The organism is Streptomyces sp. NPDC050658 (assembly GCF_044457025.1).
Taxonomy (GTDB): Bacteria; Actinomycetota; Actinomycetes; order Streptomycetales; family Streptomycetaceae; genus Streptomyces.
The window spans coordinates 57,159-278,357 of the sequence record NZ_JBITGM010000011.1; the positions used below are offsets into that span (position 1 = coordinate 57,159).

A 221,199-nucleotide genomic window follows, 5' to 3' on the forward strand; every position below is an offset into this window, starting at 1 on the left:
CAGCGGAGGCGGCCGTCGTCGGCCTTGAGCGTGTACAGCAGGTGGTCGGTCGAGCCGAAGTGGATGCGCCGGTCGGCGACGACGGGCGTGCCGACGACCTCGCCGCCCGCCTGGAAGCGCCACTTCGGTGTGCCGGTCACGGCGTCCAGCGTGTAGAGGCCCTTGCCGCTGCCCACGTGGACGTGGCCGTCGGCGACGAGCACCGGCTCGATCGACGCGCGGGACTCGGTGGCGATGCGCCAGCGGTCGCGGCCGTCGGTGGCGTCGAGGGCGTACACGGTGCCGAGGTAGTCGGCCAGATACACGCCGCCGCCGGTCACCGCGGGGCCGGGCGCGAACGCCGGCGGGCAGAGGAAGACGGCGGGCGCCTCGAAGTGCCAGCGGACGTGGCCGCCCGCGACGTCGATCGCCAGGACGCGCGTACCGGCCGACACGTATACGTAGCCGTCCTCGGCCTGGGTCAGCCGGACCGGTACGCCGCCGCAGGACGCCGCGTCGCCGATCGGGTACGACCAGCGCTCGTCGCCGGTGCGGGCCTCCAGGGCGCGCAGGCGGGCGTTCTGCCAGACGTAGACGGTGCCGTCGTGGATGACGGGGCCCGCCTCGGGGGTCTCGAAGTCGGTCTGCGCCCCGGTGATCTCCCAGAGCTTCTCGCCGTTCGCGGCCTCCCAGGCCTGTACGCCGCCGCCGCGGGTGCCGGTGACGACGGTGCCCCGGTCGGCGTGCAGGGAGTACACCCAGGCGTCGGTGGGGAGGCGCCACAGGTCCGAGCCGTCGGCGCCGTCGAGCGCGTAGAGGGTGGGGCCGTCGGACGCGTGGATACGTCCGTCGGCGACCGCCATGGACCAGGCGACGTCCCGCGTCTTGAAGCTGCGGCGGCCGGTGCCCACGTCGAGCGCGTGCACCTCGAAGGACGTGACGTAGACGAGGTTCCCGGCGACGGCGGGCGTGCCCCAGACGTCGTTGGACATCCGGAACCGCCAGGGCCGCCAGGCGGCACCGGAGTCCGGCGCGACGGCCGGCGCGGGCACCACGGGGTCGGCGCCGTTCGCGGCGGCCTTGGACCGCGACCAGGACGCGGCGAGCCCCGCCTCGGCGGGCGGCGCGGCCACGGCGGCGGCACGGGCGTCGGCGACGCGGGGGCCGGGACCGATCGGCACCTTCGCCCCGGCGAGCCGCACCGGCCCCGCGTCGGGCGCGCCGCCGAGCTGCGGCGGCTGGGTCGGCGGTACGGGCGGCGCGTGCGGCGGCTGCGGGGCCGCGACGGAGGCGGCGGGGGCGGGGGCAGCGGCGCTCCGGCCGCCGCTCCTGCCGGAGGAGGACGCCGGGACCCGCGCGGGCGGGCGGCCGCCCCTGCGGGCCTCGATGAGGGCGACGGCCCGCTCGGGCAGCCACGCGGAGGCCGTGCCGCTGTCGCCGTCCTCGCTCTCGGAGGCGAAGAGGTGCGGGGCGAGCTGGGCCTGGAGGTCGGCGGGGCTGGGCCGCAGGGCCGCCTCCATCTGCATGCACGTCTCGATCAGCGGACGCAGCTCGTCCGGGAGTCCCTCCAGGTCAGGGCCTTCCCGGAGCAGCATGAAGACGGTCTCGACGGGGTTCGCGCCATGGAAGGGCGCGTGGCCGGTCGCGGCGAAGACGAGCATCGAACCGAGCGAGAAGACATCGCTCGCGCCGGTCACGCTGCGGGAGTCCTTCGCCTGCTCGGGCGACATGTACGCGGGGGTGCCCACGGCCACGTTCGTCATGGTCAGGCGGGTGTTGGAGACGCCGGACGCGATGCCGAAGTCGATGACGCGGGGGCCGTCCTCGACGACGAGTACGTTCGACGGCTTGAGGTCGCGGTGGACCAGACCGGCACCGTGGATGGACTCCAGGGCCTCGGCGACGCCCGCCGCGAGCCAGCGCACGGCCTGGGTGGGCAGCGGCCCGTGCTCATTCACTATTTCTTCGAGGGAGGGCGCGGGCACGTACGCCGTCGCGAGCCACGGCACGGCCGCGCGCGGATCGGCGTCCACGACAGCGGCCGTATAGAAACCGGACACCGCCCGTGCGGCCTCGACCTCGCGCGTGAAGCGGACACGGAACAGCTGGTCCTCGGCGAGCTCGGTCCTGACCGTCTTGATCGCCACACGTCGACCCGACGCGGAGCGCGCGAGGTAGACAAGGCCCATGCCTCCGGCCCCGAGCCGGCCGAGCACCTCGAACGGGCCGATCCGCCTCGGATCGTGCTGCGTCAGCTGATCCACCACTTGCCCTGCCACCTCCCCGTACGCGGGCACCGTATCGAGCGGCCCCGTGCAGCGTCTCACCACCGAGCCGCTACGGCGGCACGCACCCTGATTCTTCCTGTCCGGGGCGACGGTTGCGAACCCGGGGCGGGATCGGGGTGTCTCGGGACAAAGGAGACGTGAGAAGAGTCGGAAGGAGAAGGGGATGCGTCAGAGACGTTCGATTCGAATATGTGATCGATATGAGGGCGGCTTGAAACCGTCTCCGGGGTGGGGGCGCGGAGACGGCGCCCCGAAAGTCCGAAAGGGTGCCGGCACCGCGCGCGAAGCGCCCTCAATACCGCCCGCAACCCCATTTGCACTCGGCCGAATCGCGCTCCGATCACCCCTCGGTAAGCTGACGGCATGACAGGACAGGTACGTACCGTCGACGGCCGCGTGGCCGGTCGGCGCGGTCAGGCGACGCGTCAGAAGCTGCTCGACTGCCTCAGCGAGATGCTCAGCTCCTCGCCCTACCGGGACGTCAAAGTCATCGACGTCGCCCGGAAGGCGGGGACTTCACCCGCGACCTTCTACCAGTACTTCCCGGACGTCGAGGGCGCCGTCCTGGAGATCGCGGAACAAATGGCCACCGAGGGGGCGGAGTTGACCAAGCTCCTCGACGGCCGCTCCTGGGTCGGCAAGGCGGGCTGGCAGACCTCACAGGAGCTGGTCGACGGCTTCCTCGACTTCTGGCGCAGGAACGACGCGATCCTCCGGGTCGTCGATCTGGGCGCCGCCGAGGGCGACAAGCGCTTCTACAAGATCCGCATGAAGATCCTGAACTCGGTCAACAACTCCCTTACGGACACCGTGAAGGAGCTCCAGGCCAAGGGCAAGGTCGACAAGGACGTCAGCCCCGCCGCGATGGCGGGCTCCATCGTCGCGATGCTCGCCGCGGTCGCCTCGCACCAGCGGGGCTTCCAGACGTGGGGCGTCAAGCAGGCCGAACTCAAGCCGAATCTGGCGCTGTTGGTGCACTTGGGTGTGACGGGCAAGAAGCCGGCGAAGTAGCCCCTGCGGGGCTCCCGTCCCTTTTCCTGTCAACCACAGCGGCGGATCACCCGAGTGATCCGCCGCTGTGGTACCCGCGCCTCGGCACTCGGCACCTTCAGTCCCGTTCCTCCAGGCGGAACAGGCGTATCTCCCGGGTCACCCGCGATTGGTACGTGGCGTACGGCGGCCAGAAGGCCAGCACCGCCTGCCATGCCGCCGCCCGCTCCTCCCCCTCCAACAGCCTTGCCCGCACCGGGATGTCCCGGCCCTGCCAGCTGACGTCCGCGTCCGGGTTGGCCAGCAGATTGGCCGTCCACGCGGGGTGTCCGGGACGTCCGAAGTTGGAGCCGATCAGGATCCAGCCGCCGGAGTCCTTCTCGGGCATGCAGGCCAGCGGCGTACGCCTGGGCACTCCGCTCTTCGCGCCGCGTGCCGTGAGGACGACGCCGGGCAGCATCTTCGCGCTGAGCAGCACCTTGCCCTTGGTGAGGCGGTGCACCGTGCGGTCCATCGCCGGGATGAAGTGCGGCGCGAGCTTCGCGAAGGTCCGGGTGGACGACACCTTCTGGATCAGGCGCAGGCCGGGGGGCATCAGACGGCCTCTCCGAGGCGGGGTTCGCCCATGACCTCGCCGCCCTCGAAGAGGCCCGCCCGTTCGGCCGCCCGTGCCCGCAGCCGGTGCGCGGGGCCGAAGAGCAGCTCGTCGCTGGACGCCCGCTTGAAGTACAGCTGCGCCTCTTGCTCCCACGTGAAGCCGATGCCGCCGTGCAGCTGCACCGCCTCCGAGGCGGCGGTCCGCAGCGCCTCCAGGCCCTGCGCGAGCGCGAGCCCGCCCGCCCGTTCGGCGCCCTGTCCGCCGAACCCGGCCGCCTCCGCGCCGGACGCCCACGCCGCGTAGTACGCCGCCGAACGCGCCGCCTGCACCTGCACATAGACACCCGCGAGGCGGTGCTTGACCGCCTGGAAGGAGCCGATCGCCCGCCCGAACTGCTCGCGCTCCTGTACGTATTCGACGGTCCGCTCCAGGACCCGGTCCGCGGCGCCGACCGCCTCGGCGGCGACGACGGTGGCCGCGACGTCCCCCACGGCCGCGAGCGCGCCCGGCACATCGGCCTCGTCGGTCCCCAGCAACTCGGCCTCCACATCGCGCAGTTCGACGCGCGCCTGGGTCCGGGTCTCGTCGAGCGCGGTCTGCCGCGCCCGCACCATGCCGTCCGCGCCTTCCCGTACGAGGAAGAGAAGCGTGCGGGAGCGGGCGAAGCCGCCCGCGTGCGCGGCCACGACAAGCAGACCCGCGCTGTGCCCGTCGAGCACCTGCTCGGCCTGCCCGTACAGCCGCCACGCCCCTTCGGAGAACCGCGCCTGTACGCCGCCGGCGCGACCGCCACCCGACCAGTCCCCGGAGTTGTCGCCGACCAGACCGAGGGCCGTGGCGAGTCCGCTGCCGGGGACGGCGAACGCGGCGGTCCGCTCGCCCGCCGCGATGCCGGGCAGATGCTCGGCGCGCTGCTCGTCGGTACCGAGAGCGAGGAGCAGCGGGGCGGCGAGGACGGCGGTGGCGAGGAGCGGGGTGGGCGCGAGCGCCCGGCCCAATTCCTCGCAGCCAAGAGCGAGTTCCGCGGTGGTGCAGCCGACTCCGCCGTACGCGTCGGGAAGGGCGAGGCCCGGCAGTCCCAGCTGTTCCGCGAGGGCGGACCAGAGCGCGGAGTCATGGCCGGCCGGAGTGCGGACCGCGGCCCTGACCTCGTCGGGACCGCAGCGTTTGGTGATCACTTCGCGAAGGGTGCGGCGCATCTCGTCCTGCTCCGCACTGAAGGCGGCGTCCATCGGCAGGCTCCTCCCCGGGGTCCGGTGCGGGCCGGACTCCGATCTGACGGGCCGTCATGTTAGGACGGTGGGGGTGATATGCACAGAGCGGGGACGCGGGATCCGTCCGGACCGTCCGAAGTGGCGAATCTGATGTACCGTCAGATTCATGCCTGCTGACGCTGCCGCAACTGTCGCCGCTTCCACCGGTAAGAGCGCTGAACGCAAGAGCACCGGACGCAAGAGCACCGGGCGAAAGAACACCGGGCGCAAGGTCGCCGTCGTCGGTGTCGCCCTCTCCGACTGCGGGCGGGTCGACGAGGCCACGCCCTACGCCCTGCACGCCCAGGCCGCCCGCCGCGCGCTCGCCGACTCCGGGCTCGGCCGCGACGTCATCGACGGCATGGCGTCCGCGGGCCTCGGCACGCTGGCGCCCGTCGAGGTCGCCGAGTACCTCGGGCTCAAACCCCGCTGGGTGGACTCCACTTCCGTCGGCGGCTCCACCTGGGAGGTCATGGCCGCACACGCGGCGGAGGCGATAGCCGCCGGGCGGGCGAACGCGGTGCTCCTCGTCTACGGGTCGACCGCCCGCGCGGACATCAAGGCGCGGCGGCGTACGTCGAACCTGTCGTTCGGCGCGCGGGGCCCGCTGCAGTTCGAGGTGCCGTACGGGCATTCCCTGATCTCCAAGTACGCGATGGCCGCGCGCCGCCACATGCACGAGTACGGCACGACGCTGGAGCAGCTCGCCTCGGTGGCGGTACAGGCGCGGGCGAACGCGGCGACGAACCCGGACGCGATGTTCCGGGACCCGATCACGGTGGACGAGGTGCTGAGCGGCCCGATGATCGCGGACCCCTTCACCAAGCTGCACTGCTGCATACGTTCCGACGGCGGCTGCGCGGTGCTGCTCGCCGCGGAGGAGTACGTGGCCGACTGCGCGTCCGCGCCGGTGTGGGTGCTCGGCGCGGGCGAGCACGTCTCCCACACGACGATGTCCGAGTGGGACGACTTCACCGTCTCGCCGGCGGCGGTGAGCGGGCGGCTGGCGTTCGAGCGGGCGGGGGTCTCGCCGGCCGACGTGGACCTCGCGCAGATCTACGACGCGTTCACCTATATGACGCTGGTGACGCTGGAGGACCTCGGCTTCTGCGAGAAGGGGGAAGGGGGTTCCTTCGTGGAGAAGGGCCGCCTGCTCCGCGACGGCGACCTCCCCACCAACACGGACGGCGGCGGCCTCTCCGCCCAACACCCCGGAATGCGCGGCCTGTTCCTCCTGGTGGAGGCGGTACGTCAGCTGCGAGGCGAGGCGGGTGAGGGGCGTCAGGTCCTCCGCCGGGACGGCACGCTGCCGGAGCTGGCGGTGGCTTCGGGGACGGGGGGTTGGTTCTGTTCGTCGGGGACGGTGGTGCTGGGGCGGTGACAGCGCCCCGCAGGGGCGCTGGGAACTGCGCGACCAGCCACGACGCACCCGCGGACAGAAGCGCACAAGAAGGCTTCACGCACTCGTAGCCGCAGGGTACTGAGCCCCCCGCTCCACAGCTACGCTCCCTCGCATGCGGGGCACCCTGCTGAACCGGCGGTACCGACTGCTGGACCCCATAGCCGCCGGAGGCATGGGCGAGGTCTGGCGTGCCCTGGACGAGAGCCTGGGGCGGGAGGTGGCCGTCAAGGTCTTCGCACCCCCGGCCGACATCGACGCCGCCGACCGCGCCGAACTCCTGGCCCGCTTCCGGCGCGAGGCCCGCGCCGCGGCCCGGCTCAGCAGCCCGCACATCGTGACGGTCTTCGATCACGGGGCGGTCGATGAAACCCCGTACCTGGTCATGGAGTTGGTCGGCGGGCGGACCCTGGAGCGGGCCCTGCGCGAGCAGGGGCGGATACCGGTGGACCGCGCCCTCGACTGGGCCGTGCAGATCTGCGCGGGACTCACCACCGCGCACCGCGCCGGCGTCGTGCACCGTGACATCAAGCCCGCGAACCTCATGCTCCGTGACGACGGCGTCGTACAGATCCTCGACTTCGGCATCGCCACCTTCCTCGCGGGCGCGGAAGCCGCGTCACGGCTCACCGGCACCGGACGCATGCCGATCGGCAGCGTGCTCTACATGGCACCGGAACAGTTCCGGCAGGAGCGGGGCGACGGACGCATCGACCTGTACGCACTCGGGTGCGTCCTGTACGAACTCCTCGTCGGGCGAACGCCGTTCACCGGACCGGCGGCGGGCGTCATGTACAACCACCTGCACGACGACCCCCTGCGCCCCTCGCGCGCACGGGCCGAGCTGTCCGCCGACGTGGAGCGCCTCGTCCTCGACCTGATGGCCAAGGACCCGGCGGACCGGCCACCGGACGCGAAGGCCGTCGCCGAGCGGATCACAGCTCTCCGGAACACTCCCTCCGCCCCACCGACGCCAACGCCGCTCCCGCCGTCACCCCAGCCCAAGCCCAAGCCGGACCCCTCGCAACCTCGCCCCGCCCTCAAACCCAAGCCCAAGCCCAAGCCCAAGCCCAAGCCCAAGCCCAAGCCCAAAAGCGTCACCCCACCCAAACCACGCCGCCCAGCACTCCGCCCCCACCGTCCCCACCGCCCCCACCGCCCTCTAAGCAGCCTCGTCGGCCTCGGAGTCGTAGTCGTCCTCGGAGCACTGGGCCTCTCCGCGAACTTCTCCGGCGACGACGCGAGTTCCGGCTCCTCCGGCAGTCCCCGCTCCGAGGGCAGCCGTCCGGACGAGTTCGTCGTCGCCGTCGCCTACAGGGACGACGGAGGCAGCACCGCCAACGACTCCGCCGTCCACCTCGTGGACCGTCTCGTGCGCGGCGGCGGACGCTACCCCCTGCCGGTCAAGGTCGTCGGGGTCGAGATGGACCGGGACAGCGACAGCAACGACGTACTGGATGACCTGGTCGACGAGTACCCCGGCCTCATCGCGGTCATCGGAGAAACCGACGGTCTGACCCTCGCCGTGCATCCGGACATCCCGGCGGTCAGCACCTGCGAGTGGGCCGGGGCCGATTCCGACGCGTCGTACCGCCAGGTCGGCCTCGCCCCCAGCCCGGAGCAGCGGGCAGAGGAAGTGGGCCGGTATCTCTACGACGCCCTGGACAGGCGGAGGTTGCTCGTCCTGGAGGATCCGGAGCTGGGCGCGGACAGCAACAGCGACGAGGGCGAGAACCACGATCTCCGCACCACCTCGCGCGTCATGTCCGAGACGGTGAACGTCGGCGGCCAGGGCAGCCGCGCCGCCGATCTCGTCGTCGACTACGACGCGACCCGCCTCAAGGGGCAGCTCCTGAAGCACCGCCCCGATGCCGTCTTCCTGAACGTTCGGCCGAACGACGCCGCCGACTACGCCAAGGAGCTGGCGGACAAGGGCTTCAGGGGCACCGTCATCACCCGCCCCGACACGGCATGGGGCACCTGCGGCCCGCTGACCGACGCCGAGTTCATGCCCGATCCGCCGCCCGGCACCCTGCGCTACCGCTACCTCTCCGCCGAAGTACGCCGCTCCGACTGCGCGAAGCCGAACGCCGACTGGTGCGACCGGATCACGGACCTGGACCTCTCCCATCTGCCGGGCGCCCTGGAGCTCCACCAGGCCGCCACCGCCGTCGCCGAGGCGCTGGAGGCCGTGACGTCCGACGGTTCCGAGCAGTCGGACGACCCGATGTCCCTGCCCCGCGAGACGTTCTGGGCCGCCCTGCTGGAGGCGCGGGTGGCGGGCCTCGACGGGCCCTTCGACCTGCGGGGGCGGCCCGGTGACAGCCGCGGGCCCGTCTGGATCGAACGGCAGGAGGAGGGGGTCTGGAAGGACCTCGGTACGACCGGCGCCCTCACGAACACCACCTAGACCTCACCGGGCGCCCGCGTTCACCTACATTCGCCGGATGACCGACAACCCAGAGTCCCAGGGCCGCTCTCTCCTGCGCACCCTCAAGGTGTGGGACACCGAACTGCCCGCCTTCGCCCCGGAAGCCGCGCCCGCCGAACCGCTCCCCCTCTTCTGGGAGTGGTTCGTGGAGGTCGCGCGGGCGGGGCAGGTGGAGCCGCACACGATGAGCCTCGCCACGGCCGACGCCGCGGGACGGCCCGACGTACGGACGATCATGCTGCACGACGCCGACGCGGACGGCTGGCACTTCGCCTCGCACGCGGGCAGCGCCAAGGGCCGCCAGCTCGCCGCCCGTCCGGAGGCGGCGCTCGGCTTCTACTGGCCCGCGCAGGGCCGCCAGGTGCGGGTGCGCGGCCGGGTCACGGCGGCGGGCCCCGCCGAGAGCCGCGCCGATCTCGCACGCCGTTCGCCGGGCGCGCTCGCCTCCGCGCTGGTCGGGCGGCAGAGCGAGGTGCTTCCTTCGTACGAGGATCTGGTCGCCGCCAGTGCGGCGGCCTGGCAGCGCGCGCAGGCCGAACCGGACGCGCCGGCGCCGAGCTGGACGCTGTACGTCCTCGACCCGGAGGAGGTCGAGTTCTTCCAGGGCGACGCGCGGCGGCGGCATGTGCGGGTGCTGTACCGCCGGGAGAAGGACGGGAGTTGGGCCAGGGAGCTGCTCTGGCCCTGAGGTCCTGAGGTCCTGAGGTCCTGAGGCCCTGAGCCGTCGGCGCCGTCTTCGTCGGCCCGGGGCTATCCCTTGAAGTCGTACAGCATGAAGTCCCGCACCGGGCGGTAACCGATCCGCTGGTACAGACCGTTGCTCGTGGGGTTGGCGAGGTCCGTGAAGAGCAGCACCTCGTCCGCCCCCGCCGTCAGCGCGGCCCGGCTCACCGCGGCGGTCACCGCGCCCGCGTAGCCGCGTCCGCGCAGGTCGGCGGGGGTGTAGACGGGGGCGACCCGGATCTGTCCCGCGACGCGGCGGGTGTTGCCGGCCATCGCCACCGGGGTGCCGTCGGGGGTTTCCCAGAGGGTGACGCCGCCGTACGCGATGCGGGTGTCGGCCCACTCCTCCGCGCTCATCGCCGAGTGGCCGCCGACGGCCTCGTGGAACTCGCCGTGCCAGCGCACCAGGAGGTCCCGGTCGGCGGCCGTGACGACGCGTGCGGCGCCTTCCGGGGCGGGCTCGGGCGGGGTGAGCGTGCCCAGGCGGTACAGGCGCTGGCGGACGGCGACGGTGGCGGCGGCCCCCGTGCGACGCTGCCAGGCCTGAGCGAACGCGGCCGATGTGGCCTCCTCGGCGCCGACGCCGGCCGGACGGTGTCCCGCGGCGGCGAGGGCCTCGGCCAGTTCGTCGGCCGCGGAGGCGTCGGCGAGCGGGGCGAGCGGGCTCAGGGCGACGACGTGCGGCGGGGTCCACAGGAAGGCGCCGCTGACGGTTCCGTCACCGTCGGCGCGGAAGCCGAAGAGCGGGTCCTCGTCGCCGTACAGATGGAGCCCTCGTGTGTGCAGCATGTCGGTGACGGTGAGCAGGGCGGTGTGCTCGGCGGGCGCGGAGTGCAGGAAGTCCTGGGCGCGGGTGCGGAATTCGTCCAGGTCGGAGGTCAACTGCCAGCGGGCGGGCGGATGCGGCGGATGCGGCGGGTGTGTATGCGTGTCCATGGGCCATGGTCTCCCGCGAGGGTCGGGAGACGGAATCGAATTCCTGCGCCGCGCTGTCCTTCTGCGCCGCGCTGTCGAATTCCTACGGCGCGCTGTCGAATTCCTGCGCCACGCTCCGGAACACCGGCACCATGAACTGCCCCGCCTCCCGGAACGCGACCTCGAGCCGCATCCCGATCCGCAGCTCCTCCGCCGGGCAGTCGACGACCTCCGTCATCATGCGCGGGCCCTCGGCGAGGTCGACGACGGCGGCGGTGTACGGGACGCGGGTGCCGAACGGCGGCAGGTCGTTCCGGTGCACCACCGACCAGGTGTAGAGGGTGGCCCGGCCGCTCGCCGGCTCCCAGGTGACGTCCTCGCTCCAGCAGTGGGGGCAGAACTCGCGCGGATAGTGGTGCGCCTTGCCGCACGGCCCGCAGCGGCGGATCAGGAGGCGGCCGTCGGCGGCCGCGTCCCAGTAGGGGCGGGTGAAGGCGTCGGGCTCGGGGAGGTCGAAGCGGGGGTCCGTGCTCGCCGGGAGTGTCATCAGAACAGTCCGATCGCGTTGTCGATGGACCACGACTGCCAGGACATGGCGAAGAGGGCCACGAGCGAGATCAGCGCCATCATCGCGTTCTGCCCCTGCTCGGCCCAGTCGTGGATCATGAGGACGAGATAGAGGAGGTTCAGGAGCAGGCCGCCGACCAGGGCGATCGGGGTGAGGAAGCCGACGATCAGGCCGAGGCCCAGGGCGAGTTCGGCGTAGACGACGATGTACGCCATCGTCTTGGGGCGGGGCTTGACGACCGTGTCGAAGCCGCTGCGGACCGCGTTCCACTTGTGCTTCGACGCGACGTCCGCCGCCCAGGCGATGCCCGTGCCGCGCTCGAACCAGCCCTTCTTGTCCTTGTGCCGCCAGCTCTCCAGCCACCACAGGCCGAGGCCTATACGGAGCACGGCCAGCCATTCGGCGCCGGTGAGCCAGATCGTGTCCATGCCGTGCCTCTCCACTCCGGACGGGGATGCGCTTCCGGGTCCGTCTCTCCGGATACGTTTCTGACGGTACGTCAGTTCAGCGCATGGGAGTGCCATGCGCAAGATGTGCACCCGACCCGTACACCCGTGATCAATTCGCAACCGGTTTGGGGCTTGGCCGTCCCCCATCTAGTGACCATCTGATTACTCTCAGGTCCATGTCCGACTCCACTCCCCCACTGGCGCCCCACCAAGACCGCCCCGTGTACGTCATCGGCGGCGGACCCGGCGGACTCTCGGTGGCCGCCGCCCTGCGCGCCCGCGGCGTCCGCGCGGTCGTGCTCGAGAAGTCCGACCGGGTCGGCGCCTCCTGGCGCGGGCACTACGACCGCCTCCGGCTGCACACCACACGCCGGCTCTCCGGACTGCCGGGGCTCGCGATACCGCGCGCCTTCGGACGCTGGGTGGCACGTGACAACGTGCTCCGCTACCTGGAGAAATACGCCGAGTTCCACCGCCTGGAGACCGTCACCGGCGTCGAGGTGACCCGCCTGGAGCGGGCGCCCGGCGACGACGGCTGGCTGCTGCACGCCACCGGCGGCCGGCAGCTGACCGGCAGCGCGGTCGTGGTCGCCACCGGCTACAACCACACCCCCCGTACCCCCGACTGGCCCGGCCGCGACACCTACACCGGCGAGTTCCTGCACGCGAGCGCCTACCGCGCACCCGGCCCCTACGCGGGCAAGGACGTCCTGGTCGTGGGCGTCGGCAACACCGGCGCCGAGATCGCCGTCGACCTCGTCGAGGGCGGTGCCGCGCGCGTCCGGCTCGCGGTGCGCACCGTGCCGCACATCGTCCGCCGCTCCACCGCGGGCTGGCCCGCGCAGCTCTCCGGCATCCTGTGCCGCAGGCTGCCGGTGTCCGTCGTGGACCGCATCGCGCGCCCGCTCGCCAAGGTGAGCGTGCCCGACCTGGCCGAGCAGGGGCTGCCGCGGCCGGACACGGGCCTGTACTCGCGGGTCAACGAGGGCGCGATCCCGGTGCAGGACGTCGGCCTGATCGACGCCGTGCGCAAGGGCCGGGTCGAGCCGGTCGCCGCCGTCGAGTCCTTCGAGGACGGCAAGGTCGTCCTCGCCGACGGCACCCGCATCGAACCCGAGGCGGTCATCGCCGCGACGGGCTACCGCCGCGCGCTCGAACCCCTCGTCGGCGAGCTCGGCGTACTCGACGAGCGGGGCCGCCCTCTCGTCCACGGCGCACGGACCTCCCGATTCGCACCGGACCTGTACTTCACCGGCTTCACCAACCCCATCAGCGGCATGCTCCGAGAACTGGCCATGGACGCGGAGAAGATCGCGAAGGCGGTGGCGAGGAGATAGCCCCGCGGGGCAGCGCCCCGATGGCCGATACCACCCACCCCCAATCCGCCGAAACCCCCGGGACGGAATAGCACCCGTGTGAACCGGGGTACCTCTAAAGGGCCGCCCCAACCCTTTCCTGACACAGCGTCAGTTCAGTAATCTGACTGTGCGTCAGTTGAGTTGCTGTCACACGGGAGCGGGGCGGACCGATGCTTGGATCGACATACGGCACCTTCACCACCGACCCCCGCCGCGCGCGTGTTGTGGCCTGCGGCGAAGCACCGGCACCGGCTGTCCACGGGCAGGCCGCCACGGCGGACGACCTGGACGTCAGCGGCCGCCCGCTGCACGTGGACGTACCGGACCTGGACCGGTTCTTCCGGCCCGAGTCGGTCGCCGTCATCGGCGCCTCGGACGCCGAGGGGCGGCCGAACACCGGCATCACGCGCCAGCTCATCGCCTGGGCCGAGCGGGGCGGTGCCCGGCTGCATCCGGTGCACCCCACCCGTCAGTCCGTCTTCGGCATACGCTGCTTCCCTTCGGTCGCCGACCTGCCCGAACAGGTCGATTTGGCCGTACTCCTGGTGAGCGATCCGCTGCCCGTGATCGAGGAACTCGCCGAGTCCAAGGTGAAGTTCGCCGTCGCCTTCGCCTCCGGATTCGCCGAGACCGGGGAGGAGGGCGCCGCCGCCCAGGCCCGGCTCGCCGCCGCCGTCGAGCGCTCCGGGCTCCGGCTGCTCGGGCCGAACACCAACCTCAACGCCTTCGAGAAGTTCCGCGACGACCTGGACGGCCCCGCGATCGCCCTCATCACCCAGTCCGGCCACCAGGGCCGGCCCGTCTTCACCCTCCAGGAACTCGGCATCCGGCTCTCCCACTGGGCGCCCACCGGCAACGAGGCCGACCTGGAGACCGCCGACTTCATCTCCTACTTCGCCGAGCAGCCCGAGGTCGGGGCCATCGCCTGTTACGTCGAGGGCCTCAAGGACGGCCGCTCCTTCCTGCTCGCCGCCGACCGGGCCGCCCGGCACGGCGTGCCCGTCGTCGCCGTGAAAGTCGGGCGCACCGAGACCGGGGCCAAGATGGCCGCCTCACATACCGGCAAGCTCACCGGGGCCGACGCGGTCGTCGACGCGGCGATGCGGCAGTACGGCGTGATCCGCGTGGACGGGCTCGACGAGCTGCAGGACACCTCCGCCCTCCTCGCGCGGGCGCGGGCTCCGCAGGCCGACGGCGTCGTCGTCTATTCGATCTCGGGCGGCACGGGCGCGCACTTCTCGGACCTGGCCACCGAGGCGGGGCTGCGGCTTCCCACGCTCCCGGAGGCCAAGCAGGCCGAACTGCACCAGTGGATTCCGGACTATCTCAACGTCGCCAACCCCGTCGACAACGGCGGGCATCCCGTCGGCGACTGGCGCGGCCGGAAGATCATCGACGCGATCCTGGACGATCCGGAGGTGGGGGTGCTGATCTGTCCCATCACCGGGCCCTTTCCTCCCATGAGCGACAAGCTCGCGCAGGACCTGGTGGACGCGGCGGAGCAGACCGACAAGCTGGTGTGCGTGGTGTGGGGCTCGCCCGTGGGCACGGAGGAGGCCTACCGGACGACGCTGCTCGGCTCGTCGCGCGTCGCCACCTTCCGCACCTTCGCCAACTGCATCACGGCGGTGCGCGCCTATCTGGACCACCACCGCTTCACGTCCGGCTACCGCTCCCCCTTCGCCGACGCGCCCCGCACGGCCTCGCCCTCCTTCCGCAAGGCGCAGGCCCTGATGCGGTCGGGCCAGCAGCTGAGCGAGCACGCGGCGAAGCAGTTGCTGCGCGCGTACGGGATTCGCGTGCCCCGCGAGCAGTTGGTGACCAGCGCGGCGGCCGCGGTGCGCGCCGCGGGGCTCGTCGGCTACCCCGTGGTGATGAAGGCGTCCGGGGCGCGGCTTGCCCACAAGAGCGAACTGGGCCTGGTGAAGGTCGGGTTGACCTCCGCGAGCCAGGTGCGGGACGCCTATCGGGAGCTGACCGACATCGCCCGCTACGAGGGCATCGCGCTGGACGGCGTCCTGGTCTGCCAGATGGTGGAGCGGGGCGTCGAGATGGTGGTGGGCGTGACGCAGGACGAGCTGTTCGGGCCGACGGTGACGGTCGGGCTCGGGGGTGTGCTGGTGGAGGTTCTGCGGGACGTGGCCGTGCGGGTGCCGCCCTTCGGGGAGTCCCAGGCCGCGGCGATGCTCTCCGAGCTGCGGGGGCGTGCGCTGCTCGACGGCGTCCGGGGGGCGCCGCCGGTCGACGTCGACGCGCTGGTCGAGGTCGTGCTGCGGGTGCAGCGGATGGCGCTTGAACTGGGGGACGAGCTGGCGGAGTTGGACATCAATCCGCTGATGGTGCTGCCCAGGGGGCAGGGGGCCGTCGCGCTGGACGCGTTGGCCGTCTGCCGGTGAGCCGTCGTTCCTCAAGCCGCCGCCTCGCGGCGATCTTCTCCCGTCCACCCACCCGATTACCCGGCGACGAAACGGATTGCGTACCCCCATGACTTCCTCCCCCGACACCTCTCCCGACACCTCTCCCGGCACTTCTCCCGATCCCCTCGACTCATTGGTACTGCACGCCACTGACAACGGCGTCTCGTGGATCACTCTCAATCGGCCCGACGCCATGAACGCCGTCACCTGGGACCAGCGGGAACGCGTGATCTCGCTGCTCGGCGAGGCCTCCGCCGACCCCGCCGTGCGTGCCGTCGTCCTCACCGCCACCGGCAAGGGGTTCTGCGCCGGCGCCGACCTGCGGGGAGCGCCCCGGAGCGGCGGGGAGCGGGTGCCCGGTGACGTCGCCCGCACCATCCGGCTCGGCGCGCAGCGTCTCGTCGCGGCCGTCCTCGACTGCGAGAAGCCGGTGATCGCTGCCGTGAACGGGACCGCGGCCGGCATCGGCGCGCACCTCGCGTTCGCCTGCGACCTCGTCATCGCCGCCGAACCCGCCAAGTTCATCGAGGTGTTCGTGCGGCGCGGGCTGGTTCCCGATGGCGGCGGGGCGTACCTCCTGCCCCGTCTCGTCGGGCCTCAGCGGGCGAAGGAGCTGATGTTCTTCGGGGACGCGCTGCCGGCCGCGGACGCGGAACGAATGGGTCTGGTCAATCGCGTCGTACCCGCCGACGAACTGGAGAAGACCGCCCGCGCCTGGGCGGAACGCCTGGCCACGGGGCCGACGCGGGCCATCGCGATGACCAAGCAACTGGTCAACGCCGCCCTGGAGTCGGACCGTGCGACCGCCTTCGCCGCGGAGGCCGCGGCACAGGAGATCAACATGACGACGGCGGACGCGAACGAGGGCGTGGCCAGTTTCGTCGAGCGGCGTTCCCCGACGTACGAAGGGCGTTGACGCCGCCGTGACGGCTCCTATGTTGAGGTCAAAGGTGACCGCCGACCCGACCTAGGAGGGCACATGGCCACCAGCCTGCCCCAGGGCGTCCATCTCTTCCGGAACGACGCCAGCGGTCTGTACATGGAGCTGGTCGACGCCGACGTCGGCCCGAACGTGCCGGTGATCGGCGCCATCGCCAGCAAGGCGCCGAGCCAGCAGTGGGAGGTCGCCGCCTATGCCGGCGACGGCGAGACCGAGCCGGGCGAGAACGAGTGCACGATCAAGAGCACGCTCGGCGAGGCCTACGTGGGCCAGCGCGCGTCCCGCCTCTTCCCGCCCCGCCTCGGCTCACACAACACCCCGACGTCCTGGCTCATCGAGTACGTCGACGAGGGCACGGTCCGCATCCGCAGCCCCCGCTCCGACATCGTGCTCGACCTGCCGGGAGGCGACGAGGCCCCGGAGATCCTCCTGGTCGAGTGGACCGGCTCGAACACCCAGAGGTGGGTCCTGGAGGCGGTGTAGGGGCGAGCGCGGGCGTAGGCCACGTGCGAGTACGGCCCGTCAGCCCTTCAGCCCTTCAGCCCTTCAGCCCTTCAGCCCTTCAGCCCTTCACCAGGATCTCGATCTCCGGAGCATCCGGGTCCCCGGACGTCACATACAGCTCGGGGTCCTCCTCCGTGCCGCCGATCGTCCAGAGTTCCCTGCCCCCGCAGCCGTCGGTCTCTATGGCTACGACGGGGCGGCCGTCGTCCGAGTCGACGTCCTGCGTCCACCTGCCGGTGCTCTCGCAGCGCGCGGGGTCGTCGGCGTCCAGGGCGAGGTCGACACGGCCGTCCGCCCGCAGCCGCAGCACCACCTCGCCGTCGTCCTCGTCCCGCCACTCCCCGGCCAGCTGCCCGGCGCTGAGCCGCGGAGGCTCGTACTCCTTGATGAGGCCCGTCACTGTACCCAGGAAGGCGGCACCCAGGAGTGCCACGCACAGGGCCGCCGACGCGAGCCCCGACCGGACCCAGATCCTGCGCATCCGCACCGGCGCCAGCTGGCCGCCACGCGTGCGTGCCACGCGTCCGCGCCAGTACGCCACGGCCAGCGAGGGCAGCACACCGCTCACCGCCGCCCACAGCGCGACCTCTACGAAGGGACCGCCGACGGCAAGCGAGAAGAGCCCCCACCCCGCGCCCGGCACCAGCTGCGCGCCCAGCATCCAGGCCCACTCCGGGCCGCGCCGCACCCCACGGGCTGCCGCGTGGCCGAGCGAGAGGCCCACAAGTGGCTGCACGCACGCGTGGATCAGGCCGAGGAGCGGGAGCAGCAGCGGCAGGAAGAGGGCGATGCAGGCCAGGCCGAAGGCGCCGCCGTAGCCCGTTCCGTAGCTGTCGTCGTCCAGGGAGAGGACGAAGGCGGTCACGGCCGCCACGGGGAGCTGCCCGGCGCTCGCCGCCGCGGCGGCCGTCACGCTCGCCCGGTCCCAGGATTCCCGTACGTCCCCCCACTTCATGGCGTGAAGATACGCGGCCCCCGGAACCCCCGATGCGGCACCCTCCGCACCCTTCCCATCTGACGGTCCGTCAGCTTCAATGGCTGGTGTGATGGGACACGCTGGGATGGCGGCCACCGCCGTCCGATACCTCAGGTCGGTCGGAGCGCCGACCACCACCGGCCCGGTCGAGGCCCTGCCGCGCCCCGCGCTGCGGGCCGTCGGCGACGACGAGCGGGCACCCCTCGATCCGGGCGAATTCCGGCGCGTGCTCGGGAACTTCGCGACCGGCGTGACCGTTGTCACGGCACCCGCGCAAGAAGGCGAACCGGGCCCGGCCGGATTCGCCTGCCAGTCCTTCTCCTCCCTCTCCCTCGACCCGCCCCTCGTCTCGTTCATGGTCGCGCGCACGTCGACGACATGGCCGCGCATCGCCCGCGCGGGCGTCTTCTGCGTGAACGTCCTGGGCGCGGACCAGGGCGAGCTGTGCCGCGGCTTCGCGGTCAGCGGGGCCGACAAGTTCGCGGGGGTGGCGTACGAGGCGGCGCCGGTCACGGGCTCGCCCCGGCTGGCCGGCGTACCGGCCTGGATCGACTGCACGATCCAGGCCGTGCACACCGGCGGCGACCACCTGATCGTGGTCGGCAGGGTGGACGCCCTCGGGACCAGCGACGAGGGCGAGTCCGGGGGCGATCCCCTGCTGTTCCACCGGGGCAGGTTCGGCCGCTTCACGCAGTGAGCGGCCGAACAGTACGAACGGCGCGGACGGCGCGGACGGCGTGAGCGGCATGAGCGGCATGAACGACCCATCGGCTCAGGCGAAGTAGGAGTTCGCCGACGGCACCGCCAGCAAGACGACGATCAGCAGTGAACCCACCGTCGCCAGCCCGAACCGCACGGCGATCACCGGACGGGTCCAGGCGGGCTGGGTGCGCACCGCGGCATCGACGAAGGCGGCGACATCGATGCTCCGCAGCGCCGGATCATCGGCCTTGCCGAAGGCCGACCTGATGCCCCGGACGAGGAACACCTCGCTGGGCATGATCAGGCACCCGAGCACGAAGACGACCGACTGGACGATCCACGACAGGAGCCGGCCGGTCCCGCTTCCGGACAGGCCGAGCGCCGCGAGCACCATCAGGCACAGCCCGATGGAGACGGCGACGACGACACTGCCGCGCCCGGCCGTGAAGTCGATCCGGCGCGGGTCAGGACCGTGGCGGGGAAGCCCTGCCTGACCCTCACCGGCCTGGAGGCCCAGCTCGCCGCCCGCCCCTGAGCACTCGAAGCAGGCCAGGCGGGCGAACCGGCCCCTAGGCCGGAGCCGCCGGCGTCGCCTCGTCCGCGCCCCTCCGCCGGATCACCAGCGCCATCAGCGCCGCCGCCGCGCACAACGCGCCCGAGGCCACCCACACCACGTCGTACGACCCGAAGTTGTCCCGCGCGACACCGCCCGCGAAGGCCACGACCGCCGCGCCCACCTGGTGCGAGGCGAGGACCCAGCCGAAGACGATCGCGCTGTCGTCCCCGTACTGCTCCCGGCAGAGCGCGAGGGTCGGCGGCACCGTCGCCACCCAGTCAAGGCCGTAGAAGACGATGAAGAAGATCATCGGGGGCTGCACGGTCGCCTGGAGCAGCAGCGGCAGGAAGAGCAGCGAGACACCACGCAGCGCGTAGTACACGGCGAGCAGCCGTCGCGCGTCGAACCGGTCGGTGAACCAGCCGGAGGCGATCGTGCCGACCACGTCGAAGACGCCGATGACCGCGAGCAGCGAGGCGGCGGCCGTGATCGGCATGCCGTGATCGTGCGCGGCGGGCACGAAGTGCGTCTGGATCAGTCCGTTCGTCGAGGCGCCGCAGATCGCGAAGGTCCCGGCGAGCAGCCAGAAGGGCCCGGTGCGGGCGGCCTTGAAGAGCACGGTGACCGCACGCCGCGCGGCACCCGTGACGGGCGGCGGCTTCTCGACGAACTCCTCGGACCCGTACGGCTTCAGCCCCACGTCCGCCGGATGGTCCCGCAGCAGCAGCCACACGAACGGCACCACCGCGAGGGCGGCGAGCGCCACCGTCACGGCGGCGGGCCGCCACTGGTGCGCCTCGACGAGCCAGGAGAGCAGCGGCAGGAAGATCAGCTGCCCTGAGGCGGAGGCGGCAGTGAGGATGCCGGTGACGAGCCCCTTGCGGGTGGTGAACCACCGGTTGGTGACGGTGGCGGCGAAGGCGAGCGCCATCGACCCGGACCCCAGACCGACGAGCAGCCCCCAGCACAGCAGCAGCTGCCAGGCGGACTGCATCCACACGGTGAGGCCGGACCCGAGCGCGATGACGACGAGCGCGACCGCCACGACCCTGCGGATGCCGAACCGGTCCATCAGCGCGGCGGCGAACGGCGCGGTGAGTCCGTACAGCGCGAGATTGATGGAGACCGCGAGCCCGATCGTGCCGCGCGACCAGCCGAACTCCTGGTGCAGCGGGTCGATGAGCAGCCCCGGAAGCGAGCGGAAGGCGGCGGCGCCGATGATCGTCACGAAGGTGACGGCGGCGACGAACCAGGCACGGTGGATCCGCCGCCGACGCTGACCACGGGGCCGACGGGGCCGGGGCGCCTCCACCACCTGATCCGGAGCCGCCCGATCCGGAGCGGCCCGATCCCGAGCGGCCCGATCCCGAGCAGTCTGATCCGGATCGGCCTCATTCAGGTCGGCTTCATTCAGGTCGGCCTCATGCAGGTCGGCCTTCTTCGAGGCAGTCTCATTCAGGCGGTCTGTCTGGGTCACGTCAATCAGCATCAGGCCACCGTCCGGCCGGATCGAGTGGCCCGAGGGACAGCCTTCGCTAGAATCGGGCCATGGCCTCAGCGACCGCCCCCTCCGGCTCAGCGACCACCGCACCCGACGGATCCGCCGGAACCCGCCCGCACCGGGTCGTCGTCCTGGCCCTGGACGGCGTGATCCCCTTCGAGCTGGGCATCCCGCAACGCATCTTCGGACGGGCGCGCGACAGCGAGGGCACCCACCTCTACGAGGTCGTCACCGCCTCGATCCGTCCGCCGGGTCCGGTCCGCACGGACGCGGACTTCGCGATCGTCGTCGAGAACGGCCCCGAGGTGCTCGCCACGGCGGACACGGTCGTCGTCCCGGCCTCGTACGAACTGGGCCCGGTCTACGAGGAGGGCCGCCTCACCGACGCACTCGCGGCGGCCCTGTCCCACATCAGGCCCGGCACCCGCCTGGTCTCCATCTGCACCGGCGGCTACGTCCTCGCGGCGGCGGGCTACCTCGACGGCCGGCGGGCGACCACCCACTGGGCGTCGGCGGAGCACTTCCAGCGGCTCTTCCCGCAGATCACGGTCGACGCGGACGTCCTGTTCATCGACGACGGCGACGTCCTCACCTCGGCGGGCGTCGCGGCCGGCGTCGACCTCTGCCTCCATGTCGTACGCGCAGACCACGGCTCGGCGGTGGCCAACGAGGTGGCGCGCCGCACGGTGGTGCCGCCGCACCGGGACGGCGGCCAGGCACAGTACATCCAACGCCCGGTCCCCGAGCCCCAGTTGGCGACGACGACAACGGCACGCGGCTGGGCGCTCGCCCACCTCCACGCCCCCATCCAGCTGCGCGACATGGCGGACCAGGAATCCATGTCCGTACGCACCTTCACGCGCCGCTTCCGCGAGGAGGTCGGCATCAGTCCGGGCCAGTGGCTGGCCCAGCAACGGGTGGAACGGGCACGCCATCTGCTCGAGTCGAGCGATCTCTCGGTCGACCAGGTGGCCCGCGAGGCCGGCTTCGGGACGCCGCAGTCGATGCGGCAGCACCTACAGGCGGCTCTCGGAGTCACCCCCACCGCGTACCGGCGCACCTTCCGGGACGTCCGCCTCGGCGCCCGGTGACGGCTTCACCTCGCCGAGCACGCCGATCACCGTCAGTACGAGGGTGAGACCGACACCGGCGAGGATCGCGGTCGACGGCGCGACGACCCCGAGGAGCGCGCCGGCGAGTGAGCCACTGGCGGCGTATCCGGCGCCGACGGCCGCGTACATCACCGAGTACCCGGCGGCGAGGGCGCTCGGCGGCAGGACCTCGCGCAGGGTCAGATTCCGGGTGAGCATGGCCCCGGCCTGCAACACCCCGGCGACGACGAGGCACCCCCCGATGAGCCCGGCGCTGGGCGCCAGAGCGACCAGCACGACGCACCCGGACACGCTGAACATCAACACCATGCTCTGGGTACGCAGCCGCCCCGGCCAGCTGCGCAGCCCGTACACCAGCGACCCGACGGCCGACCCGATCGCAAGCCCGGCGAGCAGCAGCCCGGCCCACCCCACGGCGATCCCGCGCTGCTCCAGGAGCGCGGGCAGCACCAGTTCGGCCAGCGCGAGCAGCGAGAGACTGGCCGCACCCGTCACATAGACCGGCCAGGCCCGGACCATGATCCGCACCATGGACTCACCGCCCCGGTCGCCCTCGTCGGAGCTCCATCCCACGGGCAGCATCCACAGCCCCGCCACTGAGGAGGCCATCAGTACGGCGGCGAGTACCAGGGGGAGCTGCGGCGCGACGCCGAGCGCGAGTCCCGTGACGGCGGCGGGGGAGACGGCCCACACGCTGAACGTGAGGATGGACTCCGCGGACATCGCCTGGGGTACGGCCCGTTCGGGCACGAGGCTGGTGAGCAGGGCGCGGAGGCCGCCGGGCGCGGCGGCGGGGGCGGCACCGGCGAGGAAGGCGATCGGGGCGAGGACGAGGGCGGGCGCGTCCGGGAGCACGCCCAACGCGCCGAAGGCGAGCGCGCCGACCGCGAGCCCCACCGCGAGCTGCGGCCGGGCCCGCTCGGCCCGCATCCGCATCCCCAGCAGCGGCGCCCCGACGATCTCGCCGACCACGTACGCCGCCGCCAGCATCGCCCCGAGGCTGTAGCCGCCCGGCCGCTCCCGCACCAGAAAGACAAGGGCCAACGGCGCCATGGCCACCGGCATCCGGGCGCCGACGGCCACGACCCCCCACGCGGCCACCGCCCGACTGGCCACCTCCCGATAACTCATCCCCCGAACCTAGGCGCCCGGGGCTGCGACCGCCCCCGAATTACCCGGCGGCCGGGCGGACGCGAGCAAGGGGCCTCAGAACACCAACACCCCCCGCGCAACCCTGCCCGCCTCCGCGTCCTCCACCGCCTTGTCGAAGTCCTCCACCGGGTACGTCTCCGTCACCAGCTCGTCAAGGAGCAGGCGCCCCTCCCGGTACAGCTCCGCGTACAGCGCGAAGTCCCGCTGCGGTCGCGCCGAGCCGTAGCGGCAGCCGAGGATCGACTTGTCCAGGAACAGGGAGGAGACGACGAACGACGCCTCGGCGGCAGCCGCCGGGACGCCGAGCAGGATCGCCTGCCCGTGCCGGTCCAGGAGATCGATCGCGGACCGGATCAGCTCGACCCGGCCGACACACTCGAAGGCATGGTCCGCCCCATCCGGCAGGATCTCCCGTACGCCCTCCACCGAGGGCAGGAAGTGCGTGGCCCCGAACTGCCGCGCCACCGCCTCCTTCGCCGGATTCGCGTCCACCGCGACGATCTTCGTCGCCCCCGCGATCCGCGCCCCCTGAAGGACGTTGAGCCCGATCCCGCCGGTCCCGATCACGACGACACTGTCCCCGCGGTCCACCTTGGCGCGGTTCAGCACGGCACCGACCCCGGTGACCACCCCGCACCCGATCAGCGCCGCCGACGTCAGCGGGATCTCCTCGGGGATCTTCACCGCCTGCACGGCCTTGACGACGGTCCGTTCCGCGAAGGCGGAGTTCGCCGCGAACTGGTACACCGGCTTCCCGCCCGAAGAGAACGGCTGCTCCGGCCGCCCGATGGCCCGCCGGCACATCGTCGGCCGCCCCCGGTTGCACTCCGCGCAGGCGCCGCAACTGGCGATGGTGGAGAGCGCCACATGATCCCCGGCGGCAACATGCGTCACCCCTGGGCCCACCGCCTCCACCACCCCCGCGCCCTCATGCCCGAGCACCACCGGCGCCGGAAACGGAATCGTCCCGTCGATCACCGAGAGGTCGCTGTGGCAGAGCCCCGCCGCCGAGATCGCGACCAGCACCTCCCCCGGCCCCGGATCGCGTATCTCCAGGTCGTCGACGACATCGGCCTTGCGCCCGTCGAACACGACACCCCTCATCGAGCCTCCCTCGGCAGACCGAGCATCCGCTCGGCGATGATGTTCCGCTGAATTCCGTCGGAGCCGCCGTAGACCCCACAGCAGTCCACGCCCCTGGCCCGCCTACGCGCCCGGCCGACCCCCCGGCCGCGCGTTCGGCCGCTCCTTGGCCGCCGCCGCCTTCGCCATGGACTCCAACTGCGCCAGCATCGGCATGGGATCGACCCCCACCGTCCCCGGCAGGAAGTCCGCGATCTTCTCGGGCGTCCAGCCGCCCTCGACATACCCGGCCCGCAGCTCCCGCGGCTGTGCCCACACCGCGATCTTCGGCCCCGCGACCGTATAGACCTGCCCGGTGATCTTCTCCTCGCGCGCACGGTCGCTCAGCAGATAGGTGACGAGCGCCGCCACGTCCTCCGGCTCCCCGATCTCCTTCAGCTCCATCGGCACGTTCGCCGACATCCGCGTACGGGCCACGGGGGCAACGGCGTTGGCGGTCACCCCGTACTTGTTGAGCCCGAGCGCCGCACTGCGCACCAGCGAGATGATCCCGCCCTTGGCCGCGCTGTAGTTGGCCTGTGCGACGGACCCCTGGTGGTTGCCGCTGGTGAAGCCGATCAGCGTGCCCGTGCCCTGCTTGCGCATGACCGCCGATGCGGCACGGAAGACGGTGAACGTCCCCTTCAGGTGCGTGGCGACGACCGGATCCCACTCCTCCTCGGACATGTTGAAGAGCATCCGCTCGCGCAGGATCCCGGCCACGCACACGACCCCGTCGATCCGCCCGTACTCGGCGAGCGCGATGTCGACGATCCGCTGACCGCCCGCCATGGTCGAGATGTCGTCGGCGACGGCGACGGCTTCGCCGCCCGCGGCCTGGATCTCCTTGACCACGGCGTCGGCCACCTCGCTGGTCGGCTCACCGCCCTCCATCGAGACGCCGTAGTCGTTCACGACGACCCTCGCGCCCTCGGCCGCGGCGGCGAGCGCGACGGCCCTGCCGATGCCGCGCCCGGCGCCGGTCACGGCCACCACCTTGCCTGCCAAGAAGTTCCCCACGTCCGGCCCCTTCCCGCGGTTTCTGACGGACCGTTAGATTCTATGACCCGTCAGATACCGGAAGACAAGCCCCGGGGAGGACTCATGTCAGACTCAGGCGCGGCACCCTCCGCCCTGCCAGCGGAGTTCCACGACATAGCCAAACGCGTGAACAACTGGGGCCGTTGGGGCTCGGACGACGAGATCGGCACCCTCAACCTGATCACCGACGAGGTCGTCCGCGAGGCCGCCGCCACCGTCCGCACCGGCCGCCGGATCCCCCTCGCGCTGCAGCTCAAGGAGGACGGCGTACAGACCGGCATGATCCGCGGCCGGGTCAACCCGCTGCACGCGATGGTGCAGGTCAATCAGGAGCTGTTCGGCCCCGGCACGGTCGCGACCAGCGACGACGTCGTCACGATGGGCCTGCAGACGGCCACCCACTGGGACGCCCTCACGCACGCCTCGCACTCCGGGAAGATCTACAACGGCCGCCCCGCGCACACCATCGCGCCGCACACCGGAGCGCAGTTCAGCGGCATCGAGAAGGTTCCGTACGTCGTCTCGCGCGGCGTCCTGCTCGACGTCGCCCGCGCGAAAGGCGTCGACCGGCTGCCCGGCGACCACGCGGTCACGCCCGAAGACCTGGCCGAGGCGGCGGAGTTCGGGGGCGTCACGGTCCGCGCCGGCGACATCGTCCTCGTCCGCACCGGGCAGATCCAGACCTATCTGGCGGGCGACAAGCACGCGTACGGCTATCCGTCGCCGGGCCTGTCCGTCCGCACCCCGGAGTGGTTCCACGCGCGCGACGTCGCGGCGGTCGCCAACGACACCCTCACCTTCGAGATCTTCCCGCCGGAGATCGAGAACCTGTGGCTGCCCGTGCACGCGCTCGACCTGGTCGAGATGGGGATGCTGCAGGGCCAGAACTGGGACCTGGAAAAGTTGTCCACAGCCTGTGCAGAAGATTCCCGCTACAGCTTCCTGCTCTCCGCGATGCCCGAGCCGTTCGTCGGCGGCACGGGCACACCCGTGGCGCCGGTGGCCGTGCTGTGAGCGTCGGATGGCGGCGCCCCGGCTCCCGCCCCGAGCGCGTTGCCGCACGCGCCGCCATCCGGCTCCGGCGCACAAGCCCTGTCACTATCGGCCCCGAAGGGACTGACGCCGAATGGCGACCCACATCTCGCCGAGGTCCGGGCCACACACACCACCGTCCCTCGGCGTCCCCTCGCGGCGAATCGCTGCACACAAGCGTGATCAATCGGACACGGTACGTCAACACCCGTCCGGTGATTAATGAATTATGCCGGATTTGCACCGGACGCGCACGGCCGCGCATCGTGGCACGCGACGGCGCATAAGGGAGCCCGGAACGGGCGTCAGGGGCGCAGTCCGCGCGACATGGGGTCGATGGGGGCGACGGGTCCGCAGGGAAAGCCCGGCCCGGCCCGGCGACCCGGAACCCGGAAGCTCAGACGGCCTCGAACGCCACGTCGTCGTAGGACGTCCCGACACAGGTCGCCTCGTCGTAGGACGTCCCGTCGAACGTCACCGCCGCGACCCCCTGGTCGCACCGGTCCACCTCGCACCAGATGCTCTTGCCCGCGCCCTCGGTCTGCCAGCCCCAGCGGTCGGCGAGGCCGTCGACGAGTTCGAGGCCGCGGCCGTTGGTCTCGTCGCCCTCCGCGTGCCGTGGCCGCGGCGGGCGGGCGCTGGCGTCGGCGACCTCGACCCTGACCGTTCCCGACACCTGCCCGGCGGCCTCTTCGGCGACGTCCGGGGCGTCGGGGAGCACCATGCGCAGGACGGCCGGACAGCCGGTGTGCACAACGGCGTTGGTGACCAGCTCCGAGATCAGCAGGATCAGCGTCTCGGCCAGCGGCTCATCGACTCCTATCCCAGAACCGGCGAGCCGCGAACGCGCCCACCTGCGGGCCCTCCCCACCTCCGCAGGGTCGGGCCTGACCTCCAGCTGAACTTGAAGCACCTGCACCGCTCACACCATCCGAACCGGCGGACACATCGCCTCGCGACTCCACAGGGTCACGGAACGTGATCCCCTTGAGAGACAGCATGGTTGACGTTCAGTCACCCCAACAAGCGCTTCGGGCATATTCCAGCGCGAAGGAGTACGCGTGCGGCATACTGTGCGACGCGCGCCGCCGGGGGTCGAACAGGCGGGCGCGATGCGCCTTCCTGCGCTGCGAAGTCCAAGCATCGCCGGGTCCGGAGCCGCCTCAGGGGCAACACCGGGATGGCTCGGCCTCAGAACCATTCGCATCCCACACAAGGTACCGGAGCGGAAGCCCGACTCCATGCCGTGACGAGTCACGCCTAGGACACAACCCGATATCGACGCTCTGTAGCCTCCCCCCACCTGGGGGACTCCACAAGTCGATCACTCTCCGCACTGTGGCCACACCGTTTCACACCAACACACCGCGCCCCACTGACTGCACAGCGTCACAGTGCCGCCGCCAGTTCCTCCTCCGCACTCGCCGCCGACGGCCCCAGCTCGGCCCGCACCCAGGCCCGCTTGAGATGCAGATGCACGTCCGCCTCCCAGGTGAACCCCATCCCGCCGTACACCTGCAGACAGTCCCGGGCGTTGCACACGGCGGCATCGTCGGCGAGCAGCTTGGCCCCCGCGATCTCCAGTACGTCACCGGTGACGGCGGCGGCATACACGGCACCGCGGGCGAGCTCGACCCGCACGAGCATCTGCGCGCACAGGTGCTTCACGGCTTGGAACCCGCCGATGGGCTGCCCGAATTGGGTACGTTCTCTGGCATAACGGACGGCCATCTCAAGGGTGTGGCCGGCGGACCCGACCTGCTCGGCAGCTACGAGCAACGTTGCTTCGGGCAGGCGTCCCGCAGGGCGAGTGGGGCCTCCCCTGCTCGAGCGAAGCCGAGAGTTTGGGGAAGGGTGGGCGAAGCCCCCACTGCCGGGTATGCGATGAAGCGGCGTAAGGGGATCAACGGACCGCAACGGAACAGCACCTTCCACGTCCCCGAGAACAACATCGGCCTCGTCCAGCCATGGGACCAGCGCCCCGAAGACCCCGGTCACCACAACCTCCCCCGAGGCGGCACCCGGCACCTCCCCCGCCGCAAGGAAGGAGCTGACCGCCGGCCCGGGCAGCAACACCCGCCCCGCCTCCTCGAAGACAAGCGCGGCCTCCGGAAGTCCAAGACCGACCCCTCCCTCCGCCTCGGGAAGCATCAGCGAGAAGAACCCGGCAGTCCCCAGCTCCCGCCACAGACCCCGGTCAAGGCCACCGCCGGAGTCCACCGCCGCCCGCAGGGCAAACCGCCCCTCAAGAAGATCCCGCACCCCACCCCGCAACGCGACCTGATCCTCAGTGAGTTGGAAATCCATACGCACCCTCACCGGCCCTTCGGCAGGCCGAGTATCCGCTCGGCCACGATGTTCTGCTGGATCTGCGAGGTCCCGGCGGCGATCGTGTAGGAGAGGGACGAGAGCCGGTCCAGGGTCCACTCGTGGCCCAGGTCCAGGGAGCCCGCCCCGAGCACCTCCCCCGCGGCCTCGTACAGCTCCTGCCGCGCATGCGAGTACCGCAGCTTGAAGACGGACCCGCCGACCCCCGGCACTCCCCCCGACCGCTGCGACTCGCTCACGTTCCACTGGGTGAGGCGCCACAGCGCCGAGAACTCCGCGCTCAGCCTCCCCAGCCGGCGCCGCAGCACCGCGTCGTCCCAGCGCCCGTTCTTCCGCGCCTCACGGGCCAGCTCGCCGAGGACGCGGCGGCAGGCGACGACCTCCCCCACGAAGGCCGTCCCGCGCTCGTAGGAGAGCGTCACCATCGTCACGCGCCAGCCGTCGTTCTCCGCGCCGACCCGGTTGCCGACCGGCACCCGCACCTCGTCGAGGAACATCTCGGCGAACTCCGTGGAGCCCGCGAGCGTACGCAGCGGCCGGACCGTGATCCCCGGGGCGTCCATCGGCATCGCGAGCCAGGAGATGCCCCGGTGCTTCGGGACCTCCTCGCTCACCGGTGTCGTACGCACAAGGAGTTCGCACCAGTCGGCGACCTCCGCGTGCGAGGTCCAGATCTTGGACCCGCTCACCACGTAGTCGTCGCCGTCCCGCCACGCGCGCGTGCGCAGCGACGCGAGGTCCGATCCGGCGTCCGGCTCGCTGAAGCCCTGGCACCACACCTCGTCGCCGCGCAGGACGGGCGGCAGCCAGCGCGCCCGCTGCTCCGGCGTCCCTTCGGAGGCGATGGTCGGTCCCGCGTGCAGCAGACCCACGAAATTCGCGCCTACGTAGGGAGCGCCCGCCTTCTCCGTCTCCTCAAGGAAGATCAGGTGCTGCGTCGGTGTCGCCCCCTGGCCGCCCGCGTCCTCGGGCCAGTGCAGGCCCGCGTATCCGGCGTCGTACAGCCTGCGCTGCCACCCCATGTCGTAGGCGCGGCGCCCCGGCCAGTCCAGCGGGTCGGGGCGCGGCGGCAGTTCGGGGAGCGTCCGGGCGAGCCAAGCGCGCAGCCGTGCCCGGAAGTCCTCCTCTTCCTCCGTGTACGTGAGATCCACGCCGACCCGCCTACTTGTCCAGGTCCAGGCCCAGCATGCGGATCGCGTTGCCCCGCATCAGCTTGTGGATCGTCTCGTCGTCGAGTCCCTTGACGTGGTCGAGGGCGACTTCCCTGGTGTTGGGGAAGGTCGAGTCGACGTGCGGATAGTCCGTCTCGAACGTGGCGTTGTCCCGTCCCACCACGTCCAGCGAGGCGACCCCGTGCTTGTCGCGGAAGAAGCAGCAGAACATCTGGCGGTAGTAGTACGTCGACGGGGGCTCGGGGATCAGGTCGCGGACGCCGCCCCAGGCGCGGTGCTCCTCCCATACATCGTCGGCGCGCTCCAGGGCGTACGGGATCCAGCCCATCTGGCCCTCGGAGTACGCCAGTTTGAGCGTCGGGAACTTCACGAGGACGCCGCTGAAGAGGAAGTCCATCATCGAGGCCATCGCGTTGTTGAAGGACAGCGCGGCCTGCACGGCGGGCGGGGCGTCCGGGGACGCGGCGGGCATCTGGGAGCTGGACCCGATGTGCATGTTGACGACCGTGCCGGTCTCCTGGCAGATCGCGAAGAACGGGTCCCAGTAGCCGGAGTGGATGGAGGGCAGGCCCAGGTAGGTCGGGATCTCGGAGAAGGTGACGGCCCGCACGCCCCGCGCCGCGTTCCGCTTGATCTCGGCGACGGCGAGGTCGATGTCCCACAGCGGGATGATGCAGAGCGGGATGAGTCGACCGCCGCTGTCGCCGCACCACTCCTCGACCATCCAGTCGTTGTACGCCCGTACGCAGGCGAGGGCGACCTCCTTGTCGTGCGCCTCGGCGAAGGTCTGGCCGCAGAAGCGGGGGAAGGTCGGGAAGCAGAGGGACGCCTCGACGTGGTTGAGGTCCATGTCCTTGAGGCGTTCGGCCGGGTCCCAGCAGCCGCGGCGCATCTCGGCGCGCGTGATGCCTTCCAGGGTCATGTCGTCGCGGTCGAAGCCGACGGCGGCGATGTTGCGCTTGTACGGGAACTTCAGGTCCTCGTAGATCCACCAGTCCGTGGGCGGCCCGTCCGGGTCCATCGTGATCTGGTACTTGCCCGCCACGTAGGCGAGTTCGCCGATGCCGGCCGTGAGGGGCTTGGGTCCGCGGTCCCGGTACCGCGCGGGCAGCCAGGTCTCGAAGAGATGCGCGGGCTCGATGACATGGTCGTCGACGCTGACGATCCGAGGAAGTTCGGTCATGGTGTCCGTCCTGCCTTTCAGGGCGCCTGAAGGTCATCCCTCCGGCCACTCCGGGACTATCTGATGACCCGTCAGATAGCAGGCTAGCCCCGCACCCCTGGACCGACAAGGCGCCGAGGCTTACGCTCTCGGCACGATCTGACTGTCCGTCAGTTGTGGCCGTACGGCGTGAGGGGATCGCATGAGGACCAGGACCTCGGAGAACGAGACCGCGTACGCGCTGGGGGCGTCCCGCACCCTCTGGGAGCTGATCGAGCGGCGCGCCGCGCGCACACCCGACGCCCCGGTCCTGATCCAGGCCGCGGCGGACCCCGCCGACGACCGCACGCTCACCTTCGGCGAACTCCGCGACCGCTGCGAGCGCGTGGCCGCCGGCCTGTACGAGATGGGCGTACGCCCTGGCACTGTCGTCGCCTGGCAGCTGCCCACCCGCATCGAGACGGCCCTGCTCTCCTTCGCCCTCGCCCGCGTCGGCGCCGTCCAGTCCCCCGTCATCCCCTTCTACCGCGACCGGGAGGTCGGCTTCGCGCTGCGCGAGTCGAAGGCCGAGTTCTTCGCGGTGCCGGGGGTGTGGCGGGGCTTCGACCACACGGAGATGGCCCACCGGCTCGGCGCGCGGGGCATCTTCGAGGCGTACGCGGACGACGATCTGCCCGACGCCGACCCGTCCGTACTGCCGCCCCCGCCCTCCGACGGCACATCGGTGCGCTGGATCTACTGGACCTCGGGCACCACGTCCGACCCCAAGGGCGTGCTGCACACCGACCGTTCACTGATCGCGGGCGGCTCCTGCCTCGCGCACGCGCTGCATCTGTCGGCGGACGACGTCGGCTCGATGGCGTTCCCCTTCGCGCACATCGCCGGGCCCGACTACACGGTGATGCTGCTGCTGTACGGCTTCCCCGCGGTCATGTTCGAGCAGTTCGCGCTGCCGGACGCGCTCGCCGGCTACCGGCGGCACGGCGTGACGGTGGCGGGCGGGTCGACCGCGTTCTACTCGATGTTCCTCGCCGAGCAGCGCAAGCTCGCGGCCGGCGAGAAGGTCATCCCCGGCCTGCGCCTCCTCGCGGGCGGCGGGGCGCCGAAGCCGCCGGAGATCTACTACTCCGTCGTACGCGAGATGGGCGTACAACTCACCCACGGGTACGGCATGACCGAGGTGCCGATGATCACCATGGGCGCGCCGGACGACACCGCGGAAAACCTGGCCACCACGGAGGGGGCGCCTCCGGAGGGCATGGAGATCCGGGTCACGGACGCCGAGGGCAAGGAGGTGCCCGCCGGTGTCGACGGGGAGGTGCGGCTGCGCGGGGAGGCCGTCTGCCAGGGCTACTTGGACGCCCGGCAGAGCGCGGAGGTCTTCGACGCGGACGGCTTCCTGATCACCGGTGACCTGGGGCACGTGAAGCCGACGGGGCATCTCGTCCTGACCGGCCGCGCGAAGGACATCATCATCCGCAAGGGAGAGAACATCTCCGCCAAGGAGATCGAGGACCTGCTGCACGGGCATCCCGCCGTCAGGGACGCCGCCGTCATCGGGCTGCCGGACGCCGAGCGGGGCGAGCGGGTGTGCGCGGTGCTGGAACTGGCGGATGCAGCCGAGGAGTTGACCCTGGAGTCGATGGTGTCGTATCTCCGCGGGCAAGGCCTCTCCACGTACAAACTGCCGGAGCAGTTCGAGGTGGTGGAGGCCCTGCCCCGCAACGAGACCCTGCGCAAGGTGCTCAAGTACAAGCTGCGGGAGCGGTTTACTCAGGCACCGTGAAATACGCCGCGAACGCCGCCACGATCTCCGACTCCAGGATCTTGCCGTCGCCGTCCGCGTCGAGCGCCGTGCCCGCCGCCGCCGCGATGTCAGCGCGGACGCCGAGCGCCTTCAGGGCGCGCTCGGTCTCCTGGGGGCTGACCGCGCCGTCGCCGTCGCCGTCCGCGACGGCGATCATCGCGTCGAGGAACGGGCGGGCGATCTCGGCGAACCGGGCCGGGTTGTCGGCGAGGCGCTTCACGGCGCCGCCCACGAACTCGTGCTTGGTGATCCGCTGGTCACCGTCGCGGTCGGCGATCCCGGCCATGCCCTGCCAGAAGGCCTCGGCCCCGATGTAGAGGGACTGGCCCTTCTCGGAGCGCGCCGTGGCGCCGAACTCGGCGAGCAGGGCGACAGCCGCCGTGCTGAAGTCCTCACGGGAGATGTAGCCGTTGCCGTCCTGGTCGAAGGTGGCGAAACGGGCCGCGATCTTACGCTCGTACTCGGCACTGTCCATGGTGTTCGGGCCGCCTCACTTCTGCGGTTGGGTGCGTGTGCACAGGGGGTTCCCTGGGTGTCTCTGGCAGCGAGCGTACGTCTTCGGCGACCGCCCGGAGGCCGTAAGCCGACCCTTGTGCCAAGACCGGGACAAGAGAGGTTGTACCAGGATTCCGTTCCTGATGATCACCCGGGAGTCCGGTCGCGGGGAGCGTTACGCGGAGAGCGGTGTCGCCCCGTCGTCGACCGCCGCCGTCACGTCCGGGAAGACCTCGAAGAGACGGCGTACGCCGAGGGCCGCGAGGACCCGGTTCACGTGCGAGCCGTCCTCGGCGCCCTGCGCGGGCAGGATCAGCCGCAGCCTGCCCTGGCAGGAACGGAAGAGGCGGCGGGTCGCGATCAGTACGCCGACGCCGCTGGAGTCGCAGAAGAGGACCTCGGAGAGATCGAGGACCAGGCTGCGGCGGCCGTCGGCCACCGCGTCGTGCACGCGCTGGCGCACGACGGGCGAGGTCACCAGGTCCATCTCGCCGGACACCCGCAGCACGGCCCAGCCGCCCCGCTCGTCCACGGCCACCTTCAGCGTCACACGCACGCCTCTCGCTGCTCGTCGCTCGCCCGCTGAGAACCGGAAGCCGTCCCTACGCTTCCTCTGTCGCGGGTGCCCCGCCTCCCGTCCATGAAACACCAGCAACGCAGGTCCCTATCATCCGAGGCCTGGCACGGGCGCACTTTTGCCGTGCTTGCCGTAAAGGGGAGTGCGTTGTCGGCGGCGGCGACTACATTCGATGGAAGGTTTCGATCGGGACGAGTGGCCGGTGCGCGTTGTCGGGACGCCGCAGCCGGCCCGAGTCGATGACGTCACGCGCAGAGGGGGACGCATGGCGAAGGAAGCGCCGCGCCGCTGGGACCGCCGCATGCAGCAGCGCCTGGCGCACGGGGAAGCCGCCGCGCTCGGGGAGCTCTACGACCGCTTCGCCTCGCTCGTGCACGGCCTCGCCCACCGCGTGCTCGGGGACGAGGCGGCCGCCGACCGCATCACCCGCGAGGTCTTCGCCCACATCTGGGAGAACCCCGACGCCTACGACCCCAAGCAGGGCCCCCTGCGCTCCTGGGTCGCCACGGTCACCCACCAGCGGGCCCTCCAGCGGCTGCGGCAGACCGAGTCCGCCGCCCTCGCCCGCGGCGGCGAGGGCACCCCGGAGGACCTGGAGCGCAAGGTGCGCCGCGCCTCCGCGGCCGCCCGCGCGGACTACATCGTCACGGCCATGCCCGCCCCGCTGCGCGCCGCCCTGGAGCTCGCCTACTTCCAGCGGCGGGACTACCGCCAGACGGCCGCCGACCTGGGCGTCACGGAGGACGAGGCCCGCCGCCGCCTCCGCCTGGGCCTCCAGCTGCTCTCCACGGCCAACGAAGCGGGCGTCCAGACCGACCCGCACCCCTCGCCAGGGTCCCCGCCCGGTTACGGGAGAGCGCTGTGAACGGGCCCGGCCGGCAGGAACCGCACGAGGAGCCGGGCCTCCCCGGTGAGCAGCCCCGCATACCGCTGCCCCGCACCTCCATAGAAGACACCGGACAGCCCTTGCCCGATCCTCCGCTCGCCCTGGACCACCGCGTCCTGAAGTCCCTCCTCGGCGCGTGGGCGCTGGCCGCCTGCTCCCCCGAGGAGGCCATCGCCGTCGAGGAGCACCTCGGCGACTGCGGCCCCTGCGCGGAGGAGGCCCTGCGGCTGCGCGACGCGGTCGGCCTGCTGCACCAGGAGGAGAGCCTCGACCTCGACCCCGGCCTGCGGAGCCGAGTCATCGAGAGCTGCCTCGGCCGGCGCCCGCCGCGCATCCCGGTGCCGGAGTGGGCGATTCCGTACGACGCGGAGACCGCCCGCCTGGACGCGCTGCTGCGGGACATCGGCGACTCGGAGTGGCATGCCCCGGTGCGCCTGCGCTGGTTCGACGAGGACAACCCCGTCAGCCGCAAGACGACCGTGGCGGGCGTGATCGCGCATCTCCTCGCCGTCGACGGCCTGGTCGCCGCGGCCCTCGGCCTCGACGACCCGCTCGGCACGGACGTGGCCGCCAGCGCCGGCCCCGCCCACCGCACGGAGGCGTACTGGCGCGCCTCGTACTTCCCGCCGACCCGCGCGGTGCGCGGCCCCTGGCGCGAGCAGACCCACGAGCTGATCCGCACGGTGTCCTTCACGTCCGGCGGCTCCGGCTCCCGCGCCGGCTCCGGCGCCGGCTCCGGCGGACTCCCCGTGGCCTACGGCCCCGCGGACACCACGGGCCGCCGCCCCGAGCTGCCGCTGCGGGACTCACTGGTGGACCGCGCCTTCGAGTGCTGGATCCACGCGGGCGACATCGCGGAAGCCGTGGACTATCCCTACGAACCGCCGTCCCCACGCCATCTGCACCGCATGATCGACCTCGCCGCGCGGCTGCTCCCCGGCACCCTCGCCGACCGCCGCCGCTCGGGTCTCGCGCCACCGCCCCGCGGACTGGTCGCCGCGGGCACGCCCGGCCGGAGCCTGCGCCTGGAGGTCGAGGGCATGGGCGGTGGCGAGTGGTTCATCCCGCTCGACTCCCCGGCGGCCGAAGCGTCACCGGACCACGAGGTGGCCCACGTGGCCCTCGACGGCGTCGAGTTCTGCCGGCTGGCCGCGGGCCATGTCTCCCCGGAGGAAGCGGCAGCGGGCCAGGTGGGCGACCGCCAGGCGATCAGGGACGTACTGTTCGCGGCGGCTTCACTGAGCAGGATGTGAGCGCGGCCCGCCGCCAGGGCCTGTCCGGCGGACAGGCCCTAGGCGAAGACGACCGTCCGCCGCCCATTGAGCAGAATCCGCCGCTCCGCATGCCACTTCACGGCCCGCGCAAGCGCCTGGCACTCCACGTCACGGCCGATCGCGACCAGCTGGTCCGGCGTCACGTCGTGCCCGACCCGCTCGACCTCCTGCTCGATGATCGGCCCCTCGTCGAGGTCCGCCGTCACATAGTGCGCGGTGGCACCGATCAGCTTCACACCGCGCGCGTGCGCCTGGTGGTACGGCTTCGCGCCCTTGAAGCTCGGCAGGAACGAGTGGTGGATGTTGATGATCCGCCCGCTGAGCTGCTTGCAGAGGTCGTCCGAGAGCACCTGCATATAGCGGGCCAGGACGACCAGCTCGATGTTCTCCGCGCGCACCAGCTCCAGGAGCTGCGCCTCGGCCTGCGGCTTGTTGTCCTTCGTCACCGGGATGTGGTGGAAGGGGATGTCGTACGAGGCGACCAGCTCGGCGAAGTCGGTGTGGTTCGACACGACCGCCGCGATCTCGACGGGCAGCGCGCCGATCCGGGAGCGGAACAGCAGGTCGTTCAGGCAGTGCCCGAACTTGGAGACCAGCAGCACGACCCGCATCTTCTGGTCGGCCCGGTTGATCTGCCAGTCCATCTGGAAGGAGTCACCGATCGCGGCGAAGCTGGCCCGCAGCTTCTCCACGGTCACCGGCGGCTCGGCCGAGAAGTGGACCCGCATGAAGAAGAGCCCGGTGTCGTGATCGCCGAACTGCTGACTGTCCTCGATGTTGCATCCGGTCATGAAGAGATAACTCGACACGGCGTGCACGATGCCCTGCTTGTCGGGGCAGGAGAGCGTGAGGACGTACTGCTCAGCAGGGGCGGGGGCCTTCTCGTTCATGCGCTCAAGGTTCCCACATGCTGTCCCCGCTGTGGGCAGGCGTTCCGCACGGCGGAACGGGTGGGCACAGCCCGCAGCTCCGGGTCCCGATGAATCAGGCGCCCGCACCAGCTCAGGCAGACCGAGTCAGAATCCGCAGCACCTCAAGAGTCCGGGGAAGTTCATCAGGGCTCTCCCCGTCGCTCACCGCAAGCCGCACATGAGCCTCCCGCGCGGCACGCACAGCCTCCGGCCACCCCGGGTGATCCAGGTAAGCGGAGACCAGCGCATCGGGCCCCACCTCATGCATGATCCGCAGCACCCGCAGGACCGCCGCATCGACCAGCGCCGCCTCCTCCGCGTCCCGGAAGATCGTCCCCACGTACTTCTCGGCGGACCAGTTGTCCAGCCACGTGTCCTCGACGAGCCGGTACACGGCGTCCGTCACGTCCCCGTACTCCTCGCGACCCGCGAGCCAGCACTCACGCTGGAACTCCGGGTCGGAGAGCATGTGCAGCGCCGAGCGCACGTTGCTGCGCCAGCGCCACCACGGCATGTCGTTCGTTGGCATGCCGCCCATGGTGCTTGAGCGACGGCCGCGACGGGAAGACTTCTCCGAACCTTGCACGGTCATCGATCGTACGTTCGCCCTCCGGAGCGGCCGAATCGGCCCCTGTCATTCACCTTCTTGTCACCATGCGTTGGCGAAACGTCACTCCTCGGTTGGCACTGCGGCGGAATCGTGCTTGCACATGCCCGTCTCGCGACGCACCTTGCTCACCCGCCCCTCCAAGTCCGCAGCGCTCACCGCGGTCGCCCTGGTGGCGGCGTGTGCGTCCCTGACAACCGGCTGCGGGGTCATCCCTGGCTCCACGGGGGGATCCAGGGAAGACCCCGTCACCGTGATGACCTGGGCCCCCGAGAACACCAAGGCGACCAACAAGCCCGGCATCCCCGCCATGGCCAAGGCCTACGCCCGCTGGGTCAACGCCAACGGCGGACTCGACGGCCGCAAGCTCAAGGTCATCACCTGCAACGACCACAACGACCCGGTCGGCGCCGCGGACTGCGCACGCGAGGCGGTCGACAAGAAGGTCGCCGCCGTCGTCGGCTCCTACAGCCAGCACGGCCGGTCCTTCCTCTCCCCACTCGAAGTCGCCGGAATCCCCTACATCGGGGGATACGGCGTCACCGACGAGGAGTTCAGCAGCCCTCTGTCGTACCCGGTCAACGGCGGCGAACCCGCCCTGATGGCGGGCAACGGACTGCAGCTCGCCGCGCACTGCGAGCGCGTCTCCCTCGTACGCCCCGACACCATCGCCGGCGACGACCTGCCCAAGCTGCTCGACGCCGGCCTCACCCAGGGCCGGCTGCGGCCCGCCGCCGACATCCGGGCCCCCGAGGACGGCACCGACTTCACCGTCCAGGCCGAGCAGGCCCTGACCCGCGCGGGCAGCGGCGGCTGTGTCACGGCGGCGCTCGGCGCCCGCACCGACACGTTCTACGACTCCTACCGCCGCACCGAGGACGCGTACCCGACCGCCAGGATCTCCTCCGTCCTCGGCAGCCTCGACCAGTCCCTCATCGACCGCACCGGTGGCGCCGAAGGACCCTACGAAGGCGCCTACGTCACCGGCTGGTACCCGGCGGCCGGTGATCCGCGCTGGGACGAGATGCGCGGCGCCATCCGCGAGCAGGCGTTCGGCGACAACCGCGTCGACCCCGCGGACGCGGGCGTACAGACCACCTGGATCGCCTACACGGTCCTCAAGCAGGTCGTCGAGTCGCTCGACGGCGGCGAGGTCACCTCGCGATCGCTGCGCCGGGCACTCGACTCGGGCCTCCAGGTCCGCACCGGTCGGCTCACCCCCACCCTGAGCTGGCGCTTCAAGGACATGCTCGCGGCGAGCGACTTCCCGCGCCTGGTCAACGCGGACGTCACCTTCCAGGTCGTACGGGACGGCCGTCTCGTACCGGCGCGGAAGGGGTTCGTGAACGTCACCAAGACCCTGGAGCAGGTGAAGTAAGCCCACCGGAGCGCGCCCGGCCGCTCAGAGCTGCGACTTGTCGCGGGTGGTGAGCCCGTACTTGGTGGCGATGGCGTTCCAGAGCCGGGACGCCTCCGTCTTGGCCGTGGTCGCCTCGCCGCTCGCCTTGTTCGCGGCGATCGTGTGCGAGGTCGTCCGGGCGTGGCCCTTCTTGCAGCCCTTCTTGCCCGCGACCTGTCCCGCCCACGCCGCGTAGTGGTTGTCCGCCGACGCGGACGCCTTCCACGCCTTGTTCAGGGAGGCGGTCAGCTGCGCGTTGGCGGGCAGCTTGTCGACGGAGAGCGTGGAGAGCCGGGTGACCAGGCCGTTGCGCTGCTTGGCCGCGTTGCGCAGATCGGTGGCCGACTGGGCGAGGTTCGCGCACTTGCCGACATTGCGTACGGCGGTGATCACCGAGGCGCGGCTGTTGTTGCTGTCGGCGAGGAGCTTGTCCAGGGCGACGGCCTGCTCCTTGGCGGGGTCGACCGAGGGCGACGGCTTCTCTTCCGCGGGGGCCGACTCCGAGACGGTCTTGGGATCGGCCTCGTCGTCGTCACCGCCTCCGCCGCTGAGCAGGGCACCCGCGCCGACGCCGAGCAGCGCGATGACGACACCGGCGGCGGCGAACAGCGGCACCTTCGAGCCGGTACGGCCGCCACCACGGCCGGCGGGGGCAGCGGCGGCACGGCGCGCGGCACGTCCGCCGCCGTCACCCTGGCCGTGACCGTGGCCGTGGCCGGGGGCGGGCTGCGGGGCCTCGAAGCGGGGCATCTGCTGCGTGGACCCGGCGTCGGACTCCGGCTGCTCCGTGCGGAAGAGGCTGTCGAACTCCGCGGGCGGCTGCCGGTCCCCGGGGGCTCCCGGCCGGATCCCGAAGGGAGCGGTGCCGGGGGCGGCGGGGACGGGGGCGATGTACTGGGTGGCCTCGGCGTCCGGGTTGGGGGCGGCGGGCGCGGCTGCGGGCATCGCGCCCGGAGCGGCCGGTGCTCCCGGTGCTCCCGGACCGGATGCCTCAGGCAGCGGCGCGGAGACCCGGCCGAGGACCTGCGTCCCCTGGTCGGCGGGCGCCTCGGGCGGGAGCGCTCCCGGCGCGACGGGCGGTATGTACTGCGTCGCGTCGGCGTCCCCGGCGGCGGCCTGGGGAAGCGGCGCGGCGGGCGGCAGCGGCGCGGCGGCGGGAGTGCCGGCGGGCAACTGGCCGGGCTCGGCGACCGGGGGGAGCTGGCCGCCGTACGTCGCGTCGGCGGGCGGCTGCTGCGCCGGGGCCGCGGGCTGCTGGTACGCGGGAGCGGCGGGCTGCTGCTGCGAGCCGTAGGGCTGGACGCCGCCCTGCTGGGGCTGCGGCATGCCCTCGGCGGGGAGCGGGGCGCCCGCGCCATGGCTCTGGTGCTGCTGGTGCTGCTGCGGCTGGTCGCCGTAGGGCTGGTGCTGGTGCTGCTGGTCGCCGTAGGGCTGCGGCTGGTGCTGGTGCTGCTGGTGCTGCTGGTCAGGGGCCGTGCCCCAGGCCTGGCCCACGCCCGGCGGGTCCGCGGGGCCGGGACCCCACGGCTGGCCCCAGGGGCTGCCGCCGGTGGGGGCCACGTGCTGGTCACCGGCGGTGCCGGGCATCAGGGGCTCACTTCCGTCGGCAGGCAGCACGATGCCTTCGTGCGCTTGCCGGTCCGCGGAATGCGGATCGGAGGAAGCGGCGCCCTGTCCGCTCTGCTGCGTCACCGGGACTCCTACGAATGGGGGACCTACGGAACCGTCGGGTCACGCTACCGGGTCGCCACAGCCGTCTGCCACGCAGCTCAAACCCCCGCCGTCGCCGCTGTGGCGGGAGTAACAAATCCTCTCCTCGAAACGCTGTTTACGGCACACCGAGGGCTCGATCGCGTACCGGAGTTGACCGTTCACGGTGCGGTAGGGGCAGGGACAGGCGACGTTCACCTGCCCGCGCCGGACCACACAAACCCTTCACGCGGCCCGGATGCCCGTCAGGCGGCCTGGATGTCCACCCGCGCGCCGAACTCCCGTACCACCGGCTCGTCCCGGAACGGTTCGAGCCTGTCCTTGAAGTCCTCCAGATACTCCGCGCCCCGGTTCGACCGCAGCGTGCCGAGGAGTTCCACCGCCTTCAGGCCCGTATGGCACGCCTGCTCGACGTCCCGCCGCTGCACCTGCGCCGTGGCGAGCAGCACCAGGCCGATGGCCCGCCGCCGCGCCCGCGTCTCCGGATGCCCCGCGAGGGACTCCTCCGCGCTGCGCGCCGCCGCGTCCGCCTGCCCCAAGTCCCGGTGGCAGTGCGCCAGTTCGTCGGCGAGATAGGCGTGGTCGAAGTGCCGGATCCACACCGGGTCGTCGCCCGAGTCCGCCGTACCGGTGGCCCGGTCCATCGCCTCGACCGCCCGGCCCGCGACGGCCTGCGTCGACCGCCCGTCCCCGAGCAGCGCGTGCCCCCGCGCCTCGGCGGCGTAGAACATGGCCTCCGCGCGCGGGGTGACCCGCCCGCGCGTCCCCTCCTGGGCCGCCCGCGCCAACTGCGCGATCTCCCGCGGGTTTCCGAGCTGCGCGGCGAGATGGCTCATGGACGCGGCGAGGACGTATCCGCCGTAACCGCGGTCGCCCGCCGCCTGCGCGAGCCGCAGGGCCTGGATGTAGTAGCGCTGGGCTAGGCCCGGCTGACCGGTGTCGACGGCCATGTATCCGGCGAGTTCCGTCAACCGCGCGACGGCGGCGAACAGTTCGCGCCCCACGGCTTCCCGGTACGACCCGGCGAGCAGCCCCGAGACGACACTGTTCAGGTAGTGCACCACCACCGGCCGCACATGCCCGCTGCCGTACTGATGGTCCAGCTGTTTCAGCGCCTCCGTCATGGCCCGCACCGCGGCGACGTCGGAGAGCCCGACCCGCGGGCCCGCCATCCGCCCGACCTGGGCGTCCGGCGACGAGATCAGCCAGTCCCTGCTCGGCTCGACGAGCGCGGACGCGGCGACGGACGACCCGGAGAGGAAGTCCCGCCGCCCCACGTCACTGCGCCACAGCTCACACACCTGCTCGATGGCGCCGAGCACGGTCGGCGAGAACTGGAGCCCCACGCCGGACGCGAGGTTCTTCCCGTTCGCCATGCCGATCTCGTCGATCGTGACCGTACGGCCCAGTTTGCGGCCGAGGGCCTCGGCGATGATGCCGGGCGCACGGCCGCGCGGCTGCTGGCCACGGAGCCAGCGGGCGACGGATGTCTTGTCGTAGCGCAGATCGAGACCGTGCTCCGCGCCGCACATGTTGACCCTGCGGGCCAGGCCCGCGTTCGAGCAACCCGCTTCCTGAATGAGTGCCTGCAGCCTTTCGTTGGGCTGCCGCGCGACGAGCGGCCTTGCGGCCATGGCGTACCCCCTGATGCGCACGTTGGACCATCGGAACGGAGGCCGAAATTCAGCCACCCAGATGATCAATGCCCTAGGAGCAAACGGAAGATGCACCAAAAGGGACCATAAGTCGGTAACTGGTCTTCTGGGGCTTCTTGGGCCTCTTCCGAGTGCCTCAGACCTGGCTACCCGCACATGGAACCCATTCCCCATGCGCGCCCCCGCCCGTGCACCCATGCGCCCCGGATGCAGGATCGATGCTCCGCCCCGGCGCACGGTGGGGCCGTAACCGTAGGTGGCGGGCGGAGTTGAGAACTTCGTGGAAGAGACCTTGGGAGTCACGTCAGCCGCGCACATTCCGAAGCAGCGCGGAGAATCCTTGCTGGACACGGCCGTGCGATACGCGGAAGAGCGCCACTGGGACGTGTTCCCCGGGACGTGGCTCGAATCCGTCGAAGGCGCCGAAGTCTGCTCGTGCGGTGACGGGGCGTGTACGCAGCCCGGATCGCACCCCGCGCGCGAGGACTGGGCGACGCAGGCGACGGGGAGCGCGACGGTGGCACGGCGGCTGTGGTCCAAGCAGCCGAAGTCGTCGATCCTGCTGCCTACGGGGCGTACGTTCGACGCGATCGATGTCCCGGAGACGGCGGGCTTCCTGGCCCTCGCCCGCATGGAGCGGATGGAGCTGACGCTCGGTCCTGTCACCTGCACGCCGGATCGCCGCATGCAGTTCTTCGTACTCCCCGGGGCTGCGGCGAAAGTCCCCGATCTCGTACGCAAGTTGGGCTGGCCGCCGGCTGCGATCGATCTCGACGCGCTGGGTGAGGGGGCGTACGTCGCCGCCCCGCCGACCCGCTTCGGCGCGTCCGGCGCGGTGCAGTGGGCCTGCCGCCCCACAGCAGCCAACCGCTGGCTCCCCGACGCGGAGGAAATCATCTCCCCCTTGGCATACGCCTGCGGCCGCGAGGCCCGCCGCTGACCCGCTGCTCCGCGGAGACCTTTCCCACCCACCCACCCGTTGCTCCGCACTTGCCCACCCAACCCCTCGAACTCGGCGGAGCCGGTGATCTGCGGCCACCGCAAGGCCGGTGGCAGCCGGAAGAGATTCGGGTAGGGGTGGGGTTGGGGAAATAAGACCTCTCGCCGACGTATCGTGCGGAAACGGCGACGAAGGGCGGACAGGGTGAGCGAGGCAGCACCGGCGGCAGTACGAGTGCAAGGGCTGTGGAAGGCGTTCGGGCAGCAAGTTGCCGTTGCCGGGATCGATCTCAGCCTTCCCGCCGGAAAGTTCATCGGCCTCGTCGGCCCCAACGGGGCCGGCAAGACCACCACCCTCTCCATGGTCACCGGACTGCTCCGCCCCGACCAGGGCACGGTCGAGGTCGTCGGGCACGACGTATGGGCCGACCCCGTGCAGGTCAAGGCCCGCATCGGGGTCCTCCCCGAGGGACTGCGGCTCTTCGAGCGGCTCTCCGGGCGCGAACTCCTCGCGTACACCGGGCGATTGCGCGGCCTGCCGGGCGAGGAGGTCGACAAGCGCGCCACCCAACTCCTCGACGTACTCGACCTCTCCGGCGCCCAGCACAAACTCGTCGTCGACTACTCCACCGGGATGCGGAAGAAGATCGGGCTCGCGGCCGCCCTGCTCCACAACCCCGAAGTCCTCTTCCTCGACGAGCCCTTCGAAGGCGTCGACCCCGTCTCCGCCCAGACCATCCGCGGCGTACTGGAGCGCTACACCGCCTCCGGAGCCACCGTCGTCTTCTCCTCGCACGTCATGGAGCTGGTCGAGTCCCTGTGTGACTGGGTCGCCGTCATGGCAGCGGGCCGCATCCGCGCGCACGGCACCCTCGCGGAGGTGCGCGGCGCCGCACCCTCCCTCCAGGAGGCGTTCCTGGAGCTGGTCGGGGCGAACGGCCGCGACCACGGCTCGCACCTCGACTGGCTGGGCGGCGGCACCCGATGAGCACCCCCACAGCCCCCGCCGCCTCCCCGGCCATCACCCCCGTCTTCGTACGCCTCAAGCTCTCCCTCCTCCGCAACGGCCTGCACCAGTCGTCCGGCCGCAAGGCCGCCTACATCGCCTCCGTCGTCATCACGCTCCTCATCGCCGCGCTCCAGCTGCTCGGCCTGATCGCGATGCGCGGCAACGAACACGCCGCCACCGTCTCCGTCCTGCTCACCGCGATCCTCGCGCTCGGCTGGGCGGTGCTCCCGCTGTTCTTCCCCAGCGGCGACGAGACCCTCGACCCGACCCGCCTGGTGATGCTGCCGCTGCGGCCCCGGCCGCTGGTACGCGCGCTGCTCGTGGCGTCCCTCGTGGGCATCGGCCCGCTCTTCACGCTGTGCCTGGCGCTGGGTTCGGTCGTCTCCCTCGCGTACGGCGCCGCGGCGGCCGTCACCGGCGTACTCGCCATCGCCCTCACCGTGCTGATCTGCGTGGCGCTGGCCCGTACCGTCGCCGCCGCCAACATCCGCCTCCTGACCAGCCGCAAGGGCCGCGACCTCGCCGTGCTGAGCGGGCTCGTCATCGCGGTCGGCGCGCAGCTCGTCAACTTCGGGGCGCAACGGCTCGGTTCGTCGGGGCTCTCGCAGCTCGACCCGGCCGCCGACGTCCTGCGCTGGATCCCGCCCGCCTCCGCGATCGGCGCCGTCGACTCGGTGAGCGGCGGGTCGTACGGCGTCGGGATCGCCCAGCTCGCGCTGAGCGCCGCGGCGCTCGTCGGGCTGCTCGCGATGTGGCAGCGCAGCCTGACGCGGCTGATGACGACCCCCGACGGCTCGACGCTCGCGGCGGCCGAGCCGGCCAAGGACCGGTCGACGCGCGGTCTCGGGCGGCTGCTGCCCTCCGACCGCACCGGCACCGTCATGGAACGCAGCCTGCGCTATGTGTGGCGCGACCCGAAGACGAAGGCGGCCTGGGTGACGTCCCTGGCCATCGGCCTGATCGTGCCGCTCTTCAACGCCTTGCAGGGCACGGGCTCGATCTACTTCGCGTGCTTCGCGGCGGGGATGCTCGGCATCCTCATGTACAACCAGTTCGGCCAGGACACCTCGGCGTTCTGGATGGTCGCGATGACGATCTCGTCCACCCATGACGCGTACGTCGAGCTGCGCGGCCGCGCGCTCGCCCTGCTGGTGATCACCCTTCCGTACGCGACGCTGGTCACCGTCATCACGGCGGCCGTGCTCGGCGACTGGAGTGTGCTCGCGGAGGCGCTCGGCCTGTCTCTGGCGCTGCTCGGGGCGATGCTGGCTACGGGCGCCTGGTCCTCGGCCCGCTTCCCGTACTCGATCCCGCAGGAGGGCTACAAGAACGTGGCCCCCGGTCAGGCGGGCCTCGCCTGGATCTCGATCTTCGGCGGAATGGTCGCGGCGGCCCTGCTCTGCGCCCCGGTGCTCGCCTTCACCATCTGGCTGCATGTGTCGGGCGCGGCCGACTGGTCCTGGCTCCTGCTGCCGCTGGGCGGCGCGTACGGCGCACTGATCACCTACGCCGGCCTGCGCCTCGCGGCACCGAGGGTGGCGCGACAGCTGCCGGAGATCCTGCTGGCGGTCAGCAAGGGCTGAGCCCTGCTGGAGGGGAACGCAGACGACCCGCGAGCCGTGGTTCCCGCCGCACGGAGCGGCGGAAAGCCGGCCGGACGTACCGGCGGCTCGCGGGTCGGGTGACTGCTGTGGGATTGGGCCGGCTGCACGCACATCACACGTGCTGGTCCGGCGCCGAAACCGAGTTGCGACGACGGGCCGCTAGCCCGCAGCCACCTCACGCGTCCGGATTGCATACATCTGCCGAACCACCTCCCTTCGTGTGTACGTGCCACCCTAGGAACCGCTTGGTCCGCCGCACAACCGATTTTCAGGGAGCAACGATTTCGCCCAACTTCCGGGAACCACCTGTGGGCTGCGTCACGTTCGAGTTCAATGATCTGACGTGCGGTACACGCGGAACTCGCAGAACATGCAGCTCATGAGGACACGGCCTGCAGGGGGTGCCAGGTGAGTGCTTCCCGGCGTAGTGGGACCACCGACGCGTTGGGGCCCGAGGAGCCCGAACCCGGTGGGGCTGAATTGCTTGCGGCATTGCTGGACGGGATGGACGCCGCGCTGTGCGCGTTCGACGCCGACGGGGTGGTGACCCACTGGAACCGGGAGGCCGAGCGGATTCTCGGGTGGTCGGCGGCGGAGGCCGTCGGGCGGCAGGGGTTCGCGGGGTGGGCGGTGCGGACCGCCGACGCCGAGGAGGTCGAGGCGCGGCTGCTGTCCGCCATGGAGGCTCCGGGGCGGCAGGTGCACGAGTTCGCGCTGCTGACGAAGGACGGCGGGCGGGTGCTCGTGCGGACGCAGTCCGCCGCCGTGCGGGGCGGGGACGGGAAGCCCGCCGGGGTGTACTGCGCCTTCAGCGAGGTGCACGCGCAGATCGATCTGGAGCGGTCCATCGCCCTGAGCGAGGCGTTGTTCGAGAACGCGTCGTGGGGGGTTGTGCTCGTCGACGCGGACCTGCGGCCCGCCGTGGTGAACGAACACGCGGCTCGGGCGCTGGGGATGGGGCGTACGGCGGTGCTCGGGCGGCCGCTCGGTGATCTGCTCGGGCAGGGCGTCGAGGAGTTGGAGAGCGCGCTCTCGCATGTCCTCGCCGAGGGGGCGCCGCCCGCTCCCGCCGAGATGTGGGTCTCCGTACGCGCCTCGGAGAGTGGGGAGCCCGAGCGGCGGTGCTGGCGCAGTGGCTTTCTGCGGCTGGCTTCTCCGCTTGCCGAGGAGCCGGTTCCGCTGGGCGTGGGGTGGCTGTTCCAGGACGTCACCGAGGCCAAGCAGACCGAGCAGGAGGCGGCTCAACTCCGGTTCCGTTCCCAGCAGTTGCACCGGGCCGCGCGGGCCGCCGCCGAGTGCGAGGATCCCACCGAGGCGGCAACGGTCCAGCTGGACTTCGCGCTCGCCGGATTCGCCGACCACGCGTTGGTCGACCTGGTGGCGGGCGACGCGGGCGGCGACGGGGAGCCGGTGCGGCTCGTGCGGGCCGCGGCGACGCCCGCGGGGGCGCCGGGGCCGTGCCTCCCGGTGGCGAAGGCGGGGCTCCCCGTGCGCTATCTGGAGGGGCATCCCGCGCCGCAGTGCGTCGAGCGCGCGGGTTCCGTGCGCGCCAGTGCCGGCGCGGCGGCTCCCGAGCGGGCCCGCGAGTGGGCGGCGGCCAGGCAGTGGCCCCAGGACACGGTGCACGCGCTGTGTGCGGTGCTGCGCAGCAGGGGGCGGACGTTGGGGGTCGTGACGTTTTTGCGGGGCGCCAGTCGTACGCAGTTCGAGCGGGCGGACGCGACGTACGCCGAGAGCGTGGCGGCGAGGGTCGCGGCCTCGCTGGATCTGGCCCGCGTTCTGGAGGGCTGACGGCTCTGCGGGGTGACCGGGCGGTCGTCCGGTGGGCCGAGCCGCGGGGTGACCGGACTCCCGCCCGGTCACCCCGCCCCCCTCACGCCGCGTGCAGCGCCAGCGTCGGTGACAGGCGCGCCGCCCGGACCGCCGGGTACAGGCCCGCCACCGTCCCGATCACCAGCGTCGCCCCGAAGCCCGACGTCACCGCCCACAGCGGGACCACCCAGGGCAGACCGCCGGACGCCGCGTACGCCGCCGTCGCCGCCGCGCCCAGGGCGATGCCCGCCAGGCCGCCGAGCCCCGAGAGCAGCAGGGACTCCGTCACGAACTGGATCCGGATCTGCCCCTTCGTCGCGCCCATCGAGCGGCGCAGGCCGATCTCGTACCGCCGCTCCAGAACCGAAATGATCATGGTGTTGGCGACTCCGACACCCCCCACCAGCAGGGCGATCGAGCCGAGACCGAGCAGCAGCGTGGAGAACGCGCCCTCCGTCGCCGCCTTCGCCTGCAGCGCCGACGACGGGTCGGTGACCTGGACGTTGCGCGGGTTCTCCGGGTCTATCGACGCGGCAAGCAGTTCGCGTACGTCCCGCACGGTGTCGTCCGTCGAGCGCTCGTACACCGAGGTGGGCCGCCCGTCGAAGCCGAGTTCGCTCTTCGCCGCGTCCCAGCCCACCAGCGCCGAGCGTTCGACGTCGGGGGCCAGCGGCAGCGGGTCCAGGATGCCGATGACGGTGAAGTACCGGTCGTCCAGCCACACTTGGGCACCTGGCTGGGTGACGCCGAGGCGCTGCGCGGCGACATGGCCGAGCACGAGCGACGGATAGCGGCCGGTGGCCCCGTTGAACCAGGTGCCCCGCGCCATCTCCCCGCGCAGCACCTTCAGCAGCCCCTCGGTCGACGCCCTGACGGCGATGCCGCCGGTCTCGTCCTCGGGGATCTTCTCGCTGCGCCGCACGCTGCGGTCGAGGTCGCCGGTCGCGCCCACACTCTGTACGCCGTCGATGCGCGAGACCCGGCCGGCCGCGTCCTTCGGCAGCACCACCTGCTCGCCCGAGAACAGCGCCTCACCGGGCGAGGCGACGAGCATGTTCGTACCCAACGCGTCGAGTTCCCGCATGAGTTGGGCCTTGCTGGAGGAGGAGACGCCGACCACCGCGATCATCGTCGCTATGCCGATCGCGATGCCCAGCGCGGACAGGACCACCCGCACCGGCCGGCTCCGCAGCCCCGCCGAGCCGACGTGCAGGACGTCGCGGGGGCCGAGCCGCGCCGCCTTCAACCGGACACGCGCGCGGCGGTCCCTCTTCGTACGGATCACGGGGCGAGCACCTCCGCACCGGACCGCTCGTCCGCCACCACCCGCCCGTCCCTGATCCGCACCTGCCGCGGCAGCCGTCCCGCGATCTCCGTGTCATGGGTGATGACGGCGATCGTCGCGCCCTCCGCGCTGAGGTCGTGCAGCAGCTCCATGACCGCCTCGCCGGACGCCGAGTCCAGCGCGCCGGTCGGTTCGTCGGCGAGCAGCAGATCGGGGGCGCCGACCACGGCCCGCGCGATGGCGACCCGCTGCTTCTGGCCGCCGGACAGTTCGTGCGGGCGGTGCTTCATGCGGTCCGCGAGGCCCACCCGCTCCAGGGCATCGGCCGCCCGGCGGCGGCGTTCGGCGCGCGAGAGCCCCGAGTACAGCAGGCCCTCCGCGACGTTGTCCCGCGCGCTGATGCCCGGCACCAGATGGAACGCCTGGAAGACGAAGCCGATGTGCCGCGCGCGCAGCGCGGAGAGGCTGCGGTCGGTGAGGGCCGCCACCTCGTGGCCCGCGATGGACACCGAGCCCCGCGTCGGCCGGTCGAGGGTGCCGACGATGTGCAGCAGCGTCGACTTGCCGGACCCGGACGGGCCGACGATGGCGAGGAGTTCACCCTCCTCCACCGTCAGATCCACGCCCCGCAGCGCCGCGACGCCGCCGGGATACTCCTTGGTGACCCCCGCCAACTCCACTACGGCGCTCATATCTTGGGCACCCCGACCTTCATTCCGGCACGCAGCCCGCCGCCGCTGACCTCGACGCGCCCCTGCCCGAACATGCCGAGCCCGACCTTCACCTGACGGGCGCGCCCGTGCTCGACGACCTGGACTCCGTAGCCGCCGCCGGGCAGCGCGAGGAGCGCGTTGACGGGGACGGAGAGCACGTCCTTGCGTGTCTCTCCGGTGAGGTTGACGGTCACCGGGGACTGGTCGAAGCCATCGACCTTCTCCGGGTCGGCGAAGGACACCGTCACCGGGATCTTTGGGGTCTTGTCCGCCGGGTCGTCGCCCGGCTTGGCCGTCTTGCCGACGGACGCCACGCTGCCCTTGACGGTCGAGCCGTCCGGCAGGTCCACGGTGACCTTGGTGCCCACCTCGGCGAGCTTCCCGTCGGAGACGTCCAGCTGGAAACGTACGACCCGCTCGGAGCCGGTCGTGCCGAGCACCGGCTTGCCCGGAGCGACCTGGTCGCCGACGGCCGACTCGGCGGACTTCACTCGGACGCCGCCCGGCGAGAAGGCGATGGCGTCGGGCCCGACCCGGCCCGTCTGCTTCCGGTCGTGCGCCTTCTGCCACTTCTTGACGGCGGCGGCCGTGGCCGACGTGTACGTGTCGTCGACGGCGAGCCCCGCCCCGTACCCGAGAGCCCGGAGATTCTCCTCCAGCTGTCGTACGTCGTTGCCCTCGTCGCCGGTCCTCAGCGTGCGGTACATGGGCTCGGTGCCGTACATGAGTCGTACGGGGACGCCGTTGACCTCGTACAGACGCCCGTCGCGCCCGACCTTCGAGCCCGTGCCCGCGGCCCAGGTGAGGATGCCGGTGGTGCCCGCGTTGACCTTGCGTTCCTTGGCGTAGCCGAGGGTGCCGTCGGTCTGGGTGCCGCTGCTGAGGTCGCCGCGCTCGACGGGGGCGGTGGCGGGCGGCAGTCCGGCGTCCCGCCGCGCGGCCGGGTTCTTGCCGTTGTCGGCGATGGCGGTGACGGCGACCGTGCCACCGGTGACGGCGAGCAGGGCCACGACGGCGGAGACGACGGCGGTGCGGCGCCTCACGCGACGATGTCCTTGCACGCCTTCGCCGCCTTCTCCATCTTCTTCATCTCGGCACCCTTGGGCGCGGGCATGGCCTCCATGGCGCCGCCGTCGAACTTGGGGTCCGGCATGTTGTAGCCGTTCTCGCGCATGCAGCGGGCGTACTTGAGCATCTTGTCCTTGTCGGCCTGCGAGACCGAACCGCCGCCCGCGCCACCGCTCTTGCCGGTGCACTTCTCCATCGCGGCCTGCATCTTCTCCTTGCTCAGGTCGCCGCCGATGGTGATGCCCCGGCTGTCCTCGCCGGCCTTCGGCTCGGGCACCTTCAGGCCGTGCCTGCGCAGACACTCCCGCTCCTTGAACGCGGCGTCGGCCTGCTTGCCCTTCCCACCGTCGGCCCTGCTGTCGCCGCTGCCGCCGCCGTCTCCGTTTCCGTTTCCGTTTCCGGACGAGCAGGCCCCGGTGAACAGGGCGAGGGCGGCGACGGCTGACGCGACGGCCACCGACCGCGTCCTCGTGGTCCGCATGGTCCTCGTGGTCCTCATGGCTGTCCCCTCACTGGTCGCGTGATCGCGTTGTCGACGCGCACAGACTGGCGGGGACCGGGGTTTCGTTTCTCTCAACGGAGACGCTTACATCGGCGAAAGGTCCACTTCGGGTACACAGGCCGGATGCGCGTACTGCTGGTGGAGGACGAGGAATTCCTGGCCGAGATGATCGCCGACGGCCTGCGCCGCGACGCCCTCGCGGTCGACGTGGCCTGCGACGGCCTGACCGCGCTGCGCAAGCTCCAGCTCGGCGAGTACGACGTGGTCGTCCTCGACCGTGACCTGCCGGGCCTGCACGGCGACGAGGTGTGCCGCCGGGTCGTCCGGCAGCGGCTGCTGACCCGCGTCCTGATACTGACGGCGTCGGGCACGGTGCGGGACCGGGTCGAGGGGCTCGGCCTCGGCGCCGACGACTACCTGACCAAGCCCTTCGCGTACGACGAACTGCTGGCCCGCGTCCTCGCCCTCGGCCGCCGCACCCGCCCCGCGCTGCCGCCGGTCATCGAACGCGCGGGCCTCGTCCTGGACACCGCACGGCGCCAGGCCAGCCGCGACGGGCGGCACCTCGCCCTCTCCCGCAAGGAGTTCGCGGTCCTGGAGGCGCTGCTGCGGGCGGAGGGCGCGGTGGTCAGCGGCGAGGACCTGATCGAACAGGTCTGGGAGGAGGACACCAGCTACCGCACCAACGCGGTCCGGGTCACGCTGTCCAAACTCCGTACGAAGCTGGGCGATCCGCCGGTGGTGGAGACGGTGCCGGGCGCGGGCTACCGCATCACGGGGTGGTCGCCGTGAGCCGCACCGGAACCGGACGCGTCGGCGCCATGAGCAGCGAGCGCGGCCGGCTCACCGCCGTCTACGGCGGCATGCTCGTCCTTGCCGGAGTGCTGCTCACCGGCCTCGTCTACCTGCTCGTACAGCAGGGCCTGTACTCCTCGATCAGCACCGCCGTCACCACCGCCGTCCCCGCCCGCACCCTCGACCCGCCCTGGCGGCTGCCGAGCCCGGCCGCCTCGGCCGCCCCCGCGACACCCCTGCCCACCGGGATCGCCCAGGGCCTCGCCGTCACGAAGATCAGCGACGTCGCCGAGCAGGCCGCCCTCAGCCGGCTCCTCACGGTCTCCGTGCTCGTCCTGTTCGTGTACGCCGCGCTGTCCATCCTGCTCGCCTGGTGGATGGCGGGCCGGGTGCTGCGCCCCGTCGCCGTCATCACCGGGACCGCGCGGCGGCTCTCCGGCGAGAACCTGCACGAGCGGATCGCCCTCGACGCCCCGCCGGGCGAGCTGAAGCGCCTCGCCGACACCTTCGACGAGATGCTCGGCCGGATAGAGCAGCTGGTGGGCGCCCAGCAGCGGTTCGCGGCCAACGCGGCGCACGAGCTGCGCACCCCGCTCGCGGTGCAGCGGGCGGCCGCCGAGATCGGCCTCGCGGGCGCGCCGGACGCGGAACAGGTCGCGCGGATCCGTACGAAGCTGATCTCCGTGGCCGACGACAGCGAGCACCTCATCGAGGGCCTGCTGCTGCTCGCCACGTCGGAGCGGGGCCTTGACCGCCGGGAGCCGGTCGCCCTGGACGTGATCGCCGAAGCGGTGGCGGAGGGCCTCGCGGACCGGGCGGCCGAGCGCGACGTGACGGTGTCCCTGGCCGCCGAGCCGCTGACGGTGGAGGGCGACGGGGTGCTCCTGGACCGCCTCGTGCACAACCTGGTGGCGAACGCGGTGCACTACAACGTGAAGGGCGGCCGGGTCGCCGTACGCACGGGCCGTGCGGGCGTCGAGGTGACCAACACGGGCCCTGAGATCCCACCGGAAACCGTCCCGCACCTCTTCGAGCCCTTCCGCCGGCTGCGGGAACGTACGCATACGAAGGGAGAGGGCGCGGGCCTCGGCCTCTCGATCGTGACGTCGATCGCGAGGGCGCACGGGGCGGAGGTGACGGCGGAGGCGAACGGGAAGGGCGGAGGGCTGACGGTGCGGGTGCGATTCCCGACCCCGTGAATCCGATTCCCGGCCCCTTGAGTCCGGTTTCCGGCCCCGTGAATCCGGTTTCCGGCCCCGTAAGGGGCGCCGCTCACCGCCGATAGAAGATCCGGTCCCCGTACTCCTCGAAAACCCTGCCGTTCCACTCATGGCCCCCGTCCACATTCCCGGACCGAAGCACCGGCGGCTCGACCCCGCGCCCGGCCAGAGCCTCCACGGCGGTGGCCATCATGGCCTGCATGATGGCGTTCGTGACGACGCTGGACGCGGGCCCGAACGGCGCGCCCACCGCCTCAAGGCTCAGCTCCGCGTCACCGAGAGCGATCTTCGAGTCGATCACGACGTCACAGTGGTCCTTGAGGAAGGTCCCGGACGTGTGCCGGGACTTCGTCTCCTCGGCGTATGCCACCGACGTCACTCCGATGACCTTCAGGCCGAGCGCGCGGGCGTTCATGGCCATCTCCACGGGCAGCGCGTTGCGCCCGGAGAGCGAGATGATCACGAGTACGTCGCCGGGGCGGGCCGGGGACGAGTCCAGGACGGCGCCCGCGAGGCCGTCCACGCGCTCCAGGGCGGAGCCGAGCGTGGCCGGCATGACGTCGACGCCGACGACGCCGGGGACGGCGAGGAGGTTCATCAGGGCGAGGCCGCCCGCGCGGTAGACGACGTCCTGCGCGGCGAGCGACGAGTGCCCGGCGCCGAAGGCGAAGAGCCTGCCGCCCGCCTCGACGGCGTCGGCGAGCAGCACGCCCGCCGACTCGACGTTCCCGCTCTCCTCGTCGCGGACCCGGCCGAGCAGGCCGATCGCGGCGTCGATGTACTGACCGGCCAGCTTGCTCTCGCTCTTGGATCCCATGCGCCGAGGAACCTTTCCGGGTACGAATGACTTGTACGTATCTCCTGCGTGCCGCGGATCACGTTGCGGTCTGGACCAGTGCCCTGTCAACCGGCCCGGACACCCCGTCAAGACCTCCTGTACTGGGTTTTCCCCTGGCGCAACCCGGTTGTCAGCGGTATGCGTCAGAATTGAGGGCAGGGCCGGCCGCACGAGCGAGATCTGAGGGGCACCCATGTCGGGGCTTATTGACACCACTGAGATGTATTTGCGCACCATCCTCGAGCTGGAGGAGGAAGGTGTGGTCCCCATGCGCGCCCGGATCGCCGAGCGGCTCGACCAGAGCGGGCCGACGGTGAGCCAGACGGTCGCGCGCATGGAGCGCGACGGCCTGGTGGCCGTGGCCAGCGACCGTCACCTGGAGCTGACCGAGGAGGGCCGCAGGCTCGCGACCCGCGTGATGCGCAAGCACCGGCTCGCCGAGTGCCTGCTCGTCGACGTGATCGGCCTGGAGTGGGAGCAGGTCCACGCCGAGGCGTGCCGCTGGGAGCACGTGATGAGCGAGGCGGTGGAGCGCCGCGTCCTGGAGCTCCTGCGCCACCCCACCGAGTCTCCGTACGGCAACCCGATCCCGGGCCTGGAGGAGCTGGGCGAGAAGGACGGGGCCGACCCGTTCCTCGACGAGGGCATGGTCTCGCTGGTCGATCTCGACCCGGGCGCCGAGGGCAAGACGGTCGTGGTCCGCCGGATCGGTGAGCCGATCCAGACGGATGCGCAGTTGATGTACACACTGCGGCGGGCGGGCGTCCAGCCCGGCTCCGTGGTGAGCGTGACGGAGTCGGCGGGCGGGGTCCTGGTGGGCAGCAGCGGCGAGGCCGCCGAGCTGGCCGCCGAGGTCGCGTCGCACGTGTTCGTCGCCAAGCGCTGAGGCGCCTGACGCGGGCCGTCGACTATCGGCCATCGGCCGCCGGCGGTCGGCCGCCTGCGGAATCCGTCTCCCACTCGGGGAAACACGCGTCAACTACCGGTAAGTATTGGCCAGTTGTGAAGACTCTCGGACCGTACGAGGTCCAAGATTCAGTGTGCGGAATCGCAGCGCCCGGACGTTTCGCGTGCGAGGCTGTCGCGAGAGGCATATGACCTGAGGGCTCTTGACCGTGTCGGCACCGGGTCTGGCCGTCACGGGCGTGGGAGGGGGCAGAAGGATGTGCCCATCTGGTGAGCACGAGCGCGGGCGCGAGCACATCGGCTCGCGGCGCGCTCCCGCACGTCACGGACACGCGTCGCCGCGACGGCGGCGCGTGCCGCCGCGGCACGGACAAGCCGAGGGCCCCGGCGCCCTTGGGCGCCGGGGCCTGTCCTCCCCTGTTCTGACCCGGAGCCCCGAGCTCCCAGGGTCATCCCCTTCGGACCGATTTCCCCGAGCGGTCCGCCTCCCGCTGAAGATCTCCCCTCGGCTGCGGCGGCCAATCCTTGAGCCCGGTCACTCGAACGAGGGGTGTTGCCGGCGATCCCGCCGTTTTCGAATGGGGGTTCGATAACGTGCGGGGGTGCGTGACAGAACCAGGCGTTCAGCCCGAGTGGATTCAAGGGGGGTGCCAGGAATCATGGTGCGGCGCATCGAAGTGACAGGCGCGGGTGGCTTGCGCCTCGCCGCCTGGGAATTCGCCGATCCTCCCAAGTCCAGGGAGAGCGACGGACCGCCCGGCGGCGTGCTGTTACTCCACGGCCTGATGGGCCGTGCCTCCCACTGGGCGGGCACCGCCCGCTGGCTCTCCGAGCGGCATCGCGCGGTCGCACTCGACCAGCGCGCGCACGGACAGAGCGACAAGCCCTCCGAGGGCCCCTTCACCCGCGAGGCCTACGTGGAGGACGCCGAGGCCGCGCTCGTCCAGCTCGGCCTCGCCCCCGCCGTCCTCATCGGCCACTCCATGGGAGCGCTCACCGCCTGGCAGCTCGCCGCGAAGCGCCCCGATCTCGTCCGGGCCCTGATCATCTGCGACATGCGGGCGTCCGCGCTCGGCGCCGCGTCGCAGCGCGAGTGGGAGGACTGGTTCAAGGCCTGGCCCGTGCCCTTCGCGACCCTCGCCGACGTACGGAAATGGTTCGGCGAGGACGATCCCTGGGTGGAGCGGCCGAACCCCTCGCGGGGCGAGTTCTTCGCCGAGGTGATGGCCGAGGGCCCGGACGGCTGGCGCCCCGTCTTCGACCGCGACCAGATGCTGAAGTCCCGCGAGACCTGGGTGCACGACGCCCACTGGGAGGACCTCACGCAGGTCCAGTGCCCCGCCCTGGTCGTCCGCGGCCTGGACGGCGAACTGGGCCGCGCCGAGTCCCAGGAGATGGTCCGCGTGCTGCCCCGCGGGGCGTACGCGGAGGTGTCGGACGCGGGCCACCTCGTCCACTACGACCAGCCGGAGGCGTGGCGCGAGGCGATCGAGCCGTTTCTGGACGGGGTCCTGACGGGCTAGGGGCGTCACGGGCTGAGGCGCTCCACACTCCACCCCGAGGCCGCGTCCGCCGGGCCGGCCGCGGACCGGACGTACCGCAGTCGGTCGTGCAGCCGGTTCGCCCTGCCCTGCCAGAACTCCACCGTCTCCGGTACGACGCGGAAGCCGCCCCAGTGCGGCGGCGCGGGGACCTGTTCGCCCTCCGGATAGCGCGCCGCCAGGTCGGCGTACGCGCGGTCCAGCTCGTCGCGGCCCGCGATGACCGACGACTGGGCGCTGGCCCAGGCGCCGAGCTGGGAGCCGTGCGGGCGGCTGCGGAAGTAGCTGACGGTCTCCTCGCGGCCGACGCGCTCGGCCGTGCCCGTGACGATGACCTGGCGGGCCATCGGGTGCCAGGGGAAGAGCAGGGCGGCGTGCGGGTTCTCGGTGAGCTCGCGGGCCTTGCGGGACTCGTAGTTGGTGAAGAACACGAAGCCGCGCCGGTCGTAGCCCTTCATCAGGACCGTGCGCGAGCTGGGCCGGCCCTCGGCGTCCGCCGTCGAGACGACCATGGCGTTCGGCTCGTGCAGCGCGCCCGCCTCGGCCGCGGCGAGCGCCTGCGTGAACCAGATCGCGAACTGCTCAAGGGGCGTACCGGGCAGCTGCGTCTCCAGGAGGCCCTCGGCGCCGTAATGGGCGCGCAGGGCGGCGGGATCGGCCGAGGGCGGCACGAGGGGCGGGACTGCGGGCGAGACAGGGGACGCGGCGGCGGCTCGATCGGTCACGCGGTCATCTTGCCGTACTTGCCGTATACAAAGGGTCAGCCGGCGGGCCGCCGTTCACCACGTAGAGGTGACGTGTGGCACTGAGTGCCGCTTTCCATCGCCAAGAGTGCCACCAAGGGATATCGTTCCGCTGCCGTATCGGTTGGGTGACCACCGGCCGCACGGGGCATCACCGGGGTGACCGACCCGGACCGCGAGTCGACGGCGACCGCGTAACCGGGCCGGAAACAGACCGGAAGCACCACTCTTTCTGACACATGGTCACGAGCTGTCTGTCACGAGCTGTCTGTCACAAGCCGCCTGTCACCACCATCTGCCGTACACATACGAGGAGCCGCCTGATGTCCGACTTCGTACCCGGACTTGAGGGAGTCATCGCGTTCGAGACGGAGATCGCCGAACCGGACAAGGAGGGAGGCGCACTCCGCTACCGGGGCGTCGACATCGAGGACCTGGTCGGCCACGTCTCCTTCGGGAACGTCTGGGGTCTGCTCGTCGACGGTGCCTTCAACCCCGGGCTGCCGCCCGCCGAGCCGTTCCCGATCCCCGTGCACTCCGGCGACATCCGGGTGGACGTCCAGTCGGCCCTGGCGATGCTCGCCCCCGTGTGGGGTCTGGGGCCGCTCCTGGACATCAGCGAGCAGCAGGCCCGCGACGACCTGGCGCGGGCCGCCGTCATGGCCCTCTCGTACGTCGCGCAGTCCGCGCGCGGGCAGGGCCTGCCGATGGTGCCGCAGCGGGAGATCGACAAGGCGGACACGGTCGTCGAGCGCTTCATGAAGCGGTGGCGCGGCGAGCCCGACCCCAAGCATGTGCAGGCCGTCGACGCGTACTGGACGTCGGCCGCCGAGCACGGGATGAACGCGTCGACGTTCACGGCGCGGGTCATCGCGTCGACCGGCGCGGATGTGGCGGCGGCGCTGAGCGGGGCGGTGGGGGCGATGTCCGGTCCCCTGCACGGAGGCGCGCCCTCCCGTGTCCTCGGCATGATCGAGGACATCGAGCGGTCGGGCGACGCGGTCGCGTACGTGAAGCAGGCGCTGGACAAGGGCGAGCGGCTGATGGGCTTCGGGCACCGGGTGTACCGGGCCGAGGACCCGCGGGCGCGGGTCCTCCGTCGTACGGCGCGTGAGCTGGGCGCGCCTCGCTTCGAGGTGGCGGAGGCGCTGGAGAAAGCGGCGCTGGACGAGCTGCACGCGCGCCGCCCCGACCGCGTCCTGGCCACGAACGTCGAGTTCTGGGCGGCGATCGTCCTGGACTTCGCCGAGGTCCCGGCGCACATGTTCACGTCGATGTTCACGTGCGCGAGGACGGCGGGCTGGTCGGCCCACATCCTCGAACAGAAGCGAACGGGCCGCTTGGTCCGCCCCTCGGCCCGCTACGTGGGCCCGGGTTCCCGCAACCCGCGCGAGATCGAGGGGTACGAGGACATCGCGCACTGAGACCGGCCGGCCAGGGGTGGGTGGGCGACCACGGAGCGGCTCCGCAGGGCCCGCTCACCCCAGCGCGGCGTCCAGCAGTCGTGCCCACTCCCGCACCACCCGGTCCCGCCGCGCCCCGTCGTCCGTGAGGAGGTTCGCGAGGCCCAGGCCTCGGGCCATGTCCAGGAGGCCCTGGACGGTCTCGCGGACGCCGGGGCGGGACTCGTCCGCGCCCAGTAGTTCCACCGCGATGCGATGCGTCTCGCGGCCCACCCGGGACTCCAGTTCCGTCACGCGCGAACCCAGCTGCGGCTCGTTCGACGCCGCCACCCACAGGTGCAGTGCGGCCCGGAACAGCGGGCCGGTGTAGAGGTCGACCAGGGCCGCCACCACCGAGGCACGGTCCTGCGCGGGCAGGGCCCGCAGAGCCGTGGACCGCTGCTCGGCGACGTACTCAACCGCCGCCGTGAACAGGTCCTCCCGCGTGGGGAAATGGTGCTGCGCGGCGCCCCGCGAGACACCCGCCCGCTCGGCCACCACCGACACCGTGGACCCCGTCCACCCCCGCTCGGCCAGACAGGACACCGCGGCCTCGAGCAGTCGCTGCCGCGTCGCCCGGCTGCGGTCCTGCTTGGGCGAGCGGTCCGCCGCGGTCACAACACCCATGGGCGCTCCCGTCGTTCGAGGAACGCCGCCATCCCCTCCCGCGCCTCGGCGGAGCCGAAGAGCCGCGCGGACAGGGCGATGACGGCGTCCGAGTGGTGGTCGAATGCGTCGAGCACCCTAGCCGTGAGCAGCTTCTTCGTCTCGGCCAGGGCCTGCGGAGCCGACTTCCGGAGCCCGTCCAGGATCGGCGCGAGCTCCACGTCCACGTCCTCGCCCGCCGCCGTCACCAGACCGATCCGCGCCGCCTGAGCCCCGCCGAACCGCTCCCCGGTCAGGAAGTAACGCGACGCCGCACTCGGATCGAGGCGCGCGAGAAGCGGCATGGAGATCACCGCGGGCGCCACCCCGATCCGTACCTCCGTGAGCGCGAAGGAGGCCCCCGCGCCCGCCACTCCCATGTCGCACACCCCGAGCAGCCCGAGCCCACCGGCCCGCACATGCCCGTCCACCCGCGCCACCACCGGCTTCGGCAGCTCCACGATCTGCCGCAGCAGCCCCACGAAGGCGGCCGGGTCCGGCGGCTCCCGCAGATCGGCGCCCGAGCAGAACGTCGACCCGGTGTGGGTCAGGACGACCGCGCGTACCTCAGGGTCCTTGCCGCAGCCGTCGAGGGCCTGGGCCAGTCCCGCCACCAGGCCCGCCGACAGCGCGTTGCGGTTGGCCGGCGCGTCCAGGGTGAGCGTGGCGATGCCGCGCTCCGGACGAACGTACTCAACACTCATGACAGCTCCGGGAGTTGGCGGACACAGTGCGCGGATCAGTACGACTTCGGGAGACCCAGAGTCTGGTGGGAGACGTAGTTAAGGATCATCTCCCTGCTCACCGGTGCGATCCGCGCCACCCGCGACGCCACGATCAGCGAGGCGATCCCGAACTCCTTCGTCAGTCCGTTGCCGCCCAGTGTGTGCACCGCCTGGTCGACGGTCTTCACACAGGCGTCGGCCGCCGCCAGCTTGGCCATGTTGGCGGCCTCGCCGGCGCCCATGTCATCGCCCTCGTCGTACAGCCGCGCGGCCTTCTGCATCATCAGACGGGCCAGCTCGATGTCGATGTGGGACTGGGCCAGCGGATGCGCGATCGCCTGGTGCGCGCCGATCGGCGTCTTCCACACGCTGCGTTCCTTGGCGTACTCGACGGCCCGGGCCAGCGCGTACCGCGCCATGCCGATCGAGAACGCAGCCGTCATGATCCGCTCCGGATTGAGCCCGGCGAAGAGCTGGAGGAGCCCCGCGTCCTCGTCGCCGACCAGCGCGTCGGCCGGCAGCCGCACATCGTCAAGGACCAGCTCGAACTGCTTCTCCGGAGCCTGGAGTTCCATCTCGATCTGCCGCCGCTCGAACCCCGGCGTCTCGCGCGGGACGATGAACAGGCAGGGCTTGAGGCTGCCGGTCTTCGCGTCCTCCGTACGGCCCACGATCAGCGTCGCGTCGGCGATGTCGACGCCGGACACGAACACCTTGCGGCCGGTGAGCAGCCAGTCGCCGGTCGCGCCGTCGCGGCGCGCGGTCGTGGTGATGCGGTGCGAGTTGGATCCCGCGTCGGGCTCGGTGATGCCGAACGCCATGGTGCGGCTGCCGTCGGCGAGCCCCGGCAGCCAGGCCCGCTTCTGCTCCTCGGTGCCGAACCGGGCGATGACGGTGCCGCAGATCGCGGGAGACACCACCATCATCAGGAGCGGGCTGCCCGCCGCTCCCAACTCCTCCAGCACAATGGACAGTTCGGCTATGCCGCCGCCACCGCCCCCGTACTCCTCCGGCAGGTTCACGCCCAGATAGCCGAGCTTCGCGGCGTCCGCCCACAGCGCGTCGGGGTGCGCCCCGTCCCGCACGATGCCGGTCATGTAGTCGCGGCCGTACCGCTTGCCGAGCGCGGCGACGGCGGCGCGCAGGTCCTTGTGCTCTTCGGTCTCGAGGACGGTGCTCATACGGGTTGCTCCTCCTGTACGACGTCTACGTCTACGACTGCGAGCAGCGCGCCGACCTCGACCTGGCGGCCGGGCTCGGCGTGCAGGGCGGTGAGCGTGCCGGGGGCGGGAGCGGTGATGCGGTGCTCCATCTTCATGGCCTCCAGCCAGATGAGGGGCTGCCCGGCGGTCACCGTCACCCCCTCGGCGAGCCCTTCGGCCAGGCGCACGACGGTGCCGGGCATCGGGGCGAGCAGGGATCCGGGTTCCTGGCGGGCGGTGGGCTCGGGGAGCAGCGGTAGCGGAGTGAGGGCGACCCCACCGACGTACACGCGGTCGGTGCCGTCGTACCGCGCGACCGTGAACTGCCGCCGCACACCGTCCACTTCGAGTACGACGAGATCGCGCGCCACGGACACGACCCGCACCCCGTCGGCGGTGAGCCCGTCCCGCGTGTGGCGGTAGCGCACCTCGCGCTCGGTGCCGTCCGGTTCGCTGCGGAAGCGTTTGACCTGGGGCTGCGAGGCGAGGTTGCGCCAGCCGCCGAAGCGCGAGCGGCCGTGCGAGTCGGCGAGCGCGGCGGCCAGCGGGGCGTGCTGATCCGGGGCGGGGGCGGCGAGTCCAGTGACGTACCGGTCGTAGAAGCCGGTGTCCATGCGGGCCTCGGTGAACTCCGGGTGCCGCAGCGACCGGACCAGCAACTCCCGGTTGGTGACCGGCCCGTGGAGCGTCGCGCGCTCCAGGGCTCCCGCCAGCTTCCGTACGGCCTGGGCCCGCGTAGGGGCGTACGCGACGGCCTTGGCCAGCATCGCGTCGTAGTGCACCCCGATCGTGTCGCCGTCCGCGTACCCGGTGTCGAGCCGGACGCCCGGCACGTCGATGCGGTGCAGGGTGCCGGTCTGCGGGGCCCATGCGGCGGCCGGGTCCTCGGCGTAGAGCCGGGCCTCGACGGCGTGCCCGCGCGCGGCGGGCGGCTCGGTGTCCAGCGCCTCGCCCTCGGCGACCCGGATCTGCAGCGCGACGAGATCGAGCCCGAACACGGCCTCGGTGACGGGGTGTTCGACCTGGAGCCGGGTGTTCATCTCCAGGAAGTGCGCGTGGTCGCCGTCGACGAGGAACTCGACCGTGCCCGCCCCGCGATAGCCGGTCACGCGGGCCGCCCGCACGGCCTGTTCGCGCAGCGTCGCGACGAGTTCCGCCGCGAGGCCGGGCGCCGGGGACTCCTCGATGACCTTCTGGTGCCTGCGCTGGAGCGTGCAGTCGCGGGTGCCGAGGGCCCAGACGGTGTCGTGCGCGTCGGCCATGATCTGCACCTCGACGTGCCGCCCGCCCTCCACGTACGGCTCGACGAAGACCTCACCGTCGCCGAAGGCACTGGCGGCTTCGGCACGGGCGGCCGCCAACTCACCTTCCAGTTCGGCGAGTTCACGTACGACACGCATGCCACGCCCGCCACCACCGGCCGCGGCCTTCACCAGCACCGGCAGATCGTCCTCGGTGACGGCGTCGAGCGACGCGATGCCCATCAGCTCCTTGGCCCGCGTCTTGGACGCCATGGCCTCGATGGACTCGGGGGGCGGTCCGATCCACACGAGCCCCGCGTCCAGCACGGCCCGCGCGAAGTCCGCGTTCTCGGAGAGGAAGCCGTAGCCGGGGTGGACGGCGTCCGCGCCGGCGGCCTGCGCGGCCTTCACGATCAGTTCGCCGCGCAGATAGGTCTCGGCGGGCGCCGCGCCCGGCAGCCGTACGGCGGAGTCGGCCTCGCGGACGTGCAGGGCGTCCGCGTCGGCGTCGGAGTAGACGGCGACGGTGGCGATGCCCAGGTCGCGGCAGGTCCGGAAGACGCGGCAGGCGATCTCGCCGCGGTTGGCCACCAACAGGGAAGTAATCATGGTGAGTTCCTCAGCACAGTGGTCATTCGGCACAGTGGTCATGGGGATCACATCCGGAAGACGCCGAAGCCGCCGCGCGCGCCCTCGTAGGGCGCGGTGTGGATCGCGGACAGACACAGGCCGAGGACCGTGCGGGTGTCGCGGGGATCGATGACCCCGTCGTCGTAGAGCCGCCCGGAGAGGAACATCGGCAGGGACTCCGCCTCGATCTGCTGCTCCACCATGGCGCGCAGACCGGCGTCGGCCTCGTCGTCGTACGGCTGCCCCTTGGCGGCGGCGGAGGCGCGGGCCACGATCGACAGGACACCGGCGAGCTGCTGCGGGCCCATGACGGCGGACTTGGCGCTGGGCCAGGCGAAGAGGAAGCGCGGGTCGTAGGCGCGCCCGCACATGCCGTAGTGCCCGGCGCCGTAGGAGGCGCCCATGAGGACGGAGAGGTGCGGGACGCGCGAATTGGAGACGGCGTTGATCATCATCGCGCCGTGCTTGATGATGCCGCCCTGCTCGTACTCCTTGCCGACCATGTAGCCGGTGGTGTTGTGCAGGAAGAGCAGCGGAATGTCCCGCTGGTTCGCCAACTGGATGAACTGGGCGGCCTTTTGGGACTCCTCGCTGAAGAGCACGCCCTGCGCGTTGGCGAGGATGCCGATGGGGTAGCCGTGCAGTTCGGCCCATCCGGTGGCGAGACTGGCCCCGTACAGCGGCTTGAACTCGTCGAAGTCGGAGCCGTCGACGATGCGGGCGATGACCTCGCGCGGATCGAAGGGCACCTTCAGGTCGCCGGGCACGATGCCGAGCAGCTCGTCCTCGGAGTACTTCGGCGGCTCGGCGATGCCTGCCGGATCGGGGTACGCCTTGCGCCAGTTGAGCCGCTTGACGACCCGCCGCGCCTGCCGCAGTGCGTCCTGCTCGTCCTCGGCGAGATAGTCCGCGAGCCCGGAGGTGCGGGCATGCATCTCGGCGCCGCCGAGCGACTCGTCGTCGCTCTCCTCGCCCGTGGCCATCTTGACCAGGGGCGGCCCGCCGAGGAAGACCTTGGCGCGCTCCTTGACCATGATGACGTGATCGCTCATGCCGGGCACGTAGGCGCCGCCCGCGGTCGAATTCCCGAACACGACGGCCACGGTGGGGATTCCGGCGGCGGAGGACTGGGTGAGGTGCTTGAAGAGCGCACCGCCCGGAATGAAGATCTCCTTCTGGGAGGGCAGATCGGCGCCCCCCGACTCGACGAGATGGATGGACGGCAGCCGGTTGGCGTGCCCGATCTCATGCGAGCGGAAGGCCTTCTTCAGGGTCCAGGGATTGCTGGCGCCGCCCCGCACGGTCGGATCATTGGCGGTGATCAGGCACTCGACGCCCTCCACGACGCCGATCCCGGTGACCATGGAGGCGCCGACGGGGTAGTCGCTCCCCCAGGCGGCGAGCGGCGACAGCTCCAGGAAGGGCGTGTCGGGATCGAGGAGCAGCTCGATCCGCTCCCTCGCCAGCAGCTTCCCCCGCTTGCGGTGCCGTTGGACGTACTTCTCGCCGCCGCCCTCCAGGGCCTTGGCCGTTTCGACGCCGAGTTCGTCGAGCTTGGCGAGCATCGCCTCGCGGTGCGCGGCGTACTCGGGTCCTGCGGTGTCGAGCGCGGACGCGAGGACGGTCACTGTGGTGCCTCCGGGGGGTCGAGGGGGGTGGCCGGGGCGTCGAGGGGTGCGGCAGGTGCGCCGGGTGGTGCGGCCGGGGCGTCGAGGAGCGTGGCCGGGATGTCCACATGCCTGGCCCGCAGCCACTCCCCCAGCCCCTTGGCCTGCGGATCGAAGCGGGCCTGGGCGGCGACTCCCTCGCCGAGGATTCCGGTGACGACGAAGTTCAGGGCGCGCAGATTCGGCAGGACATGGCGTACGACGGTCAAGTCGCGGGCTTCCGGAACGAGTTCGCGGAATCTCCGCTCGGTCAGCTCGTGGGCGAGCCACCGCCAGGCCTCGTCCGTCCGCGCCCATACGCCGACGTTGGCATCACCCCCCTTGTCCCCGCTGCGGGCTCCGGCGACGAGGCCGAGGGGGGCGCGGCGGGTGGGGGTGCCGGCGGGGAGGGGGTCGGGCAGCGGCGCGGGCTCGACGTCCTCCGGTACGTGGGTCTCCACGGCACCTTTCGCGACGGGGACCCGCTCCCCGCCCGGCAGCACCGCCACATGCTCCACGCCGCCCCGCTCGACGTACGCGGCCTCGAAGACTCCATAGGGCGCGCCCTGGCCGGGGGGCGCCGTCACGTGGAATCCGGGGTAGCTGCCGAGGGCGAGTTCGATGGCGGCGCCGCTCAGGGTGCGGCCGACGGGTTCCGGCCGCGGGTCGCGCACGACGAGCCGCAGCAGGGCGCTGGCGGTCTCCTCGGTCGTGGCGTCGGGCCGGTCGGTGCGCACGAGCTCCCAACGCACTTCATCGGGCGGCGACTTGGACCGCCCGAGGGCGTCCTCGATCTGGGCGCGTACGAGGGCGGCCTTGTCCTCGATGCCGAGCCCGGTGAGGACGAAGACGACCTCGTTCCGGAAGCCGCCGAGCCGGTTGAGCCCCACCTTGAGGGTGGGCGGCGGAGCCTCGCCGCGCACACCGGACATGCGGACGCGGTCGGGTCCTTCTTGCGCGAGGGTGACGGTGTCGAGCCGGGCGGTGACATCGGGCCCGGCGTACCGGGGACCAGCGGTCTCGTACAACAACTGCGCGGTGACCGTCCCGACATCGACGAACCCGCCCGTACCGTCATGCTTGCCGATGACGCTGGACCCGTCCTCATGGATCTCGGCGAGCGGGAATCCGGGCCGGCGCAGCTGCTCGATCCGTCCGTCGCCGAAGAAGGCGTAGTTGCCGCCGGTGGCCTGGGTCCCGCACTCCAGGACGTGTCCGGCGACGACGGCTCCCGCGAGCCGGTCGTAGTCGTCGGGCGCCCACCCGAAGTGCGCGGCGGCGGGCCCGGTGACGAGGGCGGCGTCGGTGACGCGCCCGGTGACGACGACATCGGCGCCGGCACGCAGACACTCGGCGATACCGGCGCCGCCGAGGTAGGCGTTGGCGGTGAGGGCGTCGGGGAAGTCCGTGCCGAGATCGCCCCCGTCGACGTACGCGATACGGCTGTCGACACCGAGCCGCGCGGCCAACTCCCCTACGGCATCGGCAAGTCCACCGGGATTGAGGCCGCCCGCATTGGCGACGATCTTGACCCCCCGCTCCTTGGCGAGCCCCAGACACTCCTCCAGCTGCCGCAGGAAGGTCTTCGCGTACCCCCGGGAGGGGTCCTTCAGCCGGTCGCGCCCGAGGATCAGCATGGTCAGCTCGGCGAGATAGTCGCCGGTGAGTACGTCGAGGGGCCCGCCGGTGAGCATCTCGCGCATGGCGTCGAAGCGGTCGCCGTAGAAGCCGGAGGCGTTGCCGATGCGCAGGACGGGGCGTGCCGGGCTGCTCTCCGGGAAGGTCATCGGCCCGCCCCCTTGGCGGCGCGCCCCGGCCCGGCGGGCCCGGCGAAGGCCTGCGCGATGCCGAGCCACCGCTCGGCGTCGGCGCCTTGGGCGCGTACGGAGAGATCATCGCGATGCGCACGCTGGGTGACGAGAAGACAGAAGTCGAGGGCGGGCCCGGTGACACGCTGGGAGGCATCCTCGGGCCCTTGCGCCCACAAGGCACCGGAGGGAAGCAGGAGCTCGACCCGGAAGGGCTCGGCGGGAGCGGGAAGCCCATGCACGCCGAAGGCGAAGTCCCGTGCCCGCACACCGATATGGGCCACGTGCCGCAGCCGGTCGGTCGGAACCCGTACGACACCGAGGGCGTCGGCGACGTCCTGCCCGTGGGCCCAGGTCTCCATCAGCCGGGCGGTGGCCATGGAGGTGGCGGACATGGGCGGCCCGTACCAGGGGAACCGGGTGCCGCGGGGCGCGGCGCGCAGGGCGTCGAGCAGGCCGTCGCGCCCGGCACGCCACCGGGCGAGCAGCTCACCGGGCGGCAGCGCGGCGCCCTCCTCGGCCCCGTCGTCGACAAACGAATCGGGCGCGGCGAGGGCCTCCTCGACCAGCTTCCCGAAGGCGTCGGGGTCGGTGACGGCGAGCAGCGCGGCGCGGTCCGTCCAGGCGAGATGGGCGATCTGATGGGCGACGGTCCACCGGGCGGCGGGCGTGGGCAAGGCCCAGCGTTCCTCGGCCAACTCCCCTACGAGCCGGTCGAGTTCCTCACTCTCACTGCGCAAATCGTCGAGTACGGGCACAGCTTCGGACACGGAGCGCTCCCCTCGGGGCACGACGGTGTGCCCCGGAGCATGGCAGCGTCCAAAGAAACAAGCAAGCGTGCTTGCATTACTTTGCGGAGGGTTCGGGGAGGGTTTCGGGGAGGGGGCTTTCCGCGGGGCCTTCGAGCGGGCCGGGGTCGCGGCGCTCTTCGGGGACACCACCCGCGACGACATCCGCACCGTCCGACCGGGACCGACGCCCGACCTGCGTACGCACGGCTCCCATGCTGGCGGCGATGACGAGGGAGATGGCCAGGGCCTCGTTGACGGAGAGGGCCTGGTTGAGGACGAGGAAGCCGGCGATGGCGGCGATGGCCGGTTCCAGACTCATCATGATGGCGAAGGTGGAGGCGGGAAGGCGGCGCAGGGCGAGCAGTTCGAGGGTGTAGGGCAGCACGGACGACATGACGGCGACGGCGGCGCCGAGCCCGAGCACCTCGGGCTGGACGAGCTTGTCGCCGGACTCGATGAAGCCGAGCGGCATGAAGAGCACTGCGGCGACGACCATCGCGAGGGCGAGCCCGTCGGCCTGCGGGAAGCGTCGCCCCGTACGGGCGCTGAAGACGATGTAGGTGGCCCACATGGCACCGGCGCCGAGCGCGTACGCGACACCGGCGGGATCAAGCCCGCTGAACCCACCGCCGCCGCCCAGCAGGAAGACTCCCCCGAGGGCGAGCCCGGCCCAGACGAGATTGACGGCGCGCCGGGAGGCGAAGACGGAGAGGGCGAGCGGCCCGAGGACCTCGAGGGTGACGGCGGGCCCCATGGGAATCCGGGCGACGGACTGGTAGAAGAGCCCGTTCATTCCGGCCATGGCGACACCGAAGGCGACGACGGTTCCCCAGTCGGCGCGGGAGTGCCCGCGGAGCCGGGGTCGGCAGACGATGAGCAGCACGAGCGCGGCGAAGGCGAGCCGCAGGGTCACGATGCCGAGGGCGCCCGCCTTGGGCATCACGCTCACGGCGATGGCGCCACCGAACTGGACGGAGACCCCACCGGCGAGCACGAGCCCGACGGGCCCAAGGGCCCCCCACCGCCCGCTGGAGGCCACCTCCTGCCCCTCCTGGGCACTGCGCGTCGCGTCCACAGTTCAACCTTCCACTCTCTGCCGGTACAGCCCAGCCGAGGTCAGGCCAGACCAAACCAGTCCACCAGTAAGTCCACTGCTCTGAACTACCACGTCCAAGATAGTAGACCACGTAAGGATTGTGGAGCCTTTTTACTGCTGTACGCAAATGGCGTCCACATTCCGAGGTGAACGATCATCCGAGGTGAACGATCAAGAGGCGGCGAGGGCCGCTCGCCAGGCGGGGCTGTCGACGTAGTGGTTGTCGTACTGCTCGGAGGACTCCGCGATCCTCTTCGGGTCGACCTCGCCGCGCATCACGCCGCCGAGCAGGCGCAGGTAGTCGAAGCGGGCCATGCCGGGCGTGAAGGTGAACAGGACGTCGGCCGTGCAGCCGGGTGCGGCGGCGAAGGCGTGCGGGGTGTGCGGGGGCACGGCGAGGAAGTCACCGGCGTTCAGGACGGTGATCTCCTCGCCGACCAGGACCTGAAGGGACCCACTGATCACGAAGAACAGCTCGGTGGCCTTGGTGTGGAAGTGCGCGGGGGCACCGACGGCACCCTCGGCGAACGTGGAACGGTACGAGGTGAACCCGCCGCCCGGCCCGTCGGTGTCGGCCAGCAGCGTCATCACGCTGCTGGGATCAGCGGAGGTCTCGGCCTGCGAGGCACGGGTGAGGAGGGCGACGAAGTCGGCGTTCTTGCTGCTCATGGTGGTGTCCCTTCGGCTCTGCGGCGGCGTGCCCGCTGCGTTGTGATCACCACTCTATGAAGCGGAAAGACCTTCGATGGAGTGCAATTCAGCGCCGGAAACGGGGATCAATTTCGGAGCGGTCCCCCAACCCCTCCGCCAACCCCTCCGCCAACACCTCCGCCAGATGCCTCCCCCGTACCCCCTCCCCCAGCTGTCCCAGCTGTGTCCTGCAAGAGAAGCCGTCCGCCAGGACCGATGCCGTGGGTGGGGCCGAGCGCACCGCCGGGAGCAGTGCCTCCTCCGCGCACGCCGTCGACACCTCGTAATGTCCCGCCTCGAAGCCGAAGTTGCCCGCCAGGCCGCAGCAGCCGCCGGTCAAGTCGCCCTCCAGTCCCGCCTTCTCGCGCAGGCGGCGGTCCGCCGCGTCGCCCAGTACCGCGTGCTGGTGGCAGTGCGTCTGGCCCACCACCGGGCGGTTCAGGCGCGGCGGTCGCCAGTCGGGGGCCCGTTCCTCCAGGACCTCGGCGAACGTTCGGACGGAGGAGGCCAGGCGCCGGGCGTCCTCGTCGTCGCCCAGCAGCTCCACCAGGTCCGACTTCAGCGCGGCGGCGCAGCTCGGCTCCAGGACGACCACCGGCACGCCCCCCTCCACCAGCGGCGCCATCTTCGCCACCGTCCGCTTCAACACCGCACGGGCGCGGTCGAGTTGGCCCGTGGAGATGTACGTCAGGCCGCAGCACACCCCGCCCCCCGGCACGAACGGCAGCAGCCCCGCGTCCTCCAGGACCCGCACCGCCGACCGGCCCACCTCCGGGGAGAGGTGGTTCGTGAACGTGTCCGGCCAGAGCACGACGAAGCGGTCACGGCTGGCGAGCCGCGTCCCCTTGCCCCGCTGATGCTCCCGCAGCCACCACCGCCAAAACGACTGCCGCGCCAGTTCCGGGATCTGCCGCTCCGGAGCGATTCCGCCGATGCGCTTCGCCAGACTCGCCAACACGCCCACCCGTGCAAGGGAGTTGGCGAGGGCCGCCGTACGCGTACGGTCCGCAAGGCGCAGCCACACCGGCAGCCAGCCCATCGCGTAGTGCGCCGCCGGCCTGCGGCGGCCCTCGTAGTGGTGGTGCAGGAACTCCGCCTTGTACGTGGCCATGTCCACGCCCACCGGACAGTCCGAGCGGCAGCCCTTGCAGGACAGGCACAGGTCGAGCGCGTCCCGCACCTCCTCCGAGCGCCAGCCGTCCGTGACGACCTCCCCCGTGAGCATCTCGTGCAGCAGCCTGGCCCGGCCCCGCGTCGAGTGCTCCTCCTCGCCCGTCGCCCGGAAGGAGGGGCACATCACCGATGAGCTTCCCGAAACAGTCGACGTAGTACGGCACTTGGCCACCCCCACGCACCTCCGCACTGCCGCCGAGAAGTCACCGCCGTCCTGCGGGTAGCCGAAGACCACGTCCACCGGCTGTCGCGGGAGTCCCTCGAAGCGCAGGTTCGCGTCCAGCGGGGCCGGTCGCACCAGCATCCCGGGATTCAGCAGGTCCGCCGGGTCCCACACCCCCTTCACCCGCTCGAAGAGGGCGACGAGTTCACCGCCGTACATCTTGGGGAGCAGTTCCGCCCGCGCCTGGCCGTCGCCGTGCTCGCCCGACAGCGAGCCGCCGTGCGCGACGACCACCTCCGCCAGCTCCTCCGAGAAGCGCCGGAAGCGGCGCACGCCCTCCTCGCTCATCAGGTCGAAGTCGATGCGTACGTGGATGCAGCCGTCCCCGAAGTGCCCGTACGGCGTGCCGCGCAGCCCGTGCTGCGACAGCAGCGCCCGGAAGTCGCGCAGGTAGGCGCCCAGCCGTGGCGGCGGCACCGCGCAGTCCTCCCAGCCGGGCCAGGCCTCGCTGCCGTCCGGCATCCGGGTCGCCGTACCGCTGGCGTCCTCGCGCACCCGCCACAGCGCGCGCTGTCCCGCCGGGTCGGTCACCACCACGGAGTCCACGGCGCCGTCACCCGCCGCCGCCCGCGCGATCGCCTCCGCACGCGCGCGTGCCTCGCCCTCGCTGCCGCCGCCGGTCTCCACGAAGAGCCAGGCGCCGCCCCTGGGCAGCCCCTCCGCGTCGCGCACCAGGTCGGCCGCCATGCCCTCCACCGTCAGCGGGCCGTGCTGCAGCAGGGCGGCGGCCGCTTCCGCGGCCGCGGACTCGTCGGCGTACCCGAGAACGGCGAGGGCGCGGGCACGGGGCGCGTCGACGAGCCGTACCGTCGCCTCCGTGAGGACCCCGAGCGTGCCTTCCGAGCCGCAGTACGCGCGGGCCAGGTCCACGCCCCGCTCGGGGAGCAGGGCGTCCAGGGCATAGCCGGAGATACGGCGGGGCAGCTCGGGGAAGCCGGTGCGCAGGAGCTTCAACTCGGCGTCCACCAGCGGGCGCAGACCCTCGGGGGCGCCGCCGTCCCAGCCCTGGGCGAGGGCGAACCTGTCACCTCCGGAGGTGATGACGTCCAGGCGGTGGACGTTGTCGGCGGTCGTGCCCCAGGCGACCGAGTGCGATCCGCAGGAGTTGTTGCCGATCATGCCGCCGAGGGTGCAGCGGCTGTGGGTGGAGGGGTCCGGGCCGAAGGTCAGCCCGTGTGCGCCTGCCGCGCCGCGCAGGTCGTCCAGGATCACGCCCGGCTGGACGGTGGCCGTGCGCGCCTCCGCGTCCAGGGCGACGATCCGGTTCATGTGGCGGGTGAAGTCGAGTACGAGGCCGGTGCCGGTTGCCTGGCCTGCGATGGAGGTGCCGGCGCCGCGGGCCACTACGGGGGTGCCGTGCTCTCGGCAGACCGCCAGGGCCGCCGCCACGTCGTCCGCGTCGCGCGGGGCGAGGACGCCGTGCGGCACTCGGCGGTAGTTGGAGGCGTCCATCGTGTTCAGGGCTCTGGCGGTGACGGAGAAGTCGACTTCCCCGCGGACGGCGTTTCGTAGGGCGTGCTCCAGGTCTCCGTCTCCGTGAACGTTCATGCGGTTCTCCTTCCCCAACCCCACCCCTTCCCGAATCTTTCCGGCCGCCGCCGGGGCGGGTGGACAGTCTCAGCCGCCGGACGGCTCAAGGCGCCCACGCCGGAAGCCGCTAGGCTCCTCCCGTGGCTGAGATCCAGATTCCCGCTGACATCAAGCCCGCCGACGGACGTTTCGGCGCGGGCCCCTCCAAGGTGCGCACGGAGGCGCTGGACGCCCTCGCCGCCACCGGTACCTCCCTGCTCGGCACCTCCCACCGCCAGGCCCCGGTCAAGAACCTGGTCGGCCGCGTGCGTGACGGCGTCAAGGACCTCTTCTCCCTCCCCGAGGGCTACGAGGTGATCCTGGGCAACGGCGGCTCCACCGCCTTCTGGGACGTCGCGACGCACGGCCTGATCGAGAACAAGTCGCAGCACCTCAGCTTCGGCGAGTTCTCCTCCAAGTTCGCCAAGGCCGCCAAGGCCGCCCCGTGGCTGGCCGAGCCCACCGTGATCGCGAGTGACCCCGGTACCCACCCGGAGCCGCAGGCCGAGGCGGGCGTCGACGTCTACGCATACACGCACAACGAGACGTCGACCGGTGTCGCCGCCCCCATCAAGCGGGTGGCCGGCGCGGACGCGGGCTCCCTCGTCCTGGTGGACGCCACCTCCGGCGCCGGCGGCCTCCCCGTCGACATCGCCGAGACGGACGTCTACTACTTCGCCCCGCAGAAGTCCTTCGCCTCGGACGGCGGCCTCTGGGTCGCCGCGTTCTCCCCGGCGGCGATCGAGCGCGCCGAGCGGATCCACGCGTCCGGCCGCCACGTCCCGGAGTTCTTCAGCCTCCCGACGGCGATCGACAACTCCCGCAAGAACCAGACGTACAACACCCCGGCCCTCGCCACGCTCTTCCTGCTCGGCGAGCAGCTGGAGTGGATGAACGGCCAGGGCGGGCTTGAGTTCACCACCGGCCGCACGGCCGCCTCCTCGCAGGCGCTCTACGGCTGGGCCGAGGAGTCCAAGTACGCGACGCCGTTCGTGACGGACCCGGCCAAGCGCTCGCAGGTCATCGGCACGATCGACTTCGCGGACGAGATCGACGCCGCGGCCGTCGCCAAGGCGCTGCGCGCCAACGGCATCGTCGACACCGAGCCCTACCGCAAGCTCGGCCGCAACCAGCTGCGCATCGCCATGTTCCCGGCGATCGACCCGGCGGACGTCGAGGCGCTCACGAAGTGCATCGACTACGTCATCGACAAGCTGTAGATCTTTCGCGTACGACGACGGGGGCGTACGGCACTCACCCAGTGCCGGACGCCCCCGTTCGCGTACGAAGAAGGAGCAGGACTCAGCTGCTAGCTGCTCAGCGGCTCAGCTGCCTGAACTTCCGTACCGCCAGCGGCAGGAACAGCAGCGACACCACCACCGGCCACACCACGGACATCAGCAGCGCGTTCTGCTCGACCCAGCTGCCCCCGCCCGCGCCGGGGTTTCCGAACAGCTCACGCACGGCCGTACCCGTGGAGGACACCGGATTCCACGCGGCGATCGGGCCCAGCCAGTCCGGCATGAGGGACGGCGCCACGAAGATGCTGGAGATCATCGTGAGCGGGAAGGCGACGGCGTAGAGCCCGCCCGCGGCCTCCGGTGACGGCACGACGAGCCCGAGGTAGACGCCCACCCAGATCAGGCTGAACCGCAGGAAGAGCAGCAGCGCGAAGGCCGCGAGGGTCTCCGGGAACCCCGCGCTGGAGCGCCAGCCGATGGCCAGTGCCGTCAGCGCGAGGATGGTCAGCTCGGCGCAGGCCACGATCAGGTCCGCGAGGCCGCGCCCCGCCGCCACCGCGGACGGCGCCATCGGCATCGAGCGGAAGCGGTCGATGACGCCCTTGGTCGAGTCCGTGGCGACGCCCATCGCGGTGTTCATGAAACCGAAGGCCATGGTCATCACGAACATGCCGGGCATCAGGAACTGCTTGTAGTCGCCGTCGTCCCCGCCGCCCGGCACCTTCATCGCCTCGCCGAAGACGAAGCCGTACAGCAGGACCGAGATGATCGGGAAGCCCAGCTGCCAGGCGATGTTGACGGGGCGGCGCTGGTAGTGGGTGAGGTAGCGGCGGGTGATGTTCCAGGTGTCGGCGACCGCCCAGTAGAGGCGCCCGTGCGAGGCCTGTGCGGTCTGTGAGGTCTGTGCCGTGTCCGCGGTCTCCGCGGTCAGTGTGCCGCTCATGCCGCCACTCCGTTCGTTGCCTCGTCGGTACGGGACATCTCATCCGCCGCCGGCTCCGACGCCGCCTCGGCCCGATGCCCCGTCAGCCGCAGGAACACGTCGTCCAGGCTGGGCCTGCGCAGCCCGATGTCCTCGACCGCGATGCCCTCGTCCCGCAGCGTCCGCGCCACGTCGGTCAGCGCGCCGACCCGGTCCGTGACGGCGGCGTGGATGCGGCGCTCCAGGGCGACCGTCTCCGGTACGCCGTCGGCCACGCGGGAGACGACGGTCCACGCCGCCGACAGATCGGCGGCGTCGCCCACGACGACCTCGAGGGTGCTGCCGCCGACCGTGGACTTCAGCCCGTCGGGGGTGTCGTCGGCGATGGCGCGGCCCTGGTCGATGACGGTGATCCGGGAGGCCAGCTTGTCGGCCTCTTCGAGGTACTGGGTGGTGAGCAGCACCGTCGTGCCGTCGGCGACCAGTTTCCGTACGGTGTCCCAGACCTCGATGCGGCTGCGCGGGTCGAGCCCGGTGGTCGGCTCGTCCAGGAACAGGACGGCGGGCGCGAGGATCATCGAGGCGGCGAGGTCGAGCCTGCGCCGCATGCCGCCGCTGTACTCCTCCGCGCTCTTGTCGGCCGCCTCGACGAGGTCGAACTGCTCCAGGAGTTCCTGGGCGCGGCGGGCGGCGCGGGCGCCGCCCAGGTGGAAGAGGCGGCCGAACATCTCCAGGTTCTGCCGCCCGCTGAGCACCTGGTCGACGGCCGCGTACTGCCCGGTCAGGCCGATGCGGGCGCGTACGGCGTCGGGGTCGCGGGCGACGTCGGCGCCGGCGACCTCGGCGCGTCCGCCGTCGAGGCGGACCAGCGTCGAGAGGATGCGGACGGCGGTCGTCTTGCCCGCGCCGTTCGGTCCGAGCAGTCCGTGCACGGTTCCGCGCTCGACCCGCAGGTCGAAGCCGTCCAGGGCGCGCTTGTCGCCGTATCGCTTCTCCAGCCCCTCGGCCCGTACGGCGAAATCGCCCGCTGCCGTGAAGTCACCTCCCGCTGCGGCATCCCGCCGTCCCGCGAAGTCGTTCCCGTTCATCGCCTGCCCCTCCGGTCAGTCCCGCCGAGCCTTGATGGGTACACCGTACTCAATTGAGAGTACACCGTACCCAGTTTTTGCGGGTACACCGTACCCAATTAGTGGACGGAGCATTAGGCTGAGCCCATGACGAGCACGAACGGCAGCGACGTCGAGCGCACCGGCAGCGACATCACGCGCAGCCTCCAACTCCTCTGGGGCGGCGCCGAGCGCCCGGCGCGCGGCCCCAAGCCGGGGCTCACGCTGGACCGGATCGTCACCGAAGGGGTGCGCCTCGCGGACGCCGAGGGCCTCGCCGCGGTCTCGATGCGCCGCCTCTCCACGGAGCTCGGCACCGGCACGATGTCCCTGTACCGCTACGTCCCCGGCAAGGGCGAGCTGCTCGACCTGATGCTGGACCGCGTCTTCACGCCCCCCGAGGACGAGGAGCCCTGGACCGGCGGCTGGCGCGAGGGTGTCGAGACGTACGCCCGCGAGACCCTCGTCCTCTACCGCCGCCACCCCTGGCTGCTCCAGGTCAACCAGGCCCGCCCGGTGCTCGGCCCCGGCGCCGTCGGCGGCCTCGACCGGACCCTGAGCCGGATCAAGTCGATGGGCCTGACCGACCCCGAGCTGATCGGGGTGATCATCATGACCGAGGGGTACGTCACCGGGGTCGCCCGCATGCATGTGCAGGAGATGGAGGCGGCCCGCAAGGGCGGCATGACCGTCGAGGAGTTCTGGGAGGCCCAGGTCCCGGTCCTCGACCGGATCATGCGCAGCGGCCACTACCCGTCGCTCGCGCACCTGTCGGAGGACGCGTTCGGCTCGGAGTTCGACCACTTCGAGTTCGGGCTGCAGCGTCTGCTCGACGGTCTTGACGTACTCGTCGCCGGGCGCCGGACGGCGTGACAGAAGCCGCGATCGGTGCCTCTATGGATGCATGACGTCGAAACCAGAGCATCCAGCGGGCTCCACGAGTCCCGCTCTCGCCCCATTCGTCAAGCAGTACGCCGTCCTGCTCACCAGCCACAAGAAGGACGGCACCGGTGTAGGCACCCCCGTCAGCATCGTCGTCGAGGGCGACCACGCGTACGTCCGCACCTACGCCGGGTCCTGGAAGGCCAAGCGGATGCGGCGCAACCCCGAGGTCGAGATCGCCCCGTCGACGCCGGGCGGCAAGCAGGTCGGCCCGGAGATCAAGGCGCGGGTCCGGCTGCTCGACCAGGGCAGCGCGGAGAACAAGCACGCGGCGAAGCTCCTCACCCGCAAGTACCCGGTGATGCACGGCCTGATGGTCCCGCTCGCGCACAAGGTCAAGCGGGACACGACGCTGCACTACGAGGTAAGGGTGCTGGGCGACTAGCTCCGCCTCCCCGTGCGCTCAGCGGCGCCGCAGCAACCGCTTCAGCCCCAGGAATCCGGCGAGCACCACGGCGAGGGCGAGCGCGCCCACCTTGAAGTCGCCGTCGATACCGGCGCCCCCGCCCCCGTCGCCCGGACTGCCGCTGCCGGACCCCGAGTCGCCGCCCCCGCCGGCCCCCTCCACCTCGACCGGCTCGACGTCGGACTGCTCGCCCTCGGTGCCGTACATGAGGGTCGTGCCGTCCGGCGTGTACGTCACCGACTCGCCCTGCCGCTGGAGCGGCACGCTCAGCCGGCCCTCGCGCTCCGGCTTGTTCCCCTCGCCCTTCCAGGTGTACGAGACGCCGCCCAGGTATCCGCGCAGGGCGAGCTGCCTTCCGTCGGGCGAGAAGGCGCCGTCCGTGGTCCACAGGCCGGTGGTGCCGAGCCGCTTGAAGACGTTCACCCCGGAGGCCGACATCCGCGCCGGCCCTTCGTACAGGGCGCCGCCCTCCTCCTTCTTGTCGGCGATGTAGATCCGGCCGGTCTTGGGGTGGACCATCATCGCCTCGGCGTCGCGCGCCCCGTCCTCGTACTTCACCGTGAACTGGGTGGCGCGCACGGTCTGGTCGCGCAGCTGCTTCGGCTCGGGCAGCTTGTAGATCCAGACATGGGACCAGGTGCCGCCGAGGTTGTCGCCGATGTCGCCCACGTAGATGTTGCCGTCGCCGCCGACGGAGACCGCCTCGACGTCACGCGGCTTGCCGACCCCGGTCATGGTGAGCGTGGCGACCGTCTCGCCGGTCCTGCCGTCCACGGCGTACAGCAGGGCCCCGTTCTTGTCCTGGTCGTTGTGCGTCCAGTAGACGCCCGGGTGGGCGCGGGACGCGGCGAGACCGCTGGACTCGATGATGCGCGGGTCCTTCATGGTGAACCCGTCGTGGCTGTCACCGGCGGCGGCGGGCGCGACGGCCCCGAACAGGACCAGACAGCCGGCGGCGGCCGTGGCCCCGACGACCCGCGGCGGAGTACGCAGTGAACGCATGCACCAAGCCTGCCAGGTGTTCAGCCTCACATCGCAGGTCGGGCCGGAGATCCGCGATGATGAGCGGATGCTCAGGTTCATGTTCGTCGGCGACTCGATGACGATCGGCAGCGCGGGGGAACACACCTGGCGCCACCGGATGTGGCAGCACCTGCGCTCGTCGCCGGGCGACGAGCGCCACACGATCGTGGGACCCCGCCGGGCGCTGCACGACAAGGAGTCCGGCGAACCGACCTCGCACGCGTACGCCGCCGACGTCGAACCGGCGTTCCCGCGCAACCATCTCGCGGGCTGGGGCGAGGGCTGGCTGCACATGGCGCCGCAGATAGCCGACGCGGTGACCCGCGAGCGCGCGGACGTACTGCTGATCTCCCTCGGCCTGATCGACCTGGGCTTCTACACGAACGCGGAGCAGACGGCGGAGAACATGCGCGCCTTCGTCGGCGAGGCCCGCTCGGCGAACCCGCACATCCGCATGGTCCTGCTCCCGGTGATCCCGAACGTCCGGGCCCGCACGGACGCCCCGTTCGCGGCGGAGGTCGCCCGTTTCAACACGCTCCTCGCGAAGGCGGTCGCGGACCTGGACACGGGGACCTCGCCGCTGCTCCTGGCCTCGACCCCGTCGGCGTACGACATCGACGCGGACACCTACGACGGGACGCACCCCAACGCGAGCGGCGAGCACCGGCTCGCGGGGGCCTTCGCCGACGCGATGCACCAGGCGTGGGGGGTGGGCGCGCCGTACGCACGGACGCCGGCGCACCCGACCCCCGCGAACTGAGCCTCGCGAACCGGCCCTCGCGAACTGACCCGCTACCGGCTGAAGTTGGCCTTCAGGGCCTTGAGCCCGGCGATGTCCCACTTGGTGTACTGACCCGCGTACTTGTTCACGCGGGCCTCGCTGCCGCCCTTGGCCCTGCCGTGCCCGCCGTTGGGGGAGCACATGACCGGCGTGTCCTTGCTGCTGTTGCTGACGCACTCGAAGGGGTCGACGGTCCTGTCCGCGTCGGAGCCGTCCGCGTTGGCGTGGTCGAGCCCGATGGCGTGCCCGATCTCGTGGCTCATCATGTTCGAGACGCGGGCCTCGCCGATCGCGTAGTCGCCCGGAATCCAGTACTCGCTGTCGACCCATATCCAGCCGCCCCACGCGCTCTTGTTGCCGCTGGCCGAGCAGGGGTGCGCCTGGGAGTAGCCCGGCTTGTTGCCCGGGGTGAAGGGACGGTACTTCAGTCCTACGGTGATGACGTGCCGCTCGGCGGTGTTACAGGCGTTCTGCTCCTTGTGGTACCCGCTCGCCAGCGTGAACTTGGTGCCGGTGATGGCGGTCAGCTGCGCCGCGGTCTTCTTCAGCTGCGCCCGCAGCTCGGCCTCCGCGGCCTTGGTCCGGGTGGCGTTGAGCCTGGTCTCGGAAGCCTTGGGCTTCACGATGTGGATCACATACGGGTCCGGGCTCAGCGACTGGATCCCCCGGTCGGACAGAATCCGCCACCCGGTGCCCTTGTACACGTCCCCCGCTGCGTAGGCCGGGTTGCCGAGAGCGACGAGCCCCGCGGCCGCGGCGAGGACGCCGACCGTGCGGGTGATCTTCTTGATGGTCATGGCTGGAATCCTCGCCCAGCCCTCCAACAACACCCCAACGCGGGGGCACCAGCGGTCACTTGTCCGCAACAGCCCGTCCGGGCCGGGGCACTTGGCGGGGCGTGCGGGATAACGTTGCGGGTATGGGGGAGAACCGTGTCTCCGGCGGACGTCAGGACAGCGTCGTCCAGGCGGAGTCGATCCAGCAGGTGAACATCACCACCCAGGCGGCGGCCGCGGCGGCGGCGGCCGATGAGCCGCTGCCGCGCTATCTGCTCACTCCCGAGCGCTGGCCGCGCATCCGCGACTGGGACGCGCTCGCCGCCGGCGCGCACCGGGCCCGGCCCGGCGCGGACGGGAGCAAGCTGCCGCCGTACGTCGGACGTGACGTGGACCGGGAGTTGCGCGAGCGGGTGCGGGAGGCGGCCGAGCGCGGCGGGCTCGTGCTGATCGTGGGCGACTCGACCGCGGGCAAGACACGGGCCGCCTTCGAGGCCGTACGCGAGGTGCTGCCGGACCGGCGGGTCCTGGTGCCCCCGGCGGGGAGCGGCCTCGGCGCGGCGCCCGGCGTCGTGGAGCGCGCCGATGTGCGGTGCGTGCTGTGGCTGGACGATCTGGAGGGGTATCTCGGGCCGGACGGGCTCGAACCCGAAGTACTCGCGGATTTCGCGCAGTTGAGGGTGCCGGTCGTGGCGACGATGCGGCTGAAGCCGTACGAGACGTTCGCGGCGGGCACGGACGGCGACGGGGTCGGGGCGCAGGTGCTGCGGGCCGCGGAGGTCGTCGACCTGGACCGGGTGTGGAGCGGCGACGAGCTGTCCCGCGCCGCGGACTGCGACGACTCCCGGATCGTGGACGCGCTCACCCATCACGGGACCTTCGGGGTGGCGGAGTATCTGGCCGCCGGTCAGGCGCTGTTGCTGGAGTGGCGCAGGGCGGTGCGGTCGGCGCGGGGGCATGCGCGGGGTGCGGCGCTGGTCGCGGCGGCGGTGGACCTCACCCGGAGCGGGCTGCGCGGGCCGTACGGCCGTGAACTCCTTGTCGAGGTGCACGAGGAGTACCTCGCGGAGGCGGGCGGCGAGGTGCTGCGGCCGGAGCCGCTGGAGGAGGCGTTCGCCTGGGCCGTTCGGGTGCGGCTCGGGGTGACGAGTCTGCTGCTGCCCGGCGGGTCGGACTGCTGGGCGGCGTTCGACTATCTGGTGGACCACGCGGGCGGGGAGGTGCCGACCCGGCTGTGGGACCGGGTGCTCGAGCATGCCGGTGACGTGGACCGCCTCGCCATCGGCATGAACGCCTACCGCGCGGCGGCCTTGGACACCGCCGAGAAGGCCTGGCGTCCGCTGGCGGCCAAGAACGTCGGTGCGGCCGCCAACAACCTCGCCGTCCTGCTGGCCGAGACCGGCCGCAACGAAGAGGCCGAGGACTTCTACCGGCAGGCGCACGCCAACGGCCGCCCCAAGGCCGCGTACAACCTCGCGATCCTCCTTGCCAAGACCGACCGCGTCGAAGAGGCCAAGGACCTGTACCGGCAGGCGCACGCCAACGGCCACCCCAGCGCGGCGAACAACCTCGCGATCCTGCTCGCCAAGGACGGCAAGACCGCCGAGGCCGAGGGCTTCTACCGCCGGGCGCTGGCCAACGGCGACCCCAAGGCGGCGTACAACCTCGCCAATCTGCTGGCCGACATCGGCCGCACCGCCGAAGCCGAGGAGCTCTACCGCCGGGCCCACGCCGAGGGCAATCTCAGCGCGGCGAACAACCTCGCCATCATGCTGGCCAAGCACGACCGCACCGAAGACGCCGAGCACTTCTACCGCGAGGCCCACGCCATCGGCCACCCCAACGCGGCCAACAGCCTCGCCATCCTGCTGGCCAAGCACGGCCGTACCGAAGACGCCGAGGACCTGTACCGGCAGGCACACGCGGGCGGCCACCCGCACGCCGCCAACAACCTCGCCATCCTGCTGGCGGAGAGCGGCCGCGCCGAAGAGGCCGAGCACTTCTACCGGCAGGCGCTGGCCGGCGGCCACCGCAACGCCGCGTACAACCTCGCCAATCTGCTGGCCGACGTCGGCCGCACCGCCGAAGCCGAGGAGCTCTACCGGCAGGCCCATGCCGACGGTCACCGCAACGCCGCGTACAACCTCGCCAATCTGCTGGCCAAGCAGGAACGGGTCGAGGACGCCGAGCACTTCTACCGGGAGGCCCACGCCATGGGCCACTCCAGTGCCGCGTACAACCTCGCCATCATGCTGGCCAACCACGGCCGCACCGCGGATGCCGAAGGCTTCTACCGGCGGGCGCACGCCGACGGCCACTTCAGCGCCGCGTACAACCTGGCGATCCTGCTGGCCAAGCACGAACGCATCGCCGAGGCCGAGGAGTTCTACCGGCAGGCCCACGCGATCGGCAACCCCAGCGCCGCGTACAACCTCGCGATCCTGCTGGCCAAGCACGAACGCGTCGAAGAGGCCGAGCACTTCTACCGGGAGGCCCACGCCATCGGGCACCCCAACGCCGCCCGCAACCTCGCCAACCTGCTGGCCAAGCAGGGCCGCGCCGCCGAAGCCGAGGCCCTCCGCCGTGAGGCGGACGGCGGCGGCAACAACGACGCGGACCGCGCCTGACCGCACCAGTTGCCGTGCGCGCTCAGGCCCTTGCAGTACGCCTTGAACCTGGTCGTACGACGCCGGGCGCCCCCGTAACGCCCGGCAGGAAGAACGCTAGGGAGTCCCGCCAACACACTGCCAACAGCCGCCCCCGGACTTTGGTCGACCGGACCGCGCGCAGCCGTATCCCTTGGTCGGTGGCCGTTGGCCGGAAGGCCGATGCCCCGGTGCCCGCCGCGTTTCTAGCGTCGGATCATGACGGTCGAGACCAAGGACACAGGCACCGGCACCAGCCCCCGCACCACACCCCGCCGGGCGGGCGTGCTGCCGGCCGAGCGGGCCCTCGCGCCCGACCTCGCACGCGGGCTGATGCTGCTGTTCATCGTGCTGTCCAACACCGCGTTCCATCTCACGGCGGCCCGGCACGGGCCTTCGGGGTGGCAGCCGGTCGACGGCGGCTGGGCGGACCACGCGGTGCAGTTCACCATGATCACCGTCCTCGACCTGCGGATCTATCCGCTCTTCGCGTTCCTCTTCGGGTACGGGATGATGCGGCTCTTCCTGCGGCAGACGGTGGCGGGGACGTCGGAGCGGGACGCGGTGCGGCTGCTGCGGCGGCGCAGTCTCTGCCTGCTCGTGATCGGGCTGCTGCACTCCACGCTCCTGATGGCCGGGGACATCATCGGCTTCTACGGGCTGCTCAGCCTCGCGCTCGGCCTGCTGTTCCTGCGCCGGAGCGACCGCGCCCTGAAGTGGTGGATCTGGGCGGCGACGGCGCAGTTGCTGCTGCTCGCGGCCCAGCCGGTCGTATCCGCCGCGCTGCACGGCGAGTTGGGCTCGCTCGGGGACGCTGGCGCCGAGCCCGGCGCGGCGGCCTACGCGGCCGATGAGTCCAACTGGCTTGCCGCGGCGGGCACTCGCTTCTCCACCGGCCTCTTCGTCACGTTCGCCGCCGCGCCGCTCTCCCTCGTCGGCGGTGCGTACGTCATCTTCCTGCTCGGCTTCTGGGCCGCGCGCAAGGGGGTGCTCGAAGAGCCGGGCCGCCACCTTCCGTTGCTCCGCAAGGCCGCCGTGGCCGGCATCGCGGTGGGGTGGCTGGGCGCGCTGCCCGCCGCGCTCGCCCACGTCAGGGCGCTCGACGTGCCGGACGACGCGCAGAGCGAGGGCGGCGTGCTGACGCTGCTGCGGGACATCACCGGGAACGCGGCGGGGCTCGGCTATGTGGCGGCCGTGGCGCTGTTCGCCCACTGGTGGTCGCGGCGCGGGTCCCGCCGGGGGGCGCGGGCGGTGGCGGCCGTCTCCGCCGTGGGCAAGCGGTCCCTCTCCTGCTACCTCACGCACTCCCTCCTCTTCGCCCCGGTCCTCGCGGCGTGGGGCCTCGGTCTGGGCGCGCACCTGTCGAGCGCCACGATGGCCCTGTTCGCCACCGGGGTGTGGCTGGTGACGGTGGCGGGGGCGTACGCGCTGGAGCGGGCCGGGCGGCGCGGCCCTGCGGAGGCGGTGCTGCGGCGGGTGATGTACCGGTCCAAGGACCGGTCCTGAGCCGGGACCGGTGCCGCCCGCCCGTCGCCGTGCGGCAGGATCGGGGCCATGAACTACCAGGAGCGCAGGCTGCAGCGCGTCATATGGACCTATACCGGCTTCACGATCCTCGGCATCGGCGTCGGCGCGGGCATCAGCTACCCGCTGGGCTTCGGGGTCACGGCCCGCTCCCTCACGGTGGCCGTCTGCGCGATCGCCGGGGTGGGCGGCGCGGTGTGGTACTTGCTGCGGTCGGAGGACTGAGGCGGGCAGCATCGCCTGAGACCCCTCAGGTGGCCCGCGTCAGCCGGTTGGCGAGCGTCGACATCGTGTACGTACCGATGCCGAAGACGACTTCGAGTGCGTTGCGCCGCGTATAGCCGTGCGACAGGAAGGCGCTGACCTGCTCGTCGTCGACGCCGCCCGCCGTCGCGAGGACGGTGAGCGTGAACTGCCGTATCGCCTCCAGCCGTTCGTCGTCCAGAGCCTCCCCCTTCCGCAGGGCGGCGATCAGCTCCGTGCCCGCTCCCAGCTTGCGCAGCTTGCCGGTGTGCATGGTGACGCAGACATGGCAGTCGTTGCGTACGGCGACGGTCATGATGACGACTTCGCGGGCCACGGGGTCGAGCGTCGCCCCCTCGAACGCGGCGCTCAACTCCAGGAAGCCGTTGAGGAGTTCGGGCGATTCGGCGAGGCGGGCCACGGCGTTCGGCAGCTGCCCGAAGGCGGCGGCCGTGCGCTCCATCGCCGCGCGCGACTCGGCCGGTGCGGTCTCCACGGTGTGTTCGGCGAACAAGAGGCACCCCATTAGGATGGACAACATGGTTGACGAAAAAAAGGTAAACCAGGTTGTCGAAAAGGGCAAGGGGGATGAGCCGCGCGGCGAGGCGCACGCGACCGGCAGGGGCTATGAACTCCCCCTCCTCCTCTTCGCCGGCTTCCGTACGCTCATCGACCGCGTGCACGCCGAGCTGGCCCGCCAGGGCCACCCCGACGCCCGCCCGGCCCACGGCTTCGCCATGCAGGCGATCGGCGTCGAGGGCGCGACCGCCAGCGAGATCGGCCGCCGCCTGGGCGTCTCCAAGCAGGCGGCGGGCAAGACCGTCGACCGCCTGATCGACCTCGCCTACGCCGAACGCGCCGCCGACCCCTCCGACGCCCGCCGCAAGACCATCCGCCTCACCCCGCGCGGCCTGGACATGCTGGCCCGCTCGGCGGCGATCTTCGACGAACTGCACGCGGAGTGGGCGACCCGCCTCGGCACGGCACACCTCCGGGAACTGGAGGACGGCCTGCGGGCGGTCGTCCCCCCGGAGGCGTTCCGGCTCGACGCGGCGGGGTGGCTGGGCGGCTCGTGACCGCGCAGGTCTCACCGTGGCCCTTTCACCGTGCGTATCGTTGTACTGCGCGGCTGCCCGCCTCCGACGGGAGGCCGGGGAGGAGCGCCGCGATGACCGCCGTAGAGATCGGCAGGATCGACATGGCCGAGAGCAACGACGCGCGCACGCTGGACATGATGTTCGAGTGGCTCGACAAGACGCCCGTCCCCGAGGGAATCAAGACCGAGATCGTCGGGGGGCACATCTTCATGTCGCCCCAGCGGGACACTCACTGGGAGCTTCGCCACCGATGTGACCCTCGTGTCCGAAGCCGCCGAGAAGGACGACAAGGGCCTTTGGCTCCACCAGGACGTCAGGTTCGTCGCCGAGGTCATCTCCCGGGGCACCGCCAAGAACGACTACGGCCCGAAGAAGGCCGCGTACGCCGAAGCCGACGTCCCCGTCTATCTGATCGCCGACCCGTACCTCGGCCGAGTCACCGTCTGCACCAACCCCAAGGGCGGCGAGTACGCGACCGAGTCGAAGTACGCCTTCGGTGACACGGTCGACCTCACCGACACCGTGGTCGGCCTCACCCTGACCACCGACGAGTTTCCCCGCGACTGACCCACCCGTCCCCTTGCGTCGAGTGCGCTCCAAGTCGTTGGCTGGGCAACCATGGAGTACACGCAGCTGGGACGCACAGGGCTCAAGGTCAGCCGGCTCACGCTCGGGACCATGAACTTCGGGCCGCACACCAACGAGGCCGACAGTCACGCGATCATGGACGCCGCGCTCGGCGCGGGCATCAACTGCTTCGACACCGCCAACGTCTACGGCCAGGGCGCGGGCAAGGGACGTACGGAAGAGATCATCGGCACCTGGTTCGCCGAGGGCGGCGAGCGGCGGGAGAAGGTCGTGCTCGCCACGAAGGTGTACGGCAGCATGGCCGCCCCCGGGGAGTCGGCGTGGCCCAACCACGACCGGGTCTCAGCGCTGAACATCCGGCGCTCCGTCGAGGCGTCGCTGCGGCGGCTGCAGACGGACTACATCGACATCTACCAGTTTCACCACATCGACCGGCAGACGCCCTTCGAGGAGATCTGGCAGGCGGTGGACGTGCTGGTACGGCAGGGGAAGATCCTGTACGCCGGTTCCTCCAACTACCCCGGCTACAAGATCGCCCAGGCCAACGAGACCGCGCGACGGCTCGGCGGCTTCGGGCTCGTCAGCGAGCAGTGCCTCTACAACCTCGCCCAGCGCAGCGCCGAGATGGAGGTCATCCCTGCCGCGCGGGACTACGGCGTCGGGATCATCCCCTGGTCGCCGCTGCACGGCGGGCTGCTCGGCGGCGTACTGAAGAAGGAGGGCGAGGGCGCTCGGCGCACCGGCGGGCGGGCCGCGGCGGAGCTCGCCAAGCCGGAGGTGCGGGCGCGGGTCCAGGCGTACGAGGAGCTGCTCGACAAGCACGGCCTGGAGCCGGGCGAGGTCGCGCTGGCCTGGCTGCTCACGCGGCCCGGCGTGACCGCGCCGATCGTCGGTCCGCGTACGGCGGAGCAGCTCGCGTCCGCGCTGCGGGCGGTGGAGCTGGAGCTGTCGGCGGAGGTGCTCGGGTCCCTGGACGAGATCTTCCCCGGGCCTGGGCCGTCGCCGGAGTCCTTCGCCTGGTGAGGCCGTTCGGGGCGTGCGGGGCGGCCCGCGTCGGCCAGGGCAGGGCCTAGGGTCTAGGGCCTGTCCGCCGGACAGGCCCTAACCGCCGAACGCGGCCGCCACCGCCACCACGACGAACATCAACACGAGCACACCGGCCATGATCCGGTTTCTGGTCTTCGGGTCCACGTAGTCGAGGTTAACCGGCGCCGCCGAGCGGCCAGCGCCCGACCACCTCGTAACGGGGGCGTTCGCCCGGCACCCCGCTCTTGGGCAGGTTGCTGCGTACGAGGGTCAGCTCGTCCACGGTCCACGGCTCGCCCTCGAAATCGGCGAGGGCGTCGGCGTACGGGGCGACGGACCGCTCGCCCCTGCCGCGGGCCAGCGTGAGGTGGGGGCGGTAGTGGCGGTGCTCCTCCATCGTGATGCCGGCCTTGCGGGCGGCGGCGTCCGCCCGCTGGGCGAGCAGGCGGAGGGCGCCGATGTCCCCCGCGGCACCGGTCCACAGCGCTCGGTCACCGAAGTGCCCGCCGCCGCGCAGGGCGAGCGGGAAGGCCTCCGTACGCTGCGCCGCGCGACCGAGCCGCTCGGAGAGGGAGGGCAGGGTCTCCTCGCCCACCTCCGCCATGAAGGCCAGCGTGAAATGCCAGCCTTCCGGCTCGGTCCAGCGGAGGTCGTCGGCGCCGGGGAGTTTCTTCAACTCCTGCACGGCGTGGACAAGTTCATCTGCGGCGGGCCCGGGCGGCAGCACTGCCGCGAAAAGTCTCATGCGGCTGAGTGTCGCCTGCCACGGGCCCGTTTCCCCAGTCCGGCGGCGCGTTACGCCGCCGTCGCCAGCTGCTCCCGCGGCACGAACTGCACATGCTGCCGTCCCCGGCGAAGATCCACCTTCAGCCGCAGGTTCGCCGCGCGCGCCAGCATCAGGCCGACGCCCACCGCCGCCAGCGCACAGACCAGGCCGCCGACCGCCATGCTGATCCGGACGCCGTACGCGTCCGCGAGCCAGCCGAAGAGGGGGCCGCCCAGCGGCGTACCGCCGGTGAAGACCATCATGAACAGGGACATCACACGGCCCCGCATCTCGGGGTCCGTGGCCATCTGGACCGAGGAGTTGGCGGTCACGTTCACCGTCAGGCCCAGGATGCCGATCGGGATGATCAGGGCGACGAACATCCAGAGGTCCGGCGCGAAGGCGGCCACCATCTGCAGGGCGCCGAAGGCGATCGCCGCCCCCGCGAGCAGCCGCAGGCGCGATGTGCCGCGCCGCGCGGCGAGCAGCGCGCCCGCCAGCGAGCCCACCGCCATCAGCGTGTTGAACAGCCCGTACATCCCCACGCCGCCGTGGAAGATGTCGTCCGCGAAGGCGCTCATCCAGATCGGGAAGTTGAACCCGAAGGTGCCGATGAAGCCGACGAGGACGATCGGCCAGATCAGCTCGGGGTGCTTCGAGACGTAGTTCAGGCCCTCCCGCAGCTGTCCCTTGCCGCGCGGCTTGCGCGGGGTCGGGTGCAGTTCGCTCGTACGCATCAGCATCAGGCCGGTGAGCGGCGCGAGGAAGGACAGGCCGTTGGCCAGGAACGCCCAGCCGGGGCCGACGGCCGCGGTCAGTCCGCTCGCGACGGCGGGGCCGACCAGACGGGCGGACTGGAAGTTCGCGGAGTTCAGCGAGACGGCGTTGCGGACCTGGTCCGGGCCCACCATCTCGGAGACGAAGGACTGCCGGGTCGGGTTGTCGACGACCGTGACGAGGCCGGTGAAGAAGGCCGCGAAGTAGACGTGCCAGACCTGGACGTGCCCGCTCAGCGTGAGCGCGGCGAGGAAGAGCCCGCTCAGGCTCATCGCGCCCTGGGTGAAGAAGAGCAGCTTGCGCTTGGCGAAACGGTCGGCGATGACGCCGCCGTACAGGCCGAAGAGCAGCATCGGCAGGAACTGCATGGCGGTGGTGATGCCCACCGCCGCGGAGGAGCCGGTGAGGCTCAGGACCAGCCAGTCCTGGGTGATGCGGGCCATCCAGGTGCCGGTGTTCGAGACGACGGCGCCGGAGGCGAACAGCCGGTAGTTGCGGATCTTCAGCGAGCTGAACATCGACGACTTGGCCGGGGTCTTGTCGAGGGTGATCGGTGCGGGGGCGGAGTCTGCTCCGGATCCCGTACTCAAAGTGGGTTCGCCTCCTTGGCGTACGTACGCGTCGTGCGTCCTCGGGTCGGGTGCGATCAGAGGTGTGGGTCGATCAGAGGTGTGCCAGCTTCTCCAGGACCGGCGCCGCCGCACGCAGCTTCGCCCATTCGTCCTCGTCGAGATGCTCGGCGATCCCCGCAAGCCAGGCGTTCCGCTTGCGGCGGCTCTCCTCGAGCATCGCCTCGGCCGTCTCCGTCTGGGTCACCACCTTCTGGCGGCGGTCCTCGGGATGCGGCTCGAGCCGGACCAGACCCTTGGCTTCGAGCAGCGCGACGATGCGGGTCATCGACGGCGGCTGCACATGTTCCTTGCGGGCCAGCTCACCGGGGGTGGCGTGGCCGCAGCGGGCGAGGGTGCCGAGCACCGACATCTCGGTGGGGCTCAGCGACTCGTCGACCCGCTGGTGCTTGAGTCGACGGGACAGGCGCATCACGGCGGAGCGCAGTGAGTTCACGGCGGCGGCGTCGTCGCCATGGGTGAGGTCCGGCATGTTCGTTAGAGTAACTCATTACTCTGCCTAAAGACCACCCGGTTTCCCGCGGCGAGTCGAACAGAACCCTTTCGTCACCCATATGAGTGAGGCGGCTTCGGAAAGTGAGACATCCCCCGCCGGGCGGCGGCGACCCTGTCACGCATGGGATCGACAGTGCTCAGCCTGCGGATAGACGGTGAGCTGCTCGACCGGCTCAAGCAGCACGCCGCCAAAAGGGGAATGAGCGTCCAGGACTATGTGGTCCGGACGCTCATTCGTGATGACTTCGACGAACGTTTCGCTACGTCCGTCGAGGAGACAGAGAAGTTCTACGGGGCGGCCTGACGGCCACCCCGCCAAGGGTCACGTGAGACCCAGCGCCGGCATCAGGTAGTAGAACCCGAACACCGCCGACACCACGTACATCGCGACCGGCACCTCGCGGCCACGGCCCGCGGCCAGCCTCAGCACGGTGAAGCTGATGAAGCCGACGCCGATGCCGTTCGTGATCGAGTACGTGAACGGCATCATCATCATCGTCAGGAACGCCGGGATCGCGATGGTGAAGTCGCTCCAGTCGATCTGCCCGATCGAGCCGGACAGGATCAGGAAGCCGACCGCGAGCAGCGCGGGAGTCGCCGCCTGGGACGGCACCATCGTGGCGATGGGCGTGAGGAACAGCGCGACGGTGAAGAGACCGCCGGTGACGATGTTGGCGAAGCCCGTACGGGCGCCCTCGCCGACGCCCGCCGTGGACTCCACGAAGCAGGTGGTCGCCGAGGAGGACGAGGCGCCGCCGGCCGCGACGGCGATGCCGTCCACGAACAGGATCTTGTTCATGCCGGGCACATTGCCCTTGGAGTCGGTCAGCTTGGCCTCGTCGCTGACGCCCATGATCGTGCCCATGGCGTCGAAGAAGCACGACAGCAGGACGGTGAAGACGAAGAGGACGCCGGTGAGCAGGCCGACCTTGTCGAAGCCGCCGAACAGGCTGATCTGACCGACGAGGCCGAAGTCCGGCGAGGCGACCGGGTTACCGGGCCACTCGGGCGTCGTCAGGCCCCAGGAGGGGACGTCCGCGACCGCGTTGATGATCACGGCCGCGACCGTCATGACGACGATGCTGATGAGGATCGCGCCCGGCACCTTGCGCACGAGCAGCGAGAGCGTCAGGAGCGTACCGAGGACGAAGACCAGGACGGGCCAGCCGGTGAGGTGCCCGTCGCCGCCGAGCTGCAGCGGGACCGTGGTGTGCGCGGCGTCCGGGATGCGCGAGACGAAGCCGGAGTCGACGAGGCCGATCAGCATGATGAAGAGGCCGATGCCGATCGCGATGCCCTTGCGCAGGCCCAGCGGCACGGCGCTCATGACGCGCTCGCGCAGACCGGTCGCGACGAGCAGCATCACGACGAAGCCCGCGAGGACGACCATGCCCATCGCGTCGGGCCAGGACATGCGGGGCGCGAGCTGGAGGGCGACGACGGTGTTCACGCCGAGGCCCGCGGCAAGCGCGATCGGGACGTTGCCGATGACGCCCATGAGCAGCGTGGTGAAGGCGGCGACCAGGGCGGTCGCGGTGACCAGCTGGCCGTTGTCGAGCTGGTGCCCGTACATGTCCTTCGCGCTGCCGAGGATGATCGGGTTCAGCACGATGATGTAGGCCATGGCGAAGAACGTGGCGAAGCCGCCGCGGACTTCCCTCGCCAGGGTCGAGCCCCGCTCAGTGATCTTGAAGTAGCCGTCGAGGCCACCCTGCGGGGGCTTCGGCGGCTCATTGCTGGCGTCGACCGGGGCGGTGGCCGAGGAAGGCATGCGGGACCTCGTGAACTCAGGAACTCAGAGAAGAAGGGGGAGATCGTTTAGCGGCGAATGCTGATCGAGTTGTTAATTCCTACGAATGCAATCGGCCATTAACGAACCGTTTCAGTATGAATACATGAGACCGAAATCGCTATCTCCGCGCGTAGACCCCTGTGCGGCAAGGGCCGGGCAGCCCCACGTCCAAGATCCCGGAGCCAGGCTTAAGCTGTGCACATGGCGAAGTGGACCCCACAGCACGAGGCGCCGGAGCCCCTGGAGGGCCCCGTCGTCGCCACCATCACGGGCGGCACGATCCTCTGGTTCGTCCTCTTCCTGGTCCAGCTCCCGTTCTACGGCTGGTTCGACGACCGCGACGCCACCTGGTGGGTGTGGACCTGCCTGGCCGGCGCCGGTCTCGGCCTGATCGGCATCTGGTACGTCCGCGGACGCGACGCCGCGCTGAAGCGGCACGCGGCGGCGCTCGCAAAGGCCCCGGGGGCCTCCGGGGGCAAGACTTCCGAGTAGCGCGTACGACCACGGGACGGTTCACGTCCTACCGTGGTCGGATCTTTCCGGCACTCAAGGGGTGAACGACCCTTCCCGCGCTTACCGTCGAGTGCATGACGCATATCGACGCGGGCGCCGAGCTCGACCCCGTCCACCCGGTGGCACCGCCCACCGGACGCGCCACCGGTCTCACGGCCGCGGAGGTCGCCGAGCGGTTCGCACGCGGCGAGGTCAACGACGTACCCGTCCGCAGTTCCCGATCACTCGGTGAGATCGTCCGGGCGAACGTCTTCACCCGCTTCAACGCGATCATCGGCGTCCTCTGGGTGATCATGCTCTTCGTGGCGCCGATCCAGGACAGCCTCTTCGGCTTCGTGATCGTCGCCAACACCGGCATCGGCATCATCCAGGAGTGGCGCGCCAAGAAGACCCTGGACTCCCTCGCCGTCATCGGCGAGGCCAAGCCGACGGTGCGCCGCGACGGAGTGGCCGCCGAGATCTCCACCTCCCAGATCGTGCTCGGCGATCTCGTGGAGCTGGGCCCCGGCGACAAGATCGTGGTGGACGGCGAGGCCGTCGAGACCGACAGCCTCGAAGTCGACGAGTCCCTCCTGACCGGTGAGGCCGACCCCGTCATCAAGAAGCCCGGCGACAAGATGATGTCCGGCTCCTTCGTGGTCGCGGGCGGCGGCGCCTTCACCGCGACGAAGGTCGGCCGCGAGGCGTACGCGGCGCAGCTCGCCGAGGAGGCCTCGCGCTTCACGCTCGTCCACTCCGAGCTGCGCTCCGGCATCTCCACGATCCTCAAGTACGTGACCTGGCTGATGGTCCCGACCTCCATCGGCCTGGTGATCTCCCAGCTCGTCGTCAAAGACGACAACTTCAAGGAGTCCATCGCCTACACGGTCGGCGGCATCGTCCCGATGATCCCGGAGGGCCTCGTCCTCCTCACCTCGGTCGCCTTCGCGATCGGCGTCATCCGGCTCGGCCGCAAGCAGTGCCTGGTGCAGGAGCTGCCCGCCATCGAGGGCCTGGCCCGCGTCGACACGGTCTGCCTCGACAAGACCGGCACCCTCACCGAGGGCGGCATGGACGTCACCGAGCTGCGCCCCCTGGGCGGCTCGGACGAGGCGTACGTACGTAAGGTCCTCGGCGCCCTCGGCGAATCCGACCCGCGCCCCAACGCCTCGCTCCAGGCGATCATCGACGCCTACCCCGACGCGGAGGACTGGCGCTGCACCGAGTCGCTGCCCTTCTCCTCGGCCCGCAAGTACAGCGGCGCCTCCTTCAGCGAAGGCGACGGCGACAGCTCGACGTGGCTGCTCGGCGCCCCCGACGTCCTGCTCCCGGCCGACGACCCCTCGCTCGACGAGATCGAGGGGCTCAACCAGCAGGGCCTGCGGGTGCTGCTGCTCGCCCGCGCGGCCGGCGAACTGGACGACCCCGATGTCGCCGCCGGTGCCCGCGCCACCGCCCTCGTCGTCCTGGAGCAGCGGCTGCGCCCGGACGCCGCCGACACCCTGCGCTACTTCGAGGAGCAGGACGTCGCGGCCAAGGTCATCTCCGGCGACAACGCGGTCTCGGTGAGCGCGGTCGCCGGGAAGCTGGGCCTGCCCGGCGCGGAGAACACGGTGGACGCCCGACGGCTGCCCACCGATCAGGGCGAGATGGCCGAGGCCCTGGACGCCAACTCCGTCTTCGGCCGGGTCACCCCGCAGCAGAAGCGCGACATGGTGGGCGCCCTCCAGTCACGCGGTCACACGGTCGCGATGACCGGCGACGGCGTCAACGACGTACTCGCCCTGAAGGACGCCGACATCGGCGTCTCGATGGGCTCCGGCTCGGAGGCGACGCGGGCGGTCGCCCAGATCGTGCTGCTCAACAACAGCTTCGCCACGCTGCCCTCGGTGGTCGCCGAGGGCCGTCGGGTCATCGGCAACATCACCCGCGTCGCCACGCTGTTCCTGGTCAAGACCGTCTACTCGGTGATCATCGCGCTGCTGGTGGTCTGCACGCAGGTGGAGTACCTCTTCCTGCCCCGCCACCTGACGCTGCTCTCGACCCTGACCATCGGCGTCCCGGCCTTCTTCCTCGCGCTCGCCCCCAACAAGGAGCGCGCGCGACCGCACTTCGTCCGCAGGGTCATGCGGTACGCGATCCCCGGCGGTGTCGTCGCGGGCGTCGCCACCTTCGCGACGTACCTCGTGGCCCGGCACCACTACGAAGGCGCGGGCGCACGGGAAGCCGAGACCAGCGCGGCCACGCTGGCGCTGTTCCTGATCGCCATGTGGGTCCTCGCGATCATCGCCCGCCCCTACACGTGGTGGCGGCTCGGCCTGATCGGCGCGATGGGTCTCGGCTTCCTGCTGGTGCTCACCGTCCCCTGGCTCCAGGACTTCTTCCAACTGAAGCTGGTGGGTACGACGATGCCGTGGGCGGCGGTCGCCATCGCGGCCGTGGCCTCACTGATCATCGAGGTCGCGTTCCGCTGGGTGGACCGCCGCGTTCCGGCTTAGCCGGGTATTAGTTGACGTCCACGAAGTCGCTGGTCGACGTGACCGCCGGGGTCGTGGACGTACCGGCGAAGACGTAGCGGTAGTAGCCGTCCGCGGAGGCCGTCACGGTCGTCTTCAGGGCGCCGCTGGTGCCGGACGTGATCGTCTTCAGGGTGGTGTAGGAGGTCGCGCCCTTCTTCTTGTACTGGAGCTTCACCGACTGCTTGGTGTAGCCCGCGTACTTGGAGGTCTCCCAGTTGGCGCGGGTCAGCGCGCCGGTGACCGTGAGGGTCTTGCCCTTCTTGACCGGCTCCGGGGACGCGTTGGTGGTGAGGCGGGCGTTGCGCTGGAGGTTGGCGTCGGAGGCCAGCGTGTCCTTGGTGACGGAGTCGCCGTCGTTGCCGGACGCCATGGCCCAGACCTTCCACTTGCCGGCCAGCACATTGCTGTACAGGTCGACCTGCGGGTCGGCGTAGATGGTGGTCGTGCAGGTCGAGGTGGTCGCGTTCACGACCGTGCAGCTGGCCTCGATGTCGTCCGGGATGAGCGAGCCGTCGATGCCGGTGTCGCTGTTGAAGTCGGTGCCGTGCCACAGGAAGGCGCTGGCACCGGCTATGCCCTCGGGGTCCGTCGCCGTCAGGGCGATGGTGAACTTCTTCTTCTCGGTGGTGCCGACCACGATGTTCTTGCCGCCGTTGACGGTGACCTTCGTGATCTGGGTGTCGCCGACGACCTCGTCCGCGGGGGCGTTGGCGGCGAAGGGCGCGAGCTTCGGGGCGTTCGGCTCTTCGGCCGCGTTGGCGACGGGAACGACGAGAGCGGACAGAGCCAGGGTGCCGGTCAGTGCGGCCACGGTGGCACGGATGCGCATGTTGTTTCCCCAGGTGGAGAAGGGGGCTCCGCGGTGCGTAGCGCTGTCACGCGGAGCCCGAGTGATCTAGGAGTCTGTTGACTCGGAAGATCAGACCTTCCAGGGGGGACGGGGGTTGTACCGGGAGTGAAGAAATTGTGACTGTCTTCTTCTGCGGGTGCGTCGTGGTTGCTCGCGCGGTTCCCCGCGCCCCTTCGGGGCGCGTCCCCGCCCTCAGTCGAACCAGCGGTCCCTCGCCAGCTCCGCCGTCCGCGACGGGTCCTCCAGCAGGGCCGCCACCTCGAAGCGCCTCGGCCACTGCCCCGCCGCCCAGGCGAGCCCGGCCGCCACGCCCTCCAGCGTCGCCGCGTGGATGGTGCCGTCCGGCATCCTGCGCCAGTCCAGTTCCACGCCCCCCGCGATCAGTTCCTCATGCTCGACGTACGTCTGCGGAGTCGCCGCCCCCAACAGGATCCGGACGGACTCCGGCACCGGATGTTCCGTGCCCTCGCCGGCCGGCGTCACCGCCGCCGTCTCGCTCAGGCGGCGTACCTGGAACAGCTCGGCCAGATCCGCCGCCTTGCGGGGCTCCACCGGCAGCAGGGCCACTCCTTCGGCCACCGGCAGCAGATCGGGGGCGTCGGCGACCACCGCGTCCGCCACGTCCACCACGACGACCTCGCCGTCGAGTACGGCCCGCACCTCGTCCGGCAGCGTGACCTGCTCGGGGTCCAGATCGGCCAGCGCCCCGTACAGGGCGTGCAGTTGGGACGCCGAAACGGTCCGCTCCGGGTCCGCGAGCCGGTCCAGGAGTTCGGCCGCGCCGCCCGGCTCCTCCAGGAGGGCGGCGACCGAGGTGCGGACGCCGAGGGCGCGAAGCACCTGCTCGTCGTCGAAGCCGGAGGCGTCCGCCGCGTCGTAGAGGCCTTCGAGCAGCGGGTCGCCGCCGGAGGCGCGGAGCCCGGCGGGGCGTCGGCCGCCGAGGACGGGATTCCCGCGCAGCCACCACGCCGTGTACGAGCGGACGGTCTCCGTCGTGCCGTCCGGGAGCAGGATCCGCAGCGGCTGGGTCAGGGCGTCCCGCAGCGGCGGCCGGGAGAGCAGGGCGAGCGCCTGCGGCCAGCAGTCGTCGTCGACCAGGTCGAGGTCCCGTACGGCGACGATCTCGGTGGCGACGGGCGGCACCGGCGTCTCGGGCAGCCGGTCGAGTACGTCCTCGCACCAGACGTCGACGGCGTCGAGCAGCCCGGCGTCGTCCGGCTCGGCGAAGTCGCCCTCGCGGGGCTCCAGTTCGTCCGGGTCGAGGACGACGTCGGCGGCGCGGACGAGGGCGAACGTGGCGAGCACCCCGCAGGCGGCGAGCGGCTGCTCGCCCCAGCGGTCGGCCAACTCGGCGTCGACCGTCGCGAGTTCGTCCTCGCGCATGATCCGGGCGAAGGGGCTGCCGGGGAGCACGAGTTCACCGGCGGGGGCCGGTTCGCCGTCCTCGTCGGGCAGGGCGAGCGCGCCGAGCCACGGTTCGTCGCCGGGCGCGAGGTTCGCATCGCGGACGAGGCCGAGCACGAGGTCGGCGAGCTCCTCCGCGTCCAGGGCGTCCTCGTCCCAGGTGTCGTCGTCGAGCGACGCGGCGACGGCGGCGCGCACCTGGGGGGTGGTCAGGACGGCGCGGGGCGTGGCGGGCAGCGCGCCGAGCTTCTCCAGGAGGGGGTGCACGGCGTCGGGGTGCGCGACCTTGAGGCCGAGGCGGGCGAGGGCGGCGGGGTCGGTGCCGTCGCCGGTGTCGGCTCCCGGGAGGAGCACCTGGCGGGGGCCGATCGTCGTCCGCCCGTCGGCGAGCGGCACCGGAAGGCCGGTCAGCCGGTCGGGGTCGACCCCGGCGAGGGCGTCGTACAGCCGCCGCCACCAGACCGGCTCCCGCTCCAGGCCGGCGAGGCGGTCGATCGCCTCGGTCAGCGGGACCCGTGCGACTCCGAGCGTGCGCAGCTCGGGGCGGCGTTCGAGCCCCGCGGGCAGCAGGCTCGGCAGGACGTCGGCGAGGACGCGTACGGTGTCGGCGCCCGCGCCCTCCACGACCTCCGCGTCACGGGGCCGCAGCGCGACGGGAATCTCCCAGTCGGGCACGTCGGACTCGTCGCCCTGCGGCGCGGCCGGTTCCAGGGCGGGCGGCAGGAAGGCGGTGCGGGGCAGCCGGTCGAGGATGGCTCCCCTGAGGGCGCCGTCGAGTTCACTCTTGCCCAGCGGTCCGGGCACCAGCCCGATGATCTCCTCCGTCACGGGCCGCCAGTCGGCGAGGAGTTCGGCGTACGCGTCGGCGGCGCACCGTACGAGGAAGTCGGTGAGGGGGCCGGGCGCGGCGTGCCGCCGGGTCGTGTCGAGCGGGAAGGAGGCGATGAACAGCGCGGGCACGCCGAGCGGTTCGTCGCTGGGGGTCGGCGCGTGCAGGACGGGGGCGATGCGGGGCGGCCGCGGGGCGCCTTCGCGGTCGGTGGGGACGGCCCAGGTGACGGACCAGTGGGGGCGGAGCCGCTCCTCCACGGGGCGGTCCGCGAGCAGCTCGGGGTCCAGGGGGCCCTGGCGGCTGACGGTGCGCCAGCGGGTCGTACCGCCACGGCTGTCGGATACGTCGACGCCACCGCCACCGGGTGCGGGGGTGCGGCGCAGGACGCGGGGCTCGGCGTCGCCGACCTGCACGACGACTTCCTCGAGTCCGGGCAGGGCGAGCAGCAGCGCGTCGTCGATCCCGTCGAGGAGCCGGGAGACGAGGTCCTGTGCCGCCGCGTCCCGCAGCGGCAGGATGACGACGGTGTCGTATCCCTCCGGGGCGGTGCCTTCGGCGGTGAGGGGCAGCCTGAGCAGCGGGACATGTCCGTCGCGGCGGCGGATCTCGTCGCCGAGGCCGGGGCTGAAGCGGGCGGTGTCCGCGGCGAGTTCGCGCGCCTCGCCCAGGGACCAGCGGACGCCGCCGGTACGGCCGACGAGTGCGGGTTCGTCGGAGACGGCGAGGACTGCGGCGAAGCCGACGCCGAACCGGCCGACGGCGCTCGCCTCGTGCCCCTCGCGCTTCGCTGAGGCGCGGAGGGTGGAGAGCGACTCGACGCCGGTGGCGTCGAGGGGGGAGCCGTTGTTGGCGGCGGCGAGTACGCCGTCCCGGAGGGTGAGGGAGAGCCGTCCGGGCGTACCGGCCCTGGCGGCGGCGTCCGCGGCGTTCTGCGCCAGCTCGACGACGAGCCGGTCCCGGTATCCGCCGAGGGCGAGGTCCTCCTCGGCGTTGGCGTCCTCCCGGAACCTCGCCGGGCTGGCCACCCAGGCATCGAGGACTCCCCGCCGGAGCCGAGCCGTGCCGAACGGATCAGTCCCCTCGGCCGCCGGCCGCACGGTCTTGCTCACGCTGTCGTCTCCCTACGGTTGCTTCGCGGGGCGAACGGTATCGCGTGGCCCGGCGGCCTCGGACCGCGCGGCTCCGGTGAACCCCCGGGTGGGGGTGGCCCGGCCTTATCGGGAGCTAGGGCCTGTCCGGCGGATCTTGCCTGGGACGCGGCGGCCCGGCACAGACAAGGCACCGCCCACAGCAGCCGGCCAGATCCGCCGGACAGGCCCTAGGAGTGACCGAGGTCCTCGCTCGGACCCTCCGGCAGGACCGACCCCGAGTCGGGGGACGGGCGGAGCGGCAGGACGTCGACGCGGGTCTCGTCGAGGACCGGCTCGGCAGGGCGCGAGGGGCGCGGCACGACAGCCGCCTCCGAATGGCCGCCACAGCCGTACGAGAGCGACACGACCTGGCCGTCCGCAGGACCGAACTCGTTCGCGCACACCCCGAACGCCTGGCCGAGCGATCCGCCGATCGGGCACAGGAAGCCACAGCTGACGCACGTCGCCGGCGCCGCCTGCGCCATCGCGGTCTTCGCGCCGTGCGACTCCTCCCAGCGGTCGGCCGCGGCATGCAGCCCGTACCGGGAAAGGACCCGGGCCCGGCGCATGCCGAGTTCGTCGGCGACCGCGGCGATGGAGCCGCGCGCGGGCGCCAGCGGCAGCTCGGCCGGCGGCCCCGCCGTCACCTCGGCGTCCTCCGCCTCGACCAGCTCCGCCATCTCGTGGGACACCGCGGAATTCGGCGGCGGCTCCTCCTCGCCGGAGAAGCCGGGCTCCAGGCGCAGATCCTCGGCGTCGGTGGGGAGCAGGTCGCCGGGGCCCATGTCGCCGGGGCGGAGCCGCTCGCTCCACGGCACCCACTCGGGGGCGAGGAGCGCGTCCGGGCCCGGCAGCAGCACCGTCTCGTCGAGCGTGACGACCTTGGCGCGCGAGGCGCGGGCCACCGTCACGGCCCAGCGCCAGCCCCGGTAGCCGAATTCCTTGCACTCGAACAGGTGCGTGACGACGCGGTCGCCCTCGACCACGACCTCGACGTGCTCACCGACCACACCCGGCGCGGCGGCCTCCTCGGCCGCCTCACGGGCCAGGCCCACCGCCTCGGCGCACAGGCGGTCGGGAGTACGCGGGGTACGCGGGGTACGGCTTCGCGTTGTCGCTGCGCTCACAGGTATCGCTTCTCTCCTACGCCGTCTCACGAGTGCGCCACCCATACGCGGGAGTGCGGACGGAGCGGACCAAAGGGCCGCGTCGACGTCCGCGCCCGAACGTCCTCGGGCGCACCTACGTCATCCATTCTGCGGGATGACCGAGAGGCGCGCGGCCAAGAACTACCGCCGCAGGCGCGCTACGCACGCTACCTTCTCCCGGCCCCTGGGCCTACACCGGCGTGCTGCCCCGGCCCCGCGGCCTCGGCGGACGGACAAGACTTTCCTGCCCACCCACCCGTTTACCCGGCACTAGTGCGGCTCATAAGAGGGCACTATGACGAGGTGGCCGCCGCAAGGTCGTCGTACAGAGGCCGCGGGCCGGGACCGGTGCTGAACCGGGCCGCCCGCTCGGTCGGCCGCGCCCTGCACCTGCCGTTCACCGGGACCGCGCGGGGCATCAGGAAGGCCACGCACGCGCACGGTGCGGGCGAGTCGGGCCTCGGCAAGCTGATCGAGCTGCACGCCGTGAACGGCGCGGGCGACGTCATGATCACCGTCGCCCTCGCCTCGACCGTGTTCTTCTCCGTGCCCACGGACGAGGCCCGCGGCCGTGTCGCCCTCTATCTCGCCATCACCATGGCGCCCTTCACCCTCCTCGCCCCCGTCATCGGCCCCCTCCTCGACCGCCTCCCGCACGGCCGCCGCTATGCGATGGCCGCCGCGATGCTGGCCCGCGCGCTCCTTGCCCTGCTGCTCTCGGAGGCCGTGATCACGGGCAGCCTGGAGCTGTATCCGGCCGCGCTCGGCGTCCTGGTCGCGTCGAAGGCGTACGGAGTGGTCCGCAGTGCCGTCGTGCCCAGACTGCTGCCCACCGGGTTCTCCCTGGTCAAGGCGAATTCCAGGGTCACTCTCGGCGGGCTGCTCGCCACCGGGATCGCCGCGCCCATCGGGGCGGGGCTCCAGGCGCTTGGACCGCGCTGGCCGCTCTACGGCGCCTTTGTGATCTTCATTGTCGGGATGTTCCTCTCGCTCTCCCTGCCGCCCAAGGTCGACTCGGCGAAGGGCGAGCACAAGGCGCTGCTCGCCGCCGACGAGGAGCACCTGCATCTGCACGCCCGCACCGAGGCCGCCTCGGACACGGCCAAGAAGCGGCGCCTGGGGCTGCGTACGGTCGGGCCCGCCGTCACCCACGCGCTCGCCGCCAACGCCGCGCTGCGCTGCCTCTCCGGGTTCCTCATCTTCTTCCTCGCCTTCCTGCTGCGCGAGCATCCGCTCGCCGGGCAGAGCGCGGCGGTGTCGCTGGGGATAGTGGGCGTCGCGGCGGGGGTGGGGAACGCGCTGGGCACGGCCGTCGGCGCCGGTCTGAAGTCGCGCGCGCCGGAGATCATCATCGTGACCGTCGTCGGTGTCGTGCTCGGCGTGGCGATCACCTCGGCGGTGTTCTTCGGGGCGGTGGGCGTCGCCTGTCTGGGCGCGGTCGCGGGCTTCGCGCAGGCCATGTCGAAGCTGTCCCTGGACGCGCTGATCCAGCGGGACGTACCGGAACAGGTCCGCACCTCGGCCTTCGCCCGCTCCGAGACGACCCTCCAGGTCGCCTGGGTGCTCGGCGGCGGCATCGGCATGGCGCTGCCGCTGAACGGGTCACTGGGTCTTTCGGCCGCCGCCGCGATCGTCGCCGTGGGCTGGCTTTCGACCGCGCGGGGGCTGCTCGCGGCGGCCCGGCACGGCGGCCCGCGGCGGCGCCGGGTGGCGTGAGCCCGTCGAACGGGACGGGCGGCACGCCGCGACCCCCACGTGGCGGTGCGGCACGGGGTGCCCGATAGCCTTCGCCCATGACCTCCCTGCTCCGCGGCGGAGCCGCACACGTTCTCGGCTCGGCGCGTCGCCGCCGTTCCGTGGCTGCCATTGGCGCTGTCTCCGCCGGACTCCTCGTCCTGTCCGCCTGCGACAAGCCCACGCCGCTCGCCACCATCACCGTCGGCGGCAACTCGGTGAACTCCGAGGCCTCCTGCTACAACGACGGCGATGAGCTCAAGCAGTCCCAGATCCAGGGCTGCCTGAAGGACAAGGACATCAAGTCCATCAAGGTCGATCCCGACGAGAAGGTCCGCTTCGGCGTCGACCCGGAGATCGCCGAGAAGGGCTGGACGCTGCTGATGAACGGTCAGCCGCTGACCGAGTCCAGCGACAAGACGTACGTCGTCATCCCCGGCAGCGTCTTCTTCAACCAGCAGTACGGCGGCGGCACCAACGCCACCACCGTCAGCCTGCTGGAGGGCGGCAAGGGCTCCGAGTCCAAGGCGACGGGCCTGTGGTCGTTCAAGCTCGAGAAGGACTCCTGATCGCGTCCTCCTCCGTACGTGTTCTTGTCGCCACCGCTGTCCCGGCCGAACGGGACGCGGTGGCCAAGGGCCTTCCTGCTGAGTACGGCGATGTGGTCGCCGTCGGCGTAGGCCCCGCGGCAGCGGCCGCACACACTGCCGCCGCGCTGGCCCGCGCCCCGTACGACCTGGTGATCTCGGCAGGCATCGGCGGCGGCTTCCAGCCCGAGGCTCCCGTCGGCTCCCTCGTCCTCGCCGACGAGATCACCGCGGCCGATCTGGGCGCCGAGACGCCGGAGGGCTTCCTGCCGGTGACCGAGCTCGGCTTCGGCGCCATCACGCACGTCCCGCCGCGTCCTCTCGTACGGGAGCTGGCCGCGGCGACCGGCTGCCGTGCGGGTGCTGTTCTCACCGTCTCCACCGTGACCGGCTCCGCCGGGCGGGCCGCCGAGCTGCGGCGGCGCCATCCCGGCGCGCTCGCCGAGGCGATGGAGGGGTTCGGGGTCGCGGAGGCGGCCGCCGCGTACGGGCTGCCGGTCCTGGAGATCCGCGCGGTGTCCAACGCCGTGGGGCCGCGCGACCGTGCCGCCTGGCGGATCGGCGAGGCGCTTGCCGCACTGGGCGACGCGTTCGGGAAGTTCGCGCCGGTACTGGAGAGTTGGAAGAAGCATGACTGAGCCTCAGCTGGACCGCCCGCTGCAGATCGCGTACTCGCCCTGCCCCAACGACACGTTCGTCTTCGATGCCTGGGCGCACGGCCGGGTGCCGGGCGCGCCCGGGCTCGACGTGACGTTCGCGGACATCGACATCACCAACGGCATGGCCGAGCGGGGCGAGTTCGACGTACTGAAGGTGTCGTACGCCGTGCTGCCCTACGTCCTCGACGAGTACGCGCTGCTGCCGTGCGGCGGGGCGCTGGGCCGCGGCTGCGGGCCCCTGGTGCTCACCCGTGAGCCGGGCGTCGACCTGACCGGCAAGACGGTCGCCGTGCCGAGCGAGAAGTCGACGGCGTACCTGCTGTTCCGCCTCTGGGCGGCGGACACGCTGTCCTCCGGCGGGGTCGGCGAGATCGTCGTCCTCCCCTTCGACCAGATCATGCCGGCGGTGCGGGACGGGAAGGTCGACGCGGGCCTGGTCATCCATGAGGCGCGCTTCACGTACCAGAACTACGGGCTGCACTGCCTGGCCGACATGGGCGAGCACTGGGAGAACACCACGGGCCTCCCGATCCCGCTGGGCGCGATCATCGCCAAGCGGTCGCTGGGCGAGGCCCGCCTGCGTCAGCTCGCGGACGCGGCCCGCACATCGGTCCGCATGGCCTGGGACGACCCCGAGGCCTCCCGCCCCTACGTCCTGGAACACGCCCAGGAAATGGACCCGGCGGTCGCCGACCAGCACATCGGCCTGTACGTGAACGAGTTCACGGCGGACCTGGGCGAGAACGGCTACGCGGCGATCCGCGGCCTCCTGACGCGGGCGGCAGCGGAGGGTCTGGTACCACCGCTGGCGCCCGACGCCCTGAAGTTCTGACCGCTAGACGTCCAGCTGGTCCGCCACCGCGCGGAGCAGGCCCGCGATCTTGGCGCCCGAGGCCTTGTCGGGGTAGCGGCCCTTCTCCAGCATCGGGGTGATGTTCTCCAGCAGCGTCGTCAAGTCCTGGACGATCGATGCCAGTTCGTCCGGCTTGCGGCGCTGCGCAGCCGCGACGGACGGCGTCGGGTCGAGGATCGTGACCGAGAGAGCCTGATCGCCGCGCTGCCCCGCGACCACGCCGAACTCGACGCGCTGTCCGGGCTTGAGTGTGTCGACGCCGGCGGGCAGTACTGAGGAGTGCACGAAGACGTCGCCGCCGTCGTCGCGGGAGAGAAAGCCGAAGCCCTTCTCGCTGTTGAACCACTTGACCTTGCCGGTAGGCACGTGAAGTCCTCGTCCTCGTACTTGTCGTCGTACGTCGTCGTACGCGTCTATGCCGCGGAAAACGGCTCTGGATAGCACTACAGCGGGTCGCCCGACCCGCCAGCACCAAGACTATTGGTCCGGGAGCCGGTGACAAGACGTCCCCGGATTTCTCCTACGCGCTGGGAACTACCCTGGTGGGGTGCGTGACAAAACCCAAGCGAATTCCGCCGGACCGGGCGACGGCCTCGTCCGTGCCGGAGCGATCGTCTTCTTCGTCGGAGCCGTGGCCACTCTGGTCACGGTGGCCCCGCTGTTCCTCGGCACGGACCCCTTCCCGTCCCTCGCGTACGCGGTATGCATGCTGATGGGCGTCGGATTCCTCATCGCCGCCGCGGGCGTGCTCCGCGGTATCGCCGTCCAGCGCCGCCAGGCGAAGGCGAGCGCTACTTAACGGCGCCCCCGGCGACGTACGCGTCGAGCCAGGCGGGAAACTCCGTCAGGTCGCCGAGCACGGTGTCAGCGCCCGCCGCGCGCAGTTCCGCTGCGTCGCACGGCCCGGTCGCCACCGCGACGGACAGCGCGCCCGCCGTACGCGCACCGCGTACATCGCCGGTGTGGTCCCCGACGTACACCGCCGCGTCGTGCTCGCGCAGCGCCTCCGCCTTCGCCTCCGCCCAGAGCCAGCCGATCACCGCGTCCGCCTCGATGCCGAGGTGCGTCAGATGCAGCTTGGCGTTGGGCTCGTGTTTGGCGGTCACCACGATCGCCCGGCCGCCGTGCGCGCGCACCGCCGCGACGGCCTCGCGGGCGCCGGGCATCGCGAGCGTGGGGGCGATGGCGTATGTGGGATAGATCTCACGGTAGCGGTCGCCCAGCTCCTGGATCCGCTCCTCGGGGAACCAGTGCCGCAGCTCCTCCTCCAGCGGCGGGCCGAGGCGGGAGGTGACCAGATCGACGTCTATGTACGTGCCCGTCTCCGCGGAGAGCGCCTCGTAGGCCGCCCTGATGCCGGGCCGGGAGTCGATCAGGGTCATGTCGAGGTCGAATCCGACCGTGAGTGCGCGTGAGGTCATGGGGCCATTGTGCCGAGCGCCCACGGCCCGCAGACGGCGACTGGGGTCCCCCTTACACTTAGCCAAGCCTTACCTCCGCTTTACCTCGGCCTGGCCGATTCCGTCCCTCCGACCCTCGACCCTCGAAACGAGCTCAGCCGATGCGTGTGCCAGCCAGACGCGTTGTCGCGATGACGGCGGCCGTGCTGGCCCTGCTGGTCGCGGTTCTGCTCAGTCTCTCCGTCGGCGCCCGCGCGATCGCGCCGTCCGCCGTCCTCGACGCCCTGCTGCACGGCGGGCACAGCGACGCCGCCGAGGTCATCCGCGAGATGCGGGTGCCGCGTACGGTGATCGGCCTGATGGTCGGCGCCGCGCTCGCCCTCGCCGGCACCGTCCTCCAGGGCATCACCCGCAACCCCATCGCCGACCCCGGCATCCTCGGCATCAGCCAGGGCGCCTCGGTGGGTGTGGTGACGGCGATCGCCTTCGCGGGCGTCCACACCTTGACCGGATACGTCTGGTACGCCTTCGTCGGCGCCGGACTCGCCTCGGTCGCCGTCTACGCGATCGCGTCCAGCGGACGCGGCGGCGCGACCCCGGTGAAACTCGCGCTCGGCGGCGCCGCGATCAACGCGCTGCTCGTCTCGCTCACCACCGCCGTACTCACCACCAAGGCGTCCGCGCTCGACGAGTTCCGCTTCTGGCAGGTGGGGTCGCTGTCCGGGCGTGACGCGGAGATCGTCGGGCAGATCTGGCCGTTCCTGCTGGTGGGTCTGGTGCTGGTGCTGTCCGTGGCGCGCGGGCTCGACGCGCTCGCCCTCGGCGAGGACGTGGCGAAGGGGCTCGGGCAGAAGGTCGCGACGGTACGGATCGTCGGCGGCCTTGGGGCGACCGTGCTCACCGGCGCGGGCGTCGCCGCCGCCGGGCCCATCGCCTTCACCGGCCTCGCCGTCCCGCACATCGCCCGCGCGATCGTGGGCAGCGATCATCGCTGGGTGCTGCCGATGGCGGCCGTACTCGGCCCGGTGATGCTGCTGGTCTCCGACACCGTCGGGCGGATCATCTTCCCGCCGAGCGAGGTGCCTGCCGGGGTGATGACCTCGCTCATCGGGGTGCCGTTCCTTGTGGTCCTGGTGCGCCGGAAGGCGGTTGCCGCCTGATGTCCGTTGCCTCCGCCTCCTCCGCCTCCCGTGTCCGCCCTGCCGGGTACTCGGTCGTCCGGTTCAAGAAGGCCGCCTTCCTGCTGCACCGCCGCGCAGCGGCGGTCGCCCTCGCTCTCGGCGTCCTGCTCGCGGCAGCCTGCCTCGCGTACCTCTGCATGGGCGAGTCCTTCGTCCAGCCCGTCGAAGCCCTGAAGGTCGTCTTCGGACAGCCGTCGCCCGACGAGCTGGTCGTCGGCACGCTGCGCGAACCCCGCATGGTCGTCGGCCTCCTCGTCGGCGCCGCGTTCGGCGTGGCCGGCGGGCTCATCCAGACCGTCGCCCGCAACCCCCTCGCCAGCCCCGACATCATCGGCATCAGCCAGGGCGCGAGCGCCGTGACGGTCGGCGCGATGACCCTCGGCGTCACCTCGTACACCGTGCTGCCGTACCTCTCGGTGCTCGGCGGCATCGCCGCCGCAGCCCTCGTGTACGTCTTCGCCTGGCGAGGCGGCCTGCACGCCACCCGCTTCGTGCTGATCGGCATCGGCTTCGCCATCGCCCTCAGGTCCATCACCACGCTCTTCATGACGAAGGGCGACTACCTCGTCGCCCAGCAGGCGCAGATCTGGATGACGGGCTCGCTCAACGGCCGCGGCTGGGCGGAGGCGCAGCCCCTCGGGCTCACCCTCCTCGTCCTCCTGCCGTTCGTCGCGTGGGCCGCCCGCGCCCAGCGCTCCGTGACCATGGACGACGACACGGCGACGGCACTCGGGGTGCGCCTGGGCCACGTACGCCTCGGTCTCGTCCTGCTCGGCGTCGTCCTCGCCTCCGTGGCGACCGGCGCCGCGGGTCCCGTCGACTTCGTGGCGCTGCTCGCCCCGCAGATCGCCCGCAGGCTGACCCGCACCGCGCAGATCCCGCTGCTCAGTTCGGCGCTGCTCGGGGCGCTCGTCGTGGTCCTCGCGGACCTGCTGGCCCGGAAGCTCTTCTCGCCGACCGAGCTGCCGGTCGGCGTGCTCACGGCGGCCGTCGGAGCGCCGTACCTGATCTGGCTGATCGTCCGCAGCCGTTCCGTCCGCAATGGAGGCACCTCGTGACCGCCGCCCGTCTGAGCGCCCGCGAGCTGACCCTCGCCTACGAGGACCGCGAGGTCGTGCACGAGCTCGACCTGGCGGTCCCGGACGGCAAGGTGACCGTCATCGTCGGCCCCAACGCCTGCGGGAAGTCGACGACCCTGCGCGCGCTCGGCCGGCTCCTCAAGCCGAAGAGCGGCGCGGTGCTGCTCGACGGCGAGGCGCTCGCCAAGCTGCCGACCAAGAAGATCGCCCAGCAGATCGGCCTGCTCCCGCAGACGCCCGTCGCGCCCGAGGCGATCACCGTCGGCGACCTCGTGGCACGCGGCCGCCAGCCGCACCAGCACTGGTGGCAGCAGTGGTCCGAGGAGGACGAGAAGGCGGTGACGGAGGCGATGGAACGTACCGACGTGTCCGCGCTCGCCGAACGGTCCGTCGACGAACTCTCCGGCGGCCAGCGCCAGCGCGTCTGGATCGCGATGGCGCTCGCCCAGGACACCGATCTGCTGCTCCTGGACGAGCCGACGACGTATCTCGACATCTCGCACCAGGTGGAGGTCCTCGACCTCGTACGGCAGCTGAACCACGACCGCGGCCGCACCGTGGTCGTCGTCCTGCACGACCTCAACCAGGCCGCCCGGTACGCCGACCACCTCGTCGCCATGAAGGCGGGCCGGATCGTCGCGGAGGGCGCCCCGGCCGATGTCGTCACCGAGGACCTCGTGCGCGAGGTGTTCGGCCTGGAGTGTGTCGTCGTACCGGATCCGGTGACCGGATCCCCGCTGGTCGTGCCCGGAGCCCCCTGGGCCGCCGACTCCCCGCAGACGCCCCCCGCACCCTCCGCACCCTCCTCAACCGCTCGAAAGGTGGCCCAGCAGCCATGACCGCCCTGCCCAGTTCCCCGAACCGCCGTCGCGCCCTCGCCGCGGGCGCCCTCGCCCTCAGCGGTGCGCTCGCCCTGTCGGCCTGCGGGTCCTCGGACTCCGGCAAGGACTCCGCCGGCTCCGGCAAGACTCACACCGTCAAGACGGTCATGGGTGACGTGAAGGTGCCCGTCAACCCCAAGCGGGTGGTCGTCCTCGACACCGCCGAACTGGACTCCGCGATCACGCTGGGCGTGAAGCCGGTCGGCGCCACGCACGTCGAGGCGGAGTCGGGCTTCCTTGGCTATCTGCCCAAGGACGAGGTCAGCGGCATCAAGGACGTCGGCGAGATGCTGAACCCGAACATGGAGGCCATCGCGGCCCTCGACCCGGACGTCATCCTGACCTCGAAGATCCGGCACGGCGCCAAATACGACCAGCTCAAGAAGATCGCGCCGACCGTCATGACGGAGACGACGGGCTACCCCTGGAAGGAGAACTTCCAGGTGCACGCCGACGCGATGGGCAAGAAGGCCGAGGCGAAGAAGGTCGTCTCCGACTACGAGGCGCACGCGAAGAAGGTCACCGAGGCGATCGGCGGCCCCGAGAAGGCCAAGGCGACGAAGGTCAACGTCATCCGCTTCATGGAGGGCGCCGACATCCGCCTCTACGGCGAGCAGAGCTACATCGCCACGCTGCTCAAGGACGTCGGTCTCGGCCGCTCGGCGGTCTCCGCGAAGGCCAAGGACGGCTTCTCGTACGACCTGTCGCCCGAGAAGATCGACCTCGCCGACACGGACGTCATCTTCCAGTCGACGTACGGCGATCCGAAGAAGGCCAAGGAGACGCAGACCGTCGGCAGCAGCCTCTGGAAGAACATGAAGGCGGTGAAGTCGGGCAACGTCCACACCGTCGAGGACGAGCTGTGGATCCAGGGCATCGGCTACACCGCGGCGGAGAAGATCCTGGACGAGATGCAGGCGGACCTGACGAAGAAGAAGTAACTCACCCGCGCCTCACGGCCGTTGCCGCTGCGATCTCCACAACAGGAAGAGCGCGGAGGCGACGGCCGCGCCGCGCAGCACCCAGGGCCAGGTGTCGGACATCGCGTCGTTCATGTGGCCGTCCCGGATGGGCTCGCCCCAGCGCCCGTCGCTCCGGCCCCACAGCCAGGTGATCCCGGCGGCGAGGGCGAGTCCGGGCAGCCCGAAGACGGCCCACTTCGCCTCGGCGGGGCTGAGCCTGCGCGAGACGTAGGCGAGGAGCCAGCCGCCGCCGAGGGCGGGCAGATTGCCGAGGATGGCGCCGACGGTGAGGAGCGCGGCGGCGAGGAGGAGCAGGGGGTTGCTGAGGCCGGTGCCGCCACCGGTCCTGCGGCCGCCGGTCTTGCCGCCACCGGTCTTCCCGCCGCCGGTTTTCGCGGGCCGGAGCCGGAAGCGCCGCCGGGGCGCGGCCTCGACGCCTTCGTCGTCGTCCTCCTCGCCCTCTTCCTCGTCCCATTCCTCTTCCCCGTCGGCCTCTTCGGGCTCGTCGTCGGGGCGCTTCTTGGGCGGCGGCTTGAGTATTTCGGGGATCTCCACGCCGCCGGTGAAGCCCGGCACGCTGTCGGCGAGGCCGAACGGCCCGGTCTCGCCGGGTTCGACGCGCCACCAGTCGGGCTCGGAGCCGCTGGGTCCCAGCTCGTCGGTGCCCGCGAGGTGCGGCGGCGAGGGCCGGAAGTCGTCCTGGGCCGGCTCGGGTTCGTCGGCGGCGGGCCGGGGGCGGGGCACGATGCGGCGCAGGCGCTTGGGCTTCTGCGCCGGTTCGTCGGAGGTGCGCTGGGTGGGGACGGCGGGACGGGGGAAGTCCTTCTTGGCCTGCGGCTTCCTGGACTGAGGATTCCTGGACTGAGGATTCCTGGACTGAGGATTTCCGGCCGGCGGTTCCTCGACGTCGTCCGCGCGGTACGACCCTCCCCCGGCAGCCGCGTCGACAAGATCCTCCGGGGTGCCGAGGCGGTCCAGGATGCGGCGTATCGCGACCGGGGTGTCCGCGGCCTTCGCGCGGCTGCGGTCGATCTCGTTCCGCAGCTCCGTGACCAGGCGCATGCGGGTGCCGGACGGCAGTTGGCGCTGCTGGGCCAGGTCACCGACGCGGCTCAGATAGTCGAAGACGAGCTGATCGCTCTCGATCCCCACGAAGTCCCCTCCGGGGCGGCCTCGTTGACGCCCGCCCGTTGTACCCGGTCGCCCGACGGTACCGCGTCCGCCGGGGCGCCGGGCCAGGCACCCGGCAGCGGGAACGCCCTGGGGCCCGCCCCGACCCGCTACCGTGAGCCGGATGAGCACCGACGAGCAGCCCCAGCGCCCAGCGGACACGCCCCGGTCCCTCGCCGAGGCCCTCCGCGCCCGCGGCGACGAGTCCCTCGGCGCGCTGCTCCATGCCCGCCCCGACCTGCTCAACCCGGTCCCCACCGACCTCACCCAGCTGGCCACCCGCGCCGCGACCCGCGCCTCCGTGGTGCGCGCGCTCGAACGGCTCGACCGGTTCGCGCAGCAGGTCGCCGAGGCGCTGGCGGTGGCGCCGGATCCGGCGACGTACGCGGAACTGCACGCGCTGATCGCGGGGGACGAAGGGGGCGACGCCACGCTGGACGAGGCCCTGGCCCGTGCCCTCGCCACGCTGCGGGAGCAGGCGTTGGTGTGGGGCACCGACGATCGCGTACGTCTGGTGCGCACCGCGCGGGAGCTGCTGGCGCCGGCGCCGCAGTACCCCTCGCCCACGGGTCTGGGCCCGACGGTCGCCGAGGCCACCGCGGGCATGTCGCCGAACCGCATCCAGGACATCGTGACGGCGGCGGGGCTGCCGTCCACGCACGACGCGGTCTCGGCGGTGGGCTCGCTCACCGGGCTGTTCACGGACCGCACGCGGATGTCGGCGCTCCTGGACGAGGCGCCCGCCGAGTCGGTGGAGGTGCTGTCGCGCCTGGTCTGGGGCCCGCCCTACGGCCAGGTGACGGCGGACCCGGCACGCCACCTGCGCTGGCTCCTGGACCGCGGCCTGCTCCTGCCCACGTCGCCCGGCACGGTGGTGCTCCCCCGCGAGGCGGCGCTGCACCTGCGGGCGGGCCACGCGCACCGCGCCCTCGAACCCGTCGCACCGCCCCTGGAGCCGCTGCGCGAACACCGTCCACAGGTTGTGGACGCGACGGCGGCGGGCCAGTCGTACACGGCGCTCGCCACGGTCGAGGAGCTCCTGAAGGACTGGGACGAGGGCGGCCCTGCGGTGCTCCGGGCGGGCGGGCTGAGCGTCCGCGACCTGAAGCGCACGGCGGTGGCCCTGGACCTCCCCGAGCCGACGGCGGCGTTCTGGGTCGAACTGGCCTACGCGGCAGGCCTGCTGGCGTCGGACGGCGAGGCGGACGAGCGGTACGCGGCGACTCCGGCGTACGACGACTGGCTGGAGCTGCCCGCCGCCGAGCGCTGGTCGGTCCTCGCCACGGCCTGGCTGACGGCGACCCGCACGGCGGGCCTGATCGGCGGCCGTGACGGCAAGGACCGCACACTGTCGGCGCTGGGCCCGCACCTGGACCGCTCGTCGGCGCCGGAGGTACGCCACCGGGTCCTGACCCTCCTCACGACCCTCCCGGAGGGCACGAGCCCGACCCCCGACTCGCTCCTGACCCGCCTGCGCTGGGAGCACCCGCCGCGCGGCGGGGCCACGGAGTCCGCACCACCGGACCTCCGCTCCCGCGTCACCCAATGGACGCTGAACGAGGCGGAGTTGCTGGGCGTGACGGGCCGCGGGGCGCTGTCGTCACATGGCAGGGCGCTGCTGGGCGCGGGGGAATCCGGCTCCTCCCCGCTACCGGCATCGGCGGCAACGGCCTCCCGCCTCCTCACCCCCCTCCTCCCCACTCCCCTGGACCACGTACTCCTCCAGGCGGACCTGACGGCGGTGGCCCCGGGCCCGTTGGAGCGCCCCCTGGCGGAGACCCTCGCGGTCCTGGCGGACGTGGAGTCAAAGGGCGGGGCGACGGTGTACCGCTTCACTCCGGGCTCCGTGCGCCGAGCCCTGGACGCGGGAAAGTCGGCGTCCGACCTGCACGCGTTCCTCTCGGCCCACTCCCGCACACCCGTCCCGCAACCCCTCGCGTACCTGATCGACGACGTGGCCCGAAAGCACGGCCACCTCCGGATCGGCGCGGCGTCGGCGTACGTCCGCTGCGACGACGAGGCCCTGCTGAACGAGATCCTGGCCGACAAGCGCTCCCAGTCCCTGCGCCTGCGCCGCCTGGCGCCGACGGTCCTGGCGGCCCAGGCCGATCCGGCCGCACTCCTGGACGGCCTCCGGTCGATGGGCTTCGCCCCGGCCGCGGAGAGCGCGGAGGGCGACGTCCTGATCACCCGGGCCCACGCCCACCGCACCCCGCCCCGCACCCCTCCGGAGCCGGTCCACGACGGCCCGCCGCTGCCGGACGAGACGATGATCGGCGCGGCGGTCCGCGCGATCAGGGCAGGCGACCTGGCCTCGACGACCCCGCGCAAGGACACCCCGTCGACCCCGGGCGCGCTCCCCCGCACCACGGCGGCGGAGACCCTCGCCACGATGCAGGCGGCGGTCCTGACGGGCGAGGCGGTCTGGATCGGCTACGTCAACGCGGAGGGCTCGGCAAGCCAGCGGGTGATCGCCCCGATCCGGGTGGAGGGCGGCTTTGTCACTGCGTTCGACCACACGGCGGACGAGGTGCGGACGTATCCGTTGCATCGGGTTACGGGGGTGGCGGAGTTGGCCGAGTAGCGGCGGGCTCCCGCCGCGCCGGACCACACACAACCGCCCCTGTATCCCACGTCACCCCGCTCCCCCGCCCCGATACGGCACACTGGACGTTTGGCCTATCGGAAAGGCGGGCGCGTGAACGGTCCCCTCATCGTCCAGTCGGACAAGACTCTGCTGCTCGAGGTCGACCACGAGCAGGCCGAGGCCTGCCGGCGGGCCATCGCGCCGTTCGCGGAGCTGGAGCGTGCTCCCGAGCACATCCATACCTACCGCGTCACCCCGCTCGGGCTGTGGAACGCCCGTGCCGCCGGGCATGACGCCGAGCAGGTCGTCGACGCGCTCGTGGAGTTCTCCCGGTATCCCGTGCCGCACGCGCTGCTCGTGGACGTCGCCGAGACCATGGCCCGGTACGGGCGGCTGACGCTGTCCAAGCACCCCACGCACGGGCTTGTGCTGACCACCACCGACCGGCCCGTCCTCGAAGAGATCCTGCGGTCCAAGAAGATCCAGCCGCTCGTCGGGGAGCGGGTCGACGCCGACACCGTCGTCGTCCATCCCTCCGAGCGGGGCCAGATCAAGCAGACGCTGCTCAAGCTGGGGTGGCCCGCCGAGGATCTTGCCGGGTACGTCGACGGGGAAGCCCATCGGATCGACCTCGCCGAGGACGGGTGGGCGCTGCGGCCCTATCAGAAGCAGGCCGTCGAGGGGTTCTGGCACGGCGGCAGTGGTGTTGTCGTGCTGCCCTGTGGGGCGGGGAAGACGCTTGTCGGTGCCGGGGCCATGGCCGAGGCCAAGGCGACCACCCTCATCCTCGTCACCAACACCGTTTCCGCCCGGCAGTGGAAGCACGAGCTGGTGAAGCGGACCTCCCTGACGGAGGACGAGATCGGGGAGTACAGCGGGACGCGGAAGGAGATCCGGCCCGTCACCATTGCCACCTATCAGGTGCTGACCACCAAGCGGAAAGGTGTCTATCCGCACCTTGAGCTCTTCGATTCCCGCGACTGGGGACTCATCGTCTATGACGAGGTGCATCTGCTGCCCGCGCCCGTCTTCAAGTTCACCGCCGACCTGCAGGCCCGGCGGCGGCTCGGGCTCACCGCCACCCTGGTCAGGGAAGACGGGCGGGAGTCCGATGTCTTCTCCTTGATCGGGCCCAAGCGGTTCGATGCTCCCTGGAAGGAGATCGAGGCCCAGGGGTACATCGCGCCCGCCGACTGTGTCGAGGTCCGGGTCAATCTGACCGACAGCGAGCGGCTCGCCTACGCCACCGCCGAAGCCGAGGAGAAGTACCGGTTCTGCGCCACCACCGCCACCAAGCGGAAGGTGACGGAGGCGCTCGTCAAGAAGCATGCCGGGGAGCAGACCCTCGTCATCGGGCAGTACATCGACCAGCTCGACGAGCTGGGCGAGCATCTCGACGCCCCCGTCATCAAGGGCGAGACCACCAACGCCCAGCGCGAGAAGCTCTTCGACGCCTTCCGGGAGGGCGAGATCTCGGTTCTCGTCGTGTCCAAGGTCGCCAACTTCTCCATCGACCTGCCCGAGGCCACCGTCGCCATCCAGGTGTCGGGGACGTTCGGGTCACGGCAGGAGGAGGCGCAGCGGCTCGGGCGGGTTCTGCGCCCGAAGGCCGACGGGCACGAGGCGCGCTTCTACTCCGTCGTCGCCCGCGACACCATCGACCAGGACTTCGCCGCGCACCGGCAGCGGTTCCTCGCCGAGCAGGGGTACGCGTACCGGATCGTCGACGCGGACGAGCTGCTGACCGGGGGCTGAGCGAACGGGACCTCGGACGCGGGGGTGGCTCGGTACGCTGAAGTGCGAGCCACCACTGACCGAAGGATCACACCGTGCAGCCCCGTCACACGTACCGTGTCCAGTGGACCGAGGAAGCAGCCCGGGTCCGCGACTCCATCGACGCCGAACGCAAGCGGTACCTGCTCGAAGGCGTGGAGATACTCGCGGCGGATCCGTTCCATGAGCAGTCGCGCCCCATGAACGCGTCAGGGACGCTGCGCAAAGCGATCCTCACGGACGGCATCCTCGCCGAGTACGACGTCATCGCCGAGGTCGCGGTCATCATCTTCATCGAGCTGTTCGACAGCATGACGGCACTGCGGCCCGCCGACCCGGCCTAGCCACACGAGCAACACCACCCCCAACAACCCGTACGGCGAAGCCAACGGCTGCTGCCACCAGGGCAGTTGAAGGTCCAGGTCCCCCTCGTGCGGGACCAGCCAGAGCGTACGCGCCGTGAAGAGGGCCGCCACCGCCGCCGCGAGGCGGAGGCGGCCCTCCGCCATGAGCAGCGCAAGCAGCGGTACGCACCACACCCAGTGGTGGGACCAGCTGATCGGGGAGATCAGGAGTGCCGTGGCCGCCGTGATGAGGATGCCCTGGGAGTCTCTCTTGACCCGGGCCGCCAGCCATAGGCCCGCGGCTCCCGTCAGCGCCGCCGGGATCACCCATGCCGGGCCGGGGGTCGGATCGTGCAGCGCCCTGGCGATCAGGCCCTGCAGCGACTGGTTGTCGACGATCCACGCCTTGCCGACGCGGCCCGTCTCGAAGACGCGGCGCGTCCAGAAGTCGACGCTGGCGGCGGGGAGGGCGAGTGCGCCGAGCAGCACGGTGGTCGCGAAGCCCGCCACAGCAGTGGCCCCCTCTCGTACGCGTCCTCTCACGAAGAGGTACGCGATGAAGATCGCCGGAGTGAGCTTGATGCCGGCCGCGATGCCCAGCGCGAGGCCCGCCCCTGGGGCGCCGGGCCGGCGGGTGAGGTCCCAGAGGATCAGACAGGCGAGGGCCAGGTTGATCTGGCCGAACACGATCGTCTGGAAGACCGGCTCCAGCCAGAGCGCCGCCGCCGTGGCCGCGAGGAGCGGCGCGGGGCGGGGGCGGGTTCCTGCCAGGCGGGCCGAGAGGTGGACGAGGAGGGCGAGGAGGGCGATGTTGCCGAGGACGAAGGTGAGCTTGAGGGCGGGGAGGGGGAGCCAGGTCGTCGGTACGAAGAGGATCGCGGCGAAGGGCGGGTACGTGGCGGGCAGCTTCCACTGGGTGACGGTGAACCCGTAGAGGTCCGTCCCGTTGGCCACGGCGGCCCCCTCGGCGCGGTAGACCAGCGTGTCGGCCATGGGGATGCGTTGCGCCAGACAGAGGGCGCCGAAGGCCAGCAGCGAGGTGGCGAGGAGGGCGACCGCGGCCGGGATCACAGCTCTGCGTGACCGCGATGTCACCTTGGGTTCCGTCACGGCGGTGACCCTAGCCGGTGCGGGGTGGGCCACGGCGTACCCCGCAGACAGCAGCGTTCCGCCCCCGGAGAGAAATTCATTGGCCCCGCCACGCACCCCCGCATAAAATGCCCGGTCTGCCCGCGGGAAGCGCACCCCCGCCGTCGCCCGGACGGAAACCGGTCGGCCCCTGTCGCACAAGCCACCCGCACCGCACGGAGAGCCCCATGCCGCCCGCAGCGTCCGACCCGACCGACCCGACCGGCCCGACCTCCTCCGCTTCCCCCTCTGCCCCTTCCGGCCCTTCCGGCCCTTCTGGCCCCTCCGGCCCCTCCGACCCGCTGTCCCGCGAACGAACCCACCTCACCGCCTCCCGCGCCGCGCTCCGCGCCATGCGCGAGGACGCCGAGGCCCTCGACATCCGCGACGTCACCGCGAACTGGGTGAACGCCGCCGTCCTGCAGAGCCAGATCGACGAGCGGATCAAGTCGCTCGCCGATCTGTCGCACACCCCGCTGTTCTTCGGGCGGCTCGACTACCTGCACGCACCCGGCGCCGAGCAGGCCGAAGGCGCCGAGGGCGAGCAGTTCTACATCGGGCGGCGGCATGTGCACGACGGCGACGGCGACCCCATGGTCATCGACTGGCGCGCGCCCGTCTCGCAGCCTTTCTACCGGGCCTCGAAGAAGGCGCCGATGGACATCGGGCTGCGGCGGCGGTTCGGGTACACGGGCGGCGAGCTCACGGCGTACGAGGACGAACACCTCAGCGACCAGGACGAGGCCGAGCAGACCAGCCGGCTGCTCCAGGAGGAGATCGAGCGGCCGCGCGTCGGGCCGATGCGGGACATCGTCGCCACCATCCAGCCCGAGCAGGACGAGATCGTACGCAGCGGGCTCGGCGGGAGTGTCTGCGTTCAGGGTGGACCCGGGACCGGGAAGACCGCCGTCGGGCTGCACCGGGTCGCCTATCTGCTGTACGCGCATCGCGAGCGGCTCGCCCGCACCGGGACCCTCGTCATCGGGCCCAACGCCTCCTTCCTGCACTACATCGAGCAAGTACTGCCCGCGCTGGGCGAGTTGGAGGTCAGGCAGGCCACCGTCGACGATCTCGTCGCGCATGTGGAGGTGCGGGGCGCCGACGAAGCCGGCACCGCCGTCGTCAAGGGTGACGCCCGCATGGCCGACGTGCTGCGGCGCGCCGTGCGGTCGCATGTCACACCGCCCACCGACGCCCTGGTCGTCGTGCGCGGGTCGCGGCGGTGGCGCATTCCCGCGTACGAACTCGAGGAGATCGTCGGGGAGTTGCTCGACCGGGACATCCGGTACGGGGCTGCTCGTGACGCCCTTCCGCAGCGTATCGCCCACGCCGTACTCGTCCGGATGGAGCAGGCCGGGGAGGCCCCGGACGACCGCGTGCAGGACGCCGTCGCCCGCAACGCGGCGGTGAAGGCCGCCGTCAAGGCGATCTGGCCGGTCGTCGACCCGGCGAAGCTGGTGCTGCGGCTGCTCTCGGACGCGGAGTTCCTCGCGGCGCACGCGGACGGGATCCTCACGGAGGACGAGCAGAAGGCGCTGCTGTGGGCCAAGCCCGCGCGGAGCGTGAAGAGCGCCAAGTGGTCGGCCGCGGACGCGGTGTTGATCGACGAGGTGAGCGATCTCGTGTCGCGGACCCATTCGCTCGGGCATGTCGTGCTCGACGAAGCGCAGGATCTGTCCCCCATGCAGTACCGCGCCGTAGGACGGCGTTGCACCACCGGCTCGGCGACCGTGCTCGGGGATCTGGCGCAGGGCACCACGCCCTGGGCGACGCGGAGTTGGGCCGACGCCCTCGCCCACCTGGGCAAGGGAGATGCCGTGGTGGAGGAGCTGACGGCCGGTTTCCGTGTGCCGCGCGACGTCATCGCGTACGCGTCCCGGCTGCTGCCCGACATCGCGCCCGGGCTCGCGGCGGTCGACTCGGTGCGGGAGTCGCCGGGATCGCTCGCCGTGCGGTACGTCGAGGGTGCCGAGGGTGCCGAGGGCCTGGATGCCGCGTGCCTTGAGGCTTGTGCCGATTCGCTGCGGCACGAGGGGTCCACCGGGCTGATCGCCGCGGACGCCCGCATCCCCGCGCTCGCCGACGCCCTGGCGGCGGCCGGGATCTCGTACCTCTCTCCCGGTCAGGAGACCACGGCCGACGCCCGGCTCACGCTCGTGCCCGCGTCGCTGGCCAAGGGTCTTGAGTACGACTACGTGGTCCTCGACGAGCCCGCCGCCGTGGTGGACGGGGAGCCGGACGAACGGACGGGTCTGCGTCGGCTGTACGTGGCACTGACCCGTGCGGTGTCCGGCCTGATCGTCGTGCACTCGGCGGAGCTGCCCGCGCAGCTCGCCTAAGGGCGCTGCGCAGCTCACCTAGGGCACTGCGCAGCTCACCGAGGGCTGCCGCCCCGGCCTACGAGGCGGCGGCCTCCTTGGACGGCAGGTGCGTGACGATCAGCGCGATGCCGGTGATCGTCACGATGCGCGTGGCCGCGTCCAGGCCGTTCCAGTTCTCCGACTGCCACATGGCGAACCACTCGCCGCCGATCCCGATGAAGCCCACTCCGAACAGCAGGAGGAGCATCAACAGGCCGATGGTGCCCGCGCGTCGGGCGCGGCGCAGGCCTTCGGGGCGGCGCAGTCCTCTGGCCCACAGGACCGTCGCCGTGCCGAGGACGAGCGCGGCCAGCGTCTCCCAGGCGATGATCGCCACGTACGCCGTGTCCTGCAGCGCGGTGGACTCCACCGCGCGCCACATCAGGTCGTCGTCCTTGAACGTGGTGTCCATCGCCAGGACATGGCGTACGAACTGCTGGTTGGAGTCGAAGTCGGTGATGTTCCCGAACGCGACGAGCGCGATGTAGAGCGCGAGCGTCCCGGTGAACAGCATCGCGGTGACGTGCAGCGTCCCGGCCGCGAGCATGCGTTCCGCGGGGCGCGTTTTCTCAGCTGGTCTCGTCATGAAGTCCCCTCCGTTTCAACACCAGTTGTATCGCGCCCCGCGGGGGAACCTCGATCCCGTTGTACCGCGCCCCGCCGGGGGAACCATCAGGCGTCGACGGCGGCCCTCCACTGGGCGACGGCCGCCGCGGAGACCGGAGCCGACCAGCCGTCCGGACGCGACGCGCCGCCGATGTGGAACGCGTCGATGCCGGCCGCCTTGAGGCGGGGCAGGTGGTCGAGGCGGAGGCCGCCGCCGACCAGGATCTGCTGCTCGTAGCCGGGTTCACCGAACTCACGGGACTCACGGGACTCACGGGACCCACGGGACCCACGGGACCCACGGGTGCGTGCCGCCTCGGTGAGCAGGGTGGGGAGGCCCTCGTCCACGCCTGCCGCCGAACCCGCCGTGAGGTAGGTGTCCAGGCCCGGCAGGTCGGCGAGCTGCTTGCGCAGGGCGTCGCGGTCGGCGGCCCGGTCGATGGCCCGGTGGAACGTCCAGCGGCAGCCGTCGAGCGCGCCCACCACGGCCTCGACCGCCGCCAGGTCGGGGCCGCCCGCCTCGTCGAGGAAGCCGAGGACGAATTCGTCGGCGCCTTCGGAGCGCAGCTCGCGGGCACGGCGTACCAGCGTGTCGAGCTCTCGGGGGTCTCCGGCCGCGAATCCGTCCGCGAGGCGCAGCATCACGCGCAGGGAGATGTCCACGGCCGCGCGGATCTCGGCAAAGGTCTCGCGGGACGGGGTCAGGCCGTCCGCGGCCATGTCGGTCACCAGCTCGAGGCGGTCGGCGCCTCCGGCCCGGGCCGCGATCGCGTCCCCGGCATCGAGGGCGATCACCTCCAGGACTGCACGCTTGCTCATGGATGTCTTCCTTCTGGTCCGGCGCCTCGGGGGCGGAGAGGAACATAGAACATAGGTCTAGTCCAATTCCCCCAGCCTACGCGCAGATCGCCCCGGCGCGACCCAAGCGCACCGGGGCGATCGTAATGGCGTGTACACGCCGTCCTCGTCGTGAGTTCAGCTCAGCGGCTTGAACCCCCGCAACCGGAGGCTGTTGCCGACCACGAAGACCGAGGAGAAGGCCATCGCGGCGCCCGCGATCATCGGGTTCAGGAGGCCCGACGCCGCCAGCGGCAGCGCGCCCACGTTGTAGGCGAAGGCCCAGAACAGGTTGGACTTGATCGTGCCCAGGGTGCGCCGCGAGAGGCGGATGGCGTCGGCCGCCGCGCGCAGGTCACCTCGTACGAGCGTCAGGTCGCCCGCCTCGATCGCGGCGTCCGTTCCCGTGCCCATCGCCAGACCGAGGTCGGCCTGGGCCAGCGCCGCCGCGTCGTTGACGCCGTCGCCGACCATCGCGACGCTGCGGCCCTCGCCCTGGAGGCGCTTGACGACGTCCACCTTGTCCTGCGGCATGACCTCCGCGATGACGTGCTCGGCGTCGATGCCGACCTCGGCGGCCACGGACTCGGCCACCGCCTTGTTGTCGCCGGTGAGGAGGATGGGGGTGAGGCCGAGGGCGCGCAGCCGCTTGATCGCCTCGGGGCTGCTGTCCTTGACCGCGTCCGCGACCTCCAGGACCGCCCGCGCCTCGCCGTCCCAGGCGACCGCGATGGCCGTACGCCCCGCGGCCTCGGCCTCGGCCTTGGCCCGCTCCAGGTCCACCGGCAGCTGGATCGCCCACTCGGCGAGCAGCTGCGTACGGCCGACCAGGACCGCGTGCCCCTCGACGATGCCCTGGACACCGAGACCCGCGACGTTCGCGAAGTCCTCGGGGGTGGGCAGCGTGCCGACCTCGGCCGCCGCGCCGGTGGCCACCGCCTGGGCGATGGGGTGCTCCGAGGAGTGCTCCAACGCGCCTGCCAGACGCAGGACTTCGGCCTTGTCGGTGCCGGGGGCGGTGTGCGTGGCGAGCAGCGTCATCTTGCCGGTGGTGACGGTGCCGGTCTTGTCCAGGACGATGGTGTCGACCTTGCGGGTGGTCTCCAGGACCTCGGGGCCCTTGATCAGGATGCCGAGCTGGGCGCCGCGGCCGGTGCCGACCATGAGGGCGGTCGGAGTGGCGAGCCCCAGGGCGCAGGGGCAGGCGATGATCAGTACGGCGACGGCGGCGGTGAAGGCGGCCGTCAGGCCGGACCCGTTGCCGAGCCAGAACCCGAGGGTCGCGACGGCCAGGGCGATGACGACCGGCACGAAGACCGCGGAGATCTTGTCGGCGAGGCGCTGGGCGGCGGCCTTGCCGTTCTGCGCGTCCTCCACCAGCTTTGCCATCCGGGCGAGCTGGGTGTCGGCGCCGACGCGGGTGGCCTCGACGACGAGGCGTCCGCCGACGTTGAGGGTGGCGCCGGTGACGGAGTCCCCGGTGGCGACCTCCACGGGCACGGACTCGCCGGTGAGCATGGAGGCGTCCACGGCCGACGCGCCCTCGACGACCCTGCCGTCGGTGGCGATCTTCTCGCCGGGCCGGACGAGGAAGCGGTCCCCGACCTTCAACTCACTTACCGGGATGGTCTCTTCACGCCCGCCGTCACGAATGACGGTGACGTCCTTGGCACCGAGCTGGAGCAGCGCCTTGAGCGCGGCCCCGGCCTTCCGCTTCGACCGGGCCTCGAAGTACCGCCCGGCGAGGATGAAGGCGGTGACGCCGGCGGCGGCCTCCAGGTAGATGTTCCCGGCGCCGTCGCTGCGGGCGATGGTCAGCTCGAAGGGGTGGGTCATTCCGGGCTCGCCCGCCGTACCGAAGAACAGAGCCCACAGCGACCAGAGGAAGGCCGCCGACGTACCGACCGAGATCAGCGTGTCCATGGTGGCGGCGCCGTGCCGGGCGTTGGTGAAGGCCGCCTTGTGGAAGGACCAGGCGGCGTACGTCACGACCGGCGCCGCGAGGGTGAGCGAGAGCCACTGCCAGTACTCGAACTGCAGGGCAGGGACCATCGCCATCGCGATGACGGGGACGGAGAGCAGGACGGCGGCGGTCAACCGCTGGCGCAGGGGCGCCAGTTCGGCATCGGCGGCGGCCTGCTCGTCGTCCGGGGTGCTGTCGGCCTCGGCCTGCGGGGGCGTGGGCTCCTTGGCGGTGTATCCGGTCGCCTCGACGGTGGCGATCAGATCCTGTACGGCGATGTCCTCGCCCCGGTAGCTGACCTTGGCCTTCTCGGTGGCGTAGTTGACGGTCGCCTCGACGCCGTCCATGCGGTTGAGCTTCTTCTCGATCCGGGCCGCGCACGAGGCGCAGGTCATGCCACCGATGGCGAGTTCTACTTCTGCCACCTCGGTGGTGCCGGGTGTGGTGGACATGGCTGCGGGCTCCTCGTGACGTGGACGGTCTGCGGTCTGCGAGCTGCGGGCTGCGGGCTTATGGGGGGGCGCCGCGGGCTCCCTGGACCAGGCGATCAGGCGGTCAGGCGATCAGGCGGTCAGGCGGTCAGACGCGGCCGACGTAGTCGTACCCGGCGTCCTCGACGGTCTCCGCGATACGCGCGTCGTCGGGCTCGGCGGTGCTGGTGACCGTGACGTGCCCGGTGCCGTCGGCCGGGATGTGCACGGCGGTGACGCCGTCGACCTTGCCGAGCACATCGCTGACGACGCCCCTGCAGTGCGCGCTGTGCACGCCGTCGACCTTGTACGTGGTGGTGTACGCGGACATGGGGGCCTCCTGTGACCTTGCTGGGCCGCGGTACCCGGGGTGGGTACCTGCTGACGAGATCCATTTATACCCCTGGGGGGTATCGAACGCAAGGGGCACTCGGACTTGACTTCATACCCCTAGGGGGTATCTTCGTAGATATCGGGGGCGGCTGGGCCCAGGCGGAAGCTGAGGCGGCTGTCCCGCCACTTTCATCTGCACCCGCATCTGCACCCGCATCTCCACCTCTCCCTCCTCTGTCTCTCTGGAGTCGTCATGAACACCGGACTGAAGATCACCGCGTTCGCCGCTGCCGTCGCCGCGACGTTCGGCACCGCGTACGCGGTGGGCAACGGCGTCGACCCCGTGACCTCGGAGAAGAAGCCCGAGGCCGGGCATGGAGGCGGCCACGGCGGCGGAAAGGAGCCAGCGACGGGCGAGCGGCAGGACGGGGGCGGCGGCGCGGGCGGGGGCGCGGAGACTGCGGCCGGTGGCCTGCAGATCTCCGAGCGCGGCTACACGCTCGACCTGACCACAGCCCGCATCGGCGCCGACAAGCGCGAGGAGCTGCGGTTCGCGGTGGTCAAGGACGGCACCGGCAAGAACGTAACGGCGTACCAGAAGGAGCACGGCAAGGAGCTGCACCTCATCGTCGCCTCACGCGACCTGACGACGTACCGCCATCTGCACCCGGCCCGCGCGGCGGACGGCACCTGGTCGACCCCGGTCGAGCTGCCCGAGGCGGGCGGCTACCGCGTCTTCGCCGACTTCAAGCCGGCGGGCGCGGAGGAGGGCCTGACGCTGGGGGCGGACCTCGCGGTGTCGGGCAAGTCGGCCCCGAAGCCGCTGCCGGAGCACAACACGAAGGCGGTGGTTGAGGACGGGTACGAGGTGAGCCTGAAGGGCGACTTGAAGGCGGGGAAGTCGAGCGACCTGACCCTGAACGTGGAGAAGAACGGCAAGCCCGTCACCGACCTCCAGCCCTACCTCGGCTCGTACGGCCATCTGGTCGCCCTGCGCTCGGGCGACCTCGCGTACCTGCACGTCCACCCGAACGGCGAGCCCGGCGACGGCAAGACGAAGCCGGGCCCGGGCGTCTCCTTCGCGGCAACGGCCCCGAGCAAGGGGGCGTACCGCTTGTTCCTGGACTTCAAGCATGACGGGGAGGTACGGACGGCGGCGTTCACGGTGCATGTCGGCTCGGCGGCGGCGGGCGGGGGCGAGGACGAGGGCGGGAGCAAGGGTGCCGAGGAATCCGGCGACTCGGGGCACTCGCACTGAGCGGGGGGGGCGGATTCCCTGCCGTGCCCCCGAAGGCTTACCGGCCTTCGGGGGCGCCTGAGGCAGAACTGCCGCCCCTGGCAAGGGCAGACCGCCCCACTGAGGCCCACCTTGTCCCCACCCGCCCACCCGCTCCCACCCCACGTGAATTGCCGTCACCAGCTGGCATGGATGTCAGGCAAGGCTGCGGAGGCCAGACGATCCGCTTCACTCCGTGCGGCACCGGTCGTCCTGCCGGGTGCGGACTGGTGCTTCCGGAGCGGCCGCCAGGCAACGGGTGCCCGTCGGCGGCGGAGTCGCTCCGGTGGCAGTGACGGGCGGTCCTGCCGTCTACCGACCGGCCCATTCGGGGCTCGGTCAGGGGGTGGGGCTGGGGTCAGGGCGGCTGCTTGGGGTGGGCCGGTGTCTTCGATGGTGGCCGGTGCCGCCCGGTTCTCCGGAGTGTGGCGGTTCCGGTGTGCCTGTAAAGGGCGCTCCCTTCGGTCGCGTCGGCTTCGCCGATTCCGCTTACGCTCCACCCTTGACAGGCCCACCTCCACCGCGGAGACCGAAGGCCCCTCAGTCGAAGATCGGCAGTTCTGATTCCCTTGCGCCCGCAAGCTCGTACCTCGTTCCCGCCAGCGGGCGTCCCGTGTACAGGCGGATCAGGGTCGGGGCGTCGCCGATGTAGCGGGCCGGGGAGCGCTTGCCGTCGGGGGTGCCCAGGGTCAGGGGCTCGTCGACTCCGTCCACGTCCGCGTGCAGCGGCACCGACTCCGTCTTCCTGCTGTACTCGCCCAGCAGCGCCAACGCATCGGGGAGCCCCGCGCCGCCATACGCACCCGGCAGGCCCCAGGCCTCGCGTACGTCCCCCGCGTGCACCCACTCCCCCAGCGCCACGCCGTCCAACCGCCCCTTGAACTCGGCGATGACCGCGCCCGCCTCCGTCATGCCGCGCTCCAGCTCGTCCACGACACGGGAGTTGGACCAGTCGGCCCGCTCGGCGATGTCGCGGTCGTTGCTCTCCGGGCTGTAGACGCCCTCCTCGAAACGGCGCTCTACGACACGGGTCAGCGCAGAGCCGCAGTGGGCCAGCACATGCCGCACGGTCCAGCCCGGACAGCAGGTCCTGACCTCGTACGCGGAGTCGTCGGCATCTCTCAACAGCGGGATCAGCAAGTCGCGTTCGGTACGGAGCAGACGTCCGGGACGCTCGGGGTCACGGGTCTCGTCGTGGTGCGTCGTGGTGGTCATGTGGGCCACCCAATCGCGTACGCCGGAATACGGCAACGGATCTCCCCATTACCCCACCCTGTACGCCCGCAAGAACGTCCGTACCCCCTCCACAATCAGTGGCCGGATGCGGTCGTCCTCCGCCGCGTTCGCCGAACCGAACCTGTCCAGCGCGACCCCGAAAGTCAGCGCGATGAACTGGTCGGCCGCCAGTCGCGCGTCCGGCACATGCAGCAGCCCCGCTTCGCCGAAGGCTGCGAACCGCTCGGCCACCGCCTCGTCGGGCGTGTCGGCCATGGGGTTCTCGTCCCGGCCCGGCTCACGGCCGGACCGCACCCTGACCAGCCGCCGCAGCGTCGTGTACTCCGCCGAGTCGAGCATGTCGGTCGCGATCCGCAGCGCGAACGTGACCAGTACGTCCTCGAGTTCGGCCGCATCGGTGCGGTCGGTGAGGGTCTCGTCGAGGATGCGCCGGATCGTGGTGATCAGCGACTGGCCGACGGAGTCGACGACCGCGCGCAGCAGCGTCTGCTTGTCGCCGAAGTAGTCGTAGACCGTCCGCTTGGAGACCCCCGCCCGTGCCGCGACCGCGTCGACGCTGGACCGGTCGAAGCCTTCGGCGAGGAACAGTTCCCTGGCCGCGGCGAGGATCGCGGCCCGCTTCTGCGCGGACCCCTCCCGCAGCGCCTTCGCGGCCGTCCCCCTCGTCGCCGTCCCCCTCGTGGCCGCTGGCTTCGTCGTCGGTGTCTTCGTCGTCGGCATGGGCGCATCCTAACTCGACTGCACTACACCGTGTAGTGTAGTAACCGTGGCTACCAAGTGACCTTGCCCGCACAGCAGTTGTGCCCACTCGGAGAAGGACGCCCATGACCACCGGAAGCACAGCAAGCGCAGGAAGCACAGCAAGCGCGGAAACCGCGTCAACGACCACATCAACAACACCCCCACCCCCCATCCGCAAAGCCGCCACCTGGGCCCTCGCCCTCCTCGCCGCCGCCACCGGAACCCTGGAGTCGGTGGTGACCCCGACCCTCCCCCTCTTACAACGCGAACTCTCCATGAGCCCCGCCCAAGGCGCCCTGCTCAGCGTCGCGATGCTCATCACCGGCGCCCTGGTCGCACCCGTCGCCGGCGGGCTCGGTGATCGCTACGGCGGGAAGCGGGTCATGCTCCGGCTGATGGCCGTCGTCGCGGCCGGCGGCCTGGTGTCCTCGCTCGCGCCCAACCTGCCGGTGCTGCTCCTCGGGCAGGTACTCGAAGGCGCGATGGTCGGCGCGATGCCGCTCTCGTTCATCCTCGTACGCAAGCACCTGCCCTCCGGGCAGTCCCAGGTGGCCATCGGGATGGTCAGCGGCTTCTTCGTGGGCGGCGGCATGCTCGGCACGCTGATCGCCGGGCCGATCGCGGAAGGGCTGTCCCGGCACTGGATGTTCGCGATACCGACGCTCGCGATCGTCGGGGCGACCCTGCTCGTCCACCGGCTGATGCCGGACGATCCACCGGCCCGTTCCAACGCCAGGATCGACTGGCCCGGCCTCGTACTCCTCAGCGGCATCCTGCTGACGCTCATGGTCGGGCTCTCGGCGGCTCCCGAGCTCGGCGGCCGGCCCCTCATCCTCTGCCTGCTCGCCGTGCTTCTGGCCGCCCTCGTACGCGGCTGGATCGTCGTCGAACGCCGGTCGTCCTCTCCCATGGTCGATCTGCGGCTCGTCGCCAAACCCGCCATCTGGCGTTCGTACGTCATCACCTTCGCGGTCTGCGTCGGCACCGCCGTGTCGATGTTCCTCGTCCCGCAACTCCTCGACTCCGAGGCCGACTACGGCTTCGGGGCCAGCTCCACCGACATCGGGACGTACCTGCTGCCAAGTGCCGTCGCCGCCGCCCTCAGCGGGCCGCTCGGCGGGATCGCCGCCCGGCGCTTCGGCTCAACTGCCGTAGTCGCCGCGGGAATCGGCGTCATGACGGCCACGCTGCTCGCCCTGGGGTTCGTCCACGGCGAGGTCTGGCACCTCGTCGTCGGCAAGGCGCTGATCGCCCTGGCCAGCGGTGCCTGCATCACGGCGATGGTCGTCAAGACGGCCACCTCCGTCGATCACGGCAGCACCGGCACCGCCACCAGCCTGGTCCTGGTCACACGCGTGCTCGGCTTCGCCGCCGGGGCGCAGGTCAGCGGCGCCTTCCTGACCGCCGGGACCGGCCCCGGCACGGACGACCCGGCCGAATCGGCCTTCACCACCGGCTTCGTCGTCGCCGGCGTCGTCACGGCACTGTCCCTGCTCGCCGTCCGCACCATGCACAAAAAGGGAGCCCAGGAATGACCATCACCGACGAGTCGACCGTCCGTCGTACGACATCGAAGCGGAAAGTCCTGATTTCCGGCGCCGGCATCGCAGGCCCCGCCCTCGCCTTCTGGCTCAACCGTCACGGATACGCCGTCACCGTGGTGGAGAAGGCCGGCGCGCCCCGCAACGGCGGTTACCCCATCGACGTACGCGGCACCGCGCTTGAAGTCGTCCGCAGGATGGGGATCCTGCCCCGGCTCAGGGACGCGCACATCGACACACGCCGGTTCACCTTCCTCGACGAGGGCGGCGGCACGGTGGCCTCGGTCGAGCCGCGAGCCGCCAACGGCGGGGGGCCGCCGTCCGCCGCCAACGGCGGGGACCTGGAAGTGCGGCGCGGCGAGCTCGTCGACGCGCTGTACGGCGCGGTCCGTGACGACGTGGAGTTCGTGTTCGACGACTCCATCGACACTTTCGACCAGTCCGGCACTCTTGGCCAGCCCGGCACCCCCGACCAGTCGTCCGGGCGCGGGGTCGACGTCCGCTTTCGCGGGGGCGGCGAGCGTACGTACGACATGGTCTTCGGCGCGGACGGGCTGCACTCGCGTACGCGGGAGGCGCTGTTCGGGCCCGAGGAGCGGTTTCACCACTATCTCGGGTACTGCTTCGCCGGGTTCACCGTGCCCAACACCTTCGGCCTCTCCCACGAGATCATGATGTGGAACACGCCCGGCAGAGCCGCCGCCCTCTACGCCGTGCGGGACGACGACAGGGTGCACGTCCTCCTGAACTTCGCCCGCCCTGACCCGCGCTTCGGCGCGCTCCGCGACCCGGCGGCCCAACTGGACCTGGTTGCCTCGGTGTTCGGCGACGCGGGGTGGGAGGTGCCGGGGCTGGTCGCCGCGATGCGCGGCGCGGACGATCTGTTCGTCGACGTGGTCAGCCAGATCCGGATGCCGCGCTGGTCGAGCGGCAGGGTCGCGCTGGTGGGCGACGCGGCGTACGCGCCCTCGTTCCTCACGGGGCAGGGCACGAGCCTCGCACTCGTCGGGGCGTACATGCTGGCCGGTTCGCTGGCGGGCCGGGGCGCCGCCGAGGGATTCGCCGCGTATGAGCACGGCACGCGTGAATTCGTCGGCCTGAACCAGGCGTTGGTCGGCGAGGGGGGCGCCGCGCTCTTCCCGACCACGGCGCGGGCGCTGGAGCGGCGCAACGCCATGCTGCGCGGCCTCGGCACGATGCCGGTACCGGAGGGCCGACCGGCCCATACGGCCCTCGCGCTGCCCGAGTTCACTCCAGTGGGGTGAACTCGGGCGAGTAGGCGCGGGGGCCGTACCAAGCCGCACCAAGCCGTACGGGACGGCCGGGACGGCCGGGACGGCCGGGACGGCCGGGACGGTCGGGGACATTCCGGCGCGCTCTGCGGCCACCGCGCTACGCGTTCACCTTCTCCTCCGAAGCAGCCGACTCCTTCCGCATCACCAGGAGCGTGATCGCACCGCCGAGGGCCGCGATGACGGCCGCGCCCGTGAACGCCGCGCCGAAGCCGTCCGTCAGCGCCGGCAGGTTGCCGAGCTCGCCCGCTCCCTGCGAGGTCGCGAGGGCGGTCAGTGCCGCGAGGCCGAGCGCGGAGCCCACCTGGTAGGTGGTGTTGACGATGCCGGAGGCCAGGCCCGCCTGCTCCTGCGGGGCGCCGGACATCGCGGCCATCATCGCCGGGATGTAGGCGAGGGACATGCCGAGCGCCGCGACCAGCGAGGCGGGCAGCACGTCGATCACGAAGGAGCCCGTGGGACCGAGCTGCGCCAGCCAGAGCAGGCCGAGCGCGAGGACGATCAGCCCGCCGCCGATCAGGGGCTTGGCACCGAAGCGGCCGAGCAGGCGGGCCGTGATCGCCGTCATGAAGATCATGAGCAGGCCCGTCATCGGCAGCAGCGCCGCGCCGGACGCGAACGCCCCGTACCCCATGACCTGCTGGAGGTAGAGGTTGAGGAAGTACCACATCGGGATCCAGGCGGCGCCGAGCAGCGCCATCGCCAGGTTCGCCGAGCCGAGCCGCGGGATCCGCCACACGTCGAGCGGCATCAGGGGTTCGCGGATCGACTTCTGTACGACGATGAAGAGGGCCAGGAGCGCTGCCGCGCCGACCAGTTGGAGGATCGTGGAGGTCGAACCCCAGCCCTCTTCCGGCGCCCGTACGACCGCGAAGACGGTGAGCGCGAGGCCGGCCGTGACGGAGACCGCGCCGAGGATGTCGACCGAGCCGCGCTTGCCCTCGACGGCGGGCAGCAGCCGGGTCGCGGCGAGTGTGGCGATGCCGATCGGGACGTAGATGACGAACACCCAGGGCCAGCTCAGCCACTCGGTGAAGACGCCGCCGAGGAAGACTCCGGCGGTGCCGCCCGCGGGGGCCGCCGCTCCGTAGAGGGCCATCGCCTTGCCGAGCTCCTTCGGGTCGTGCCCGAAGAGCATCATCAGGAGGGTCATGGCCGCGGGCGCGATCAGTGCGCCGCCGACACCCTGCACGGCACGGCCGACGACCTCGACGGTCGCGGTCTGCGCGGCCGCTGCGAGCACCGAGCCCGCGATGAGGACGACCCAGCCGGAGACGAAGACCTTGCGGGCCCCGAGCAAGTCGGAGAGGCGTCCGCCGAGCAGCAGCAGGCCGCCGAAGGCAATGACGTACGCGTTGAAGACCCACTGCAGCTCGCCCTGGGAGAAGCCCAGGTCACGCTGCATCTCGGGGAGGGCGACCCCGATGATCGAGGTGTCCATGATCACCATGAACTGGGCGGTGGCGAGCACGAAGAGCGCCCACCAGCGCTTGGGATTGACGGTTGACATGACGGTCCCCTCCACAGAGCGTCGAAATACCCCTGAGGGGTATCTGGCGCTGGGAAATTAACATACCCCCCAGGGGTACTCAAGGGTTAGGGTCGCCCCATGGCCGACGACGAGACCCACGAGCTGCGCGGACGCTGGCTCACGACACTGCTGCGGGCGCGGGACACCGACAGCTGCGTCTACGACCCGTACAAGTACGCCGACAACCTGCTCGCCCGCTGGGCCGAGCCGCAGCGGCGGTACCACACCACCGCCCACCTCACGGCGGTCCTCGACCACATCGACGTACTCGAAGAGCACGCGGACGACCCCGATCTGGTGCGGCTCGCGGCCTGGTTCCACGACGCGGTGTATCTCCCCGACCGCTCGACCAACGAGGAGCGCAGCGCCCGTCTCGCCGAACGCGCCCTGCCCGAGGCCGGGTTGACCGAGCAGAAGACCGCCGAGGTGGCCCGCCTCGTCCGGCTCACCGTCACCCACGACCCGGCCGACGGCGACCGCAACGGCGAGGCGCTGTGCGACGCCGACCTGGCGATCCTCGCCTCGCCCGCGGACACGTACGCCGCCTACGCCGCCGCCGTGCGCGAGGAGTACTCCTTCGTGCCGGACGAGGCGTTCCGCGCGGGCCGGGCGGGGGTGCTGCGCCAACTCCTCGCGCTGCCACGGCTGTTCCGCACGGAGCACGGAACGTCGCACTGGGAGGCCCCGGCGCGCGCGAATCTGGCGACGGAGCTGGATCTGCTGGACTCCTGAGGACCGGACTCCCGAGGACCGGACTCCCGCGACCATCCGAACTCCCGAGGTCGGAAAGCCGCGACCTGTCCGACACCTCACGTACCCGAAATATTCGATCTGCCGGACGCCTTCCCTCCCGTACTCTCTGCCCCATGCTTTCCATGGGCGGGGATCAGGTGGACGAGGCCGTCGCGTACGCGGCGCGGGTGCTGCGTACGGCGGTGGGACGGGACTGGAGCGTCACGGCCGGCGATCTGGAGTGGAGCTGTCTCACCACGGCCGAGCACATGGCGGGCTGTCTCGTCGCGTACGCGGGGCAGTTGACGGGACGCGCGACCGATACGTGGGTGCCGTTCGAGATCGCCCTGGACGAGGGGTCGGGCCCCGAGGACGCGATCCGCGTCCTCGAGTCGGCCGGCGGGCTCGTCTCGGCGGTGATCCGGACCACGCCGCCGGGCGTGCGGGCCTTCCACCCCTACCCGCACGGCAGCGCGGACGCGACCGGCTTCGCGGCGATGAGCGTCGCGGAGGCCCTGCTCCACACGTACGACATCGCGCAGGCGCTCGGCGTCGACGCGGAGCCGCCCGCCGAGCTGTGCGAGTCGCTGCTCGCCTGGATCTTCCCGCACGTCACGCCCGCGCGGGGCCCCGAGGAGCAGTGGGCGACGCTGCTCTGGGCGACGGGGCGCGGCACGTTGCCAGGGCGGTCCCGGCTCGACGGGTGGCGCTGGCACAACTCCCTGGCGATTCCGGCCGGGCGGATCGTCCTGCGGGAGGTCTCACCGGCCGCCGCGGCGGATCTCGCCCTGGGCGGCACGGGCGGTCTGAACTGGATCGAGAGCGGCCCCTTCGAGGGGACGCGGACGGCCGCGGAGATGGTGAGCAAGGCGTACGCGTCCGGGGTGCACCGCCCCGAGTGGGGGATGTTCGCGCTGGTGCGCGCGGCGGACGAGGTCGCCGTCGGCGGAATGGGCTTCCACGGGCCGCCGGACGAGGAGGGCATCGCGGAGGTCGGCTACGACCTGGCGCCCGGCGCGCGCGGCCACGGATACGCCGCCGAGGCCTTGACCGCCCTGTCCGCCTGGGCCCTGTCCCGCACGGATGTCAGCGCCCTGCTGGCGGTCATCGAACACGACAACGCGGCTTCCCAGGCGGTGGCGACGAGGGCGGGCTATGTCCGCGCGTCGGACCGCGAGAACGCGCGGGCGTACCTGCGGCGGGCCTGAAGGTCCTGCCCTTGAATGTCCTGACCTTGAAGGTCCTGCCCCTGAACGTCCTGCCCCTGAAGATCCTGACCCTGAACGTCCTGCCCCTGAACGTCCTGACTAGGCGGGCCGCCCCTTCGGCCTCCGCAGCCCCGCCTCCGTGAGCCTGCGCACCAGTTCCTTCGAGCCGATCTCCACCGCGCCCGCCGACACCGCGTCCGCGTAACGGTGCGACGGCACGTCGTAGTGGTCCCGTTCGAAGGCGCGCGGCGGGCAGCCGATGCCTGCCGCGAACGTGTGCAGTTCCTCGTACGAGACGTCGCTGACCAGGTGGGACCACATGCGGCCATGGCCCGGCCAGGTCGGTGGATCTATGTAGACGGCCACGTCAGATACGTCCCGTCAGGCCGCCCACCGGGGCGACGACCACGCCCGCCTTGCCGCACACCCAGTGCGGATCGGGGCCCAGCTCCGGCTCGACGTCCAGCGCGTGCGGATCGCCCGAGCCGCAGACCGGGCAGAGCGGCCAGCGGCCGTACCGCTCCAGGAGCGAGTCCTGGACGTCCTGGGCGACGAGCCCGGCCACGTACTCGATGCCGTCGGGCCACTGCTCGACCCACCAGCGGCGGTGCGCGACCGCCTCCTCGACCATCGAGACGACCTCCGCCTCGGCGACCTCACGGGCCACGAGGTCGGCGAGAACAAGTGCGCGGGCGGCGTGCAGCGCCTGCTCCAGAGGGTCGATCGCGTCCATGCAGCCATTGTCCACCTCTCGCGCAACCCCCATCGCTCGCGAACGACCGCCGAAAGTCCCGCCCGCCCCGTGGCCCACTCGGGACCTCGGGACCAAAGGGGTCTTGACCCCGCCCGCCCCCGAAAATATCTTTCAAGTGTGACCAATGATGTGAAGGAAATTTTCTCGGGCGCCGCGCCCCCCGCCCCGGCCGCCCTCGCGGCCAAGGTGCGGACCCTCGCGCCGTCCATGACCCGCTCCATGCAGCGCGTCGCCGAAGCCGTCGCCGGCGACCCCGCGGGATGCGCCGCCCTCACGGTCACCGGCCTCGCCGAACTCACCGGCACCAGCGAGGCGACGGTGGTCCGCACGGCCCGCCTGCTCGGCTACCCCGGCTACCGTGACCTGCGCCTCGCCCTCGCCGGACTCGCCGCCCAGCAGCAGTCCGGCCGCGCGCCCGCCGTCACCGCCGACATCGCGGTCGACGACCCGATCGCGGACGTCGTGGCCAAGCTCGCCTACGACGAGCAGCAGACCCTCGCGGACACCGCGGCCGGACTCGACACCGTCCAGCTCGGCGCCGCCGTCACCGCGCTCGCCAACGCGCCCCGCGCCGAGATCTACGGCGTCGCCGCCTCCGGCCTGGTCGCCCAGGACCTGGCCCAGAAGCTGCTGCGCATCGGCCACATCGCCCACGCGCACTCCGACCCGCACCTGGCGGTCACCAACGCCGTCACGCTGCGGGCCAAGGACGTGGCCATCGCGATCACGCACTCCGGATCGACCGGCGACGTCATCGAGCCGCTGCGGGTCGCCTTCGAGCGCGGCGCCACCACCATCGCGATCACCGGGCGCCCCGGCAGCCCCGTATCCCAGTACGCGGATCACATACTGACCACCTCCACGGCCCGCGAGAGCGAGCTGCGGCCCGCCGCGATGTCGTCCCGCACAAGTCAACTCCTCGTCGTGGACTGCCTGTTCGTGGGCGTCGCCCAGCGGACGTACGAGACGGCGGCCCCCGCACTCGCCGCCTCCTACGAAGCACTCGCGCACCGCCACAGCCCACGCGGCGGCAACAGCCGCTGAGCCCGCGCACCGCCGCCCGCCCGCGCACCGCACCCGCACCCCCCACCCGCACACGAAAGAGCCGCCCCTCATGACCTCGACCACCGACGCCACCGCCGCCCCCGGCCCCGGTGACCCCTACGGCGAACTCCGTGCCCAGCTGGACACGCTCACCACCGAGGCGTTCCGGCCCGAGCTCTCCGAGATCGACCGGCTGCCCACGCCCGAGATCGCGAAGATCATGAACGGCGAGGACGCCACCGTGCCCGCGGCCGTCGCCGAGCAGCTCCCCCGGATCGCCGCCGCCATCGACGGCACCGCCGAGCGGATGGCGCGCGGCGGACGGCTCGTCTACGCGGGCGCGGGCACGGCCGGCCGGCTCGGCGTCCTCGACGCCTCCGAGTGCCCGCCGACCTTCAACACCGCGCCCAGTGAGGTCGTCGGCCTCATCGCGGGCGGCCCGAGCGCCATGGTCACGGCGGTCGAGGGCGCGGAGGACAGCAAGGAGCTGGCGGCGGACGACCTGGACTCCCTGAACCTGACCGCGGACGACGTGGTCGTCGGCATCTCCGCGTCGGGCCGCACGCCGTACGCGATCGGCGCGGTCGAGCACGCGCGCACCCGTTACGGCGCGCTCACCATCGGCCTCTCCTGCAACGCGGACAGCGCGCTCGCGGCAGCCGCCGACCACGGCATCGAGGTCGTCGTCGGCCCCGAACTGCTCACCGGCTCCACCCGGTTGAAGGCGGGCACTGCACAGAAGCTCGTGCTCAACATGCTGTCGACGATCACGATGATCCGCCTCGGCAAGACCTACGGAAACCTGATGGTCGACGTACGGGCGTCGAACGAGAAGCTGCGGGCCCGCTCCCGCCGCATCGTCGAGCTGGCGACCGGCGCGGGCGACGAGGAGATCGAGGCCGCCCTCGCCGCGACGGACGGGGAGGTGAAGAACGCCATCCTGACGATCCTCGGCGGGGTCGACGGCCCCACCGCCGCCGAACTGCTCGCCGCGTCCGACGGCCACCTCCGCGCGGCCCTCGACAACTCCCGTACGAACTAGCCCCTCCGGCAGCGTCCAGCGCCACCCGCACAGCAAGGCACCGCACCATGGCACCTGAGAACAAGAACCGCGCCACAGCCGCCGCGATCCTCCCCCTCGTCGGCGGCGCGCAGAACGTCACGTCCGTGGCCCACTGCATGACCCGGCTCCGCCTGGGCCTCGCCGACCGCTCCCTGGTCGACGACGAGGCCCTGAAGGCGCTGCCCGCCGTGCTGGGCGTGGTCGAGGACGACACGTACCAGATCGTGCTCGGCCCGGGCACGGTCGCGCGCGTGACGCCGGAGTTCGAGGCGCTGCTGGCGGAGAGCAGCACGGAACACGGGGTCACCGCCGAGGAGTTGGCGGCGCAGGGCGCGGCGCTGAAGGAGGCCCGCAAGGCGAGGAACGCGACGCCCTTCAAGCTCTTCCTGCGCCGCATCGCGAACATCTTCGTGCCGCTGATCCCGGCCCTGATCGGCTGCGGCATCATCGCCGGCATCAACGGCCTGCTGATCAACCTGGAGTGGCTGCCCGCGATCACCCCGGCGCTCGCGGCGATCGCGTCCGGTTTCATGGCGCTCATCGCCGTCTTCGTCGGCTTCAACACGGCGAAGGAGTTCGGCGGTACGCCGATCCTGGGCGGCGCGGTGGCGGCGATCATCGTCTACGCGGGCGTGGCGAACATCGAGGCGTTCGGCCAGAAGCTGTCGCCGGGCCAGGGCGGCGTCCTCGGCGCACTCGGCGCCGCGGTCCTGGCGACGTACGTCGAGAAGTGGTGCAGGAGGTGGGTCCCGGAGGCCCTGGACGTCCTCGTCACCCCCACCATCACGGTCCTGCTCTCCGGCCTGGTCACGATCTTCGGCCTGATGTTCCTGGCCGGCGAGGTGTCGACGGGCATCGGCACGGCGGCGAACTGGCTCCTGGACAACACGGGCGCGTTCGCGGGCCTGGTCCTGGGCGGCCTGTTCCTCCCCCTCGTCATGCTGGGCCTGCACCAGGCCCTGATCCCCATCCACACCACCCTCATCGAGCAGCAGGGCTACACCGTCCTGCTCCCCATCCTGGCGATGGCGGGTGCGGGCCAGGTCGGCTGCGCGATCGCGGTGTTCAAGCGACTGAAGCACAACAAGTCGATCCGTACGACCATCAAGTCGGCGCTCCCGGCGGGCTTCCTGGGCGTGGGCGAGCCCCTCATCTACGGCGTCTCGCTCCCCCTCGGCCGCCCCTTCATCACGGCGTGCGTGGGCGGCGCGGCGGGCGGCGCCTTCATCGGATTCTTCTCGATGATCGGCGACAAGGTCGGCTCGACGGCCATCGGCCCGTCCGGCTGGGCGCTCTTCCCGCTCCTCGACGGCAACCAGGGCCTGGGCCTGACGGTCGCGATCTACGGCGGCGGTCTCCTTGTCGGCTACCTGGTGGGCTTCTTCGCGACGTACTTCTTCGGCTTCAGCAAGGAGATGCTGGTGGAGCTGAACGCGGAGCCGACGGAGGCGTCGTCTCCGGTGGCCGCGGGGGCGCCTGCCGCGCCGACCGCTCCGGAGACGGAACCGGCCAGGGCCTAGAAGGGCATTCGGTCAGAGCAAGCACGCGATGAGTTCCTCCCGGCTGCTCACGCCCGTCTTCCGGTAGACCGCCTTGAAGTGGTCGTTCACCGTGTGCGGCGACAGCTCCAGACGGCGGGCGATCTGCTTGACCGCCTGTCCCTGAAGCGCCTGCTCGACGACCGCCCGCTCCCTCCCGGAGATTCCGTACCACTGGGAGAGAGCGGGCAACAGGTCGGCGGCCGGGGCCGGTTGGAGCGTGACCACGACGTCGCCCGCCGTCGCCCCGTCGAGTGGCTGCGCGTGCAGGGAGAACCAGCCCAGCGGCGTCGGGGCGCGCGTGATCGCGGGGCCGGCCGTGCGCCGCGCGGTGTACGTGATGTGCCAGATGAAGCTGAACAGCTCCTGGTCGCTGGTGGGGTAGACGCCCGGCAGGATGCCGCGCAGGGCGTCGCGTCCCGCCGAAGTCACTCCCGCGATCCGGTCGTCGGCGCTGATGACGACGACGCCGGGCGGGAAGTGCACCAGCCGGGGACGCAGCGGCTTTCCCGTCACATACCGCTGCACGGCCAGCGCGAGCGGCTCCGCGAGCTCGGCGGCGCGCACGGTCTCGGTCGGCGAGAACGGCCTGGAGCCCCGCTCGCGCAGCAGCACCATCACACCCCAGGTGACGCCGCGCCGGGTCAGGGCGATGCACATCTCGCTGCCGTAGGCGTCGGCGGCCATGATGGCGTGCAGTCCGCGCACCGCGGGACGCTCGTCCCGCGCGCCCGCGCCGAGCACGACGACCGGGCAGGGTCCTTCGATGAGTTCGGCGACGGGACTCCGGGTCCGGCCGAGGGCGTCCGCCCGGTCCATGCGGCGGCGCGCTTCCGTCCCGTACCCGTTCTCACAGGCCAGGAAGCACCGTGCGCCGCTGACGGGGTCGAACCCCGAGAGCAGATATCCGTCGTGCGGCACGGCACGGCTCAGCTGACGCGACAGCTCGCCGCCCAGCTCCGCCACGGTGCCGGCCCGCGCTCCCACTTCCGGCGCCGCGCGACCCACCGGGCCCACCGCGGCCATCCCCGAGACCATGCACCGAGCGTGGCACATCTCGCCCGCCAACTCCCCTGATTTCCGGGCGACTTCACGCCTTTCGGGTCAGCGGGACGGGTGCAGTCGCCCGCCCCCGCCATCCCTGAATCTCGGGATACCGGGCCCCTCCCCCCGCCTCGTAACTTGCGGTGAGAAGCAGGTCGGGCAAGGAGAGGAAAGGGCGTCTCATGTTCGTGAGTACGATCGCCGCCGCGAGGTTCGGCATGTCGATGACGACAGGCCGGCCCTTCCGCCGCCGGTCCCTGGACCGTCTGCTCGACGGAATGCGGGCGGCGCAGGAGGAGTTCGGCGGCATCACCGACGGGGACGGCGACGACCTGCTCGGCGGCGCCGCGCTCGACGCCGGGACACGGCAGCTGGTCCAGGGGCGGCGCCTTCGCACACAGGCCGTGCGGGCCGCGCAGGACACCGACTTCTACGCGGAGGTGTTCGGGCGGCTCGGCATCGACCCGGCGGGGATCGGTCATGACTCCGTCGCCTCGATCCCGGTCACGTCCAAGCAGGCGCTGCGGGACGCCCCGTCCTCCTTCATCAGCAGGAGCGCGCAGGCCGTCCACTGCTGCTCGACGACGGGGACGACCGGCCGGGCCACGACGATCTGGCTCTCCGACGACGAGCTGCATCTCATCTCCACGCTCGCCACACTGGCGCAGTTCCAGTCGCGGACGTTCCGGCCCGACGACCAGATCCTGATCGGGGTCAGCCCCCGCAACCGGATCGCCGTCCACGCCACGGCCTTCGCCGCCGCGACGGTGGGGGCGGCGGTCCGCGTCGGCGGCATGACCGGCCCCGAGCAGATGCTCGCGACGCTGGCCGAACACCATCCGGTCCCCGGCCACAAGTCCCGGATCAGCGTGCTGACCGCCCACCCCTCCTACCTGGCCCTGCTCGTGCAGACCGCGCGCCGCCTCGGCTACGGGCCCGCCGACTTCGGGCTCGAACGGGTCCTGGTGGGCGGCGAGATCCTGACGCGCGGCCTGCGCAGGCGGGCCCAGGAGGTCTTCGGGGAGCTGGAGTTCGACGAGAACTACGCGCTGACCGAGCTGGCGCCGTTCGGCGGCGGCCGCTGCGAGCAGGGGCACCTCCACTACGAGCCCGCCACCTGCCTCGTCGAGGTCCTCGACCTCGACGGGCGGCACCGTCCGGTCGCCGACGGCGAACCCGGCGTGCTGGTCGGCACCCCGCTCCCGCCGTTCCGCGACACCACCCTGCTCCTGCGCTACGACACCGAGGACGTCGTCCAGTCCCTCGCCGGACCGCCCGACTGCCGCATGAGCCGCCTCCCCGCGCTCGCCCAACTCCTCGGCAAACGCGCCCAGGCCGTCCGCCACGACGCCGGCTGGACCTTCGTCCGGCCCGTCGTGGAGGCGCTGGAGTCGGTGCCCGGTGTGCCGCTGCCCGCCCGGTACGGGTTCTGGGGAGCGGCGGGCGGTGTCGTCGTCGAGGTGGTGGCCCCGGAGTCCCCGGCGTCCCCCGGGCTCAGGCTGGAGATCGGCCTCGCGCTCGAACGGCGGGGCGTGCCCCTCACCGAACTCAGGATCGTGGACAGCCCCCACGAACTGCGCCGCTCGGTGCCGCTCCGCTGCGACCTGCGGGAGGGCGACATGTCGCCGGCCCCGCTGGTCGCGGCCGCCGCCCGAAGGGGACAGCCGTGATCGTCTCGATCCTCGTCGTGTACGGCTTCGCCCTCGTCGCGGCCTTCGGGAGCTGGTGGTACTTCCGGCGGCAGCGCATCAACCGGCCCCCGTTCGGCGTCGTCAACCTGGGCGACGTGACGATGGCGATGACGGGCCTCGTCCTCATCCCCCTCCTCTACATGGCGCTGCCCCTGGCGGTCGTGGTCGTGCTGCTCGCGTTCCTCACCCTCGGCGCCTTGCAGGTGACACTGGAACCGGTCATCGGGCGTCGCCTGCTCTGGCCCGTGGTCCTCACCCTCATCGCGGCCGACGTGGTCCTGGGCCTCACCGTGGGCGTACGGAGCGACGCGTTCCTCCTGATCAACAACACGATCATGCTGATCGTCGTGATCGGCGTGGCCAACCTGTGGGCGCAGAGCGGCCTGAAGGCGGCGCACGCGGCGGTGTTCGCCGCGGTGTTCACCTTCTACGACGCCCTCGCGACCTGGCAGTTCAACGTGATGTTCGAGCTCATCGTCAAGCTCACCAAGCTGCCGCTCTTCCCCTTGGTGGGCTGGGGGCTCACCGAGGTGCGCGACAGCTTCCTGATCGGCCTCGGGGACCTGCTCCTCGTCTCCCTCTTCCCGCTCGTGATGCGCAAGGCGTACGGGCGGAAGGCGGCCCTGTGCGCACTGCTCACGGGCCTCGCCACCACGGCACTCGTCCTCGTCCTCATCGCCGAGGACACCATCGGGCACACCATCCCCGTCATGGTCTTCCTCGGCCCCGTGATCGTCGCCCAGTACCTCTACTGGCGACTGACCCGCGGCGTCGAACGGCCGACCCGGCAGTACCTGCGGGCCGAGCCGCTCACACCGCGGACCCTCGACCGAGTCACCGGAGGAGGTGAACAAGGATGAAGGCAAATCTCAGCTATCTCCGCTACGCCCTGTCGACGCTGGCGGCGGTGGGCTTCAACGCGCACGGCGCCACCTGATCCGCCTGATCCATCGGCGCGGTTCAGTCGTAAAGGGGAACGCCGGTCGCCGCACGCGGGTGCGGGGACCGGCGTTCTGCCGCGCCCGGGGCCGTCCCGCCGCGTGCGCTGGATGCGCAGGATGTGTGCGCTGATTGCTGAAGACCCGGCGGGGCGGGGCGGGCCACAGTGGGGCCCGGCCATGCGGCTGGGGCAGCCGGAGGGGAGTCGCCTCAGCGGCATGGCGCTGCACGAACAGCACATGGCATCACCTGACTCCGTCTGCGCACCGTGAAGAAGGGAACCCCCCTATGCGTCTTGCACGAACCATGGTCACTGCCTCGATGGCACTGGCCGCCGCACTCGGCACCGCCCCGGCCGCCCTGGCGGCACCCGCCGCCCCGCCCGCGCCCGCCGCGTACAACTGCTCCAACGGCTACTTCTGCATCTACAGCGGCTGGAACGGCACCGGCGAGCGCTGCGCCTGGGCCAGCACCCAGCGGCCCAACACCGCCGACAGCTGCGGCTTCATCCAGCGGGGCCTGAACGTCCTGTCCGTGGCCAACAGCACCAGCCAGAGGAAGCAGTACTACAAGGGCACGAACTACCACGACCGCGTGGGCTCCACCACGGCCGGAGATGCCGGGAATCTCCAGGGCAACTACCAGATCCGCTCGTTCAAGCCGCAGTAGCCGGCCGACGTGATTGTCCGCGATCTGTAACGGAAGCGGTCCCGATGTATCCCCTTGGCGTCCAGGCCCGTCCTGCCATGTGGTCACAAGTGACCAGAGAGCGGCGAGGGACTGGACGCTAAGGGGCGGGCATGGCACGGCACAGCGGTGGGCGGGGCTGGTACAGCAAGTTGCTCGGGGCGGCGCTCGGGGTGACGATGCTCGCCACGGGTGCGGGGGTGTGGAGCGCGCAGGCCGGTACGGCGGAGGACCCGCCACCGGCGGCGAAGGCGCCGGGCAGCGTCGTCAAGCCGGTCTCGGCGACCATCGCGCACGCCTCCGATGCGGGCGAGCGCGGCGTCAACATCACCATCGACGACGGCCCCGACCCCAAGTGGACCCCCCAAATGCTCGACCTGCTGCGGGAGTACGACGTGAAGGCCACGTTCTGCATGGTCGGCACCCAGGCGCAGGCCCACCCCGACCTCGTGAAGAAGGTCGTCGCGGACGGGCACCGCCTCTGCGACCACTCGGTGTCCCACGACACCGGCATGGACAAGAAGTCCGAGGCCTACCAGTCGCAGCAGATACTCGACGCCGAACGCATGATCACCAAGGCGTCCGGCGGCGTACGCCCGATGTACTACCGGGCCCCTGGCGGTGCGTTCACCCCCGCGAGCCGCAAGCTCGCCGCCTCCCGTGGCATGCGCCCCCTGGGCTGGAACGTGGACTCCAAGGACTTCGAGCGCCCCGGCACGGACGCCATCGTCGCCACGGTCCAGCGGGAGCTGCCGAACGGCCCCACCGTCCTCTTCCACGACGCGGGCGGCGACCGCGCCCAGACGGTCGAGGCCCTGCGCCGACTGCTCCCCTGGCTCAAGCAGCAGGGCTACACCACCGGCTTCCCGGTCCGCTGAGGGCGGCGGCCTCCCTCACGGCAAGCAGCTCTCCCTGTTGAGCCGCCGCACCCGCTCCCGCTGCACCTCCTCCGGCCCCGCCTCACCGACCGACTCCGGCGGGCAGTCCCACTCCCGCCCGCCGCCGAGCGGCCTGAGCTGCACGAGGCCGCCCTCGTGCCCCATGACCTCACCGACCCGCCCGTCCCGCGCGTCGACGGCGTACTCGCTCACTGCCTCACCTCGTGCAGTACGACGGCGAGGCGCAGCGCCGTGTCCAGGTTGCAGCACCCCAGATCGACGAGGGGGTACGCGGTGCCGTCCCCCGCCGCCGACACGGGGTCGACCCGAAGCGAGGGCAACTCGACGCTCAAGGCGTCCAGTTCCGCGCGCAGTTGAGCGACGACTTCCTCTACGGCCCGTAGCCGCTGGGCGTTTCGTACTACCGCCATGACCTGCACTCCTTACACCGAGTGTTGCTGATTCCTCACCCAGCGTGGCCGGGCGCCGCTAGCCTGAGAAGTGACGGCGCCTCAACAACCCCTCGTGTACGACCGGGAGTTGCCATGCCAGGACCAAAGGACCTCGACCCCTCATCGTCCCCACGCGCCCTGCTCGGCGCGGAGCTGCGGCACGCGCGCGAGAAGGCGGGCTTAAGCCAGGAGGAGCTGGGCACGCCGCTGTTCGTCAGCGGGTCGTTCATCGGCCAACTGGAGTCGGGGACGCGGCGGATGCATCTCGATTACGCCGCCCAGATAGACGAGATTCTGGGGACGGATGGGTTCTTCGCGCGTAACTGCAGGGCTCTCGCCAAGTCCAAGTACCCCGATCACTTCGCGGAGGCTGCGGAGGCGGAGGCAGTCGCGACGATGATCAGCCAGTACGCGACGGTGCTGATCCCTGGCCTGCTCCAGACGAAGGCGTACGCGGAAGAGGTGTTCCGCGCGTACCACCCGACGGCGACGGACGACGCGATCGACGCCCTGGTGGAGGTGCGCCTCGAACGCGCCCACCTTCTCAACCATCCAACAACCCCGCTGTTGTGGGCCGTGATTGACGAGGCGGCCCTCAGACGAGAGGTCGGCGGCGGCGCGGTGATGACGGAGGCTCTGCGTCACATGGCAGGCCTTGCGCGCAAGCGTCGCATCATCGTGCAGGTACTGCCGTTCGGGGCGGGGGCGCACGCCGCAATGGAGGGCAACTTGAAGCTGATGGAGTTCGAGGACGCTCCCCCGCTCTCCTTCGTGGAAGGCCCGAACATGGGGAAGCTCCTCGACGACCCCGCCACAGTCGCCCGACACACCCTGCTGTTCAACCTGCTCCAGGCGGCAGCACTCTCGCCTCGGGATTCCCTGGCCCTGGTGGATTCGGTGGCGCAGGATTACGAGCATGGAGAACAACACCCGTGAGTACGAGTACGAACTGACCGCAGCTGTCTGGCACAAGTCCAGCTACAGCGGCGGCAGCGGCGGCGACTGCCTCGAAGTCGCCACCGGGCACCCGGGCATCGTCCCCGTACGGGACTCCAAGAACCCCACCGGCCCGAAGCTCATGTTCCGGGCCGGAAGCTGGTCCACTTTCATCGTGAACCTGAAGGCCAACTAACCCCGAGGCTCAAGCCACGAGCCCCAAGCCCCCTTTTCAAGGAACGGGAGGCGGGCCTCAACCCGCCCTCCCTCCCTGCGAGTTGGCCAACTCGATCACTTTCGGAACTTGACGTGCCACGCAGCGTGACGAAACTCTAGCGTGCCCGCATAACGAACAACCCCCGCCCGGTGCTGGAACACCTGCGGGGGTTTGACCAACAAGATCGAAAGAGACTCGATCCCATGGCTGACGCCAAGCTTAGTGCTGCCTTCCGTCCCACGCACGCGGACCCGCAGGCGGACTCCCACCCCATGGCCAACCCGGGCTACGGAAAACGCTCCGCCCCAGATCAACAACCCCGCACGGCAGCCGACTTCACCCACCTCCCGCCCCGCGAGGCAGCCGTCGCCGCGTACCTGGACCGCCTCCCCGACGGCACGGACATCTCCGTAAAGACCCTGGCCAAGCACCTCCCGTACGGCCAATGCGCCCTCCGCACGGCCCTCAACAGGCTTCAGGCGGCAGGCCACTTGAGGCGGGGACGCGAACACGTACGCGGCACCGGCAGCGCCCGCTGGATCACCCGAACGTGGTTCTCGCGGACGGCGCGGGACAACGACTGGTGGGCGACGTTCACGCGAGGGGACGTACCGGAATCAGAGGAACGCACCCGGCAACGCCCCACCCGAAGCCGAGCCTTCATCCTCCTCGCGGCCCTCGGCAGGACGGCCCCCGCCCTAACACCCGAGGGCGGGCACGCGTCACCAGTACCCGTGCCGCCCTGCCCATGCTCTTCGGCTGCTTCCGCTTCTGCATGGACGCTTCAACGATCATGATCCCCGCGGTCACCTTCGCGACATACTTCGCCCGCCCCGGTCGGCGGAAGCTGACCGAGTTGCGCACTGGCGCGGGCGCCGCCCCCGTCCGGTCCCGCCGCGCTGCCGCTGGAGGCGTCGGCCGCGGCCGTCCCCGATCACGTACCGCACAAGGGAAAACAGCCAACGCGCCGCTGTCCGAAAGGATTTGGGCCCCCGCATGAGTGCTACCTGACGTAGCCAAGATGGCACCGAACGTCATCGAAGCGGCACAACCGGAGGGGACCCTTCATGACCGGACCGAACCAGCCCAACGAGCCCACCGCACCCACCGAAGCCGACGAGCAGCAGATCGTCGAGGCCTGGCGGTCCGCCGCCCACATCACCCTCGCCCCGGGCCCCCGGGAGGTCTACGAGGCCGCGCCCGAGCCGGACCAGGAGTGGACGCTGCCCGGCGGTACGGCGTGGGTGTATCTCGCCGATCCCGAGCAGGGGCTGCGGCGTCCGGTGATTCTCGCCGACGGGTTCAACACGGGGCCGACCGATCCCGACTTCCTCTGGGAGGGTCTGGAGCGGGGCGAGTTCCCGTTCATCAGCCAGTTGCGGGCCCGCGACAGGGACGTCGTCATCCTCGGCTTCGAGGAGCGCAGTGCGTCGATCCTCGACAACGCCGCCGTCGCCCGCGCCGCGATCCTGGAGGCGCTCGCCCGGCGCAACGGCAGCCACCCGCTCACTGTGGGCGGCTTCAGCATGGGCGGCCTCGTCACGCGCTATGCGCTCGCCAAGATGGAGCACGAGGAGGAGGACCACGGCACCGGGCTCTACTTCTCGTACGACAGCCCGCACCGCGGCGCCTGGGTCCCCATCGCGCTGCAGGCCTTCGCCCACTACATCCGGCCCCTGAACGCCGCGTTCTCGGAGCAGATGAACAGCCCGGCGGCCCGCCAGCTCCTGTGGCAGCACATCGCCGAGTGGAAGGACTCCCCCGAGACGGACAAGGAACGGTCCGAGTTCCTCGCCGAGTTGGCGCGGGTCGGCGGCTGGCCCCGGCGGCCCCGGAAGATCGGCGTGGCCAACGGAGTGCGGACGGGCGAGGGCAACGGCATCGACCCCGGAGTACGGGCGTTCCACGGCAAGGGCCTCGCCATCACCGGCACCCACCTCTACTCCCAGCCCGCCGGCGAGGACCAGCTCGTCGCCCAGCTGAGGGTCGTGACCCTGCGCAGGCCCCAGATCCTCACCACGGGCCTGCCGGAGATCGACGGCGCGCCGGGCGGCACGCTGGAGGGCTTCGGCATCCTCGCCGACGAGCTGAACAAGATCCCCGCGTTCATCGGCCTCGGCTCGGAGGCCGATGAACGGGAGCACTGCTTCGTACCGACGGTGAGCGCGATCGCCCTGCGCGACGTCGACACCCACGACCGGCTGTACGAGCCCTTCGCGGACACCGAGCAGAGCGAACTGGACGCATACCGCTGCGCCTCGCAGAACGAGGGCCACACCCTGGTCACCGAGGAGCTCTGCACGTGGATCCTGGACCAGCTGCCGTAAAGCGGCTTGGCACCTCTGCGACTCCGGCGTACAGTTTCCTGTACGTACAGGAAACTGTACGTTCTTGAGGAGGCCCCGATGCGAACGATGACCTACACCGAGTCGCGGGCGAAGTACGCCGAGACGCTCAGCGCCGTCACCGACGACCGCGAGGAGGTGATAGTGACCCGCGCGGGCCATGAGCCGGTGGTGATCGTGGCACTTGAGGAGTACGAGTCCCTCAAGGAGACGGCCTACCTGCTGCGGAGCCCGGAGAACGCCCGTCGCCTCCTGGCCTCCATCGACCGCCTGGAGACCGGCGGCGGCACGGTCCGGGAGCTCGCCGAGTGAAATTCGTCTGGGACGAGTCCAGCTGGGCCGACTACATCTGGTGGCAGGCCCAGGACCGTAGGGTGCTGAAGCGAATCAACACGCTCCTCCAGGACATCGCCCGCAACGGCAACGAGGGCATCGGCAAACCGGAACCTCTCAAGCACGGCTTCCAGGGCTACTGGTCCCGCCGCATCACCGACGAGCACCGGCTCGTCTACAAGGTCGTCGAGGACGAGATCCGCGTCGCGGCCTGCCGCTACCACTACGAACGGTGAAGCGAACGCCCGAGGGCGGCACCCCTTCGTGAGAAGGAGTGCCGCCCTCGGAACGTAAGGACAGTGATCAACCAGAGGTCGATCAGAAGTCCATGTCACCGCCCGGCATGCCGCCCGGAGCGGCGCCCGCGGCGGCCTTCTCCGGCTTGTCGGCGATGACGGCCTCGGTGGTGAGGAACAGCGCGGCGATGGAGGCGGCGTTCTGCAGGGCAGAGCGCGTCACCTTCGCCGGGTCGAGGATGCCCTCGGCGATCATGTCCACGTACTCACCGGACGCGGCGTTCAGGCCGTGGCCGACGGTCAGGTTGCGCACCTTCTCGACGACGACACCGCCCTCAAGGCCGGCGTTGACGGCGATCTGCTTCAGCGGGGCCTCCAGGGCCAGCTTCACAGCGGCGGCACCGGTGGCCTCGTCGCCCTCGAGCTCCAGCTTCTCGAACACCTGGGAGGCCTGCAGGAGCGCCACGCCACCACCGGCGACGATGCCCTCCTCGACGGCCGCCTTCGCGTTGCGAACGGCGTCCTCGATGCGGTGCTTGCGCTCCTTGAGCTCGACCTCGGTCGCGGCACCGGCCTTGATGACCGCCACGCCGCCCGCGAGCTTCGCCAGGCGCTCCTGGAGCTTCTCGCGGTCGTAGTCCGAGTCGCTGTTCTCGATCTCGGCGCGGATCTGGTTGACGCGGCCCTGGACCTGGTCGCTGTCACCGGCGCCGTCGACGATGGTCGTCTCGTCCTTGGTGATGACGACCTTGCGGGCGCGGCCGAGCAGGTCGAGACCGGCGTTCTCCAGCTTGAGGCCGACCTCCTCGGAGATGACCGTGCCACCGGTGAGGATGGCGATGTCGCCGAGCATGGCCTTGCGGCGGTCACCGAAGCCCGGGGCCTTGACGGCGACGGACTTGAAGGTGCCACGGATCTTGTTGACGACCAGCGTGGACAGGGCCTCGCCCTCGACGTCCTCGGCGATGATCAGCAGCGGCTTGCCCGACTGCATGACCTTCTCCAGGAGCGGAAGGAGGTCCTTCACGTTGGAGATCTTGGAGTTGACGATCAGGATGTACGGGTCATCCAGGGCCGCCTCCATGCGCTCCATGTCGGTCGCGAAGTACGCCGAGATGTAGCCCTTGTCGAAGCGCATGCCCTCGGTGAGCTCAAGCTCCAGACCGAAGGTCTGCGACTCCTCGACGGTGATGACGCCTTCCTTGCCGACCTTGTCCATGGCCTCGGCGATGAGCTCGCCGATCTGGGTGTCGGCGGCGGAGATGGAGGCCGTCGAAGCGATCTGCTCCTTGGTCTCGACATCCTTCGCCTGCTCGAGCAGGGCGCCCGAGACGGCCTCGACGGCCTTCTCGATGCCGCGCTTGAGGGCCATCGGGTTGGCACCGGCGGCCACGTTGCGCAGACCCTCGCGCACCAGGGCCTGGGCCAGGACGGTCGCGGTCGTCGTGCCGTCACCGGCGACGTCGTCCGTCTTCTTCGCGACCTCCTTGACCAGCTCGGCGCCGATCTTCTCGTACGGGTCCTCGAGCTCGATCTCCTTGGCGATGGAGACACCATCGTTGGTGATCGTGGGGGCGCCCCACTTCTTCTCGAGGACGACGTTGCGACCCTTGGGGCCCAGGGTCACCTTGACGGCGTCGGCGAGCTGGTTCATGCCGCGCTCGAGGCCGCGCCGTGCCTCCTCGTCGAACGCGATGATCTTGGCCATGTGAAGTGGTCCTCCCGGACGGGGTGGAAATGCAAACGGACCGTGCTGGTGCCCGCGACGGACGGCCTGCGTGCCTTGTGGTTCCTTGCCCCACTCGGCCTGCGGACCTCACCGACCCGATCCAAGTTCTGTCACTCTCACTGGGAGAGTGCTAACGCCAATGATTAGCACTCGACCCACCCGAGTGCAAGGTGCTCCCGAGAAGCGGGACCGCTGACGCCCTGCCCCAGCCGGACCACGAGCACACACGAGGGGCCCGTACCCCTGCCGGGATACGGGCCCCTCGTCGCTCGATAAGTCGCTGGCCGATCGCTCCGTGATCAGACGGCGAGCTTGACCATGTCCGCCTGCGGACCCTTCTGGCCCTGCGAGATCTCGAACTCGACTCGCTGACCTTCTTCCAGGGTGCGGTAGCCGTCCATCTGGATCGCGCTGTAGTGGACGAAAACATCCGCACCACCGTCGACCGCGATGAAGCCGTACCCCTTCTCCGCGTTGAACCACTTGACGGTGCCCTGAGCCATGCCTAACTCCCCTATTACTGGCCCTTGCACAGGACCGCACTTCGCGGACCCGGGTCAGACCTCACCCCCCCAATGGGTTGTGGAGGTGTGCGCCGGAACGCGTCGACCGCGGCTGAATGTATCTGTCCAACTGCCGTCTGCAACAGGTCAATCGGACGAGAATTCTGGGCACGCCCGATCGCAGATATGCGGAGAATTTGCCGGAGTTCAGGGCAAGTCGGGCCGGACAAGTGCCGCGAAAGGCTCAAATGGGCAGTGCACTTTGGCTACTTCTTGTCGGCCCCGCGCCGACTTCGTATATGCGCTCGGCACAAACGGAGAAGCTCGTTTCCCAACTGTACCGCGCTCAACCATGCAGAATTGCCCCCTCCGCTTCTCTCGCGGAGGGGGCAATTGAGGTTACGCAGGGTACTTGCGGAAAGATCAGCCGCCGGCCCTGTGCCGGATTGATCAGCCGCCGGCGACGGCCGGAATGATCGAGACGCCCGCGCCGTCCGGCGTCGCCGTCTCCAGGCCCTGCTCGAAACGGACGTCGTCGTCATTGACGTACACGTTCACGAAGCGGCGCAGCTTGCCCTGGTCGTCCAGGACGCGGGCGGCGATACCGGCGTGGTTCTTCTCCAGGTCGGCGATGACCTCGGAGAGGGTCGCCCCTTCGGCGGCGACCTCGGCCTGCCCGCCGGTGTAGGTACGGAGGATGGTGGGGATGCGGACGTTGACGCTCATGGGGTTCACCTCGGTAGTACGGGCCCCGAAGGGGCGCGGGAACTGCGCGACCAACCACAACGGTCCCGCAGTCGGGGAAGAAGGCTCAGGCCCTGCGGCGGCTAACCGGCAAGACCCGCGGCGCGGAACGCATCCAGGCTGGGGCGAATGGTCGCGGTCGCCTGAGACGTCTCGGCAACGGCGTCGAGGGTCTTGAGGCCGTCACCGGTGTTCAACACCACCGTGGTGAGGGACGGGTCGATGAGCCCCGCCTCGATCAGCTTCTTCGTGACGCCGACCGTCACACCACCCGCGGTCTCGGCGAAGATCCCCTCGGTGCGGGCGAGGATCTTGATCGCGTCGACCACCTGCTCGTCGTTCACGTCCTCCACCGCACCACCCGTACGCCGCGCGATGTCCAGCACGTACGGCCCGTCGGCCGGATTGCCGATCGCCAGCGACTTGGCGATCGTGTTCGGCTTCTGGGGGCGTACGACGTCGTGCCCCGCCTTGAACGCGGCCGACACCGGAGAGCAGCCCTCCGCCTGGGCGCCGAAGATCTTGTACGGCTTGTCCTCGACGAGGCCGAGCGCGATCAGCTCCTTCAGCCCCTTGTCGATCTTCGTGAGCTGGGAGCCGGAGGCGATCGGGATGACCAGCTGGTCCGGCAGGACCCAGCCCAGCTGCTCGCAGATCTCGTACGCGAGGGTCTTGGAGCCCTCGCCGTAGTACGGCCGCAGGTTGACGTTGACGAAGCCCCAGCCCTCGCCCAGCGGGTCGCCGATGAGCTCGGAGCAGAAGCGGTTCACGTCGTCGTAGTTGCCCTCGATGCCGACGAGCTCGCCGCCGTACACCGCGGCCATGACGACCTTGCCCTGCTCCAGGTCGTGCGGGATGAACACGCAGGAGCGGAACCCGGCGCGGGCAGCGGCGGCACCGACGGCGCCGGCGAGGTTGCCCGTCGAAGAGCACGAAAGGGTCGTGAACCCGAAGGCGCGCGCAGCCTCGAGCGCCTGCGCCACGACACGGTCCTTGAAGGAGTGCGTGGGGTTGCCGGAGTCGTCCTTGACGAACAACTTGCCCTGCTCGACGCCGAGTTCACGGGCGAGGTTGTCGGCCTTGACCAGCTTGGTCCAGCCGGGGTTCAGGTTCGGCTTGTCGGCCACGTCGGCGGGGACGGGGAGCAGCGGGGCGTAGCGCCAGATGTTGGCGGGCCCGGCCTCGATCTGCTTGCGCAGGGCTTCCGGGTCGCCGGTGGGCAGGTCGTAGGCGACTTCGAGCGGGCCGAAACAGGCCTGACAGGCGAAGATAGGGCCGAGGGCGTAGAGCTCGCCGCACTCGCGGCAGGAGAGGCCCGAAGCGGGGCCGAGGTCTACGGAAAGCGTGGTCGCGGTGGTGTCGTTCGTTTCGACGGTCTGCGCAGCCATGGAGGCGAGGCCCTTTCTCCTCATCTTCCTCGCGACGCATCTCGCCGCGAGACGGAATTGGCACCTTCCCCACCGTGACCTCGTCGGTCGGCGGGAGGGTTGCCGGGGCTTCAACGGGCCGTATCCCTCTGCCCCTCTGGATGAGCGGTATGGCGCCGGGCTCGCGGTCCCGGTGCATTTGTCACGTGATGACCCCCGACATGCGATGGTCATCCGCGTTGTTCAAGACTGTAACCGAAGCCCTGGACCCTTGAGATAGTCGTCCGAACCGCGAGATGGATCACAAACGGGAGGACCCTGACCGTGCTGGAAGAGGTCGAGCGCTGGCTGAGCAGGCGTTCCTGGTCCGTCGCCGACCGTCCCCTTGACCGGCTGGCCGCCGCCAAGCGGGCGTCCGGCGCCTCGGTGAGCGTCGTGCTCCCGGCGCTCGACGAGGAGGAGACGGTCGGCGAGATCGTCGCCGAGATCCGCCGCGAGCTGGTGGAGCGGACGCCGCTGGTCGACGAGCTCGTGGTGATCGACTCCGGCTCGCGGGACCGCACGGCGGAGGTCGCGGGTCAGGCCGGTGCGCGGGTCGTGCACCGGGACGAGATCCTGCCGCGCATCCCGGCCGTGCCCGGCAAGGGCGAGGTGCTGTGGCGCTCGCTGCTGGTGACGGGCGGTGACATCGTCGCGTTCATCGACGCGGACCTGAAGGAGTTCTCCGCGGACTTCGTGTCGGGGATCGTGGGTCCGCTCCTGACGGAGCCCGACGTGGACTTCGTGAAGGCGATGTACGACCGGCCGCTCGGCACCGAGTCGGATTTGCTCGCCTCCGGCAAGACCGCGGGTCAGGGCGGCCGGGTGACCGAGCTGATGGCGCGCCCGCTGCTCAACATGCACTGGCCGCAGCTCGCCGGGTTCGTGCAGCCGCTGGGCGGCGAGTACGCGGCGCGCAGGTCGCTGCTCGAACGGCTGCCGTTCCCCGTCGGGTACGGGGTGGAGCTCGGCCTGCTCGTCGACGCGCTGCACACGGTGGGCCTCGACGCGCTCGCGCAGGTCGACGTCGGGGTGCGCAGGCACCGCCACCAGGACGGGCAGGCGCTCGGCCGGATGGCGGCGGCGATCTACCGGACGGCACAGCTGCGGCTGGCCCGCGGACATCTCGTACGGCCGGAGCTGACGCAGTTCGAGCGGGGCGAGCAGGGATTCGTGCCGCGGACGTATCCCGTGGACACGGAGGAGCGGCCGCCGATGGTGGATGTCGCCGAGTATGCGGCCCGACGCGTGGCGTAACCATATGATTTAGTGCGTGATGTCTAGGTTTTCCACTTATGTGGGTCAGACACGCAATCAACAGGATCGGCCGCCTCGGCGGCCTGACCATGGCCACCGCCCTAGCCGCCACCACACTCGGCGCTGCCGCCGCCGTGCCGGCCGCGGCGGATGTGATCGAGCCCTTCGCCAAGCGGTACGACGACTCGCTGTACGGCGACTTCAAGACCATCGGCAACACGGTCATGGGCTGCCCGACGACCCCCGCGGACATGGCGGCGCGCTGTGCCACCGCCGCGCAGGGCGAGGGCAGGGACAACAACAACACCTTCGTCATGCGGCGGATCAACACCGCCGGCATGGACCCCGACCACGGGTCGAGCACCGGCCGGGTCGCGATCCCGCCGGGCGCGAAGGTGGCGTACGCCCGGCTCTTCTTCGGCGGCAACGACGGGACGTACAAGGGCCCGAGCGGCGCGCAGCTCAAGCGGTGCGACATCTCCGGCGCCGATGTGCTGCCCTCGCCCGGCGACCCGCTCGCCGCGGTGCCCTCGGTCGGCGTGAACGGGGCCGCGCCCTCGAAGGTCGCCCCGACGAACCTGGTCAAGGACCCGGCGTCGACCAACGGCCCGCACTACTACACCGGCGAGGCCGACATCACGGGCCTGTTCGCGGGCGTGACCGGCACCGGGACGCCCGTACCGGTCGCGGTCGGCGACATCTGGGCGCCGACCGGCAAGGGCTGCGTCGCGGGCTGGTCCATGACGGTCGTCTACCGGTACGACGCCCCGAACGAGCGGTACGCGCCCGATCGCCGCAACGTCTACGTGTACGGCGGCCACGTCCTGCAGCGCTCCACCTCCCCCGCCACCAGCGTGCAGGTCGACGGCTTCTACCGCACGAACGGAAAGCCGCGCGCGAGCGTCACCGCGTACGAGGGCGACTGGAACACCTCCGGCGACCGGTTCCTGGTCGGCGGCCAGAACATGACCGAGGCGCACACGGGCGGCACCAACAACTTCTTCATCAGCGAGGACGACGGCGCCCTCGCCCCGAAGATGACCAACAACCTCTCCATCGACGCCAAGGAGTTCGATGTCACGGGCGGCGCGTCCCGCGCCCCCGGCGCCGAGCCGATCCCCGTGGGCGCGACCTCCACGACGCTGAGCTTCACCACCAAGGGCGACACGTACGTCCCCTCGGCCCTTGCGCTCTCCGTCCCGGTCCCCGACCTGGAGGTGACCAAGACGGCGTCCCCGAAGACGGTGCAGCCCGGCGGCACCCTGACGTACACGGTCAAGGCGAAGAACATCAGCAAGCTCGACTACCCGAACGCCAAGTTCAGCGACGACCTCACCGACAACCTCGACGACGCCACGTACAACGACGACGCGAAGGCGAGCATCGGCGACGCCTCGTACACCGAGCCGAAGATCAGCTACGCCGGCGACATCCCGGCCGGGCAGACCGCCACCGTGACGTACTCGGTCAAGGTCAAGGACCCGGTCAGCGGTGACGGCAAGCTGCTCAACAACGTCGACGTGGAGTCCCCGCGCTCCAACTGCGACGCGGGCAGCACCGACCTCAAGTGCGGGGCCGCGCCGGCCATCGAGCGCAAGCAGCCGAAGCTCGTCGTCAGCAATGTCCCCGAGCGGCGCACCGCACCGGTGTGCAGCACCGTGAAGAACACCATCACCCTCAAGAACCCCTCCGGCAGCACCCGCACCGGCGCCACCACCACCTGGCCGGTCACCCCCGGCTCGACGCCCGTCGCGAGCAGCGGGACGGTCACCAAGAAGGGTTCTTCGTACGTCTGGAAGGGCGACGTCGAACCGCACGGCGAGGTCACCGTCACGCAGCGCGTGAAGGTCCCCTGCACGGCGGGTGAGATCCGGGTGATCACCGTGACCGCGCCCGGCAGCAACTGCCCCAAGTACGAGCGGGGCGGCGACGATCCGTGCACCTCGGCGATCCTCGCGCAGCGCCAGCAGGGGCGGGTGATCCCGCCGCACGGGCCGGACGCGAACCGCGGTGCCTCCGCCTCCGGTGAGCTGGCCGAGACGGGCGGTGACTCGGACACGCTGCTGTACGCGGGTATCGCGACCGCTCTGTGCGCGCTGGGCGTGCTGGCGATGACGGCGGCGCGCAGAAAGCGGGACTAGTCCCGCAGCAGCGCACCACCCCGTCGTATACGGCCGGGCCCGCACGGGTCCGGCCGTACGTTTGAGGCTTTCCCGGAAGGGCTAGATTTCCGCACATGGTCTCCGAGCGTCACGCCGCCCAGGTCCTCGTCGCGTCCAACCGCGGCCCCGTCACCTACGCCGTGCAGGAGAACGGGGAGCTGGCGGCCGGGCGGGGCGGCGGCGGGCTCGTCTCCGGGCTCAGCGCGATCGGCGACGAGGCGGACGCGCTGTGGGTCTGCGCGGCGCTGGGCGACGGCGACCGGGAGGCGGTGCGGCGCGGGGTCGCCGAGCCGGGCGTGCTGATGCTGGACGTCGACGCGGGCCCGGACTCGCACGAGGGCGTGCAGGCCGACGCGTACAACGGCATCGCGAACTCGGTGCTGTGGTTCGTGCACCACATGCTCTACCAGACCCCGCTGGAGCCGGTGTTCGGCGCGGAGTTCCGCGCCCAGTGGGCTTCGTACGAGACGTACAACCGGGCCTTCGCGCGGGCGCTCGCGGAGAACGCCGGGGACGGGGCGGCGGTCCTGGTCCAGGACTACCACCTGTCGCTGGTGCCGGGGATGCTCCGCGAACTCCGCCCCGACCTGCGCATCGGCCACTTCTCGCACACCCCGTGGGCGCCGGTCGACTACTTCCGGATGCTGCCGGACGACATCGCGGAGCAGCTGCTGCGGGGCATCCTCGGCGCCGATCGGGCGGCGTTCCTGACGGGGCGGTGGGCGGACGCGTTCACGGCGTGCTGCGTGGACGCGCTCGGGGGTACGTCGGGGACGCGGATCGGGGTGCACGGGCTCGGGGCGGACGCGGACTTCCTGCGGGAGCGGTCGCGGCGGGCGGACGTCGAGGAGCGGATGGCGGCGCTGCGGGAGCAGGCGGGCGCCGGCCGGCAGCTGATCGTCCGGGTCGACCGGACGGAGCTGTCCAAGAACATCGTGCGGGGACTGCTCGCGTACCGGCAGCTTCTGGCGGACCACCCCGAGTGGCGGGAGCGGGTCGTGCATGTCGCGTTCGCGTATCCGTCGCGGCAGGACCTGGCGGTGTACCGGGACTACACGGCGGAGGTGCGGCGCCTCGCGGAGGAGATCAACTCCGCGTACGGGGTGGCGGGTTGGACCCCGGTGGTGCTCCATGTGAAGGACGACTTCGCACGCTCCCTCGCGGCGTACCGCCTGGCGGACGTGGCCCTGGTGAATCCCATCCGGGACGGCATGAACCTCGTCGCGAAGGAGGTCCCGGTCGTCTCCGACGAGGGATGCGTGCTGGTGCTGTCGCGGGAGGCGGGGGCGTACGAGGAGCTGGGCGAGGACGCGGTGGTGGTGAACCCGTACGACGTGACGGGGACGGCGGCCGCGCTGCACACGGCGCTGCTGATGCCGCCGGACGAGCGTGCGGAGCGCACGAAGCGCCTCGCCGCGGCGGCGACGGCGCTGCCTCCGGCCCAGTGGTTCCTGGACCAGCTGCGGGCGCTGGGCTAGATCTGTCCAACCCCGCCCCACGTTTGTCCATGGGCCCCCGGCGACCCGCCTCGCTACCTTCCCCGCATGCCTCTACGCCGCCGCACAGGCCTCGTGGCCCTCACCGCCCTCGCCCTGGCCGGGGCACTCACCCCCGCCGGCGCGGCCACCGCACCGGCCACGTACTACGTCGACTGCCAGAAGGGCGACGACGACGCCCCCGGCACCTCCGCCGGAACGGCCTGGCGCAGTCTGGCCAAGGCAAGCGCCCACACCTACGCGCCCGGCGAGAAGCTGCTGCTGAAGCGCGGCACAAGCTGCACGGGGGTGCTGGCTCCCAAAGGTGCGGGTGCGGCCGGCGCCCCCGTGCTGATCGACGCGTACGGCAAGGGCAGGGCCAAGCCCCGCATCCAGGCGAACGGCGCCCGCGCCGCGCTGCACCTGGTCGACACCGAGCAGTGGGAGATCCGGAACCTGGACCTCTCCAACACCGGCCCCGCCACCACCACCGACCGCCGCGCCGGCCTCTACGTCCAGCTCACCGACTACGGCACCGCCGACCACTTCGTCGTCGACGGGGTCGACGTCCACGACGTGAACGGCGCCGACTTCAAGGACCCCGACCCCTCCGGCGGGATCCTCTTCGTCGTGCAGGGGACCCGGACCCCCACCCGCTTCAACGACGTCCGCGTCGAGGACTCCACCGTCCGCCACGTCGACCGCACCGGCATCGGCACCATGTCCACCTGGGGCAGCGGCACGGACGCGGACGCCGAACTCCTCTCCAGCGATGTGGAGTTCGTACGCAACAAGGTCCACGACGTCGGCGGCGACGGCATCGTCATCCACGAGACCCGCAAGGCCCGCGTCGAGCACAACTACGTCGACGGCTTCAACATGCGCTCGGCGGGCTACAACGCCGGGATCTGGGCCTGGGAGTCGCAGGACGCGCTCTACCAGTACAACGAGGTCACCGGCGGCCACGGGACGCGCGACTCGATGGCGTACGACATCGACGGCGGCAACGTCCGCAACACCTACCGCTTCAACTACAGCCACGACAACGAGGGCGGTTTCCTGCTCGTCTGCAACGGCGAGGGGAAGACCAGCGACGGCAACCGCATCCACGACAACATCAGCGTCAACGACCGGAACACCACGTCTCCGTACGCCGTGATCTCTGTCGTCTGCGGGGCCGCGACCGACACGCAGATCTACCGGAACACGGTCGTCACCGACCGCGCCGACACCGCCCTCGTCTCCAACAACGGGCCCACTGGGGTCACCTTCCGGGACAATGTGTTCGTGGGCGCGCCCGGCGGTTCCGGCTCCCCCATCAAGGACACCGTCAGTACCTTCAGCGGCAACCTGTACTGGCGGACCTCTCAGCCCAGGGACGCCTCAGGTGTCAACGCCGACCCCCGGTTCGTCACGGACACCGCTCCCGGCTCCCCCGATGACGTACGACTGCTCCCGGACTCCCCGGCACGCGGGCTCGGCACGCCCGTCGACGACGGCACCACCCACGACTACTTCGGCAATCCCATCCCGGACCGGCCCAACATCGGTGCGGATCAGTCCAGTTGATCTCAGTCCAGTTGGGCGGCGATACGGGACAGCAGCTCCACCACTCCCCCCGGCCCCTCCACCACCAGGTCCGCCCGCTCCGCAAGCTCCCGCACCTCCGCGCTGCCGCTGCACACGAGCAGCCCCCGCACCTGGTCCGAGCGGAGTTTCTCCACGGCCGCGTACGCGGGCAGGTCGCCCAGGTCGTCGCCCGCGTACAGCACCGTCTCGGCGCCCACTTCGCGTACGTAGTCGGCGAGGGCCACGCCCTTGTCCATGCCCGGCGGGCGCAACTCCAGGACCAGGCGGCCCGGTTCGACGATCAGGCCGTGCCGGGCGGCCAGTTCGCCGAGCGGCTCGCGCAGGGCCTCGAAGGCCGCCTGCGGGTCCTGTGCGCGGCGGGTGTGGACGGCGACCGCGCGGCCCTTCTCCTCGATCCAGGTGCCGCGCCAGGCGCCGATCGCGTCGAGGAATCCGGGGAGTTCGGCGCGGACCGCCGCGACGCCGGGGTGCGGTTCGGCGGCGTGCACCGTGGAGGTGACGGCGTCCCAGCGCTCCGCGCCGTAGTGGCCGAGCACGACGAGGTGCTCCAGGCCGGGGACGCCCGCGAGGCCGCCGTAGCGCACCGCGACGCCTGCCGGGCGGCCGGTGACCACGGCGACGGACCGCACCTTCGGCGCGAGGGCGGCGAGCGCGGGGACGGCGTCGGGGTGGGCGCGGGCCTGCTCGGGGTCGGGCACGATCGGGGCGAGCGTGCCGTCGAAGTCGAGTGCGATCACGGCCCGTTCGGGCCGGGCGAGCAGCGCGGCAAGGCCCTCGCGCCCGGCGGGCGTCACGGGCACGGGCAGCTCGGGCAGCTCGGGAGAGGACGGCGGGTCGGTCACTGGGTCACCCATGGGGCGACCCTACGCTCACCGCTCCGCGCGCCGGGACTCCCGAACCCGCCGAAGCCGGTTGACGGTCACCGGATCGTGCGCGAGGGCGCGGGGGTCGTCGAGGAGGGCGTTGAGGACCTGGTAGTAGCGGACCGGCACCATGCCGAGCCGCTCCCGGACGGCCCGCTCCTTGGCGCCGGGCCCCGACACCCAGTCCTGTCGCTCCAGGGCGAGGATCGCGCGGTCGCGCTCGCTCAGGCCGGTGTCGGGGAACGTGTCGTCCGTGTCGGGAAGCGTGTCGTCCGTGTCGGGGGACGTGCCGTCCGGGGTGCGGTCGTCGGTCATGCCGTCACGCTATTCCGAGTTCTCCTCGGTCGCCGCCTTGGTCTGGATCTGGGTGAGGACCGAGGCCGGGTTGCCGTCCGGGGAGACGGCCTTGCCGATGTTCTTCTTGACCTCGACGGAGACCCGCGCCCAGGACGTCTTGCCGACCGGGTAGAGCTGCGAGGTGGGCAGCTCGTCCAGGAACTCGGCGAGCGCCTCGTCGCCCTTGCTGTCGGTCATCTGCTCCGCGGCGGAGGTGGTGACGGGCAGCAGGTCGTACTCGCGGGAGAAGTCCAGGACGTTCTTCGTGCTGTAGGCGAAGTCGAGGAACTTGCCGATCTCCTCGCGGTGGCCGTTCTGCTTGAAGGCCATCATCCAGTCGGCGACACCCATCGTGGCCTGCGCGTGCCCGTTCACGCCGGGCATCGGGACCATGCCGTACTTGAGGCCCTTCTTCTCGGCCATCTGCATCAGCGTGGGGTGGCCGTTGAGCATGCCCACGTCGCCGCGGGTGAACGCGGCGAAGGCCTCGGCACGGTCCAGCTTGCCGGGGGCCGTCGGTCCGGTCAGGCCCTTGCCGACGAGTTCGTCCTTGAGCCAGGTGAAGGTCTTGACGTTCTGGCTGGAGTCGATGTCGTACGAGCCGACGTTGTCGGTGTAGCCGCCGCCACCGCTCAGCAGCCACTGCATCGTCTCGGCCTGCGCCTCCTCGGAGCCGAGGGGCAGCGCGTACGGGATCTGCACGCCGCGCTGCTTGAGCACCTTCGCGGCGGCGGCGAGCTCGGTCCAGCTCTGCGGCGGGGTGAGCCCGGCCTGCTTGAAGAGCTTCTCGTTGTAGAAGAGGAGGCGCGTGGAGGAGGCGAACGGCATGCCGTACTGGACGCGCTTGACCTCGCCCGCCTCGGAGAGCGGGGCCATGAAGTCGGCCTGGGTGGAGATGGAGACCAGGTCGTCGGCGCGGTACAGCTTGTCCTGCGCGGCGTAGTCGGCGTACGCGCCGATCTGGGCCATGTCGGGGGCGTCGCCCGCCTTGACCATGTCCTTGACCTTGCGGTCCACGTCGGTCCAGGAGTAGACGCTGACGTCGACCTTGATGCCGGGGTTCTCGGCCTCGAACTTCTCGGCGAGCCGGTCCCAGTACTTCTGCGAGCTGTTGGCCTTGGAGTCGCCGTAGTCGGCGGCCACCAGCTTGAGGGTGACGTCGCCTGAGTCGCCGGGACCGCCGCAGCCGGCGAGCACACCCGCCATGCCCAGTGCGGCTATCGCCGCGGTCAGTCCTGTCGCGCGCCGCTGCACAGCTTTTCCCACCCTCGATGATCTACGTGAACTGCGATTTTCCCCCGTGTTCACACACAAGGTCTACACCACTCCAGTATCTCTTGTGCAACGGTGGACCACTGCCACCCGGCGGCCGCCCTCGCGCGCGTATCCGAATTACCCCGTGCCAGTACCCAAAGTGGACTAGACCTCTCGCGGGTGACGCGCGAGACTGTCCCCCGTGAGACACGTCATCGCCCTTGATGTGGGCGGCACCGGAATGAAGGCCGCCCTGGTCGGGGCGGACGGCACGCTCCTGCACGAGGCCCGCAGGCCCACCGGCCGCGAGCGCGGGCCCGACGCCGTGGTCGAGTCGATCGTCGACTTCGCCGCCGAGCTGCGCGCCCACGGGATCAAGGAGTTCGGGGAGCCCGCCGCCGCGGCCGGCGTCGCGGTCCCCGGAATCGTCGACACCGAGCGCGGTATCGCCGTCTACGCCTCGAACCTCGGCTGGCACGACGTCCCGCTGCGGGAGCTGCTGAGCCGCCGCCTCGCGGGCGTGCCGGTGGCCCTCGGCCACGACGTGCGCACCGGCGGCCTCGCCGAGGGCCGGATCGGCGCGGGCAAGGGCGCCGACCGGTTCCTGTTCGTACCGCTCGGCACGGGCATCGCCGGGGCCATCGGCATCGGCGGCGGCATCGAGCCCGGCGCGCACGGCTCCGCCGGGGAGATCGGGCACATCGTCGTACGCCCCGGAGGACCGCCCTGCGGCTGCGGCCAGCGCGGCTGCCTGGAGCGGCTCGCCTCCGCGTCCGCGGTGAGCCAGGCGTGGGCGGCGGCGAGCGGCGATCCGGAGGCGGACGCGGCGGACTGCGCCAAGGCCGTGGAGTCCGGGGACCCGCGCGCCCTGGAGGTCTGGCGGAACGCCGTGGACGCGCTCGCCGACGGTCTCATCACCGCGCTCACCCTCCTGGACCCGCACACCCTGATCATCGGTGGCGGTCTGGCCGAGGCCGGGGAAACCTTGTTCACACCGCTGCGGGCCGCGGTGGCGGCGCGCGTCGTCCAGTTCCAGACGCTGCCGGAGATCGTGCCCGCGGCACTCGGCGACACGGCGGGGTGCCTGGGGGCGGGACTGCTGGCCTGGGACCTCGTCGGCGACAGGACCGCAGAGCAGTCCGATCCGAAGCCCGAACCGTCCGCCCCGAAGACCGAACCGTCCGATCCGAAATCCGACCCCACGGAGGTAGCCACCTGATGGCCACTAGCAAGGTGCTCGCCGGTGCTCAGGTGGTACTGCCCACCGGGACCGTCACCGACGGCCGAGTGATCGTCGACGGCACGCGCATCGCAGGGAGCGCTCCCGCGGACGCGGAGACCGTCGACCTCAGCGGCCACTGGGTCGTCCCCGGCTTCGTCGACATCCACAACCACGGCGGCGGGGGCGCCTCCTTCACCTCCGGCACCGTCGAGGACGTGCTGAAGGGGGTCCAGACCCACCGCCTGCACGGCACCACGACCGTCGTCGCCTCCTTCGTGACCGGCGAGATGGACTTCCTCACGCAGCGCGCGGGGCTCCTCTCCGAGCTGGCCGAACAGGGCGAGATCGCGGGCATCCACTTCGAGGGCCCGTTCATCTCCCCGTGCCGCAAGGGCGCCCACGACGAGACGCTGCTGCGCGACCCCGACCCGGCCGACGTGCGCAAGCTGATCGACGCGGCGCGCGGCCAGGCGAAGATGGTCACGCTCGCCACCGAGCTGCCGGGCGGCATCGACTCCGTACGGCTGCTCGCCGAGCACGGCGTGATCGCCGCCATCGGTCACACGGACGCGACGTACGAGCAGACCGTCGAGGCCATCGACGCGGGCGCGACCGTCGCGACGCACCTCTACAACGCGATGCCGGGACTCGGCCATCGCGCGCCCGGCCCGATCGCGGCGCTCCTGGAGGACGAGCGGATCACCGTCGAGCTGATCAATGACGGCACGCACCTCCACCCGGCCGCGTTCGAGCTGGCCTTCCATCACGCGGGGGCGGCGCGGGTCGCGCTCATCACGGACGCGATGGACGCGGCGGGCTTCGGTGACGGCACGTACATGCTGGGGCCGCTCGAGGTCGAGGTGAAGGACAGTGTGGCGCGCCTCGTCGAGGGCGGCTCGATCGCGGGCTCGACCCTCACCCTGGACCGCGCGTTCAAGCGCTCGGTGACCGTGGACGGCCTGTCCGTCGAGGACACCGTCCGCGCGATCTCCGCCAATCCGGCGAAGCTGCTCGGGATGTACGACCGGGTGGGCTCGCTGGAGCCGGGGAAGGACGCGGATCTGGTGGTGCTGGACGCGGAGTTCTCGCTCAGGGGTGTGCTGCGCAAGGGCGAATGGGTGATTGCTCCCCAATAGGCCCGAGTTGGGCATGACTTGGCCCCAACTCCACTTATTTCACCCCTCGTTGAGGGCAAGGCGGTTGGTCCGGCCTCTGGGCCAACCGCCTTCTGTTTGGCATGATCAGACGCCGAAAGAGACCGACAGCGACCGGGGGTGGTACCAGTGATCCTGACCGTCACGCTGAACACCGCCCTGGACATCACCTACCGGGTGCCCGCCCTCACCCCGCACGCCTCGCACCGCGTCACCGAGGTCACCGAGCGGCCCGGCGGCAAGGGCCTGAACGTCGCCCGCGTCCTCGCGGCCCTCGGGCACGACGTGACGGTGACGGGGTTCGCGGGCGGTGACACGGGGCGCAGCCTGCGCGAGCGCCTGGCGCGGGAGCCGCGCATCACCGACGCGCTGGTACCGGTGGCGGGCGCCACCCGGCGGACGGTGGCCGTGGTCGACGCGGCGAGCGGCGACACGACTCAGCTGAACGAGCCAGGGCCGGAGGTGTCGCCCGCGGAGTGGGCCGCGTTCCAGTCCTCCTACGAGGAGTTGCTGCGGGCCGCGTCCGCGGTGGCGCTGTGCGGGAGTCTGCCGCCGGGGGTGCCGGTGGGCGCGTACGCCGTCCTGGTCCGCGCGGCACGTGCGGCGAAGATCCCGGTCCTCCTGGACACCAGCGGGGAGCCGCTGCGTCGTGGCGTCGCCGCCCGCCCCGACATCGTCAAGCCGAACGCGGACGAGCTGGCGGAGCTGACGGGGTCTCACGAGCCCGCCCAGGCGACCCGTGACGCCCGCAGGCGGGGCGCGCACTCGGTGGTGGCCTCCCTGGGCGCCCGGGGCCTCCTGGCCGTCACCCCGGACGGCACGTGGCAGGCACCCCCACCGGCCCACGTCCACGGCAACCCCACAGGGGCGGGCGACTCAGCAGTGGCGGGCCTGCTCTCGGCCCTGGTGGAAGACCTCCCCTGGCCGACCCGCCTGGCCCGCGCGACGGCCCTGTCGGCGGCAACGGTGGCCGCCCCGGCCGCGGGCGAGTTCGACGCGGCGCTGTACGAGGAGCTGCGGGGGCGGGTTGTGGTGACGGGGGCGGAGAGCGTGGCGTAGGGCTGGGGCAGCGCCCCAGCCCGGGTGGCCCCGCAGGCAGCCCGTAGGCAGCCCGCAGATAGCCCCGACCTAGCCCTGGCTGCCCTCCACCAGCCAGAGCTGGTCCAGGTTCGCTCCGCAGATGTTGCTCTGGTCGCAGGCCAGGGCGATCGTGTTCGTGCCCTTGTTCAGTTGGATGACGGCCCAGGTGTTCGACCAGCCCTTCTCCCAGTCGCCTTCCTCGGCGCCGGAGAAGTTCTTCATGTTGAGCGGCCGGGTCTCCTTCTTGCCGTTCAGGATGATGTTGGCGTTGGCGTCCTTGCCGGGCACGCCGTACCGCACCCGGAGGCTGTACGTACCGGCCTTGGGGATGCCGTTCACCGTCCAGGTGACCTGCGCGCCGGCCTTGTCGAGGCCCGCCACGTAGACACCGCCGGCGGCCTTCGCGCCCTTGATGTCCGAGGCCGTCGTCGTGCCGCCCTCGAGCTTCAGCGCCTTCGCGTCCGTCTTGGGCAGCTCGACCGGCTCATCGGCGGGCTTGCTCGGCTTCTCGCTGGGCTCGACCGACTCGGCCTGCGACGGCTTGCCGCCCGCCTGCGGGTCTTCCTTGTCGTCACCGCCGAACATCATCGCCGCGCCGATCCCGATGGCCACGACCGCGACCACGGCGATCGCCGCGATCAGCAGCCCCTTGGTGTTGGGGCCGCGCCCGCGCCCACCGGTCGCCGGCATGTGCTGCGGGGCGGTCGGCGCACCGCCGCCCGGCTGCGTCTCCGGAGCCGCGTAATAGGCGTTCGGCTGCTGCGGGACCTGCTGCCCGTACGTCTGCTGAGCCTGCTGCTGGCCATAGGCAGGCCGCCGGTCGCCGACCGCGCGGACCTGGTTGTACGAGGAACGAGGACCCGGATAGCCGTAGCCGCCGCCCCCGCCGGGCGGGGTCGCGCCGGCCGCCTGGCCATCTTCGTACAGATAGCCGAACGGATCGTCGTCGCCCTGCGGCGCGCTCGGCGTCTGCTCGCCGTTATTGCCGGGCGTCGTCATTCCCAGGTCACTCCCTACATGTCGCTGACCGGGGGAGCCTACCCGCTCCGAGTGATCCCACGGGGTGGCCTTGGCCTCATCCGGCCCGTCAGCCGGCCCGCCGGTGCTGCTTGGCACGGGACCGTTTCTCCACGTACATCCGCTGGTCAGCGGAGTGCAACACTTCGTCGGCGGACATCCCGCAATGCGCCCACCCGATGCCGAAACTGGCCCCCACCCGGACCGCCCTGCCGTCCACCCGGATCGGCGGGATGATCGCGTTCCGCAGCCGCACCGCGAGGTCCTGCGCGTCGGCCCGGCCGAGCCCGTCGGCGAGGACGACGAACTCGTCGCCGCCGAGCCTCGCGACCGTGTCCCCGTCGCGTACGCCGTTGGTGAGGCGCCTGGCGACCTCGATGAGGACGGCGTCGCCGGTGTGGTGCCCGAAGCGGTCGTTGATGGACTTGAAGCCGTCGAGGTCGCAGAAGAGAACGGCGAGACCCTTCGTGCCGTCGTCCGTCTCCCCGTTGCCCTCCGGCGGCGCGACCGTGTGCACGTGGTGGTCGAAGCCGTCGTCGCCCTGTTGCAGGCTGTGACCGCCCGGCGCCGCGTGCGCGCCGTGCCCGCCGTACCCGAAGCCGTGCTGCCCGTCCGTCTCGTAGCCCCCGTCGTACGCGGCGTCCAGCGAGTCGACCGCGCTGGGGCGGCCCGCGTGCGGGCGGCGGCAGAGCCGGGCGCTGAGCCGCGAGCGCAGCTCGGCGGAGTTGGGCAGGCCGGTCAGCGAGTCGTGCGAGGCGCGGTGGGCGAGCTGCAGCTCGCGGCGCTTGCGCTCCTCGATGTCCTCGACGTGGGTGAGGAGGAAGCGGGGGCCGTCGGCGGCGTCCGCGACGACCGAGTTGCGCAGGGAGACCCAGACGTACGTGGCGTCGCGGCGGGCGAGCCGCAGCTCGGCGCGGCCGCCCTCGGCCGAGGTCCGCAGGAGGGTGCCGATGTCCTCGGGGTGGACCAGGTCGGAGAAGGAGTAGCGGCGCATGGCCGACGCGGGGCGGCCCAGCAGGCGGCAGAGGGCGTCGTTCGTACGGAGGATGCGGCCGTGCTGGTCGCCGCCCATCTCGGCGATGGCCATGCCGGACGGCGCGTACTCGAAGGCCTGGCGGAAGCTCTCCTCGCTGGCCCGCAGGGCCTGCTGCTCGCGCTCCAGGCGGACCAGGGCGCGCTGCATGTTGGCCCTCAGCCGGGCGTTGCTGATCGCGATGGCGGCCTGGAACGCGTACATCTGGAGGGCCTCGCGGCCCCAGGCACCGGGCCTGCGGCCGTTGCGCGGCCGGTCCACGGAGATCACGCCGAGCAGTTCGCCGCCGGAGCCACCGGTCGCGTACATGGGGGCGAAGAGCCGGTCGGAGGGGTGCCACTCGTCCTCGAAGCGGGGCTCGGGGCCCTCGGTGTACCACTGCGGGACGTCGTCCTCGTCGAGGACCCAGCCCTCGGTGTACGAGATGAAGCGCAGGGCGCCCCAGGCCTCACCCATGGCGAGGCGGCGCTCCCAGGCGTCACGGGAGCCGACCCGTCCGGTGATGAGCGCCTCGGCCGCGGTGTTGCCCGCGAAGGCGGCGACGACGAGATCGCCGTCGGGGCGCACGAGATTGACGCACGCCAGCTCATAGCCAAGGCCGTTGACCACGCCGTCGGCGACGGTCTGCAGCGTGTCCGCCAGGCTTCGGGCCGTGTTCAGGTCCGCCACCACTTGATGCAGCTGCCGCAGGGTCGCAAGACGGACGTACGGCTCCGACTCGGTCTCCATTGCTCGCTCTCCCCGAGACCTCGACAGCAACTCCAGGATTCGCAGCGCCCTTAGTGTTCCCTCAGTGTCTGAGTTACCCCAGTGTCTGATTGCCACCGTCACTGAATCACAGCGAGCAGCTCACTCGGTACACAGGGTCAACAATTTATGGGTCCTGTGACTCAAGTCACAGATGGGAAGCCTTCGTTGGTCCAGTCCACTGGCCTGATCCCACCCCTGGCAGCACCCCCTAAGTCCCCGGTCCTAGGCCCGGTATCGGCCCTCGGTCCGATGTGGCGGCGGGGACGACGGGGCTAGCGTCACTCCCGTGGTTCCCGTACCGAAGACACTAGAGACGCCGCGTACGCCCCCTCAGGGCGCCCCGGCGACGCCCCCCGCCCCGCCATCCCCCCGTGCCCCGTCCCCCGACGGGCATCCTGTGGGGGTGAGCAACGATGAGTTCCGCGCCGCCATGTCCCGGCTCGCCGCGGGCGTGGTCCTGGTGACCGCGCGCGAGCTGCCGCTGGACGCCGACGACCCGCTGGCGCCGGGCGGCGAGGACGTGGGGATGACGGCGACGGCGTTCCTCTCCGTGTCCCTGGACCCGCCGCTCGTGCTGGTCAGCCTGCGCGAGGGCTCCCGGATGGACGATCTGCTCGCCGAGCAGCCGCTATGGGGCGTCTCGGTGCTCGCCGAGAGCCAGCGGCACATCGCGGGCCGGTTCGCGATGAAGGGCCGGATCAGCGACCGGCTGCTCTTCGAGGACATCGCGTACGTCCGCGGAAAGGCGTCCGGCGCCCCGCTGGTCGGCGGCGCGCTCGCGACACTGGAGTGCCGCACCGAGCAGACGGTGACGGCGGGCGATCACACGCTGGTCATCGGGCGGGTGCTGACGGCGGAGCTGCCGAGCGCGGACGGCGGGCCGCTGATGTATTTCAAGGGGAAGTACCGGCGACTGGGCTGAGCGCTCTTTGCTGTCGCGGGGTTTGCTGGGTCGGCCCCTCGGGCCTGCGGCCCCTCGACCCCTCGACCCCTCGACCCCTCGGTCCCTCGGGCCTGCGGGTGTCAGCCCCAGCCCTGGCCCGAGCGGCCGCGCTTGGTCTCGCTGCGCTGCTTCTTGTTCCGCAGCCGCCGTTCGTTGATGCCGCGGGGGATCTTCGTGGCCCTGCGGGGGCGCGGCGGCGGGGCGGTGGCCTCGGCGAGGAGCGCGGCGAGGCGGGTCGCGGCCATCTCGCGGTTGCGCCACTGGGAGCGGTGCTCCGAGGCGCGCACGCTGACGACGCCGTCCACCAGGCGGCCGGCGAGGCGCTCCAGGGCGCGCTCCTTCCAGACGTCCGGCAGCGCGTCCGTCTTCGCCAGGTCGAACCTCAGCTCCACCTGCGAGTCACTGGTGTTGACGTGCTGCCCGCCCGGCCCGGACGACCGCGAGAAACGCCACATGAGCTCCGCCTCGGGCAGGGAGACGGAGCCGCGGATGAGATAGGGACCGGACATGCGTCCTATGGTCCCCCGTCTGTCCGGTCCACGTCACCCGTATTTGCGGCGCGGTGCGGCCGGTGCCAGAGGTGAGTAAAGAAAGTAAAAGGAACTGGAACCTCTGGGACCCCGGTCGACGTTCATAGGGGTGACGGTAGCTTCGTCCCCAGTACGAAGCCCGTTCGTACGCAACGAGGGAAGGGACTCCCAACAATGGCAGTAAGCCTGTCCAAGGGTGGCAACGTCTCGCTCACCAAGGAGGCTCCGGGCCTGACCGCCGTCACCGTGGGCCTCGGCTGGGACGTCCGCACCACCACTGGCACCGACTTCGACCTGGACGCCTCCGCGATCGCGGTGAACACGCAGGGCAAGGTCTTCTCGGACCAGCACTTCGTCTTCTTCAACAACAAGGCGACGCCGGACCAGACCATCGTCCACACCGGTGACAACGTCACGGGTGCCGGCGAGGGCGACGACGAGCAGATCAACGTCAACCTGGCGGGTCTCCCGGCCGACATCGAGAAGATCGTCTTCCCGGTCTCGATCTACGACGCGGAGAACCGCTCGCAGAACTTCGGCCAGGTCCGCAACGCCTTCATCCGCATCATCAACCAGGCGGGTGGCACGGAGATCGCGCGTTACGACCTCTCCGAGGACGCCGCCACCGAGACCGCCATGGTCTTCGGCGAGCTGTACCGCAACGGCGCCGAGTGGAAGTTCCGCGCCGTGGGCCAGGGCTACGCGTCCGGCCTGGTCGGCATCGCGCAGGACTTCGGCGTCAACGTCTGAGGTTCAGCTCCAGCAGCCAGTCGACGAGGGCCCCCGGCGGATTTCCGCCGGGGGCCCTCGTGGTTCGCCGTCAGGCTTCTCGGCCCCGCTCCAGTGCGCGCAGGCCGCGCCACTCGTCGATCGCGTTCCAGACCAGGCAGCCCAGCATGACCACCCAGCAGATCATCCAGCCGGAGGCCCGCTCCTCAGGGTCGAACAGCTGGTCGACGACGAGTACGCCGACGACCAGGGCCAGGGCTGCGCTGCCGTACGCCTTCCGCCGGGCGACCCGCTGCCGCTTGCGGGGCCCGTCGGCGAGCCGCAGGGCGTAGACCTCGACGTCACCGAAGACGTCCTCGGCCCGCTCACCGCCGCCCTGTGCGGCGGCGAGGTGCTGCCGGGCCTCGCGCACGTGACCGCGTGCCTCGGCGCCCCGCATGGCGTGCCGTCCGCGCAACAGTCCTTCCAGGCGGTCCAGCCACCGCTCGTCGTCGATGCCGTCGGCCGGGCGGGCGGGCGTGCACCAGCGGTCGACCGTGGCGTCCGGCAGCGCGAAGGAGCCGACGGTCCACCCGGCACAGACCAGTGCGAGCACGGGTGCGGGCACGCTGAACAGCCTCTCCGCGGGCACAGTCGCGGCGACGGCGGCACCGCCGCCGAGGGCGGCGACAGCCCCGGCGAGGAACCCCCACATGCCCCGGATCCGCCCCGCGACGCGCGCGACGAAGGCGAAGCAGACGAGCGCGGCGACCGCGACGGCGGTCGCGCAGCCCGCGACCGAGGCCCCGCTCCAGTCCATCCAGAGCCCGTCCTCGATCCAGTGCAGGACACAGAGGCCGAACCCCACGAACCCGAGCGTCCCGAGCGTGGCGGTGACACGCTCGCCGGGCAGCACTCCGCGGGTGTCGACCCGCGCGCGATGCCGCTCGCTGATGCGCTCGGCGGCGACCGTACGGGCGTAGGCCTCCGGCTCCCCGAGGACTTCGCGCGCGGGCAGCCCCGCGTCCCCCACGATTTCGTGCGCCTCCGCGAGGACTTCGTCGGCGAGGCCGCCGGGCGCGTCGTGGTCGAGGACGAGCCGCACCTCGACGGAGGCGGCCCAGTCCTCGTCCTCCTTCCGCTCCCAACTGGGCGCGGTCTTCCCTGTCTTGCTCATGTTTCCCCCTGCTGAGGTTCCGCGAGGAGGGCGGAGACGGTCCGGGAGAACTCCCCCCAGGCGGCCTGGTCACGCCGCAGCCGCTCCCGCCCGTCCGCGGTGATCCGGTAGTACTTGCGCCCCGGCCCGCCCTCGCCGGCACCCCACTCGACCTCGACGGCGCCCTCCTCTTCGAGGCGCGTGAGGGCGGGGTAGAGGGTCGCGGCCTTGACGTCGGCCAACCCCATGTCGGCGAGACGGCTCAGCAGCGCGTACCCGTAGCTCTTCTCCTCGCGGGCGAGGATGCCGAGCAGGCAGAGGGGCAGCGCGGCGCGCGTCCATGAGATGTGTGCGGCGACCACGGGCTCCCTCTTCGGCGTTGCGGACTATTCCAGTATTCAGAATAGTCGGAGAAACGTCTAGTGCCCTGTGGTGCGTCCCGCATGTCTCGCAGGTCAATCGGGCAGTAGTGGTCATTGCCACCCAAAGGCGGCGGACACGGGGCCGACGCGGGATCGGCGACATCACCCATCGCGAGAGGGAGTGTGAGGGCCATGGCGACCGTGGTGCTGGTCGGGACGCTGGACACCAAAGGCGCTGAGTACGCGTGGCTGCGCGAGCGGCTGCGGGAGTACGGGAGCGACGTCCTCCTGGTCGACACCGGGATACTGCCACCGTCCCCGCAGGCACCCGTCGCCGATGTGCCCGCCGACGCCGTGGCCCGCGCGGCCGGTCACGACCTGGCCCAGCTGCGGGAATCGGGCGACCGGGGCGGCGCGGTGGCCGCCATGGCGGACGGCGTGACGGAGGTCGTCCTCGATCTGCACCGCAAGGGCCGGCTGCACGCGGTCCTCGCGGCCGGGGGCAGCGGCGGCTCGGCGATCGCGGCGCAGGCGATGCGGGCGCTGCCGATCGGGGTGCCGAAACTCCTTGTGAGCACGATGGCGGGCGGTGATGTGGCGCCGTATGTGGGGAGCAGCGACATCACGCTGATGTACAGCGTGGTGGACATCGCCGGCATCAACTCGGTCTCACGGCAGGTGCTCGGCAACGCGGCGGCGGCCGCCGCGGGCATGGCGCGCCGCCAGGAGCGCAACCACGACGAACTGGCGGGCCGGGGCCGCAAGGTGGTCGCCGCGACGATGTTCGGCGTGACGACGCCCGCGATCGACGCGGCCCGCGCCCGCCTGGAGGAGCGGGGCTACGAGGTGCTGGTCTTCCACGCCACGGGCGCGGGCGGTCGCGCGGTGGAGAAGCTGGCGTCCGACGGCCTCCTCGACGGCGTACTGGACCTGACCACGACCGAACTGGCCGACGAGCTGGTCGGCGGCGTCCTGTCCGCGGGCCCGGAGCGGCTGACCGCCGCGGGCCGCGCGGGCATCCCGCAGGTCGTCGCGCCCGGCGCCCTCGACATGGTCAACTTCGGCCCGGAGTCCACGGTCCCGGCCCGATTCGCGGACCGCAGGCTGCTGGTCCACAACCCGACGGTGACGCTGATGCGGACGACCGCCCAGGAGATGACGGCGCTGGGCACCACCCTCGGCCACAGACTCGCCGCGGCGCGCGGCCCCGCCGAGCTGTTCTGGCCGCTGCGGGGCGTCTCGGCGGTGGATGTCGCGGGCGGCCCGTTCGAGGACCAGGAGGCGGACGCGGCGGGGCTGTTCGCGGTGCGGACCACGCTGCGGGGCAGCGGGGTGCGGCTGCATGAAGTGGACGCGCACATCAACGACGCGGAGTTCGCGTCGGCGATGGCGGACCGCCTGGACGAGCTGATCAGCGCGCGATCACTGAAGCCGACGCCGTGAGCCCCTCCCCGACCCGAAGGAGCACCGACCCATGACAGCGATCAGCCGCAAGGAAGCCCTCGACCGACTCAACGCCCAGGTCGCGGCGGGCCGTCCCGTCATCGGCGCGGGCGCCGGCACCGGCCTGTCCGCCAAGTGCGCGGAGGAGGGCGGCGTCGACCTCCTGATCATCTACAACTCGGGCCGCTACCGGATGGCGGGCCGCGGCTCCCTCGCCGGACTCCTCCCGTACGGCGACGCGAACGCGATCGTGGTGGACATGGCCAGGGAGGTCCTCCCGGTGGTGCGGGACACCCCGGTGCTCGCCGGGGTGTGCGGCACCGACCCGTTCCGGGACATGGGCCGCTTCCTGGACGAGCTGAAGCGGATGGGCTTCACGGGAGTGCAGAACTTCCCGACGGTCGGCCTCTACGACGGCACGTTCCGCGTGAACCTGGAGGAGACGGGAATGGGATACGGCCTGGAGGTCGACATGATCCGCGAGGCGCACGCCCGCGATCTGCTCACCACGCCGTACGTCTTCGACGCCGGGCAGGCGGCGGACATGGCTCGGGCGGGCGCGGACGTCCTGGTCCCGCACGTAGGCCTGACGACGAAGGGCTCGATCGGCGCGGGCACGGCCCTGACGCTGGATCAGGCGGCGTCCTCCGTACAGGAGATGCATGACGCGGCGAAGAGCGTGAACCCCCAGATCCTGGTCCTGTGCCACGGCGGCCCCATGGCGGAACCGGAGGACGCGGCATACGTCCTGGAGCACACGACGGGCATCGCGGGCTTCTTCGGCGCGTCGTCGATCGAGCGGCTGCCGACGGAGCGGGCGATCGTGGACCGGACGAAGGCCTTCAAGGCGCTGGGGACCCACTGACCGGGGCATGCTGAAAGTCCCTGGCCGCGCACTGACCGGGCCACGCCGAGAGTCCCTGAACGCGCACTAATCTGCGCCGCATGATCCTCGAACCCCTCGCCCCCGCCGACGGCGGCATCGCCCTCCCCGGCGAGCTGCTGACCGAGCTGACGGCGCTCTACGCGTCGAACCACGCGTTCCACGCCCTCTCCGGGGACTTCCCCGATCCCGACGACATCCGCCCCGAGCAGGTCGCCGCCGCGCTGGCGGACGAGTTGGCCGTGCCGGGGTCCGAGGTGCTGCTGGCCCGATCGGAGGGGCGGGTCGTCGGGATCGGCATCACGCTGGACCGGCACCCCGATCCCGCCGACCCCGACCCGTGGATCGGGCTGCTCATGGTGGACACGCGGCAGCAACGCAAGGGGTACGGGCGGGAGTTCGCGGGCAAGATCGAGGAGCGGTTCCGTGCGGCGGGGCGGGACGGGGTGCGTCTTGCCGTGCTGGAGGGGAACGGGCCGGGGTTCGCCTTCTGGGGCGCGCTCGGGTACGAGGTGATCGACCACCGCAGGGACCGCCTCGCGGACCGCCCGTGTGCCGTACTGCGCAAGGCGCTGAGCCGCACCCAAGCCCGCCCCCACCTCCAATAACCGTACGCATAGCGGACATTGGGCCGCACCATTCGGACAAGAACAAGTAAAGAGTTGTTCGTGCACCGTCAATCGGCGCGCCACCGTGGCACTCTCTCCTCCGCCGCTCCCCACACGGCTCAGCCCCCTCAAGGAGAGCAAGTGAGACAGCAGTCCCCCATCCCTCGCAAGACCGCTGTTCGCGCCGCCGCCCTCGCCGCATCCGCCGCCATGGTCGTCCTCGGCGTACAGAGCGGAACGGCCGCCACCGCGGCCGGTGACCAGGACAAGGCCGGCGCGGACACCCTGCGCCTGAGCGCCTCGCAGCGTGCCGACGCCATCAAGTCGGCCCAGGCAGACGCCGCTTCGACCGCCGACTCGCTCGGTCTCGGCGGCAAGGAGAGGCTCGTCGTCCGCGATGTCGTCAAGGACGCCGACGGCACCGTCCACACCCGCTACGAGCGCACCTACGACGGCCTCCCCGTCCTCGGCGGCGACCTCGTCGCGCACACCACGAAGAGCGGCAAGCTGAAGGGCGTCGACAAGGCCCGCGGCGGAGAGATATCCGTGGCGTCCACGGACGCCGAGAAGTCCGCCGCCGACGCCAAGAAGTCCGCCGTCGCCGCCGCCGACGCCGACAAGGCCCGCGCGAAGAACGTACGCAAGGTCATCTGGGCCGGGGACAAGGGCAGTTCCCCCGTCCTCGCGTACGACACGGTAGTGACCGGCGTCCAGCACGACGGCACCCCGAGCGAGCTGCACGTCGTCACCGACGCCGCCACCGGCAAGCAGCTCTTCAGCCGCGAGGCCATCGAGACCGGCACCGGCACGGGCCAGTACAGCGGCGATGTCGCAGTCGGCTCGACCGCCTCCGCGTCCGGCGGCTACGACCTCACCGACGGCGGCCGCGGCGGGCACAAGACGTACGACCTGAACGGCGGCACGTCGGGCACCGGCACCCTCTTCCACGACGCCGACGACAAGTGGGGCGACGGTACGCCGCAGAACCGGCAGACCGCGGCCGTCGACGCCGCCTACGGGGCCGCGCAGACCTGGGACTTCTACAAGACCGAGTTCAACAGGAACGGCATCGCGGGCGACGGCAAGGCCGCCTACTCCCGCGTCCACTACGGCAACGCCTATGTGAACGCCTTCTGGTCCGACGCCTGCTTCTGCATGACCTACGGCGACGGAGCGGGCAACCTCAAGCCGCTGACCTCGCTCGACGTGGCCGGCCACGAGATGAGCCACGGCCTCACCGCCGCCACCGCCAACCTCAACTACAGCCGCGAATCGGGCGGGTTGAACGAGGCGACCAGCGACATCCTCGGTACGTCCGTCGAGTTCTACTCCAACAACCCGAGCGACGTCGGCGACTACCTCATCGGCGAGAAGATCGACATCCGCGGCAACGGCACCCCGCTGCGCTACATGGACAAGCCCAGCAAGGACGGCAACTCCGCCGACTACTGGTCGAAGAACGTCGGCCGCCTCGACGTGCACTACTCGTCGGGCGTCGCCAACCACTTCTTCTACCTGCTCAGCGAGGGCAGCGGCGCGAAGACCATCAACGGCGTCTCCTACGACTCCCCGACCGCCGACGGCTCCACGCTCGCCGGCATCGGCCGGACCAAGGCCTACCAGATCTGGTACAAGGCCCTGTCCGTCTACATGACGTCGACGACCAACTACGCGGGCGCCCGCACCGCCACCCTCAAGGCGGCGGCGGACCTCTACGGCGCGGGCAGCGCCGAGGAGAAGGCGGTCGCGGCCGCCTGGACCGCGGTCAACGTCAAGTAGCCACCGTCTCCCCGCGGTACCGCCGGATCGCCCCTCAGGGGTGGTCCGGCTTTCCGTCGCCGTACAGCCACGGACCCCAGATCGCGCGCACCTTCTTGCGCGCCGCGTCGCCGCCCGCGTGCTCCTCGACGTACCGCGTGAAGTCCTTCGTGGCCGCGTTGCCGTGCCGGTGCGACTTCGTCCAGCCCTGCACGATGTCGTAGAAGGTGTCGTCGCCGACCGCCTGGCGGATCTTGTGGATGACCATGCCGCCGCGCTCGTACACCGGACTGTCGGAGATCGTCGCGGCCGACGGCGGCTTCGCCGGCGGGAAGGCCCAGATCGCCTCGTTGTCCTCGGCGGCCTCGTAGTAGTCGCCCGCGTAGAGCTGGTCGAAGATCTCCTCGACGGTGTCGCCGTCGTTGTCCTCCTGCCACAGCCACTCCGCGTACGTCGCGAAGCCCTCGTTGAGCCACATGTCCTGCCAGGACTTCGGCGTCACGGAGTTGCCGAACCACTGGTGGGCCAGCTCGTGGACGAGCAGCTCGGTGTCGGGGGCGCCGGGGAAGGTGGGGCGCGTCTGGGTCTCCAGGGCGTAGCCCGCGTCCTCCTCCCGGTCGACGATCGCGCCCGTCGACGAGAAGGGGTAGGGCCCGAAGTTCAGCTCCTGCCACTCCAGGATCTCGGGGATCTCGGCGAGCGTCTTGGCGCTCTTCTTCGCCTCGGCCGGGTCGACGGCGGTGAGCACGGGAATCCCGGACTTGGTGGTCGAGCGCTTCATCTCGTACGTCCCGACGGCGACGGTCGCGAGATAGCTCGCCATCGGTTCGGCGCTGTGCCAGGCGAAGGTGGTACGGCCGTTCTTGGTCGACTCTCGGGTCAACTCGCCGTTGGATACGGCCTGCAGACCCTCGGGGACGGTGATCTTTATGTCGTACGCGGCCTTGTCCGAGGGGTGGTTGTTCGCGGGGAACCAGGCCATGGAACCGGTCGGCTCGCCCAGCGCGAGCGCGCCGTCCGCCGTCTTCAGCCAGCCCTCCTCGGAGCCGTCCGGGTCCGTGATGGTCTCCGGGGTGCCGGAGTAGCGGACCGTGGTGCGGAACGTCTCGCCCTCGTCGAGGTCGTCGGGCGGACGGATCGTCAGCTCCTGCCCCGCGCGGTGGAAGGAGGCCTTCTTCCCCTCGACGGTGACGCTCCGGACGTCCAGGCCCTTGAGGTCGAGGTCGAAGGCGCTGAGGTCCTGCGTGGCACGGGCCGTGATGTCGGCGGTGCCGGTGAGGTGGCGCGACTCGGGGTCGTAGCCGAGGGTCAGGCCGTAGTGCGCGACGTCGTAGCCGCCGTTGCCCGCCTTTGGGAAGTACGGGTCGCGCACGCCGTCGGCTCCGGGCGTGCCGTGCACTCCGGAGCCGCTGCACGCGGTGAGGGCGAGGGCGGTGAGGGCGGCTGCCGAGCCACGGGCCGCGGTCGATCGTAGGTCCACGCCTGCGATCTTACGTATGTGATCTTAGCTGTGCGATCTTACGTATGCGGCTTATGTTCGGGGCCCGGCAGCCTGCCGCTCCGTCAGTTCAGCGCCGCGACGCCGGCCTGCGCGAACTTCTCGTCCAGGTCGCCGGACGGGGCGCCCGCGACGCCGATGCCCGCGATCGGGGCGCCCTTGGCGGTGACGGGGGCGCCGCCGCCGAGGAACAGGGTGCCGGGGATGTCCTTCAGGTTGGGGGCCTGCTCCAGGCGCTTGACCAGCTCGGAGGTCGGCGCGTTCCAGGAGACGGCGGTGTACGCCTTCTTCTCCGCGGACTCGTACGACTGCGGGCCCGCGCCGTCGCCGCGCAGGGTCACGATGGTGTTGCCGTTGCGGTCCACGACGGCGACCGTGATCCGCTGGTTCTCCTTCTTCGCGGCGTCGAGGCTGGCCTGCGCGGCCTTCGTCGCGGCGGCCACGGTCAGGTGCGTGGTCTGCTGGAGGTTCTCGTTGCCCGCGTCGGCGACGACGGGGGCCTTGGAGGCGGCGTCCGGGGTCCCGGCGGTCGCGGACACGGCGCCGAAGGTGCCGGCTCCGAGGGCGGCGATCGCGACGGCACCGGTGATGACGCGGGTGCGCTTCGAACGCTTGTGGCTGGGGTTCTTGGTCATGCACCGATCATCGGGGCGGAAGCCGGCGCGCTCCGTCGACGTACCGGCCGACTCCGGGGTCAACCGATCGGCTGATCCATGCAGGGCCTCACCGGGTGAGAATGAGGAGGTGAAGCAACACGGTGACCGCAGAACCGCTGTGGGCAGTCGTTCCGCAGGGCGAGTGGGGCATCCCCTGCTCGAGCGAAGTCGAGAGCTTGGGGAAGGGCGGGCACAGCCCCCAGCGCCGGGCACCGACGCAAGAAGCGCCCACTCCGGCACGGAGTACGCCCACCCCGGCACGGGGTACTCGGACCCCGACGCACGCTGGCTCGCAGCCGTCATGCACACGGCGTTCTTCCTGCTCCTCGGCTCGTCCCTGACCCGCTTCCTGATGCGGCACCCCGGCGAACCCCGCACCCCGTGGATCATCGCCCTCTCCCTCTCGCTCGCGCTCCTCTACCTCCTCGGCCCCGTCGTGGGCGCCCGCCCCAGCGCCCCCCGCCGCCTCCTCTGGCTGATCTGCGTCGTGGCCGCCTGGGTCGTCCTCGTCCTGCTCGCGCCGAGCTTCGCCTGGTGCGCGGTGCCGCTGTTCTACACCGGCCTCCGTACGCTGCCACCGCGCGCCGCCCTCTTCCTGGTGGCCGTCCTGACCGCGTTCGTGGTCGTCGCACAGATGCAGCTCGCCGGCGCCTTCGACCCGAACCTGCTCTTCGCGCCGCCCGCGTGGGCGGCCGTCGCGGCCGCCGTCTTCCTGTACATGCAGCGCCAGGCGGCCCGCCAGCGCGCGCTCATCGACGACCTCATCCGCACCCGCCGTGAACTGGCCGCCACCGAGCGCCGCGAGGGCACGCTCGCCGAGCGGCAGCGGCTCTCCATGGAGATCCACGACACCCTCGCGCAGGGCCTGTCCAGCCAGCAGATGCTGCTCCAGGCGGCCGACCGGCTCTGGGACGCGGATCCGGCGCGGGCCCGCACCCACGTCCGTACGGCCGAGTCGATCACCGAGCGCGGGCTCGCCGAGGCGCGCCGCTTCGTGCACGACCTGGCGCCGGCGGACCTCGCGGACGGCGGCGGTCTGACGGAGGCGCTGCGGGCGCTCGCCGAGCGGGAGTCGGGGCCCGGACTCGCCGTGCGCTTCCACGCGGAGGGCGCGCCGGTGCCGCTGCCGGACCGGGTCAGCTCGGCGCTGCTCCGGATCGCACAGGGCGCCCTGGCCAACGTACGAGAGCACGCTGAGGCGACGACCGCGGCGCTGACCCTGACGCTCCTGGACGACCAGGTGGTCCTGGACGTCGCGGACGACGGGCGGGGCTTCACCCCGTCCGCACAGACCACGACCGGGGTACGGGGGCACGGCATTCCCGCGATCCGCGCGCGGGCGCAGCAGCTCGGCGGCACACTGACGATCGAGTCGGCACCGGACGAGGGAACGGTCCTTTCGGTGTCGATCCCCCTGGAGCCCTTCGAGCCCACGCCGGACCGCAGGACGGAGACCTCATGACGCACACACCACCCCCGGTCCGCCTTCTGGTCTGCGACGACCACGTCGTCGTACGCGCGGGACTGCTGGCCCTGCTCGGCAGCGCGCCGGACATCGAGGTGGTCGGCGAGGCGGGCACGGGCGAGGAGGCGGTGGCGCTCGCCGCGAAGCTGACGCCGGACGTGGTCCTGATGGACCTGCAGCTGGGCGAGGGCATCGACGGCGTGGAGGCGACGCGCCGCATCACGGCGTCCGGGACCCCGCCGCACGTCCTGGTCCTCACCACCTACGACACGGACGCGGACATCACGCGGGCGATCGAGGCGGGCGCGACGGGCTATCTCCTCAAGGCGGAACGCCCGGAGGAACTCTTCTCGGCGATCCAGGCGGCGTCCCAGGGCCGCACGGCACTCTCACCCCCGGTGGCATCCCGCGTGATGGCCCGCATGCGGGCCCCCCAGCCCACCCTGACGGACCGCGAACGCGACATCCTCACCCAGCTCTCCCAGGGCCTCGGCAACCGGGAGATCGCCCGAGCCCTGTTCATCAGCGAGGCCACGGTCAAGACCCACCTGGGCCGCATCTACGACAAACTCGGCGTGGACACACGGGCGGGCGCGGTAGCGGTGGCGAAGGAGCAGCGGCTGCTGCCGTGAGGCCGGGGGCCCTGGGCCTCGGAACCGAGTGGTTCGGAACTGAGTGGTTCAGAACTGGCCGGTGTCGAGCTCGAAGCCGAGGGGCTCGGGAAGGGAGACCACCTTGGAGAGCTTGACGATCTCCTGGTGTTCGTACTCCTCGCCGGCGGGCTCGGTGTAGAGCACGGTGTGCCCTGCCGCGCGGTCGATGAGGAGATAGACGGGGATGCCCGCGCGGGCATAGCCCTTGATCTTCTTGTGGCGGTCGTTGTCGGCGGTGGACCTGGAGGTGACTTCGGCGACGAGCAGGACTGGAGCAGGGTCGTGGTACTTCTCCTCGTTGTCGAAGCTCCCCTTGGGAGCGAGCACGAGGTCCGGCTCGATCTGTCCGCTCACCGAGGCACCAGGCACATACAGCCCGATCCCCGTGTAACGCCCCAGATCCTTACGGTGGTCACGCACCTGCCCTGTCATTTCCGACACAATCTCTTCGTGCTCCCCATTGGCCGGAGGCGTCACGTGGATCTCCCCTTCGATCAACTCCACGCGCCACCCCTTGGGGGCGACCGCGCTGAACATGACGAAGGCTTCGCCCACCGGCATGGCAGGCACCCGGTCCTGGACCAGACTCACCAAGGACCGCGGGTCGAACTCCTGACCGGGCTCGCATTCCTGACAGGGCTCATACTCCGGGAGTGGCAGTGCCGCCATGGTGGGCCTCCTTCGCTCAGCGCGACAGTGTCAGCGTAGGCCTCATCGCTCCGACCAATCCGGAAACCGTTCACCCGAACGTGCGAGCGGCATCGTTTCTGCAGGCCAGAGGGCCGACGCCGGACCACGGCTGCCGGTCGTGACACCATCGACCCGTGCTCGACATCGGCTACGCCCTCTCCCGCCGCTTCCCTGATCCTCCGCAGCTGGACTACAGCCGGGCGGATGTCCGGGCGCTGCGGCACGATCTGTTCTGCGGGGACGTGTATCTCGCGGACACCAAGGCCGACCGGGAGCTGTCCACAGCCTGGGGATGGGTGCCGGTGCTGGACTTCGCGTGGGCGCTGTGCGACATCGTCGAGGAGCTGGACAAGGATCCGCTCGGCAGCCGGGCGTCCCGTCCGCAGTACGCGGAGCTGGACTTCACGGAGTCCACGGACCGGATGCTGTTCACCCGGCGGTTCGGCTGGGTGGACATCGAGGCGGACTGGATGGCGGCGGAGGAAGCGCCGCTGTCCTTCTCCCACGCAGAGCTGCGCCGCGAGGCACGCGACTTCCTTCAGGATCTCCTCGCCGATCTGACCGACCTCCACGACTCCCTGGGCGAGAACCCGGCGATCTGGGCGCTGCAGGCCCGCTATCCCCGCCTCCCTGCGGCCTAGGGCCTGCCTGTCCGCCTACTCCACCCGCACCCCCACCTGCGCCGCGAACGCCGGGGCCAGGTCCATCAGCTGGGCCGTGCTGATCACCGCCCCCGAGAGGCAGTCGATGCCCCGCAGGATGTCGACCTGCGCGGCGGCCCGCAGGTCCACGTCCTTCATCGTGACCCCGCTGAAGTCCGCCCCCTTCAGCGCGCAGTCCACGAACTCCACCCGCTCCAGCGCCGCCTGCCCGAAGTCCGGCTCGACCAGGACGCAGCCCTCGAAGACGACGTCCTTCAGCCGGGCCTTCCGCAGATTCAGATAGTCGATCTTGCCGCCCCGCACCACGACCCGCTCCAGCACGCTCCCGTGCAGCTGGACGCCCCCGAGCCGGGCGTCCACCACCTCCACGTCCCGCAGCGACGCCTCCGCAAGCTCCGTGCCGACGCCCCGCGGTTCCGTGAGGACCGAGTCCACGAAGCGGGCGCGGCTCAGCCGCGTCTCCGTGAGCCCGCAGCCCGTCACCGCGCAGTCCAGGAACAGCGCACCCCCGCCGTCCTGCCCCGCCAGGTCCAGGTCCCGGAACTCCACCCCGTCATAGTCCCCGTCGGGCGCCAACTCGCCGTCCCCGAAAGCCTGGAGCACCGGCAGCCGCACCTCCGGCCGCCGAGCCTTCTTCACCGTCGCAGCGCTCTGTCGTCCCATCCCCCCATCGTGCACCCCACCACTGACAACGCCCGCCGCCCCGCGTCCACCCCGCCCCGATGTCACATCCGGGGCGCCCCCGGCCGTCGTATCCGGTGAAGGCAAGCCACCACGACAGGAGCCGACCTCATGCCCAGCAGGAAGTCCGGAAAGTCCACCAGGCCCCTCACCGTCATCGGCGGCGGCTTCGCCGGACTCACCGCCGCCATCAGCGCCGCCGAAGCCGGCGCCCAGGTCACGCTGCACGAGTCCCACCACACCCTCGGCGGCCGCGCCCGCACCGCCGAAGGCCCCTACCGCACGAACGAAGGCCCGCACGCCCTCTACAACGGCGGGCCGCACTGGACCTGGCTCAAGCAGCGCGACCTCATCGGCCCGCTCGCCGCCATCCCTCCGGTCGAAGGCACCCGGCTGCGCCTGCACCACCGGGGCAGGCTCCGCCGCACCCCGCCCATCGCCATGCTGCGGCTGCTGCGCCGCAAGCCCGAACAGGCGCCCGTGGACGTCGACTTCACCACCTGGGCCACCGGAGAAGTCGGCGAGGAAGGCGCCCGCGCCGCCGCGCACTACATCGCCGTGGCGACCTTCCACCACGACCCCGGATCGCTCTCCGCCAGGTTCGTGCAGGAGCGCCTGCGCCGCGCCACGAAGCTGCCCCCGGAGGCGCACTACCCGGTCGGCGGCTGGGGCTCCGTCATCGACCGCATGGCGGCACTCGCCTGGAACCTGGGCGTACGCGTCGAGACGCTGTCCCGCGTCGACGACGTCGCCGCGCTCACCGCGAAGGGCCCGGTCGTCGTCGCCACCGCGCTCCAGGCGGCCCGGCACCTGCTCCAGGACGACTCCCTCCAGTGGGAGAGCGGCCGCACCACCCTCGTCGACCTGGCGCTGCGCTCCCGCAGGGGCGACCTCTTCGCCGTCTCCGACCTGGACGCGACCGGCTGGGTCGAACGGTTCACCACCCAGGACCGCAGCCTGGCCCCCGAGGGCCAGGAACTCGTCCAGGCGCAGCTCCCGCTCGCCCCCGACGAGTCCAAGGCGGACGGCTCGGCCCGCCTGGAGCACCTCATGGACCTGGGCTTCCCCGACTGGCGTGACCGGCTGCTCTGGCGCCGCGACTCCGTGGCCAACGGCCGCAGCGGCGCGCTCGACCTGCCCGGCACCACCTGGCGGGACCGCCCGGCGGTCGACCGCGGCGACGGCGTCTACCTGGCGGGCGACCAGGTCGCGGCGCCCGGACTGCTCTCCGAGGTGTCCTTCAACAGCGCGGTCGAGGCGGTGACGCTCGCACTGGCCCCGACAAGGCTTGACCTCAAGTCCGCTTGAGGTAAGAGGGTGGCGGGGAAGCAGCCCACGAAGACCGGGATGCGGCCCGCGAAGACCGGGATGCGGCCCGCGAAGACCGGGAAAGCAGCCCAAGAACACCAGGGAGCCCACCATGCACGCCATCCGTCTGCACGCCTTCGGTCCGGCCGAGAACCTCGTGTACGAGGAGACGGCGGACCCGGTGCCGGGCCCCGGCCAGGTCCGCATCGCCGTGACGGCGGCCGGCGTGCACCTCCTGGACACCGCGATCCGCGCCGGATTCCAGGGCCCGCTGCCCGAACTGCCCGCCCTGCCCACCGTCCCCGGCCGCGAGGTCGCGGGCACCGTCGAGTCCGTCGGCGAGGGAGTCGACCCCGCCCTGCTCGGCACCCGCGCGGTCGCCCACATCGGCTTCGCCCCCGGCGGCTACGCCGAACTGACCGTCACCGAAGCCGCCCGCCTGCACGAGATACCGGCGGGGCTGGACGACGCCGAGGCCGTGGCCCTGATCGGCACGGGCCGCACCACGATGGGCATCCTGCAGTTCGCCGAGCTCGGCGAGGACTCCGTGGTGGTGATCCCGGCGGCCGCGGGCGGCATCGGCACCCTCCTCGTCCAGTACGCCAAGCACCGCGGCGCCACCGTCATCGGCCTCGCGGGCGGCCCGGAGAAGACCGCCCGCGTCCGGGCGAACGGCGCGGACCTCGCCGTCGACTACAAGAACCCTGAGTGGCCGGACGAGGTACGTACGTACCTGAAGGAGACCGGCGCCCCCGGCGCCACGGAAGTCTTCGACGGAGTGGGCGGCGACGCCGGTCTCGCCGCCGTCGACCTCCTCGCACCCGGCGGCACGCACATCGTCTTCGGCTGGTCCGGCAAGGGCCTGCACGACGGGGAGCCGCTGGCCTTCACCGAGGAGGAACTGGCCGCCCGGGGCATCACCCAGGTCAACGTCCTCGGCCCGGCGATGATGCAGAAGGCGGGCGGCGACAACCCCGTCCGCACCCTGGAGCTGGCCGCGCTGACCGAGGCCACGCGCGGCCACTTCACACCCGCCGTCCAGCGCTTCCCGCTGGCGGAGGCCGCGGCGGCCCACCGGGCGCTGGAGAGCCGGGGGACGACGGGCAAGGTCGTACTCGTCCCCTGAAGCCCCGGCCAGGGACAGCTACTTGGTCTGGGCGCCCAGCTCGGCCAACGCGCCGTCGGTCAGCCGGTACACCGTCCACTCGTCCTGCGGCAGCGCACCGAGGGACTTGTAGAAGTTGATCGACGGCTCGTTCCAGTCGAGCACCGACCATTCGAGGCGCTCATAGCCCCGCTGCACACAGATCCGGGCCAGCTCGGTCAGCAACGCCTTGCCGTGCCCGCCGCCGCGCGCCTCGGGACGTACGTACAGGTCCTCCAGGTAGATGCCGTGCACCCCGCGCCAGGTCGAGAAGTTCAGGAACCACAGCGAGAAGCCGACGACCTCGCCGGACGCGTCGTCCTGCGCGATGTGCGCGAACGCGGCGGGCCGCTCCCCGAAAAGCGCCTCGCGCAGCTGCTCCTCGGTGGCCCTGGCCTCGTCGAGCGCCTTCTCGTACTCGGCGAGGTCACGGACCATGCCGTGGATGAGCGGGATGTCTTCGGGCGTGGCATTACGAATCATGCGCGCAGGTTAACCGGGTGCGCCGGGCCCGGGTCAGTGCCGTCTCACCAGCCGAACCTCCCGGGCGACGCCCTCGGCTCACCGCCCCGGAGGGGAGTGCTCACCGCCCCGGAGGGGAGTGCTCACCGCCCCAGCAGCAGCCGCGCGACCTCCAAGTCGTCCTCGTCCAGCGGCTCCTCGTCCTCGATCTGCCACAGCGTGTTCTGCAGCACCCGGCCGAGCGTCCAGGCGCGCGCCCGCTCCCGGTCGAGTCCGAGCACCTCGGTCATCGCGTCGAACCGCCACAGCGCATCGGCGGGATCGAAGCGGTTGTTGATGGCCGGCCAGAGGTCGAAGCCGGGGTCACCGGCCAGCGGCTTCGGGTCGATGGCGAGCCACGGCTCGCGCTCGGCGGCAAGCACGTTCTCGAAGTGCAGGTCCCAGTGGAGCAGCCGGTCGCCGGGCTCGCCCATGACCTCGCGCACCGCTCCCCCGCACCGCTCGACGATCGCCCGCTCGGCGGGGTCGCCGATCTCCTTCAGGGCATCGGGCAGCTCGTCGACCATCTCCGCCGCGATGTCGCCGAGCCGCCGCATCCCCGCGGGCGCGGGCACCGCCGTCAGCCGGGCGAGCAGCTCCGCGATGACGAGCACCGCCTTGTGGATGTCCTCCATCGTCGACAACATCCGCGCGGAGTCGAGGCGTTCGAGCAGCATCGTGCCCGTGCCGTCGTCGTAATCGAGGAGCCGCACGGCCCCGTCGCCGTCCCACACCCGAAGCCCGACGGGCTCCCCCTCGGTCTCCTCGTCGAGCACCTGGAACTTCACCGCGGCCGGGGTCCCGTCGGCGCGCACCACGGGCAGCACGAGGGCCGCCATGCCGTGCATGGACGGCCCGTCGACGGTCAGGTCCCACCGCGCGAGGAACTCCGGCACGCGGGCGGGCAGCGCCGCGATGAAGGCACGGCCCGCCTCACCCGCGTACTGGTACTGCGACTCGATCAGCTCGTCCGGAATGCGAATGTCGATCACGTTCGCCACCCTACGGACGCGGGACGAGTCACCGCACCGGAATTTCCGGGGTCAGGAGATGGTCCGGAGCCAGGAGATGCTCCGGAGTCAGGAGATCCCGGAAGCCTTGAGCTCCTTGGCGAACGCCGCCTCGTCGAACAGCGCGTTGCTCTCCGGCTTCTCCCCGTCGATGAAGACGGACGGCGTGCCCGACATGCCGTCGTCGGTGAAGGACTGCATGGCCTCGCCGACCCACTTCTTGTACGTCACGTTCGTGACCGCCTTGTCGAAGGCGGGGCCGCGCAGACCGTCCACCTTGTCGGCGATCTTCAGCAGGAAGGCGGGGGTGTAGGCGTCCTCGCTCTCGCTCTCCGGCTGGTTGGCGAAGACCGCGGCGTGGAACTGCGGGAACTTGCCCGCCTCGACCGAGGCCCGCAGCGCGTTCACGGCGTTCACCGAGCCGCTGCCGCCGAGGTTCTTGTCGAGGAACGAGGCGAGCGTGTACTCGACCTTCACCTTGCCGTCGGCCACCGGCTTGATCAGGGCCTTGGCGCCGGTGTCCTCGAACTTCTTGCAGATCGGGCAGCGCGGGTCCTCGTACAGCTTGACCGTGTGCCCGGCCTGCGGGTCGCCGACCGTGATGACGCCGCCCTTCACGGAGGCGGGCACCTTCGCGAGCGCCGCGACGTCCGCCGGCGGCTCCTTCGCCTCGGGGGCGCCGGCAGCCGGGTCCTCCGCGGAACCGGACGACCCCCCGGACGACGAGGCCGACCCCTTCCCCTTGCCGCCACCGTTGCCCGGAATGTCCTCGGGCCCACAGGCGGCTGCCCCCAGGGCGACGAGTGCGGTGGCGGCCACCGCGGCGGCGATGCGCCCGGCCTTGCGTACGGCCATCTGAAACAGTCCTCCAAGATCTCGGCACGTGACGCTCCGCCACGCACCGGATCAACGTATCGGACCCCCCACCCGAACCCCCCGCTCGAACCCCGTCCCCTGCACCCCTCCCCAAAGCCCCCACCAGCGCAGTAACGTCCGGCACATGAGCAGCACGATCAACGGCGGCATCTCGTTCTGGTACGCGGACCACGGCACCCCGGCCCCCCGTGAACCGCTTCCGGGCGACGAGAGTGCCGACGTCTGCATAGTCGGCGGCGGCTACACGGGCCTGTGGACCGCGTACTACCTGAAGAAGGCCGCGCCCTTCCTCCGCATCACCGTCCTTGAGCAGAAGTTCTGCGGCTACGGCGCTTCGGGCCGCAACGGCGGCTGGCTCTACAACGGCATCGCGGGCCGCGACCGCTATGCCCGGCTGCACGGCAAGGAGGCCGCGGTCCGCCTCCAGGAGGCGATGAACGAGACGGTCGACGAGGTGATCCGAGCCGCGGCCGAGGAGCAGATCGACGCGGACATCCACCACGGCGGCGTACTCGAAGTGGCGTACACCCCGGCTCAGTTGGCCCGTCTGAAGGAGTTCCACGAGACGGAACTCGCGTACGGCGAGAAGGACCGCACGCTGCACGGCGCACGCGAGACGGCGGACCGGATCCGCGTCGCGGGCGCGGTCGGCTCGACGTGGACCCCGCACGGCGCACGCCTGCACCCGGTGAAGCTGGTGAAGGGCCTGGCGGCGACCGTCGAAGCGCTCGGCGTGACAATCCACGAATCAACCCCCGTCACGGAGATCAAGCCGAAGCACGCCATCACTCCCTACGGCACGGTCCGCGCCCCGTACATCCTGCGCTGCACGGAGGGCTTCACGGCATCGCTCAAGGGCCAGCGCCGCACCTGGCTCCCCATGAACTCCTCAATGATCGCGACGGAACCCCTGACCCCCGCCCAATGGGAGTCGATCGGCTGGGAGGGCCGAGAGACGCTCGGCGACATGGCACACGCGTACATGTACGCCCAGCGCACGGCGGACGACCGCATCGCGCTGGGCGGCAGGGGCGTCCCGTACCGCTACGGCTCGCGCACGGACAACGACGGCCGAACCCAACCCGCCACGATCGAGGCCCTGCACGAAATCCTGACCCGCTTCTTCCCACAGCTGGCCGGGGTCGGCATCGCCCACGCCTGGTCCGGCGTACTCGGCGTCCCCCGCGACTGGTGCGCCACGGTCACCCTGGACCGCGCGACGGGCCTGGGCTGGGCGGGCGGCTACGTCGGCTCGGGCGTGGCCACGGCCAACCTGGCGGCCCGCACGCTGCGCGACCTGGTCCAACAGGACTCGGGCCAGGCGGGCGCGACGGACCTGACAACCCTCCCCTGGGTCAACCACAAGGTCCGCAAATGGGAGCCGGAACCGTTCCGCTGGATCGGCGTCCAGGGCATGTACGCGACGTACCGCAGCGCGGACCGCCACGAACTGACGACGCCGACGACACAGGCCCCCCGCCTGGCCCGCCTGGCGGACCGCTTGTCGGGCCGCCACTGATACGCCTCCCGCAACTATCCTTTGCGGACGAGCAGATGAACCCCCTGGAACTGCCGCCGATCCGCGGGCTGCGGCTCCCGAACCGTCCGTGCCACCTCACTCAGCCCCACCTTGCCGAGCAGCTCGGCAAGGTGGTCGGCCGACCACCGATAGGCGGGCGCGACGGCATGATCGGGCACGGCCTGCGTCGCCACGGACGGATCATCGGTGGCCCAGAACCCAATGAGCAGATGCCCACCGGACGCGAGCACCCGCCCGAACTCCCCTAGGACAACAGGCAGTTCAGCTGGCGGCGTATGAATGACGGACCACCGGGAGAGCACACCGCCAAGCGCCCCGTCACCGATATCAAGCGCGGCCATACCCCCCACGTCGAACCGCAACTCCGGGTAGGCCTCCCGAGCAATCTCAACCATGGCGGGAGAGGCATCAACCCCGAAGGCCGCAACCCCCAACCCACTCAAATAGGCAGTGACATGCCCGGGCCCACACCCCAGATCACCAACAAGCCCCTCACCCACGGCTTCGGCGAAGACCCCGAGGATCGCGCGATCCAACGGACAGTCACGCAGCACGTCGCGGAACATCTCCGCATAGGTGGGGGCCATGGTGTCGTAGGCCTCGCGGGTGGCGTGGAAGGCATCGTGTTCGACCATGCCCACGACAGTACTGATGCGGGGCACCGAGAAATCCTCACGGGGTTCGCGAATCCCCAGTCATGCCCATGACATCTAACTAGCATGATCGGGAACGCTGACAACACAGACAGGGGGACACTCGTGCTCATCGCAAAGAAGCTCCTCGCCGGAGCGGCGGCGTCCGTTCTGGCGAGCACCGCGCTGATCGGCGGAATGACGGCAGCGGCCACGCCGGCAGCGGCCAGCGCGTACGACTGCCAGGAATACCTGCGCGGTTGGTACAACATGACCCCGCCCAGGATCGAGGCGTGCGGAAGGGCCGTCAGCGGCACCTTGGGCGGGCGCACCATGTGCGTCACCCAGCTCGTCACCCACGGAGTGGCATCGAGGCACGCAACCAACGCCTGCGACCTGGCCGACAACTGAGCCAGCCCGAAGGGGCAGCCCACAACACCCGAAAACCCCAGGTCAGACCCGTTCTGACCTGGGGTTTTTGCTGAGCCCCCTGTCGGATTCGAACCGACGACCTACGCATTACAAGTGCGTTGCTCTGGCCATCTGAGCTAAGGAGGCATGCACTGACGTGCCCGTGCAGTGTAACCAACACCACCGGCGCCCCCGTCGAAAATTTCCTCGAAGATCCTCGAAGGTCGCGGCTCACCGACTACTGACAGACCCGACACCTCCGGGGTACCGTCACGAGCAGTTCGCTCAGGTGGACTACACCACTCCCTCTACTCGGATCGTCCGGCACGTTCCTGCCGGTGAAGGGGGCCCTCACCATGGCCACTGTTACGTTCGACAAGGCGACCCGCATCTACCCGGGTTCCGACAAGCCCGCCGTCGACGGCCTGGACATCGAGATCGAGGACGGCGAGTTCCTCGTCCTCGTCGGTCCGTCCGGCTGCGGAAAGTCCACCTCCCTGCGCATGCTCGCGGGCCTGGAGGACGTGAACCAGGGCGCGATCCGCATCGGTGACCGCGACGTCACGCATCTGCCGCCGAAGGACCGGGACATCGCCATGGTGTTCCAGAACTACGCGCTCTACCCGCACATGACCGTCGCCGACAACATGGGCTTCGCGCTCAAGATCGCCGGCGTGAACAAGGCGGAGATCCGGCAGAAGGTCGAGGACGCCGCGAAGATCCTCGACCTCACCGAGTACCTGGGCCGCAAGCCCAAGGCGCTCTCCGGCGGTCAGCGCCAGCGTGTCGCCATGGGCCGCGCCATCGTGCGTGAGCCGCAGGTGTTCCTCATGGACGAGCCGCTCTCCAACCTCGACGCCAAGCTGCGTGTCAGCACGCGTACGCAGATCGCCGGCCTTCAGCGGCGCCTCGGCATCACCACCGTCTACGTCACCCACGACCAGGTCGAGGCCATGACCATGGGCGACCGCGTCGCGGTACTCAAGGACGGCCTCCTCCAGCAGGTGGACAGCCCCCGCAACATGTACGACCGCCCCGCGAACCTCTTCGTCGCCGGGTTCATCGGCTCCCCCGCCATGAACCTCGTCGAGGTCCCGATCACCGACGGTGGCGTGAAGTTCGGCAACTCGGTCGTGCCGGTCAACCGCGAGGCGCTCTCCACCGCCGCCGACCGCGGCGACCGCACCGTCACCGTCGGCGTCCGCCCGGAGCACTTCGACGTCGTCGAGCAGAACGGCGGCGCCGCGAAGTCCCTGTCGAAGGAGAGCGAGGACGCCCCGGCCGGTCTGGCCGTCTCCGTCAACGTCGTCGAGGAGCTCGGCGCCGACGGCTACGTCTACGGCTCCGCGGAGGTCGGCGGCGAGCACAAGGACCTCGTGGTCCGCGTGAACGGCCGTCAGGTCCCGGAGAAGGGCGCCCAGTTGCACGTCGTACCGCGTCCGGGCGAGATCCACGTGTTCTCGACCTCGACGGGCGAGCGGCTCACCGACTGAGGCCGTCAGCATCACTCGAAAGGGCCCCGCACCTCGGTGCGGGGCCCTTCTCGTTCGCCCACGTTGTCGACAAATACCCCGGCAGACCGGTCATTTCGCCCAGGCCGCGTCAACACCGCTCCAGAGAAACCTCATTTCCCGTCGCTCGACCGAGTGACTAAATGTCGCCAAATCATCACCTAGCGCTACGCTCACTCGCGTGACGCACTCCGCCAACCACACCCAGAAGCCGCGCCGAGCCCACCGAGGCCCCGCGCGCCGCATCGGCCGCACCCTCGCCCTCGTCCTGCCCGTGATGCTGGTCCTCTCCGGCACCCTCGCGGTCACCAGCGTCAACTGGTCGGGCAACTCGTCGGACTCGATGCTGACGGCGTCCGCCGGTGACATCTCGGCACCGGCCAAGTCCCGCGCCCCGCAGGACGTCCTGCGCGACCGGCTGCTCCTGGAGCTCCAGGAGAAGAACCCGGGCGTCGCGCTCACCCACCTCCAGCAGGAGGTGAACCGCCACCCGTCGCTCGCCAGGCACTGCGTCTCCATCGCCCGTGCCCTCGGCCGTGCGGCCGTCCGGGCGTACGGACCGACGCGCGCCCAGTCGTACGCCCGCCCGGTCTGCGACACGTCCTTCGCGACGGGCGTCGCCGCCCACCAGAACGGCTGAGCGGCCCGCCACGTAGGGTTTCCGGCATGACCGGCGACCCCCACGCACACAGACCCACACAGGCCGTAGTCCTGGCCGGAGGCCAAGGCTCCCGCCTCCGTCCGTACACCGACGACCGGCCCAAGCCGATGGTCGAGATCCCCGGCACGGGGACCCCGATCATCGGCCATCAGCTGTCCTGGCTGGCCGCGGAGGGAGTCACGGACGCGGTCGTCTCGTGCGGCCATCTCGCCGAGGTGCTCCAGGAGTGGCTGGAGTCCGCGGACCTCCCGCTGAACGTGACCACGGTGGTCGAGAAGGAACCCCTCGGCCGGGGCGGCGGCCTCAAGTACGCCGCCCGTCACCTCCCGCACGCGGACCGCCCCTGGTACGCGACGAACGGCGACATCTGGACCCGCTTCTCGCTGCGCGACATGGCGGCCTTCCACGCCGAGCGGGACGCCACCGCGACCCTCGCCCTGGCCCGCCCCCGCATCCCGTGGGGCGCCGTCGAGACGGACGCGTTCGGCCACATCACGGACTTCATCGAGTCCCCGCCGTCCCCGTATCTGATCAACGCGGGCGTGTACGTCTTCTCCGCCTCCTTCACCGGGCTCCTGCCCGACCGCGGCGACCACGAGCGCACCACCTTCCCGCGCCTGGCCCGCGAGAAGAACCTGGCCGGCTTCCCGCTGCCGCAGGGCGCGTACTGGCGCGCCATCGACACCGCCAAGGACCTCACCGAGGCCGCCAAGGAGCTGGCGTCACCGAGCCGTTGAGGGCTTCCCCCATGGCTTCTCTCGTACGTACGTGAGTGGGGCCCGCACAGACTCTGTGCGGGCCCCACTCGCGTACCCGGAAGCGCCCAACCGCTCAGCCGCCGCCCAGCAGTCCGCCCACCAGGCTGTCCGAGCCACGGCTGCCGCCCTCGGGCGCCCCGCTGCTGCCGCTGGACGTCGGGCCCGCGTCGGTGGACGACGGGGGCTGCTGCGACGTCGGCTGCTGCTGCTGCGCCGGGGCCTGCTCGGTGCCCTGCGTCTGGCTGGGCTGACCGGAGCCCGCCGTGCCGGTCTCCTGCGCCTCGGCCGGGGCGGTCGTGCCCGCGCCCTGCGTGGGGCTCGCGGAGCTGCCCTGGGTGGGCGCCTGGGAGGCCGAGGGGCTCTGCGAGTGGCCCTGGCGCCGCTCCTTCTTGCCGGGCTCCTGGGGAAGCGGCGAGCCGGGCAGTTCGTTGCGCGGGGCCTCGCCGGGACCGGGGACGGTGACGCGGTCGGCGTCGCGCACGGCGCTGCCCAGCATCGAGCCGATCAGCAGCGTCAGGCCCACGATGACCGCACCGAAGAGGGCGCCGCGGCGCAGCACCCGGCGGCGCAGCTCCCAGATGTCGGCGCGCGGCCCGAGGGTGCGCCAAGCCTCGCCGGCGAGCCTGCCGTCGACGGAGTAGACGGGGGCGCCCGCGATGATCAGCGGCGACCAGGCGGCCAGATAGATGATGTCGGGCGCGTCGTAGGCGGGGACGGTCTTCCAGCTGACGGTGACCATGAGCGCGGCGGACAGCAGCACGCCGATGCTCGCGGCGACCCGCTGCCAGAGCCCGAACACGGTGAGCACGCCGACGATGACCTGGAGGAAGGCGATGCTGAGGCCCGCGCCGACCGGGTGCTGGAGCGCGAAGTCGCGCAGCGGCTCGGCGAGCGCCCAGGGGTGCAGCGAGTTCAGCCACTTGACCATGGAGCCGCGCTCGCCGCCGTCGAAGTAGACGGGGTCGCAGAGCTTGCCCATGCCGGCGTAGATGGAGATGAACCCGAGGAAGACGCGCAGCGGGAGCAGCACGACGCCGAGGTTCATCCGCCGGCCGGGGTAGTAGGCATGTCGCACGGGGTCGGCCCCGTGCCGCCTGGTGACGGTCTCCTCCTCGAACTCCTCGTCGTCGTACGCGAGTTGCTCGCGCTCGTCGAGGTCGCTCCGCGCCATGTCGACCTGCGGGAGCAGCCGGGTGCCGGGGTCGGGGTGGCGCGGGCCGATGACGGAGGGGGTGGCCTGGGTGATCTCGAGGTCGTCTTCCAGCTCGACGCGCGGGATGACCTGGGTGGCGCCGCCGTCGTCGTAGGAGTCGGCGCCGCTTCCGGCCGAATGGCGCACGCCGGTGCCGCGCACCGCCTGGAGGAGTCCGGTCGCTCCGGGATCGCCCGGCTCGGACTTCCCGCTCCAGACGACGGGCGCGCGACGCCGTGCGGCGGAGCCGACCGCGGGGATGCGCACGGTGTCGTCGCCGGTGCTCAAGTGCCGGGAGATTCGCGGGGATTGGGTCCGCTGCGCGGTGGGGAGCTGCACGCGGAAGCTCGCGTGATTCACGATGACCTGGGCCGGGTCGCTCGGCACCTTCACCATGCTCAGCGCGGGAGCTTCGTCGAACCCTGACGAGCTTCCCCCCCTGGGATTGCGGGGCGTTCTGGTGTCCACACTCATCTAACCGAGTGATGTGTGTTTAGGACACTGCCTTGACCGCGTGGAAATGTCCGGACCCCGTCAAGACCGGACGCCGGCCCGGCTGACTCCCTCAGCCCGACCGGCGTCCGACACCGTCTTCGCCAAGCCCGACGACGCGCCGCCTCATACAGCACGACACCCGCGGCCACACCCGCGTTCAGCGACTCCGTGCCACCCGGCATCGGAATCCGCACGCGGTAACCGCACGACCCCTCCCCCGTGCCGCCCTCGCACGCTTCGCGGCTTCGAGCAGCTGCGCCGGACTCCGTCCGCCGACATCACGCCCGACGACGCGCCGCCTCATACAGCACGACACCCGCGGCCACACCCGCGTTCAGCGACTCCGTGCCACCCGGCATCGGAATCCGTACCCGGTAATCGCACGTCTCGCCGACCAGGCGGGACAGGCCCTTGCCCTCGCTGCCCACGACGATGACGACCGGGCCGCCGAGCGCCTCCAGGTCGCCGACCTCGTGCTCGCCGTCGGCGGCGAGGCCGACGACGGTGACGCCCGCCTTCTTGTACTGCTCCAGGACGCGCGTCAGGTTCGTCGCGCGGGCGACCGGCGTGCGCGCCGCCGCGCCGGCCGCGGTCTTCCAGGCGCCCGCGGTCATGCCGGCGGCGCGCCGCTCGGGCACCACGACGCCGTGGCCGCCGAAGGCGGAGACAGAGCGGACGACGGCGCCCAGGTTCCGCGGGTCCGTCACGCCGTCGAGCGCCACGATCAGCGGGTCCTGGCCCTCGTCGTACGCGGCGGCCGCGAGGTCCTCCGGGTGCGCGTACTCGTACGGCGGGACCTGGAGCACCAGGCCCTGGTGGTTGAGCCCGTTCGTCATGCGGTCCAGCTCGGGGCGAGGGGCCTCCATGAGGTGGATGCCGCCGCGCTCACCGGCGAGCTGCAGGGCCTCGCGGACCCGCTCGTCGTTGTCGATGAACTGCTGGACGTAGAGCGTGGAGGCGGGCACGCCCTCGCGCAGCGCCTCGACCACGGAGTTGCGCCCGACGACCATCTCGGAGGTGCCCTTGCCGCCGCGCCCCTTCACGGGACGTCGGCCGCCACCGCCGGACACGGCCTTCTTGGCCTTCGCGTTGGCGATGCGGTTCTTGACGTGCCCCTTGCGCATCTCGGCGGGCGGCGTCGGGCCCTTGCCCTCGAGGCCGCGGCGCCGATTGCCGCCGCTGCCGACCTGCGCGCCCTTCTTGCCGGACATGCGGCGGTTGTTAGCGGCCATGACCTACCTGTCTGTGTGTGATGCGCGCGGTCGCGCGCATGCTGCGTCGTACGTATGAAGTGTGCCGGTACGTATATGAAGTGTGCCGCCCGGTGAGCCGGGCGGCACATCGCGAGGTCAGGGCACTCAGCGCGGGCCGAGCGTCCATCGCGGGCCGCTGGGGCCGTCCTCGATGACCAGCCCCGACTGATTGAGCTGGTCGCGGATCGCGTCGGCGGTCGCCCAGTCCTTGCGGCCGCGGGCCGCCTCACGCTGGTCCAGGACCAGGCGTACGAGGGTGTCGACGACCCCGTGGAGGTCCTCGCCGCGGTCGCTCTCGCTGCCGGCCCAGTGCGGGTCGAGCGGGTCGAGGCCGAGGACGCCGAGCATCGCCCGGACCTCGGCGAGGCGGGCCACCGCCGCTTCCTTGTCGTCGGCGGCAAGCGCGCTGTTGCCCTGGCGGACCGTGGTGTGCACGATCGCGAGGGCCTGCGGCACGCCCAGGTCGTCGTCCATCGCGTCGGCGAAGGCGGGCGGCACGTCGGCGGCGGGCTCCACGACGCCCCCTGCCTTCTCCACCACACGCTGCACGAAGCCCTCGATGCGGGCGAACGCGGACTCGGCCTCGCGCAGCGCCTCTTCCGAGTACTCGATCATCGAGCGGTAGTGCGGGGTGCCCAGGTAGTAGCGCAGGACGATCGGGCGCCACTTCTTGACCATCTCGGAGACGAGCACCGAGTTGCCGAGCGACTTCGACATCTTCTCGCCGCTCATGGTGACCCAGCCGTTGTGCACCCAGTACCGCGCGAACGCGTCCCCGAAGGCCTTGGCCTGCGCGATCTCGTTCTCGTGGTGCGGGAAGATCAGGTCGATCCCGCCGCCGTGGACGTCGAACTCGCGGCCCAGGTACTTGTGGGCCATCGCCGAGCACTCCAGGTGCCAGCCGGGACGGCCGCGGCCCCAGGGGGTCTCCCAGCTGGGTTCGCCCTCCTTGGCCCGCTTCCACATGGCGAAGTCGCGCGGGTCGCGCTTGCCGGTCTCGCCCTCGCTCTCGGGCTGCAGGAGGTTGTCCAGCTCCTGGTTGGACAGCTCCAGATAGCCGGGGAAGGACTTCACGTCGAAGTAGACGTTGCCGTCCGACTCGTAGGCGTGGCCGCGCTCGATCAGGCCGCGCATCATCTCGACCATCTCGGTGATGTGCCCGGTGGCGCGCGGCTCGTAGGTGGGCGGCAGGCAGCCGAGGACGTCGTAGCCGTCGTTGAAGGCCCGCTCGTTCTCGTAGCCGATCGACCACCAGGGGCGGCCCTGCTCGGCGGACTTCCGGATGATCTTGTCGTCGATGTCCGTGACATTGCGGACGAACGTCACGTCGTAGCCGCGGTGGGCGAACCAGCGGCGCATGATGTCGAAGTTCAGCCCCGACCGGATGTGCCCGATGTGCGGGGCGGCCTGCACCGTGGCGCCACACAGGTAGATCGAGACACAGCCTTCGACGAGCGGGCTGAAGTCACGGATCTGCCGGGCGCTGGTGTCGTACAGGCGAATCGTCACCACACCAGGGTAGTGGGCGCGGGGCAGTGCCCTGCGACCTCCTCGGTCAACAGGGCACTGAACTGTGACACGTCGGTGTGTACGACGGCGCGTACGGCTTCGTACGACTGTGTACGGCCGCGTACGTCAGTCCCGGGTGCGCACGACCAGCGCGGTGGCGATCGCCGCGAGCCCGTCGCCCCGGCCCGGGAAGCCGAGCCCGTCGGTGGTGGCCCCGGAGACCGTGACGGGCGCACCCGCGGCTTCGGAGAGCACCTGCTGTGCCTCGTCGCGGCGCTTGCCGATCTTGGGTCGGGGGCCGATGACCTGCACCGCCACGTTGCCGATGGTGAAGCCCTCGTCCCGGACGATCCGCGCGGCCTCGGCGAGCAGCTTGACGCCGGGGGCGCCGGACCATTCGGGGCGGCCGGTGCCGAAGTGCGCGCCGAGGTCGCCGAGGCCGGCCGCGGAGAACAGCGCGTTGCAGGCGGCGTGCGCGACGACGTCCGCGTCGGAGTGCCCGGCGAGGCCGGGGCCCTCGTCGTCCCACTTCAGGCCCGCGCACCACAGCTCTCGGCCCTCTTCGAAGGCGTGGATGTCGGTGCCGATGCCGACGAGGGGCAGCACGGGGGCGGGCGCGGGGGTCTCAGAAGCCATCGTTGGCCCTCCTGCGGGCGAGTACGGCCTCGGCGAGGACGAGGTCGAGGGGGCGCGTCACCTTGAAGGCCTCTTCGTGGCCGGGCACGACGACGACCTGGACGCCGAGCTGCTCGATCATGCTCGCGTCGTCCGTGACGTTGTCGGTGACCGTCTCGTGGGCACGCACGAGGAGCTCGCGGTCGAAGCCCTGCGGGGTCTGCACGGCGCGCAGCCGGGCCCGCTCGGGGGTGGCGACCACGGGTTCGGGGGCGCCGGGCTCGGCGGCGGGCTCGACCTGCTTGACGGTGTCGGCCAGGGGCAGCGCGGGGACGACCGCGGGGGCGCCCTCGCGGACGGCCTCGATGACGCCGTCCACGGTGTCGACGGGCACCAGCGGGCGGGCCGCGTCGTGCACGAGGACGACGCCGATGCCGGGCGGCAGCGCGTCGAGGCCGAGCTTCACGGACTCCTGGCGGGTCTCGCCGCCGGGGACCACGACGAAGTCGGTGCGCTCGGGCAGCGCGTGGTCGTCCAGGAGGGTCTTGACCTCGTTCGCGCCGTCCGGGGGCGCGACCACGACGACCAGGGAGACCGCGCGGGAGTCGGCCATGGCCCGGATGGCGTGGATGAGCATGGGGGTGCCGTTCAGCGCGCGAAGCGCTTTGGGGGCGCCCGGGCCGAGACGCACGCCGCGTCCGGCGGCGGGAATCACGACCGCGGTGCGGGATTCGCTAGACATCGGTTCCGTTCAGGTTTGTACGCTCGGCCGACATGGGTATGGCCACACCGTGCCGGGCGCGACGCCTTGACCGGACCCTTCCGTGACATCTGGTCGAGCCAGCTGCCCGAGCCCGGCACGCCAAGCAAGCAACGGGGGATTCTCGAAGGACTCGAAGTTCGAAGAGAGACACGTTCGGGTACGAACATGCCGCAGCGCCCGGCGACACCATTGAGGGTCAGCGGGCACCGCGGCATTCATGGCGCCAAGACGTATGCGTATGTCAGGACGCGATCAGGACGCGAGGACCTCGTCAAGCAGGGCCTCGGCCTTGTCCTCGTTCGTGTTCTCCGCGAGGGCGAGCTCGCTCACCAGGATCTGCCGAGCCTTGGCGAGCATGCGCTTCTCGCCCGCGGACAGTCCGCGCTCGCGCTCCCGACGCCACAGGTCACGCACGACTTCCGCGACCTTGATGACATCGCCGGAGGCGAGCTTCTCGAGATTTGCCTTGTAGCGACGGGACCAGTTCGTGGGCTCTTCGGCGTACGGCGCGCGCAGCACCTCGAAGACCCGGTCGAGCCCGTCCTGACCGACCACATCACGCACGCCGACGAACTCCGCATTGTCCGCAGGCACACGTACCGTCAAGTCGCCCTGGGCGACCTTCAGCACCAAGTAGGTCTTGTCCACGCCTTTGATCTGGCGAGTTTCGATGGCCTCGATCAGCGCGGCCCCGTGATGGGGATAGACCACGGTGTCGCCAACCTTGAACGTCATGTGACAGGTACCCCTTCCGTGGCTATCCATCCTAACACGAGAACGGCCTCTTCTGAATGGCGTTTTCGCAGGTCAGGGCACATCTCGGGGCTTGACAACAGCAACAGGAACGTGCTGCGGACGGCTAGCGGAGGGGGGTATTCGCAGGTGGGAGCCGCTCTTCGGGGAAGGCGAAACATGGCCGTCACGCACCGTCCGAGAGCGCTCCCCGAGGCCGAACGTCCCGTTTTGCCGGGTTCCAAGCGGTGAACTTCCGCTACTCCGTTCGGTGACTGAAGAGCAGTACGACTCGCTGTTCGAGTGTCTCTCCGATGCCTCTCCGAAGCATCTCGGGGAGCTATCCGGAATTGATCAAGTGGCGTCGGTGATCAATTTCCGGGACTTCCCCGAGTCGTCATGCATTCCTTACGGGAAATCCGCAAGACAGGATGCGATGACGCTTGACGGCTCTTATGTGAATGATGAACGAGAGGCGAATGATCTCGGGATGACGGAAGTGGCGCGGGCGACGGGACGGCGGTGGCGCCGGGAGGCTCGTGGGGCGTAGGGGCGGGTCGGGTGCGGTGGTGCGGGAACGGCTCGGTAACCTAAGCCCGCTGACACACCCTTAGGGCGGCTTTACGGCCGTCCGCCCGTCCCGTATCGCTCTCGTTCAAGGAGTTGCCGCCGCCGTGAGCCGCAGCCTTCGACGCGGCGCCCTCGCCGCCACCGCCATCGCGTTCTCGCTCTCGCTGTCCGCGTGCGCCGCCGGCAGCGACGCCGCGACGCACGAGATCAAGCCGGACAACGCGGCGACCGCCGTCGGTGACATCAAGATCCAGAACGCCATGGTGATCACCCAGCCCGACCTGGAGTCCACGGGCCCCGCCGTCGTCGCCGCGACGATCTTCAACAACGGCCGGACCGCCCAGACGCTGGACGCCATCACCGTGAACGGCACCGGCAAGAAGGCCAAGATCACGCCGGGCAAGGACGACAAGAACTCCAAGCCGGGCGGTCCGCTGACCATCCCCGCGGGCGGTTCCGTCGTCATCGGCGGCAAGGACAACGCCTCCGCCGTCCTGCCCAGCAGCCGCGAGGCCGTCAAGGACGGCAACGCGCAGCCGGTCACCTTCGCCTTCAGCAAGACCGGTGACGTGAAGATGAAGACCTTCGTCGTCCCGGCCGAGAGCTACTTCAAGAAGTGGGGCCCGAGCGAGGTCCCGGCGGCGCCGGACGAGAAGCCGTCGACGAAGCCGTCGGGCGGCGCCTCCACCGACCCGTCGGGCAAGCCGTCGGGCACGCCGTCCGAGGGTGCCTCCACCAACCCGTCGGAGAACGCCTCGGGTGGCGCCACGGAGCCGGCGGACGCGGCCTCGCACGGCGCGGGCGCGGGTTCCGGCTCCCAGCACTGAGCGACATTCGCAGACGTACATAGACGTACGCAGAAGTACACAGACGGAAGGGCGGGAACCCGGTGCCGGGTTCCCGCCCTTCCGCGCGTCCGCCGATCCGCGGTTTACGGTTCAAACTTGTAGCCCAGACCCCGCACCGTCACCAGGTAGCGCGGCGCCCCCGGGTCCGGCTCGATCTTGGCGCGCAGGCGCTTCACGTGGACGTCCAGGGTCTTGGTGTCGCCCACGTAGTCGGCGCCCCAGACCCGGTCGATCAGCTGCATGCGGGTCAGGACGCGGCCCGCGTTGCGCAGGAGCATCTCCAGGAGGTCGAACTCCTTCAGGGGGAGGTCGACCTTGGAACCGGAGACGGTGACCACGTGGCGGTCGACGTCCATCCGGACCGGGCCCGCCTCCAGGGCCTGCGGGGTGACCTCCTCCGGCTCGCCCCTGCGGCGCAGCACCGCGCGGATGCGGGCCACCAGCTCGCGGGACGAGAAGGGCTTGGTGACGTAGTCGTCGGCTCCTATTTCCAGGCCGACCACCTTGTCGATCTCGCTGTCCTTCGCGGTGACCATGATCACCGGGACGTTCGAGCGGCCACGCAGCTGACGGCAGACCTCCGTGCCGGGCAGGCCCGGCAGCATCAGGTCGAGCAGGACGAGGTCGGCGCCGTTGCGCTCGAACTCGTCGAGTCCGTCCGGGCCGGTGGCCGCGATGGCGACCTCGAAGCCCTCTTTGCGGAGCATGTAGGACAGGGCGTCGCTGAAGGATTCCTCGTCCTCGACGACGAGCACTCGGGTCACGGAAGGACCTCCGGGGCAGGGATGGGTTCGTACGCAGTGGTGTCGTCGGGCCGTGCGGTCTCGGCGTCGCTGCCTGTTCCGCCCCGATCGGTTCCGCGGTCGCGGGTGGCGGCCGCCTCGGGCAGCCGCAGGGTGAAGGTGGAGCCCTGTCCCTCCGAGCTCCACACGGTGACCTCCCCGCCGTGCGAGGCGGCCACGTGCTTGACGATGGCGAGGCCGAGGCCGGTGCCGCCGGTGGCCCGCGAGCGGGCCGGGTCGACGCGGTAGAAGCGCTCGAAGATGCGCTCCTTGTCCTTGTCGGAGATGCCGATCCCCTGGTCGGTGACGGCCACCTCGATCAGATCCCCGCCCGGCGCGCTGACCCGGCGGGCCGCGATGCCCACGCGGGTGCGGGCGGGCGAGTAGTTCACGGCGTTCTCGACGAGATTGCCGAGGGCCGCCGCGAGCTGGCCGCGGTTGCCCCATATCTGGAGGTCGGCGGTGCCGCCGGCCGCCATGGTGATCTGCTTGTGCGAGGCCTGGTGGCGGCTGCGGTCGATCGCCTCCGCCACCAGTTCGTCGACACGGACGGGTTCGGCGTCCTCCAGGGGGTCGTCGTTCTGGACCCGGGAGAGGTCGATGAGTTCCTGGACGAGGCTGGTCAGGCGGGTCGCCTCGATCTGCATCCGGCCCGCGAAGCGCTCGACGGCCTCGGGGTCGTCGGAGGCGTCCATCACGGCCTCGGAGAGGAGGCTGAGGGCTCCTACCGGTGTCTTCAGTTCGTGGCTCACATTCGCGACGAAGTCGCGGCGTACCGCTTCGATGCGGCGGGCCTCGGTGAGGTCCTCGACGAGCAGGAGCACCAGGCGGGAGCCGAGCGGGGCCACGCGGGCCGAGACCGCAAGGGCCTCGCCACGGCCGGTGCCGCGGCGCGGCAGGTCCAGCTCGACCTGGCGTATCTCGCCGTCGCGGCGGGTGTCGCGGGCCATCTGGAGCATCGGGTCGACGGCCAGCTTGCCGCCGCGGACCAGGCCGAGCGCGTACGCCGCCGAGCTGGCCTTGACGACGCTGTCCGCCTCGTCGAGGACGACCGCGGACGAGCGGAGCACGGAGAGGACCGTGTCGACGCCGGGCGGCAGTACGGGGTCGGTGTGCAGGGAGGTCCGGGTGGGGCGTTTCAGGTCGCGCTCGCTCCAGCGGAACGCCAGCATGGCGATGACGCCGGTGCACACCCCGGCGATCGCTGCCGCTGCGGCGACCGCCGCGTTCACGTCCATGCCTCCAGGTTATGCGCCCTTTACGCACCTCCCACAGCCATACGGGTGCGGCCTCGAACACTCGTCGCCCAGAGTTCACCGAGGAGACGGTGATGGTTCACTTCGGCTGAACGGGTCAGGCGGGGGCGGGCCGGGGGTGGGTCTTGGAGGGCGTTTCCCGTCGCCCACAGTTCACCTTGGTGACAGGGGCGATTCACTTGGCATGTCGGAAACGGACGCGTCGGGGCCGCACCGTGGGAGCGTGGGGGTCACCCCCCGGGACGTACTAGAGAGGGACATCCACATGCGGGACGCGTACCACGAGGAACTTGACTCGATCGGCGAGGGCCTGGTCGAGATGGCCCGTCTTGTCGGGTCGGCGATCGGGCGCGCCACCACGGCCATGCTCGACGCCGACCTGAAGATGGCCGAGAGCGTGATCGCCGCTGACCAGAAGGTCGACGATCTGCAGCATGACCTGGAGGCCCGCGCGATAGCCCTGCTCGCGCGGCAGCAGCCGGTCGCCACCGATCTGCGCATCGTCGTCACCTCGCTGCGGATGAGCGCCGACCTGGAGCGCTCGGGCGACCTCGCCCAGCATGTCGCGAAGCTGACCCGGCTGCGGTTCCCGGAGTCGGCCGTGCCGCGCGACCTGCACGCCACGATCCTGGAGATGGGGCAGCTGGCGCAGCGCCTCATGGCCAAGGCCGCCGAAGTCATCATCACCAAGGACGTCGACCTGGCGCTCCAGCTGGAGCAGGACGACGACGAGATGGACCTGCTGCACCGGACGCTCTTCCAGCACCTGATGGACGACCGGTGGAAGCACGGCATCGAGACCGCCGTCGACGTGACGCTGCTCGGCCGCTACTACGAGCGGTTCGCCGACCACGCGGTGTCGGTGGCCAAGCGCGTCGTGTACCTGGTCACCGGGGAGCACGCGGATGAGATCCAGCCCGCGGGTTCGCCGGTGGAAGGCGCCTGAGGCGCTTCTTCTCCGTACGCAAGGGTGTGCCCCGCACGTGACGTGCGGGGCACACCTTTCGCTCACCCGCAGCAGCCTCCGCACTGGCACGGGCCGCCCTGCTGGCAGCCGCAGCTGCAGCCCGAGCCGCAGCCACAGGCGCCCAGCAGGACCAGTTCCGGCAGGCCTGGCGTCTCGGTCGGCTGCTCGGGGGTGAACACGGGGTTGGGGGACTCGGCCATGGGTCTCCTCCTCGAAGGCGTACTGCCTGGCCATCTGCCTGACCATCTGCCTGGCCATGACGTGATGTCAGCCTGTCCCTGATTTCATGCCCTGCCCTGACGGCGCATCAACGGCGCACATGTGCGCGGGCGTTCGCCGCCCAGTGGCCGATGGTGCCGATGAGGAGCAGGGCGAGCACCGTGCCCAGCGTGAACGCCTCGAAGGGCAGGCGTGATACGCCCCAGGTCGCCCGGAAGTCGTAGGTGATGCCGAGGAGTTGCTCCAGGGTGCCGGGGAAGAGGGCGGCCCAGGAGCCGGGCAGGATCCAGGCGTAGACGAGTACGGCACAGGTCATGAAGCCCTTTGTGCCGAAGGGGACTTGGCAGGGGCGGGGGGTTCGTCTGTGCTTCAGGACTTCGTGAACCTGGTGCTGGTGCTGGTGCCGCTGGGTGGGGCGGATCTGTCGTGGCTGGTGGGGCTGGTGGTGACGGCGCCGGTGTATTACGTGTGGGCGCGGAGGTCTTCCGGGGAGGCGCTGGAGGCGGCGGGCGGGACGTCGGCCTCGGCGGCGGGCGCCACCGGAACAGCCCCCGTGTCCGCCGCGGCCCCCTCCTCCGGAAGCCCCCTCATCAGCGACCAGTAGCCGAGGGCGGCGACGGTGCCGATGACGGCGCAGATCCCCCAGAGCCAGTCGGCCCCGAACCGGTCGATCACGAAGCCGGAGAGGAGCGGGGCGACGAGTGCGGCGACGGCCCAGGACAGGGTGTACATGCCCTGGTAGCGGCCTCGGCCGTGAGTGGGCGAGAGCCGGACCACGAGCCCGGTCTGGGTGGGCGCGTTGACGATCTCGGCGAGGGTCCAGACGCACACGGTGAGGGCGAAGACTCCGATGGACCCGGCGAAGGCGGTGAGCCCGAAGCCGTATCCGGCGAGGAGCGCGGAGATGATGAGGAGCCGCTGCGGGTCCCGGTGCTCGATGAAGCGGGTGACCGGGATCTGCAGGGCGACGATCAGTACGCCGTTGACGGCGATGGCCATGCCGTAGTCGGCCGGGGTGAACCCGGCCTGCCCCATGGCGACGGGCAGCCCGACGGATCCCTGCTGGAAGATCAGCGCGATGAGGAAGGACAGCCCGACGACCCCCATGAACCGCCCGTCCCGCAACACGGTCCCGAGGCCGACCTCGGGCTCGGCTTCCTTCTCCAGGGCCGTACGGACGGGCCGGGACTCGGGCAGCTTGACGAAGACCAGAATCGCGCACGCCATGGTCATCCCGGCCTCGATGAGGAAGCCGGCGAGGTAGCTGAACTCGGCGATGAAGCCGGCGCCCATGGAGGAGACGGCGAAGCCGAGGTTGATGGCCCAGTAGTTGAGCGAGAAGGCGCGGACGCGGTCCTCGGGCCGGATGATGTCGGCCATCATCGCCTGGACGGCGGGCCGGGAGGCGTTGCTGGCCATGCCCACCAGGAAGGCGACGCCGGCGATGGCGATCGGGTCCTTCATGAACCCGAGGAGGGCGACGGAGATCGCGGTGGACGCCTGGGCGATGAGGAGGGTGGGCCGCCGCCCGAGCCGGTCGGTCATGACGCCGGCGCCGAGCGAGGAGATGACGCCGCCGAGGCCGTGCAGGGCGGCGACGAGTCCGGCGTAGGTGGCGGAGTAGCCGCGGTCGAGGGTCAGATAGAGCGCCATGAAGGTGGCGACGAAGGCGCCGAGGCGGTTGACCAGGGTGCTGGTCCACAGCCACCAGAATTCGCGGGGAAGCCCCGAGACGGACTCTCTCGCGGCGCGTCTCATGGCGGCGAGCGACATCAGGTTCCCCCACAGGTCAGGCGGTTGTACGAGCGCTAAATGTAAGCGTCTCTTTCGGCATTCGCACATTACGATGACGAGGGTCGCCCGAGCCACTGGATTAGCAGATCCCGTCAACTGGCGGAGGGCTGCGGGGAGCTGTGATCGGGGGCCCGTCCACCCCGCGGCCGGGCGCGCGGGGCGCCCGGCGGTTCGATTACGCTCAGGGGCATGGCCGACGCACCGTACAAGCTGATCCTCCTCCGCCACGGCGAGAGCGAGTGGAACGCGAAGAACCTGTTCACCGGCTGGGTGGACGTCAACCTCAACGAGAAGGGCGAGAAGGAGGCGGTCCGCGGCGGTGAGCTGCTCAAGGACGCCGGCCTGCTCCCCGACGTGGTCCACACGTCGCTCCAGAAGCGCGCGATCCGGACGGCGCAGCTCGCGCTGGAGTCCGCGGACCGCCACTGGATCCCGGTGCACCGCTCCTGGCGCCTGAACGAGCGCCACTACGGCGCGCTGCAGGGCAAGGACAAGGCCCAGACGCTGGCCGAGTTCGGCGAGGAGCAGTTCATGCTCTGGCGCCGCTCGTACGACACCCCGCCGCCGCCGCTGGACCGCGACGCGGAGTACTCGCAGTTCGACGACCCGCGCTACGCGACGCTGCCGCCGGAGCTGCGCCCCCAGACGGAGTGCCTGAAGGACGTCGTCGTCCGCATGCTCCCGTACTGGTTCGACGGCATCGTCCCCGACCTCCTCACGGGCAAGACGGTCCTGGTCGCCGCCCACGGCAACTCGCTCCGAGCCCTGGTCAAGCACCTGGACGGCATCTCCGACGAGGACATCGCGGGCCTGAACATCCCGACGGGCATCCCGCTGTCGTACGAACTGAACGCGGACTTCAAGCCGCTGAACCCGGGCGGAACGTACCTGGACCCGGACGCGGCAGCCGCGGCGATCGAGGCGGTCAAGAACCAGGGCAAGAAGAAGTAGGCCGCCCCGGCCTCATCTGACCTTTGGCCCCCTGCCTGCGGGATTCGCGGGCGGGGGGCTTTGGCGTGGCGTGGCGGCGCGGGGCGGAGTCTGTTCTCCCCGGCAGGACACGTGACCCGGAGAGCCTAGGCTCGGCCCATGACGACGCCCATGGACGCAGAGCTCGCGCACGACCTGGCCCCCACCGGAGTGCTGCGTGCCTCCATCAATCTCGGGAATCCCGTCCTCGCCCAGGGCACCCCCGAGCAGCCCTCCGGAGTCACCGTCGAGCTCGCTCGGGAGGTCGCCGGGCGGGTGGGGGTGCCGGTGCGGTTCGTCTGCTTTGACGCGGCCCGGAAGTCGTATGCCGCGATGGCCGAGGGGCACGCCGACCTCTGTTTCCTCGCCGTGGATCCGGATCGTGAGAAGGAAGTCGCCTTCAGCACGCCGTACGTGCATATCGAGGGCATGTACGCGGCACCGGTGAACTCCGCGTTCTCCTCCGCCGACGACGTGGACCGGGACGGGGTGCGCATCGGCGTCAAGAAGGGGTCCGCCTACGACCTCTACCTCAGCCGCACCCTGCGTCACGCCACCGTCGTGCGCGGCGACGACGGCGTCGACGTCTTTCACTCCGAGGGCCTGGACGTGGCAGCCGGCATCCGCCAGCCGCTGACCGCGCACGTTGCCCGGCGGCCCGAACTGCGCCTGCTGGACCCCGCGTTCATGACCATCCGACAGGCCATGGGCACCCCGAAGGAGCGGCGTCCGGAGACCACGCAGTTCCTCAGTGCAGTTGTGCGTGAGCTGGTGGCGTCCGGGTTCGTCGCCGAGGCGCTGCGCCGCTCCGGGCAGGACCCGGCGCTGGGCGAGCGCACGCAATAATCCCGGTGGCGTGAGCCCGCGTCCGGGATAGTGGGCCGGCATGGATCAGGTCAGTGTTGTCGTCGCTCATGCCGAGCGTGCCACCCTGCGCATCGGTGACGTGTTCCTGAAGGTGGACGCCGATCAGGGGCGTGTCGACGTCGAGGTCGAAGCCATGGGTCTTGCGCCCGTGCCGACCCCGGAGATTCTGTGGCGCAAGCCGCCCGTGCTCGCCCTCGCCGCGGTCCCGGGGACCGCTCTCGGGCAGCTCGGGCAGCCGGTGACCGCGTCGGCCGCGGCATGGGCCGCGGCGGGTGCCGCCGTACGGACGTTGCACGACGCGCCGTTGCCGGCCTGGCGCGGGCGGGCCGGCCGGGGTCCCGACGAGTTGGTGGCGGAGCTCGACGGCGAGTGCGCGTGGCTCGTCGCGAACCAGGTTCTGCCCGTCGATCTCGTCACCCGCAATCGGCAGGTCGCCGAGGCCGCGCTCCGGCCCTGGGCCCCGGCGTTCACACACGGCGATCTGCAGATCTGTCATGTGTTCGTCGACAGTGGCAGTGGCGGTGACAGTGGGGGCCACTCCATTACCGGCATCATCGACTGGTCCGAAGCCGGGCGAGGCGATGCCCTTTACGACCTCGCCACCCTGACGCTCGGGCACGAAGAGCACCTCGGTGATCTCATCGCGGGCTATGGCACCGACGTCGACCTCGACCTCGACGTCGTACGCGCTTGGTGGTCCCTGCGGAGCCTGCTGGGGGTTCGGTGGCTGGTCGAGCACGGCTTCGACCCGTTCTCGCCAGGGTGTGAGGTGGATGTGCTGAGGGCCCGGATGTGAGATGGCGGGAGTCGGCCTGGAGCCGAGCGGCTCTCCCCGTCAGCGCAGCGCCAGCCGCGTCTCCGAAGTCGCCCTCGTCAGCTTCTCCGGGTTTCGGACGTAGTAGAGGCCCGTGATGCGGGACTCCTCGAAGCGGATCGTCATGATGCCGTCCAGTTCGCCGTTCAGGGTCAGGGCCAGGGCCGGGTTGCCGTTCACCAGGGTCAGGGCCGTGGTCAGGGTGGCGTCCGTCTTTGCCGTGCCGCCGAGGATGAAGCGGGCCACCTTGCTCGCGCCGATGATCGGGCGCTGGGCCGCCTGCTTGATGCCGCCGCCGTCGCTCAGCAGGACCACCTCGGGGGCCAGTACGTCCAGGAGACCCTGGAGTTCGCCCGTTTCCAGGGCGTTCCGGAAGGACTCCAGGGCTGCTCTGGACTCGCGCGCCGACACCGTCTCCCGGGGGCGGCGCGCATCGACGTGGCGGCGGGCCCGGTGCGCGATCTGGCGGACCGCCGCCGGGGTCTTGTCCACCGCCGTCGCGATCTCGTCGTACCCGACGTCGAAGACCTCCCGCAGCACGAAGACCGCCCGTTCCGTCGGCGACAACGTCTCCAGGACCAGCATCAGCGCCATCGAGACGCTCTCCGCCAGCTCCACGTCATCGGCCACGTCCGGCGCCGTCAGCAGCGGCTCCGGCAGCCACGGGCCCACGTACGCCTCCTTGCGGCGCTTCATCGTGCGCAGGCGGTTGAGCGACTGGCGGGTCGTCACGCGGACCAAGTACGCGCGCTGGTCGCGGACTTGGGACAGGTCCACCTCCGCCCACCGCAGCCACGTCTCCTGGAGTACGTCCTCCGCGTCCGCCGCCGAGCCCAGCATCTCGTACGCGATCGTGAAGAGGAGGTTGCGGTGGGCCACGAAGGTGTTCGTCGCCTCGTCCGTCGGGCGGTCGTCGGATACCTCGTCCGTCGGGCGGTCGTCGGATACCTCGCCGGCTTCGTTCATCGTGGCCTCCGGGGGAGTTGGGGCGTGCGCGCACGTCATCGTCGCCTATGCCGCCCTGCCCGTCACCGTCGGCTCCGCCTCGCCTGCGGCGCCCCGCAGCCGCTCCCCGCGCCCCGCGTCCTTCAGCATCTCCCCCCACTTGACGGAACCGGGGCGGCGGCTCTCGAAGCCCAGTTGCCAGGGGATGCTCTTGCAGATCGTCTCCTTGAGCCTCGCCCCCGCGCGCCCGGCGACGTAGTACTTCTTGGCCGTGTCGTCGGGCTTCGTGAGCTGGAGGATGCCCGCGCGACGGCCCAGGCTGACGCACTGGCTGACGAAAGCCACGTTGACCGGCTTCGGCCGCTCCCCCGCGATCCTGCTCAGCACCGTTTCCCCTGCCTGCGGGCCCAGTTGGACCGCGGCCTGGCAGCTCATCCGGTACGGCTGGTCCGAGGGCGCCGCCGAATCGCCGGCCGCGATGATCCGCGCGTCGTCCACGCTGGTCAGCGTCTCGTCCGTGAGGAGGCGGCCCACCGCGTCAGTGCGCAGACCGCTGCGCGCCGCCAGATCCGGCACGCTGAAGCCCGCCGTCCAGATCGTCACCTCGCTCGGCAGCTCGCCGCCACCACTGAGCCGTACGGCGTCCCGCGTCACAGCCGTCGCCCGCGCCCCGGCCCCCTCAAGCACCGTCACCCCGAGCTTCGCCAGCCGCTTGGCCACCGAACGGCGGCCCTTCGGGTGCAGCGACGGAGCGAGCACGGCGCCGCAGACCAGCGTCACCGCGCGGCCCTCCTCCGCCAGCTCGGCGGCCGTCTCGATACCGGTCGTACCACCGCCGACCACCGTGATCGGCGCCGTCACGGGCGCCGCGTCCACCGCCGACTTCAGCCGCGCCGCCTCCTCCAGACCGGCGATCGGGTACGCGAATTCAGCCGCCCCGAGCACACCCGGATCGGCGCTGCCGCTGCCCACCGCGTAGATCAAGTAGTCATAGGCGAGGCTGCCGCCCGACGACAGGGCCACGGCTCGCCCGGCGGCGTCGATCCGCGTCACCGAGTCCACGACCAGTCGTACGCCCTTGGCCAGCACGTCCCCGTAGTCGCGGACCGCGTCGTGGGATCCGCCGACCAGCTGGTGCAGCCGGATCCGCTCGACGAAGGTCGGGCGCGGGTTGATCAGCGTCACGGTCACGTCGTCCCGCTCCGTGAGGCGGTTGGCGGCCATAACGCCCGCGTATCCCCCGCCGATCACCACGACGTCGGTGTTCTCAGCCATGTCCTGTCTCCTCCGTCTGCAGGCGCTCGTCCTCAGGCACTCGCCTTCAGGCGCTCGTCTTCAAGCCTTCGCTCTCAGGCCTTCGCTCTCAGGCCTTCGCCTTATGCGTTCGGCATCAAGACACCGCTTGATCCGGCCCTGTGACAGCCGGATGCACGTGACGTGGATCACTGTCACGCGGCCGCGCACTGCCCCCGCCCCCGCTCCGGTGCCATGATCACCCAGCGGCCCCACCGGGCCGCGCCGCGCCGGCATGACCAACGGCATGACCAACGGAGGAACCCGGTATGCGCAGACTCGTCCACTACGTCGCCACCACTCTCGACGGCTTCATCGCGGGCCCGGACGGCGCGGACCCCACCGGTCCGAACGGCTTCTGGCCCATTCCGGAGGACTACATACGGCACCTCGTGACCGAGTACCCGGAGACGCTGCCCGGCCAGGCCCGACAGGCGCTGAACATCACGGCGGAGGGCACGCACTTCGACACGGTGATCGAGGGGCGGCGCAGCTACGAGGTCGGCCTCGCGGCCGGCGTCAGCGACGCCTTCCCCCACCTGCGGCACCTGGTGTTCTCCCGGACGCTGACCGAGAGCCCGGACCCGGCCGTCGAGCTGGTCGCCGACGACCCGGTGGCGACCGTGCGCGAGCTCAAGCAGCAGGACGGCAAGGACATCTGGCTGATCGGCGGCGCCGAACTCGCGGGCTCGCTGTACGCCGAGATCGACACCCTGATCCTCAAGCTCGGCCCGCTGACCATCGGCGACGGAATCCCGCTCTTCTCCCGCAAGGCGACCTTCGACCCGCAGACCTGGACCCTCGCGGACCACACCGTCATCGAGAGCGGCGCGCTGTTCCTCACGTACACGCGCAACGGCGGCTGAGCCCTCCCGCCGGGGCGGCACCCAGGTGACTACAGCCCCCTCTGCGCCTCGTACAGATTCCGCGGCCGGACCGTGTCCGTCGTCCCGTAGAGCTCGATTCGGGAATGCAGCTCTCCGGAGAAGTCCGGTACGTCGATCTGGTCGAACTCCCGGACCTCGTTGATGCCGACCGTGGCGCTGTACGGGGCGAGGCCGTCGATCTTCATCAGGCCCGCCCGCTCGTTGGTGACGCGGATGTTCCAGTGGGTGAACCTCGCCCCGAAGAGCGGGCCCGCCGAGGCGTCTCCGCCGTGCCGGCCGTTGTTGTGCACGGTGATGTCCGTACGGACGTTGGCGAAGGGCATGCCCCGGTGGCTGTCGAAGGTGCCCATCCGCATGGTGCCGCGCGACCAGACGTTGTAGGAGGAGAGGCCCTCCACGTTGATGCCGTGGAGTTGGGTTCCGGGCGGGGCCGGGACCGTGCGGTCGTCGACGGTGAAGCGCTCGATCAGGTTGTCGTGCGAGCCCTCCCGGCAGAAGTACGGGTGGTGCGAACCCCGGCCCGAGACACGGGTGTCGCGGAGGGTGCAGGCGGACGCGCCGACCAGGCCGAAGCCGTTGTCCACATGGCGTACGACGATGTCCTGCGCCCAGCAGTCGTACGCGCACTGGAACGTGACGCCGTTGTAGCCCTTGTCCAGGAGGTGCGGGGACTGCGGGGTCTCGATCGCCTCCAGGGTGAGTCCCTCGACTCCCGCGCCGGTCAGGGCGGTTGTGCGGGTGGTGAGGCGGGGGTCCCATTCCGGGCGTACGTCCAGGGGGAGGGGGCGTTCCAGGGTGACCGCGTGACCTCGTACCGCGTCTCTTCTTACTGAAGTGACCCGTACCGGCCATTCGTACGGCACGTACGACGTGAGCTTCGTCTTGTCGTCCCAGGTGTACGCCGCCGGGCCCGGACCGTCCCCCGCCATGTGCCGCAGCAGCGTGTGGTCCGCGTCGTCCGCGAGGCGGAGCAGGATCAGGTCGCCCTTGTGGAGGCGGGAGGCGTCCGTGACCTTCAGGGTGCGGTCGCCTCGGGCGGCGGGGGCCGCGATCGTGGTGAGGGTCCGCCACTCGTCGCGCTTGTTGCCGGTCCAGCCCTCGAAGGGCCAGTCCTTGGCCTTGATGGCGGCGGTCAGGGACTCCCAACGGGCCGCCGGGCAGAGCCAGATGAGGCCGCCGGCCCAGGACCAGCTGGACTTGTCGCCGCCGTAGCGGGAGCCGTAGGGGCCGATCAGTTCGGTCAGGTTCTTGGTGGCGATGAGGGTGGTGGCGGTGCTGCCCGCGCCTCTGAGCACGACGTTGTCGTGGGCGATGCGGATCACGTCGTCGACGCGGTACGTGCCCGGTGGGACGAGGACGGTGCCGCCGCCGTTCGCGCCGGCTTCGGCCAGCGCTCGGTTGATCGCGGGGGCCGCGTCCGTCGTGCCGTCCGGGACGGCTCCGTAGTCCGTCACGTCGGCGACGACCTTGCGGCGGGGGAGGCGGCGGGTGCCGGCGTAGGCACCGGAACGGGCGATGTACGGGATCTGGGGGTGGGTGCAGGGGGCGGCGGTGAACTCGCGCCACAGGGCCGGGGTTTGGCGGGAGCCCGCCCATGCGGTGCCGCCCGTGCCCGCCACCGCCGTCGCCGCCACGGCTATCGCGCCGCCCAGTACGCCACGTCTGCTGGGGTGCTGCATGCCCATGTCGCCGCCTCGCCTTCCATGGATGTGAACGTCGTTCATATCTACGTCGGGGCGTGAGCATGCCACGGGTCGGGCGCCCGGGGAAGGTGCGCTGCGACGCCCGCAGCTCCGCACACCCCCTGGCGCCACGTTTTTGAATAATGGCGCCACATGGCGCCACCTCTGTGCCATGATGGCATCACCAACGAGGCCGTGAGACATCAAAGGGGTGGGTCGGATCATGGAGACAGCACAGAGCCAGCCGCAGTCGGCGCCCGGTGCCGTCACCGCCTTCGCCCGCTTCGTGCTCTGCGGCGGCGGGGTGGGGCTGGCCTCCAGCTTCGCCGTGGCGGGCCTCGCCTCCTGGATTCCGTGGGCGCTGGCCAACGCACTGATCACCGTGGTCTCCACGCTGCTCGCCACCGAGCTGCACGCCCGCTTCACCTTCGGCGCGGGCGGGCGCGCCACGTGGCGCCAGCACACGCAGTCGGCCGGGTCGGCGGCGGTCGCGTACGCGGTGACATGCGTGGCGATGTTCGCCCTGCAGCAGCTGGTGGCGGCGCCCGGTGCGGTGCTCGAACAGGTCGTCTACCTGTCCGCCTCCGCGCTGACCGGGGTGGCGCGGTTCGTGGTGCTGCGGCTCGTCGTGTTCGCGCGGCGTGGGCGCTCGCGGAAGGTGGCCGTGGCCCGCCCCGTGCCCGCGACCGTGGCCCGCGCATCGGCGCCGGCGGACGCCGCGGCGCTGTGCCCGGCGGCCTGACGGTCCGGCTCAGCGCGGGACGGCCGGCTCGGCTCAGCGCACGATGCCCGGTTTCGGCTCAGCGCACGATGCCCGGTTTCGGCTCAGCGCAGGACCGCCGCCAGCAAGTCCCCGCCCAGTGCGGTCAGTTCGGGCAGATTGAGCGTGTTGCGTACGTAGCGGCCGTGGCGCCGCGTCGTGAGCAGGCCCGCACGGCGCAGGACCGCGAGGTGGCGGGAGACCTCCGGGAGCGAGAGTTCCCAGGCGTGGGCCAGCTCACCGGTGGTGTGCGGGCCGCGTGCGAGCGTGCGGAGGAGTCGCAGTCGTACGGGATGGGCCAGGGCTTCCAGGCGCAGGGTGACCGTCTCCAGGGATACGGGCTGCGCGGGGCCCGGCTCGGCCACCGGGTACTGCACCACCGGCTGCCAGCCCGGTGCGTGGACGGCCACCAGGTGCGGGCGGTTGAAGACGCTGGGGATGAAGGTGACGGCTGTGTCGCGGGCGGTGGTCGCCTTGTCCTGGAGCTTGTCCACGACGATGTGGCCGCCGTCTGCCGCGAGGGTCACCGCGCCGGACACGGAGGCGAGCGCGGCCTCGGTGCCGTGCCGCTTCAGCAGGTCGTTCTTGAGGCGCAGATCGGTGGCGACGCGTACGGCGACGTCCGCCCAGGCGGCGTCGAAGAAGGCCGCCGCGCACTGTTCGAGGGTCTGGCGCACGCGGGCGCGGACGGCCGCCGGGTCGGTGAGGAGCCGTTCCGCGAAGGTTTCCTGGCGGGGGCCGCGGGCCTGGGCCAGCTCCAGGGCGCGTCCGCGAGCGGCGGGGTCGGTGAGAGGTGAAGACGCCTCGGAGTGGAGCTGGTTGCTGCCGCAGGTGGTGACGAGGGCGGCGGTCACATACGCCGCGTCGTCGATCCGGTCCACGTCGTCCAGCTCCTCGGCGAGGGTGGGACGGGGCCGGGCGGGGATCAGGAAGTCGGCCTGCGACGACCGCCAGAGGCACTCCGCCTCCCGCAGCCGCTCGGCCAGCTCCGGCGAGAGCCCGGCCCAGACGTCCGTGGCCCAGTCGGCGAGCTGCGGGTGATGCCCCGGTTCGGCCAGCACGTGCAGCATGGCGGTCAGCTCGGCCAGCGGGGACGCGGCGAAGCGCAGGCGCTCGCGCGGGGCGGGCAGCCCGCTGATGTCGATCCTCAAGGTCACATCGGCATCATCACCGACGGGGCGGTCCGGGGGTACAACCACTCCCCAGCCGGAACGCCTCCACAACGGCTCCCCGCGGGACACCGCCCCGCCAGCGGCGGCGCACCGACAGCAGCGTTCCGACAGCGGCGCGCCGACAGTGGCCGCCCGCATCATCGCCCCACCTCCCCCGACCACCGCCCCGCTTGACGATCCCCGTCAAGCGTCGTCCCAAGTCCGGCCACCGCCCCCACCGTTGGCGCCATGGCAACCCCGACCAAGATCCGCCCCCGCGCCCTCCTGCACGCCTCCGGAGGACCCCGATATGCCCTCGCCCTCGCCGTCGACGCGCTCGGCACCGGGCTGCTGCGGCCCTTTCTGCTGCTCTACGGAGTGGCCGTCCTGAAGCTGTCCGCGCCCGCCACCGGCGCCGCCATGACCGTCGCCATCGTCGCGGGGCTGATCTGCATGCCCGCGGTGGGGCGGTGGCTCGACCGGGGCGCCCGCAGCACCGTCGTCGCCGCGTCGATGCTGGTCCGGGTCCTCGGCGTGGCCCTGCTGCTCGCCGCCCCCGCCGGGCACATCTGGCTCTTCTCCGCGGCGGCCCTCTTCCTCGGCATCGGCAACCAGGCCTGGCCCGCCGCCCACGCGGCACTCGTCGCCACGGTCGCCCACGGCAAGGAGCGTGACGCCGCACTCGCCGCGGGCCGCGCCCTGCGCAACGCCGGCATGGGCGCCGGGGCCCTCGTCGCCACCGTCTGCCTCGCCGGCGGCGCCGCCGCGCTTCAGGCGCTGGCAGCGGTCACCGGGGTCGCGTATCTGGCCGCGGCCGGCCTGGCGTGGTCGGTCCGCCTCCGGGCCGAGCCGGCCTCCCCGGCCGAAGCCCCGGCGGAAGGCACCGCCCCAGCCGAACCCACCCCCCGCCTGGGCAAGCTCCTGACCGCCAACATCATCTACGCCTTCTGTCTCAACGTCCCCGAGATCGCGCTCCCCCTGATCCTGGTGACCCAGCTGCACGCGTCCCCGATGTGGTCGGCCGCCATCTTCGTCGCCAACACGGTCCTGGTCGTCACCCTCCAGGTCCCGGTCACCGTCCTGCTGTCCCGCCGGTACGCCCGGCGCACGGTACTGGCCCTGGCCGGGGTCGTGCTCTCCCTGTCGTACGTCGGATTCCTCGCCGCCGCCTCACTGGGAGAGGGAGGCTGGGGCGCCCCGGCCGTGGCCGCCGTCTCCGTGGTCTGCACCCTCGGCGAGATCATCTACGCGGGCAGCGCCACCGCGCTCGTCACGCACCTGGCCCCGGCCCGGCTCATGGGGCGTACCCTCGCCCGCTTCGAGCTCTCCACCGGCTTCGGCCTGGCCGTCTCCCCCGCCGTCATCACCACACTCGCGCCGCACGGCCCCACCGCCCTCTGGGGCAGCCTCGCGGCCGCGACGCTCCTGTCGGCGGCAGCCGTGGCCGGCTAGTCCCGCCGGGTCAGATGGCTGAACGCGTCCAGGTTCCGCGTGGACTCGCCCCGCGACACCCGCCACGCGTACTCCTTGCGGATCGCCGACGCGAAACCCAGCTCCAGCAACGTGTTGAAGGGGCCGTCCGCGTTCTCCAGGACCGAGCCGAGGAGCCGGTCGACCTCCTCCGGAGTGACCGCGGCGAGCGGCAGCTTTCCGGTGAGGTAGACGTCGCCGAGGGAGTCGATGGCGTAACTCACGCCGTAGAGGCGGAGGTTGCGCTCAAGGAGCCAGCGGTGCACCGCGTCGTGGTTCTCGTCGGGGCAGCGCACCACGAATGCCATGAGGGACAGCGCGTGGTTGCCGACCTTCAGGGAGAGCGTCGTCGACAGTTTGCGCGTACCCGGCAGCTTCACCACGAAGGAGCCGCTCTCCGGGCTCTCCCACTCGAGTTCCGCCTCGTCCAGCGCCCGCTCGATGGTCGCGACCGCAGTCGCCGCAGCGGACTGCGCCTCAACGGTCCCCGCCGCTGTCACCGTCTCCGCCGCACCAGCCTGATCAGCCATGATGCGAGCGTACGCGACGCCGATGCTCATGCATCGCCGCCGTGTACACGTCCGCCGTGGCGGACGCCGCCGTGTCCCAGCCGAAGGACTCGGCGTGCCGCGCGGCCGCCGCGCCCATGCGGTCCACGAGGTGGGGGTTCTCGGCGAAATCGCGGAGCACGCGCGCGTAGTGGGCCGGTTCGTGGCCGGAGACCAGAAAACCGGTCGTCTCGTCGCGGACCGCGACCGGAAGGCCGCCCACCGACGCCGCGAGCACCGGCGTACCGGCCGCCTGCGCCTCTATCGCGACCAGGCCGAAGGACTCGCTGTAGGACGGCATGACCAGGACCGACGCCGCGCGGAACCAGTCCGCGAGCTGCTCCTGGCCCACCGGCGGCTGGAAGCGCACCACGTCCGCGATGCCCAGCTTGGCGGCCAGCTTCTGCAGGCCCTCCGGCTTGGCGAGGCCACTGCCGCTGGGCCCGCCCACGACGGGTACGACGATGTTGGACCGCAGCTCGGGACGCTGGTCCAGGAGCACGGCGACCGCACGGAGGAGGACGTCCGGCGCCTTCAGGGGCTGGATACGGCCCGCGAAGAGCGGGACGAGCGCGTCCTGCGGGAGGCCGAGGCGGTGCCGGGCGGCCGCACGGCCGTCGCCGGGGCGGAAGCGGTCGAGGTTCACGCCGGGGTGGACCACGGCCACCTTGCCGGCCTCGGCCTCGTAGTGCCGTACCAGCTCGTCGGCTTCTTCGGCGGTGTTGGCGATGAGCCGGTCGGCGGCGCGCACGATCTGGGTCTCGCCGATGACGCGGGCGGCCGGCTCCGGAGTGTCGCCGTCCGCGAGCGCCGCGTTCTTGACCTTGGCCATCGTGTGCATGGCGTGCACCAGCGGCACACCCCAGCGCTCGGCGGCCAGCCAGCCGACGTGGCCGCTGAGCCAGTAGTGGGAGTGCACCAGGTCGTAGTGGCCGGGGCGGTTGCCTGCCCAGGCCTGCATCACGCCGTGCGTGAAGGCGCAGAGCTGGGCGGGCAGCTCCTCCTTGGCCAGGCCCTCGTAGGGGCCCGCGTCCACGTGCCGCACCAGGACGCCGGGAGCCAGCTCGACCGACGGCGGCAGCGCGCCCGTCGTGGCCCGCGTGAAGATCTCGACCTCCACGTTGATCGCCGCGAGGCGCTTGGCCAGCTCGACGATGTAGACGTTCATGCCGCCCGCGTCGCCCGTGCCGGGCTGGTGCAGCGGGGAGGTGTGCACGCTGAGCATCGCGACGCGGCGCGGTCGGCGGTGCGAGCCCGGGAGCCGGAGCCTGGCGGGCGCTGCCGGAGAGCGACGGCCGAGCCTGGTCACATACTGGCTCACGTGGCGGTCCTCCTTGCGCGCACGGGCATGGCTTGACGGAGGGCGTACCGGGTCGTCCGGAGCACGGTCCTCCAGAGGGAGAACATCGGAAGACGCAACTCCATTTCCTCTTTGCCAAATCATTGCCGAGTCGGGCTCAACCGTTCCCCCATCGGCGCTCAAGGGATGCCGCCCGTCACCGGCGCATACCCTTGCCCCCATGGCCTCCCGCACCCCTTCCCGCCCCGTGGGAACGGTGACCCGCGGGACCACCAACCCGAACCGGCTGCGCCGCATGGACCGCTGGATCGCCGCGACGCACGGCGCCGAGCTGCGGCGTACGCCCGACCCGGTGGCCGTCGACCTCGGCTACGGGGCCGCGCCCTGGACCGCCGTCGAGCTGCTCGTCCGGCTGCGCACCGCCGCGCCGCACGCGCGCGTGGTCGGCGTCGAGATCGATCCGGCGCGGGTCGCGGCCGCGAAGCCGTACGAACGCGAGGGGCTCTCCTTCCGGCACGGCGGCTTCGAGGTCCCGCTGCCCGGCCGCCCCGTGCTGATCCGGGCGGCGAACGTCCTGCGGCAGTACGACGAGGAACAGGTCGCCGCCGTGTGGGAGCGGCTGCGCGCGCGGCTGGCGCCCGGCGGGCTGCTCGTGGAGGGGACCTGCGACGAGATCGGGCGGCGGCACGTCTGGGTAGCGCTCGGCCCCGAGGGTCCGCGCACGGTGACCTTCGCGACCCGCCTCGGCTCCCTGGACCGGCCGTCCGACCTCGCCGAGCGGCTGCCGAAGGCGCTGATCCACCGGAACGTGCCGGGTGAGCCGGTGCACGCCTTCCTGCGCGACTTCGACCGGGCGTGGGCGGCTGCGGCCCCCTACGCCTCGTACGGGGCGCGCCAGCGGTGGATCAGGACGGTGCGGGACCTCACCGCGGACTGGCCGGTGGTGGACCGCCCGGCGCGCTGGCGGCAGGGCGAAGTGACGGTGCGGTGGGAGGCTCTGGCACCCCGTCAGGCGTGACAGCCGCCGGCGCCGGAAAGGATTCCGCTCGCCCGCACGCCCCGCATACCCCCTGACCTGCGGGGAACGATCTTCGAGTGCCGTTCGTCACAGGAGAGGGACAAGAGGATCGGAGTTGCGGACGCGCTCTGTCGTATTGCGCGCGGACATGGCACCATCCCGGTGGCGACCACAAGTTACTGACGGTAAATCAGTTTTGGGGGAGGCGGGACGTGACCGGCAGGCGGAGTTCGACGATGGCTGGCATGGCGCTGATCTGCGCGGTGACGGTGCTGACCACACCCGGCGCGGCCTACGCGAGCCCGGCGGAGCCAACGCCCGGCAAGACCAAGTCCCTTGAGGACGTACGCAAGGAGATCGACCGCCTCTACCACGAGGCGGGCGTCGCCACGGACGCGTACAACGCGGCGGAAGAGAAGTCGAAGAAGCAGTCGCAGCACATCGTGAAGCTCGCCCGCTCCATCACCAAGGGCCAGCACAAGCTCGAGAAACTCAAGTCCCGCGCCGGGGCCGCCGCCCGCGCCCAGTACCGCAGCGGCGGAATGCCCTCCGAGGCCCAGCTGATGCTCAGCGACGACCCGCAGGACTTCCTGGACGGCGCAGGAAGGATGCGGCAGGGCGAGAAGGCCACCAAGGGCATGCTGACGGAGCTGGAGCGGACCCAGGAGGACCTGCGGATCTACGCCAAGGACGCCACGGCCCAGTGGAAGAAGCTGGAGTCCAACCGCAAGGCGAAGGCCGAGGCCAAGAAGAAGATCAAGAAGAAGATCGAGGCCGCCGAGAAGATGGAGTCCAAGCTCGAGAAGAAGGAGCGCGAGCGGCTCCGGAAGCTCGAGGAGGAGGCCGCCCTCAAGAAGCAGACGGCGTGGCTGAGTTCGGGCGTCCTGAAGGACATCAACGGCAAGGCGACCGGGCAGGGCAAGAAGGCCGTCAAGTTCGCCACCGACCAGATCGGGAAGCCGTACGTGTGGGGTGCCGAGGGCCCTTCCTCGTACGACTGCTCGGGGCTCACCTCCCAGGCCTGGGCCGCCGCGGGCAAGGGCATTCCGCGTACGTCGCAGGAGCAGTGGAAGCAACTGCCGCGCATCGACATCAAGAACATGCGCCCCGGTGACCTGATCATTTATCACCAGGACGCCAGCCATGTCGGGATGTACCTGGGAGACGGCGCGATCGTGCACGCGCCGCGCCCCGGACGCCATGTCACCATCGCGGGCGCTGGCTCGATGAAGATTCTCGGGGTCGTCCGGCCGGACAAGTAAGCCGCCCGGCCCCACAGCCGAGCCGCCCGGCCCCACAGCCGAGCCGTCCGGCCCGACAGGCAGGCCGTCCGGCCGCTCACGCAGGCCCCCCGAGTGACAGGCCCTGTGCGGTGCGTCAGCCCCGCGGCGCCCCTGTGCCGTAGGTCATGTGACCCACCGCACCCCCGCGCCCCGCGCTCAACCCCCGCGGCGTGATGTTCGTCATCCCCCGTGGAAGTGACCGTGCCCAAATGCGGCCCTACATGCGGCATATGACGGTGGCTGTTTGCCGCTCGGCATTCCAATCGAGCCTCGGCTAACGCTATGGTCCCCGTCGGTGGAGTGCGCAACCGCGCTCCACCATGCCCTCGGGGGGAGGGAAGGAACCCAAGCCATGCCCGTACCCATACCGCGGCAGAGGGCGATCCCGGCCGCGGAAGGCGGTCAGGCTCACGCTCTGCCGACGACCGCACCCGCGTCAGCCGACGTGGGCGCACCCGAACGACCGACAGAGCAGACGGCAGGCGGCAACGGAATCAGCCTCCTGGTGATCGAGGACGACCCGGCGGGCTCGCTGGGCGTCCCCGCGCTCCTCGACTCCGCGGGCAAGCCCATCCGCATCCGCACCGCCCGCAACCTCACCGAGGCCGAGCGGCTGCTCACCGACGACGTGCACTGCATCCTGCTCGACCTCGCCCTGACCGGCGCGACCGGCGGCGCGAGCACCGCTCCCGACGCGGAGACCGACGAGCTGGCCACGCTGAAGCACGTGCTGCGCATCGCGCCCCGGCACGCCGTCCTCGCGCTCACCGCGAACGGCGACTCCGAGCGCGGCGCCGAGGCGGTGCGCGTCGGCGCCCAGGACTATCTCTTCCGCGACGAGCTGGACGAGCGGCTGCTGAGCCGCGCCATCCGGTACGCCGTGGAGCGCAAGCGCGCGGACGCGGCCCAGCGCCAGCTGACGGAGTCGCGGCTTCGGGCCCAGGAGAACGCCCGCCTGGAGCGCGGCCTGCTGCCGACGCCGCTGCTCGACGGCTCCCCGCTGCGGTTCGCGGCCCGCTACCGTCCGGGCCGCTCGCGCGCGCTGCTCGGCGGCGACTTCTACGACACGGTGCGCACCCCCGACGGCTCCGTGCACGTCATGATCGGCGACGTCTGCGGCCACGGCCCCGACGAGGCGGCACTCGGCGTGGAGCTGCGCATCGCGTGGCGGACGCTGACGTTCGCGGGCCTGTGCGGCGACGAGCTGCTCTCCACCCTGCAGAAGGTCCTGGAGCACGAGCGCGCCGACGACGAGATCTTCGCGACGCTCTGCACGGTCGACATCGCCCCCGACGGGCGCCGGGCCGGGCTCTGCCTGGCCGGCCACCCGTCGCCGCTGATCGCCCGCGACGGGCGCCTGGCCGAGCTGCTTCCGTACGAGAACAGCGGCCCCGCGCTCGGCCTGCTGCCGAACGCCCGCTGGCCGCGCCGCCAGGTGGAGCTCGGCGGCAAGTGGAGCCTGATGCTCTACACGGACGGCCTGATCGAGGGCCGCATCGGCGAGGGAAACCAGCGCCTGGGCCAGGACGGCATGGTGGAGATGGTGCGCCGCCAGCTCGCGGCGGGCCTGCGGGGCGACGAGCTGCTTGAGGCGGCGGTCAACGAGGTCCGAGACCTCAATGGCGGGGACCTCACGGACGACGTGGCCGTACTGCTCCTGGACAGGGACCGGTAGAACCCGCCCCGACGGTCCTTACCGCCCGCCGTTGTACGGCCCGTAAGGACCGTCGCTGCTGGAGCCGCGGCGGCCACCGCCGCCACCGCCGGTGATCTGCCGCAGGGCGGGCCGGACGTCGACCATGTAGACGATGGTCGCGATGAGCCCGATGATCGGCAGGAACGACAGGATGTTGAAGATCAGGTTCACGATGAAGGCGAGCCCGAGGATGATCAGCCAGAACGGCTTGGTCTTCTTGTCCGCGGCGCGATAGGCGTCCTCACGTCGCACGGCCGCGTCGATGAGCGCGAACCCGCTGAAGGCGATCAGGGCCAACGACAGCAGCCACATGAAGTTCGCGAACCCCTGCATCAGCACAACGTCCACCACCAGTCTCGGCTCTTGACGGCCTTGAGAGTCTTGAGGGTCTTCAGTACGCGGACACCGTACCCGCTACCCGGAGAACGGGCCGGGCACTCCGAGAGTGCCCGGCCCGCCCACACGACGACAGCGGTACCGCGCCCCTAGCCGGCGGGCGGCGTGGTCTTCTTGGCGGCGGTCTTCTTGGCCGGAGCCTTCTTGGCGGCGGGCTTGCGAGCGGGAGAGGCGGCGGCCTTCGGCTCCGAGGCCTTCTCCTCGTCCGGCTCGACGGCGTCGGCCAGCTCGGAGATCTCCTCGGCGGCCTCGCCGCGCCAGGTCTTCACGGCCTGCTCACCGTGCTCGGCGACCTCCTCGTACTTCTCGCGCGCCTTGACGGCGTACTCGGCGGCGACGCCGACCGAGCGCAGCGCCAGGTCCTGGGCGCTCTCCCCGAGCTTCTTCAGGTCGGTGTCGAGGGTGCCGATGAACTCGTTGACCTTGGCCTGAAGGGTCGCCTGCGCCTCCTTGGCGCGGGCGGCGGCCTTGTCCTGGACGGCCTTGGTGTCGGTGTTGCGCACGGCGTCGATCCGGGCCGGGGCCTCGGCGATCAGCTGCTCGACGAGCCCGGGCACCTTCTTCGCCTGCTGGTACGCCAGGTCGGCGGTACCGGCGGCGAAGTACGCCGGGGTCGGGTCGCTGAGGGTCTTGTACAGGTCGTCCTTGATGGCCATGGCGAGAGTCCTCCCGGATTCGCGTCAGCTTGAGGGGTGGTCCTTGGGATCGGCAGCACTGCCGTCGGCCGTGCGGGGCCCGTCATCGGTGGCATCCACGTCATCGACGTCATCGACGTATGCGGAGACCTCGAAGCCGTTCTCCTTGCGGAACGACTCATAGATCTGCAGCAGCACCTGCTTCTGCCGTTCGTTGATGGACGGGTCGGCGAGGATGACGGCGCGC

At 71.2% G+C, this 221,199-nt stretch carries 206 protein-coding genes, 1 tRNA gene, 3 pseudogenes and 1 riboswitch (2 of these 211 running past the window's edge); of the genes and pseudogenes, 102 read left to right on the plus strand and 108 right to left on the minus strand.

Going from position 1 to position 221,199, the window contains the following annotated elements; genetic code table 11:
- Nucleotides 1-2,246: the 5' portion of a serine/threonine-protein kinase gene (locus tag ACIBKX_RS31380; RefSeq protein ID WP_363269910.1), read on the minus strand. The gene continues 130 nt to the left of window position 1, outside the view; 2,246 of the gene's 2,376 nt are visible here — the first part of the coding sequence; it begins with the start codon at nucleotides 2,244-2,246; its stop codon lies beyond the left edge, outside the window.
- A 384-nt stretch (nucleotides 2,247-2,630) separates the two neighbouring features.
- Here ACIBKX_RS31380 and ACIBKX_RS31385 point away from each other — a divergent pair, with 384 nt between their 5' ends.
- Entirely contained in the window at nucleotides 2,631-3,278 is a 648-nt protein-coding gene (locus ACIBKX_RS31385) for a TetR family transcriptional regulator (protein WP_363269909.1), read from the plus strand.
- A 97-nt stretch (nucleotides 3,279-3,375) separates the two neighbouring features.
- Here ACIBKX_RS31385 and ACIBKX_RS31390 read toward each other — a convergent pair whose 3' ends face one another.
- Entirely contained in the window at nucleotides 3,376-3,852 is a 477-nt protein-coding gene (locus tag ACIBKX_RS31390; RefSeq protein ID WP_363269908.1) for a nitroreductase family deazaflavin-dependent oxidoreductase, read from the minus strand.
- The gene (locus tag ACIBKX_RS31395) at nucleotides 3,852-5,087 is read right to left on the minus strand and encodes an acyl-CoA dehydrogenase family protein (RefSeq protein ID WP_363269907.1); all 1,236 of its coding nucleotides are present in this window, start codon (nucleotides 5,085-5,087) and stop codon (nucleotides 3,852-3,854) included. Before ACIBKX_RS31395 ends, ACIBKX_RS31390 begins: the two co-directional genes overlap by 1 nt.
- Nucleotides 5,088-5,235: 148 nt before the next feature.
- Between ACIBKX_RS31395 and ACIBKX_RS31400 the strand changes: the two genes are divergently transcribed.
- The 3 genes from ACIBKX_RS31400 to ACIBKX_RS31410 all read left to right on the plus strand — a co-directional run bounded on the left by ACIBKX_RS31400 (nucleotide 5,236) and on the right by ACIBKX_RS31410 (nucleotide 9,626).
- The gene (locus ACIBKX_RS31400; protein WP_363269906.1) at nucleotides 5,236-6,489 is read left to right on the plus strand and encodes a thiolase C-terminal domain-containing protein; all 1,254 of its coding nucleotides are present in this window, start codon (nucleotides 5,236-5,238) and stop codon (nucleotides 6,487-6,489) included.
- Nucleotides 6,490-6,622: 133 nt separating this feature from the next.
- Complete coding sequence (locus ACIBKX_RS31405) at nucleotides 6,623-8,917, plus strand: serine/threonine-protein kinase (protein WP_363269905.1); 2,295 nt, start codon at nucleotides 6,623-6,625, stop codon at nucleotides 8,915-8,917.
- A gap of 37 nt (nucleotides 8,918-8,954) precedes the next feature.
- Complete coding sequence (locus ACIBKX_RS31410; protein ID WP_363269904.1) at nucleotides 8,955-9,626, plus strand: pyridoxal 5'-phosphate synthase; 672 nt, start codon at nucleotides 8,955-8,957, stop codon at nucleotides 9,624-9,626.
- A gap of 62 nt (nucleotides 9,627-9,688) precedes the next feature.
- Here ACIBKX_RS31410 and ACIBKX_RS31415 read toward each other — a convergent pair whose 3' ends face one another.
- From ACIBKX_RS31415 to ACIBKX_RS31425, 3 genes are all read right to left on the minus strand, one after another.
- On the minus strand, nucleotides 9,689-10,597 hold the full coding sequence (locus tag ACIBKX_RS31415; protein ID WP_363269903.1) for a GNAT family N-acetyltransferase: 909 nt from the start codon (nucleotides 10,595-10,597) through the stop codon (nucleotides 9,689-9,691).
- Between the two features lie 82 nt (nucleotides 10,598-10,679).
- Complete coding sequence (locus ACIBKX_RS31420; protein ID WP_363269902.1) at nucleotides 10,680-11,123, minus strand: Zn-ribbon domain-containing OB-fold protein; 444 nt, start codon at nucleotides 11,121-11,123, stop codon at nucleotides 10,680-10,682.
- Complete coding sequence (locus ACIBKX_RS31425) at nucleotides 11,123-11,572, minus strand: DoxX family protein (protein WP_363269901.1); 450 nt, start codon at nucleotides 11,570-11,572, stop codon at nucleotides 11,123-11,125. Before ACIBKX_RS31425 ends, ACIBKX_RS31420 begins: the two co-directional genes overlap by 1 nt.
- A gap of 197 nt (nucleotides 11,573-11,769) precedes the next feature.
- Here ACIBKX_RS31425 and ACIBKX_RS31430 point away from each other — a divergent pair, with 197 nt between their 5' ends.
- The 4 genes from ACIBKX_RS31430 (at nucleotide 11,770) to ACIBKX_RS31445 (ending at nucleotide 16,791) form a co-directional block, all read left to right on the plus strand.
- Nucleotides 11,770-12,930 (plus strand): NAD(P)/FAD-dependent oxidoreductase, encoded by a 1,161-nt coding sequence (locus ACIBKX_RS31430; RefSeq protein WP_363269900.1) that lies wholly within the window; start codon nucleotides 11,770-11,772, stop codon nucleotides 12,928-12,930.
- A 191-nt stretch (nucleotides 12,931-13,121) separates the two neighbouring features.
- Entirely contained in the window at nucleotides 13,122-15,347 is a 2,226-nt protein-coding gene (locus ACIBKX_RS31435) for an acetate--CoA ligase family protein (RefSeq protein ID WP_363269899.1), read from the plus strand.
- 88 nt (nucleotides 15,348-15,435) lie between these two features.
- Nucleotides 15,436-16,284, plus strand: coding sequence for an enoyl-CoA hydratase-related protein (locus ACIBKX_RS31440; RefSeq protein WP_363269898.1), 849 nt, complete (start codon nucleotides 15,436-15,438; stop codon nucleotides 16,282-16,284).
- A 63-nt stretch (nucleotides 16,285-16,347) separates the two neighbouring features.
- Nucleotides 16,348-16,791 carry an RICIN domain-containing protein gene (locus ACIBKX_RS31445; protein WP_363269897.1) on the plus strand — a complete coding sequence of 148 codons (444 nt, stop codon included), beginning with the start codon at nucleotides 16,348-16,350 and terminating at the stop codon, nucleotides 16,789-16,791.
- Between the two features lie 79 nt (nucleotides 16,792-16,870).
- Here the strand turns inward: ACIBKX_RS31445 and ACIBKX_RS31450 are convergent, their stop codons facing one another.
- Nucleotides 16,871-17,767, minus strand: coding sequence for a hypothetical protein (locus ACIBKX_RS31450; protein ID WP_363269895.1), 897 nt, complete (start codon nucleotides 17,765-17,767; stop codon nucleotides 16,871-16,873).
- Between the two features lie 91 nt (nucleotides 17,768-17,858).
- On the opposite strand from ACIBKX_RS31450, the gene ACIBKX_RS31455 reads away from it, so the two are divergent.
- Nucleotides 17,859-18,485, plus strand: a complete 627-nt coding sequence (locus ACIBKX_RS31455; RefSeq protein WP_399376697.1) for a flavin reductase family protein — start codon at nucleotides 17,859-17,861, stop codon at nucleotides 18,483-18,485.
- 75 nt (nucleotides 18,486-18,560) lie between these two features.
- Here the strand turns inward: ACIBKX_RS31455 and ACIBKX_RS31460 are convergent, their stop codons facing one another.
- Together ACIBKX_RS31460 and ACIBKX_RS31465 are read right to left on the minus strand one after the other, a co-directional pair.
- Nucleotides 18,561-18,884 (minus strand): hypothetical protein, encoded by a 324-nt coding sequence (locus tag ACIBKX_RS31460; RefSeq protein WP_363269892.1) that lies wholly within the window; start codon nucleotides 18,882-18,884, stop codon nucleotides 18,561-18,563.
- A gap of 175 nt (nucleotides 18,885-19,059) precedes the next feature.
- A complete protein-coding gene (locus ACIBKX_RS31465) occupies nucleotides 19,060-20,604 on the minus strand; it encodes an MFS transporter (RefSeq protein ID WP_399376699.1) in 1,545 nt (514 codons plus the stop codon).
- Between ACIBKX_RS31465 and ACIBKX_RS31470 the strand changes: the two genes are divergently transcribed.
- Nucleotides 20,595-21,638: a helix-turn-helix domain-containing protein gene (locus ACIBKX_RS31470; protein WP_363269890.1), complete on the plus strand. Its 1,044-nt coding sequence runs from the start codon at nucleotides 20,595-20,597 to the stop codon at nucleotides 21,636-21,638. The two genes, ACIBKX_RS31465 and ACIBKX_RS31470, sit on opposite strands and share 10 nt — an antisense overlap.
- Here ACIBKX_RS31470 and ACIBKX_RS31475 read toward each other — a convergent pair.
- From ACIBKX_RS31475 to ACIBKX_RS31485, 3 genes are all read right to left on the minus strand, one after another.
- Nucleotides 21,564-22,790, minus strand: a complete 1,227-nt coding sequence (locus ACIBKX_RS31475; protein WP_363269889.1) for an MFS transporter — start codon at nucleotides 22,788-22,790, stop codon at nucleotides 21,564-21,566. The two genes, ACIBKX_RS31470 and ACIBKX_RS31475, sit on opposite strands and share 75 nt — an antisense overlap.
- Before the next feature lie 75 nt (nucleotides 22,791-22,865).
- The gene (locus ACIBKX_RS31480; RefSeq protein WP_363269888.1) at nucleotides 22,866-23,915 is read right to left on the minus strand and encodes a Zn-dependent alcohol dehydrogenase; all 1,050 of its coding nucleotides are present in this window, start codon (nucleotides 23,913-23,915) and stop codon (nucleotides 22,866-22,868) included.
- 102 nt (nucleotides 23,916-24,017) lie between these two features.
- Nucleotides 24,018-24,953, minus strand: coding sequence for an SDR family oxidoreductase (locus tag ACIBKX_RS31485; RefSeq protein ID WP_363269887.1), 936 nt, complete (start codon nucleotides 24,951-24,953; stop codon nucleotides 24,018-24,020).
- A gap of 84 nt (nucleotides 24,954-25,037) precedes the next feature.
- On the opposite strand from ACIBKX_RS31485, the gene ACIBKX_RS31490 reads away from it, so the two are divergent.
- Nucleotides 25,038-25,988 (plus strand): cyclase family protein, encoded by a 951-nt coding sequence (locus ACIBKX_RS31490; protein ID WP_363269886.1) that lies wholly within the window; start codon nucleotides 25,038-25,040, stop codon nucleotides 25,986-25,988.
- A 415-nt stretch (nucleotides 25,989-26,403) separates the two neighbouring features.
- On the opposite strand, the gene ACIBKX_RS31495 is transcribed toward ACIBKX_RS31490, so the two are convergent.
- The 4 genes from ACIBKX_RS31495 to ACIBKX_RS31510 form a co-directional block, all read right to left on the minus strand.
- Nucleotides 26,404-26,925: an ATP-binding protein gene (locus ACIBKX_RS31495; protein WP_363269885.1), complete on the minus strand. Its 522-nt coding sequence runs from the start codon at nucleotides 26,923-26,925 to the stop codon at nucleotides 26,404-26,406.
- 470 nt (nucleotides 26,926-27,395) lie between these two features.
- Complete coding sequence (locus tag ACIBKX_RS31500; protein WP_363269884.1) at nucleotides 27,396-28,313, minus strand: acyl-CoA dehydrogenase family protein; 918 nt, start codon at nucleotides 28,311-28,313, stop codon at nucleotides 27,396-27,398.
- Between the two features lie 8 nt (nucleotides 28,314-28,321).
- Nucleotides 28,322-29,485 carry an acyl-CoA dehydrogenase family protein gene (locus ACIBKX_RS31505; protein ID WP_363269883.1) on the minus strand — a complete coding sequence of 388 codons (1,164 nt, stop codon included), beginning with the start codon at nucleotides 29,483-29,485 and terminating at the stop codon, nucleotides 28,322-28,324.
- 10 nt (nucleotides 29,486-29,495) lie between these two features.
- Nucleotides 29,496-30,689, minus strand: a complete 1,194-nt coding sequence (locus tag ACIBKX_RS31510) for an amidohydrolase family protein (RefSeq protein WP_363269882.1) — start codon at nucleotides 30,687-30,689, stop codon at nucleotides 29,496-29,498.
- A gap of 181 nt (nucleotides 30,690-30,870) precedes the next feature.
- On the opposite strand from ACIBKX_RS31510, the gene ACIBKX_RS31515 reads away from it, so the two are divergent.
- Nucleotides 30,871-32,454, plus strand: coding sequence for an AMP-binding protein (locus ACIBKX_RS31515; RefSeq protein WP_363269881.1), 1,584 nt, complete (start codon nucleotides 30,871-30,873; stop codon nucleotides 32,452-32,454).
- On the opposite strand, the gene ACIBKX_RS31520 is transcribed toward ACIBKX_RS31515, so the two are convergent.
- Both ACIBKX_RS31520 and ACIBKX_RS31525 read right to left on the minus strand, forming a co-directional pair.
- On the minus strand, nucleotides 32,438-32,950 hold the full coding sequence (locus ACIBKX_RS31520) for an EF-hand domain-containing protein (RefSeq protein WP_363269880.1): 513 nt from the start codon (nucleotides 32,948-32,950) through the stop codon (nucleotides 32,438-32,440). The genes ACIBKX_RS31515 and ACIBKX_RS31520 overlap by 17 nt on opposite strands.
- A gap of 195 nt (nucleotides 32,951-33,145) precedes the next feature.
- Entirely contained in the window at nucleotides 33,146-33,520 is a 375-nt protein-coding gene (locus tag ACIBKX_RS31525; protein ID WP_363270136.1) for an STAS domain-containing protein, read from the minus strand.
- Nucleotides 33,521-33,812: 292 nt separating this feature from the next.
- On the opposite strand from ACIBKX_RS31525, the gene ACIBKX_RS31530 reads away from it, so the two are divergent.
- The gene (locus ACIBKX_RS31530; RefSeq protein WP_363269879.1) at nucleotides 33,813-34,412 is read left to right on the plus strand and encodes a sigma-70 family RNA polymerase sigma factor; all 600 of its coding nucleotides are present in this window, start codon (nucleotides 33,813-33,815) and stop codon (nucleotides 34,410-34,412) included.
- A complete protein-coding gene (locus tag ACIBKX_RS31535; protein WP_363269878.1) occupies nucleotides 34,409-35,686 on the plus strand; it encodes a zf-HC2 domain-containing protein in 1,278 nt (425 codons plus the stop codon). Before ACIBKX_RS31530 ends, ACIBKX_RS31535 begins: the two co-directional genes overlap by 4 nt.
- A 38-nt stretch (nucleotides 35,687-35,724) precedes the next feature.
- Here the strand turns inward: ACIBKX_RS31535 and purU are convergent, their stop codons facing one another.
- Nucleotides 35,725-36,597, minus strand: coding sequence for a formyltetrahydrofolate deformylase (gene purU, locus ACIBKX_RS31540; protein WP_363269877.1), 873 nt, complete (start codon nucleotides 36,595-36,597; stop codon nucleotides 35,725-35,727).
- A 112-nt stretch (nucleotides 36,598-36,709) separates the two neighbouring features.
- Entirely contained in the window at nucleotides 36,710-37,210 is a 501-nt protein-coding gene (locus tag ACIBKX_RS31545) for a hypothetical protein (protein ID WP_363269876.1), read from the minus strand.
- 118 nt (nucleotides 37,211-37,328) lie between these two features.
- Here ACIBKX_RS31545 and ACIBKX_RS31550 point away from each other — a divergent pair, with 118 nt between their 5' ends.
- The gene (locus ACIBKX_RS31550) at nucleotides 37,329-38,603 is read left to right on the plus strand and encodes an ABC transporter substrate-binding protein (RefSeq protein WP_363269875.1); all 1,275 of its coding nucleotides are present in this window, start codon (nucleotides 37,329-37,331) and stop codon (nucleotides 38,601-38,603) included.
- A gap of 24 nt (nucleotides 38,604-38,627) precedes the next feature.
- On the opposite strand, the gene ACIBKX_RS31555 is transcribed toward ACIBKX_RS31550, so the two are convergent.
- Nucleotides 38,628-40,211, minus strand: coding sequence for a hypothetical protein (locus tag ACIBKX_RS31555; RefSeq protein WP_399376701.1), 1,584 nt, complete (start codon nucleotides 40,209-40,211; stop codon nucleotides 38,628-38,630).
- A 368-nt stretch (nucleotides 40,212-40,579) separates the two neighbouring features.
- Complete coding sequence (locus ACIBKX_RS31560) at nucleotides 40,580-41,968, minus strand: transcriptional regulator (RefSeq protein ID WP_363269873.1); 1,389 nt, start codon at nucleotides 41,966-41,968, stop codon at nucleotides 40,580-40,582.
- Between the two features lie 301 nt (nucleotides 41,969-42,269).
- Between ACIBKX_RS31560 and ACIBKX_RS31565 the strand changes: the two genes are divergently transcribed.
- The 4 genes from ACIBKX_RS31565 to ACIBKX_RS31580 all read left to right on the plus strand — a co-directional run bounded on the left by ACIBKX_RS31565 (nucleotide 42,270) and on the right by ACIBKX_RS31580 (nucleotide 47,332).
- A complete protein-coding gene (locus ACIBKX_RS31565) occupies nucleotides 42,270-42,929 on the plus strand; it encodes a bifunctional DNA primase/polymerase (RefSeq protein WP_363269872.1) in 660 nt (219 codons plus the stop codon).
- A 204-nt stretch (nucleotides 42,930-43,133) separates the two neighbouring features.
- Nucleotides 43,134-43,916: an ABC transporter ATP-binding protein gene (locus tag ACIBKX_RS31570; protein ID WP_363269871.1), complete on the plus strand. Its 783-nt coding sequence runs from the start codon at nucleotides 43,134-43,136 to the stop codon at nucleotides 43,914-43,916.
- The gene (locus tag ACIBKX_RS31575) at nucleotides 43,913-45,520 is read left to right on the plus strand and encodes a transporter (protein ID WP_363269870.1); all 1,608 of its coding nucleotides are present in this window, start codon (nucleotides 43,913-43,915) and stop codon (nucleotides 45,518-45,520) included. Before ACIBKX_RS31570 ends, ACIBKX_RS31575 begins: the two co-directional genes overlap by 4 nt.
- Nucleotides 45,521-45,949: 429 nt before the next feature.
- Nucleotides 45,950-47,332: a PAS domain-containing protein gene (locus ACIBKX_RS31580; RefSeq protein ID WP_363269869.1), complete on the plus strand. Its 1,383-nt coding sequence runs from the start codon at nucleotides 45,950-45,952 to the stop codon at nucleotides 47,330-47,332.
- Nucleotides 47,333-47,414: 82 nt separating this feature from the next.
- Here ACIBKX_RS31580 and ACIBKX_RS31585 read toward each other — a convergent pair whose 3' ends face one another.
- Genes ACIBKX_RS31585 through ACIBKX_RS31600 form a run of 4 tightly spaced genes read right to left on the minus strand, consistent with a single transcriptional unit; the run spans nucleotide 47,415 to nucleotide 50,918 of the window.
- Entirely contained in the window at nucleotides 47,415-48,638 is a 1,224-nt protein-coding gene (locus ACIBKX_RS31585; RefSeq protein WP_363269868.1) for an ABC transporter permease, read from the minus strand.
- Complete coding sequence (locus ACIBKX_RS31590; RefSeq protein WP_363269867.1) at nucleotides 48,635-49,330, minus strand: ABC transporter ATP-binding protein; 696 nt, start codon at nucleotides 49,328-49,330, stop codon at nucleotides 48,635-48,637. Before ACIBKX_RS31590 ends, ACIBKX_RS31585 begins: the two co-directional genes overlap by 4 nt.
- A complete protein-coding gene (locus ACIBKX_RS31595; RefSeq protein ID WP_363269866.1) occupies nucleotides 49,327-50,394 on the minus strand; it encodes a peptidoglycan-binding protein in 1,068 nt (355 codons plus the stop codon). The genes ACIBKX_RS31590 and ACIBKX_RS31595 overlap by 4 nt, the downstream gene beginning before the upstream one ends.
- The gene (locus tag ACIBKX_RS31600; RefSeq protein ID WP_363269865.1) at nucleotides 50,391-50,918 is read right to left on the minus strand and encodes a hypothetical protein; all 528 of its coding nucleotides are present in this window, start codon (nucleotides 50,916-50,918) and stop codon (nucleotides 50,391-50,393) included. Before ACIBKX_RS31600 ends, ACIBKX_RS31595 begins: the two co-directional genes overlap by 4 nt.
- A 126-nt stretch (nucleotides 50,919-51,044) precedes the next feature.
- Here ACIBKX_RS31600 and ACIBKX_RS31605 point away from each other — a divergent pair, with 126 nt between their 5' ends.
- Both ACIBKX_RS31605 and ACIBKX_RS31610 read left to right on the plus strand, forming a co-directional pair.
- A complete protein-coding gene (locus tag ACIBKX_RS31605) occupies nucleotides 51,045-51,713 on the plus strand; it encodes a response regulator transcription factor (RefSeq protein ID WP_363269864.1) in 669 nt (222 codons plus the stop codon).
- Between the two features lie 29 nt (nucleotides 51,714-51,742).
- Nucleotides 51,743-52,915, plus strand: coding sequence for an ATP-binding protein (locus ACIBKX_RS31610; RefSeq protein ID WP_363270135.1), 1,173 nt, complete (start codon nucleotides 51,743-51,745; stop codon nucleotides 52,913-52,915).
- Nucleotides 52,916-52,988: 73 nt separating this feature from the next.
- Here ACIBKX_RS31610 and ACIBKX_RS31615 read toward each other — a convergent pair whose 3' ends face one another.
- On the minus strand, nucleotides 52,989-53,753 hold the full coding sequence (locus ACIBKX_RS31615; protein WP_363269863.1) for an SIS domain-containing protein: 765 nt from the start codon (nucleotides 53,751-53,753) through the stop codon (nucleotides 52,989-52,991).
- Nucleotides 53,754-53,967: 214 nt separating this feature from the next.
- On the opposite strand from ACIBKX_RS31615, the gene ACIBKX_RS31620 reads away from it, so the two are divergent.
- Entirely contained in the window at nucleotides 53,968-54,660 is a 693-nt protein-coding gene (locus ACIBKX_RS31620) for a metal-dependent transcriptional regulator (RefSeq protein ID WP_363269862.1), read from the plus strand.
- Nucleotides 54,661-55,339: 679 nt separating this feature from the next.
- Nucleotides 55,340-56,203, plus strand: a complete 864-nt coding sequence (locus ACIBKX_RS31625) for an alpha/beta hydrolase (protein WP_363269861.1) — start codon at nucleotides 55,340-55,342, stop codon at nucleotides 56,201-56,203.
- A gap of 5 nt (nucleotides 56,204-56,208) precedes the next feature.
- Here ACIBKX_RS31625 and pdxH read toward each other — a convergent pair whose 3' ends face one another.
- Entirely contained in the window at nucleotides 56,209-56,946 is a 738-nt protein-coding gene (gene pdxH, locus ACIBKX_RS31630) for a pyridoxamine 5'-phosphate oxidase (RefSeq protein ID WP_399376612.1), read from the minus strand.
- 341 nt (nucleotides 56,947-57,287) lie between these two features.
- On the opposite strand from pdxH, the gene ACIBKX_RS31635 reads away from it, so the two are divergent.
- A complete protein-coding gene (locus ACIBKX_RS31635) occupies nucleotides 57,288-58,388 on the plus strand; it encodes a citrate synthase 2 (protein ID WP_363269860.1) in 1,101 nt (366 codons plus the stop codon).
- 54 nt (nucleotides 58,389-58,442) lie between these two features.
- Here ACIBKX_RS31635 and ACIBKX_RS31640 read toward each other — a convergent pair whose 3' ends face one another.
- The 10 genes from ACIBKX_RS31640 to ACIBKX_RS31685 all read right to left on the minus strand — a co-directional run bounded on the left by ACIBKX_RS31640 (nucleotide 58,443) and on the right by ACIBKX_RS31685 (nucleotide 71,824).
- The gene (locus ACIBKX_RS31640) at nucleotides 58,443-59,033 is read right to left on the minus strand and encodes a TetR/AcrR family transcriptional regulator (protein WP_363269859.1); all 591 of its coding nucleotides are present in this window, start codon (nucleotides 59,031-59,033) and stop codon (nucleotides 58,443-58,445) included.
- On the minus strand, nucleotides 59,021-59,755 hold the full coding sequence (locus tag ACIBKX_RS31645) for an enoyl-CoA hydratase family protein (protein ID WP_363269858.1): 735 nt from the start codon (nucleotides 59,753-59,755) through the stop codon (nucleotides 59,021-59,023). The genes ACIBKX_RS31640 and ACIBKX_RS31645 overlap by 13 nt, the downstream gene beginning before the upstream one ends.
- Nucleotides 59,756-59,790: 35 nt before the next feature.
- Entirely contained in the window at nucleotides 59,791-60,957 is a 1,167-nt protein-coding gene (locus ACIBKX_RS31650; RefSeq protein WP_363269857.1) for an acyl-CoA dehydrogenase family protein, read from the minus strand.
- Nucleotides 60,954-62,828 carry a biotin carboxylase N-terminal domain-containing protein gene (locus ACIBKX_RS31655; protein ID WP_363269856.1) on the minus strand — a complete coding sequence of 625 codons (1,875 nt, stop codon included), beginning with the start codon at nucleotides 62,826-62,828 and terminating at the stop codon, nucleotides 60,954-60,956. The genes ACIBKX_RS31650 and ACIBKX_RS31655 overlap by 4 nt, the downstream gene beginning before the upstream one ends.
- 47 nt (nucleotides 62,829-62,875) lie before the next feature.
- The gene (locus tag ACIBKX_RS31660; protein ID WP_363269855.1) at nucleotides 62,876-64,477 is read right to left on the minus strand and encodes a carboxyl transferase domain-containing protein; all 1,602 of its coding nucleotides are present in this window, start codon (nucleotides 64,475-64,477) and stop codon (nucleotides 62,876-62,878) included.
- Nucleotides 64,474-66,282, minus strand: a complete 1,809-nt coding sequence (locus ACIBKX_RS31665) for an acyclic terpene utilization AtuA family protein (protein WP_363269854.1) — start codon at nucleotides 66,280-66,282, stop codon at nucleotides 64,474-64,476. The genes ACIBKX_RS31660 and ACIBKX_RS31665 overlap by 4 nt, the downstream gene beginning before the upstream one ends.
- Complete coding sequence (locus ACIBKX_RS31670) at nucleotides 66,279-67,073, minus strand: TIGR03084 family metal-binding protein (protein WP_363269853.1); 795 nt, start codon at nucleotides 67,071-67,073, stop codon at nucleotides 66,279-66,281. Before ACIBKX_RS31670 ends, ACIBKX_RS31665 begins: the two co-directional genes overlap by 4 nt.
- Nucleotides 67,074-67,149: 76 nt before the next feature.
- Nucleotides 67,150-68,169: a DMT family transporter gene (locus tag ACIBKX_RS31675; RefSeq protein WP_363269852.1), complete on the minus strand. Its 1,020-nt coding sequence runs from the start codon at nucleotides 68,167-68,169 to the stop codon at nucleotides 67,150-67,152.
- Between the two features lie 192 nt (nucleotides 68,170-68,361).
- Entirely contained in the window at nucleotides 68,362-68,859 is a 498-nt protein-coding gene (locus ACIBKX_RS31680) for a cupin domain-containing protein (RefSeq protein WP_363269851.1), read from the minus strand.
- An 88-nt stretch (nucleotides 68,860-68,947) separates the two neighbouring features.
- Nucleotides 68,948-71,824: an FAD-binding and (Fe-S)-binding domain-containing protein gene (locus ACIBKX_RS31685; RefSeq protein ID WP_363269850.1), complete on the minus strand. Its 2,877-nt coding sequence runs from the start codon at nucleotides 71,822-71,824 to the stop codon at nucleotides 68,948-68,950.
- A 122-nt stretch (nucleotides 71,825-71,946) separates the two neighbouring features.
- On the opposite strand from ACIBKX_RS31685, the gene serC reads away from it, so the two are divergent.
- Entirely contained in the window at nucleotides 71,947-73,065 is a 1,119-nt protein-coding gene (gene serC, locus ACIBKX_RS31690) for a phosphoserine transaminase (protein WP_363269849.1), read from the plus strand.
- A gap of 97 nt (nucleotides 73,066-73,162) precedes the next feature.
- Here serC and ACIBKX_RS31695 read toward each other — a convergent pair whose 3' ends face one another.
- Together ACIBKX_RS31695 and ACIBKX_RS31700 are read right to left on the minus strand one after the other, a co-directional pair.
- Nucleotides 73,163-74,029, minus strand: a complete 867-nt coding sequence (locus ACIBKX_RS31695; RefSeq protein ID WP_363269848.1) for an ABC transporter permease — start codon at nucleotides 74,027-74,029, stop codon at nucleotides 73,163-73,165.
- Entirely contained in the window at nucleotides 74,026-75,096 is a 1,071-nt protein-coding gene (locus ACIBKX_RS31700; RefSeq protein ID WP_363269846.1) for an ATP-binding cassette domain-containing protein, read from the minus strand. The genes ACIBKX_RS31695 and ACIBKX_RS31700 overlap by 4 nt, the downstream gene beginning before the upstream one ends.
- Nucleotides 75,097-75,222: 126 nt before the next feature.
- Here ACIBKX_RS31700 and ACIBKX_RS31705 point away from each other — a divergent pair, with 126 nt between their 5' ends.
- Together ACIBKX_RS31705 and ACIBKX_RS31710 are read left to right on the plus strand one after the other, a co-directional pair.
- Nucleotides 75,223-75,987 (plus strand): TetR/AcrR family transcriptional regulator, encoded by a 765-nt coding sequence (locus ACIBKX_RS31705; protein ID WP_363269844.1) that lies wholly within the window; start codon nucleotides 75,223-75,225, stop codon nucleotides 75,985-75,987.
- A 31-nt stretch (nucleotides 75,988-76,018) separates the two neighbouring features.
- Nucleotides 76,019-76,441, plus strand: a complete 423-nt coding sequence (locus ACIBKX_RS31710) for a PPOX class F420-dependent oxidoreductase (RefSeq protein ID WP_363269843.1) — start codon at nucleotides 76,019-76,021, stop codon at nucleotides 76,439-76,441.
- A gap of 18 nt (nucleotides 76,442-76,459) precedes the next feature.
- Here ACIBKX_RS31710 and ACIBKX_RS31715 read toward each other — a convergent pair whose 3' ends face one another.
- Nucleotides 76,460-77,464, minus strand: coding sequence for a WD40 repeat domain-containing protein (locus tag ACIBKX_RS31715; protein WP_363269842.1), 1,005 nt, complete (start codon nucleotides 77,462-77,464; stop codon nucleotides 76,460-76,462).
- Between the two features lie 67 nt (nucleotides 77,465-77,531).
- Here ACIBKX_RS31715 and ACIBKX_RS31720 point away from each other — a divergent pair, with 67 nt between their 5' ends.
- Nucleotides 77,532-78,245, plus strand: a complete 714-nt coding sequence (locus tag ACIBKX_RS31720; RefSeq protein ID WP_363270132.1) for an SGNH/GDSL hydrolase family protein — start codon at nucleotides 77,532-77,534, stop codon at nucleotides 78,243-78,245.
- Between the two features lie 32 nt (nucleotides 78,246-78,277).
- On the opposite strand, the gene ACIBKX_RS31725 is transcribed toward ACIBKX_RS31720, so the two are convergent.
- Nucleotides 78,278-79,063: a hypothetical protein gene (locus ACIBKX_RS31725; RefSeq protein ID WP_363269841.1), complete on the minus strand. Its 786-nt coding sequence runs from the start codon at nucleotides 79,061-79,063 to the stop codon at nucleotides 78,278-78,280.
- Between the two features lie 122 nt (nucleotides 79,064-79,185).
- On the opposite strand from ACIBKX_RS31725, the gene ACIBKX_RS31730 reads away from it, so the two are divergent.
- From ACIBKX_RS31730 to ACIBKX_RS31740, 3 genes are all read left to right on the plus strand, one after another.
- Nucleotides 79,186-81,669, plus strand: a complete 2,484-nt coding sequence (locus tag ACIBKX_RS31730; RefSeq protein ID WP_363269840.1) for a tetratricopeptide repeat protein — start codon at nucleotides 79,186-79,188, stop codon at nucleotides 81,667-81,669.
- A gap of 237 nt (nucleotides 81,670-81,906) precedes the next feature.
- Complete coding sequence (locus ACIBKX_RS31735) at nucleotides 81,907-83,193, plus strand: DUF418 domain-containing protein (RefSeq protein ID WP_363269839.1); 1,287 nt, start codon at nucleotides 81,907-81,909, stop codon at nucleotides 83,191-83,193.
- A gap of 48 nt (nucleotides 83,194-83,241) precedes the next feature.
- Complete coding sequence (locus ACIBKX_RS31740) at nucleotides 83,242-83,436, plus strand: hypothetical protein (RefSeq protein WP_363269838.1); 195 nt, start codon at nucleotides 83,242-83,244, stop codon at nucleotides 83,434-83,436.
- A 25-nt stretch (nucleotides 83,437-83,461) separates the two neighbouring features.
- On the opposite strand, the gene ACIBKX_RS31745 is transcribed toward ACIBKX_RS31740, so the two are convergent.
- Nucleotides 83,462-83,995 (minus strand): carboxymuconolactone decarboxylase family protein, encoded by a 534-nt coding sequence (locus ACIBKX_RS31745; protein WP_363269837.1) that lies wholly within the window; start codon nucleotides 83,993-83,995, stop codon nucleotides 83,462-83,464.
- On the opposite strand from ACIBKX_RS31745, the gene ACIBKX_RS31750 reads away from it, so the two are divergent.
- The 3 genes and pseudogenes from ACIBKX_RS31750 (at nucleotide 83,985) to ACIBKX_RS31760 (ending at nucleotide 86,162) form a co-directional block, all read left to right on the plus strand.
- Nucleotides 83,985-84,530, plus strand: coding sequence for a MarR family winged helix-turn-helix transcriptional regulator (locus ACIBKX_RS31750; RefSeq protein WP_363269836.1), 546 nt, complete (start codon nucleotides 83,985-83,987; stop codon nucleotides 84,528-84,530). The two genes, ACIBKX_RS31745 and ACIBKX_RS31750, sit on opposite strands and share 11 nt — an antisense overlap.
- Before the next feature lie 92 nt (nucleotides 84,531-84,622).
- Nucleotides 84,623-85,118: pseudogene (locus ACIBKX_RS31755) on the plus strand (Uma2 family endonuclease).
- Between the two features lie 51 nt (nucleotides 85,119-85,169).
- On the plus strand, nucleotides 85,170-86,162 hold the full coding sequence (locus tag ACIBKX_RS31760) for an aldo/keto reductase (RefSeq protein ID WP_363269835.1): 993 nt from the start codon (nucleotides 85,170-85,172) through the stop codon (nucleotides 86,160-86,162).
- A 178-nt stretch (nucleotides 86,163-86,340) separates the two neighbouring features.
- Here ACIBKX_RS31760 and thpR read toward each other — a convergent pair whose 3' ends face one another.
- The 3 genes from thpR to ACIBKX_RS31775 form a co-directional block, all read right to left on the minus strand.
- Nucleotides 86,341-86,910: an RNA 2',3'-cyclic phosphodiesterase gene (gene thpR / locus ACIBKX_RS31765; protein WP_363269834.1), complete on the minus strand. Its 570-nt coding sequence runs from the start codon at nucleotides 86,908-86,910 to the stop codon at nucleotides 86,341-86,343.
- 50 nt (nucleotides 86,911-86,960) lie between these two features.
- Entirely contained in the window at nucleotides 86,961-88,298 is a 1,338-nt protein-coding gene (locus ACIBKX_RS31770; RefSeq protein WP_363269833.1) for an MFS transporter, read from the minus strand.
- A gap of 73 nt (nucleotides 88,299-88,371) precedes the next feature.
- The gene (locus tag ACIBKX_RS31775; RefSeq protein WP_363269832.1) at nucleotides 88,372-88,809 is read right to left on the minus strand and encodes a MarR family transcriptional regulator; all 438 of its coding nucleotides are present in this window, start codon (nucleotides 88,807-88,809) and stop codon (nucleotides 88,372-88,374) included.
- Nucleotides 88,810-88,953: 144 nt separating this feature from the next.
- Here ACIBKX_RS31775 and ACIBKX_RS31780 point away from each other — a divergent pair, with 144 nt between their 5' ends.
- On the plus strand, nucleotides 88,954-89,136 hold the full coding sequence (locus tag ACIBKX_RS31780; protein ID WP_135333375.1) for a ribbon-helix-helix protein, CopG family: 183 nt from the start codon (nucleotides 88,954-88,956) through the stop codon (nucleotides 89,134-89,136).
- A gap of 18 nt (nucleotides 89,137-89,154) precedes the next feature.
- On the opposite strand, the gene ACIBKX_RS31785 is transcribed toward ACIBKX_RS31780, so the two are convergent.
- A complete protein-coding gene (locus tag ACIBKX_RS31785; RefSeq protein ID WP_363269831.1) occupies nucleotides 89,155-90,603 on the minus strand; it encodes an NCS2 family permease in 1,449 nt (482 codons plus the stop codon).
- A gap of 222 nt (nucleotides 90,604-90,825) precedes the next feature.
- Between ACIBKX_RS31785 and ACIBKX_RS31790 the strand changes: the two genes are divergently transcribed.
- Nucleotides 90,826-91,116 carry a DUF2530 domain-containing protein gene (locus ACIBKX_RS31790; RefSeq protein ID WP_363269830.1) on the plus strand — a complete coding sequence of 97 codons (291 nt, stop codon included), beginning with the start codon at nucleotides 90,826-90,828 and terminating at the stop codon, nucleotides 91,114-91,116.
- 95 nt (nucleotides 91,117-91,211) lie between these two features.
- Nucleotides 91,212-93,614 carry a cation-translocating P-type ATPase gene (locus ACIBKX_RS31795; protein WP_363269829.1) on the plus strand — a complete coding sequence of 801 codons (2,403 nt, stop codon included), beginning with the start codon at nucleotides 91,212-91,214 and terminating at the stop codon, nucleotides 93,612-93,614.
- Between the two features lie 7 nt (nucleotides 93,615-93,621).
- Here the strand turns inward: ACIBKX_RS31795 and ACIBKX_RS31800 are convergent, their stop codons facing one another.
- From ACIBKX_RS31800 to ACIBKX_RS31810, 3 genes are all read right to left on the minus strand, one after another.
- Complete coding sequence (locus ACIBKX_RS31800) at nucleotides 93,622-94,464, minus strand: calcium-binding protein (protein WP_363269828.1); 843 nt, start codon at nucleotides 94,462-94,464, stop codon at nucleotides 93,622-93,624.
- A gap of 213 nt (nucleotides 94,465-94,677) precedes the next feature.
- Nucleotides 94,678-97,830, minus strand: coding sequence for a sacsin N-terminal ATP-binding-like domain-containing protein (locus tag ACIBKX_RS31805; RefSeq protein ID WP_363269827.1), 3,153 nt, complete (start codon nucleotides 97,828-97,830; stop codon nucleotides 94,678-94,680).
- A gap of 209 nt (nucleotides 97,831-98,039) precedes the next feature.
- Nucleotides 98,040-98,978 (minus strand): DUF3027 domain-containing protein, encoded by a 939-nt coding sequence (locus ACIBKX_RS31810; protein WP_363269826.1) that lies wholly within the window; start codon nucleotides 98,976-98,978, stop codon nucleotides 98,040-98,042.
- A 324-nt stretch (nucleotides 98,979-99,302) separates the two neighbouring features.
- Between ACIBKX_RS31810 and ACIBKX_RS31815 the strand changes: the two genes are divergently transcribed.
- The 4 genes from ACIBKX_RS31815 (at nucleotide 99,303) to ACIBKX_RS31830 (ending at nucleotide 102,811) form a co-directional block, all read left to right on the plus strand.
- Complete coding sequence (locus ACIBKX_RS31815) at nucleotides 99,303-100,715, plus strand: MFS transporter (RefSeq protein ID WP_399376628.1); 1,413 nt, start codon at nucleotides 99,303-99,305, stop codon at nucleotides 100,713-100,715.
- 77 nt (nucleotides 100,716-100,792) lie between these two features.
- Nucleotides 100,793-101,302, plus strand: coding sequence for a DUF2771 domain-containing protein (locus tag ACIBKX_RS31820; RefSeq protein ID WP_363269825.1), 510 nt, complete (start codon nucleotides 100,793-100,795; stop codon nucleotides 101,300-101,302).
- Nucleotides 101,272-101,958: a futalosine hydrolase gene (locus ACIBKX_RS31825; RefSeq protein ID WP_363269824.1), complete on the plus strand. Its 687-nt coding sequence runs from the start codon at nucleotides 101,272-101,274 to the stop codon at nucleotides 101,956-101,958. The genes ACIBKX_RS31820 and ACIBKX_RS31825 overlap by 31 nt, the downstream gene beginning before the upstream one ends.
- Nucleotides 101,951-102,811: a 1,4-dihydroxy-6-naphthoate synthase gene (locus tag ACIBKX_RS31830; protein WP_363269823.1), complete on the plus strand. Its 861-nt coding sequence runs from the start codon at nucleotides 101,951-101,953 to the stop codon at nucleotides 102,809-102,811. Before ACIBKX_RS31825 ends, ACIBKX_RS31830 begins: the two co-directional genes overlap by 8 nt.
- Before the next feature lie 3 nt (nucleotides 102,812-102,814).
- Here ACIBKX_RS31830 and ACIBKX_RS31835 read toward each other — a convergent pair whose 3' ends face one another.
- Entirely contained in the window at nucleotides 102,815-103,198 is a 384-nt protein-coding gene (locus ACIBKX_RS31835) for a cold-shock protein (protein WP_055701393.1), read from the minus strand.
- 181 nt (nucleotides 103,199-103,379) lie between these two features.
- Between ACIBKX_RS31835 and ACIBKX_RS31840 the strand changes: the two genes are divergently transcribed.
- On the plus strand, nucleotides 103,380-103,631 hold the full coding sequence (locus ACIBKX_RS31840) for a hypothetical protein (RefSeq protein ID WP_363269822.1): 252 nt from the start codon (nucleotides 103,380-103,382) through the stop codon (nucleotides 103,629-103,631).
- Here ACIBKX_RS31840 and ACIBKX_RS31845 read toward each other — a convergent pair.
- Nucleotides 103,624-104,253, minus strand: a complete 630-nt coding sequence (locus ACIBKX_RS31845) for an HAD hydrolase-like protein (protein ID WP_363269821.1) — start codon at nucleotides 104,251-104,253, stop codon at nucleotides 103,624-103,626. The two genes, ACIBKX_RS31840 and ACIBKX_RS31845, sit on opposite strands and share 8 nt — an antisense overlap.
- Nucleotides 104,254-104,393: 140 nt before the next feature.
- On the opposite strand from ACIBKX_RS31845, the gene ACIBKX_RS31850 reads away from it, so the two are divergent.
- From ACIBKX_RS31850 to ACIBKX_RS31865, 4 genes are read left to right on the plus strand one after another with little or no spacing between them, the layout of a single operon-like run.
- Entirely contained in the window at nucleotides 104,394-105,392 is a 999-nt protein-coding gene (locus ACIBKX_RS31850; RefSeq protein WP_399376632.1) for a FecCD family ABC transporter permease, read from the plus strand.
- Nucleotides 105,392-106,471: an iron chelate uptake ABC transporter family permease subunit gene (locus tag ACIBKX_RS31855; RefSeq protein WP_363269819.1), complete on the plus strand. Its 1,080-nt coding sequence runs from the start codon at nucleotides 105,392-105,394 to the stop codon at nucleotides 106,469-106,471. Before ACIBKX_RS31850 ends, ACIBKX_RS31855 begins: the two co-directional genes overlap by 1 nt.
- Entirely contained in the window at nucleotides 106,468-107,331 is an 864-nt protein-coding gene (locus ACIBKX_RS31860; protein WP_363269818.1) for an ABC transporter ATP-binding protein, read from the plus strand. Before ACIBKX_RS31855 ends, ACIBKX_RS31860 begins: the two co-directional genes overlap by 4 nt.
- Nucleotides 107,328-108,314: an iron-siderophore ABC transporter substrate-binding protein gene (locus ACIBKX_RS31865; RefSeq protein WP_363269817.1), complete on the plus strand. Its 987-nt coding sequence runs from the start codon at nucleotides 107,328-107,330 to the stop codon at nucleotides 108,312-108,314. The genes ACIBKX_RS31860 and ACIBKX_RS31865 overlap by 4 nt, the downstream gene beginning before the upstream one ends.
- Nucleotides 108,315-108,326: 12 nt before the next feature.
- Here ACIBKX_RS31865 and ACIBKX_RS31870 read toward each other — a convergent pair whose 3' ends face one another.
- Nucleotides 108,327-109,487, minus strand: a complete 1,161-nt coding sequence (locus ACIBKX_RS31870; RefSeq protein WP_363269816.1) for a hypothetical protein — start codon at nucleotides 109,485-109,487, stop codon at nucleotides 108,327-108,329.
- A gap of 142 nt (nucleotides 109,488-109,629) precedes the next feature.
- Here ACIBKX_RS31870 and ACIBKX_RS31875 point away from each other — a divergent pair, with 142 nt between their 5' ends.
- A complete protein-coding gene (locus ACIBKX_RS31875; protein WP_363269815.1) occupies nucleotides 109,630-112,089 on the plus strand; it encodes a helicase C-terminal domain-containing protein in 2,460 nt (819 codons plus the stop codon).
- A gap of 114 nt (nucleotides 112,090-112,203) precedes the next feature.
- Nucleotides 112,204-113,847 (plus strand): DNA repair helicase XPB, encoded by a 1,644-nt coding sequence (locus ACIBKX_RS31880; protein ID WP_363269814.1) that lies wholly within the window; start codon nucleotides 112,204-112,206, stop codon nucleotides 113,845-113,847.
- Between the two features lie 227 nt (nucleotides 113,848-114,074).
- Here ACIBKX_RS31880 and ACIBKX_RS31885 read toward each other — a convergent pair whose 3' ends face one another.
- The gene (locus ACIBKX_RS31885; RefSeq protein ID WP_399376636.1) at nucleotides 114,075-115,319 is read right to left on the minus strand and encodes a glycosyltransferase 87 family protein; all 1,245 of its coding nucleotides are present in this window, start codon (nucleotides 115,317-115,319) and stop codon (nucleotides 114,075-114,077) included.
- A gap of 206 nt (nucleotides 115,320-115,525) precedes the next feature.
- Between ACIBKX_RS31885 and ACIBKX_RS31890 the strand changes: the two genes are divergently transcribed.
- Nucleotides 115,526-117,676, plus strand: a complete 2,151-nt coding sequence (locus tag ACIBKX_RS31890; protein ID WP_363269813.1) for an ATP-binding domain-containing protein — start codon at nucleotides 115,526-115,528, stop codon at nucleotides 117,674-117,676.
- A gap of 58 nt (nucleotides 117,677-117,734) precedes the next feature.
- Here the strand turns inward: ACIBKX_RS31890 and ACIBKX_RS31895 are convergent, their stop codons facing one another.
- From ACIBKX_RS31895 to ACIBKX_RS31910, 4 genes are all read right to left on the minus strand, one after another.
- Nucleotides 117,735-118,244, minus strand: coding sequence for a DUF2165 domain-containing protein (locus ACIBKX_RS31895; protein WP_363270129.1), 510 nt, complete (start codon nucleotides 118,242-118,244; stop codon nucleotides 117,735-117,737).
- 125 nt (nucleotides 118,245-118,369) lie between these two features.
- The gene (locus ACIBKX_RS31900; RefSeq protein WP_363269812.1) at nucleotides 118,370-119,122 is read right to left on the minus strand and encodes a copper homeostasis protein CutC; all 753 of its coding nucleotides are present in this window, start codon (nucleotides 119,120-119,122) and stop codon (nucleotides 118,370-118,372) included.
- Between the two features lie 156 nt (nucleotides 119,123-119,278).
- Complete coding sequence (locus ACIBKX_RS31905) at nucleotides 119,279-121,555, minus strand: heavy metal translocating P-type ATPase (RefSeq protein WP_363269811.1); 2,277 nt, start codon at nucleotides 121,553-121,555, stop codon at nucleotides 119,279-119,281.
- Nucleotides 121,556-121,682: 127 nt separating this feature from the next.
- Nucleotides 121,683-121,904: a heavy-metal-associated domain-containing protein gene (locus ACIBKX_RS31910; protein WP_363269810.1), complete on the minus strand. Its 222-nt coding sequence runs from the start codon at nucleotides 121,902-121,904 to the stop codon at nucleotides 121,683-121,685.
- Nucleotides 121,905-122,159: 255 nt separating this feature from the next.
- Between ACIBKX_RS31910 and ACIBKX_RS31915 the strand changes: the two genes are divergently transcribed.
- Nucleotides 122,160-123,164, plus strand: coding sequence for a hypothetical protein (locus ACIBKX_RS31915; RefSeq protein ID WP_363269809.1), 1,005 nt, complete (start codon nucleotides 122,160-122,162; stop codon nucleotides 123,162-123,164).
- Between the two features lie 558 nt (nucleotides 123,165-123,722).
- On the opposite strand, the gene ACIBKX_RS31920 is transcribed toward ACIBKX_RS31915, so the two are convergent.
- Together ACIBKX_RS31920 and ACIBKX_RS31925 are read right to left on the minus strand one after the other, a co-directional pair.
- A complete protein-coding gene (locus tag ACIBKX_RS31920) occupies nucleotides 123,723-124,397 on the minus strand; it encodes a maleylpyruvate isomerase family mycothiol-dependent enzyme (RefSeq protein ID WP_363269808.1) in 675 nt (224 codons plus the stop codon).
- Nucleotides 124,398-124,445: 48 nt separating this feature from the next.
- Nucleotides 124,446-125,138, minus strand: coding sequence for a TetR/AcrR family transcriptional regulator (locus tag ACIBKX_RS31925; protein WP_363269807.1), 693 nt, complete (start codon nucleotides 125,136-125,138; stop codon nucleotides 124,446-124,448).
- Between the two features lie 104 nt (nucleotides 125,139-125,242).
- Between ACIBKX_RS31925 and ACIBKX_RS31930 the strand changes: the two genes are divergently transcribed.
- On the plus strand, nucleotides 125,243-126,694 hold the full coding sequence (locus ACIBKX_RS31930) for an MFS transporter (protein WP_363269806.1): 1,452 nt from the start codon (nucleotides 125,243-125,245) through the stop codon (nucleotides 126,692-126,694).
- Complete coding sequence (locus ACIBKX_RS31935; protein WP_363269805.1) at nucleotides 126,691-127,965, plus strand: FAD-dependent monooxygenase; 1,275 nt, start codon at nucleotides 126,691-126,693, stop codon at nucleotides 127,963-127,965. Before ACIBKX_RS31930 ends, ACIBKX_RS31935 begins: the two co-directional genes overlap by 4 nt.
- A 127-nt stretch (nucleotides 127,966-128,092) precedes the next feature.
- Here the strand turns inward: ACIBKX_RS31935 and ACIBKX_RS31940 are convergent, their stop codons facing one another.
- Nucleotides 128,093-129,502, minus strand: a complete 1,410-nt coding sequence (locus tag ACIBKX_RS31940; protein WP_363269804.1) for an MFS transporter — start codon at nucleotides 129,500-129,502, stop codon at nucleotides 128,093-128,095.
- 99 nt (nucleotides 129,503-129,601) lie between these two features.
- Here ACIBKX_RS31940 and ACIBKX_RS31945 point away from each other — a divergent pair, with 99 nt between their 5' ends.
- Nucleotides 129,602-130,255, plus strand: a complete 654-nt coding sequence (locus ACIBKX_RS31945; RefSeq protein WP_363269803.1) for a hypothetical protein — start codon at nucleotides 129,602-129,604, stop codon at nucleotides 130,253-130,255.
- Between the two features lie 134 nt (nucleotides 130,256-130,389).
- Entirely contained in the window at nucleotides 130,390-131,463 is a 1,074-nt protein-coding gene (locus ACIBKX_RS31950; RefSeq protein WP_363269802.1) for a GNAT family N-acetyltransferase, read from the plus strand.
- A 99-nt stretch (nucleotides 131,464-131,562) separates the two neighbouring features.
- On the opposite strand, the gene ACIBKX_RS31955 is transcribed toward ACIBKX_RS31950, so the two are convergent.
- The gene (locus ACIBKX_RS31955; protein WP_363269801.1) at nucleotides 131,563-131,829 is read right to left on the minus strand and encodes a DUF4031 domain-containing protein; all 267 of its coding nucleotides are present in this window, start codon (nucleotides 131,827-131,829) and stop codon (nucleotides 131,563-131,565) included.
- Between the two features lies 1 nt (nucleotide 131,830).
- On the minus strand, nucleotides 131,831-132,196 hold the full coding sequence (locus ACIBKX_RS31960) for a hypothetical protein (RefSeq protein ID WP_363269800.1): 366 nt from the start codon (nucleotides 132,194-132,196) through the stop codon (nucleotides 131,831-131,833).
- Nucleotides 132,197-132,334: 138 nt separating this feature from the next.
- Between ACIBKX_RS31960 and ACIBKX_RS31965 the strand changes: the two genes are divergently transcribed.
- The 3 genes from ACIBKX_RS31965 to ACIBKX_RS31975 all read left to right on the plus strand — a co-directional run bounded on the left by ACIBKX_RS31965 (nucleotide 132,335) and on the right by ACIBKX_RS31975 (nucleotide 135,844).
- Entirely contained in the window at nucleotides 132,335-133,261 is a 927-nt protein-coding gene (locus ACIBKX_RS31965; protein WP_363269799.1) for a MurR/RpiR family transcriptional regulator, read from the plus strand.
- Between the two features lie 70 nt (nucleotides 133,262-133,331).
- A complete protein-coding gene (gene murQ / locus ACIBKX_RS31970) occupies nucleotides 133,332-134,303 on the plus strand; it encodes an N-acetylmuramic acid 6-phosphate etherase (RefSeq protein WP_363269798.1) in 972 nt (323 codons plus the stop codon).
- Between the two features lie 47 nt (nucleotides 134,304-134,350).
- Nucleotides 134,351-135,844 carry a PTS transporter subunit EIIC gene (locus ACIBKX_RS31975; RefSeq protein ID WP_363269797.1) on the plus strand — a complete coding sequence of 498 codons (1,494 nt, stop codon included), beginning with the start codon at nucleotides 134,351-134,353 and terminating at the stop codon, nucleotides 135,842-135,844.
- Nucleotides 135,845-135,856: 12 nt separating this feature from the next.
- Here ACIBKX_RS31975 and ACIBKX_RS31980 read toward each other — a convergent pair whose 3' ends face one another.
- A complete protein-coding gene (locus tag ACIBKX_RS31980) occupies nucleotides 135,857-136,900 on the minus strand; it encodes a helix-turn-helix transcriptional regulator (protein ID WP_363269796.1) in 1,044 nt (347 codons plus the stop codon).
- A gap of 188 nt (nucleotides 136,901-137,088) precedes the next feature.
- Here ACIBKX_RS31980 and ACIBKX_RS31985 point away from each other — a divergent pair, with 188 nt between their 5' ends.
- The 4 genes from ACIBKX_RS31985 (at nucleotide 137,089) to ACIBKX_RS32000 (ending at nucleotide 141,101) form a co-directional block, all read left to right on the plus strand.
- Nucleotides 137,089-138,576 (plus strand): AMP-binding protein, encoded by a 1,488-nt coding sequence (locus tag ACIBKX_RS31985; protein WP_363269795.1) that lies wholly within the window; start codon nucleotides 137,089-137,091, stop codon nucleotides 138,574-138,576.
- A complete protein-coding gene (locus ACIBKX_RS31990; protein ID WP_363269794.1) occupies nucleotides 138,573-139,457 on the plus strand; it encodes a hypothetical protein in 885 nt (294 codons plus the stop codon). Before ACIBKX_RS31985 ends, ACIBKX_RS31990 begins: the two co-directional genes overlap by 4 nt.
- Nucleotides 139,458-139,824: 367 nt before the next feature.
- Complete coding sequence (locus tag ACIBKX_RS31995) at nucleotides 139,825-140,205, plus strand: peptidase inhibitor family I36 protein (RefSeq protein WP_363269793.1); 381 nt, start codon at nucleotides 139,825-139,827, stop codon at nucleotides 140,203-140,205.
- 131 nt (nucleotides 140,206-140,336) lie between these two features.
- Nucleotides 140,337-141,101, plus strand: coding sequence for a polysaccharide deacetylase family protein (locus ACIBKX_RS32000; RefSeq protein ID WP_363269792.1), 765 nt, complete (start codon nucleotides 140,337-140,339; stop codon nucleotides 141,099-141,101).
- A 15-nt stretch (nucleotides 141,102-141,116) separates the two neighbouring features.
- Here ACIBKX_RS32000 and ACIBKX_RS32005 read toward each other — a convergent pair whose 3' ends face one another.
- On the minus strand, nucleotides 141,117-141,314 hold the full coding sequence (locus tag ACIBKX_RS32005; RefSeq protein ID WP_363269791.1) for a hypothetical protein: 198 nt from the start codon (nucleotides 141,312-141,314) through the stop codon (nucleotides 141,117-141,119).
- Nucleotides 141,311-141,532, minus strand: a complete 222-nt coding sequence (locus ACIBKX_RS32010) for a hypothetical protein (RefSeq protein ID WP_363269790.1) — start codon at nucleotides 141,530-141,532, stop codon at nucleotides 141,311-141,313. Before ACIBKX_RS32010 ends, ACIBKX_RS32005 begins: the two co-directional genes overlap by 4 nt.
- 114 nt (nucleotides 141,533-141,646) lie before the next feature.
- Between ACIBKX_RS32010 and ACIBKX_RS32015 the strand changes: the two genes are divergently transcribed.
- The 6 genes and pseudogenes from ACIBKX_RS32015 to ACIBKX_RS32040 all read left to right on the plus strand — a co-directional run bounded on the left by ACIBKX_RS32015 (nucleotide 141,647) and on the right by ACIBKX_RS32040 (nucleotide 145,620).
- Entirely contained in the window at nucleotides 141,647-142,489 is an 843-nt protein-coding gene (locus tag ACIBKX_RS32015; RefSeq protein ID WP_363269789.1) for a helix-turn-helix transcriptional regulator, read from the plus strand.
- Complete coding sequence (locus tag ACIBKX_RS32020; RefSeq protein ID WP_363269788.1) at nucleotides 142,470-142,685, plus strand: DUF397 domain-containing protein; 216 nt, start codon at nucleotides 142,470-142,472, stop codon at nucleotides 142,683-142,685. Before ACIBKX_RS32015 ends, ACIBKX_RS32020 begins: the two co-directional genes overlap by 20 nt.
- Nucleotides 142,686-142,978: 293 nt before the next feature.
- Nucleotides 142,979-143,410: pseudogene (locus ACIBKX_RS32025) on the plus strand (hypothetical protein); the annotation flags it as partial.
- A 363-nt stretch (nucleotides 143,411-143,773) separates the two neighbouring features.
- Complete coding sequence (locus ACIBKX_RS32030) at nucleotides 143,774-145,033, plus strand: hypothetical protein (RefSeq protein ID WP_363269787.1); 1,260 nt, start codon at nucleotides 143,774-143,776, stop codon at nucleotides 145,031-145,033.
- A gap of 78 nt (nucleotides 145,034-145,111) precedes the next feature.
- Nucleotides 145,112-145,363, plus strand: a complete 252-nt coding sequence (locus tag ACIBKX_RS32035; RefSeq protein WP_363269786.1) for a type II toxin-antitoxin system prevent-host-death family antitoxin — start codon at nucleotides 145,112-145,114, stop codon at nucleotides 145,361-145,363.
- Nucleotides 145,360-145,620 carry a Txe/YoeB family addiction module toxin gene (locus tag ACIBKX_RS32040; protein ID WP_363269785.1) on the plus strand — a complete coding sequence of 87 codons (261 nt, stop codon included), beginning with the start codon at nucleotides 145,360-145,362 and terminating at the stop codon, nucleotides 145,618-145,620. Before ACIBKX_RS32035 ends, ACIBKX_RS32040 begins: the two co-directional genes overlap by 4 nt.
- Nucleotides 145,621-145,702: 82 nt before the next feature.
- Here ACIBKX_RS32040 and groL read toward each other — a convergent pair whose 3' ends face one another.
- From groL to thrC, 4 genes are all read right to left on the minus strand, one after another.
- Complete coding sequence (groL, locus tag ACIBKX_RS32045; RefSeq protein ID WP_363269784.1) at nucleotides 145,703-147,328, minus strand: chaperonin GroEL; 1,626 nt, start codon at nucleotides 147,326-147,328, stop codon at nucleotides 145,703-145,705.
- Between the two features lie 320 nt (nucleotides 147,329-147,648).
- The gene (locus ACIBKX_RS32050; RefSeq protein ID WP_005315736.1) at nucleotides 147,649-147,852 is read right to left on the minus strand and encodes a cold-shock protein; all 204 of its coding nucleotides are present in this window, start codon (nucleotides 147,850-147,852) and stop codon (nucleotides 147,649-147,651) included.
- 450 nt (nucleotides 147,853-148,302) lie between these two features.
- Complete coding sequence (locus ACIBKX_RS32055) at nucleotides 148,303-148,578, minus strand: MoaD/ThiS family protein (RefSeq protein ID WP_363269783.1); 276 nt, start codon at nucleotides 148,576-148,578, stop codon at nucleotides 148,303-148,305.
- A gap of 101 nt (nucleotides 148,579-148,679) precedes the next feature.
- Entirely contained in the window at nucleotides 148,680-149,984 is a 1,305-nt protein-coding gene (gene thrC, locus ACIBKX_RS32060; protein WP_363269782.1) for a threonine synthase, read from the minus strand.
- A gap of 17 nt (nucleotides 149,985-150,001) precedes the next feature.
- Nucleotides 150,002-150,131, minus strand: a riboswitch (SAM riboswitch).
- A 156-nt stretch (nucleotides 150,132-150,287) separates the two neighbouring features.
- Between thrC and ACIBKX_RS32065 the strand changes: the two genes are divergently transcribed.
- The 4 genes from ACIBKX_RS32065 to ACIBKX_RS32080 all read left to right on the plus strand — a co-directional run bounded on the left by ACIBKX_RS32065 (nucleotide 150,288) and on the right by ACIBKX_RS32080 (nucleotide 156,465).
- Nucleotides 150,288-151,259: a glucosyl-3-phosphoglycerate synthase gene (locus ACIBKX_RS32065; RefSeq protein ID WP_363269781.1), complete on the plus strand. Its 972-nt coding sequence runs from the start codon at nucleotides 150,288-150,290 to the stop codon at nucleotides 151,257-151,259.
- A gap of 38 nt (nucleotides 151,260-151,297) precedes the next feature.
- Nucleotides 151,298-153,400 carry a hypothetical protein gene (locus ACIBKX_RS32070; protein ID WP_363269780.1) on the plus strand — a complete coding sequence of 701 codons (2,103 nt, stop codon included), beginning with the start codon at nucleotides 151,298-151,300 and terminating at the stop codon, nucleotides 153,398-153,400.
- Nucleotides 153,401-153,495: 95 nt separating this feature from the next.
- Nucleotides 153,496-154,899: a trehalose-6-phosphate synthase gene (locus ACIBKX_RS32075; protein WP_363269779.1), complete on the plus strand. Its 1,404-nt coding sequence runs from the start codon at nucleotides 153,496-153,498 to the stop codon at nucleotides 154,897-154,899.
- Between the two features lie 66 nt (nucleotides 154,900-154,965).
- Nucleotides 154,966-156,465, plus strand: a complete 1,500-nt coding sequence (locus ACIBKX_RS32080; protein ID WP_363269778.1) for a right-handed parallel beta-helix repeat-containing protein — start codon at nucleotides 154,966-154,968, stop codon at nucleotides 156,463-156,465.
- A 2-nt stretch (nucleotides 156,466-156,467) separates the two neighbouring features.
- Here ACIBKX_RS32080 and otsB read toward each other — a convergent pair whose 3' ends face one another.
- Genes otsB through ACIBKX_RS32095 form a run of 3 tightly spaced genes read right to left on the minus strand, consistent with a single transcriptional unit; the run spans nucleotide 156,468 to nucleotide 158,939 of the window.
- Nucleotides 156,468-157,340 carry a trehalose-phosphatase gene (gene otsB / locus ACIBKX_RS32085; protein ID WP_363269777.1) on the minus strand — a complete coding sequence of 291 codons (873 nt, stop codon included), beginning with the start codon at nucleotides 157,338-157,340 and terminating at the stop codon, nucleotides 156,468-156,470.
- 15 nt (nucleotides 157,341-157,355) lie between these two features.
- Complete coding sequence (locus ACIBKX_RS32090; RefSeq protein WP_363269776.1) at nucleotides 157,356-157,664, minus strand: DUF3263 domain-containing protein; 309 nt, start codon at nucleotides 157,662-157,664, stop codon at nucleotides 157,356-157,358.
- A 9-nt stretch (nucleotides 157,665-157,673) separates the two neighbouring features.
- Nucleotides 157,674-158,939, minus strand: a complete 1,266-nt coding sequence (locus tag ACIBKX_RS32095) for an extracellular solute-binding protein (protein WP_363270128.1) — start codon at nucleotides 158,937-158,939, stop codon at nucleotides 157,674-157,676.
- 202 nt (nucleotides 158,940-159,141) lie between these two features.
- Between ACIBKX_RS32095 and ACIBKX_RS32100 the strand changes: the two genes are divergently transcribed.
- The 3 genes from ACIBKX_RS32100 to ACIBKX_RS32110 all read left to right on the plus strand — a co-directional run bounded on the left by ACIBKX_RS32100 (nucleotide 159,142) and on the right by ACIBKX_RS32110 (nucleotide 162,374).
- A complete protein-coding gene (locus tag ACIBKX_RS32100) occupies nucleotides 159,142-160,158 on the plus strand; it encodes an ROK family protein (RefSeq protein WP_363269775.1) in 1,017 nt (338 codons plus the stop codon).
- The gene (nagA, locus tag ACIBKX_RS32105; RefSeq protein WP_363269774.1) at nucleotides 160,158-161,297 is read left to right on the plus strand and encodes an N-acetylglucosamine-6-phosphate deacetylase; all 1,140 of its coding nucleotides are present in this window, start codon (nucleotides 160,158-160,160) and stop codon (nucleotides 161,295-161,297) included. Before ACIBKX_RS32100 ends, nagA begins: the two co-directional genes overlap by 1 nt.
- 147 nt (nucleotides 161,298-161,444) lie before the next feature.
- The gene (locus ACIBKX_RS32110) at nucleotides 161,445-162,374 is read left to right on the plus strand and encodes a 1-phosphofructokinase family hexose kinase (protein ID WP_363269773.1); all 930 of its coding nucleotides are present in this window, start codon (nucleotides 161,445-161,447) and stop codon (nucleotides 162,372-162,374) included.
- Between the two features lie 69 nt (nucleotides 162,375-162,443).
- Here the strand turns inward: ACIBKX_RS32110 and ACIBKX_RS32115 are convergent, their stop codons facing one another.
- Both ACIBKX_RS32115 and cdgB read right to left on the minus strand, forming a co-directional pair.
- The gene (locus ACIBKX_RS32115) at nucleotides 162,444-163,394 is read right to left on the minus strand and encodes a CBM35 domain-containing protein (RefSeq protein ID WP_363269772.1); all 951 of its coding nucleotides are present in this window, start codon (nucleotides 163,392-163,394) and stop codon (nucleotides 162,444-162,446) included.
- A gap of 88 nt (nucleotides 163,395-163,482) precedes the next feature.
- Nucleotides 163,483-165,174, minus strand: coding sequence for a diguanylate cyclase CdgB (cdgB, locus tag ACIBKX_RS32120; RefSeq protein ID WP_363269771.1), 1,692 nt, complete (start codon nucleotides 165,172-165,174; stop codon nucleotides 163,483-163,485).
- A gap of 451 nt (nucleotides 165,175-165,625) precedes the next feature.
- Between cdgB and ACIBKX_RS32125 the strand changes: the two genes are divergently transcribed.
- The gene (locus ACIBKX_RS32125; protein WP_399376705.1) at nucleotides 165,626-166,117 is read left to right on the plus strand and encodes a flavin reductase family protein; all 492 of its coding nucleotides are present in this window, start codon (nucleotides 165,626-165,628) and stop codon (nucleotides 166,115-166,117) included.
- Nucleotides 166,118-166,218: 101 nt separating this feature from the next.
- Here ACIBKX_RS32125 and arfB read toward each other — a convergent pair whose 3' ends face one another.
- On the minus strand, nucleotides 166,219-166,656 hold the full coding sequence (gene arfB / locus ACIBKX_RS32130) for an alternative ribosome rescue aminoacyl-tRNA hydrolase ArfB (RefSeq protein WP_363270127.1): 438 nt from the start codon (nucleotides 166,654-166,656) through the stop codon (nucleotides 166,219-166,221).
- Between the two features lie 186 nt (nucleotides 166,657-166,842).
- Here arfB and ACIBKX_RS32135 point away from each other — a divergent pair, with 186 nt between their 5' ends.
- Nucleotides 166,843-167,418: a TerD family protein gene (locus ACIBKX_RS32135; RefSeq protein WP_363269769.1), complete on the plus strand. Its 576-nt coding sequence runs from the start codon at nucleotides 166,843-166,845 to the stop codon at nucleotides 167,416-167,418.
- A gap of 70 nt (nucleotides 167,419-167,488) precedes the next feature.
- Here ACIBKX_RS32135 and ACIBKX_RS32140 read toward each other — a convergent pair whose 3' ends face one another.
- Together ACIBKX_RS32140 and ACIBKX_RS32145 are read right to left on the minus strand one after the other, a co-directional pair.
- Entirely contained in the window at nucleotides 167,489-168,553 is a 1,065-nt protein-coding gene (locus tag ACIBKX_RS32140) for a hypothetical protein (RefSeq protein ID WP_363269768.1), read from the minus strand.
- Nucleotides 168,550-168,894, minus strand: a complete 345-nt coding sequence (locus tag ACIBKX_RS32145) for a PadR family transcriptional regulator (RefSeq protein WP_363269767.1) — start codon at nucleotides 168,892-168,894, stop codon at nucleotides 168,550-168,552. Before ACIBKX_RS32145 ends, ACIBKX_RS32140 begins: the two co-directional genes overlap by 4 nt.
- Before the next feature lie 192 nt (nucleotides 168,895-169,086).
- Between ACIBKX_RS32145 and ACIBKX_RS32150 the strand changes: the two genes are divergently transcribed.
- The 4 genes from ACIBKX_RS32150 (at nucleotide 169,087) to ACIBKX_RS32165 (ending at nucleotide 173,607) form a co-directional block, all read left to right on the plus strand.
- Nucleotides 169,087-170,337, plus strand: a complete 1,251-nt coding sequence (locus tag ACIBKX_RS32150) for a Tm-1-like ATP-binding domain-containing protein (protein WP_363269766.1) — start codon at nucleotides 169,087-169,089, stop codon at nucleotides 170,335-170,337.
- Nucleotides 170,338-170,368: 31 nt separating this feature from the next.
- A complete protein-coding gene (locus ACIBKX_RS32155; protein WP_363269765.1) occupies nucleotides 170,369-171,202 on the plus strand; it encodes a phosphoenolpyruvate hydrolase family protein in 834 nt (277 codons plus the stop codon).
- Between the two features lie 80 nt (nucleotides 171,203-171,282).
- Nucleotides 171,283-171,828: a GNAT family N-acetyltransferase gene (locus ACIBKX_RS32160; protein ID WP_399376654.1), complete on the plus strand. Its 546-nt coding sequence runs from the start codon at nucleotides 171,283-171,285 to the stop codon at nucleotides 171,826-171,828.
- 141 nt (nucleotides 171,829-171,969) lie between these two features.
- A complete protein-coding gene (locus ACIBKX_RS32165) occupies nucleotides 171,970-173,607 on the plus strand; it encodes a M4 family metallopeptidase (RefSeq protein ID WP_399376656.1) in 1,638 nt (545 codons plus the stop codon).
- 34 nt (nucleotides 173,608-173,641) lie between these two features.
- Here the strand turns inward: ACIBKX_RS32165 and ACIBKX_RS32170 are convergent, their stop codons facing one another.
- Together ACIBKX_RS32170 and ACIBKX_RS32175 are read right to left on the minus strand one after the other, a co-directional pair.
- Complete coding sequence (locus tag ACIBKX_RS32170) at nucleotides 173,642-175,066, minus strand: M1 family metallopeptidase (RefSeq protein ID WP_363269764.1); 1,425 nt, start codon at nucleotides 175,064-175,066, stop codon at nucleotides 173,642-173,644.
- A gap of 83 nt (nucleotides 175,067-175,149) precedes the next feature.
- A complete protein-coding gene (locus ACIBKX_RS32175; RefSeq protein WP_363269763.1) occupies nucleotides 175,150-175,719 on the minus strand; it encodes a heme-binding protein in 570 nt (189 codons plus the stop codon).
- Between the two features lie 322 nt (nucleotides 175,720-176,041).
- Here ACIBKX_RS32175 and ACIBKX_RS32180 point away from each other — a divergent pair, with 322 nt between their 5' ends.
- Nucleotides 176,042-177,202, plus strand: a complete 1,161-nt coding sequence (locus ACIBKX_RS32180) for a sensor histidine kinase (protein WP_363269762.1) — start codon at nucleotides 176,042-176,044, stop codon at nucleotides 177,200-177,202.
- The gene (locus ACIBKX_RS32185) at nucleotides 177,199-177,837 is read left to right on the plus strand and encodes a response regulator transcription factor (RefSeq protein ID WP_363269761.1); all 639 of its coding nucleotides are present in this window, start codon (nucleotides 177,199-177,201) and stop codon (nucleotides 177,835-177,837) included. Before ACIBKX_RS32180 ends, ACIBKX_RS32185 begins: the two co-directional genes overlap by 4 nt.
- A 48-nt stretch (nucleotides 177,838-177,885) precedes the next feature.
- Here the strand turns inward: ACIBKX_RS32185 and ACIBKX_RS32190 are convergent, their stop codons facing one another.
- Complete coding sequence (locus ACIBKX_RS32190; protein WP_399376659.1) at nucleotides 177,886-178,527, minus strand: Uma2 family endonuclease; 642 nt, start codon at nucleotides 178,525-178,527, stop codon at nucleotides 177,886-177,888.
- A 155-nt stretch (nucleotides 178,528-178,682) separates the two neighbouring features.
- On the opposite strand from ACIBKX_RS32190, the gene ACIBKX_RS32195 reads away from it, so the two are divergent.
- Nucleotides 178,683-179,189, plus strand: coding sequence for a hypothetical protein (locus ACIBKX_RS32195; protein WP_363269760.1), 507 nt, complete (start codon nucleotides 178,683-178,685; stop codon nucleotides 179,187-179,189).
- A gap of 15 nt (nucleotides 179,190-179,204) precedes the next feature.
- Here the strand turns inward: ACIBKX_RS32195 and ACIBKX_RS32200 are convergent, their stop codons facing one another.
- Nucleotides 179,205-179,873, minus strand: a complete 669-nt coding sequence (locus ACIBKX_RS32200; protein ID WP_363269759.1) for a pentapeptide repeat-containing protein — start codon at nucleotides 179,871-179,873, stop codon at nucleotides 179,205-179,207.
- Between the two features lie 129 nt (nucleotides 179,874-180,002).
- Between ACIBKX_RS32200 and ACIBKX_RS32205 the strand changes: the two genes are divergently transcribed.
- A complete protein-coding gene (locus ACIBKX_RS32205) occupies nucleotides 180,003-181,199 on the plus strand; it encodes an FAD-dependent oxidoreductase (protein ID WP_363269758.1) in 1,197 nt (398 codons plus the stop codon).
- A 112-nt stretch (nucleotides 181,200-181,311) separates the two neighbouring features.
- Nucleotides 181,312-182,325 (plus strand): zinc-binding dehydrogenase, encoded by a 1,014-nt coding sequence (locus tag ACIBKX_RS32210; RefSeq protein ID WP_363269757.1) that lies wholly within the window; start codon nucleotides 181,312-181,314, stop codon nucleotides 182,323-182,325.
- 18 nt (nucleotides 182,326-182,343) lie between these two features.
- Here ACIBKX_RS32210 and ACIBKX_RS32215 read toward each other — a convergent pair whose 3' ends face one another.
- The 3 genes from ACIBKX_RS32215 to ACIBKX_RS32225 all read right to left on the minus strand — a co-directional run bounded on the left by ACIBKX_RS32215 (nucleotide 182,344) and on the right by ACIBKX_RS32225 (nucleotide 184,709).
- On the minus strand, nucleotides 182,344-182,826 hold the full coding sequence (locus ACIBKX_RS32215) for a GNAT family N-acetyltransferase (RefSeq protein ID WP_363269756.1): 483 nt from the start codon (nucleotides 182,824-182,826) through the stop codon (nucleotides 182,344-182,346).
- Nucleotides 182,827-182,948: 122 nt separating this feature from the next.
- Nucleotides 182,949-183,845, minus strand: a complete 897-nt coding sequence (locus ACIBKX_RS32220) for an aminoglycoside phosphotransferase family protein (RefSeq protein ID WP_363269755.1) — start codon at nucleotides 183,843-183,845, stop codon at nucleotides 182,949-182,951.
- A gap of 78 nt (nucleotides 183,846-183,923) precedes the next feature.
- Entirely contained in the window at nucleotides 183,924-184,709 is a 786-nt protein-coding gene (locus tag ACIBKX_RS32225; RefSeq protein ID WP_363269754.1) for a thioredoxin domain-containing protein, read from the minus strand.
- 145 nt (nucleotides 184,710-184,854) lie between these two features.
- Between ACIBKX_RS32225 and ACIBKX_RS32230 the strand changes: the two genes are divergently transcribed.
- Nucleotides 184,855-186,249, plus strand: coding sequence for an FAD-dependent oxidoreductase (locus ACIBKX_RS32230; protein ID WP_363269753.1), 1,395 nt, complete (start codon nucleotides 184,855-184,857; stop codon nucleotides 186,247-186,249).
- A gap of 14 nt (nucleotides 186,250-186,263) precedes the next feature.
- On the opposite strand, the gene ACIBKX_RS32235 is transcribed toward ACIBKX_RS32230, so the two are convergent.
- Nucleotides 186,264-186,905 carry a class I SAM-dependent methyltransferase gene (locus ACIBKX_RS32235; RefSeq protein ID WP_363269752.1) on the minus strand — a complete coding sequence of 214 codons (642 nt, stop codon included), beginning with the start codon at nucleotides 186,903-186,905 and terminating at the stop codon, nucleotides 186,264-186,266.
- A gap of 123 nt (nucleotides 186,906-187,028) precedes the next feature.
- Between ACIBKX_RS32235 and ACIBKX_RS32240 the strand changes: the two genes are divergently transcribed.
- A complete protein-coding gene (locus ACIBKX_RS32240; protein WP_363269751.1) occupies nucleotides 187,029-187,313 on the plus strand; it encodes a hypothetical protein in 285 nt (94 codons plus the stop codon).
- 73 nt (nucleotides 187,314-187,386) lie between these two features.
- Here the strand turns inward: ACIBKX_RS32240 and ACIBKX_RS32245 are convergent.
- Nucleotides 187,387-187,460, minus strand: a tRNA-Thr gene (locus ACIBKX_RS32245).
- Between the two features lie 209 nt (nucleotides 187,461-187,669).
- Here ACIBKX_RS32245 and ACIBKX_RS32250 point away from each other — a divergent pair.
- From ACIBKX_RS32250 to ACIBKX_RS32260, 3 genes are all read left to right on the plus strand, one after another.
- The gene (locus ACIBKX_RS32250; RefSeq protein WP_363269750.1) at nucleotides 187,670-188,806 is read left to right on the plus strand and encodes a sn-glycerol-3-phosphate ABC transporter ATP-binding protein UgpC; all 1,137 of its coding nucleotides are present in this window, start codon (nucleotides 187,670-187,672) and stop codon (nucleotides 188,804-188,806) included.
- 199 nt (nucleotides 188,807-189,005) lie between these two features.
- Nucleotides 189,006-189,464 carry a hypothetical protein gene (locus ACIBKX_RS32255; RefSeq protein WP_363269749.1) on the plus strand — a complete coding sequence of 153 codons (459 nt, stop codon included), beginning with the start codon at nucleotides 189,006-189,008 and terminating at the stop codon, nucleotides 189,462-189,464.
- A 26-nt stretch (nucleotides 189,465-189,490) separates the two neighbouring features.
- Nucleotides 189,491-190,222 carry a nucleotidyltransferase family protein gene (locus ACIBKX_RS32260; protein ID WP_363269748.1) on the plus strand — a complete coding sequence of 244 codons (732 nt, stop codon included), beginning with the start codon at nucleotides 189,491-189,493 and terminating at the stop codon, nucleotides 190,220-190,222.
- Between the two features lie 94 nt (nucleotides 190,223-190,316).
- Here ACIBKX_RS32260 and ACIBKX_RS32265 read toward each other — a convergent pair whose 3' ends face one another.
- From ACIBKX_RS32265 to ACIBKX_RS32295, 7 genes and pseudogenes are all read right to left on the minus strand, one after another.
- Nucleotides 190,317-191,909: a DoxX family protein gene (locus ACIBKX_RS32265; RefSeq protein ID WP_363269747.1), complete on the minus strand. Its 1,593-nt coding sequence runs from the start codon at nucleotides 191,907-191,909 to the stop codon at nucleotides 190,317-190,319.
- A 125-nt stretch (nucleotides 191,910-192,034) separates the two neighbouring features.
- Nucleotides 192,035-192,130, minus strand: a pseudogene (locus ACIBKX_RS32270) (23S rRNA (guanosine(2251)-2'-O)-methyltransferase RlmB); the annotation flags it as partial.
- 78 nt (nucleotides 192,131-192,208) lie between these two features.
- Entirely contained in the window at nucleotides 192,209-193,162 is a 954-nt protein-coding gene (rlmB, locus tag ACIBKX_RS32275) for a 23S rRNA (guanosine(2251)-2'-O)-methyltransferase RlmB (RefSeq protein ID WP_363269746.1), read from the minus strand.
- A 126-nt stretch (nucleotides 193,163-193,288) separates the two neighbouring features.
- Nucleotides 193,289-194,692, minus strand: coding sequence for a cysteine--tRNA ligase (gene cysS / locus ACIBKX_RS32280; RefSeq protein ID WP_363269745.1), 1,404 nt, complete (start codon nucleotides 194,690-194,692; stop codon nucleotides 193,289-193,291).
- 126 nt (nucleotides 194,693-194,818) lie between these two features.
- On the minus strand, nucleotides 194,819-195,328 hold the full coding sequence (ispF, locus tag ACIBKX_RS32285; RefSeq protein ID WP_363269744.1) for a 2-C-methyl-D-erythritol 2,4-cyclodiphosphate synthase: 510 nt from the start codon (nucleotides 195,326-195,328) through the stop codon (nucleotides 194,819-194,821).
- The gene (ispD, locus tag ACIBKX_RS32290; protein WP_363269742.1) at nucleotides 195,318-196,049 is read right to left on the minus strand and encodes a 2-C-methyl-D-erythritol 4-phosphate cytidylyltransferase; all 732 of its coding nucleotides are present in this window, start codon (nucleotides 196,047-196,049) and stop codon (nucleotides 195,318-195,320) included. Before ispD ends, ispF begins: the two co-directional genes overlap by 11 nt.
- A 273-nt stretch (nucleotides 196,050-196,322) precedes the next feature.
- A complete protein-coding gene (locus tag ACIBKX_RS32295) occupies nucleotides 196,323-196,805 on the minus strand; it encodes a CarD family transcriptional regulator (protein WP_003953493.1) in 483 nt (160 codons plus the stop codon).
- Between the two features lie 268 nt (nucleotides 196,806-197,073).
- Here ACIBKX_RS32295 and ACIBKX_RS32300 point away from each other — a divergent pair, with 268 nt between their 5' ends.
- Together ACIBKX_RS32300 and ACIBKX_RS32305 are read left to right on the plus strand one after the other, a co-directional pair.
- On the plus strand, nucleotides 197,074-197,352 hold the full coding sequence (locus ACIBKX_RS32300; RefSeq protein WP_363269741.1) for a hypothetical protein: 279 nt from the start codon (nucleotides 197,074-197,076) through the stop codon (nucleotides 197,350-197,352).
- A gap of 124 nt (nucleotides 197,353-197,476) precedes the next feature.
- Complete coding sequence (locus tag ACIBKX_RS32305; protein WP_363269740.1) at nucleotides 197,477-198,199, plus strand: DUF461 domain-containing protein; 723 nt, start codon at nucleotides 197,477-197,479, stop codon at nucleotides 198,197-198,199.
- 104 nt (nucleotides 198,200-198,303) lie between these two features.
- Here the strand turns inward: ACIBKX_RS32305 and ACIBKX_RS32310 are convergent, their stop codons facing one another.
- Both ACIBKX_RS32310 and ACIBKX_RS32315 read right to left on the minus strand, forming a co-directional pair.
- Nucleotides 198,304-198,984: a response regulator transcription factor gene (locus ACIBKX_RS32310; RefSeq protein ID WP_111665435.1), complete on the minus strand. Its 681-nt coding sequence runs from the start codon at nucleotides 198,982-198,984 to the stop codon at nucleotides 198,304-198,306.
- The gene (locus ACIBKX_RS32315) at nucleotides 198,981-200,240 is read right to left on the minus strand and encodes an ATP-binding protein (protein ID WP_363269739.1); all 1,260 of its coding nucleotides are present in this window, start codon (nucleotides 200,238-200,240) and stop codon (nucleotides 198,981-198,983) included. Before ACIBKX_RS32315 ends, ACIBKX_RS32310 begins: the two co-directional genes overlap by 4 nt.
- Nucleotides 200,241-200,523: 283 nt before the next feature.
- On the opposite strand from ACIBKX_RS32315, the gene phoU reads away from it, so the two are divergent.
- A complete protein-coding gene (gene phoU / locus ACIBKX_RS32320) occupies nucleotides 200,524-201,204 on the plus strand; it encodes a phosphate signaling complex protein PhoU (protein WP_363270124.1) in 681 nt (226 codons plus the stop codon).
- Between the two features lie 62 nt (nucleotides 201,205-201,266).
- On the opposite strand, the gene ACIBKX_RS32325 is transcribed toward phoU, so the two are convergent.
- The 3 genes from ACIBKX_RS32325 to ACIBKX_RS32335 form a co-directional block, all read right to left on the minus strand.
- Nucleotides 201,267-201,425 (minus strand): hypothetical protein, encoded by a 159-nt coding sequence (locus ACIBKX_RS32325; RefSeq protein ID WP_363269738.1) that lies wholly within the window; start codon nucleotides 201,423-201,425, stop codon nucleotides 201,267-201,269.
- Nucleotides 201,426-201,532: 107 nt separating this feature from the next.
- Nucleotides 201,533-201,760 (minus strand): hypothetical protein, encoded by a 228-nt coding sequence (locus tag ACIBKX_RS32330; protein ID WP_363269737.1) that lies wholly within the window; start codon nucleotides 201,758-201,760, stop codon nucleotides 201,533-201,535.
- A 146-nt stretch (nucleotides 201,761-201,906) separates the two neighbouring features.
- Nucleotides 201,907-203,217: an MFS transporter gene (locus tag ACIBKX_RS32335; RefSeq protein ID WP_363269736.1), complete on the minus strand. Its 1,311-nt coding sequence runs from the start codon at nucleotides 203,215-203,217 to the stop codon at nucleotides 201,907-201,909.
- Nucleotides 203,218-203,427: 210 nt separating this feature from the next.
- On the opposite strand from ACIBKX_RS32335, the gene ACIBKX_RS32340 reads away from it, so the two are divergent.
- The 3 genes from ACIBKX_RS32340 (at nucleotide 203,428) to ACIBKX_RS32350 (ending at nucleotide 205,870) form a co-directional block, all read left to right on the plus strand.
- Nucleotides 203,428-204,189 carry a phosphoglyceromutase gene (locus ACIBKX_RS32340; protein ID WP_363269735.1) on the plus strand — a complete coding sequence of 254 codons (762 nt, stop codon included), beginning with the start codon at nucleotides 203,428-203,430 and terminating at the stop codon, nucleotides 204,187-204,189.
- 138 nt (nucleotides 204,190-204,327) lie between these two features.
- Nucleotides 204,328-205,053: a transporter substrate-binding domain-containing protein gene (locus ACIBKX_RS32345; protein ID WP_363269734.1), complete on the plus strand. Its 726-nt coding sequence runs from the start codon at nucleotides 204,328-204,330 to the stop codon at nucleotides 205,051-205,053.
- A gap of 40 nt (nucleotides 205,054-205,093) precedes the next feature.
- Entirely contained in the window at nucleotides 205,094-205,870 is a 777-nt protein-coding gene (locus ACIBKX_RS32350) for a phosphotransferase (RefSeq protein WP_363269733.1), read from the plus strand.
- A 39-nt stretch (nucleotides 205,871-205,909) separates the two neighbouring features.
- Here the strand turns inward: ACIBKX_RS32350 and ACIBKX_RS32355 are convergent, their stop codons facing one another.
- Nucleotides 205,910-206,854: an RNA polymerase sigma-70 factor gene (locus ACIBKX_RS32355; protein ID WP_363269732.1), complete on the minus strand. Its 945-nt coding sequence runs from the start codon at nucleotides 206,852-206,854 to the stop codon at nucleotides 205,910-205,912.
- A gap of 45 nt (nucleotides 206,855-206,899) precedes the next feature.
- Nucleotides 206,900-208,108 (minus strand): FAD-dependent oxidoreductase, encoded by a 1,209-nt coding sequence (locus ACIBKX_RS32360; protein WP_363269731.1) that lies wholly within the window; start codon nucleotides 208,106-208,108, stop codon nucleotides 206,900-206,902.
- Nucleotides 208,109-208,395: 287 nt separating this feature from the next.
- Between ACIBKX_RS32360 and ACIBKX_RS32365 the strand changes: the two genes are divergently transcribed.
- Entirely contained in the window at nucleotides 208,396-208,992 is a 597-nt protein-coding gene (locus ACIBKX_RS32365; protein WP_363269730.1) for a dihydrofolate reductase family protein, read from the plus strand.
- Between the two features lie 29 nt (nucleotides 208,993-209,021).
- On the opposite strand, the gene ACIBKX_RS32370 is transcribed toward ACIBKX_RS32365, so the two are convergent.
- Nucleotides 209,022-210,698 (minus strand): glycosyl hydrolase family 28-related protein, encoded by a 1,677-nt coding sequence (locus ACIBKX_RS32370; RefSeq protein ID WP_363269729.1) that lies wholly within the window; start codon nucleotides 210,696-210,698, stop codon nucleotides 209,022-209,024.
- A 220-nt stretch (nucleotides 210,699-210,918) separates the two neighbouring features.
- Between ACIBKX_RS32370 and ACIBKX_RS32375 the strand changes: the two genes are divergently transcribed.
- A complete protein-coding gene (locus tag ACIBKX_RS32375) occupies nucleotides 210,919-211,437 on the plus strand; it encodes a hypothetical protein (RefSeq protein WP_363269728.1) in 519 nt (172 codons plus the stop codon).
- Between the two features lie 83 nt (nucleotides 211,438-211,520).
- Here ACIBKX_RS32375 and ACIBKX_RS32380 read toward each other — a convergent pair whose 3' ends face one another.
- Nucleotides 211,521-212,612 (minus strand): DUF5937 family protein, encoded by a 1,092-nt coding sequence (locus tag ACIBKX_RS32380; protein ID WP_363269727.1) that lies wholly within the window; start codon nucleotides 212,610-212,612, stop codon nucleotides 211,521-211,523.
- A gap of 243 nt (nucleotides 212,613-212,855) precedes the next feature.
- Between ACIBKX_RS32380 and ACIBKX_RS32385 the strand changes: the two genes are divergently transcribed.
- The gene (locus tag ACIBKX_RS32385) at nucleotides 212,856-214,058 is read left to right on the plus strand and encodes an MFS transporter (protein ID WP_363269726.1); all 1,203 of its coding nucleotides are present in this window, start codon (nucleotides 212,856-212,858) and stop codon (nucleotides 214,056-214,058) included.
- Here the strand turns inward: ACIBKX_RS32385 and ACIBKX_RS32390 are convergent.
- A complete protein-coding gene (locus ACIBKX_RS32390) occupies nucleotides 214,055-214,606 on the minus strand; it encodes a YbjN domain-containing protein (RefSeq protein WP_363269725.1) in 552 nt (183 codons plus the stop codon). The genes ACIBKX_RS32385 and ACIBKX_RS32390 overlap by 4 nt on opposite strands.
- Complete coding sequence (gene mshA / locus ACIBKX_RS32395; protein ID WP_363269724.1) at nucleotides 214,599-215,945, minus strand: D-inositol-3-phosphate glycosyltransferase; 1,347 nt, start codon at nucleotides 215,943-215,945, stop codon at nucleotides 214,599-214,601. The genes ACIBKX_RS32390 and mshA overlap by 8 nt, the downstream gene beginning before the upstream one ends.
- A 199-nt stretch (nucleotides 215,946-216,144) precedes the next feature.
- Between mshA and ACIBKX_RS32400 the strand changes: the two genes are divergently transcribed.
- From ACIBKX_RS32400 to ACIBKX_RS32410, 3 genes are all read left to right on the plus strand, one after another.
- Entirely contained in the window at nucleotides 216,145-216,942 is a 798-nt protein-coding gene (locus tag ACIBKX_RS32400) for a class I SAM-dependent methyltransferase (RefSeq protein WP_363269723.1), read from the plus strand.
- A gap of 236 nt (nucleotides 216,943-217,178) precedes the next feature.
- The gene (locus tag ACIBKX_RS32405; protein ID WP_363269722.1) at nucleotides 217,179-218,204 is read left to right on the plus strand and encodes an NlpC/P60 family protein; all 1,026 of its coding nucleotides are present in this window, start codon (nucleotides 217,179-217,181) and stop codon (nucleotides 218,202-218,204) included.
- 373 nt (nucleotides 218,205-218,577) lie between these two features.
- Nucleotides 218,578-219,900, plus strand: coding sequence for a SpoIIE family protein phosphatase (locus ACIBKX_RS32410; RefSeq protein ID WP_363269721.1), 1,323 nt, complete (start codon nucleotides 218,578-218,580; stop codon nucleotides 219,898-219,900).
- 18 nt (nucleotides 219,901-219,918) lie between these two features.
- On the opposite strand, the gene ACIBKX_RS32415 is transcribed toward ACIBKX_RS32410, so the two are convergent.
- The 3 genes from ACIBKX_RS32415 to ACIBKX_RS32425 form a co-directional block, all read right to left on the minus strand.
- Entirely contained in the window at nucleotides 219,919-220,254 is a 336-nt protein-coding gene (locus ACIBKX_RS32415) for a DUF2516 family protein (protein ID WP_363270122.1), read from the minus strand.
- Nucleotides 220,255-220,406: 152 nt separating this feature from the next.
- Nucleotides 220,407-220,973 carry a hypothetical protein gene (locus tag ACIBKX_RS32420; RefSeq protein ID WP_363269720.1) on the minus strand — a complete coding sequence of 189 codons (567 nt, stop codon included), beginning with the start codon at nucleotides 220,971-220,973 and terminating at the stop codon, nucleotides 220,407-220,409.
- 24 nt (nucleotides 220,974-220,997) lie between these two features.
- A protein-coding gene (locus tag ACIBKX_RS32425) for a helix-turn-helix transcriptional regulator (RefSeq protein WP_363269719.1) crosses the window boundary here: on the minus strand, nucleotides 220,998-221,199 show its 3' end. 251 nt of this gene lie beyond the right edge of the window; 202 of the gene's 453 nt are visible here — the last part of the coding sequence; the start codon falls outside the window, past its right edge; it ends in the stop codon at nucleotides 220,998-221,000.

Excerpts from the sequence above, each read along its gene's own strand:
- ACIBKX_RS31385 (WP_363269909.1), top strand. The coding sequence starts at position 2,631 with ATGACAGGACAGGTACGTACCGTCGACGGCCGCGTGGCCGGTCGGCGC.
- ACIBKX_RS31390 (WP_363269908.1), bottom strand. The coding sequence starts at position 3,852 with ATGCCCCCCGGCCTGCGCCTGATCCAGAAGGTGTCGTCCACCCGGACC.
- ACIBKX_RS31395 (WP_363269907.1), bottom strand. The coding sequence starts at position 5,087 with ATGGACGCCGCCTTCAGTGCGGAGCAGGACGAGATGCGCCGCACCCTT.
- ACIBKX_RS31400 (WP_363269906.1), top strand. The coding sequence starts at position 5,236 with ATGCCTGCTGACGCTGCCGCAACTGTCGCCGCTTCCACCGGTAAGAGC.
- ACIBKX_RS31405 (WP_363269905.1), top strand. The coding sequence starts at position 6,623 with ATGCGGGGCACCCTGCTGAACCGGCGGTACCGACTGCTGGACCCCATA.
- ACIBKX_RS31410 (WP_363269904.1), top strand. The coding sequence starts at position 8,955 with ATGACCGACAACCCAGAGTCCCAGGGCCGCTCTCTCCTGCGCACCCTC.
- ACIBKX_RS31415 (WP_363269903.1), bottom strand. The coding sequence starts at position 10,597 with ATGGACACGCATACACACCCGCCGCATCCGCCGCATCCGCCCGCCCGC.
- ACIBKX_RS31420 (WP_363269902.1), bottom strand. The coding sequence starts at position 11,123 with ATGACACTCCCGGCGAGCACGGACCCCCGCTTCGACCTCCCCGAGCCC.
- ACIBKX_RS31425 (WP_363269901.1), bottom strand. The coding sequence starts at position 11,572 with ATGGACACGATCTGGCTCACCGGCGCCGAATGGCTGGCCGTGCTCCGT.
- ACIBKX_RS31430 (WP_363269900.1), top strand. The coding sequence starts at position 11,770 with ATGTCCGACTCCACTCCCCCACTGGCGCCCCACCAAGACCGCCCCGTG.
- ACIBKX_RS31435 (WP_363269899.1), top strand. The coding sequence starts at position 13,122 with ATGCTTGGATCGACATACGGCACCTTCACCACCGACCCCCGCCGCGCG.
- ACIBKX_RS31440 (WP_363269898.1), top strand. The coding sequence starts at position 15,436 with ATGACTTCCTCCCCCGACACCTCTCCCGACACCTCTCCCGGCACTTCT.
- ACIBKX_RS31445 (WP_363269897.1), top strand. The coding sequence starts at position 16,348 with ATGGCCACCAGCCTGCCCCAGGGCGTCCATCTCTTCCGGAACGACGCC.
- ACIBKX_RS31450 (WP_363269895.1), bottom strand. The coding sequence starts at position 17,767 with ATGAAGTGGGGGGACGTACGGGAATCCTGGGACCGGGCGAGCGTGACG.
- ACIBKX_RS31455 (WP_399376697.1), top strand. The coding sequence starts at position 17,859 with ATGGGACACGCTGGGATGGCGGCCACCGCCGTCCGATACCTCAGGTCG.
- ACIBKX_RS31460 (WP_363269892.1), bottom strand. The coding sequence starts at position 18,884 with ATGGTGCTCGCGGCGCTCGGCCTGTCCGGAAGCGGGACCGGCCGGCTC.
- ACIBKX_RS31470 (WP_363269890.1), top strand. The coding sequence starts at position 20,595 with ATGGCCTCAGCGACCGCCCCCTCCGGCTCAGCGACCACCGCACCCGAC.
- ACIBKX_RS31475 (WP_363269889.1), bottom strand. The coding sequence starts at position 22,790 with ATGAGTTATCGGGAGGTGGCCAGTCGGGCGGTGGCCGCGTGGGGGGTC.
- ACIBKX_RS31480 (WP_363269888.1), bottom strand. The coding sequence starts at position 23,915 with ATGAGGGGTGTCGTGTTCGACGGGCGCAAGGCCGATGTCGTCGACGAC.
- ACIBKX_RS31490 (WP_363269886.1), top strand. The coding sequence starts at position 25,038 with ATGTCAGACTCAGGCGCGGCACCCTCCGCCCTGCCAGCGGAGTTCCAC.
- ACIBKX_RS31500 (WP_363269884.1), bottom strand. The coding sequence starts at position 28,313 with ATGGATTTCCAACTCACTGAGGATCAGGTCGCGTTGCGGGGTGGGGTG.
- ACIBKX_RS31510 (WP_363269882.1), bottom strand. The coding sequence starts at position 30,689 with ATGACCGAACTTCCTCGGATCGTCAGCGTCGACGACCATGTCATCGAG.
- ACIBKX_RS31515 (WP_363269881.1), top strand. The coding sequence starts at position 30,871 with ATGAGGACCAGGACCTCGGAGAACGAGACCGCGTACGCGCTGGGGGCG.
- ACIBKX_RS31520 (WP_363269880.1), bottom strand. The coding sequence starts at position 32,950 with ATGGACAGTGCCGAGTACGAGCGTAAGATCGCGGCCCGTTTCGCCACC.
- ACIBKX_RS31530 (WP_363269879.1), top strand. The coding sequence starts at position 33,813 with ATGGCGAAGGAAGCGCCGCGCCGCTGGGACCGCCGCATGCAGCAGCGC.
- purU (WP_363269877.1), bottom strand. The coding sequence starts at position 36,597 with ATGAACGAGAAGGCCCCCGCCCCTGCTGAGCAGTACGTCCTCACGCTC.
- ACIBKX_RS31545 (WP_363269876.1), bottom strand. The coding sequence starts at position 37,210 with ATGACCGTGCAAGGTTCGGAGAAGTCTTCCCGTCGCGGCCGTCGCTCA.
- ACIBKX_RS31550 (WP_363269875.1), top strand. The coding sequence starts at position 37,329 with ATGCCCGTCTCGCGACGCACCTTGCTCACCCGCCCCTCCAAGTCCGCA.
- ACIBKX_RS31555 (WP_399376701.1), bottom strand. The coding sequence starts at position 40,211 with ATGCCCGGCACCGCCGGTGACCAGCACGTGGCCCCCACCGGCGGCAGC.
- ACIBKX_RS31560 (WP_363269873.1), bottom strand. The coding sequence starts at position 41,968 with ATGGCCGCAAGGCCGCTCGTCGCGCGGCAGCCCAACGAAAGGCTGCAG.
- ACIBKX_RS31575 (WP_363269870.1), top strand. The coding sequence starts at position 43,913 with ATGAGCACCCCCACAGCCCCCGCCGCCTCCCCGGCCATCACCCCCGTC.
- ACIBKX_RS31590 (WP_363269867.1), bottom strand. The coding sequence starts at position 49,330 with ATGAGCGCCGTAGTGGAGTTGGCGGGGGTCACCAAGGAGTATCCCGGC.
- ACIBKX_RS31600 (WP_363269865.1), bottom strand. The coding sequence starts at position 50,918 with ATGAGGACCACGAGGACCATGCGGACCACGAGGACGCGGTCGGTGGCC.
- ACIBKX_RS31605 (WP_363269864.1), top strand. The coding sequence starts at position 51,045 with ATGCGCGTACTGCTGGTGGAGGACGAGGAATTCCTGGCCGAGATGATC.
- ACIBKX_RS31610 (WP_363270135.1), top strand. The coding sequence starts at position 51,743 with ATGAGCAGCGAGCGCGGCCGGCTCACCGCCGTCTACGGCGGCATGCTC.
- ACIBKX_RS31615 (WP_363269863.1), bottom strand. The coding sequence starts at position 53,753 with ATGGGATCCAAGAGCGAGAGCAAGCTGGCCGGTCAGTACATCGACGCC.
- ACIBKX_RS31620 (WP_363269862.1), top strand. The coding sequence starts at position 53,968 with ATGTCGGGGCTTATTGACACCACTGAGATGTATTTGCGCACCATCCTC.
- ACIBKX_RS31625 (WP_363269861.1), top strand. The coding sequence starts at position 55,340 with ATGGTGCGGCGCATCGAAGTGACAGGCGCGGGTGGCTTGCGCCTCGCC.
- ACIBKX_RS31635 (WP_363269860.1), top strand. The coding sequence starts at position 57,288 with ATGTCCGACTTCGTACCCGGACTTGAGGGAGTCATCGCGTTCGAGACG.
- ACIBKX_RS31640 (WP_363269859.1), bottom strand. The coding sequence starts at position 59,033 with ATGGGTGTTGTGACCGCGGCGGACCGCTCGCCCAAGCAGGACCGCAGC.
- ACIBKX_RS31645 (WP_363269858.1), bottom strand. The coding sequence starts at position 59,755 with ATGAGTGTTGAGTACGTTCGTCCGGAGCGCGGCATCGCCACGCTCACC.
- ACIBKX_RS31650 (WP_363269857.1), bottom strand. The coding sequence starts at position 60,957 with ATGAGCACCGTCCTCGAGACCGAAGAGCACAAGGACCTGCGCGCCGCC.
- ACIBKX_RS31655 (WP_363269856.1), bottom strand. The coding sequence starts at position 62,828 with ATGATTACTTCCCTGTTGGTGGCCAACCGCGGCGAGATCGCCTGCCGC.
- ACIBKX_RS31665 (WP_363269854.1), bottom strand. The coding sequence starts at position 66,282 with ATGACCTTCCCGGAGAGCAGCCCGGCACGCCCCGTCCTGCGCATCGGC.
- ACIBKX_RS31680 (WP_363269851.1), bottom strand. The coding sequence starts at position 68,859 with ATGAGCAGCAAGAACGCCGACTTCGTCGCCCTCCTCACCCGTGCCTCG.
- ACIBKX_RS31685 (WP_363269850.1), bottom strand. The coding sequence starts at position 71,824 with ATGAACGTTCACGGAGACGGAGACCTGGAGCACGCCCTACGAAACGCC.
- ACIBKX_RS31695 (WP_363269848.1), bottom strand. The coding sequence starts at position 74,029 with ATGAGCGGCACACTGACCGCGGAGACCGCGGACACGGCACAGACCTCA.
- ACIBKX_RS31700 (WP_363269846.1), bottom strand. The coding sequence starts at position 75,096 with ATGAACGGGAACGACTTCGCGGGACGGCGGGATGCCGCAGCGGGAGGT.
- ACIBKX_RS31705 (WP_363269844.1), top strand. The coding sequence starts at position 75,223 with ATGACGAGCACGAACGGCAGCGACGTCGAGCGCACCGGCAGCGACATC.
- ACIBKX_RS31710 (WP_363269843.1), top strand. The coding sequence starts at position 76,019 with ATGACGTCGAAACCAGAGCATCCAGCGGGCTCCACGAGTCCCGCTCTC.
- ACIBKX_RS31715 (WP_363269842.1), bottom strand. The coding sequence starts at position 77,464 with ATGCGTTCACTGCGTACTCCGCCGCGGGTCGTCGGGGCCACGGCCGCC.
- ACIBKX_RS31720 (WP_363270132.1), top strand. The coding sequence starts at position 77,532 with ATGCTCAGGTTCATGTTCGTCGGCGACTCGATGACGATCGGCAGCGCG.
- ACIBKX_RS31725 (WP_363269841.1), bottom strand. The coding sequence starts at position 79,063 with ATGACCATCAAGAAGATCACCCGCACGGTCGGCGTCCTCGCCGCGGCC.
- ACIBKX_RS31730 (WP_363269840.1), top strand. The coding sequence starts at position 79,186 with ATGGGGGAGAACCGTGTCTCCGGCGGACGTCAGGACAGCGTCGTCCAG.
- ACIBKX_RS31735 (WP_363269839.1), top strand. The coding sequence starts at position 81,907 with ATGACGGTCGAGACCAAGGACACAGGCACCGGCACCAGCCCCCGCACC.
- ACIBKX_RS31740 (WP_363269838.1), top strand. The coding sequence starts at position 83,242 with ATGAACTACCAGGAGCGCAGGCTGCAGCGCGTCATATGGACCTATACC.
- ACIBKX_RS31750 (WP_363269836.1), top strand. The coding sequence starts at position 83,985 with ATGGACAACATGGTTGACGAAAAAAAGGTAAACCAGGTTGTCGAAAAG.
- ACIBKX_RS31745 (WP_363269837.1), bottom strand. The coding sequence starts at position 83,995 with ATGTTGTCCATCCTAATGGGGTGCCTCTTGTTCGCCGAACACACCGTG.
- ACIBKX_RS31760 (WP_363269835.1), top strand. The coding sequence starts at position 85,170 with ATGGAGTACACGCAGCTGGGACGCACAGGGCTCAAGGTCAGCCGGCTC.
- thpR (WP_363269834.1), bottom strand. The coding sequence starts at position 86,910 with ATGAGACTTTTCGCGGCAGTGCTGCCGCCCGGGCCCGCCGCAGATGAA.
- ACIBKX_RS31775 (WP_363269832.1), bottom strand. The coding sequence starts at position 88,809 with ATGCCGGACCTCACCCATGGCGACGACGCCGCCGCCGTGAACTCACTG.
- ACIBKX_RS31780 (WP_135333375.1), top strand. The coding sequence starts at position 88,954 with ATGGGATCGACAGTGCTCAGCCTGCGGATAGACGGTGAGCTGCTCGAC.
- ACIBKX_RS31785 (WP_363269831.1), bottom strand. The coding sequence starts at position 90,603 with ATGCCTTCCTCGGCCACCGCCCCGGTCGACGCCAGCAATGAGCCGCCG.
- ACIBKX_RS31790 (WP_363269830.1), top strand. The coding sequence starts at position 90,826 with ATGGCGAAGTGGACCCCACAGCACGAGGCGCCGGAGCCCCTGGAGGGC.
- ACIBKX_RS31795 (WP_363269829.1), top strand. The coding sequence starts at position 91,212 with ATGACGCATATCGACGCGGGCGCCGAGCTCGACCCCGTCCACCCGGTG.
- ACIBKX_RS31800 (WP_363269828.1), bottom strand. The coding sequence starts at position 94,464 with ATGCGCATCCGTGCCACCGTGGCCGCACTGACCGGCACCCTGGCTCTG.
- ACIBKX_RS31820 (WP_363269825.1), top strand. The coding sequence starts at position 100,793 with ATGACCTCCCTGCTCCGCGGCGGAGCCGCACACGTTCTCGGCTCGGCG.
- ACIBKX_RS31830 (WP_363269823.1), top strand. The coding sequence starts at position 101,951 with ATGACTGAGCCTCAGCTGGACCGCCCGCTGCAGATCGCGTACTCGCCC.
- ACIBKX_RS31845 (WP_363269821.1), bottom strand. The coding sequence starts at position 104,253 with ATGACCTCACGCGCACTCACGGTCGGATTCGACCTCGACATGACCCTG.
- ACIBKX_RS31850 (WP_399376632.1), top strand. The coding sequence starts at position 104,394 with ATGCGTGTGCCAGCCAGACGCGTTGTCGCGATGACGGCGGCCGTGCTG.
- ACIBKX_RS31855 (WP_363269819.1), top strand. The coding sequence starts at position 105,392 with ATGTCCGTTGCCTCCGCCTCCTCCGCCTCCCGTGTCCGCCCTGCCGGG.
- ACIBKX_RS31865 (WP_363269817.1), top strand. The coding sequence starts at position 107,328 with ATGACCGCCCTGCCCAGTTCCCCGAACCGCCGTCGCGCCCTCGCCGCG.
- ACIBKX_RS31875 (WP_363269815.1), top strand. The coding sequence starts at position 109,630 with ATGAGCACCGACGAGCAGCCCCAGCGCCCAGCGGACACGCCCCGGTCC.
- ACIBKX_RS31890 (WP_363269813.1), top strand. The coding sequence starts at position 115,526 with ATGCCGCCCGCAGCGTCCGACCCGACCGACCCGACCGGCCCGACCTCC.
- ACIBKX_RS31895 (WP_363270129.1), bottom strand. The coding sequence starts at position 118,244 with ATGCTCGCGGCCGGGACGCTGCACGTCACCGCGATGCTGTTCACCGGG.
- ACIBKX_RS31900 (WP_363269812.1), bottom strand. The coding sequence starts at position 119,122 with ATGAGCAAGCGTGCAGTCCTGGAGGTGATCGCCCTCGATGCCGGGGAC.
- ACIBKX_RS31905 (WP_363269811.1), bottom strand. The coding sequence starts at position 121,555 with ATGTCCACCACACCCGGCACCACCGAGGTGGCAGAAGTAGAACTCGCC.
- ACIBKX_RS31910 (WP_363269810.1), bottom strand. The coding sequence starts at position 121,904 with ATGTCCGCGTACACCACCACGTACAAGGTCGACGGCGTGCACAGCGCG.
- ACIBKX_RS31915 (WP_363269809.1), top strand. The coding sequence starts at position 122,160 with ATGAACACCGGACTGAAGATCACCGCGTTCGCCGCTGCCGTCGCCGCG.
- ACIBKX_RS31920 (WP_363269808.1), bottom strand. The coding sequence starts at position 124,397 with ATGACCACCACGACGCACCACGACGAGACCCGTGACCCCGAGCGTCCC.
- ACIBKX_RS31925 (WP_363269807.1), bottom strand. The coding sequence starts at position 125,138 with ATGCCGACGACGAAGACACCGACGACGAAGCCAGCGGCCACGAGGGGG.
- ACIBKX_RS31930 (WP_363269806.1), top strand. The coding sequence starts at position 125,243 with ATGACCACCGGAAGCACAGCAAGCGCAGGAAGCACAGCAAGCGCGGAA.
- ACIBKX_RS31935 (WP_363269805.1), top strand. The coding sequence starts at position 126,691 with ATGACCATCACCGACGAGTCGACCGTCCGTCGTACGACATCGAAGCGG.
- ACIBKX_RS31940 (WP_363269804.1), bottom strand. The coding sequence starts at position 129,502 with ATGTCAACCGTCAATCCCAAGCGCTGGTGGGCGCTCTTCGTGCTCGCC.
- ACIBKX_RS31945 (WP_363269803.1), top strand. The coding sequence starts at position 129,602 with ATGGCCGACGACGAGACCCACGAGCTGCGCGGACGCTGGCTCACGACA.
- ACIBKX_RS31950 (WP_363269802.1), top strand. The coding sequence starts at position 130,390 with ATGCTTTCCATGGGCGGGGATCAGGTGGACGAGGCCGTCGCGTACGCG.
- ACIBKX_RS31960 (WP_363269800.1), bottom strand. The coding sequence starts at position 132,196 with ATGGACGCGATCGACCCTCTGGAGCAGGCGCTGCACGCCGCCCGCGCA.
- murQ (WP_363269798.1), top strand. The coding sequence starts at position 133,332 with ATGACCTCGACCACCGACGCCACCGCCGCCCCCGGCCCCGGTGACCCC.
- ACIBKX_RS31975 (WP_363269797.1), top strand. The coding sequence starts at position 134,351 with ATGGCACCTGAGAACAAGAACCGCGCCACAGCCGCCGCGATCCTCCCC.
- ACIBKX_RS31980 (WP_363269796.1), bottom strand. The coding sequence starts at position 136,900 with ATGGTCTCGGGGATGGCCGCGGTGGGCCCGGTGGGTCGCGCGGCGCCG.
- ACIBKX_RS31985 (WP_363269795.1), top strand. The coding sequence starts at position 137,089 with ATGTTCGTGAGTACGATCGCCGCCGCGAGGTTCGGCATGTCGATGACG.
- ACIBKX_RS31995 (WP_363269793.1), top strand. The coding sequence starts at position 139,825 with ATGCGTCTTGCACGAACCATGGTCACTGCCTCGATGGCACTGGCCGCC.
- ACIBKX_RS32000 (WP_363269792.1), top strand. The coding sequence starts at position 140,337 with ATGGCACGGCACAGCGGTGGGCGGGGCTGGTACAGCAAGTTGCTCGGG.
- ACIBKX_RS32010 (WP_363269790.1), bottom strand. The coding sequence starts at position 141,532 with ATGGCGGTAGTACGAAACGCCCAGCGGCTACGGGCCGTAGAGGAAGTC.
- ACIBKX_RS32015 (WP_363269789.1), top strand. The coding sequence starts at position 141,647 with ATGCCAGGACCAAAGGACCTCGACCCCTCATCGTCCCCACGCGCCCTG.
- ACIBKX_RS32020 (WP_363269788.1), top strand. The coding sequence starts at position 142,470 with ATGGAGAACAACACCCGTGAGTACGAGTACGAACTGACCGCAGCTGTC.
- ACIBKX_RS32030 (WP_363269787.1), top strand. The coding sequence starts at position 143,774 with ATGACCGGACCGAACCAGCCCAACGAGCCCACCGCACCCACCGAAGCC.
- ACIBKX_RS32035 (WP_363269786.1), top strand. The coding sequence starts at position 145,112 with ATGCGAACGATGACCTACACCGAGTCGCGGGCGAAGTACGCCGAGACG.
- groL (WP_363269784.1), bottom strand. The coding sequence starts at position 147,328 with ATGGCCAAGATCATCGCGTTCGACGAGGAGGCACGGCGCGGCCTCGAG.
- ACIBKX_RS32050 (WP_005315736.1), bottom strand. The coding sequence starts at position 147,852 with ATGGCTCAGGGCACCGTCAAGTGGTTCAACGCGGAGAAGGGGTACGGC.
- ACIBKX_RS32055 (WP_363269783.1), bottom strand. The coding sequence starts at position 148,578 with ATGAGCGTCAACGTCCGCATCCCCACCATCCTCCGTACCTACACCGGC.
- thrC (WP_363269782.1), bottom strand. The coding sequence starts at position 149,984 with ATGGCTGCGCAGACCGTCGAAACGAACGACACCACCGCGACCACGCTT.
- ACIBKX_RS32070 (WP_363269780.1), top strand. The coding sequence starts at position 151,298 with ATGTGGGTCAGACACGCAATCAACAGGATCGGCCGCCTCGGCGGCCTG.
- ACIBKX_RS32075 (WP_363269779.1), top strand. The coding sequence starts at position 153,496 with ATGGTCTCCGAGCGTCACGCCGCCCAGGTCCTCGTCGCGTCCAACCGC.
- ACIBKX_RS32080 (WP_363269778.1), top strand. The coding sequence starts at position 154,966 with ATGCCTCTACGCCGCCGCACAGGCCTCGTGGCCCTCACCGCCCTCGCC.
- otsB (WP_363269777.1), bottom strand. The coding sequence starts at position 157,340 with ATGGGTGACCCAGTGACCGACCCGCCGTCCTCTCCCGAGCTGCCCGAG.
- ACIBKX_RS32090 (WP_363269776.1), bottom strand. The coding sequence starts at position 157,664 with ATGACCGACGACCGCACCCCGGACGGCACGTCCCCCGACACGGACGAC.
- nagA (WP_363269774.1), top strand. The coding sequence starts at position 160,158 with ATGGCCACTAGCAAGGTGCTCGCCGGTGCTCAGGTGGTACTGCCCACC.
- ACIBKX_RS32115 (WP_363269772.1), bottom strand. The coding sequence starts at position 163,394 with ATGACGACGCCCGGCAATAACGGCGAGCAGACGCCGAGCGCGCCGCAG.
- cdgB (WP_363269771.1), bottom strand. The coding sequence starts at position 165,174 with ATGGAGACCGAGTCGGAGCCGTACGTCCGTCTTGCGACCCTGCGGCAG.
- ACIBKX_RS32125 (WP_399376705.1), top strand. The coding sequence starts at position 165,626 with ATGTCCCGGCTCGCCGCGGGCGTGGTCCTGGTGACCGCGCGCGAGCTG.
- ACIBKX_RS32135 (WP_363269769.1), top strand. The coding sequence starts at position 166,843 with ATGGCAGTAAGCCTGTCCAAGGGTGGCAACGTCTCGCTCACCAAGGAG.
- ACIBKX_RS32140 (WP_363269768.1), bottom strand. The coding sequence starts at position 168,553 with ATGAGCAAGACAGGGAAGACCGCGCCCAGTTGGGAGCGGAAGGAGGAC.
- ACIBKX_RS32150 (WP_363269766.1), top strand. The coding sequence starts at position 169,087 with ATGGCGACCGTGGTGCTGGTCGGGACGCTGGACACCAAAGGCGCTGAG.
- ACIBKX_RS32155 (WP_363269765.1), top strand. The coding sequence starts at position 170,369 with ATGACAGCGATCAGCCGCAAGGAAGCCCTCGACCGACTCAACGCCCAG.
- ACIBKX_RS32160 (WP_399376654.1), top strand. The coding sequence starts at position 171,283 with ATGATCCTCGAACCCCTCGCCCCCGCCGACGGCGGCATCGCCCTCCCC.
- ACIBKX_RS32175 (WP_363269763.1), bottom strand. The coding sequence starts at position 175,719 with ATGACCAAGAACCCCAGCCACAAGCGTTCGAAGCGCACCCGCGTCATC.
- ACIBKX_RS32180 (WP_363269762.1), top strand. The coding sequence starts at position 176,042 with ATGCACACGGCGTTCTTCCTGCTCCTCGGCTCGTCCCTGACCCGCTTC.
- ACIBKX_RS32185 (WP_363269761.1), top strand. The coding sequence starts at position 177,199 with ATGACGCACACACCACCCCCGGTCCGCCTTCTGGTCTGCGACGACCAC.
- ACIBKX_RS32190 (WP_399376659.1), bottom strand. The coding sequence starts at position 178,527 with ATGGCGGCACTGCCACTCCCGGAGTATGAGCCCTGTCAGGAATGCGAG.
- ACIBKX_RS32200 (WP_363269759.1), bottom strand. The coding sequence starts at position 179,873 with ATGGGACGACAGAGCGCTGCGACGGTGAAGAAGGCTCGGCGGCCGGAG.
- ACIBKX_RS32205 (WP_363269758.1), top strand. The coding sequence starts at position 180,003 with ATGCCCAGCAGGAAGTCCGGAAAGTCCACCAGGCCCCTCACCGTCATC.
- ACIBKX_RS32210 (WP_363269757.1), top strand. The coding sequence starts at position 181,312 with ATGCACGCCATCCGTCTGCACGCCTTCGGTCCGGCCGAGAACCTCGTG.
- ACIBKX_RS32215 (WP_363269756.1), bottom strand. The coding sequence starts at position 182,826 with ATGATTCGTAATGCCACGCCCGAAGACATCCCGCTCATCCACGGCATG.
- ACIBKX_RS32225 (WP_363269754.1), bottom strand. The coding sequence starts at position 184,709 with ATGGCCGTACGCAAGGCCGGGCGCATCGCCGCCGCGGTGGCCGCCACC.
- ACIBKX_RS32230 (WP_363269753.1), top strand. The coding sequence starts at position 184,855 with ATGAGCAGCACGATCAACGGCGGCATCTCGTTCTGGTACGCGGACCAC.
- ACIBKX_RS32235 (WP_363269752.1), bottom strand. The coding sequence starts at position 186,905 with ATGGTCGAACACGATGCCTTCCACGCCACCCGCGAGGCCTACGACACC.
- ACIBKX_RS32250 (WP_363269750.1), top strand. The coding sequence starts at position 187,670 with ATGGCCACTGTTACGTTCGACAAGGCGACCCGCATCTACCCGGGTTCC.
- ACIBKX_RS32260 (WP_363269748.1), top strand. The coding sequence starts at position 189,491 with ATGACCGGCGACCCCCACGCACACAGACCCACACAGGCCGTAGTCCTG.
- ACIBKX_RS32265 (WP_363269747.1), bottom strand. The coding sequence starts at position 191,909 with ATGAGTGTGGACACCAGAACGCCCCGCAATCCCAGGGGGGGAAGCTCG.
- rlmB (WP_363269746.1), bottom strand. The coding sequence starts at position 193,162 with ATGGCCGCTAACAACCGCCGCATGTCCGGCAAGAAGGGCGCGCAGGTC.
- ispF (WP_363269744.1), bottom strand. The coding sequence starts at position 195,328 with ATGGCTTCTGAGACCCCCGCGCCCGCCCCCGTGCTGCCCCTCGTCGGC.
- ispD (WP_363269742.1), bottom strand. The coding sequence starts at position 196,049 with ATGTCTAGCGAATCCCGCACCGCGGTCGTGATTCCCGCCGCCGGACGC.
- ACIBKX_RS32295 (WP_003953493.1), bottom strand. The coding sequence starts at position 196,805 with ATGACGTTCAAGGTTGGCGACACCGTGGTCTATCCCCATCACGGGGCC.
- ACIBKX_RS32315 (WP_363269739.1), bottom strand. The coding sequence starts at position 200,240 with ATGGACGTGAACGCGGCGGTCGCCGCAGCGGCAGCGATCGCCGGGGTG.
- phoU (WP_363270124.1), top strand. The coding sequence starts at position 200,524 with ATGCGGGACGCGTACCACGAGGAACTTGACTCGATCGGCGAGGGCCTG.
- ACIBKX_RS32325 (WP_363269738.1), bottom strand. The coding sequence starts at position 201,425 with ATGGCCGAGTCCCCCAACCCCGTGTTCACCCCCGAGCAGCCGACCGAG.
- ACIBKX_RS32330 (WP_363269737.1), bottom strand. The coding sequence starts at position 201,760 with ATGACCTGTGCCGTACTCGTCTACGCCTGGATCCTGCCCGGCTCCTGG.
- ACIBKX_RS32335 (WP_363269736.1), bottom strand. The coding sequence starts at position 203,217 with ATGTCGCTCGCCGCCATGAGACGCGCCGCGAGAGAGTCCGTCTCGGGG.
- ACIBKX_RS32340 (WP_363269735.1), top strand. The coding sequence starts at position 203,428 with ATGGCCGACGCACCGTACAAGCTGATCCTCCTCCGCCACGGCGAGAGC.
- ACIBKX_RS32345 (WP_363269734.1), top strand. The coding sequence starts at position 204,328 with ATGACGACGCCCATGGACGCAGAGCTCGCGCACGACCTGGCCCCCACC.
- ACIBKX_RS32350 (WP_363269733.1), top strand. The coding sequence starts at position 205,094 with ATGGATCAGGTCAGTGTTGTCGTCGCTCATGCCGAGCGTGCCACCCTG.
- ACIBKX_RS32355 (WP_363269732.1), bottom strand. The coding sequence starts at position 206,854 with ATGAACGAAGCCGGCGAGGTATCCGACGACCGCCCGACGGACGAGGTA.
- ACIBKX_RS32360 (WP_363269731.1), bottom strand. The coding sequence starts at position 208,108 with ATGGCTGAGAACACCGACGTCGTGGTGATCGGCGGGGGATACGCGGGC.
- ACIBKX_RS32365 (WP_363269730.1), top strand. The coding sequence starts at position 208,396 with ATGCGCAGACTCGTCCACTACGTCGCCACCACTCTCGACGGCTTCATC.
- ACIBKX_RS32370 (WP_363269729.1), bottom strand. The coding sequence starts at position 210,698 with ATGGGCATGCAGCACCCCAGCAGACGTGGCGTACTGGGCGGCGCGATA.
- ACIBKX_RS32375 (WP_363269728.1), top strand. The coding sequence starts at position 210,919 with ATGGAGACAGCACAGAGCCAGCCGCAGTCGGCGCCCGGTGCCGTCACC.
- ACIBKX_RS32385 (WP_363269726.1), top strand. The coding sequence starts at position 212,856 with ATGGCAACCCCGACCAAGATCCGCCCCCGCGCCCTCCTGCACGCCTCC.
- ACIBKX_RS32390 (WP_363269725.1), bottom strand. The coding sequence starts at position 214,606 with ATGGCTGATCAGGCTGGTGCGGCGGAGACGGTGACAGCGGCGGGGACC.
- ACIBKX_RS32400 (WP_363269723.1), top strand. The coding sequence starts at position 216,145 with ATGGCCTCCCGCACCCCTTCCCGCCCCGTGGGAACGGTGACCCGCGGG.
- ACIBKX_RS32405 (WP_363269722.1), top strand. The coding sequence starts at position 217,179 with ATGGCTGGCATGGCGCTGATCTGCGCGGTGACGGTGCTGACCACACCC.
- ACIBKX_RS32410 (WP_363269721.1), top strand. The coding sequence starts at position 218,578 with ATGCCCGTACCCATACCGCGGCAGAGGGCGATCCCGGCCGCGGAAGGC.
- ACIBKX_RS32415 (WP_363270122.1), bottom strand. The coding sequence starts at position 220,254 with ATGCAGGGGTTCGCGAACTTCATGTGGCTGCTGTCGTTGGCCCTGATC.
- ACIBKX_RS32420 (WP_363269720.1), bottom strand. The coding sequence starts at position 220,973 with ATGGCCATCAAGGACGACCTGTACAAGACCCTCAGCGACCCGACCCCG.